At 41.2% G+C, this 230,686-nt stretch carries 215 protein-coding genes, 1 tRNA gene, 1 pseudogene and 1 riboswitch (1 of these 218 cut by a window edge); of the genes and pseudogenes, 96 read left to right on the top strand and 121 right to left on the bottom strand.

Annotated features, from left to right (window positions below):
• Both guaA and guaB read right to left on the bottom strand, forming a co-directional pair.
• A protein-coding gene (guaA, locus tag PSF11_RS05710; protein ID WP_004920518.1) for a glutamine-hydrolyzing GMP synthase crosses the window boundary here: on the bottom strand, nucleotides 1–257 show its 5' end (the start). 1,321 nt of this gene lie to the left of the window's left edge; the window shows 257 of its 1,578 coding nt (coding positions 1–257); the start codon lies at nucleotides 255–257; its stop codon lies beyond the left edge, outside the window.
• 86 nt (nucleotides 258–343) lie between these two features.
• Nucleotides 344–1,810, bottom strand: a complete 1,467-nt coding sequence (gene guaB, locus PSF11_RS05705; protein ID WP_004920523.1) for an IMP dehydrogenase — start codon at nucleotides 1,808–1,810, stop codon at nucleotides 344–346.
• A gap of 171 nt (nucleotides 1,811–1,981) precedes the next feature.
• Here guaB and xseA point away from each other — a divergent pair, with 171 nt between their 5' ends.
• Nucleotides 1,982–3,361, top strand: a complete 1,380-nt coding sequence (xseA, locus tag PSF11_RS05700) for an exodeoxyribonuclease VII large subunit (protein ID WP_072502302.1) — start codon at nucleotides 1,982–1,984, stop codon at nucleotides 3,359–3,361.
• Between the two features lie 45 nt (nucleotides 3,362–3,406).
• Here the strand turns inward: xseA and PSF11_RS05695 are convergent, their stop codons facing one another.
• From PSF11_RS05695 to maeB, 5 genes are all read right to left on the bottom strand, one after another.
• Entirely contained in the window at nucleotides 3,407–5,662 is a 2,256-nt protein-coding gene (locus tag PSF11_RS05695) for a TonB-dependent receptor domain-containing protein (RefSeq protein WP_072502303.1), read from the bottom strand.
• A 130-nt stretch (nucleotides 5,663–5,792) separates the two neighbouring features.
• Nucleotides 5,793–7,973 carry a S9 family peptidase gene (locus PSF11_RS05690; protein WP_080739767.1) on the bottom strand — a complete coding sequence of 727 codons (2,181 nt, stop codon included), beginning with the start codon at nucleotides 7,971–7,973 and terminating at the stop codon, nucleotides 5,793–5,795.
• Nucleotides 7,974–7,993: 20 nt separating this feature from the next.
• The gene (locus PSF11_RS05685; protein WP_004920535.1) at nucleotides 7,994–8,797 is read right to left on the bottom strand and encodes an energy transducer TonB; all 804 of its coding nucleotides are present in this window, start codon (nucleotides 8,795–8,797) and stop codon (nucleotides 7,994–7,996) included.
• Between the two features lie 120 nt (nucleotides 8,798–8,917).
• Nucleotides 8,918–9,805, bottom strand: a complete 888-nt coding sequence (locus PSF11_RS05680; RefSeq protein WP_041704990.1) for a ChaN family lipoprotein — start codon at nucleotides 9,803–9,805, stop codon at nucleotides 8,918–8,920.
• A gap of 115 nt (nucleotides 9,806–9,920) precedes the next feature.
• A complete protein-coding gene (maeB, locus tag PSF11_RS05675) occupies nucleotides 9,921–12,200 on the bottom strand; it encodes an NADP-dependent oxaloacetate-decarboxylating malate dehydrogenase (RefSeq protein ID WP_072502304.1) in 2,280 nt (759 codons plus the stop codon).
• 423 nt (nucleotides 12,201–12,623) lie between these two features.
• Here maeB and PSF11_RS05670 point away from each other — a divergent pair, with 423 nt between their 5' ends.
• The 4 genes from PSF11_RS05670 (at nucleotide 12,624) to PSF11_RS05655 (ending at nucleotide 15,577) form a co-directional block, all read left to right on the top strand.
• Nucleotides 12,624–13,244, top strand: coding sequence for a LuxR C-terminal-related transcriptional regulator (locus tag PSF11_RS05670; protein ID WP_014656110.1), 621 nt, complete (start codon nucleotides 12,624–12,626; stop codon nucleotides 13,242–13,244).
• 151 nt (nucleotides 13,245–13,395) lie between these two features.
• Nucleotides 13,396–13,767: an ArsC family reductase gene (locus PSF11_RS05665; RefSeq protein ID WP_014656111.1), complete on the top strand. Its 372-nt coding sequence runs from the start codon at nucleotides 13,396–13,398 to the stop codon at nucleotides 13,765–13,767.
• Nucleotides 13,768–13,781: 14 nt separating this feature from the next.
• Complete coding sequence (gene dapE / locus PSF11_RS05660) at nucleotides 13,782–14,912, top strand: succinyl-diaminopimelate desuccinylase (protein ID WP_004920549.1); 1,131 nt, start codon at nucleotides 13,782–13,784, stop codon at nucleotides 14,910–14,912.
• Nucleotides 14,909–15,577 carry a M15 family metallopeptidase gene (locus PSF11_RS05655; RefSeq protein ID WP_004920553.1) on the top strand — a complete coding sequence of 223 codons (669 nt, stop codon included), beginning with the start codon at nucleotides 14,909–14,911 and terminating at the stop codon, nucleotides 15,575–15,577. The genes dapE and PSF11_RS05655 overlap by 4 nt, the downstream gene beginning before the upstream one ends.
• A 45-nt stretch (nucleotides 15,578–15,622) precedes the next feature.
• On the opposite strand, the gene PSF11_RS05650 is transcribed toward PSF11_RS05655, so the two are convergent.
• On the bottom strand, nucleotides 15,623–16,009 hold the full coding sequence (locus PSF11_RS05650) for a DUF454 family protein (RefSeq protein WP_171830834.1): 387 nt from the start codon (nucleotides 16,007–16,009) through the stop codon (nucleotides 15,623–15,625).
• 173 nt (nucleotides 16,010–16,182) lie between these two features.
• On the opposite strand from PSF11_RS05650, the gene PSF11_RS05645 reads away from it, so the two are divergent.
• Nucleotides 16,183–16,374, top strand: a complete 192-nt coding sequence (locus PSF11_RS05645; RefSeq protein ID WP_004920559.1) for a YpfN family protein — start codon at nucleotides 16,183–16,185, stop codon at nucleotides 16,372–16,374.
• Here PSF11_RS05645 and PSF11_RS05640 read toward each other — a convergent pair.
• The 5 genes from PSF11_RS05640 to ypfJ all read right to left on the bottom strand — a co-directional run bounded on the left by PSF11_RS05640 (nucleotide 16,355) and on the right by ypfJ (nucleotide 21,482).
• Nucleotides 16,355–18,367, bottom strand: a complete 2,013-nt coding sequence (locus tag PSF11_RS05640; protein WP_072502305.1) for a tRNA(Met) cytidine acetyltransferase TmcA — start codon at nucleotides 18,365–18,367, stop codon at nucleotides 16,355–16,357. The genes PSF11_RS05645 and PSF11_RS05640 overlap by 20 nt on opposite strands.
• Before the next feature lie 7 nt (nucleotides 18,368–18,374).
• On the bottom strand, nucleotides 18,375–18,827 hold the full coding sequence (locus PSF11_RS05635) for a DUF441 domain-containing protein (protein WP_004920564.1): 453 nt from the start codon (nucleotides 18,825–18,827) through the stop codon (nucleotides 18,375–18,377).
• A 108-nt stretch (nucleotides 18,828–18,935) separates the two neighbouring features.
• On the bottom strand, nucleotides 18,936–20,246 hold the full coding sequence (locus PSF11_RS05630) for a hypothetical protein (RefSeq protein ID WP_225829660.1): 1,311 nt from the start codon (nucleotides 20,244–20,246) through the stop codon (nucleotides 18,936–18,938).
• Nucleotides 20,247–20,287: 41 nt separating this feature from the next.
• Nucleotides 20,288–20,581 (bottom strand): DUF7677 family protein, encoded by a 294-nt coding sequence (locus PSF11_RS05625; RefSeq protein WP_004920570.1) that lies wholly within the window; start codon nucleotides 20,579–20,581, stop codon nucleotides 20,288–20,290.
• A 10-nt stretch (nucleotides 20,582–20,591) separates the two neighbouring features.
• Nucleotides 20,592–21,482, bottom strand: a complete 891-nt coding sequence (gene ypfJ / locus PSF11_RS05620) for a KPN_02809 family neutral zinc metallopeptidase (RefSeq protein WP_072502307.1) — start codon at nucleotides 21,480–21,482, stop codon at nucleotides 20,592–20,594.
• A gap of 377 nt (nucleotides 21,483–21,859) precedes the next feature.
• On the opposite strand from ypfJ, the gene PSF11_RS05615 reads away from it, so the two are divergent.
• The 6 genes from PSF11_RS05615 to PSF11_RS05590 all read left to right on the top strand — a co-directional run bounded on the left by PSF11_RS05615 (nucleotide 21,860) and on the right by PSF11_RS05590 (nucleotide 26,185).
• Nucleotides 21,860–22,318: a PPC domain-containing DNA-binding protein gene (locus tag PSF11_RS05615; RefSeq protein WP_014656117.1), complete on the top strand. Its 459-nt coding sequence runs from the start codon at nucleotides 21,860–21,862 to the stop codon at nucleotides 22,316–22,318.
• 14 nt (nucleotides 22,319–22,332) lie between these two features.
• Nucleotides 22,333–22,914: a membrane protein gene (locus PSF11_RS05610; protein ID WP_014656118.1), complete on the top strand. Its 582-nt coding sequence runs from the start codon at nucleotides 22,333–22,335 to the stop codon at nucleotides 22,912–22,914.
• A gap of 2 nt (nucleotides 22,915–22,916) precedes the next feature.
• On the top strand, nucleotides 22,917–23,621 hold the full coding sequence (locus PSF11_RS05605; RefSeq protein ID WP_036940535.1) for an energy-coupling factor transporter transmembrane component T: 705 nt from the start codon (nucleotides 22,917–22,919) through the stop codon (nucleotides 23,619–23,621).
• Complete coding sequence (locus PSF11_RS05600; RefSeq protein ID WP_072502308.1) at nucleotides 23,612–24,457, top strand: energy-coupling factor ABC transporter ATP-binding protein; 846 nt, start codon at nucleotides 23,612–23,614, stop codon at nucleotides 24,455–24,457. Before PSF11_RS05605 ends, PSF11_RS05600 begins: the two co-directional genes overlap by 10 nt.
• Nucleotides 24,444–25,256 carry an energy-coupling factor ABC transporter ATP-binding protein gene (locus PSF11_RS05595; RefSeq protein WP_072502309.1) on the top strand — a complete coding sequence of 271 codons (813 nt, stop codon included), beginning with the start codon at nucleotides 24,444–24,446 and terminating at the stop codon, nucleotides 25,254–25,256. The genes PSF11_RS05600 and PSF11_RS05595 overlap by 14 nt, the downstream gene beginning before the upstream one ends.
• A 512-nt stretch (nucleotides 25,257–25,768) precedes the next feature.
• Complete coding sequence (locus PSF11_RS05590) at nucleotides 25,769–26,185, top strand: hypothetical protein (RefSeq protein ID WP_072502310.1); 417 nt, start codon at nucleotides 25,769–25,771, stop codon at nucleotides 26,183–26,185.
• A 532-nt stretch (nucleotides 26,186–26,717) separates the two neighbouring features.
• On the opposite strand, the gene purC is transcribed toward PSF11_RS05590, so the two are convergent.
• The 3 genes from purC to dapA form a co-directional block, all read right to left on the bottom strand.
• On the bottom strand, nucleotides 26,718–27,431 hold the full coding sequence (purC, locus tag PSF11_RS05585) for a phosphoribosylaminoimidazolesuccinocarboxamide synthase (RefSeq protein ID WP_072502311.1): 714 nt from the start codon (nucleotides 27,429–27,431) through the stop codon (nucleotides 26,718–26,720).
• A 389-nt stretch (nucleotides 27,432–27,820) separates the two neighbouring features.
• Nucleotides 27,821–28,870: an outer membrane protein assembly factor BamC gene (gene bamC / locus PSF11_RS05580; protein ID WP_004920611.1), complete on the bottom strand. Its 1,050-nt coding sequence runs from the start codon at nucleotides 28,868–28,870 to the stop codon at nucleotides 27,821–27,823.
• 16 nt (nucleotides 28,871–28,886) lie between these two features.
• A complete protein-coding gene (dapA, locus tag PSF11_RS05575; protein ID WP_004920614.1) occupies nucleotides 28,887–29,795 on the bottom strand; it encodes a 4-hydroxy-tetrahydrodipicolinate synthase in 909 nt (302 codons plus the stop codon).
• Nucleotides 29,796–30,069: 274 nt separating this feature from the next.
• Between dapA and PSF11_RS05570 the strand changes: the two genes are divergently transcribed.
• Complete coding sequence (locus PSF11_RS05570) at nucleotides 30,070–30,627, top strand: glycine cleavage system transcriptional repressor (RefSeq protein WP_004920620.1); 558 nt, start codon at nucleotides 30,070–30,072, stop codon at nucleotides 30,625–30,627.
• 14 nt (nucleotides 30,628–30,641) lie between these two features.
• Nucleotides 30,642–31,112: a thioredoxin-dependent thiol peroxidase gene (gene bcp, locus PSF11_RS05565; RefSeq protein WP_004920623.1), complete on the top strand. Its 471-nt coding sequence runs from the start codon at nucleotides 30,642–30,644 to the stop codon at nucleotides 31,110–31,112.
• A gap of 230 nt (nucleotides 31,113–31,342) precedes the next feature.
• On the opposite strand, the gene PSF11_RS05560 is transcribed toward bcp, so the two are convergent.
• Nucleotides 31,343–31,864, bottom strand: a complete 522-nt coding sequence (locus PSF11_RS05560) for an O-acetyl-ADP-ribose deacetylase (RefSeq protein ID WP_061063944.1) — start codon at nucleotides 31,862–31,864, stop codon at nucleotides 31,343–31,345.
• An 11-nt stretch (nucleotides 31,865–31,875) separates the two neighbouring features.
• Nucleotides 31,876–32,949, bottom strand: coding sequence for an AI-2E family transporter (locus PSF11_RS05555; protein ID WP_004920629.1), 1,074 nt, complete (start codon nucleotides 32,947–32,949; stop codon nucleotides 31,876–31,878).
• A gap of 139 nt (nucleotides 32,950–33,088) precedes the next feature.
• Here PSF11_RS05555 and PSF11_RS05550 point away from each other — a divergent pair, with 139 nt between their 5' ends.
• Nucleotides 33,089–34,552: a beta-barrel assembly-enhancing protease gene (locus tag PSF11_RS05550; RefSeq protein ID WP_004920633.1), complete on the top strand. Its 1,464-nt coding sequence runs from the start codon at nucleotides 33,089–33,091 to the stop codon at nucleotides 34,550–34,552.
• Nucleotides 34,553–34,564: 12 nt separating this feature from the next.
• Nucleotides 34,565–34,921: an arsenate reductase (glutaredoxin) gene (gene arsC, locus PSF11_RS05545; protein ID WP_014656124.1), complete on the top strand. Its 357-nt coding sequence runs from the start codon at nucleotides 34,565–34,567 to the stop codon at nucleotides 34,919–34,921.
• Nucleotides 34,922–34,952: 31 nt separating this feature from the next.
• Here arsC and hda read toward each other — a convergent pair whose 3' ends face one another.
• The 3 genes from hda to upp all read right to left on the bottom strand — a co-directional run bounded on the left by hda (nucleotide 34,953) and on the right by upp (nucleotide 37,771).
• Nucleotides 34,953–35,714 (bottom strand): DnaA inactivator Hda, encoded by a 762-nt coding sequence (hda, locus tag PSF11_RS05540; RefSeq protein WP_004920642.1) that lies wholly within the window; start codon nucleotides 35,712–35,714, stop codon nucleotides 34,953–34,955.
• 62 nt (nucleotides 35,715–35,776) lie between these two features.
• Nucleotides 35,777–37,078 (bottom strand): uracil permease, encoded by a 1,302-nt coding sequence (gene uraA, locus PSF11_RS05535; RefSeq protein WP_004920645.1) that lies wholly within the window; start codon nucleotides 37,076–37,078, stop codon nucleotides 35,777–35,779.
• 66 nt (nucleotides 37,079–37,144) lie between these two features.
• Nucleotides 37,145–37,771 carry a uracil phosphoribosyltransferase gene (gene upp, locus PSF11_RS05530; protein WP_004920648.1) on the bottom strand — a complete coding sequence of 209 codons (627 nt, stop codon included), beginning with the start codon at nucleotides 37,769–37,771 and terminating at the stop codon, nucleotides 37,145–37,147.
• Nucleotides 37,772–38,210: 439 nt separating this feature from the next.
• On the opposite strand from upp, the gene purM reads away from it, so the two are divergent.
• The 15 genes from purM to fbaB all read left to right on the top strand — a co-directional run bounded on the left by purM (nucleotide 38,211) and on the right by fbaB (nucleotide 61,882).
• Nucleotides 38,211–39,251 carry a phosphoribosylformylglycinamidine cyclo-ligase gene (gene purM / locus PSF11_RS05525; RefSeq protein WP_036940555.1) on the top strand — a complete coding sequence of 347 codons (1,041 nt, stop codon included), beginning with the start codon at nucleotides 38,211–38,213 and terminating at the stop codon, nucleotides 39,249–39,251.
• The gene (purN, locus tag PSF11_RS05520) at nucleotides 39,251–39,886 is read left to right on the top strand and encodes a phosphoribosylglycinamide formyltransferase (protein ID WP_004920661.1); all 636 of its coding nucleotides are present in this window, start codon (nucleotides 39,251–39,253) and stop codon (nucleotides 39,884–39,886) included. The genes purM and purN overlap by 1 nt, the downstream gene beginning before the upstream one ends.
• Before the next feature lie 264 nt (nucleotides 39,887–40,150).
• A complete protein-coding gene (gene speG / locus PSF11_RS05515; RefSeq protein ID WP_004920666.1) occupies nucleotides 40,151–40,738 on the top strand; it encodes a spermidine N1-acetyltransferase in 588 nt (195 codons plus the stop codon).
• Nucleotides 40,739–40,921: 183 nt separating this feature from the next.
• The gene (ppk1, locus tag PSF11_RS05510; RefSeq protein WP_014656128.1) at nucleotides 40,922–42,991 is read left to right on the top strand and encodes a polyphosphate kinase 1; all 2,070 of its coding nucleotides are present in this window, start codon (nucleotides 40,922–40,924) and stop codon (nucleotides 42,989–42,991) included.
• Nucleotides 42,992–42,997: 6 nt separating this feature from the next.
• Nucleotides 42,998–44,527, top strand: a complete 1,530-nt coding sequence (gene ppx, locus PSF11_RS05505) for an exopolyphosphatase (RefSeq protein WP_004920671.1) — start codon at nucleotides 42,998–43,000, stop codon at nucleotides 44,525–44,527.
• Between the two features lie 184 nt (nucleotides 44,528–44,711).
• Complete coding sequence (gene mgtE / locus PSF11_RS05500; protein WP_004920674.1) at nucleotides 44,712–46,172, top strand: magnesium transporter; 1,461 nt, start codon at nucleotides 44,712–44,714, stop codon at nucleotides 46,170–46,172.
• A 597-nt stretch (nucleotides 46,173–46,769) separates the two neighbouring features.
• The gene (locus tag PSF11_RS05495) at nucleotides 46,770–48,125 is read left to right on the top strand and encodes an MFS transporter (protein WP_004920676.1); all 1,356 of its coding nucleotides are present in this window, start codon (nucleotides 46,770–46,772) and stop codon (nucleotides 48,123–48,125) included.
• A gap of 273 nt (nucleotides 48,126–48,398) precedes the next feature.
• The gene (locus PSF11_RS05490; protein WP_004920679.1) at nucleotides 48,399–49,628 is read left to right on the top strand and encodes an MdtA/MuxA family multidrug efflux RND transporter periplasmic adaptor subunit; all 1,230 of its coding nucleotides are present in this window, start codon (nucleotides 48,399–48,401) and stop codon (nucleotides 49,626–49,628) included.
• Nucleotides 49,628–52,750, top strand: coding sequence for an MdtB/MuxB family multidrug efflux RND transporter permease subunit (locus PSF11_RS05485; RefSeq protein WP_040133231.1), 3,123 nt, complete (start codon nucleotides 49,628–49,630; stop codon nucleotides 52,748–52,750). Before PSF11_RS05490 ends, PSF11_RS05485 begins: the two co-directional genes overlap by 1 nt.
• Nucleotides 52,750–55,827 (top strand): multidrug efflux RND transporter permease subunit MdtC, encoded by a 3,078-nt coding sequence (mdtC, locus tag PSF11_RS05480; protein WP_061063939.1) that lies wholly within the window; start codon nucleotides 52,750–52,752, stop codon nucleotides 55,825–55,827. Before PSF11_RS05485 ends, mdtC begins: the two co-directional genes overlap by 1 nt.
• Nucleotides 55,828–55,840: 13 nt before the next feature.
• Entirely contained in the window at nucleotides 55,841–57,235 is a 1,395-nt protein-coding gene (gene baeS / locus PSF11_RS05475) for a two-component system sensor histidine kinase BaeS (RefSeq protein WP_004920685.1), read from the top strand.
• The gene (gene baeR, locus PSF11_RS05470; protein WP_014656131.1) at nucleotides 57,232–57,927 is read left to right on the top strand and encodes a two-component system response regulator BaeR; all 696 of its coding nucleotides are present in this window, start codon (nucleotides 57,232–57,234) and stop codon (nucleotides 57,925–57,927) included. The genes baeS and baeR overlap by 4 nt, the downstream gene beginning before the upstream one ends.
• A gap of 145 nt (nucleotides 57,928–58,072) precedes the next feature.
• Nucleotides 58,073–59,452 carry a prephenate-dependent tRNA uridine(34) hydroxylase TrhP gene (trhP, locus tag PSF11_RS05465; protein ID WP_004920692.1) on the top strand — a complete coding sequence of 460 codons (1,380 nt, stop codon included), beginning with the start codon at nucleotides 58,073–58,075 and terminating at the stop codon, nucleotides 59,450–59,452.
• Between the two features lie 428 nt (nucleotides 59,453–59,880).
• Nucleotides 59,881–60,786 (top strand): lipid kinase YegS, encoded by a 906-nt coding sequence (yegS, locus tag PSF11_RS05460; protein ID WP_004920694.1) that lies wholly within the window; start codon nucleotides 59,881–59,883, stop codon nucleotides 60,784–60,786.
• Between the two features lie 46 nt (nucleotides 60,787–60,832).
• Nucleotides 60,833–61,882, top strand: a complete 1,050-nt coding sequence (gene fbaB / locus PSF11_RS05455; protein ID WP_036940565.1) for a class I fructose-bisphosphate aldolase — start codon at nucleotides 60,833–60,835, stop codon at nucleotides 61,880–61,882.
• Between the two features lie 46 nt (nucleotides 61,883–61,928).
• On the opposite strand, the gene thiD is transcribed toward fbaB, so the two are convergent.
• Nucleotides 61,929–62,726, bottom strand: coding sequence for a bifunctional hydroxymethylpyrimidine kinase/phosphomethylpyrimidine kinase (thiD, locus tag PSF11_RS05450; protein WP_072502312.1), 798 nt, complete (start codon nucleotides 62,724–62,726; stop codon nucleotides 61,929–61,931).
• A gap of 52 nt (nucleotides 62,727–62,778) precedes the next feature.
• A riboswitch (TPP riboswitch) is annotated at nucleotides 62,779–62,869 on the bottom strand.
• Between the two features lie 274 nt (nucleotides 62,870–63,143).
• Here thiD and pagP point away from each other — a divergent pair.
• Nucleotides 63,144–63,719, top strand: a complete 576-nt coding sequence (pagP, locus tag PSF11_RS05445; protein ID WP_014656133.1) for a lipid IV(A) palmitoyltransferase PagP — start codon at nucleotides 63,144–63,146, stop codon at nucleotides 63,717–63,719.
• A gap of 79 nt (nucleotides 63,720–63,798) precedes the next feature.
• Here the strand turns inward: pagP and PSF11_RS05440 are convergent, their stop codons facing one another.
• The 3 genes from PSF11_RS05440 to mgrB all read right to left on the bottom strand — a co-directional run bounded on the left by PSF11_RS05440 (nucleotide 63,799) and on the right by mgrB (nucleotide 65,951).
• Complete coding sequence (locus tag PSF11_RS05440) at nucleotides 63,799–64,209, bottom strand: GFA family protein (protein WP_036940567.1); 411 nt, start codon at nucleotides 64,207–64,209, stop codon at nucleotides 63,799–63,801.
• Between the two features lie 52 nt (nucleotides 64,210–64,261).
• Nucleotides 64,262–65,644: an amino acid permease gene (locus tag PSF11_RS05435; protein WP_072502313.1), complete on the bottom strand. Its 1,383-nt coding sequence runs from the start codon at nucleotides 65,642–65,644 to the stop codon at nucleotides 64,262–64,264.
• 196 nt (nucleotides 65,645–65,840) lie between these two features.
• Nucleotides 65,841–65,951, bottom strand: a complete 111-nt coding sequence (mgrB, locus tag PSF11_RS05430; protein ID WP_376738365.1) for a PhoP/PhoQ regulator MgrB — start codon at nucleotides 65,949–65,951, stop codon at nucleotides 65,841–65,843.
• Between the two features lie 623 nt (nucleotides 65,952–66,574).
• Here mgrB and PSF11_RS05425 point away from each other — a divergent pair.
• From PSF11_RS05425 to brnQ, 3 genes are all read left to right on the top strand, one after another.
• Nucleotides 66,575–66,958, top strand: coding sequence for a helix-turn-helix domain-containing protein (locus PSF11_RS05425; RefSeq protein WP_004920708.1), 384 nt, complete (start codon nucleotides 66,575–66,577; stop codon nucleotides 66,956–66,958).
• A 262-nt stretch (nucleotides 66,959–67,220) separates the two neighbouring features.
• Nucleotides 67,221–68,036 carry a sugar-phosphatase gene (gene yidA / locus PSF11_RS05420; RefSeq protein ID WP_004920710.1) on the top strand — a complete coding sequence of 272 codons (816 nt, stop codon included), beginning with the start codon at nucleotides 67,221–67,223 and terminating at the stop codon, nucleotides 68,034–68,036.
• A gap of 214 nt (nucleotides 68,037–68,250) precedes the next feature.
• Nucleotides 68,251–69,582 carry a branched-chain amino acid transport system II carrier protein gene (gene brnQ, locus PSF11_RS05415; RefSeq protein ID WP_004920713.1) on the top strand — a complete coding sequence of 444 codons (1,332 nt, stop codon included), beginning with the start codon at nucleotides 68,251–68,253 and terminating at the stop codon, nucleotides 69,580–69,582.
• A gap of 26 nt (nucleotides 69,583–69,608) precedes the next feature.
• Here brnQ and yddG read toward each other — a convergent pair whose 3' ends face one another.
• Both yddG and PSF11_RS05405 read right to left on the bottom strand, forming a co-directional pair.
• Nucleotides 69,609–70,517 carry an aromatic amino acid DMT transporter YddG gene (gene yddG, locus PSF11_RS05410; RefSeq protein WP_004920715.1) on the bottom strand — a complete coding sequence of 303 codons (909 nt, stop codon included), beginning with the start codon at nucleotides 70,515–70,517 and terminating at the stop codon, nucleotides 69,609–69,611.
• Nucleotides 70,518–70,700: 183 nt separating this feature from the next.
• Nucleotides 70,701–72,158, bottom strand: a complete 1,458-nt coding sequence (locus PSF11_RS05405; protein WP_004920719.1) for an alanine/glycine:cation symporter family protein — start codon at nucleotides 72,156–72,158, stop codon at nucleotides 70,701–70,703.
• A 651-nt stretch (nucleotides 72,159–72,809) separates the two neighbouring features.
• Between PSF11_RS05405 and PSF11_RS05400 the strand changes: the two genes are divergently transcribed.
• The gene (locus PSF11_RS05400) at nucleotides 72,810–73,046 is read left to right on the top strand and encodes a DinI-like family protein (RefSeq protein WP_004920724.1); all 237 of its coding nucleotides are present in this window, start codon (nucleotides 72,810–72,812) and stop codon (nucleotides 73,044–73,046) included.
• 360 nt (nucleotides 73,047–73,406) lie between these two features.
• Nucleotides 73,407–73,781 (top strand): hypothetical protein, encoded by a 375-nt coding sequence (locus PSF11_RS05395; RefSeq protein ID WP_004920727.1) that lies wholly within the window; start codon nucleotides 73,407–73,409, stop codon nucleotides 73,779–73,781.
• Between the two features lie 67 nt (nucleotides 73,782–73,848).
• Here PSF11_RS05395 and PSF11_RS05390 read toward each other — a convergent pair whose 3' ends face one another.
• Nucleotides 73,849–74,223: a hypothetical protein gene (locus PSF11_RS05390; RefSeq protein ID WP_014656135.1), complete on the bottom strand. Its 375-nt coding sequence runs from the start codon at nucleotides 74,221–74,223 to the stop codon at nucleotides 73,849–73,851.
• Between the two features lie 336 nt (nucleotides 74,224–74,559).
• Here PSF11_RS05390 and PSF11_RS05385 point away from each other — a divergent pair, with 336 nt between their 5' ends.
• Both PSF11_RS05385 and PSF11_RS05380 read left to right on the top strand, forming a co-directional pair.
• Nucleotides 74,560–74,781 (top strand): hypothetical protein, encoded by a 222-nt coding sequence (locus PSF11_RS05385; RefSeq protein ID WP_004920733.1) that lies wholly within the window; start codon nucleotides 74,560–74,562, stop codon nucleotides 74,779–74,781.
• A gap of 306 nt (nucleotides 74,782–75,087) precedes the next feature.
• The gene (locus tag PSF11_RS05380; RefSeq protein ID WP_004920739.1) at nucleotides 75,088–75,444 is read left to right on the top strand and encodes a hypothetical protein; all 357 of its coding nucleotides are present in this window, start codon (nucleotides 75,088–75,090) and stop codon (nucleotides 75,442–75,444) included.
• Between the two features lie 63 nt (nucleotides 75,445–75,507).
• Here the strand turns inward: PSF11_RS05380 and PSF11_RS05375 are convergent, their stop codons facing one another.
• Complete coding sequence (locus PSF11_RS05375) at nucleotides 75,508–76,011, bottom strand: DUF1543 domain-containing protein (protein WP_014656136.1); 504 nt, start codon at nucleotides 76,009–76,011, stop codon at nucleotides 75,508–75,510.
• A gap of 292 nt (nucleotides 76,012–76,303) precedes the next feature.
• Between PSF11_RS05375 and PSF11_RS05370 the strand changes: the two genes are divergently transcribed.
• Entirely contained in the window at nucleotides 76,304–77,455 is a 1,152-nt protein-coding gene (locus PSF11_RS05370) for a pyridoxal phosphate-dependent aminotransferase (protein WP_014656137.1), read from the top strand.
• Between the two features lie 51 nt (nucleotides 77,456–77,506).
• Here PSF11_RS05370 and PSF11_RS05365 read toward each other — a convergent pair whose 3' ends face one another.
• A complete protein-coding gene (locus tag PSF11_RS05365) occupies nucleotides 77,507–77,851 on the bottom strand; it encodes a DMT family protein (protein ID WP_036943916.1) in 345 nt (114 codons plus the stop codon).
• A 162-nt stretch (nucleotides 77,852–78,013) separates the two neighbouring features.
• Between PSF11_RS05365 and PSF11_RS05360 the strand changes: the two genes are divergently transcribed.
• The gene (locus PSF11_RS05360) at nucleotides 78,014–78,499 is read left to right on the top strand and encodes a GNAT family N-acetyltransferase (protein ID WP_072502315.1); all 486 of its coding nucleotides are present in this window, start codon (nucleotides 78,014–78,016) and stop codon (nucleotides 78,497–78,499) included.
• 127 nt (nucleotides 78,500–78,626) lie between these two features.
• Nucleotides 78,627–79,409 (top strand): class I SAM-dependent methyltransferase, encoded by a 783-nt coding sequence (locus PSF11_RS05355; protein WP_036940583.1) that lies wholly within the window; start codon nucleotides 78,627–78,629, stop codon nucleotides 79,407–79,409.
• Here PSF11_RS05355 and PSF11_RS05350 read toward each other — a convergent pair.
• Together PSF11_RS05350 and PSF11_RS05345 are read right to left on the bottom strand one after the other, a co-directional pair.
• Nucleotides 79,406–79,852, bottom strand: a complete 447-nt coding sequence (locus PSF11_RS05350; protein ID WP_041704994.1) for a hypothetical protein — start codon at nucleotides 79,850–79,852, stop codon at nucleotides 79,406–79,408. The two genes, PSF11_RS05355 and PSF11_RS05350, sit on opposite strands and share 4 nt — an antisense overlap.
• Before the next feature lie 149 nt (nucleotides 79,853–80,001).
• Nucleotides 80,002–80,340, bottom strand: coding sequence for a GlpM family protein (locus PSF11_RS05345; RefSeq protein ID WP_014656142.1), 339 nt, complete (start codon nucleotides 80,338–80,340; stop codon nucleotides 80,002–80,004).
• A gap of 361 nt (nucleotides 80,341–80,701) precedes the next feature.
• On the opposite strand from PSF11_RS05345, the gene PSF11_RS05340 reads away from it, so the two are divergent.
• Both PSF11_RS05340 and PSF11_RS05335 read left to right on the top strand, forming a co-directional pair.
• Nucleotides 80,702–82,339: a methyl-accepting chemotaxis protein gene (locus PSF11_RS05340; protein WP_036940590.1), complete on the top strand. Its 1,638-nt coding sequence runs from the start codon at nucleotides 80,702–80,704 to the stop codon at nucleotides 82,337–82,339.
• A gap of 144 nt (nucleotides 82,340–82,483) precedes the next feature.
• Entirely contained in the window at nucleotides 82,484–83,326 is an 843-nt protein-coding gene (locus PSF11_RS05335) for an MBL fold metallo-hydrolase (protein ID WP_040133235.1), read from the top strand.
• A 149-nt stretch (nucleotides 83,327–83,475) separates the two neighbouring features.
• On the opposite strand, the gene PSF11_RS05330 is transcribed toward PSF11_RS05335, so the two are convergent.
• From PSF11_RS05330 to icd, 4 genes are all read right to left on the bottom strand, one after another.
• The gene (locus PSF11_RS05330; protein ID WP_004920765.1) at nucleotides 83,476–83,865 is read right to left on the bottom strand and encodes a nuclear transport factor 2 family protein; all 390 of its coding nucleotides are present in this window, start codon (nucleotides 83,863–83,865) and stop codon (nucleotides 83,476–83,478) included.
• Nucleotides 83,866–84,176: 311 nt separating this feature from the next.
• On the bottom strand, nucleotides 84,177–84,818 hold the full coding sequence (gene catA / locus PSF11_RS05325) for a type A chloramphenicol O-acetyltransferase (protein WP_072502316.1): 642 nt from the start codon (nucleotides 84,816–84,818) through the stop codon (nucleotides 84,177–84,179).
• A gap of 261 nt (nucleotides 84,819–85,079) precedes the next feature.
• Nucleotides 85,080–85,355 (bottom strand): hypothetical protein, encoded by a 276-nt coding sequence (locus tag PSF11_RS05320; RefSeq protein WP_014656146.1) that lies wholly within the window; start codon nucleotides 85,353–85,355, stop codon nucleotides 85,080–85,082.
• Nucleotides 85,356–85,617: 262 nt separating this feature from the next.
• A complete protein-coding gene (gene icd, locus PSF11_RS05315) occupies nucleotides 85,618–86,871 on the bottom strand; it encodes an NADP-dependent isocitrate dehydrogenase (protein ID WP_004920773.1) in 1,254 nt (417 codons plus the stop codon).
• Nucleotides 86,872–87,677: 806 nt separating this feature from the next.
• Between icd and rluE the strand changes: the two genes are divergently transcribed.
• From rluE to PSF11_RS05275, 8 genes are all read left to right on the top strand, one after another.
• A complete protein-coding gene (gene rluE, locus PSF11_RS05310; RefSeq protein ID WP_072502354.1) occupies nucleotides 87,678–88,352 on the top strand; it encodes a 23S rRNA pseudouridine(2457) synthase RluE in 675 nt (224 codons plus the stop codon).
• Nucleotides 88,345–88,794 carry an NUDIX domain-containing protein gene (locus tag PSF11_RS05305; RefSeq protein WP_072502355.1) on the top strand — a complete coding sequence of 150 codons (450 nt, stop codon included), beginning with the start codon at nucleotides 88,345–88,347 and terminating at the stop codon, nucleotides 88,792–88,794. Before rluE ends, PSF11_RS05305 begins: the two co-directional genes overlap by 8 nt.
• Nucleotides 88,795–88,975: 181 nt before the next feature.
• Nucleotides 88,976–90,079, top strand: a complete 1,104-nt coding sequence (gene mnmA, locus PSF11_RS05300; protein WP_004920779.1) for a tRNA 2-thiouridine(34) synthase MnmA — start codon at nucleotides 88,976–88,978, stop codon at nucleotides 90,077–90,079.
• A 2-nt stretch (nucleotides 90,080–90,081) separates the two neighbouring features.
• A complete protein-coding gene (hflD, locus tag PSF11_RS05295; protein ID WP_072502356.1) occupies nucleotides 90,082–90,714 on the top strand; it encodes a high frequency lysogenization protein HflD in 633 nt (210 codons plus the stop codon).
• 18 nt (nucleotides 90,715–90,732) lie between these two features.
• Entirely contained in the window at nucleotides 90,733–92,103 is a 1,371-nt protein-coding gene (purB, locus tag PSF11_RS05290) for an adenylosuccinate lyase (RefSeq protein ID WP_060561081.1), read from the top strand.
• Nucleotides 92,104–92,313: 210 nt separating this feature from the next.
• The gene (gene phoP / locus PSF11_RS05285; protein ID WP_004920785.1) at nucleotides 92,314–92,988 is read left to right on the top strand and encodes a two-component system response regulator PhoP; all 675 of its coding nucleotides are present in this window, start codon (nucleotides 92,314–92,316) and stop codon (nucleotides 92,986–92,988) included.
• A 1-nt stretch (nucleotide 92,989) separates the two neighbouring features.
• Nucleotides 92,990–94,447 carry a two-component system sensor histidine kinase PhoQ gene (gene phoQ, locus PSF11_RS05280; RefSeq protein ID WP_169342236.1) on the top strand — a complete coding sequence of 486 codons (1,458 nt, stop codon included), beginning with the start codon at nucleotides 92,990–92,992 and terminating at the stop codon, nucleotides 94,445–94,447.
• Between the two features lie 86 nt (nucleotides 94,448–94,533).
• Nucleotides 94,534–95,658, top strand: a complete 1,125-nt coding sequence (locus tag PSF11_RS05275; protein ID WP_072502357.1) for a ribosomal protein uL16 3-hydroxylase — start codon at nucleotides 94,534–94,536, stop codon at nucleotides 95,656–95,658.
• Between the two features lie 67 nt (nucleotides 95,659–95,725).
• Here the strand turns inward: PSF11_RS05275 and pepT are convergent, their stop codons facing one another.
• From pepT to ssuE, 6 genes are all read right to left on the bottom strand, one after another.
• Complete coding sequence (pepT, locus tag PSF11_RS05270; RefSeq protein WP_004920791.1) at nucleotides 95,726–96,958, bottom strand: peptidase T; 1,233 nt, start codon at nucleotides 96,956–96,958, stop codon at nucleotides 95,726–95,728.
• A 205-nt stretch (nucleotides 96,959–97,163) separates the two neighbouring features.
• Nucleotides 97,164–98,093, bottom strand: coding sequence for a sulfonate ABC transporter substrate-binding protein (locus PSF11_RS05265; protein ID WP_105874338.1), 930 nt, complete (start codon nucleotides 98,091–98,093; stop codon nucleotides 97,164–97,166).
• A 106-nt stretch (nucleotides 98,094–98,199) separates the two neighbouring features.
• The gene (gene ssuD / locus PSF11_RS05260) at nucleotides 98,200–99,348 is read right to left on the bottom strand and encodes an FMNH2-dependent alkanesulfonate monooxygenase (RefSeq protein ID WP_072502359.1); all 1,149 of its coding nucleotides are present in this window, start codon (nucleotides 99,346–99,348) and stop codon (nucleotides 98,200–98,202) included.
• A 24-nt stretch (nucleotides 99,349–99,372) separates the two neighbouring features.
• Complete coding sequence (locus PSF11_RS05255) at nucleotides 99,373–100,128, bottom strand: ATP-binding cassette domain-containing protein (RefSeq protein WP_004920797.1); 756 nt, start codon at nucleotides 100,126–100,128, stop codon at nucleotides 99,373–99,375.
• Complete coding sequence (gene ssuC, locus PSF11_RS05250) at nucleotides 100,125–100,904, bottom strand: aliphatic sulfonate ABC transporter permease SsuC (protein WP_004920799.1); 780 nt, start codon at nucleotides 100,902–100,904, stop codon at nucleotides 100,125–100,127. Before ssuC ends, PSF11_RS05255 begins: the two co-directional genes overlap by 4 nt.
• Nucleotides 100,905–100,906: 2 nt before the next feature.
• On the bottom strand, nucleotides 100,907–101,497 hold the full coding sequence (ssuE, locus tag PSF11_RS05245; RefSeq protein ID WP_004920800.1) for an NADPH-dependent FMN reductase: 591 nt from the start codon (nucleotides 101,495–101,497) through the stop codon (nucleotides 100,907–100,909).
• 399 nt (nucleotides 101,498–101,896) lie between these two features.
• Here ssuE and PSF11_RS05240 point away from each other — a divergent pair, with 399 nt between their 5' ends.
• Nucleotides 101,897–102,607 (top strand): SDR family oxidoreductase, encoded by a 711-nt coding sequence (locus PSF11_RS05240; protein WP_072502360.1) that lies wholly within the window; start codon nucleotides 101,897–101,899, stop codon nucleotides 102,605–102,607.
• Between the two features lie 63 nt (nucleotides 102,608–102,670).
• Here PSF11_RS05240 and cobB read toward each other — a convergent pair whose 3' ends face one another.
• Nucleotides 102,671–103,507: a Sir2 family NAD+-dependent deacetylase gene (gene cobB / locus PSF11_RS05235; protein ID WP_014656156.1), complete on the bottom strand. Its 837-nt coding sequence runs from the start codon at nucleotides 103,505–103,507 to the stop codon at nucleotides 102,671–102,673.
• Between the two features lie 305 nt (nucleotides 103,508–103,812).
• On the opposite strand from cobB, the gene PSF11_RS05230 reads away from it, so the two are divergent.
• Both PSF11_RS05230 and PSF11_RS05225 read left to right on the top strand, forming a co-directional pair.
• Nucleotides 103,813–104,310, top strand: a complete 498-nt coding sequence (locus PSF11_RS05230) for a TIGR00645 family protein (protein WP_004920804.1) — start codon at nucleotides 103,813–103,815, stop codon at nucleotides 104,308–104,310.
• Nucleotides 104,311–104,441: 131 nt separating this feature from the next.
• Nucleotides 104,442–104,999, top strand: coding sequence for a class IV adenylate cyclase (locus PSF11_RS05225; protein ID WP_036940758.1), 558 nt, complete (start codon nucleotides 104,442–104,444; stop codon nucleotides 104,997–104,999).
• A gap of 36 nt (nucleotides 105,000–105,035) precedes the next feature.
• On the opposite strand, the gene lolE is transcribed toward PSF11_RS05225, so the two are convergent.
• From lolE to lolC, 3 genes are read right to left on the bottom strand one after another with little or no spacing between them, the layout of a single operon-like run.
• Nucleotides 105,036–106,283: a lipoprotein-releasing ABC transporter permease subunit LolE gene (gene lolE, locus PSF11_RS05220; RefSeq protein WP_014656158.1), complete on the bottom strand. Its 1,248-nt coding sequence runs from the start codon at nucleotides 106,281–106,283 to the stop codon at nucleotides 105,036–105,038.
• Nucleotides 106,283–106,984, bottom strand: coding sequence for a lipoprotein-releasing ABC transporter ATP-binding protein LolD (gene lolD / locus PSF11_RS05215; RefSeq protein WP_004920807.1), 702 nt, complete (start codon nucleotides 106,982–106,984; stop codon nucleotides 106,283–106,285). Before lolD ends, lolE begins: the two co-directional genes overlap by 1 nt.
• Nucleotides 106,977–108,179: a lipoprotein-releasing ABC transporter permease subunit LolC gene (gene lolC / locus PSF11_RS05210; protein WP_072502361.1), complete on the bottom strand. Its 1,203-nt coding sequence runs from the start codon at nucleotides 108,177–108,179 to the stop codon at nucleotides 106,977–106,979. Before lolC ends, lolD begins: the two co-directional genes overlap by 8 nt.
• A gap of 195 nt (nucleotides 108,180–108,374) precedes the next feature.
• On the opposite strand from lolC, the gene mfd reads away from it, so the two are divergent.
• A complete protein-coding gene (mfd, locus tag PSF11_RS05205; RefSeq protein WP_004920809.1) occupies nucleotides 108,375–111,821 on the top strand; it encodes a transcription-repair coupling factor in 3,447 nt (1,148 codons plus the stop codon).
• 71 nt (nucleotides 111,822–111,892) lie between these two features.
• Here the strand turns inward: mfd and umoD are convergent, their stop codons facing one another.
• Together umoD and PSF11_RS05195 are read right to left on the bottom strand one after the other, a co-directional pair.
• Complete coding sequence (gene umoD, locus PSF11_RS05200; RefSeq protein ID WP_004920810.1) at nucleotides 111,893–112,501, bottom strand: UmoD family flagellar biogenesis regulator; 609 nt, start codon at nucleotides 112,499–112,501, stop codon at nucleotides 111,893–111,895.
• Between the two features lie 812 nt (nucleotides 112,502–113,313).
• The gene (locus PSF11_RS05195; RefSeq protein WP_004920811.1) at nucleotides 113,314–114,618 is read right to left on the bottom strand and encodes an NAD(P)/FAD-dependent oxidoreductase; all 1,305 of its coding nucleotides are present in this window, start codon (nucleotides 114,616–114,618) and stop codon (nucleotides 113,314–113,316) included.
• A gap of 1,309 nt (nucleotides 114,619–115,927) precedes the next feature.
• On the opposite strand from PSF11_RS05195, the gene PSF11_RS05190 reads away from it, so the two are divergent.
• Genes PSF11_RS05190 through PSF11_RS05165 form a run of 6 tightly spaced genes read left to right on the top strand, consistent with a single transcriptional unit; the run spans nucleotide 115,928 to nucleotide 123,985 of the window.
• The gene (locus tag PSF11_RS05190; protein WP_004920813.1) at nucleotides 115,928–116,968 is read left to right on the top strand and encodes a LuxE/PaaK family acyltransferase; all 1,041 of its coding nucleotides are present in this window, start codon (nucleotides 115,928–115,930) and stop codon (nucleotides 116,966–116,968) included.
• Nucleotides 116,965–118,056, top strand: coding sequence for an acyl-CoA reductase (locus PSF11_RS05185; protein ID WP_014656165.1), 1,092 nt, complete (start codon nucleotides 116,965–116,967; stop codon nucleotides 118,054–118,056). Before PSF11_RS05190 ends, PSF11_RS05185 begins: the two co-directional genes overlap by 4 nt.
• The gene (locus PSF11_RS05180) at nucleotides 118,043–119,074 is read left to right on the top strand and encodes an NAD-dependent epimerase/dehydratase family protein (RefSeq protein WP_014656166.1); all 1,032 of its coding nucleotides are present in this window, start codon (nucleotides 118,043–118,045) and stop codon (nucleotides 119,072–119,074) included. The genes PSF11_RS05185 and PSF11_RS05180 overlap by 14 nt, the downstream gene beginning before the upstream one ends.
• Nucleotides 119,071–121,302 carry a penicillin acylase family protein gene (locus PSF11_RS05175; protein WP_060561089.1) on the top strand — a complete coding sequence of 744 codons (2,232 nt, stop codon included), beginning with the start codon at nucleotides 119,071–119,073 and terminating at the stop codon, nucleotides 121,300–121,302. Before PSF11_RS05180 ends, PSF11_RS05175 begins: the two co-directional genes overlap by 4 nt.
• Nucleotides 121,303–121,314: 12 nt before the next feature.
• Nucleotides 121,315–122,733, top strand: coding sequence for an AmmeMemoRadiSam system radical SAM enzyme (amrS, locus tag PSF11_RS05170; RefSeq protein WP_014656168.1), 1,419 nt, complete (start codon nucleotides 121,315–121,317; stop codon nucleotides 122,731–122,733).
• Between the two features lies 1 nt (nucleotide 122,734).
• Nucleotides 122,735–123,985, top strand: a complete 1,251-nt coding sequence (locus PSF11_RS05165; protein ID WP_040133245.1) for a lipase/acyltransferase domain-containing protein — start codon at nucleotides 122,735–122,737, stop codon at nucleotides 123,983–123,985.
• A 339-nt stretch (nucleotides 123,986–124,324) separates the two neighbouring features.
• Here PSF11_RS05165 and nagZ read toward each other — a convergent pair whose 3' ends face one another.
• The 18 genes from nagZ to yceD form a co-directional block, all read right to left on the bottom strand.
• Nucleotides 124,325–125,344 carry a beta-N-acetylhexosaminidase gene (gene nagZ, locus PSF11_RS05160; protein ID WP_004920819.1) on the bottom strand — a complete coding sequence of 340 codons (1,020 nt, stop codon included), beginning with the start codon at nucleotides 125,342–125,344 and terminating at the stop codon, nucleotides 124,325–124,327.
• Nucleotides 125,345–125,407: 63 nt separating this feature from the next.
• Nucleotides 125,408–126,268, bottom strand: a complete 861-nt coding sequence (locus PSF11_RS05155; RefSeq protein ID WP_004920820.1) for a phosphotransferase — start codon at nucleotides 126,266–126,268, stop codon at nucleotides 125,408–125,410.
• A complete protein-coding gene (gene lpoB / locus PSF11_RS05150; protein ID WP_036940784.1) occupies nucleotides 126,258–126,842 on the bottom strand; it encodes a penicillin-binding protein activator LpoB in 585 nt (194 codons plus the stop codon). The genes PSF11_RS05155 and lpoB overlap by 11 nt, the downstream gene beginning before the upstream one ends.
• The gene (locus PSF11_RS05145; RefSeq protein WP_014656171.1) at nucleotides 126,842–127,258 is read right to left on the bottom strand and encodes a YcfL family protein; all 417 of its coding nucleotides are present in this window, start codon (nucleotides 127,256–127,258) and stop codon (nucleotides 126,842–126,844) included. The genes lpoB and PSF11_RS05145 overlap by 1 nt, the downstream gene beginning before the upstream one ends.
• Nucleotides 127,259–127,267: 9 nt before the next feature.
• Nucleotides 127,268–127,618, bottom strand: a complete 351-nt coding sequence (gene hinT, locus PSF11_RS05140; RefSeq protein WP_004920823.1) for a purine nucleoside phosphoramidase — start codon at nucleotides 127,616–127,618, stop codon at nucleotides 127,268–127,270.
• Nucleotides 127,619–127,646: 28 nt separating this feature from the next.
• Nucleotides 127,647–128,438 carry a metal-dependent hydrolase gene (locus PSF11_RS05135; RefSeq protein ID WP_014656172.1) on the bottom strand — a complete coding sequence of 264 codons (792 nt, stop codon included), beginning with the start codon at nucleotides 128,436–128,438 and terminating at the stop codon, nucleotides 127,647–127,649.
• Nucleotides 128,439–128,451: 13 nt separating this feature from the next.
• Nucleotides 128,452–129,444: a DNA polymerase III subunit delta' gene (holB, locus tag PSF11_RS05130; protein ID WP_014656173.1), complete on the bottom strand. Its 993-nt coding sequence runs from the start codon at nucleotides 129,442–129,444 to the stop codon at nucleotides 128,452–128,454.
• Nucleotides 129,445–129,453: 9 nt separating this feature from the next.
• Complete coding sequence (tmk, locus tag PSF11_RS05125) at nucleotides 129,454–130,080, bottom strand: dTMP kinase (RefSeq protein ID WP_072502363.1); 627 nt, start codon at nucleotides 130,078–130,080, stop codon at nucleotides 129,454–129,456.
• Between the two features lies 1 nt (nucleotide 130,081).
• Nucleotides 130,082–131,110 carry an endolytic transglycosylase MltG gene (gene mltG / locus PSF11_RS05120; protein WP_004920827.1) on the bottom strand — a complete coding sequence of 343 codons (1,029 nt, stop codon included), beginning with the start codon at nucleotides 131,108–131,110 and terminating at the stop codon, nucleotides 130,082–130,084.
• An 18-nt stretch (nucleotides 131,111–131,128) separates the two neighbouring features.
• Complete coding sequence (gene pabC, locus PSF11_RS05115; RefSeq protein WP_014656176.1) at nucleotides 131,129–131,959, bottom strand: aminodeoxychorismate lyase; 831 nt, start codon at nucleotides 131,957–131,959, stop codon at nucleotides 131,129–131,131.
• Nucleotides 131,960–132,119: 160 nt separating this feature from the next.
• Nucleotides 132,120–133,370, bottom strand: coding sequence for a beta-ketoacyl-ACP synthase II (fabF, locus tag PSF11_RS05110; RefSeq protein WP_014656177.1), 1,251 nt, complete (start codon nucleotides 133,368–133,370; stop codon nucleotides 132,120–132,122).
• A gap of 80 nt (nucleotides 133,371–133,450) precedes the next feature.
• Nucleotides 133,451–133,687: an acyl carrier protein gene (acpP, locus tag PSF11_RS05105; protein WP_004920830.1), complete on the bottom strand. Its 237-nt coding sequence runs from the start codon at nucleotides 133,685–133,687 to the stop codon at nucleotides 133,451–133,453.
• Between the two features lie 155 nt (nucleotides 133,688–133,842).
• Nucleotides 133,843–134,577, bottom strand: coding sequence for a 3-oxoacyl-ACP reductase FabG (fabG, locus tag PSF11_RS05100; protein WP_004920831.1), 735 nt, complete (start codon nucleotides 134,575–134,577; stop codon nucleotides 133,843–133,845).
• A gap of 7 nt (nucleotides 134,578–134,584) precedes the next feature.
• Nucleotides 134,585–135,517, bottom strand: a complete 933-nt coding sequence (gene fabD / locus PSF11_RS05095) for an ACP S-malonyltransferase (protein WP_072502364.1) — start codon at nucleotides 135,515–135,517, stop codon at nucleotides 134,585–134,587.
• A gap of 18 nt (nucleotides 135,518–135,535) precedes the next feature.
• Nucleotides 135,536–136,486: a beta-ketoacyl-ACP synthase III gene (locus tag PSF11_RS05090; protein WP_004920833.1), complete on the bottom strand. Its 951-nt coding sequence runs from the start codon at nucleotides 136,484–136,486 to the stop codon at nucleotides 135,536–135,538.
• Nucleotides 136,487–136,489: 3 nt separating this feature from the next.
• Nucleotides 136,490–137,536, bottom strand: coding sequence for a phosphate acyltransferase PlsX (gene plsX / locus PSF11_RS05085; protein WP_014656180.1), 1,047 nt, complete (start codon nucleotides 137,534–137,536; stop codon nucleotides 136,490–136,492).
• A gap of 23 nt (nucleotides 137,537–137,559) precedes the next feature.
• On the bottom strand, nucleotides 137,560–137,730 hold the full coding sequence (gene rpmF / locus PSF11_RS05080) for a 50S ribosomal protein L32 (RefSeq protein ID WP_004920835.1): 171 nt from the start codon (nucleotides 137,728–137,730) through the stop codon (nucleotides 137,560–137,562).
• Between the two features lie 12 nt (nucleotides 137,731–137,742).
• Complete coding sequence (yceD, locus tag PSF11_RS05075) at nucleotides 137,743–138,267, bottom strand: 23S rRNA accumulation protein YceD (RefSeq protein WP_004920836.1); 525 nt, start codon at nucleotides 138,265–138,267, stop codon at nucleotides 137,743–137,745.
• A 143-nt stretch (nucleotides 138,268–138,410) separates the two neighbouring features.
• Here yceD and PSF11_RS05070 point away from each other — a divergent pair, with 143 nt between their 5' ends.
• Nucleotides 138,411–138,995: a Maf family protein gene (locus PSF11_RS05070; protein WP_004920837.1), complete on the top strand. Its 585-nt coding sequence runs from the start codon at nucleotides 138,411–138,413 to the stop codon at nucleotides 138,993–138,995.
• Between the two features lie 48 nt (nucleotides 138,996–139,043).
• Here PSF11_RS05070 and rluC read toward each other — a convergent pair whose 3' ends face one another.
• The gene (gene rluC, locus PSF11_RS05065) at nucleotides 139,044–139,997 is read right to left on the bottom strand and encodes a 23S rRNA pseudouridine(955/2504/2580) synthase RluC (RefSeq protein ID WP_004920838.1); all 954 of its coding nucleotides are present in this window, start codon (nucleotides 139,995–139,997) and stop codon (nucleotides 139,044–139,046) included.
• 543 nt (nucleotides 139,998–140,540) lie between these two features.
• Here rluC and rne point away from each other — a divergent pair.
• A complete protein-coding gene (rne, locus tag PSF11_RS05060; RefSeq protein ID WP_072502365.1) occupies nucleotides 140,541–143,792 on the top strand; it encodes a ribonuclease E in 3,252 nt (1,083 codons plus the stop codon).
• A gap of 179 nt (nucleotides 143,793–143,971) precedes the next feature.
• Nucleotides 143,972–144,598 (top strand): SDR family oxidoreductase, encoded by a 627-nt coding sequence (locus PSF11_RS05055; protein WP_272682746.1) that lies wholly within the window; start codon nucleotides 143,972–143,974, stop codon nucleotides 144,596–144,598.
• A gap of 43 nt (nucleotides 144,599–144,641) precedes the next feature.
• Here PSF11_RS05055 and tmaR read toward each other — a convergent pair whose 3' ends face one another.
• The 3 genes from tmaR to PSF11_RS05040 form a co-directional block, all read right to left on the bottom strand.
• On the bottom strand, nucleotides 144,642–144,974 hold the full coding sequence (gene tmaR, locus PSF11_RS05050; RefSeq protein ID WP_004920843.1) for a PTS system regulator TmaR: 333 nt from the start codon (nucleotides 144,972–144,974) through the stop codon (nucleotides 144,642–144,644).
• Between the two features lie 162 nt (nucleotides 144,975–145,136).
• A complete protein-coding gene (locus tag PSF11_RS05045) occupies nucleotides 145,137–146,408 on the bottom strand; it encodes an MFS transporter (RefSeq protein WP_004920844.1) in 1,272 nt (423 codons plus the stop codon).
• A gap of 272 nt (nucleotides 146,409–146,680) precedes the next feature.
• The gene (locus PSF11_RS05040) at nucleotides 146,681–146,875 is read right to left on the bottom strand and encodes a hypothetical protein (RefSeq protein WP_004920847.1); all 195 of its coding nucleotides are present in this window, start codon (nucleotides 146,873–146,875) and stop codon (nucleotides 146,681–146,683) included.
• Between the two features lie 374 nt (nucleotides 146,876–147,249).
• Between PSF11_RS05040 and sbcB the strand changes: the two genes are divergently transcribed.
• Nucleotides 147,250–148,677 (top strand): exodeoxyribonuclease I, encoded by a 1,428-nt coding sequence (gene sbcB, locus PSF11_RS05035; RefSeq protein WP_272682745.1) that lies wholly within the window; start codon nucleotides 147,250–147,252, stop codon nucleotides 148,675–148,677.
• A gap of 46 nt (nucleotides 148,678–148,723) precedes the next feature.
• Here sbcB and dld read toward each other — a convergent pair whose 3' ends face one another.
• From dld to yieE, 8 genes are all read right to left on the bottom strand, one after another.
• On the bottom strand, nucleotides 148,724–150,457 hold the full coding sequence (gene dld / locus PSF11_RS05030) for a D-lactate dehydrogenase (RefSeq protein WP_004920852.1): 1,734 nt from the start codon (nucleotides 150,455–150,457) through the stop codon (nucleotides 148,724–148,726).
• A 224-nt stretch (nucleotides 150,458–150,681) separates the two neighbouring features.
• Nucleotides 150,682–152,064, bottom strand: a complete 1,383-nt coding sequence (locus tag PSF11_RS05025; protein ID WP_004920857.1) for an APC family permease — start codon at nucleotides 152,062–152,064, stop codon at nucleotides 150,682–150,684.
• Between the two features lie 593 nt (nucleotides 152,065–152,657).
• Nucleotides 152,658–154,631: a ligand-gated channel protein gene (locus PSF11_RS05015; protein WP_004920862.1), complete on the bottom strand. Its 1,974-nt coding sequence runs from the start codon at nucleotides 154,629–154,631 to the stop codon at nucleotides 152,658–152,660.
• 264 nt (nucleotides 154,632–154,895) lie between these two features.
• Nucleotides 154,896–155,684, bottom strand: coding sequence for an ABC transporter ATP-binding protein (locus tag PSF11_RS05010; RefSeq protein WP_014656187.1), 789 nt, complete (start codon nucleotides 155,682–155,684; stop codon nucleotides 154,896–154,898).
• Nucleotides 155,681–156,775, bottom strand: a complete 1,095-nt coding sequence (locus PSF11_RS05005) for a FecCD family ABC transporter permease (RefSeq protein ID WP_004920866.1) — start codon at nucleotides 156,773–156,775, stop codon at nucleotides 155,681–155,683. Before PSF11_RS05005 ends, PSF11_RS05010 begins: the two co-directional genes overlap by 4 nt.
• 18 nt (nucleotides 156,776–156,793) lie before the next feature.
• Nucleotides 156,794–157,918 carry an ABC transporter substrate-binding protein gene (locus PSF11_RS05000; RefSeq protein WP_154598944.1) on the bottom strand — a complete coding sequence of 375 codons (1,125 nt, stop codon included), beginning with the start codon at nucleotides 157,916–157,918 and terminating at the stop codon, nucleotides 156,794–156,796.
• 347 nt (nucleotides 157,919–158,265) lie between these two features.
• The gene (locus tag PSF11_RS04995) at nucleotides 158,266–159,756 is read right to left on the bottom strand and encodes an amino acid permease (protein WP_004920869.1); all 1,491 of its coding nucleotides are present in this window, start codon (nucleotides 159,754–159,756) and stop codon (nucleotides 158,266–158,268) included.
• A 215-nt stretch (nucleotides 159,757–159,971) separates the two neighbouring features.
• The gene (yieE, locus tag PSF11_RS04990) at nucleotides 159,972–160,835 is read right to left on the bottom strand and encodes a DNA-binding transcriptional regulator YeiE (RefSeq protein WP_040133253.1); all 864 of its coding nucleotides are present in this window, start codon (nucleotides 160,833–160,835) and stop codon (nucleotides 159,972–159,974) included.
• 225 nt (nucleotides 160,836–161,060) lie between these two features.
• On the opposite strand from yieE, the gene PSF11_RS04985 reads away from it, so the two are divergent.
• Together PSF11_RS04985 and nfo are read left to right on the top strand one after the other, a co-directional pair.
• A complete protein-coding gene (locus PSF11_RS04985; RefSeq protein WP_014656190.1) occupies nucleotides 161,061–162,140 on the top strand; it encodes a YeiH family protein in 1,080 nt (359 codons plus the stop codon).
• Nucleotides 162,141–162,246: 106 nt separating this feature from the next.
• Complete coding sequence (gene nfo / locus PSF11_RS04980; RefSeq protein WP_004920874.1) at nucleotides 162,247–163,089, top strand: deoxyribonuclease IV; 843 nt, start codon at nucleotides 162,247–162,249, stop codon at nucleotides 163,087–163,089.
• A gap of 58 nt (nucleotides 163,090–163,147) precedes the next feature.
• Here the strand turns inward: nfo and fruK are convergent, their stop codons facing one another.
• Complete coding sequence (gene fruK, locus PSF11_RS04975) at nucleotides 163,148–164,083, bottom strand: 1-phosphofructokinase (RefSeq protein ID WP_004920877.1); 936 nt, start codon at nucleotides 164,081–164,083, stop codon at nucleotides 163,148–163,150.
• A gap of 161 nt (nucleotides 164,084–164,244) precedes the next feature.
• On the opposite strand from fruK, the gene PSF11_RS04970 reads away from it, so the two are divergent.
• The 3 genes from PSF11_RS04970 to yeiP all read left to right on the top strand — a co-directional run bounded on the left by PSF11_RS04970 (nucleotide 164,245) and on the right by yeiP (nucleotide 166,800).
• The gene (locus PSF11_RS04970) at nucleotides 164,245–164,682 is read left to right on the top strand and encodes a nucleotide triphosphate diphosphatase NUDT15 (RefSeq protein WP_004920878.1); all 438 of its coding nucleotides are present in this window, start codon (nucleotides 164,245–164,247) and stop codon (nucleotides 164,680–164,682) included.
• A 165-nt stretch (nucleotides 164,683–164,847) separates the two neighbouring features.
• Nucleotides 164,848–166,098 carry a tryptophan permease gene (gene mtr, locus PSF11_RS04965; protein ID WP_004920881.1) on the top strand — a complete coding sequence of 417 codons (1,251 nt, stop codon included), beginning with the start codon at nucleotides 164,848–164,850 and terminating at the stop codon, nucleotides 166,096–166,098.
• A gap of 129 nt (nucleotides 166,099–166,227) precedes the next feature.
• Nucleotides 166,228–166,800: an elongation factor P-like protein YeiP gene (yeiP, locus tag PSF11_RS04960; protein ID WP_004920883.1), complete on the top strand. Its 573-nt coding sequence runs from the start codon at nucleotides 166,228–166,230 to the stop codon at nucleotides 166,798–166,800.
• Nucleotides 166,801–166,898: 98 nt separating this feature from the next.
• Here the strand turns inward: yeiP and PSF11_RS04955 are convergent, their stop codons facing one another.
• Nucleotides 166,899–167,246 carry a hypothetical protein gene (locus tag PSF11_RS04955; protein WP_036940824.1) on the bottom strand — a complete coding sequence of 116 codons (348 nt, stop codon included), beginning with the start codon at nucleotides 167,244–167,246 and terminating at the stop codon, nucleotides 166,899–166,901.
• Between the two features lie 324 nt (nucleotides 167,247–167,570).
• Between PSF11_RS04955 and PSF11_RS04950 the strand changes: the two genes are divergently transcribed.
• Both PSF11_RS04950 and mepS read left to right on the top strand, forming a co-directional pair.
• On the top strand, nucleotides 167,571–168,188 hold the full coding sequence (locus PSF11_RS04950; protein WP_004920888.1) for a YrbL family protein: 618 nt from the start codon (nucleotides 167,571–167,573) through the stop codon (nucleotides 168,186–168,188).
• Between the two features lie 589 nt (nucleotides 168,189–168,777).
• Nucleotides 168,778–169,359 carry a bifunctional murein DD-endopeptidase/murein LD-carboxypeptidase gene (mepS, locus tag PSF11_RS04945; protein WP_004920890.1) on the top strand — a complete coding sequence of 194 codons (582 nt, stop codon included), beginning with the start codon at nucleotides 168,778–168,780 and terminating at the stop codon, nucleotides 169,357–169,359.
• An 86-nt stretch (nucleotides 169,360–169,445) separates the two neighbouring features.
• Here mepS and PSF11_RS04940 read toward each other — a convergent pair whose 3' ends face one another.
• From PSF11_RS04940 to rsuA, 3 genes are all read right to left on the bottom strand, one after another.
• Nucleotides 169,446–169,787 carry a hypothetical protein gene (locus PSF11_RS04940; protein WP_004920891.1) on the bottom strand — a complete coding sequence of 114 codons (342 nt, stop codon included), beginning with the start codon at nucleotides 169,785–169,787 and terminating at the stop codon, nucleotides 169,446–169,448.
• A 678-nt stretch (nucleotides 169,788–170,465) separates the two neighbouring features.
• Nucleotides 170,466–171,653, bottom strand: coding sequence for a Bcr/CflA family multidrug efflux MFS transporter (locus PSF11_RS04935; protein ID WP_014656192.1), 1,188 nt, complete (start codon nucleotides 171,651–171,653; stop codon nucleotides 170,466–170,468).
• Nucleotides 171,654–171,755: 102 nt separating this feature from the next.
• Nucleotides 171,756–172,460 (bottom strand): 16S rRNA pseudouridine(516) synthase RsuA, encoded by a 705-nt coding sequence (gene rsuA, locus PSF11_RS04930; protein WP_004920895.1) that lies wholly within the window; start codon nucleotides 172,458–172,460, stop codon nucleotides 171,756–171,758.
• Nucleotides 172,461–172,685: 225 nt separating this feature from the next.
• Between rsuA and PSF11_RS04925 the strand changes: the two genes are divergently transcribed.
• On the top strand, nucleotides 172,686–174,446 hold the full coding sequence (locus PSF11_RS04925; protein WP_004920898.1) for a DEAD/DEAH box helicase: 1,761 nt from the start codon (nucleotides 172,686–172,688) through the stop codon (nucleotides 174,444–174,446).
• A gap of 162 nt (nucleotides 174,447–174,608) precedes the next feature.
• Nucleotides 174,609–174,890 (top strand): 50S ribosomal protein L25, encoded by a 282-nt coding sequence (rplY, locus tag PSF11_RS04920; RefSeq protein WP_004920900.1) that lies wholly within the window; start codon nucleotides 174,609–174,611, stop codon nucleotides 174,888–174,890.
• 88 nt (nucleotides 174,891–174,978) lie between these two features.
• On the opposite strand, the gene yejK is transcribed toward rplY, so the two are convergent.
• Nucleotides 174,979–175,980: a nucleoid-associated protein YejK gene (gene yejK, locus PSF11_RS04915; protein WP_004920902.1), complete on the bottom strand. Its 1,002-nt coding sequence runs from the start codon at nucleotides 175,978–175,980 to the stop codon at nucleotides 174,979–174,981.
• A gap of 242 nt (nucleotides 175,981–176,222) precedes the next feature.
• Between yejK and PSF11_RS04910 the strand changes: the two genes are divergently transcribed.
• The 3 genes from PSF11_RS04910 to PSF11_RS04900 all read left to right on the top strand — a co-directional run bounded on the left by PSF11_RS04910 (nucleotide 176,223) and on the right by PSF11_RS04900 (nucleotide 178,341).
• Nucleotides 176,223–176,450, top strand: coding sequence for a YejL family protein (locus tag PSF11_RS04910; RefSeq protein WP_014656193.1), 228 nt, complete (start codon nucleotides 176,223–176,225; stop codon nucleotides 176,448–176,450).
• Between the two features lie 22 nt (nucleotides 176,451–176,472).
• Complete coding sequence (gene yejM / locus PSF11_RS04905) at nucleotides 176,473–178,191, top strand: LPS biosynthesis-modulating metalloenzyme YejM (RefSeq protein WP_004920906.1); 1,719 nt, start codon at nucleotides 176,473–176,475, stop codon at nucleotides 178,189–178,191.
• A gap of 73 nt (nucleotides 178,192–178,264) precedes the next feature.
• A tRNA-Pro gene (locus tag PSF11_RS04900) sits at nucleotides 178,265–178,341 on the top strand.
• A 304-nt stretch (nucleotides 178,342–178,645) separates the two neighbouring features.
• On the opposite strand, the gene PSF11_RS04895 is transcribed toward PSF11_RS04900, so the two are convergent.
• The 4 genes from PSF11_RS04895 to PSF11_RS04880 form a co-directional block, all read right to left on the bottom strand.
• Nucleotides 178,646–179,104: an Hsp20 family protein gene (locus tag PSF11_RS04895; protein WP_004920908.1), complete on the bottom strand. Its 459-nt coding sequence runs from the start codon at nucleotides 179,102–179,104 to the stop codon at nucleotides 178,646–178,648.
• A 199-nt stretch (nucleotides 179,105–179,303) separates the two neighbouring features.
• Nucleotides 179,304–179,636, bottom strand: coding sequence for a DMT family transporter (locus tag PSF11_RS04890; RefSeq protein ID WP_376738364.1), 333 nt, complete (start codon nucleotides 179,634–179,636; stop codon nucleotides 179,304–179,306).
• Between the two features lie 78 nt (nucleotides 179,637–179,714).
• The gene (locus tag PSF11_RS04885; RefSeq protein ID WP_060561096.1) at nucleotides 179,715–181,025 is read right to left on the bottom strand and encodes an HdeD family acid-resistance protein; all 1,311 of its coding nucleotides are present in this window, start codon (nucleotides 181,023–181,025) and stop codon (nucleotides 179,715–179,717) included.
• 27 nt (nucleotides 181,026–181,052) lie between these two features.
• Nucleotides 181,053–182,324, bottom strand: coding sequence for an MASE1 domain-containing protein (locus tag PSF11_RS04880; RefSeq protein WP_060561097.1), 1,272 nt, complete (start codon nucleotides 182,322–182,324; stop codon nucleotides 181,053–181,055).
• Between the two features lie 300 nt (nucleotides 182,325–182,624).
• Here PSF11_RS04880 and PSF11_RS04875 point away from each other — a divergent pair, with 300 nt between their 5' ends.
• Entirely contained in the window at nucleotides 182,625–183,302 is a 678-nt protein-coding gene (locus PSF11_RS04875) for a DUF1345 domain-containing protein (protein WP_014656196.1), read from the top strand.
• Nucleotides 183,303–183,394: 92 nt separating this feature from the next.
• Nucleotides 183,395–183,805, top strand: coding sequence for a GNAT family N-acetyltransferase (locus PSF11_RS04870; RefSeq protein WP_072502369.1), 411 nt, complete (start codon nucleotides 183,395–183,397; stop codon nucleotides 183,803–183,805).
• A gap of 43 nt (nucleotides 183,806–183,848) precedes the next feature.
• Here PSF11_RS04870 and PSF11_RS04865 read toward each other — a convergent pair whose 3' ends face one another.
• On the bottom strand, nucleotides 183,849–184,397 hold the full coding sequence (locus tag PSF11_RS04865; protein ID WP_164457019.1) for a GNAT family N-acetyltransferase: 549 nt from the start codon (nucleotides 184,395–184,397) through the stop codon (nucleotides 183,849–183,851).
• A 241-nt stretch (nucleotides 184,398–184,638) separates the two neighbouring features.
• On the opposite strand from PSF11_RS04865, the gene PSF11_RS04860 reads away from it, so the two are divergent.
• Nucleotides 184,639–184,899, top strand: a complete 261-nt coding sequence (locus tag PSF11_RS04860) for a DinI-like family protein (RefSeq protein ID WP_004920922.1) — start codon at nucleotides 184,639–184,641, stop codon at nucleotides 184,897–184,899.
• 74 nt (nucleotides 184,900–184,973) lie between these two features.
• Here the strand turns inward: PSF11_RS04860 and PSF11_RS04855 are convergent, their stop codons facing one another.
• The 3 genes from PSF11_RS04855 to PSF11_RS04845 are packed head-to-tail and all read right to left on the bottom strand — an operon-like array spanning nucleotide 184,974 to nucleotide 186,035.
• Complete coding sequence (locus PSF11_RS04855; protein WP_272682744.1) at nucleotides 184,974–185,312, bottom strand: MipA/OmpV family protein; 339 nt, start codon at nucleotides 185,310–185,312, stop codon at nucleotides 184,974–184,976.
• Nucleotides 185,309–185,770 carry a MipA/OmpV family protein gene (locus PSF11_RS04850; protein WP_272682743.1) on the bottom strand — a complete coding sequence of 154 codons (462 nt, stop codon included), beginning with the start codon at nucleotides 185,768–185,770 and terminating at the stop codon, nucleotides 185,309–185,311. Before PSF11_RS04850 ends, PSF11_RS04855 begins: the two co-directional genes overlap by 4 nt.
• A 22-nt stretch (nucleotides 185,771–185,792) precedes the next feature.
• A complete protein-coding gene (locus PSF11_RS04845; RefSeq protein ID WP_072502370.1) occupies nucleotides 185,793–186,035 on the bottom strand; it encodes a hypothetical protein in 243 nt (80 codons plus the stop codon).
• 175 nt (nucleotides 186,036–186,210) lie between these two features.
• Between PSF11_RS04845 and PSF11_RS04840 the strand changes: the two genes are divergently transcribed.
• The 3 genes from PSF11_RS04840 (at nucleotide 186,211) to PSF11_RS04830 (ending at nucleotide 188,928) form a co-directional block, all read left to right on the top strand.
• Entirely contained in the window at nucleotides 186,211–186,888 is a 678-nt protein-coding gene (locus PSF11_RS04840) for a response regulator (protein WP_014656200.1), read from the top strand.
• Nucleotides 186,878–188,239 (top strand): sensor histidine kinase, encoded by a 1,362-nt coding sequence (locus tag PSF11_RS04835; RefSeq protein ID WP_004920930.1) that lies wholly within the window; start codon nucleotides 186,878–186,880, stop codon nucleotides 188,237–188,239. The genes PSF11_RS04840 and PSF11_RS04835 overlap by 11 nt, the downstream gene beginning before the upstream one ends.
• Before the next feature lie 98 nt (nucleotides 188,240–188,337).
• Nucleotides 188,338–188,928, top strand: a complete 591-nt coding sequence (locus tag PSF11_RS04830) for a cysteine hydrolase family protein (RefSeq protein ID WP_004920932.1) — start codon at nucleotides 188,338–188,340, stop codon at nucleotides 188,926–188,928.
• Between the two features lie 9 nt (nucleotides 188,929–188,937).
• Here PSF11_RS04830 and PSF11_RS04825 read toward each other — a convergent pair whose 3' ends face one another.
• Nucleotides 188,938–189,786, bottom strand: coding sequence for a D-amino-acid transaminase (locus PSF11_RS04825; RefSeq protein ID WP_072502371.1), 849 nt, complete (start codon nucleotides 189,784–189,786; stop codon nucleotides 188,938–188,940).
• A gap of 321 nt (nucleotides 189,787–190,107) precedes the next feature.
• Here PSF11_RS04825 and PSF11_RS04820 point away from each other — a divergent pair, with 321 nt between their 5' ends.
• The 5 genes and pseudogenes from PSF11_RS04820 (at nucleotide 190,108) to PSF11_RS04800 (ending at nucleotide 196,748) form a co-directional block, all read left to right on the top strand.
• Nucleotides 190,108–190,683 (top strand): DUF308 domain-containing protein, encoded by a 576-nt coding sequence (locus PSF11_RS04820; RefSeq protein WP_004920937.1) that lies wholly within the window; start codon nucleotides 190,108–190,110, stop codon nucleotides 190,681–190,683.
• Between the two features lie 665 nt (nucleotides 190,684–191,348).
• Nucleotides 191,349–192,614 carry a mechanosensitive ion channel family protein gene (locus PSF11_RS04815; protein ID WP_014656205.1) on the top strand — a complete coding sequence of 422 codons (1,266 nt, stop codon included), beginning with the start codon at nucleotides 191,349–191,351 and terminating at the stop codon, nucleotides 192,612–192,614.
• A 297-nt stretch (nucleotides 192,615–192,911) separates the two neighbouring features.
• Nucleotides 192,912–195,341 (top strand): annotated as a pseudogene (locus PSF11_RS04810) (DMSO/selenate family reductase complex A subunit).
• Nucleotides 195,342–195,352: 11 nt separating this feature from the next.
• Nucleotides 195,353–195,970, top strand: coding sequence for a DMSO/selenate family reductase complex B subunit (locus PSF11_RS04805; protein ID WP_014656207.1), 618 nt, complete (start codon nucleotides 195,353–195,355; stop codon nucleotides 195,968–195,970).
• A 1-nt stretch (nucleotide 195,971) separates the two neighbouring features.
• The gene (locus PSF11_RS04800) at nucleotides 195,972–196,748 is read left to right on the top strand and encodes a dimethyl sulfoxide reductase anchor subunit family protein (protein WP_072502373.1); all 777 of its coding nucleotides are present in this window, start codon (nucleotides 195,972–195,974) and stop codon (nucleotides 196,746–196,748) included.
• A gap of 773 nt (nucleotides 196,749–197,521) precedes the next feature.
• Here PSF11_RS04800 and PSF11_RS04795 read toward each other — a convergent pair.
• Nucleotides 197,522–198,064: a DUF924 family protein gene (locus PSF11_RS04795; RefSeq protein WP_004920950.1), complete on the bottom strand. Its 543-nt coding sequence runs from the start codon at nucleotides 198,062–198,064 to the stop codon at nucleotides 197,522–197,524.
• Nucleotides 198,065–198,758: 694 nt separating this feature from the next.
• Between PSF11_RS04795 and fumC the strand changes: the two genes are divergently transcribed.
• Complete coding sequence (gene fumC, locus PSF11_RS04790) at nucleotides 198,759–200,210, top strand: class II fumarate hydratase (protein WP_004920952.1); 1,452 nt, start codon at nucleotides 198,759–198,761, stop codon at nucleotides 200,208–200,210.
• Between the two features lie 666 nt (nucleotides 200,211–200,876).
• Nucleotides 200,877–201,146, top strand: coding sequence for a hypothetical protein (locus tag PSF11_RS04785; protein WP_014656212.1), 270 nt, complete (start codon nucleotides 200,877–200,879; stop codon nucleotides 201,144–201,146).
• A 44-nt stretch (nucleotides 201,147–201,190) separates the two neighbouring features.
• On the opposite strand, the gene PSF11_RS04780 is transcribed toward PSF11_RS04785, so the two are convergent.
• The 5 genes from PSF11_RS04780 to PSF11_RS04760 are packed head-to-tail and all read right to left on the bottom strand — an operon-like array spanning nucleotide 201,191 to nucleotide 207,370.
• Nucleotides 201,191–202,930 carry an acetyl/propionyl/methylcrotonyl-CoA carboxylase subunit alpha gene (locus tag PSF11_RS04780; protein ID WP_004920957.1) on the bottom strand — a complete coding sequence of 580 codons (1,740 nt, stop codon included), beginning with the start codon at nucleotides 202,928–202,930 and terminating at the stop codon, nucleotides 201,191–201,193.
• Nucleotides 202,923–204,530, bottom strand: a complete 1,608-nt coding sequence (locus PSF11_RS04775; protein WP_072502374.1) for a 5-oxoprolinase/urea amidolyase family protein — start codon at nucleotides 204,528–204,530, stop codon at nucleotides 202,923–202,925. Before PSF11_RS04775 ends, PSF11_RS04780 begins: the two co-directional genes overlap by 8 nt.
• Before the next feature lie 9 nt (nucleotides 204,531–204,539).
• A complete protein-coding gene (locus PSF11_RS04770) occupies nucleotides 204,540–205,346 on the bottom strand; it encodes a putative hydro-lyase (RefSeq protein ID WP_072502375.1) in 807 nt (268 codons plus the stop codon).
• On the bottom strand, nucleotides 205,343–206,116 hold the full coding sequence (locus PSF11_RS04765) for a LamB/YcsF family protein (protein ID WP_060561101.1): 774 nt from the start codon (nucleotides 206,114–206,116) through the stop codon (nucleotides 205,343–205,345). Before PSF11_RS04765 ends, PSF11_RS04770 begins: the two co-directional genes overlap by 4 nt.
• Nucleotides 206,117–206,131: 15 nt before the next feature.
• Entirely contained in the window at nucleotides 206,132–207,370 is a 1,239-nt protein-coding gene (locus PSF11_RS04760) for an NRAMP family divalent metal transporter (RefSeq protein WP_014656216.1), read from the bottom strand.
• A gap of 386 nt (nucleotides 207,371–207,756) precedes the next feature.
• On the opposite strand from PSF11_RS04760, the gene PSF11_RS04755 reads away from it, so the two are divergent.
• Complete coding sequence (locus PSF11_RS04755) at nucleotides 207,757–208,419, top strand: GntR family transcriptional regulator (RefSeq protein WP_004920968.1); 663 nt, start codon at nucleotides 207,757–207,759, stop codon at nucleotides 208,417–208,419.
• A 324-nt stretch (nucleotides 208,420–208,743) separates the two neighbouring features.
• Here the strand turns inward: PSF11_RS04755 and PSF11_RS21270 are convergent, their stop codons facing one another.
• Nucleotides 208,744–208,917 carry a hypothetical protein gene (locus PSF11_RS21270; RefSeq protein ID WP_350573286.1) on the bottom strand — a complete coding sequence of 58 codons (174 nt, stop codon included), beginning with the start codon at nucleotides 208,915–208,917 and terminating at the stop codon, nucleotides 208,744–208,746.
• A gap of 90 nt (nucleotides 208,918–209,007) precedes the next feature.
• Between PSF11_RS21270 and PSF11_RS04750 the strand changes: the two genes are divergently transcribed.
• Nucleotides 209,008–209,532, top strand: a complete 525-nt coding sequence (locus PSF11_RS04750; RefSeq protein ID WP_072502376.1) for a pentapeptide repeat-containing protein — start codon at nucleotides 209,008–209,010, stop codon at nucleotides 209,530–209,532.
• A 577-nt stretch (nucleotides 209,533–210,109) separates the two neighbouring features.
• Here PSF11_RS04750 and PSF11_RS04745 read toward each other — a convergent pair.
• Both PSF11_RS04745 and PSF11_RS04740 read right to left on the bottom strand, forming a co-directional pair.
• Nucleotides 210,110–210,607 (bottom strand): hypothetical protein, encoded by a 498-nt coding sequence (locus PSF11_RS04745; protein WP_225829659.1) that lies wholly within the window; start codon nucleotides 210,605–210,607, stop codon nucleotides 210,110–210,112.
• A gap of 199 nt (nucleotides 210,608–210,806) precedes the next feature.
• Nucleotides 210,807–211,385, bottom strand: coding sequence for a DUF3828 domain-containing protein (locus PSF11_RS04740; protein WP_004920974.1), 579 nt, complete (start codon nucleotides 211,383–211,385; stop codon nucleotides 210,807–210,809).
• Nucleotides 211,386–212,018: 633 nt separating this feature from the next.
• On the opposite strand from PSF11_RS04740, the gene gltP reads away from it, so the two are divergent.
• Nucleotides 212,019–213,326, top strand: coding sequence for a glutamate/aspartate:proton symporter GltP (gltP, locus tag PSF11_RS04735; protein ID WP_004920976.1), 1,308 nt, complete (start codon nucleotides 212,019–212,021; stop codon nucleotides 213,324–213,326).
• 441 nt (nucleotides 213,327–213,767) lie between these two features.
• A complete protein-coding gene (locus PSF11_RS04730; protein WP_036940870.1) occupies nucleotides 213,768–214,721 on the top strand; it encodes a glycoside hydrolase family 6 protein in 954 nt (317 codons plus the stop codon).
• A 562-nt stretch (nucleotides 214,722–215,283) separates the two neighbouring features.
• On the opposite strand, the gene PSF11_RS04725 is transcribed toward PSF11_RS04730, so the two are convergent.
• Complete coding sequence (locus PSF11_RS04725; RefSeq protein ID WP_014656221.1) at nucleotides 215,284–215,949, bottom strand: DUF7822 domain-containing protein; 666 nt, start codon at nucleotides 215,947–215,949, stop codon at nucleotides 215,284–215,286.
• Between the two features lie 669 nt (nucleotides 215,950–216,618).
• Between PSF11_RS04725 and PSF11_RS04720 the strand changes: the two genes are divergently transcribed.
• Nucleotides 216,619–216,873, top strand: a complete 255-nt coding sequence (locus PSF11_RS04720) for a hypothetical protein (RefSeq protein WP_072502377.1) — start codon at nucleotides 216,619–216,621, stop codon at nucleotides 216,871–216,873.
• Between the two features lie 345 nt (nucleotides 216,874–217,218).
• Here PSF11_RS04720 and PSF11_RS04715 read toward each other — a convergent pair whose 3' ends face one another.
• From PSF11_RS04715 to PSF11_RS04635, 18 genes are all read right to left on the bottom strand, one after another.
• Nucleotides 217,219–217,836: a tail fiber assembly protein gene (locus PSF11_RS04715; protein ID WP_072502378.1), complete on the bottom strand. Its 618-nt coding sequence runs from the start codon at nucleotides 217,834–217,836 to the stop codon at nucleotides 217,219–217,221.
• Nucleotides 217,836–219,395 carry a tail fiber protein gene (locus PSF11_RS04710; RefSeq protein ID WP_072502379.1) on the bottom strand — a complete coding sequence of 520 codons (1,560 nt, stop codon included), beginning with the start codon at nucleotides 219,393–219,395 and terminating at the stop codon, nucleotides 217,836–217,838. The genes PSF11_RS04715 and PSF11_RS04710 overlap by 1 nt, the downstream gene beginning before the upstream one ends.
• A complete protein-coding gene (locus PSF11_RS04705) occupies nucleotides 219,382–220,038 on the bottom strand; it encodes a DUF2612 domain-containing protein (RefSeq protein WP_004920991.1) in 657 nt (218 codons plus the stop codon). Before PSF11_RS04705 ends, PSF11_RS04710 begins: the two co-directional genes overlap by 14 nt.
• Nucleotides 220,031–221,155 carry a baseplate J/gp47 family protein gene (locus PSF11_RS04700; RefSeq protein ID WP_072502380.1) on the bottom strand — a complete coding sequence of 375 codons (1,125 nt, stop codon included), beginning with the start codon at nucleotides 221,153–221,155 and terminating at the stop codon, nucleotides 220,031–220,033. Before PSF11_RS04700 ends, PSF11_RS04705 begins: the two co-directional genes overlap by 8 nt.
• Nucleotides 221,139–221,501 carry a hypothetical protein gene (locus PSF11_RS04695; protein ID WP_040133271.1) on the bottom strand — a complete coding sequence of 121 codons (363 nt, stop codon included), beginning with the start codon at nucleotides 221,499–221,501 and terminating at the stop codon, nucleotides 221,139–221,141. Before PSF11_RS04695 ends, PSF11_RS04700 begins: the two co-directional genes overlap by 17 nt.
• The gene (locus PSF11_RS04690) at nucleotides 221,501–222,157 is read right to left on the bottom strand and encodes a Gp138 family membrane-puncturing spike protein (protein WP_072502381.1); all 657 of its coding nucleotides are present in this window, start codon (nucleotides 222,155–222,157) and stop codon (nucleotides 221,501–221,503) included. The genes PSF11_RS04695 and PSF11_RS04690 overlap by 1 nt, the downstream gene beginning before the upstream one ends.
• Nucleotides 222,154–222,978 (bottom strand): phage protein, encoded by an 825-nt coding sequence (locus tag PSF11_RS04685; protein ID WP_004921005.1) that lies wholly within the window; start codon nucleotides 222,976–222,978, stop codon nucleotides 222,154–222,156. Before PSF11_RS04685 ends, PSF11_RS04690 begins: the two co-directional genes overlap by 4 nt.
• Nucleotides 222,953–223,291, bottom strand: a complete 339-nt coding sequence (locus PSF11_RS04680; protein WP_036940883.1) for a phage baseplate plug family protein — start codon at nucleotides 223,289–223,291, stop codon at nucleotides 222,953–222,955. The genes PSF11_RS04685 and PSF11_RS04680 overlap by 26 nt, the downstream gene beginning before the upstream one ends.
• Nucleotides 223,288–224,019: a phage baseplate protein gene (locus PSF11_RS04675; protein ID WP_004921010.1), complete on the bottom strand. Its 732-nt coding sequence runs from the start codon at nucleotides 224,017–224,019 to the stop codon at nucleotides 223,288–223,290. The genes PSF11_RS04680 and PSF11_RS04675 overlap by 4 nt, the downstream gene beginning before the upstream one ends.
• An 82-nt stretch (nucleotides 224,020–224,101) precedes the next feature.
• Nucleotides 224,102–225,886, bottom strand: coding sequence for a hypothetical protein (locus tag PSF11_RS04670; RefSeq protein WP_072502382.1), 1,785 nt, complete (start codon nucleotides 225,884–225,886; stop codon nucleotides 224,102–224,104).
• A gap of 144 nt (nucleotides 225,887–226,030) precedes the next feature.
• Complete coding sequence (locus PSF11_RS04665) at nucleotides 226,031–226,423, bottom strand: phage tail assembly chaperone (RefSeq protein ID WP_014656233.1); 393 nt, start codon at nucleotides 226,421–226,423, stop codon at nucleotides 226,031–226,033.
• Nucleotides 226,423–226,857: a phage protein gene (locus PSF11_RS04660; protein ID WP_004921015.1), complete on the bottom strand. Its 435-nt coding sequence runs from the start codon at nucleotides 226,855–226,857 to the stop codon at nucleotides 226,423–226,425. Before PSF11_RS04660 ends, PSF11_RS04665 begins: the two co-directional genes overlap by 1 nt.
• A 9-nt stretch (nucleotides 226,858–226,866) precedes the next feature.
• A complete protein-coding gene (locus PSF11_RS04655; protein ID WP_040133275.1) occupies nucleotides 226,867–228,378 on the bottom strand; it encodes a DUF3383 domain-containing protein in 1,512 nt (503 codons plus the stop codon).
• Nucleotides 228,375–228,875 (bottom strand): phage neck terminator protein, encoded by a 501-nt coding sequence (locus PSF11_RS04650; RefSeq protein ID WP_072502383.1) that lies wholly within the window; start codon nucleotides 228,873–228,875, stop codon nucleotides 228,375–228,377. Before PSF11_RS04650 ends, PSF11_RS04655 begins: the two co-directional genes overlap by 4 nt.
• Before the next feature lie 98 nt (nucleotides 228,876–228,973).
• Entirely contained in the window at nucleotides 228,974–229,153 is a 180-nt protein-coding gene (gene lysC, locus PSF11_RS21265) for an Rz1-like lysis system protein LysC (RefSeq protein ID WP_014656236.1), read from the bottom strand.
• Nucleotides 229,125–229,436 (bottom strand): hypothetical protein, encoded by a 312-nt coding sequence (locus PSF11_RS04645; protein ID WP_040133489.1) that lies wholly within the window; start codon nucleotides 229,434–229,436, stop codon nucleotides 229,125–229,127. Before PSF11_RS04645 ends, lysC begins: the two co-directional genes overlap by 29 nt.
• Nucleotides 229,437–229,498: 62 nt before the next feature.
• The gene (locus PSF11_RS04640) at nucleotides 229,499–229,894 is read right to left on the bottom strand and encodes a M15 family metallopeptidase (protein WP_004921025.1); all 396 of its coding nucleotides are present in this window, start codon (nucleotides 229,892–229,894) and stop codon (nucleotides 229,499–229,501) included.
• Complete coding sequence (locus tag PSF11_RS04635) at nucleotides 229,894–230,235, bottom strand: phage holin family protein (protein ID WP_014656238.1); 342 nt, start codon at nucleotides 230,233–230,235, stop codon at nucleotides 229,894–229,896. Before PSF11_RS04635 ends, PSF11_RS04640 begins: the two co-directional genes overlap by 1 nt.
• Nucleotides 230,236–230,686 lie beyond the last annotated feature (451 nt).

The raw sequence follows: 230,686 nt of genomic DNA, 5'->3' as shown, positions 1-230,686 counted from the left end.
CAGATACCTAAAACGGGTATACCTGCATTAAATACATACTCAGGAGCACGTGGGCTATCATTTTCTGTGGTGCTTTCTGGGCCACCAGAAAGGATGATACCGTTTGGATTGAATTCACGGATTTGCTCTTCTGAAACGTCCCACGCCCAGAGTTCACAATAAACGCCAATTTCACGAACACGGCGAGCAATCAGTTGTGAGTACTGTGAGCCGAAATCAAGGATAAGAATGCGATGCTTATGGATATTTGTTGTCATTTGAGGAGAATTCCAAAAATTCAAGTCAAAAATAGAAAATTGGTAGCTCCGTAATTAACTACGGAGCTACCCTGAATCATTATCTGTTATTGTCCCAGACGGTAGTTCGGGGACTCTTTAGTGATGGTTACATCATGTACGTGGCTTTCTTGGATACCCGCACCACTAATACGGACAAACTCGGCTTTAGTACGAAGATCATCAATAGTACCACAACCTGTCAGCCCCATACAGGAACGTAATCCACCCATTTGTTGATGGATGATATCTTTTAGACGGCCTTTATAAGCAACACGCCCTTCAATCCCTTCTGGAACTAATTTGTCAGCCGCATTATCAGACTGGAAGTAACGGTCTGAAGAGCCTTTAGACATTGCGCCTAATGAGCCCATGCCTCGATAGGCTTTATAGCTACGTCCTTGGAAAAGGATAGTTTCACCCGGAGATTCTTCTGTTCCTGCAAACATGGAGCCAACCATTACACAGGCTGCCCCTGCGGCAATCGCCTTAGAAATATCGCCAGAAAAACGAATACCGCCATCGGCAATTACAGGGATACCTGTTCCTTCTAATGCCTCGACAGCATCAGCAATTGCCGTAATTTGCGGTACACCGACCCCCGTCACAATGCGCGTAGTACAAATAGAACCAGGGCCGATACCCACTTTAACGGCACTCACACCCGCTTCCGCTAGTGCTTTTGCACCTTCAGCCGTTGCGACGTTACCACCGATAATCGGTAAGTCTGGGTATTTTTTGCGTGTTTCACGAATACGTTGCAATACACCTTCAGAGTGACCGTGTGAAGAGTCGATCAATAATACGTCGATTCCCGCAGCCACCAGCGCATCAACACGTTCTTCGTTGCCCGCGCCAGCACCAACTGCCGCACCAACACGCAGACGACCTTGTTCGTCTTTACAAGCATTTGGTTTACGTTCTGCTTTTTGGAAATCTTTAACTGTGATCATGCCTAACAGGTGGAAGTTATCATCGATCACTAGGGCTTTTTCAACGCGTTTTTCGTGCATTTTTTGCAGTACAACTTCGCGAGCTTCGCCCTCTTTTACCGTAACGAGACGCTCTTTCGGTGTCATTACCGCAGTGACAGGCTGATCCAGATCGGTAACAAAACGAACGTCACGACCTGTAATGATCCCCACAAGCGATTTATCCGCAGCCACAACAGGATAACCAGCAAAACCATTACGTTCTGCCATTTCTTGAACTTCGCGGATCGTTGTCTCAGGGGTAACGGTAACCGGATCAGTTACAACCCCACTTTCATGTTTTTTCACGCGACGAACTTCTTCCGCTTGGCGCTCAATAGACATGTTTTTGTGGATAAAACCAAGGCCACCCTCTTGAGCCAGTGCAATCGCAAGATCAGATTCAGTCACTGTATCCATCGCTGCAGAAAGCATAGGAATATTCAGGCGGATAGTTGCAGTCAGTTGGGTTGATAGATCGGCCGTGTTTGGTAATACGGTTGAGTGTGCAGGAACGAGCAATACGTCGTCGAAAGTTAGAGCTTCTTTTTTTATGCGTAACATAGGCAATATCTCACCAGGCAGCGTTATGGAAAGGTATAAAATATTGCCGCGGCATTATACACACCGAAACCGATTGCCTCCAGTCCTTTTTTGAAAAAAAACTTGATAACTCCTCTGACTAGGTTAGTATCAACCAATTAAGTCATTGTTTTAGAATTTGATCTAGCTCACATGTCGACTCAACAAAATAGTGGAATTTATTCTGTCAGCAAACTCAATCAAGCTGTCCGTGAACTTCTAGACCGCCAAATGGGTAAAATATGGCTGACAGCCGAAATATCAAACTTTTCGCAACCTAGCTCTGGTCATTGGTATCTCACATTAAAAGATGACAAAGCTCAGGTTCGTGCGGCTATGTTTCGCGGACAAAATGCACGCGTCACATTTCGTCCACAAAATGGTCAACAAGTTTTAGTACGGGCAAGTGTCACACTTTATGAGCCTCGTGGTGACTATCAAATTATCATTGAAAGCATGCAACCGGCTGGCGAAGGTCTGCTACAGCAGCGTTTTGAGTTACTCAAACAAATGCTAGGCGCAGAAGGCTTATTTGATGTAACACATAAGCAGCCCTTACCCTCCCCTGCAAAACGCATTGGTGTTATTACCTCAGCAACAGGCGCTGCATTACACGACATTCTGCATATTTTACGTCGCCGTGACCCATCACTCCCAGTTGTGATCTACCCAACAGCCGTTCAAGGAGATCAAGCTCCTGCACAAATTGCCCGAGCGATTGAGTTAGCCAATAAACGAGGTGAGTGTGATGTACTGATTGTGGGGCGTGGTGGTGGCTCATTAGAAGATTTATGGGCGTTTAATGAAGAAATTGTCGCTAGAGCTATTTTTGCTAGCCGATTACCTATTGTTAGTGCGGTAGGTCATGAAACGGATATCACGATCGCCGATTTTGTGGCCGATGTTCGCGCTCCGACGCCTTCGGCTGCCGCTGAATTGGTTAGCCGTAACCAAGTGGAATTAATTCGCCAATTACATTCTGCTCAACAGCGTCTTGAAATGGCGATGGATTATTACCTTGCAGGGCAGCAGCAACGTTTTAGTCGTTTACAGCATCGCTTACAGCAACAACATCCACAACTCCGTTTAGCAAGGCAACAACATCAATTGAGCCTGCTTAATCAGAAACTGACCCAAACTATCACAAGGCGGTTGCAAACCGCTCAGCTACGTCATGACCAATTGCAACGTCGGCTGTCACAACAAGACTTGCGGCCTCAACTACAACGGCAACATCGGTCGCTACAACAGACACAATACCATTTACAGAATATGATGACCGAGTTACTGAATAGCTATAAGCAGCGTTTTGCGGTCGCTTGTTCAAAAATGGAAACGGTCAGCCCACTGGCTACATTGGCTCGTGGCTTTAGTATTAGTGAAACCTCTGACGGTGCAGTATTGAAAAAAACCTCTCAGGTGAAATTAGGCCAAAAGCTTAAAACACGCCTAAATGATGGGTGGGTAGAAAGTGAAGTCACTGATATCACTAAAATGAATATGAAACGTGCACCTCGTTCTGTTTTAAAATAGGCATAAAGGGTATCAACACGTTGATACCCTGATATTGATTACGAGTTAGAAGCGAACGACACCACCTAGCATATATGAACGCCCTCTTGCCGTTGCGTTATTATTACCACGCACTTCCATAATGGCCGTCGAATTTGAACGGTTCAAGGCGTCAGAATAAACCTCATTGGTCACATTATTCACTGTAAACATCAATGTGACATTTTTATTGATTTCATAATCAGCATACAAGTCAATAACTGTCGGTTGCCTTTCATATTTATCTTTCAATGCATCACCATTATTATCAACTAATGATTCAACGCCAATACGCTTTGCTGGCCCTGTAACGGTAATGACTGAGCCTAATGTCAACTTTTCATCTAATAACCGAACACCTGTATCTAGCGTCAAATAATAGTCTGGTAACTCAGTAAAATCCCCCGCACTAAAATCAGCAACGCTGGCTATCGAATTAGGCTGGTCACCCGTCTCTTTGGTATAAGATAATGTTGAATAAAAAACGCCTGCATCATAATTAGCTTGTAATTCATAACCCCGTAAGTTGACCTCGCGTGGATCGTTCATATAGATATAACTTTTCTGCATAAAATCCGGGAACTCTTTATCCCAGACACTTTCATTCATCAAACACCATGTAAATTCAGCGTATGATCTTGGTCGACACAACAAATAAGGCTTACTGGTAATATAATCCTTAATTCTAGTATGGAACCAAAGCGCTTTCATCGTGAATTGGTCATCTTGCACGATGAGATCAGGTCTCATGCTGTTGAAACCAATTTGCCATGTTTGTGCTTTTTCTCCTTTTAAGAATGGGTTCATTGAGTTACCGCCATTCTGAGAGAAAAATACCTCTTGGGAATTTGGTGCACGCATTGAGTGTGCGTAACTTACAAAAGGTTGAAATTCAGGAATGATTTCTGCCGAAAGCAATACCCCCGGGTTGAAGCCTCCCTCTTTTAAGTTTATTGATGCGTCGCCTTGAGGGAAACATTTAACGTCATCATCGCAAGCGGGTTTAAACCCTTTTAGCTTGTAATGTGCATAATTCAGATTAAAAGTGGCTGAGTAAATATCATATTTAGCATTGAATTGCGTATACAAACTCATTAAGTCTAATGTGCCACTGGGTGAGAACTGGTTATAAATGATTGTATTTTGGTCAGATACCGAACTTACTTTACGTTCATATTTATTTTTTAACAGCTTAGAACCTATTTTCCATTCATAGTCCGTCTCCCCATAAGAAAAACGACTCGTATTGGCAAGATTGATCCCATCTGCATTATTTTTGGATTCACCTTGACGTAATGCCCAACCCAATGAATCCCCTTCAAATGTCTGCTTACTCTCTCCATGACTAATAATAAGCTCAGTATCAATTAACTCATTAAGTGGCGTATATTTATATTTAAGATAATAATCCTCGCTATTTATTTTACGGCGAGTTAATTTATTTTGATAAAAACGCCCACTAAATTCTAATTCATGGCTATCATCAGGTTTATATTTCAATTTGGTGAGTTGCGATTGGGGTTTTTGTTTAAAAGTATGATCAGTGGCAAAATCATCACTATCATAACCTGCTCCATTTTTATAATTCGCGGGGATATTATGACCACTGACTGCAATTAAGCCACCTAAATATCCATCATTGGTATTAACTGGCGTTTTCCCTGCAACGGCAACCATGCCATTATAGCCTAATCCATTATCCCCCCAACGGGCTTTGCTTCTTAAGCCATATAAGTTGTCATCAAAAATCACATCGTCAATACCGATAGTTCTAAAATTAGCGCTACCTACAAGTGCATTGACACTCTCTCCACCATTTAACTGCCCTTTTTCAACTTCAACTTTAACAATAAAATTGGGATCAATTAATGCCCCAAAATCATTATTTGGTTGTTGACCATGGGTGTAGTTACTCGGTGAAATGCCATAATATGTTTGGCTAATACCATCCACCATCATATTAACACGACCAAATCCACTCAAACCGCGGATATTGACATTGACTGTACCTTGGCTCGCGTCCATTTGGGTGTAAGTTCCCGGCATAGTACGAATAATTTTATCTAATCCTTCCAGTTTATTTTGCGTACCTACTGCACTAAATGCCCCAGGCTTTTCCAAGGCTTTAACTAATGGCGTTTGTTTCTCAGTACCTGAAATTTTTAATTTACTAAATTGTACGATATCTTTATTTTGTTGTTGCTGTGTATCTTCTGCAAAAGCAATACTATGAAGCCCAGCACATAATAAGCTGGCTCCTACTATTTTTAATTTATTATTCATTAAACCATTCCTGTAAACGCGCTAATTAAACATGCGCTCACATGCATCCAAATAAAATTTAATGCTTTAATTTTGCTATGCAACTGTTCGGCTATCGTTAAGAAACAATAGCCGAACCATTTTACAATAATTAGTTATTAGTATATTCGTTTTTCAATTGTGGAAAATAATGTTTTTTATCTTCCAGCATTAAAATAAAGCTGTAATCTAGGGCAATATCATCCAATGCATTATAGCGGCCTGATTTACCACCATGCCCTGCATTCATATTTGTCTCTAACAATAATAATGAATCTCCTTGTTTATATTCACGCAATTTTGCCACCCATTTTGCCGGCTCCCAATATTGCACTTGAGAATCATGTAAGCCCGTTGTCACTAACATATGAGGGTATTTTTGTTTTTTGACATTATCATAAGGGCTATAGGCCTTAATACGCCAATATGCCTCTTCATTTTCAGGATTACCCCATTCGTCATATTCACCGGTGGTCAATGGAATTGATGGATCTAACATTGTCGTCACCACATCAACGAATGGAACAGAAGCGACAACCCCTTCATACAGTTCAGGCGCCATATTCACTACGGCTCCCATTAACAGTCCACCTGCACTTCCTCCCATGGCATAGACATGGCCTTGTTTTCCATAACCCTGATTTATCAGTGCATTTGTCACGTCAACAAAGTCAGTGAATGAGTTCATTTTATTCACTGTTTTCCCTTGTAGATACCACCGTTTACCCAGTTCACCACCACCGCGAATATGGGCAATCGCGTACACAAAGCCTCTATCTAGCAGTGACAGACGTGAAGAGCTGAATGAGGGATCAATGCTGTAACCATACGCACCGTAGCCATAGACTAATAATGGATTTTGCCCCTCTTTAAATAAATCTTTTCGGTAAACTAATGAAACAGGAACTTTCACACCATCTTGTGCCGTCACCCACAAACGTTCACTTTGATATTTGGATTTATCAAAATCTTTCACTTCTTGCTGTTTTAATAACTGCCTTTCTTGTGTCTGCATATTAATTTCATACACAGAAGAAGGTGTCGTCATTGATGAATAGCCATAGCGCAACTTATCGGTATCAGACTCTGGGTTGTTATCAATCCATGCCATATAAGCGGGATCATCAAAACGGACATAATTTTCAGCTTTGGTTTGCCAATTAATTTGACGGAGATTAACCAAACCGTTTTGCCGCTCTTCCAGTACTAACCATTGGTTAAATAGCTCAAAATCTTCCAAATCCACATCATCACGTGGAGCGACTAAAGTCTCCCAATCGCTTTTGCCATCATGACTTGTGATATACAGACCAAACAATGGGTGTTGATGGTTCGAACGAATATAAAATTGACCGCGAAAATGATCAGGATAATATTCAACGCCCGTTTTACGAGGTTGGAAAACGTTAGCCTCATTATGTGGCTTGTTTGCATCAATTAAGCGATATTCCGACGTCTCAGTACTTGTGATTCCAATAAAAATATAATCTTTGGAAGTTGATTTAGAGATGCTGACATAAAAAGTATCATCTTTTTCTTCATACATCATGACATCTTGATGCTGTTGTTCACCGATTTGGTGGCGGAACACTTGATATGGCAACAAGGTTTGTAGGTCTTTATTTACATAAAATAAAGTGTTGCTATCATTGGCCCAAACAATATTGCCCGATGTATTCGTTAACTCATCATTTTTCCACGCTTGGCTGTCTAATGAACGGAAAGAGACCGCATAGTTATTACGACCCTCTCTATCTTCCGCAATCGCCACGATTTTATTGTCTGGTGAAACGGTAAGCGCACCTAAACGGTAGTACTCGCTCCCCTCCGCTCGTTGATTACCATCAACCAGTGTTTGCCACTCTCCTTCGCTATTCACAGGTCTGCGTTCATAAATAGGATAGTTTTTACCTGCTTCAAATCGGCTACGATAGGTATAGCCATTAAAGTCATAAGGTACAGACTCATCATCTTGTTTCATGCGTGAAAGTAATTCATCATAAATCTGTTTTTTTAATGGCTGGCCCAACGCCAGTTGCTGTTGACTATAGGCATTTTCTTTTTCTAAATAATCAATAACTTCTTGTGATTTTCTATGGTCGTCTCTCATCCAATAGTAGTTATCGACACGCACATCACCGTGTGTCGTCATTGTATATGGCTGCTTTTTCGCTTTTGGTGCTGACATCTGTTCCTCCGCAAGGGCATGCCCTGCATGTAGTCCAATAAATGCTATTAGACAGAATTTAGCGATTCGAGTGGATACTGACAATAAATCTGTTCTTATAATCATTCTGTTACCCTGATTAACCGTTAGTTTTCAAGTGTGAAGTCTATTGGCATTCTTACCGTAACTTTGCCATTCCTAAGCATTTCGGCTGGAGGGATGGGAAGTGGTTGTGCTCGAGAAAGGACTTTTTCGGCTTCCCTATCAAGAGAGCGAGTTCCTGACCCTTTAATCAGTGAGCTTTTAATAACATAGCCCTGCGCATCAACGTCAAATTCAACCACAGGAATTCCTGTGCGGTTACGTCGCCGAGCATCATCAGGGTAGCGTTTAAATTTATTCAATTGGCCGAGAACGAGAGCCTGCCACGCTTTTTCTGCATCCAGTTGCGATTGTGATTGACTATTGAAATCAGCCGCAATCTTATTGCTCTGTTTCAATGCAGCAGCATCACTAGTCACAGGCGCTGAATTTGATTTTGAGTTATCACTTTCAAGCTTTTTAATAGGCTTTTTAGGCGGTTCTTTCTTCTCTTTTTTAGGCGTCGGTTGCGGCTTTTTCTTTTCGGTTTTGGTTACTAACAGTTCAGCATTTTCATTTACGGGTGCGGTAGGTAGCTCAGACTGCTCAGGTTCAGCTTCTTGGGCTTTACTTGCCACAGAGACCTCCTGCACTTGGCCGATATTCACTTCTGTGACCTGTTTAGCTTCCGCTTCCATGGAAACTTCCACCACAACGGATGGTGGTGGCACGGGATTATCCCACTGTTGATCGTCAGAGCTGCGTAAAAAAAGTCCAATAACTAAAAAATGTAATGCAATTGCAACAATAACCGCACTACCCATTTTCATACTTTGGTTCTGGTAGTGCTCAAATGTAATCGTACTCATTTTAATCTTATTTGCTGTGCCAAAAACTCAAATGATAATCAATTACATATGCAAATGAAAACTATTTTTATTCAAATTTGTTTCATTATCACAATTACATTACAAATAATTATAAAATGATTATTTTTCAACCGCTTGATTTACACTAGGCGTATACCAAACATAATCCGCATGAAGATTATCGATAGCATTCCCTTTTTCTGAAATAATCAGCACAGTAAATTCAGCATCAGGAGCCAGATCTTGCACATGTAACGGTACACCAATAGCTCGTGTCGCATGATACCCCCCCACAAACAACAAGGCTGGGGTTGGTGCTTGTAACAGTGATTTAGCCATACGACGATCACGCATTTGTTGAATAACCGTCATCTTTTCAACCTGCTCCGGTGTTAATTTGCCGTCATGAGAGGTTTCAATCGTCTTACTGATCAACTCCTGCACGACAGGTTGAGTCGAATATACGCCATTTAATACTGGTGGATTTTTGTATGCTTCCTTGACCTCTTCCTTATTCAAATTTGCTGAAAGTAGTGGGTACGGGGCTTTTAATAGTTGTTTAGTCAACTCGCCATACTGCTCCCACGGCCATCCACTATTCCATTTAATCGACGACTGCAATTTTTCATCGCGAATATACGGATCTCCCTGCATTTGTGCTTTCACTGAGTTAATACTTTTTTGCTGATCTGGTTGGAGCATTTCAAGTAACACTGAGCCTTGTGGACGCGTTTTGTGCATCTCTTGAGCCAGCCACTGCTCTATTTGGTGATGATACATATTGTCGTGTTTTTCACCGACAATAACGCGAGATGATTGAGATAACTGCTCAATAAGCTGTTGAGGTGTAATGGATTGACCTGATTGTAAGTCAATGATTTGCCCTTGTCCGGTAAGCTGACTATCTAGCTCTACCGGCTTTTGTTCTATTTGCTGTGCACAACCCGCAACCAACAATAGCGCCATTGCGATAAGGGAGGACTTTGCCTTCAATGTTACTGATATCATTATCTTTTCCATCTATTGAGTACAGGATTACCCAAAATACAGATAATGAGAATGATTTTCAATTAAAAAGGCCTCTAAATATTAAAATTTAGAGGCCTTTAGATATTAAGTTAAATTATAGTGGATGTGTTTGTGCTTCAACAGCAGCCAATGCCACCATATTAACAATACGACGTACAGAAGCTATCGCGGTGAGGATGTGTACAGGTTTTGAAACCCCCATTAACACCGGACCTACCGTCACACCATCAGAGCTTGTTACACGTAATAAGTTATAGCTAATACGTGCCGCTTCCATATTTGGCATGATCAACAAGTTTGCTGACCCTTTTAGTGGGCTATCAGGCATGACATCTTTACGGATAGATTCAATCAATGCAGCATCGGCATGCATTTCGCCATCGATTTCAAGATGCGGCGCTTGAGCCTTGACCAGCGCTAATGTATCACGCATTTTTTGTGCGGATGCACAATCAGAAGAGCCGAAACTGGAACGGGATAACAGTGCCACTTTCGGTTCAATACCAAAACGGCGCACCGTATCGGCTGCCATTAAGGTAATTTCCGCTAGCTCTTCTGGTGTTGGATCTTCGTTCACATAGGTATCGGCAACAAACGTGTTACCCGTTGGTAATAATAGTGCGTTCATCGCCCCTGCTGCATGAGCGCCTTCACGGAAACCGAACAGATTTTTTACTATGCTATAGTGTTCGCTGTAACTACCAACGGTTCCACAGATCATACCATCCGCTTCACCACGAAGTACCATGATACCGCCGATTAAAGTCGGGTTACCAATCACCGCACGACGTGCCATCTCTTGTGAAACACCACGGCGTTTCATGATTTGGTAATATTCTTGCCAGTACTCTTTGAAACGTGGATCGTTTTCATTGTTAACCACTTCAAAATCTTTCCCTAGCTCAATATGCAGGCCAAGTTTTTGAATACGTTTCTCAATCACACTTGGGCGTCCAACTAGAATTGGGAATGCTAAGCCAAGGGAAACCAACTCTTGTGTCGCATGTAATACGCGCTCTTCTTCCCCTTCTGCCAAAACAATACGTTTTTTCTCTTTTTTGGCTTGTGAAAAGATAGGCTTCATAAACAAGTTTGTTTTATAGACAAACTGGTTCAGTTTTTCGATATAAGCATCAAAGTCTGCAATTGGACGTGTAGCAACCCCTGAATCCATCGCCGCTTTTGCCACTGCTGGCGCAATTTTAACTATCAAACGTGGATCAAAAGGCTTCGGAATAATGTATTCAGGGCCGAAGAATAAGTCTTGGTTGCCATAAGCAGAAGCAACTTCCTCACTCTGCTCTGCCAACGCTAAATCAGCAATCGCATAAACACAAGCGAGTTTCATCTCTTCGTTGATGGTCGTTGCGCCAACATCCAACGCGCCACGGAAGATGAACGGGAAACACAATACGTTGTTCACTTGGTTAGGATAATCAGAGCGGCCTGTACAAATAATGGCATCTGGACGTACTTCTTTTGCTAATGGCGGTAGAATTTCAGGTTCAGGGTTAGCAAGCGCTAAAATAAGCGGGTCTTTCGCCATGGTTTTCACCATGTCTTGGGTCAGCACACCAGGACCAGAACAACCTAAGAAAATATCTGCATTTGGGATCACATCCGCAAGGGTTCTTGCGCCATTATCTTCAATGGCATAGGCGGCTTTTGTGACATCCATTTTTTCATCACGGCCTTTATAAATCACCCCTTTGGAGTCGCAGACTGTGATATTTTCGTGTTTTAAGCCTAGTGCAACAAGCAGGTTCATACATGCAATTGACGCTGCACCTGCACCTGAAACGACTAGGCGAACATCACCGATATCTTTTTTAACAATACGAAGGCCGTTGATCACCGCCGCCGTACAAATAATTGCGGTTCCGTGCTGATCATCATGGAACACAGGGATATTCATTCTTTCGCGCAGCTTCTGCTCAATATAAAAACATTCAGGCGCTTTAATATCTTCTAGGTTGATACCCCCAAAAGTTGGCTCAAGAGAAGCAATAATATCAACAAGTTTATCGGGATCGGTTTCATCAACTTCGATGTCAAACACATCAATGCCAGAAAACTTCTTAAATAGCACCCCTTTCCCTTCCATAACGGGTTTACCCGCCAAGGCCCCAATATTACCTAATCCCAAAACCGCTGTACCGTTTGAGATCACACCGACAAGGTTCCCTTTCGCGGTATAACGATACGCTGATAGTGGCTCTGAGGCGATTTCAAGACATGGAACCGCAACCCCTGGTGAGTATGCAAGAGCCAAATCGCGTTGAGTCGTTAATGGTTTAGTCGGTGTTACAGTTATTTTTCCTGGATGAGGAAACTCATGAAAATCAAGAGCACTTTGTTTTAATTTATCATCCATCATCAAGTCCTTTCAAAGTAGGTAGGGTAAAAGCAGTAAACAGTATAAACAGTTCAGACAAGCAAATCATGATCTTGATGACAATTTCCAGAAAATTCTTTCGGTTACATCAGTTAGTAATACGAGTTAGCCTAAAATATCACCTCAAACTCTCACCCAACCAATATACTTGAAGGCCAATTATATATTATAGATATAATTACTTTTGATAATTTTAATCATATAAAAATCGAGTTATTATTTTTTTGGTTTTCTATTTCGGGGTTCTGAATATTAATTATATAAATTAATAATTAAATACAATGAGCATTAAAAAATAGTAATAAAGGCGAAAATTGAAGGCTATAACATATTTAATGTAATGGCGTGTTTGCTATTAAGCTGCCCTCTTTTATTATTGTCAGGCATAAAAAGGAATCTACTATGTCTTCCCAAACCGTTATGATTATTGATGAACATCCTATTTATCGCTATGGTTTACGGCACCTTATCGACTCAGATGCATATTTCACTGTCGCAGCTGAATGCTGTAATTGCTCTGAAGCACTTGATATTGCTGACAAACTACAACCTGACATAATACTAACTGATATCAATATTTATGGTACTAAAACATTCGAAACAATTCGCTTATTACGTAAACGCTGCCTTAAGTCGTATTTATTAGTTTTATCATTTTCAGCTTTAAAAACAGATATTTACAATGCTATTGATGCAGGCGCACAAGGCTATCTGCTTAAAAATAGTGAACTTGATATGCTGATGAATAGCATGCGAAAAGCAGCGGCTGGGCACCATGTATTTAGCGAAAAAGTCTATCAATATCTCGTTAATCGCCATAAAATTAATGACCCATTATCATCATTAACGCGCAGAGAATGCGAAATATTGCATGAAATGGCGGCTGGATTAAAAAATAGGGAAATTTCCCAATTACTTTTTATTTCAGAAGAAACAGTAAAAGTGCACATCCGTAATTTACTTAAAAAACTAAATGTACGCTCCCGATTAGAAGCAAGTCTAATATACATGAGAGCAAAATAATATATTTACTATAATTAATTTATTATGAAATAATTTAATTAACTATTAATTTAATCATTAGATTAACTTTTCTTTCCCACAGAAAGCTAGATCCTGAATAGATTTTCGCGCATTATGTAGGGCTAACAGTAAATCATCAAAGGAAAATTTTATGTCAAACAGCACTTCTTCCCCTTACATTATGTATGGTATTAAAAATTGTGACACGATCAAAAAGGCGCGTCGTTACTTGGAAGATAATGGCATTAATTATCAATTTCATGATTACCGTGTTGAGGGGATTGATGATGCCTTATTATCGACATTCATCGCTCAGCTCGGTTGGGAAGTTTTAGTTAATAAAAGAGGCACAACTTGGCGTAAACTCAGTGATGCTGAAAAAAATGCCGTTGTTGATGCTGAAAGCGCCAAAAAAGTGTTATTGGCTGAACCTGCGATGATCAAGCGCCCAATTCTCGTTTCAGCAGACAACCGCTATCTTGTCGGTTTTTCCGCTGATGAATATCAACAATTTACTCAATAAGCCGGAGCGCAGTGATGGATTGTCCTGTTATACAACTCGCTCAAGAGCTCATCTCTCGCCCATCAATTAGCCCTGATGACCAAGGGTGTCAGGCATTATTAATTGAACGACTCGAAAAAGTAGGGTTCACCGTTGAAAAAATGTTATTTGATGATACGGCTAATTTCTGGGCTTATCGAGGTGCCGACGGCGAGACCTTAGCATTTGCAGGCCATACGGATGTCGTTCCCGCTGGGGATGAGACAAAATGGCAAACGCCCCCTTTCATACCAACCATTATCAACCAACACCTTTATGGTCGTGGTGCAGCGGATATGAAAGGCTCCGTTGCAGCTATGGTCGTCGCTGCCGAGCGTTTTGTACAAAAACATCCCGATCATCGTGGTCGGTTAGCCTTTTTAATCACGTCCGATGAAGAGGCAAAGGCGACAAATGGTACGGTTAAGGTCGTTGAAACGTTGATGCAACGTAATGAGCGGTTAGATTACTGTTTAGTGGGTGAGCCTTCTAGCCAAACTCAACTCGGTGATATCGTTAAAAATGGCCGCCGAGGCTCTATCACGGCGAATTTAACGATTTTAGGCACGCAAGGGCATGTCGCATACCCACACCTTGCCGATAACCCAGTACATCGAGCGACAAATTTTTTACAAGAACTTGTATCAACACAGTGGGATCAAGGTAATGAATTTTTCCCCGCGACCAGTATGCAGATCGCCAATCTTCATGCGGGTACTGGTGCGACAAATGTTATTCCGGGTGAGTTTTTCGTTCAGTTTAATTTCCGATTTAGCACAGAATTAACCGACAAAATCATCCGTGAGCGTGTTGAAGAGATGCTAGCACGACATCAATTACGCTATGAAATTGAATGGAAGCTTTCGGGCCAGCCTTTCTTAACCCGTACAGGGAAATTAGTCGACGCCACCGTGCAAGCTATTCATGAATTCACGGGGCGCACTACAGAGCTCTCAACGAGTGGTGGGACATCTGATGGGCGTTTTATTGCTCAAATGGGGGCACAGGTCATTGAATTAGGGCCACTCAATGCCACTATTCATAAAGTTGACGAGTGTGTCAGTGTACATGACCTACAGCAACTGGCACGGATTTATGAACGCATAATGGAGCTACTGTTACTATGATGACCATCGCCATGCTCACCGGCCGTTCAACCGACCATCTCGTGACATTAGGCGGTAATCACCGCCTACAATTTAATGCGACAAAAGCATTTTTGTCCATGCAACAAGCGGCGGCGAAGGCTGGCTTCAAGCTCCAATCCGCCAGTGCATTCCGTGATTTTTCACGTCAGCAACTGATTTGGAATGAGAAGTTTACCGGAAAGCGCCCCGTTCTTGATAAACAAAGTAATCCGCTAGATATTAGCGTATTAAGCGAAGGCGAATTATGTGAAGCTATTTTGCATTGGTCCGCCCTGCCGGGCGCAAGCCGCCACCATTGGGGCACGGAAATTGACGTCTATGACCCATTGCGTCTCCCTGAAGGGCAATCACTGCAACTTGAGCCATGGGAATACGAACAAGGCGGCTATTTTGCTGAGCTGAATCAGTGGTTAAGTGACAATATGGCCACATATGACTTCTACCGCCCTTTCACCGCTAAAAATGCAGGTGTTGCCTATGAACCTTGGCATATTAGCTATTGGCCCTTATCCCATGACGCTGAGCAACTGTTGACCCCTCAAGTGGTTCAATCTGTTTTACAAGAAGAAGTTATCTTGGGTAAAGATTGGCTATTAGCGAATCTAGAATATGTTTTTAATCGCTACATTAAAATTCCAGAATAGCCTCAAAAAGCGCCAAATCTCTTGGCGCTTTTTCATTTAACACCATCATACTTTATTATCATTCGGTACAGGTTTATCTATCACCGGTAATCGATACATAAAAATCACTAGCCAGCATAACAGGACAAATAGACCTAACTTTAACCACCAAAAGTTCACAACCCAAATTGAAATCGTAAACGTAACTAATATCACGGCTATCGCTTTAGGTTTAGCGCCTTTTGGCAAACCTTTATACGTTTGCCAATGTCGGATATAGCCACCAAACCATGAACGATAAAGTAACCAGTGATGAAAACGCGGCGATGAGCGAGAAAAGCACCATGCCGCCAATAAGAGAAAGGGGGTTGTTGGCAGTACCGGCAATACAACGCCTAAGCATGCTAATATTACCGCGAGCCAACCTATTAGGATCAACAATCCTTTTTTTATATTCAAAATGGCTCTCCCAACGGCTTCAAAAACATGATTAAATAAACCCAATAACTAGGGGATACCCTATCGAAATTCAAATAGTAATGTGATGCCAAATGTGTGCCTGTAAAAGTTTCAACTTTTCATCCACCTTTTTAATCACCTCTTATTAGCAAGCACAAAGGCGACATATGCATTGGTTAGCAGATTATTGGTGGGTGATCCTACTGATTTTAGTTGGCGTCATCTGGAATTCTATCAAAGAGATGATGCGAGTAGATCATAAAAAATTTCTTGATAATAAACCCGAGCTTCCCCCTCATAAAGATAACAATCATCTTTGGGATGATAACGATGATTGGCCTAAAGATAAGAAGGGCTAATTTTTTGCGCTATCGTTTTAACAAGCTCAGGGTGGTCACGTTGCACAACGTCTTTAACTTCTGCCCTTGCTTGTTGTAACCACGCTTTTTGCCCCGTTAATGATAGCTGTTGGCAAATCTCTTCCAAAGATAACTGTAGTTGAAAATAGAAACGCAGCAGCTTCAACCCACCTTCTTGATGCGCTAATAAACGTTGTATCGCCGCACTACTCGCTGCCAACGTACGATGATAAAAGCCAAATCCAACCAGTTCAATCCAATCTTCGGGCGTTAAATGCTGCTTATCACATGTCGGCAAGTGAAATAGCTCAAGGTCACGACGCCAAAAGAGATCCCTTGGCAAGTTGTGTTTGGCTTGCTCACACATGCGTTGTGCTTGTGATGATAGTGGTAAAATCGCCATCGCCGTGTAACATCCACTGCTTGCTTCAAGGTGTTCACCAACACGTACTAATTGATAACCCGCTTGTTGCCAAAAACGTAATAACTCCGGTGTCAGACCAAAACTCACTGATAAAAAATCTTTGCCTTGGTAAACGGCCTGCTGTTTTTGAGCGTCAAGCAGTTGTGAGCCAATTTTTTGTCGGCGATAAGCAGCCTCAACCGCGATCCTCGTTGCACGTAGTGATGACATCTGAGGCGCCTCAGGGAAGTAATAATGAGCAGCAAGGGATTGGGCCACTAAACTCCCCCTAGGGCGGCGGAGACCAGCCCAAATCTGCCAACTTAGTTGGCTATCTAACCCACCTTCTTCAACCATCCATAAGGCTCCAATCAATTGCGTCGCCGATTTGGCCAACATAAATTGCTGGCCACTTGCATCAAGTAACCGACGAAGATCGAGAGGGGATGTTCGATAATGTGCACTGGTGAGTAATCCATAAAAACTTTTCAGTTGTTTAGGATCATCAACTAATTGTTGCTGGCTGATAGGCTCAATTAGCTGTAATGGCGAGTGATCGTTTACACCTTCAGGCTCTTCTAGTAATAATGCCTGATTGAGCCAATGTTCAAGGGGATCATGCTTAGCCCAGCGGATAGGCTCGACTAAATCGAGAGCTGTAAAACCGCCCAATTGCGCACAAAACTTATTGATAAAGCCTCGCCCTGTTCCTTCATAGCCATCCACCGTTGTCGTTAATAAAACACGTGGAAAATAATTGACCAGTTGGCGCAGAATATAACTTGGAATTGCTGCCGCTTCATCAATAATCAACCAGTCAGCTTTTATGTCACCATTCTTCTTACAGTAACGTAATAATTCATCTGGCGCCCAAAAATTGAGCGGCTGACCGGCTGATTTTTCTAGTGTTCGTATCGCGACTTTAGCAGGCGCACAGCACCAGCACTCCCCTTGCCAGTTGCGGATCAACATTCCTGCAAGGGTCGATTTCCCTCGCCCACGGGGAGCGATGATCCCCCAAACACCGTCATTTGCGGATAACAACTGTTCCAGTACATATTGCTGAGCCGGTGTCGCCTCACCCGAAGGTGGTTGCCAATGCTCTTTTTCGGGTAAAAGAGAAAAATGCGCTGGCTTATCTTGTTGCCAAACCAGCACGTCAGATTGCGCCTGTATCAACTGCTGTAAATGATGCACAAAATTAGGCGTGGCGATCATGCCATTTTGCTCATTCCATCGAATACTATCGTTATCCAATGAATACGCCCACTCAGCTTGTGGTGGCGTACATAAAACCAGCAAGCTCCCAGCCTTTAATGCCCCAGCAAGCATAGCGAGAGCCTCGCTATGCAAACCTTCTCTTGCATCAAAGACCCCATGTAAAAACTCTCTGCCTAATAATAAATGTGCATTTTTAACGGGCAATGCCCCCGTTATTGTTGATGAAAGGGCCTGCCAATCACCCGCGATAATTGATTGAATTTCATTTAATTGTTTATCTATCCACAAGCTCTCACCAGAGAGCACCAACAAGCGCCGATGACCACAGTCATTAAGTTGAGCACAGATTTTAGGAAGTGAATAATTCATATACCCGCTAAGATTTACCGATCAATAATGACAAGATCCCTGCTGCGATAAGAGGACCAACAGGAACACCACGGAAGAGTGCTACGCCGATAACCGTGCCAACAAGTAGGCCTGCTACTGTTGAAGGTTGATGTGACATTAACGTAACACCACGGCTTCCCAACCAAGAAACTAACACCCCGATCACAATAGCAAGCAGTGATTTCCAATTTAAAAAGGAACCTAATACATCTTGTGCTGAAATTTTACCACTAGCAATAGGAGCCATCACACCAATAGTTAATATTAATATCCCAATCGTTAACCCATATTTCTCTACCCAAGGAAAGAAATTATTTAAAGGTGTGATCCGCACCACCAGCAAAAATAACATAGCTAATGTCACCGTCATATTATGACTGATGATCCCAAGGCCTGCTAAAACCAGTAAAATTATCAAGGTAGGATCGACTTGACTCATATTGTATTCCCTGTAAAACGTGCTGCTTTTGCTTATAAAATTAGCGAAAGATAAAAAGTACGGCTTATGTTATTGGCTCACCGAATAAGAAGCAAACGTCACGGCATATTATTGCCCGATATATTGTTGAAATAAGATATTTACAGGCTCTCCTCCGATAGCGATCATTTTATTTTTGAAAGATGCGGGTAAATCACCATTCGACTCGGAAGGTAATGTCATTAATTCAGTAATGAACGGGTCTAATCCTGATGGATTATTGGCGACCTTCTGTAAAATAGTATCTAATTTTCGCCAAAATGTAGCGCCTTGAGAATAGAACTCAGCATAAACAGAGCGATCCCCTGCTTTAAATCGCTTATCTAGTTCAATAAAAGTATGTGTCACTGGAGCATTTAATGGCATCATTGCAGATTCAATTGATGAAACAATTTGTGGCTGGCTTTCCATCTGTTTTAATGCTTTCAAAGCATAATATTGGGCAAGGCCTTCCTCAACCCAAGCTGGCTGCGTTGATTTATTTTCCCTTACCATATCAATAAGTTGATGAAATTGCTCATGGGCGATAACAAGTTGGGTTTTTGCATTATTGAGGTTAATGTTTTTATCATCCTTTTTATCAGAATATAAATAGTTAGCCACGAAACTGCGACCACCCGCCGCCCCACCAATAAAGCCATTTTTTTCATTACTGCCGAGCCAAATCACCAACAATGTATTATCACGCTTGTCTTGAGGTGAAATTGATAACGCTTTGGTTAAATACTTTAAGGCTTGTTGGTGATAACCATTTAGCTGATATTGATCGGTTAACGTGACGTTGTCACTAAAATAGCGAACTTTCATATTCGTTAAGTCCACTTGTTGCAATCGAATATCCCCCACTAAATAAAATTCAGGCGCCTTATAATAGGCAGGAACCGACCACGCGCTTGTATTTTCAGCTTTCGCGCCATAGATAGCGATCCCATCGGCAGCACGAATAATCCCTTCTTCATCATTGACTAAGCGCAATAATGACGTAGGCTCAGAAAGCAATATCTGTTTTTTGTTTTGATATTCACTGGTAATGAAAATAGTCGCTTGCTTCGAGGCGTCAACGTGCCCTTTTGCAACTTTATTAGGGAGGACATGCCACGAAACCCGTTCACAACCTATAGGCACAATCCATTCATTTTCGGTATTTTTCTTTAACAACGTACCTTGGCACTGAGGATGGTTAATTTGCGGTTTTAACCCCCACGCTTCCCCTCTCACGATCAATTTTTGTTCCTGCTCGGATTTAGGTAAATCCATGGAGAGCGTTAACATCCCCTCCGTTGATAGATCATCAATGGTATAATGGGTTTTCGCTGACGCATTTATCAACCCGAAAAATAAAAGCGTGGTTATCAATATGGTACGCGTCAAATGGAACACTTTAACCTCTATCTTTAAATGATATTTGGGCAGGTCATACATTAATATAGAGCGACTTCCCACTCTTCAAAAGGAGGGTCAACGTTAAAAGAAGCATCACAGTAACTTCGAATATAATCCGTTGCTCTTTTCTGCGCATGAGTAAAATTCAATACTTCCCCTGCCTCATCAATTTCCAGTGTATTGATAAATATTGCGTACGCTTGTTCAATAGCACTCGGCTCCTCGCCATACAGCGACAAATAATCAATCCCCTCGAGCATGTAATGTGAACCACTTGCCATAAAATAGCTGAAAGTTCTAATCGCCCCACTAACGCTATGGCTGAGCTTCATCTGAGCCTCCTTAAAATGTATTTTGCGCTGAAAAGGTGTTGCAGCTATTGATATCTCCCGTCTCAAACCCTTTTTTAAACCAAAAATAGCGCTGTTGTGAGGTGCCATGCGTAAAACTATCTGGGATCACGCGACCTTGGCTCTGCTGCTGTAATCTGTCGTCACCAATTGCCTGAGCCGCATTCAACGCGGATTGTAAGTCGCCATCGTCTAAGATGCCCTCTTTATCCATATTGTGCCCCCAAACACCCGCAAAACAATCGGCCTGTAATTCAAGTTTCACCGACAGTTTATTGGCTTCTTTTGTACTTACACCTTGCTGTAATTTTCTTACTTGCTGTTCAATGCCTAATAAGTGCTGCACATGATGGCCGATTTCATGAGCCACGACGTACCCTTGCGCAAATTCACCACCAGCCCCTAATTTGGTTTTCATGTCATTATAAAATGACAGGTCGATATAAACTTTATTATCAGCTGGACAATAAAACGGCCCCATAAATGCTTTACCTTGCCCACACGCTGTCGAAGTACCATTGCGATAAATGACTAATTTAGGCTGCTGGTATTGTTTGCCTAGCTTTTTAAATTCCGTTTGCCAAACATCTTCTGTGGAAGCAAGCATCACTGACGTAAAGTCGGCTAACTGTGCCTCTTGTGGGCTAATGGTACGATTTTGGGCTTGTTGCGAAGAGTGATTACCGATAGGCTCTCCGGTAATTAACCCCGTGAGATCAACGCCATAATATCCAGCTACGACAATAACAATCAGAATAACAACGCCACTTTTTCCTCGTAATGGAATTCGTATCCCCCGACCATTGCCTTGAAAACCCCCTGATGAATTTTCTGATCTTCTATCTTCAATATTGTCGCTACGACGACGGTCTTGCCAACGCATAATCACCTCTATAATCAGCAAATAAACGGTTTAGTCACAGTTTAAACTCAAAATCGTTACAATTGACTTAATTATTTTTATTCATACCACGTCATCGCCTGCTTAGCACTCTGAACTAACACAGATGTTCAACATTTTAACCTTATTAATTAAGTGGATATATTGTTTTTTAACTGATTGTTTTTCACTTAACGCAAATTAATCGCAATTCCAATTAAATAAGCGATAGAAAACACTTCGTTACTGATATCTCCTTGATTGTTACTTATAATAATATGAGGTCAATATAAAATTATTATCACTGACGATATCACTGTATTTCGCCGAGTTGACAAATCACCTTATATTCAAGTCGTCATATAATTAGGATCACTCATATGAATGTAGCTTTCCCTCCCGCCTCCAATGCGCGCTATTTTGCCCTGCGATTACGGCCCGGCGAGGATGTTATTCCAACACTGCGTCATTTTATTCAGCAGAACCACTTAAAAGCCGCTTTCATTGCTGGCTGTGTTGGTAGCTTAACTCGCGTTAATTTGCGTTTTGCAGGAAAAGAGACAACCGATCAATTTGTTGGTCGATACGAAATTGTTTCACTTATCGGCACATTAGATAGCGAAGGCGAACATTTGCATTTAGCCATTTCAGATGAAAATGGTCATGTGCAAGGGGGGCATATGATGCTTGACTGTACCGTTAGAACAACGTTAGAGCTTGTTATTGGGGAATTAGAGCATATCACTTTCACTCGTCAATATTGCGAATTATCTGGATATGACGAATTAGCAGTTTCTGAACGCACGCCCCACAACTCCCATTCTTCTGTTCATCGCTAAGGAGCGGTGTATTCATGCCAAAATCATCTACTCTTTCGAGCCGTACTTTAGCGTTAATTGTTTTTTCAATCGCTATTAACATGTTAGTTGGGCAAATAAGCTCAAGCATTAAGTTGCCAATTTTTCTTGATTCAATTGGCACAATCATTTGTGCTTTATTAGCCGGCCCTTGGATCGCTGCATTAACCGGATTATTAACCAATCTATTATGGGGATTACTCAGTGGCCCAATTGCCGCCGCTTTTGCCCCTGTTGCGATGATGATAGGCCTCAGTGCAGGGTTACTCGCTCATGCTGGATTTTTTCGGACGTTACCTAGAGTTATCTTTTCCGGCATCGTCATTACATTAGCATTGATGTTAGTTGCTGTACCTATCCGTACTTATTTATTTGCAGGTACAACAGGTAGCGGAGCCGATTTTTTCGTCGCTTACTTCCATGCTGTGGGAGAAAACCTACTTGAATCTGTTGCCATTACCGTATTAGGAGCCAACATTGCAGATAAAATAGTGTCGGCACTCATTGCGTGGTTATTAGTGCGTCGCTTACCGCTGCGTGCACAACAAAACTTTCCAAATATGGCGCGAGTAAGATAAATATGCATCCTTTTACCTCGCTGACATTATGGTTCTGGCTCAGCTTTACTGTTGTTCTATTACCATTTGACTGGCCGTTAATTGTCGTCAGCCTGGTGACTTTTGCTATGCTACTCGCATGGCGCCAAGCACGTTACCGCTATCGCTATGTTATTGGCTTGATGCTACCAATGGCATTAGGGCTATGGCTGATCCATAGTGGTTGGCTAACCTACTGGCTGACAGGCGAGTTTTCTGTTGCAACACAGCAGCAAAAAGCCTTGGCTTTATGGTTTCGGCTTTTAGCCATTATCAGTAGTGCACAACTGTGGCTACAGTATGTGTCGACTGAAAAATTGATTAGAGCGCTATTTGCTAGCCGTTTACCAACCAGCTTTTCATATTTATTAGCTGGGCCACTCTTGTTTGTTGAACAACTACGGCAACAAATCAGCAGTATCAAAGAGGCACAGTTGGCACGAGGCGTCCCCCTTGATGGCAATCTGTTACAACGATTTATGTCATTACCGGCATTGATACTGCCACTCGCAACCCAAGCACTCAGTGAACTGGCTATCCGTGGAGCTGCCTTGGATATGCGTGGTTTTCGTGCCGTGAGTCAGCGAACAACGTTGGGCGCCCCAAAAGACAACCTCTTTCAAGCCATTTGTCGTTATGCCATTTTAGTCATTATCATCATTGAAGGAGGGATCGACTGGTGGTGGTAAATTTACAACGACTATGTTTTACCCACAAAGGTGCGGGATCAACCACCTTAGGCCCTATTGATATACAATTAGCAGCAGGACAGTGGCTTGCCATCTTAGGGGGCAACGGTAGCGGTAAAAGTACACTCGCTCAACTGCTCTGTGGTTGGTTACCTGAATTGATTACAGGTGAACTTAGTGGTGTCGCTGAGGTTTTATCACAACCCATATCACAAGGCCACTTAGCAGTACTCAGTGCGCAACGCCAACTGATCCAACAATCACCACAATTACAATTATCTGGTTGCACATTCAATGTGGAACAAGAAATTGCCTTTGGCCCTGAAAACCTTGGGTTACCCGAAGCACAAATCAGGCAGCGTGTTAACGAAGCCATTGCGCTTACAGACTGCGAAGCTTTACGCCATCGACACCCCTCGACCTTATCAGGTGGAGAAGCCCAACGCGTTGTCATCGCAAGCGCACTCGCCATGCAGCCTAAGTTATTATTATTGGATGAGGCATTTAGTCGCCTCACACCAAAAGCCGCCCATACCATGCTACTTGCGTTGAAACACTATTCTCAACGTACCAATTGCAGTGTGATCCTGTTTGAGCGCCAACTACTTCCTGCGATGAGTTTTTGTGAGCAACTGATGTTATTAGATGCGGGTAACGTCATCGCCACAGGTACTGATAGAAAAAAACTTTTTTCGGTGGCACAAACCACCATTAATATGCCCGATGCTTGGCGTGCACTTGGTTATTTAATCAATCAAAATGCTTGGCCTGCTGACATTCCCAATGATAACAACGCATTACTTAAGGCATTTAAGGAGTATTATGCTACTTTTTGAACATATTGATTATCGTTGGTCTAAAAGTACCCAAGAGACCATTTCACAGCTTTGTTTGCGTCTCGAAGCGGGCGAATGGGTTGCATTAGTTGGTGACAATGGTGCTGGAAAATCGACACTCCTGCGGCTTGCTGCGGGTCTATTGCGCCCAACACAAGGTGAGATCCACTTTAATCACCAAAAACTTGCCGCACTGAACGCTATACAACGTGCCAGTCAAATTGGTGTTTTATTCCAAGAAGTCGAAAAACAAGTTTTCCATAGTCGAGTAAAAGATGAAGTCGCGTTCGGCCTTAAACGACAAAAGCTATCTCAATCAGAGATAGAAAAACGGACGTTGGAAGCCCTTGAATGTTGCCATTTGCAAGATGTTGCCAATAGTCACCCTCTTGATTTAGATGCAGGTCAACGGCGTATGGTGGCTGTCGCCAGCCTGAGTGCGATTTCCCCCAAAGTACTGCTATTAGATGAACCTACTCGTGACTTTGATGCACGTTGGCTCGCTTGCTTTGAGCGTTGGTTGGCATTACAGCGTACGATGGGCACGACGCTACTCGCCATTAGCCATGATCTTGATTTTGTTGCTCGCCATTTCAAGCGGGTTATTCATCTATCAGCAGGTAAAATCATTGCTGATGGTCCGCCTGAAACCGTACTTAACCACCCTGATTTACAACCGGAATCCGTGCTTCCAACACCAACACTGTATTCATTGAGTCACGCATTGGATATCGCGTTAGAAAGCGACCCTAAACGTTGGGCTGATAAATTTATCCGTATTAGCCGCGAGCCAATCTGACTTTTCAGCTTGAACGTTATCAGTTTTTATATGGTTGTCGACCCTTGATATCAACACTAAGGTTTGATTTATTGCGGTGATAACGTCTTAGCTTATATCTAGATATCGATATCAGATAGGTAAAAAATGCCATGTTAATGGTAAACTATCCCGAGTCAAGGTTGGACAAGTGTGTGTCATGCTGCTCTGTTTTATTATTTGTAGCATGATAGGCCCGATGTATATAAATAACCCGCAAGAGAACTTTGGCTGTATGGACGAATTAAAACCAGAAAACTAATTATCTTCCTAAGTAAAAGCTGTAAACATCCATTATGCAGCTTCCCCGCTAAAACAGCTCAGTAAAACCGATAACCTAAACGCCAAGATGTTAGTTAAAGCGTCAATACAGTTGTATAATGAAAAGTGGTCACAATTATCTGTGTTATATGTATGAAACTAAAATATGAATTCCTTAAATATCACTTTGTATTCTATGATCTGATCTTCGAACAGATGACTAAGGTTTAATCATGCGGGCAATCCAAGCGCTATTTTGTATCTTCTCCCTACTATTTTCGGTGATAGGATACTCTGCTGACAATAAGTTAACCTTAGTTATTGCAGGTATGACTTCGCAACAAGTGGTTTCTATTATGGGGGAACCTTCTGATTCAGCAACGATAGAAAATGCCACCCTATTGCTCTATACCAAGCGCCCCACCATGCTTAAAATGCAAAATACTGTTCAACACTTTATTTTCCTTGATAACAAATTGGTAGAGTATGGTGAAAAGCATATTGAACCCACACATTCAGCCTATAACCTGATACCTGCCACTGAGCAACTACAGTTATGGTTAGCAGAGCAAGGCAAAGATCTTAATCCATCTGCGGCGGCTCATGACCTTACGACCAACAAAAAAATAGCACCAATAATAGCGGCTTAGCTTTCTGACATCCCCCTCATTTAAGGGCATTTCGTCCAAAAAATCGAATGTCGAGTGTATTCGCAAAGTTGCGCATCGTATTTTCAAAGCTAAAAGTGTTGATAAGACAGCCATCATTCTCCTTATCGCCCATGAATAACAGATGAGCAGCTAAAGGCACCAAACCAACTCATCGCTGACGTAATCAACTCGCCCTTTACACCATGATTTTTAGAAAAAGGAAATTCCTTGAAAACGAAAAATGAGCAACATGCGTGTCCATTGTAATGCCATGTTTCTCATCTACGACACGATAGTTGATAGGTGGTCGTTCTTCGGGTTGTGTCGGTGTACAACAGCATCACAGCATCGATTTTGCGAGTGAGATGATTTTCGAGCTAATGCCATGGTTTCGAACTGACATCATTGAGGGGAAGGTTTTTTAGGTTGCCGCTTAGTGCATTATTCATACTGATTAGTTCAAAGCCCTCACTAAACAGCGAAGGCTTTGTCAGCACTCTAAGTGACTTTTTAAAACCGATTAGATAACAAATTAATCTAATGTTACGCCGATACGACGCGCAACTTCCTCGTAAGCTTCAATTAAGCCACCGAGGCTTTGACGAAAACGGTCTTTATCCATTTTATTGAGGGTCTCTTTATCCCACAGGCGGCTACCATCTGGAGAGAACTCATCACCAAGTACGACCTTGCCTTTGAACAGGCCAAACTCCAATTTAAAATCAACGAGGATCAGCCCTGCATCCGCAAAAATTTTTGATAACACTTCATTGGCTTTATAACTTAAGCGCTTCATTTCCGCCAAGTTTTCTTTGTTCACCCACCCAAAAGTTTCACAATACGACTCATTCACCATCGGGTCATGTTTTGCATCATCTTTTAAGAACAAATCAAACAATGGTGGATTTAATTCCATCCCTTCTTCGACGCCAAGACGTTTAACCAAAGAGCCTGCTGCACGATTACGAATAACGCACTCTACGGGCACCATATCCAGTTTTTTTACCAATGCTTCTGTGTCAGAGAGCAACGCTTCCATCTGTGTTGGAATACCCGCCTCTTCTAATTTGCTCATAATAAAATGGTTAAACTTATTGTTTACCATCCCTTTACGCTCGAACTGCTCGATACGCTCGCCATCGAGTGCTGATGTATCATTACGGAATTCCAGAATTAAAAGGTCAGGATCCTCAGTGGTATAGACCGTTTTCGCCTTACCACGATACAACTCAGCTTTCTTTTGCATCTTACACACTCCAGAGATGGGATTATTCAATTAGGGTATCAACCTGCAAAATTGTGTCTGCAGATCCAGATAAGTAACAATAAAATGGTTGAAATTTACCCTTTTACCGTTACTTTTCTGCTCTGTTTCAATAAGTTATTGAATAAAAGAACCTGACAAGCTAACTAACTGATATTCAATATTTTATCTACTGTACCTAATTATAATAATAAAATCCACGCACAGACGCAAACGATTACTTAAGCTTAAACACTGGTTTTTTGTCCATTTCGCTGACCATAAAAATGAAGCTATTAATCGATTGGCATAAAGAAAGGTTGTAGGTATGACTTAAATGCAAAAAAGCCGCAACCTCAAATAGAGGCTGCGGCTCCATAACAAAGTAATAATTACTTGTCGCCGACTTTACTAAAAGCCGCTTTCAGTGCAGACACCATCTCATCATTTTGTTTCTGAGTCAGTGGTGTACCCTTAGTATTAATAAACTGCAAGCTACTGCGGTTATTTAAATCACCGACTTGAATTTTATAATCCGCTTCTGGAATTGATGGGTCATCAATCCCTAAATTTTGCCATTCTGAACTGCTCAGGCCTTTATAAGTTACCATCACAGAGCCATTTGAACGACTGCGATCACCCACTTTCATACCGATGCTTTCCAGTTTACGTGGTAAACGCTCCCAAACAGCATCAAATGGTGCACGTACGATGACAACAGGCAAGCCCGTGGCATCACTGCCAGATTGAACATCAATAATGCCATATGCACTTTGGATACTATTTTTATTGGATGTATCACGTAAAGCATACAGGCTATCGGTTAACTCATTTAGCAATAATTTGTTATAACGCTGAATTTCAGCCTGATCCGTCACCGCTTCTGTACCTTGACGTAGGCCTAAATTCGTTACCGTCAGCGCGATCATGCCCCCTTGAGGTTGCACAGTGACTTTATGACGGCTTTCTAATGGAACGTCTTCATCCGCACGTTCCCATTTTACCCAATCCGTTTCAATCGAGCGCGACCCATCGTCTTTTGTCGTGACTGGAATATTACGCTGTTCCAAAATCATAGTGACTTGTGACCATAGCGCACTATTCTCAGGTGTATTTTCAAGCAACAAGCGGCTTGCTTCCGCGCTATCTTCAGTACGTGAACCCGCTAATTGCGAAATAGACAGTACAGGAGGGCGAATATCGAGTGCTTTACCTACTGGGCCAGATGAGGCAACTTTAGGGACGTCATATTCGCCATTTTGCAATGGTAATGTCATTCCCTGAGGTATATTCAACACTTTCAATGGCGCGGCATCGAGATAATCTTCGTTACCGCTGACCTGACGTTTATAGCGCTGATCGCTGGAACAGGCTGCCAGTAACACAACGAGTGACAGGCCAGCAACCTTCATAACCTTCGATTTTTGCAATAATGTTGCCATTAAAATTCCCTAAATTTTACAGTAGCCCAGCGAATCTCAGGGCCTGCTCCACTTTTTGTTGGCCTGACTCTGTTAACGGTGTCATTGGTAACCGTAATGTAGCGTCAGCAATCAAGCCAAGACGGTGGCAGCCCCATTTCGCTGGAATTGGATTAGGCTCAACAAATAACTGATGATGCAGACCCATCAGACGTTTGTTTAATTCACGAGCCTCAGTATATTTGCCCGCAAGCGCTAAGTCACACATTTTTACCATTTGTGCGGCTGCAACGTTAGCTGTAACAGAAATAACGCCCTGACCACCCAACTGCATGAAGTCGAGTGCCGTTGCATCATCACCGGTGAGCAACACAAAATTATCATCAACCAGTTCTTTGATTTGGTGAACCCTTGCTAAGTTCCCTGTCGCCTCTTTAATTGAAACAATATTCGCCAATTTAGCCAAGCGACCTACCGTTTCAGGCAATAAGTCACAACCTGTACGTGATGGTACATTATAGAGAATTTGTGGCAAGCTCGTGTTTTCTGATATTGCTTTAAAATGCTGATACAACCCTTCTTGTGAAGGCCTATTATAATAAGGTGTGACTGTCAGACAAGCAACAACACCTGAATTTTCAAACTCTTTTGTCAGAGAGATAGCTTCTGCAGTGGCATTTGCGCCAGCTCCTGCAATGATGGGGATGCGTCCGTCTGCCAGTTCTAGAGTTGTATGCACCACTTCAACATGTTCTTTATGAGTTAAGGTGGCAGACTCACCCGTTGTCCCAACAGACACAATCGCAGAAGTGCCGCTCTCAACGTGGTAATCAACTAATCTTTTCAAACTTTGTTTATCCAAACGACCATTTGAATCCATTGGTGTAATTACCGCAACAATACTGCCAGTTAAAAATTGTTTATAGTTTGTGTTTGAGTGAGACATAGCTATACCCCCTAAATAGTTTAGTCTCCATGGTACTTTTTCATTTCAAAGAAGAAAACCACCCAACCACAGGTTTTTAATGAATTTTGTTAATACCGCTAGGATTAACTTAAATAGAAGTAATAATTCTCGATCATGACTCGCAAGAGTGAATCTGCCCTCTTGGCAGATTCTTATTTTTGTGGTTTCCTTACCATCATCACCAAGCAGATTTTGTGCTTGAAAACATTGAGCAAAAAAGCGAATCTGCAAATTAAAAAATAAGGAACAGACTTTGCCTAAGACTGAACAGCAATTTCTTGTAATTACTGCGCTGGGTACCGATCGTCCGGGCATTGTGAATACCATCACTCGATTGGTGAGTGAATGTGATTGCAACATCGAAGACAGCCGTTTAGCGATGTTTGGTAAAGAATTTACCTTTATTATGATGCTTTCGGGTAGTTGGAATGCGATTGCACAAATTGAGGCTATTTTGCCACTAAAAGGGGCTGAATTAGAGTTACTCATTGTGATGAAACGGACGCAGAGCGTACAGACGACAGATTACCCATCAACGGTAACCGTCAATGTCGTCGTCGATGATGCACCACGCATCGTAGAACAATTTACGAATTTATTTACAACCCAGCAATGTAATATCGCGGAGCTTGTGTCAAAAACACAGCCTGCAAGTAATGGTATGCCGGCGCAACTTGAAATACAAATCACGGCACATCATCCATTGGATGATAATGGCATAATTATAAAGAATAAATTTCAACAACTATGTACAATGCTCAACGCTAAAGGCAACATAAGCATTGTAAATAATCCCAAAATGCAGAGTTAACGGAGATATATGTAATGAACCCATTGAAAGCCGGTGATAAGGCGCCTCAATTCAGCCTTCCTGACCAAGATGGTGAAATCATCAATCTTTCAGATTATCAGGGTCAACGCGTATTAGTTTACTTCTACCCTAAAGCTATGACCCCAGGGTGTACCGTTCAGGCATGCGGCCTGCGCGACGAAATGGAGACACTAAGAGAAAAGGGTGTTGAAGTTTTAGGCATTAGCACAGATAAACCCGAAAAATTGTCTCGTTTCGCTGAAAAAGAGCTATTGAACTTCGCACTATTATCAGATGAAGATCATCAAGTATGTGAACAATTTGGTGTATGGGGTGAAAAACAATTCATGGGTAAAACTTATGACGGCATTCACCGCATTAGTTTTCTCATTGATGCAAATGGAACTATTGAACATGTATTCGATAATTTCAAAACAAGCAATCACCATGAAATTGTTCTCGAGTACATAAATACTCACGCTTAACATTTAATTTGATAGGGTTGTTTAGCTTTATGCAACCCTTCTCATCCCCCTTCCCTTTATATCTTTCATTGCTGACTAACCTAAAAGCTAAAAGATTTTTAGTCATCTGATTGACTGAATCATTTGAGTTAAATGGCATACTGATGGTAATGAAAGGGAAGATAGAAAAGATAGCCAAATACAGGCTCAACTTAGACTTGTTGAACCTGTTTAGCCATTAATACTATTTGCTACCGTTGAAGCTGTTGTTGGTATAAACGGTAGTTTTCCTCATCGAAGCAAACAAAAATAACTTTCTTTGGCAAGCTATTGGCGGCGAGATAGTTAGCCACAGTTTCACAGGCAATCTGTGCCGCTAATGGCTTAGGAAAGCGATAAATGCCTGTACTGATATTGGGAAAAGCGATGGTTTCGATTTGATATTCGCTCGCCAACCTCAAACTAGATAAATACGCATTGGCTAAGATTTGCGCCTCTTCATGGATTCCATCTTGCCAAACAGGCCCTACCGTATGGATAACATACTTAGCAGGTAACTTACCTGCGGTGGTGATCACCGCGTTTCCAGGCTTACAACTACCCTGTTTTGCTCTAATTTGCCGGCATTCATCAAGGATTGCACTACCACCCGCGCGATGAATCGCGCCATCAACGCCACTACCACCGAGTAAAGCACTATTCGCGGTATTAACAATCGCATCGACGGCAGTTTTCGTGATATCACCTTGCTGTAGTTCAATTTGAGTTTGCATTTCCCTCTCCATCATTCCAATTTTTGCTGACTCTCGGACGTATCCTCTGGCCACACATTGATAACAGCCTTAATCAGCGTTGCCAATGGAATAGCAAAGAAAACGCCCCAAAAACCCCATAAGCCACCAAAAATCACGACCGATAAAATAATCACTAACGGATGAAGGTTAACCGCTTCAGAAAAGAGTAATGGAACAAATAAATTACTATCTAACCCTTGAATAACAAGATAAACAATAATTAATGACCAAAAATCACTGCCGATTCCCCACTGGAATAGCGCCACCAATACCACCGGGATCGTCACAGCCACCGCACCAATATAGGGGATCAAGACTGAAACCCCAACCAGCACTGACAACAATACTGAATAGCGCAAATCAAAGTAGGCAAACCCAGCGTAGGTACAGACCCCGACAATCACCATTTCGGTCACTTTGCCGCGTAAATAGTTGGTGATTTGCTGATTCATCTCGACCCAAACTTTCCCCACCAACAAGCGGTTTCTTGGCAATACCTTTTGAACGCTACTGATAATTTTTTGTTTATCTTTTAATAAGAAAAACATCATTAAAGGCACGAGTACGGTATAAATTGCCAAGGTAAATACACCAATGAGCGAGGCCACCGACATTTTAACCACCGATTCCGCCACTCCAGATAAACGGCTGCGGAGATTATCTGCCATCATATCGATAATACCCGCATCAACCAACGCTGGGTAACGCTCTGGTAATGTTTGCGCGAACTCGTTAAAACGCGTTACCATTTTAGGTAAGTCACCAACGAGATTGATCCCTTGTTGCCACGCCGTTGGTGCAATAATTAAAATAACCATGGCACTAATTCCAGCAAACAAGGTCAAAATAATACTGACTGCAACAACACGCGAGCAACCGATACGCTCAAGTAAGTGTGTTGGCCATTCAAGGAGATAAGCCAATACTATCGCGACCAATAAAGGGGCTAAGATATTGCTGAAGAAAAAGATGATACAGAAGCCGACAATGAGCAACGTAAACAGTGCAACAGCCTGTGGATCAGCAAAACGTCGCCGATACCATTGTAATAACATTTCCAGCATTTATTAGCTCCTTGGAAATTAATGCTTTAAAGACAGTTCCTAAATTATCGAAAATTATACCAATTAACAGACATTTCGGTAGCTTTTGCTATCATGGATTGATCTCAAAATTAATCGTTGTACGGGATGCAATTGTTTCATGAATAAAAAACTGAAAAATCCACTTCTAGTTTTATTGATAGCCGCGTGCGTCAACGGCGCTGTGCTCCCTGCTTACAGTGCCGTTGAGGACACACTTCCTGATATCGGTACGACAGCGGGTGGTACACTGAGCATCAATCAAGAAATTATTATGGGTGATGCTATCACTCGCCAGATCCGTGCCAGTACACCATTGATTTACGACCCACTGCTTAATCAATACATCAATAAGCTGGGGATGCGGTTAGTGAAAAGTGCCGACTCCGTGAGAACGCCCTTTAAATTCTATTTGGTGAATAACCCCAATATTAACGCCTATGCCTATTTTGGGGGGAATGTGGTGCTGCACTCCGCACTATTTCGCTATAGCCAAAATGAGAGCCAATTAGCTTCTGTCATGGCGCACGAAATTTCTCACGTAACGCAGCGTCACTTAGCACGCATGATGGAAGACCAAAAAAGCACCACTCCCCTTGCGATTGCCGGTACGATTGGGTCGTTATTATTAGTTATGGCAAACCCACAAGCAGGGTTCGCCGCTTTAACGGGAACCATGGCAGGCGTCCAACAAGGAATGATCAGTTTTACTCAAGCCAACGAGCAAGAAGCAGACCGTATTGGCTTACAGACCTTAAGGCGAGCAGGTTTTGATCCTCACTCTATGGCCGACTTTATGCAAGTGATGTCAGATCAAACCCGCTATATGTCAAAACCCCCTGAAATATTGCTGACTCACCCACTACCAGATAGCCGTTTAGCGGATGCGCGTAACCGCTCTAATCAGTATCCAAAGGTTACCATACCTTCATCAGAAGACTTTATGCTAGCCCGTGTTCGTATTTTATCCATGTATACGTCAGGACAACAGCATGCATTAGATCAAATTCTGGATAATTATAGTCGAGGCACTCCTCAAGAAAGGATAGCGGCTGACTATGGTCGTGCTTTGAAGTTATCGCAAGATAAGAAATATGCCGAAGCGACCAAGATCATGAGCAACCTACTGGAAAAACAACCCGATAATCCTTGGTTTATCGATGTTATGACAGATTTGGATATTGAGCAAAATCGTGCAGCCCAAGCGGTGACTCGTTTACAAAATGCATTAAAAAAATCACCAAGCAACCCCGTATTACAAATCAACCTTGCCAACGCTTTAATTAACAATAAGCAGTATCAAACGGCTATTTCATTACTGAACAAATATACCTTCAATTATCCCGAAGATCCTAATGGTTGGGATCTGTTAGCTGAAGCCTCGGCGAAATCAGGTAAGCGTAATGAAGAGCTAGCCGCTTATGCAGAAGGTATGGCGCTTCGAGGTAACTATGATAACGCGATTAATTATCTCAGCGAAGCGAGTCGAAAAAGTCGTCTGGGAAGTTATGAGCAACAACGCTATGATGCTCGCATAGATGAGCTAAGAAAATTACAATTAAGAGACAGTAAAGCTAAACCGTAAGGAATGATGACCATGACGGATACAATTACCATTTATCATAACCCTCGTTGCTCTAAAAGCCGTGAAACGCTTGCATTATTAGAATCTAAAGGGGTCACACCAACAATCGTTGAGTATTTAAAAAATCCCCCTAGCGTTGCTGAAATCAAACGGTTATTAAAGGCATTAGGCTTCTCTGATGCACGGCAATTAATGCGTAGCAAAGAGGATATCTACAAAGAATTGGGTCTTGGAAACGACGCTTTAACGCAAGAGCAATTAATTCAAGCCATGCATGACAACCCAAAATTAATTGAGCGCCCTATTGTTGTCAAAGGGAAAACGGCAAAATTAGGTCGCCCGCCAGAGCAGGTTCTTGATGTTCTCTAATGGCTCAAAAAAAGGCAGTGGATCACTGCCTTTATAATTGGAGGATATCTTTAACAAACGGGATAGTCAGTTTGCGTTGTGCAACGATCGAGGCATGATCCAGTTTGTTCAAAATATCAAACAATGTTCCCATTTTTCTATCTAACCGTTTTAATACAAAACGGCATACATCTTCGGGTAATTCAAACCCTCGCATTCTTGCCCGCAATTGTAGCGCACAAATTTTATCTTCATCGCTAAGTGGATGGAGTTTATAAATCTGCCCCCAATCCAACCGAGAGGCTAAATCAGGCAGTGAGAGATCGATTTGTCTTGGTGGTCTATCACCGGTGATCAGCAAACAAGTTCGACCAATTTCTAAAATGCGATTATACAAATTGAAAACGGCCATTTCCCATTCAGGATCACCTGCGATACATTGAATATTATCAATACAAACCAGTGAAAGGTGTTCCATCCCATCAAGGACTTCAGGTACAAAATAGGCACGCTTATCAAGCGGAACATAGCCCACGGCCATATCTTGTTCTGATAATTCAGCGCATGCGGCATGCAGTAAGTGACTCTTACCGCCCCCTTCACGAGACCAATAATAAATATAACTACCATGCGATTGGTTAATGGCGAGTTTAATAGCAGATAGCAACGCCTCATTTTCGCCTGCATAAAAGCTGGCAAACGTTTCGTCATCGGGTAGATACAGTGGTAGTGAAAGTTGCGATGGTGTGTTCAGAAGCACCTCTGACTGTGCAAAACAATTAACACTTGCAAGTTTACCATAAATTTCAAGCATAAATGAACAAGAAGAAACTTAATTGCCGATGCTTTCATCACATCGGCAATGAGACAACTGTTTTATTTTGTGGAATGTTTCGTATCAACTTCTTCAATATCTGAGGTTACAAACTGCTTTTCAGGACGAACAAAAGTGATAAAACGGAATAATAGTGCCATGACAATACCCACGATGGTTGCCAATGCCATGCCTTTCAATTCGGCTTGACCAATATGAATAACCGCACCACTAACACCAATAATCAAGATCACAGAGGTCAAGATCAAGTTTTGGGGTTTATTGTAGTCAACTTTAGAGTCGATTAGCACACGAATACCTGAAGCCCCGATCACCCCATAAAGCAGCAAAGACACCCCTCCCATTACAGGTACTGGCACTAACTGAATCGCCGCCGCTAATTTCCCCACACAAGAAAGTAAAATTGCGATGATTGCTGCCCCACCAATGACCCAAGAGCTATACACCTTAGTGATCGCCATTACACCAATATTTTCACCGTAGGTGGTATTAGGTGTTGAACCAAAGAACCCTGACAACACCGTAGAGAAACCGTTTGCAAACATTGAACGATGTAAGCCAGGGTTTTTCAATAAGTCACGCTCAACAATATTTGCAGTTACCACCAAGTGGCCTACATGTTCAGCAATAACGACTAATGCGGCAGGTAGAATAGTCAAAATAGCGAACCATTCAAAACGTGGCGTATAAAACGTTGGAATTGCAAACCATGGTGCTTCAATAACAGGCGTAAAGTCCACAATGCCCATAAAGTAGGATAAGGCGTAGCCAACTAAGAAACCAATCAAAATAGGAATGATGGATAAGAACCCGCGGAACACGACAGCACACAAAATAGTCACTGACAGTGTTGTGATAGAAATAATTAACGTATTAGGATCTACCGCGACCCCTTCTTTTGGCAGTAACCCTGCCATACCGGCGGCCGTTTGAGCCAATTCGAGGCCAATAACCGCGACAATCGCTCCCATCGCAGCAGGAGGAAACATGACGTTAATCCAACCTCGACCCGCCACCTTAACAATCAAGGCCACAATGCAAAACAGTATTCCGCAAATAATAAAGCCACCCAATGCAAGTTCATAACCGAGTGGTAGCAAAATCATGACTGGTGAAATAAAAGCAAAACTCGACCCTAAATAGGCAGGAATTTTCCCTTTACAAATAAATAAATAAAGTAAGGTGCCAATCCCATTGAACAACAAAATAGTTGCTGGGTTAACACCAAACAAGATCGGTACAATTACAGTCGCGCCAAACATGGCAAACAGATGTTGAAAACTAAGCGGTATGGTTTGTAATAATGGTGGCCTTTCTTCAACACTAATTGCACGACGTGTCATTTCTTTTCATCCCCTTAATGTATTTTTATAATCAAAAAAAAGCCGACTTCTAAAGTCGGCTAATTATTATTTAGTACCAAATATCTTATCGCCAGCATCACCTAGCCCAGGAACAATATACCCGTGTTCATTTAAATATTGATCAATAGACGCGGTATATAGCTCAACATCTGGATGGGCAGCTTCTAATGCTGCAATTCCTTCAGGAGCAGCAACAAGTACGAGTACTTTAATAGATTTACAACCTGCGCCTTTTAATAGATCGATAGTTGCAATCATTGAACCACCCGTTGCTAACATTGGGTCAACAACCAACGCCATACGCTCATCAATGTTTGAAACTAATTTCTGGAAGTAAGAGACAGGTTTAAAGGTTTCTTCATCACGATAAACACCCACCACACTGATACGTGCGCTTGGAATGCTTTCTAAAACCCCGTTCATCATACCAATACCGGCACGAAGGATAGGTACGACAGTGATTTTTTTCCCTTTTATTTGCTCTATTTCTACAGGACCACACCAACCTTCAATGGTGACTTTCTCAGTTTCTAGGTCAGCGGTTGCTTCATAAGTCAGTAGGCTACCAACCTCTGAGGCCAGTTCACGAAAGCGTTTAGTGCTTATATCATGATCTCGCATCAGGCCGAGTTTATGTTTAACGAGAGGGTGTTTTACCTCAACGATCTTCATGGGATTCTCCTACTATTTTAGTCGCCAGCGCACAAAAAAATCGCGGGATTATAACTCTTTTTACAGAAGATGCCACTAGGCAGCGTTTGATTGATGTCAAAACAATCAGAAATAACCTATTTTTATTATTACACTGTAAGTATATCCACCACTATTTTATCTGTTTGATTGAACATGGCAGCAATATCAATGCCATGATAAATACGCACACCAATCTCAATTTAAGATTATAGATGTATCCCATTATTTTACCCTAATGTGATAGACATAAATTCTTGCCATAAAAAGCAGGAACCAGATAACGGCAATGCCTTATTTCCCTCCAGCCAAAATCCCCTCATTTTTTCATTCACAAAGCTATCGCAAACGTTTGCTTTGCCTGTTAGAATAGTATTTATTGAAGTTTATTTTCCGAAACGCAATTGCCTTGGGGGCCGTAGTGACTGATAAAACCTCTCTCAGCTATAAAGATGCCGGTGTTGACATTGATGCAGGTAACGCATTGGTTGATCGAATTAAAGGTGTAGTGAAAGAAACTCGCCGACCAGAAGTTATGGGAGGATTAGGCGGATTTGGCGCATTATGTTCCCTGCCACAAAAATACCGTGAACCTGTTTTAGTTTCAGGTACAGATGGTGTAGGCACTAAACTACGCCTCGCGATGGACCTAAACCGTCATGACACTATCGGTATCGATTTAGTGGCGATGTGTGTTAATGACTTAATTGTCCAAGGTGCTGAGCCTCTATTTTTCCTTGATTACTACGCAACAGGTAAGCTAGATGTTGATACTGCCACCAGCGTGATCACAGGTATCGCAGAAGGTTGTAAACAATCAGGTTGTGCCCTCGTGGGGGGTGAAACCGCTGAAATGCCTGGCATGTACCATGGTGACGATTACGATGTAGCGGGTTTCTGCGTTGGTGTGGTCGAACGCGCCGAGATCATTGATGGTAGCAAAGTCAGTGCTGGTGATGCGCTGATCGCCCTCGCCTCAAGCGGTCCTCACTCTAACGGCTACTCTTTGATCCGCAAAATTTTAGAAGTCAGTCAAACTAACCCAGAGGTCACGCAACTGGAAGGCCAATCACTGGCAGATCACCTGTTAGCGCCTACACGTATTTACGTTAAAAATGTATTAGCGCTGATTGAAAAATGCGATATTCACGCCATCGCGCACATTACTGGTGGTGGTTTCTGGGAAAATATTCCTCGTGTATTACCTGAAAACACCCAAGCACAAATCGATGAAAATAGCTGGCAGTGGCCGGCGGTATTCAATTGGCTACAAACGGCGGGCAGCGTGACCACTCACGAAATGTATCGCACATTTAACTGTGGTGTCGGTATCATCATCGCGCTGCCACAAGCTGAAGTCGATGCGGCACTCACTTTACTTAATGGTTTAGGTGAAACCGCATGGCAGATAGGTACCATTGCTGAATTGCCTGCTGGTGAAGAGCAGGTTGTTATCCGCTAATGAAAAAAATCGTCGTGCTTATCTCAGGCAGCGGCAGTAATTTACAGTCGCTGATGGATGCCACTTCGCATGATCTTCAAGCGCAAGTTGTGGCAGTGATCAGTAATCAACCTGAGGCTTACGGGCTTATTCGTGCGCAGAAGGCTGGGATCCCAGCCTTATCACTCAGCGCGAGCGCTTTTGCTAACCGCGAAGCATATGATGCTGCACTAATGGGGATGATTGACGAATATCAGCCTGATTTGGTTGTGTTAGCTGGATTTATGCGAATTTTGACCGCGGGCTTCGTTAAACACTATGCAGGAAGAATGCTCAATATACACCCTTCTCTATTGCCTAAATATCCGGGCCTACACACCCATCGTAAAGCGATAGAAAACGGCGATAGCGAGCATGGAACATCAGTGCATTTTGTTACCGAGGAGTTGGATGGCGGCCCAGTGATCTTACAGGCCAAAGTTCCTATTTTCCCGGATGATACCGAAAAAGAGGTCATTGAGCGGGTAAAGGCGCAAGAGCACAATATTTACCCCCAAGTTGTGCAATGGTTCGTCAGTGGTCGTTTGGCCATGGTCGGCAACCATGCTTACTTAGATGGTCAGTGTTTACCGCCCCAAGGCTATGTAAATGAATAACACTTGGTTATTTCCACATTGATTTATGTTGAGGGCAAAGAGAAATCTCTGCCCTTTTTACTGTTCACGAAAAGTCGCAGTATAAATAAAGTGCATTAATCTTCACCAGTTAGAAAGAGTCACTGCTTTGTGTCATTATTTTATCGTAAATTAGTGGTATCCTTATCAACTGAGAGTGAAAATAAATTTGCTCTGTTATTTATCGTGATGATCTGCAAAATCGATAATTAACTATCTACTTTTTAAACAAAACTGAGGTGTTATATGACGACCGGGCAAGTTCATCCGTTTAGGTTGCGCCCACTTGAACGTGAAGATTTAGCGTTTATCCACCAACTTGATAATAATGCCAGTGTTATGCGCTACTGGTTTGAAGAGCCTTATGAGGCTTTCGTCGAGCTGAGTGACCTTTATGATAAACATATTCATGACCAATCGGAGCGGCGTTTTATTGTTGAAAATGACAGTGAAAAAGTCGGCTTAGTTGAATTGGTGGAAATCGATTATGTTCACCGTCGTTCTGAGTTTCAGATCATCATCGCACCAAGCCATCAAGGCCACGGTTATGCAACTCGCGCTGCGAAATTGGCTATGGATTACGCTTTTTCTGTGCTCAATCTATATAAGCTTTACCTCATTGTAGATAAAGAAAATATCAAAGCTATCCACATTTATAATAAACTGGGCTTCCACACAGAAGGCGAACTAATTGACGAGTTTTTTGTCAACGGACGTTATCATACCGCGATCCGTATGTGCATTTTCCAGCACCAATATTTTGCGAGTAAAGCACAGTCAACGCATCCTGAAAGTGTTGTCAGCCCGCATGCGACCATTAAACAGCAAGTTTAGTGCTCTATCCTCGCGACGTTATTTGAGGTGCAACTAAACACAAGATAAATGTGTCGCCAGAGAAATACAGAAATCTGTAACTCATGCGAATAAAAATAGCCATAATATGGCGAAAACTTAAGGTGTGCTGTCGCTAGGTTATACACCTTTAAGTTTATGTATTTAGTACAATATGGAGCAACAATGTCCCAAGAACGCCTATACCACGAAAAAGAGTTAAGCTGGCTTGCTTTTAACGAACGCGTTTTACAAGAAGCAGCAGATAAGCGAAATCCTCTTATCGAGCGTATGCGCTTTTTGGGCATTTATTCCAATAACCTAGATGAATTCTACAAAGTCCGTTTTGCAGACGTGAAACGGCGTATCTTAATCAATGAGGAGCGTGGCTCCGCCAGCGGTGCACGCCACCTACTTAAGCGCATTCAAAATAAAGTAGCCAAGCAAGATCAAGAGTTCGACATTCTCTATAACGACCTTTTGCTTGAAATGGCGCGCAACCAAATTTTCTTAATTAACGAGCGGCAAATATCGCCCCGCCAACAAATTTGGTTACGTCAATACTTTCGCCAACATTTGCGCCAACACATTACCCCTATTTTGATTAATCCAGATACCAACCTAGTCGAGTTTCTCAAAGATGACTATACCTATCTGGCTGTTGAAATTATTAACGGCGGTAATGTGCAATATGCTCTGTTAGAGATCCCCTCTGACAAGGTGCCTCGGTTTGTCAATCTGCCACCGGAAATGCCCAAACGGCGCAAATCAATGGTGCTTATCGACAACATTTTGCGCTATACCTTGGATGAAATCTTCAAGGGCTTCTTTGATTATGATGAATTAAACGCTTATTCCATGAAAATGACCCGCGATGCGGAATATGACATCGCCACCGAAATGGAATCAAGCTTACTGGAAATCATGTCATCGACATTAAAACAACGCTTAACCGCAGAGCCTGTCCGTTTTGTTTATCAGCGCGATATGCCTGATGAAATGGTTGCCGTCTTACGTGAAAAACTGGGATTATCCAATGATGACTCAGTTATTGCGGGCGGGCGTTACCACAATTTTAAAGATTTTATTAACTTCCCCAACGAAGGCAATAAAACCCTTTTAAACAAACCATTGCCACGATTACGCCACCGCTGGTTTGATAACTTCCGTAACGGTTTTGATGCCATTCGCGAACGCGATGTGCTGCTCTACTACCCTTATTACACCTTTGAGCACACGCTCGAGTTGCTCAGGCAAGCCTCATTTGATCCCAGCGTATTATCTATCAAGATCAATATTTATCGTGTGGCAAAAGATTCACGCATTATTGATTCGATGATCCATGCAGCCCATAACGGCAAAAAAGTCACTGTTGTGGTTGAATTACAGGCTCGATTCGATGAAGAAGCGAATATTCATTGGGCGAAACGGCTGACAGAGGCTGGGGTCCACGTCATTTTCTCGGCCCCGGGTCTGAAAATCCATGCGAAACTCTTTATTATTTCGCGAATGGAAGATGGCGAAATTATTCGTTATGCCCATATCGGTACAGGTAACTTTAATGAAAAAACCGCGCGCCTCTATACTGATTACTCGTTGTTAACAGCAAATGAACAGATCACCAATGAGGTTCGTCGGGTATTTAGCTTTATTGAAAACCCATATCGTCCTGTCACCTTTGATAATTTAATGGTTTCACCACAAAATACACGGATCCGCCTCAATGCGCTAATTGACCAAGAAATTGCTAATGCGCAAGCGGGGCTTCCCAGTGGGATCACCTTAAAAATTAATAATCTGGTTGATAAAGAACTGACTGATAAACTGTATGATGCTTCCAATGCGGGTGTTAAAATTCGTCTACTAGTAAGAGGGATGTGTTCACTTGTTGCAGGGCAACCGGGCTACAGTGAAAACATTCAAGTCACCAGTATTGTTGACCGCTTTTTGGAGCATGACCGCGTTTATGTCTTTACTAATGCGGGTGATGAAAAAGTCTTTATCTCCTCGGCAGATTGGATGACTCGAAATATTGATTACCGTATTGAAGTGGCGGTGCGCTTAGTTGATGACCGGCTCAAACAACGGGTTTTAGATATCCTTGAGCTCCAATTTAACGATACCGTCAAGGCACGTTATGTTGACAAAGATCTCAGTAATCATTATGTTCCCCGCGGTAATAAGCGCAAAATTCAGGCGCAACTTGCTATATACGACTATTTGAAATCACTCGAAACGCCTGAGACAAGGTCCTAACATACTATGCCATTAACTAATATATCGACGCCTAGGCCTCAAGAAATTGCGGCTATCGACCTTGGTTCTAACAGCTTTCATATGGTGATTGCACGTATTGTCAACGGTGCACTGCAAATCCTGACGCGTTTAAAAAAACGGGTACACCTTGCTGACGGATTAAGTGATACCAATGAGCTTAGTGAAGAAGCCATGGAACGCGGTTTGGCTTGCCTTGCGCTTTTTGCCGAACGCCTACAAGGTTTTACAGAAGAAAACGTCTGTATCGTAGGCACTCACTCTTTGCGTGTTGCAACCAATGTTGAAGAGTTTTTGAACCGTGCAAAAAAAATAATTCCCTATCCCATTGAAATTATTTCTGGGCAAGAAGAAGCGCGTTTGATTTTTATGGGGGTGGAACACACCCAGCCTGAAAAAGGCCGTAAACTGGTAATAGATATTGGTGGTGGCTCAACAGAATTAGTCATTGGCGAGAAATTCGAACCATTATTAATTGATAGCCGCCGTATGGGGTGTGTCAGCTTTGCGCGTAACTATTTCCCCAATGAAACCATTACGGCAGATAATTTCAACCGAGCCTACCTCACGGCCTGCTTAAAACTTGAGCAAACCGCCACAAAATTTAAGCGTATGCACTGGGATGTTGCCATGGGGGCATCAGGTACGATTAAAGCGGCTCATGCCGTGATTGTTGAAATGGGTGAGCGCGACGGCATCATTACGCGTGATCGGCTAGAAAAAATTAAGCAAATGGCGCTGAAATATAAAACCTTTTCGGCAGTGGATCTACCGGGTTTATCCGTTGAACGTAAACATGTTTTTGTGCCCGGATTAGCCATTTTATGTGCTGTCTTTGATACATTAGAGATTAAAGAGTTACGGCTCTCAGATGGCGCATTGCGTGAAGGGGTGCTTTATGAAATGGAAGGCCGTTTCCGTCATCAAGACATTCGCCAACGTACGGCACTTAGCCTTGCCGAGCATTATAATATCGATAGAGAGCAAGCTAGACGTGTATTAAAAACCATGGAGGAGCTGTATCACCAGTGGAGCCAGCAAAATCCAAAGTTAGCCAACCCGCAACTTGAGTCTATCCTTATTTGGGCGGTTATGCTGCATGAGGTCGGTCTACATATCAACCAAAGTGGGTTACATCGCCACTCCGCCTATATTTTGCAAAATACTACGTTACCGGGGTTTAATCAGGAACAACAGCTGTTACTTGCAACACTGGTTCGTAACCATCGGCGTGCTATTAAATTTGATGATATCCCTAAATTTAATTTATATAAAAGAAAACAATTTTTACCCTTGATACAAATTTTACGCTTATCAATACTTCTGAATAATCAAAGACAATCAACAACTACCCCATCATCATTACGCTTAGAAACCGATGATGGCCACTGGACACTGTATCTACCTGCCCAGTATTTGACTCAGAATGCGTTGATGCAGCTCGATCTTGAGAAAGAAAGCGCTTACTGGGAGGATGTTCCTGGCTGGAAATTAGACATCCGCGAAGAGCCAAATTAGTTATAATATTAATGCACTACATGGCGTTTTTTTGCACTACTCATAATGAATCGGTTTTCGCCCATTTGTTATAATTATTAATATTTATTTGGGTTAATGGACAATAAATGGCAAAATAAAGGTATTTATTTGTAAATGGACCCATAAAAGGTACAAAAGTGCCTATAAAGCTTTAAGGATTAAAATGTCACAAACTGCTTTTTCAACCGATGCGGTACAAACAATCAATCCGCACTCTCAAAAACTGGCCTATATCCGCCAGCAAATCCTAACACTATTTTTGGATGACGAGGAGTTCGTCCAAGCTCTGATTGAGCACGACCAACATGTTAGTTTGAGTGATAAAGCATTAAGTGAAAAAATCAATGCTGTAAAAGAATTATTGATTGACTTACATGCCGCGGATATCGCCGATATTTTAGAGATGTTGCCTTATGATGAACGTCTCGCACTTTGGCATCTGATCGATAACACCGAACGCGGTGAGGTGTTAGTCGAAGCTTCTGTCGCTGTTTGGGATAGCCTGATTAAGGATATGTCTGACAGGGAACTTCTACGCGCTGTTGCTAACCTACATGTTGATGAACAAGCGTATATTGCAGAGCATTTACCACAAGATACCATGCGTAGGTTATTGACCTACCTTGATCCAAGCTTACGAAGTCGTATTCGTGAAGTTCTGCAATATGCAAAAGACAGCGTCGGTCAAATGATGGATTTCGAATTTGTCACCGTACGTCCAAATGTCACGCTAAAAACCGTTCAACGCTATTTACGCCAGCGCGGTAAAATTCCAGAAGCAACAGATAAAATCTTTGTTGTCGACAATAATAACTATTTGCAGGGTGAATTACCTCTAACAACCATATTAACGCAATCCCCTGAGCGGATTGTGGCTGACGTGATGAAAACAGACACGGTCACTTTCTTGCCAGATGAAAAAGGCGAAGATGCAGCCAGTGCGTTCGAACGTTATGACTTGATCTCCGCCGCGGTGGTTGACAGCAGTGGTCTATTGATGGGTCGTTTAACCGTTGAAGATATCGTTGATAACTTAAATGAAGAAAACGATAACAGCATCCGTCGTATGGGGGGGTTAAGCCCTGAAGAAGACGTGTTCGCCCCTGTCGGTCAAGCCGTCAAAACGCGTTGGACATGGCTAGCCATCAACCTGTGTACTGCGTTCGTCGCATCACGGGTGATTGGGGTATTCGAAGATACCATTTCCCAATTGGTTGCCTTAGCCACCTTAATGCCTATTGTCGCAGGTATTGGGGGAAATACGGGTAACCAAACAATTACCATGATCGTACGTGCGATTGCGTTACACCAAATCCAAACCGGAAGCTTCTCATTCTTAATGCTCAGAGAGCTAGGCGTTGCCTTTATTAACGGTGTTGTTTGGGGGGGGATCATGGGGGTTATCACCTATTTCCTCTATGGCGACCTTGCAATGGGAGCCGTAATGACGCTCGCGATGATCTTAAACTTACTCATGGCGGCAATTATGGGGGTACTTATCCCTCTCATTATGCTTAAACTTGGTAAAGACCCTGCCATCGGCTCCAGTGTAATGATCACCGCTATCACTGACACAGGTGGTTTCTTTATCTTCTTAGGCTTAGCCACCCTGTTCTTGGTTTAACCGCCTACTTGGCATACCCAGAAAATAATACGCTGGGTATGCCTAATGATAATATTCCGCCCTTCTCGCCTTTGCCGACATATTTAGACTGAAAATTTCCTAAATAACGACTCAATAAATGCCATTTCATTTTTCAGCTATTTTTAATTTTCATTACTATTATTAAGATTATTAATTACGAATAATCAAATTAATAATTTGTTACTTTATCGATGAATTAATCGGCGAAAACAGATGTGAAATAACCAATTCCCCTGCCTTTTTTGAAAAAGAACTATATGATCTGCTGCAAAAAATCATTTATTAACATCAAATAATGTTATTGTTTTAAGCAATAGATGATAAAATCAATCAATATAATACAAATAGAATATTCATCTTGTTTTGAGAGTTGCGGTTTACAAAATATGGAATTTCCTGCTATAAATGAGGGCATGCATAAAGATACAGAGTATTAACTAGGTTATTCCATCCAACGTTTTATACCATTTATCTGCACATACTTAATATTATTTACTGACGCGTAGTCGGTAAATATAGCTGTTATTCCGAATTTAAAACAAAAAAATATATTCGGTATTTTAAAAGGATAATATTATGACATCGCAAACAACCAGCCAGCCCTCGGCAAGGCCATTGAAAAAAGAGGATTATAAAACATTAGGGTTGTCATCTTTAGGTGGAACTCTTGAATTTTATGATTTTGTTATTTTCGTTTTTTACGCGAAAATTATTTCACAACTCTTTTTCCCTAGTGGTAACGCAGTTCTCGCCCTCTTGGCAACGCTCGGTTTGTTTGCGGCCGGTTATCTCGCGCGCCCACTCGGTGGCATCATCATGGCACACTTTGGTGATAAACTCGGCCGTAAGAAAATGTTCACCCTCAGTATTTTCATGATGGCATTCCCGACATTCGTGATCGGTTTCTTACCAACCTATGCGTCTATTGGCGCTGCCGCACCAATATTGCTGTTATTGATGCGTATTATGCAAGGCGCCGCGATTGGCGGTGAAATGCCTGGGGCATGGGTATTTATCGCTGAACATACCCCAAAACAGCGCTACGGCCTCGGTGTTGGAACATTAACCTCTGGTATCACAGGCGGTATTTTATTAGGGTCTATCGTCGCTATCATCATTGAGAACAGTTATACCTCACAAGAGATCCATGACTTTGCATGGCGTATTCCATTTATTCTTGGTGGTATTTTTGGCTTTATTTCTGTTTATTTACGCCGTTTTTTGGAAGAGACACCTATTTTTAAAGAGTTGGCTGCTAAAAAAGCTTTAGCGGATGAGTTACCCGTTAAGACTGTTGTGAAGTCTCATAAACAAGCCTGCTTGATCACCGCGGCATTGACATGGTCATTATCAACAGCCATCGTTGTAACCATTTTGATGACGCCTGATATCGTGCTTCAAGGGATCTATCAAATTGACCGAAATATCGCCTTACAAGCTAACTGTGCAGCAACATTGACATTAACTTTAGGCTGTATTTTTTGGGGTTGGTTCGGCGATAAGATGGGAACGCGCGCTTCAATGACCTTGTCATGGGGTGGTCTGGCGGTGACTGCATTGTATTTTTATTCATCTTTGTCGCCAGAGATTTCAGCAACGACTTTGATTTTTAACTATGGCTTAATGGGCTTTTTTGTTGGCGCGATTGCAACGACACCAATTGTCAGTACGCGCGCGTTTCCACCTGAAATCCGTTATTCCGGCTTATCATTTGCCTACAATATTGCCTATGCAGTCTTTGGGGGTCTGACACCAATGTTAACGGGAACATGGTTGCAACAATCTCATATGGCACCTGCCTACTATGTTGCCGCGGTTTCTTTACTGGCTGTCGCTGTCGCCTATATTCCTTTAGCATGGAAAGGATGGACAGTGAATGCTGAGCAAGACAAAGAAACATTAGGGGCATTAAACACCAGTACAACTCGCTAATTGACCTCATTTCTTTAATCCATTAACGTATAAACCTGTGGTGATTAATTCCCACAGGTTTTTTTATACAATGTTAGTCAACTAATCTGCCGATTCTGCACACTAGTTGACGTTTTTTTCATATTTCCTTCATTTTTACGTGTAACCCCCACGCTAAACTATTAACATATCGCAACTGACTAATTTTTAACTATATAGCAGGTTCATCTCTGCTAATTTAATCATCATAATATGATGCTTTTTTACTCGACTTTGAATTAAGCGAAAATATAAATGAATAAACAAAAACGCCGTACCACTCTAACCCGTTCAGCCATTTTCGTTGCCATCATTGTCGCTGCAGGTGCCGGTTGGTATTTTTATTCTCAAAATACGCCATCTGATACAGCACAAAACAGTGCTCGTCCTACACGATCAAATAGTGCGCCACACCGTATGCTTGCCCCCGTTCAATACGCTAATGCGCAAGAAAAAGTGGTTCCTCGCTATTTAACTGGTCTCGGCACAGTACAAGCTGCCAATGTTGTCACGGTCACGAGCCGTGTTGAAGGGCAATTGATGTCTTTGCATTTTACCGAAGGGCAACAGGTAAAAGCGGGCGATTTGCTTGCTGAAATCGATCCTCGCCCTTTTGAAGTCCAATTAGCTCAGGCAGAAGGCCAACTGGCTAAAGATAAAGCGACGTTGGCAAATGCTCGATTAGACTTAAATCGTTATCAAAAGCTTGCGGGAACAAAAGTGATTTCACAGCAAGAGCTAGATAACCAAAAAGCGCTCGTTTTACAGGCAGAAGGCAGTATTAAGGTCGATCAAGCCGCCGTTGATAATGCGAAGCTACAATTAACCTACAGTAAAATCACAGCCCCTATTTCAGGCCGTGTTGGTTTAAAACAGGTCGACGTCGGTAATTTTATTTCTGCGGGCACAGCAACCCCAATCGTGGTTATCACACAGACTCAACCTGCTGATGTGCTTTTTGCCCTTCCCGAGGGAGACATTCCTGCCGTACAAAAAGCTCAGTCCTCAAATCAACCGGTAAAAGTGGAAGCTTGGGATAGAAATAATATCGCGATGATCAGCGAAGGCTATTTGTTAAGTATAGATAATCAGATAGACCCTGCTACTGGCACACTAAAAATGAAAGCACGTTTTACGAACGAGCTACAAACTTTATTTCCAAATCAATTTGTGAATATCAAAATGCAGATCGAAACCTTGCAAAATGCCGTCGTTATCCCTACTGCGGCATTGCAGATGGGTAACGAAGGTCATTATGTTTGGGTACTGAACGATGATAATCGTGTGAGTAAACATGTTGTGACGGTAGGTATGCAAGATAGCCAGCAGGTGGTGATTGAAAGTGGGCTAACTGCAAATACAAAAGTGATTACTGACGGTGTCGACCGTTTAACAGATGGCACCAGCGTGGAAGTAGTTAACACCGAAACGGCTTCTAAATCCGCAAAACCACAAAAAAATAAAAATACAGCGGAGAAAGCCTGATGCAACCCGGGATCCAAAAAGGTGGCGGCCCTTCCCGCTTATTTATTTTACGTCCAGTCGCTACCACCTTATTTATGGTAGCCATTCTGCTTGCAGGGATCATTGGCTATCGTTTCCTACCTGTATCGGCTTTACCGGAAGTCGATTATCCAACGATCCAAGTGGTCACCCTCTATCCGGGAGCGAGTCCTGAAGTCATGACATCCGCGGTAACCGCGCCGCTAGAAACCCAGTTTGGGCAGATGTCTGGGCTAAAACAAATGTCTTCCCAAAGTTCAGGGGGCGCATCTGTGATCACCTTGATGTTCCAGCTAACACTCCCCTTGGAGGTTGCAGAACAGGAAGTTCAGGCCGCCATTAATTCAGCCTCAAGTTTACTGCCTTCAGATTTACCTTATCCGCCTATTTACAATAAGGTCAACCCAGCGGATCCACCGGTACTCACTCTCGCCGTCACTTCTGACGCCATGCCTTTGACACAAGTTCAAGACATGATTGAGAACCGTATTGCGCAAAAAATATCACAGGTCAATGGCGTGGGGCTTGTCACCCTTGCGGGTGGACAACGCCCAGCGGTGCGAGTGAACTTAAACCCACAAGCGATGGCAGCAAAAGGATTAGACAGCGAGACGATCCGAACCGCGATAAACAATGCTAACGTCAACTCAGCAAAAGGCAGTTTTGATGGCCCAACACGCGCGGTAACCCTCTCTGCAAATGACCAAATGAAATCCTTAGAGGACTATCGCCGCTTAATTGTGGCCTTTCAAAACGGTGCTCCCGTCCGTTTAGGTGATATCGCCACTATTGAGCAAGGGGCGGAAAACGCCTATCTAGGTGCGTGGGCAAATGCACAACAGGCTATTGTTATTAATGTACAACGCCAACCTGGCGCTAACGTTATCGAAACCACTGATACCATTCGCAACCTGCTTCCTGAGCTAATTGAAACACTGCCTAAATCGGTGGATGTGAAAATTTTAACGGATAGAACCAGCACAATCCGTGCCTCCGTTAGCGATGTGCAGTTTGAATTAATGCTTGCGATTGCACTGGTTGTCATGGTGATCTACCTGTTCCTACGCAACGGTATCGCGACACTCATTCCCGGTATTGCCGTTCCTCTTTCCCTTGTCGGCACCTTTGCCGTCATGTATTTCTGTGGTTTCTCTGTCAATAACCTCACTTTGATGGCTCTCACTATCGCCACAGGGTTTGTGGTCGATGATGCCATTGTGGTTATTGAAAATATTTCGCGCTACCTTGAACAAGGTGACAAGCCTGTCGTCGCCGCTTTAAAAGGCGCGGGAGAAATTGGCTTTACCATTATTTCATTAACATTTTCTTTGGTGGCAGTACTGATCCCATTACTGTTTATGGGCGATATTGTTGGTCGGTTGTTTAGGGAATTTGCCATCACCCTTGCCGTTGCCATTCTGATCTCGGCGGTAGTGTCCTTGACACTCACACCAATGATGTGTGCTCGCTTGTTAAAACCTGAATCAGAGCATAAACATAACCGCTTTGAAATCGCCTGCGAGCGCTTTTTTGACCGCATGATTGCAGGATATGCCATTTGGTTAAAGCGGATATTAAATCACCGCTGGCTAACACTTTCCGTTGCTATCGGCACGCTGGTTTTAACCGTATTACTGTATATGTGGATCCCGAAAGGTTTCTTTCCATTACAAGATAACGGGATCATTCAAGGCACTATTGAAAGCCGCCAATCCATCTCCTTTGTGGCTATGTCACAGAAACAGCAGGAAGTGGCTGAAAAATTACTGTCTGATCCTGCGGTAGAAAATATCACCACTTATGTTGGGATAGATGGAACCAATCCGACTCTCAATAATGGGCGCATTCAAATTACCTTGAAGCCTTTAGATGAACGTCCAGATCGCGTCAATACGATTATTCCACGCTTGCAACGTTTAGCTGATAGCGTTTCTGGGGTCAATTTGTATTTGCAACCGATGCAAGACCTCACGATTGATACCCAATTGGCTCGCACCCAATATCAATTTACGCTGCAAGCAGGCTCGCTAGATGAACTTTCTCTTTGGGTGCCTAAGCTATTGAGCCAATTAAAACAACAGCCCGAGTTAGTGGATGTCAGCAGTGATTGGCAGGATAAAGGACTTGTCGCCTACGTTAATGTTGATAGAGATACGGCGAGTCGTTTTGGTATCACGATGGCTGCAATTGATAACGCCCTATACAATGCGTTCGGTCAACGCATGATCTCGACCATTTATACCCAATCGAATCAGTACCGCGTTATTATTGAGCATGATACGCAAACTCGCGATGGTATTAACGCCCTGAATGATATTCGTCTCAAAGGCACCGATGGCGCCATTGTGCCATTAAGCACGTTAGTCAATATTCAGGAAGGCTATGGGCCGCTTGCGATTAACCATTTGGATCAGTTCCCAGCAGCGACCTTCTCGTTTAATCTTGCTGACGATGCGTCTCTTGAGTCTGCGGTTAATGCGGTGAAAAATGCAGAAGCGCAAATTAATATGCCAAAATCCATTACGACTCAGTTCCAAGGCGCTACTTTAGCGTTTGAAGCCGCACTGAGTAGTACGGTTTGGTTAATTGCCGCCGCAATCATCGCCATGTATATCGTTCTTGGGATTTTATATGAAAGCTTTATTCATCCTATTACCATCCTCTCAACACTCCCTACTGCTGGCGTAGGGGCATTATTAGCTCTGATGATGGCTGGCAGCGAATTAGATGTGATTGCTGTTATTGGTATTATTTTGTTAATCGGGATAGTTAAAAAGAACGCAATCATGATGATTGACTTTGCACTTGCCGCCGAACGTGAGCAAGGCATGTCTCCTAAAGATGCTATTTACCAAGCCTGTTTATTACGATTCCGCCCAATATTGATGACCACCATGGCGGCTCTGCTCGGCGCATTACCGCTGATGCTCAGTAGCGGCGTAGGTGCAGAGCTTCGTCAACCACTTGGGATCTGTATGGTGGGAGGGCTGATTATGAGTCAGATCTTAACCCTATTTACGACACCGGTGATTTATCTGTTATTTGATAGCCTTTCAAATAACTTAAAAGCACGCCGCCAAAGTCGCAAACAACAGGTGTCATAATGAAGCGTTTCTTTGCCTTATTCATTAGTCGCCCTGTTGCAACCACACTGATTAGCGTTGCAATCTCGCTATGTGGTGCACTGAGCTTCATTTTTTTGCCCGTTGCACCACTGCCACAAGTTGACTACCCCGTAATAAACGTGACAGCGTCACTTCCTGGGGCATCCCCAGAAACCATGGCATCGTCTATTGCAACTCCGTTAGAGCGTTCATTGGGAAGTATTGCGGGTATCAGTGAAATGACCTCCAGCAGTTCGCTTGGTCGTACCACCATCACCCTCGAATTTAATCTTGATAAAGACATTAACAACGCTGCCCGTGAAGTACAAGCCGCGATAAATGCGGCACAAACCTTGTTACCGAGCGGAATGCCAAGCAAGCCTCGATACTATAAATCGAACCCTTCCGACGCCCCTATTATGATCTTAACCTTAACCTCTAAGACGATGAGTACAGGTGAGATTTATGATATTGCATCAACCCGTTTATCACAGCGTATAGCGCAAATTGAAGGGGTCAGTGAAGTCTCCGTTGGTGGTGGCTCCCTGCCCGCGGTACGTGTTGAGCTCAATCCAACGGCTCTATTTAATCAAGGCGTCTCCTTAGATAAGGTGCGCTCCGCAATCAGTAGCGCCAACGTGCGCCAACCTCAAGGCTACATTAACAACGATGACAGCCGCTGGCAGGTACAAACCAATGATGAGCTAAAAAAAGCAGTGGACTATCAACCTATCATCGTCCACTACAAAGAGGGCAATGCCGTCAAACTCAGTGATGTGGCGAATGTGAAAGATTCGGTTCAAGACGTACGTGCAGCAGGGATGTCAGGTGGTGAGCCCGCTATTTTGATTGTCATCCGTCGCGAAGCGGGAGCTAATATCATTGAAACCGTAAATCGCATTCGCGCAGAGCTTCCTGACTTCCAAGAGATGATCCCTGCCGCGATTGACCTAAAAGTAGCGCAGGACAGAACGCCGACGATCCGCGCTTCACTCGTTGAAGTCGAGCGCGCATTGATGATCGCTATTGCGTTAGTCATATTAGTTGTGTTGTTATTTCTACGCTCTGGTCGCGCCACCCTGATCCCTGCAATTGCGGTTCCTGTATCTCTCATTGGCACCTTTACTGCCATGTATCTTTGCGGTTTCAGTTTAAATAACTTGTCATTAATGGCATTGACCGTCGCAACAGGCTTTGTTGTCGATGATGCGATTGTGGTACTCGAAAACATTTCACGTCATATCGAAAATGGCTGTAAACCCTTTATTGCTGCGGTCAGAGGGGTGAGTGAAGTCGGTTTTACGGTTGTTTCAATGAGCATCTCCCTCGTAGCCGTTTTTATTCCTTTATTATTAATGGAGGGGTTAGTTGGCCGGCTATTTCGTGAGTTTGCGATTACCCTCGCCACGGCAATTGGCATCTCGCTGGTCGTTTCGCTGACCCTCACCCCCATGATGTGCGCCCATTTGCTTAAACGACACAAAGGCAAACAGGCTGAAAAAACCAGTGTTATCGGCGGCTACTTACACCGTATACAAAACGGTTACGGTGCGACATTAAATTGGGTACTGTCTCATAAACGCAGTGTACTCGCTATCTTGTTCGCCACTATCGGATTGAACATTTATTTGTATATCGCTATCCCAAAAACATTTTTCCCTGAACAAGATACAGGCCGTTTACTTGGCTTTGTTCGTGCCGACCAAAGCATTTCATTCCAAGCAATGAAAGAGAAAATGACGCGCTTTATGCAGCAAGTGAATGCCGATCCTGCCGTGGATAGCGTGACAGGTTTTACTGGCGGAAGCCGTGTAAACAGCGGCTCCATGTTTATCTCATTGAAACCGATTGATGAACGTAAAGAGAGTGCCAACGCGGTAATCAACCGACTTCGAGCTAAGTTAGCTAAAGAGCCGGGAGCTAATTTATTTATGATGCCCGTGCAAGATATCCGTGTTGGTGGCCGTCAAGCGCATTCCAGTTATCAGTTTTCATTACTTGCCGATGAACTCAATGCGTTACGTGAATGGGAGCCTGCGGTACGTAAAGCCATTGCCGAACTCCCGCAAGTGACTGATGTAAACTCAGATAAAGAGGATAAAGGCGCTGAGATGGCCATTACCTATGATAGGGATTTAATGGCCCAACTTGGTATTGATGTGCGAGCCGCCAATGACCTGTTGAATAATGCCTTCGGACAACGTCAAATATCCACCATCTATGAACCCATGAACCAATACAAGGTGGTGATGGAAGTGGCGCCTGAATATACTCAGGATGTCAGTTCTCTCGACAAAATGTTTGTTATCAATAGTCGTGGAGACGCTATTCCATTATCTTATTTTGCCCGTTGGCAGCCCGCCAATGCCCCTTTGAGTGTTAACCACCAAGGGTTATCGGCATCATCCACTATCGCATTTAACATCGCTGAAGGTTATACCCTCAATGACGCCATTTCAGCTATCGAAAAAACCATGACCACACTTGGTGTGCCATCAACAATACGAGGCACTTTTGCGGGTACAGCTCAGATATTCCAAGATACCTTAAAATCACAATTGTTTTTAATTTTAGCAGCCATTGTCACTGTCTACCTTGTTTTAGGCATTTTGTATGAAAGCTATATTCATCCACTGACCATTTTATCCACACTACCTTCGGCGGGGGTCGGCGCTCTCCTCGCCTTAGAGTTATTTGATACCCCATTTAGTTTAATTGCTCTAATCGGCATTATGCTGCTGATTGGTATTGTGAAGAAAAATGCCATTATCATGGTGGATTTTGCTATCCAAGCACAACGTCAGCATGGTTTAACCGCACGTGAGGCGATTTTGCGTGCGAGCTTACTGCGCTTTAGGCCTATTTTAATGACGACGCTGGCAGCAATTTTTGGTGCCCTACCACTTGCTTTAGGCAGTGGTGATGGCGCGGAGTTACGCCAACCATTAGGTATCACTATTGTTGGTGGCTTAGTGATGAGTCAACTACTCACCTTATTCACAACACCGGTCGTCTATTTATGTTTCGATCAACTCAGACAGCGCTATACCAAAAAAGCGGTAGCTCTAAACGAATAAGGGCTTATATATAATGAAACTCAGATTTAATAGCGTCAGTACTCGATTATTTTTGGCTATCTTTGCGACATGCATACTCCTCGTTGTGATCATGCACCAAGGAGTACGTTTAAGCTTCCAGCATGGTTTTACCGACTATATTAAAGAAAATGACCAACAGCGTGCTGAGCTGATCGCTGACGCTCTTGCTGAGCAATACGATGAGACGGGGAGTTGGCGCTTCTTGATCCGTAATGAACGTGCTTTCTTTCATATTTTACGCAGCATTGAACACCACCAGCGCACCCTACCGCCGACTAAACCAAAGGGGTGGCGCTCATATTTTTGGGTTTATGATAGCCAAGACCGCCGAATATTAGGCCGCGATGTTCCTTTACCGGATGATGTTATCCGACAACCCGTCATCTCATCTAATGGCAAAACGGTAGGTTGGGTCATTGCAAGTAGTGGAGATGGGATTAGCAATGAAATTGACCGCCGTTTTGATGATCAACAGATGCTCACCAGTTGGTTTATTGCTGGCTTATCATTAATCGTTGCCTTGATTGCTACATTTTTCTTAGCACGTGGTTTTTTAAGACCCATCAAACGGCTGTTAGATGGGACGAACCAACTTGCCAATGGCGACTTTTCAACCCGCGTTCCTGAAGTCGGTCACGATGAACTCGGTCAGCTAGCAAAAGACTTTAATCACCTCGCATCAACGCTGGAAAAAAATGAGCATATGCGCCGAGACTATATGGCAGATATTTCTCATGAACTGCGCACTCCTCTATCCGTTTTGCAAGGTGAACTCGAAGCCGTTCAGGATGGCGTTCGCCAAGCGACACCTGAGACCATCAATTCATTACTGGCAGAGACACACACATTAATCAAATTAGTCAACGACCTACATCAACTTTCCCTGTCGGATAGAGGCTCGTTGGTGTATCGCATCCAATCTGCTGATATTGTGCCTTTAATTAATATGACCGTTGGGCAATCACGCTGGCGGCTCGAAGAAAAACAGCTTTCAGTTACGCTAAATTTACCTGAGCAGCAGATCATCAATATTGACCCAGACCGAATCACGCAGCTATTTTACAATTTGATGGAAAATAGCCTACGTTATACCGACCCGCAAGGTGAAATAGTCATTCGAGCCTTGGTTGAAGAGAATCAATTTTCTATTTATTGGGAAGACAGTGCACCGGGGTTAACCATCCAGCAGTGTAGCCACCTATTTGAGCGTTTCTATCGAGCCGAAGGGTCTCGTAACCGCGCTAGCGGAGGCTCTGGCTTAGGGTTAGCGATTTGCTATAATATCATTGAAGCGCATAAGGGAAGCATACACGCTAGCCCTTCCCCTTTAGGCGGCGTGTGTATTGCTATCCACTTACCGCTCAATCAAAAGGAAAGTGAACAGTGACAGTGTTAGAGCCTTCAAGTGCCAACGTATTAATTGTTGAGGATGAGCCAAAACTTGGGCAACTGCTTTATGATTACCTTCAGGCGGCAGGTTATCAGCCTTCAATATTGCAGCGTGGTGATGAAGTCATTGACTATGTGCGTCAGCAACAACCCGACATTATCCTCCTTGATTTGATGCTACCGGGGATGGACGGGCTAACAATCTGCCGTGAACTGCGCAAATTTTGCGAGATACCGATCATTATGGTGACGGCTAAAACGGAAGAAATTGACCGCCTGTTAGGGTTAGAAATTGGTGCCGATGACTATATCTGTAAACCCTTTAGTCCTCGCGAAGTAGTCGCAAGGGTAAAGACTATTTTACGGCGTTGCCAACGCGCGGCTTCTCCGGATAAAAGCAGACCCCAGCTCATTATCGATGAAAATGCGTTTCAAGTCCGCTATGGCGAACAACTGCTTGAGTTAACTCCCGCCGAGTTCCGTTTACTCAAGTTTATGTCGGACAACGCTGGCACCGTCTTTTCCCGTGACCAGCTATTAGATATTCTGTATGACGATCACCGCATCGTCACCGATAGAACAATTGATAGCCATGTTAAAAACTTACGGCGTAAACTCGAATTACTCGATAACGAGAAAACATTTATTCGCTCTATTTATGGTTTAGGTTATCGCTGGGATGAGGTGTAATCCTAGACATTGAGGCAAGTCAGTTATACTTACTATTTGTAGGGAATATTTTGATTTCCTGAAAAATAGAGTTAAAATCAGCTCCCTTTAAAATGCTTATCCGCCCTAGGGTAAGTACTGACTTGATATCAGACTGAGAAGCAACATGTTTACACCAGAATTATTATCGCCCGCAGGTTCATTAAAGAACATGCGTTATGCTTTTGCTTATGGCGCAGATGCCGTTTATGCAGGGCAACCTCGTTATAGCCTTCGCGTGCGTAACAACGAATTTAACCACGAAAACCTTGCTAAAGGGATCCAAGAAGCCCACGAACTTGGCAAAAAGTTCTATGTCGTTGTTAACATCGCACCGCATAATGCCAAGCTAAAAACCTTTATTCGCGACCTAACCCCTGTCATTGAAATGGGGCCAGATGCGTTGATCATGTCAGACCCTGGTTTGATTATGATGGTTCGCGAAGCCTTCCCTGACATGGATATTCATTTATCCGTACAAGCAAACGCAGTTAACTGGGCATCGGTAAAATTTTGGAAGCAAATGGGTCTGACTCGCGTCATTTTATCACGTGAGCTTTCACTTGAAGAAATCGCTGAAATTCGTAAACAGGTGCCTGATATTGAATTAGAGGTATTCGTTCACGGTGCACTGTGTATGGCCTACTCTGGCCGTTGCCTACTGTCAGGTTATATCAATAAACGCGACCCAAACCAAGGTACTTGCACCAACGCCTGCCGCTGGGAATATAAAGTTGAAGAAGGCAAAGAAGATGATGTGGGAAATATCGTGCATATGCATGAGCCTATCCCTGTCAAAAACATAGCGCCAACTTTAGGTGAAGGTGCCCCGACCGATAAAGTGTTTATGATCGAAGAGGCTAAACGTCCGGGTGAGTATATGACCGCCTTTGAAGACGAACATGGCACTTATATCATGAACTCCAAAGATTTACGCGCGATAGAACACGTTGAAAACTTGACTAAAATGGGTGTGCACTCCTTAAAAATTGAAGGACGCACAAAATCATTCTATTACTGTGCACGTACAGCACAAGTCTATCGCCGTGCAATTGATGATGCGGTTGCCGGTAAGCCATTCGACCCAACTCTCCTTTCGACCTTAGAAGGCTTAGCTCACCGTGGCTATACCGAAGGCTTTTTACGCCGTCACACCCATGATGCCTATCAAACCTATGAATATGGCTATTCGGTTTCTGAAACTCAGCAATTTGTGGGTGAATTTACGGGTAAACGTGTTAATGGCCTCGCAGAAGTTGACGTCAAAAATAAATTTAGTCTAGGTGATAGCTTAGAATTAATGACTCCAGCTGGAAACATTGTGTTTACCCTTGATGCGCTCCATAACCGTAAAGGGGAAGCCATTGACGTGGCACCGGGCAACGGTCATATTGTTTATCTGCCTGTTCCTGATGATGTTGATCTAAATTTTGGCCTGCTAATACGTAACCTATCAGGCACAACGACTCGCTCACCACATCAAACTGAATCATCAACTACGGCTTAATTTCGTTACGCATTAAGCTAATTGATTATAATGCTAGAATTCATTAATTTAATTGATTGAATTTCTAGCATTTTTTATTTTTCCGTTTCAAACTATCTCAGTATAAAACATCAACTTCAATTGATAATCATTCTCATAAATAGTGTTTTACCGTAAAAATGTATTTAATATCCATTTTTATGCAATAGATCACAACAATTAGCTATTCAATGTCGTATAGTCACAATCGAAAATGAAGAACTAGAAAGTCATAAAATAAGACTAGGAACCACCTCCTTGGCTGGCTCAATCTCCCTTGAGCTAGCCATTTCTTTTTTATCTCCCCTATAGAATGATTTAATCTATCAATGTGATTATTGAATTATTGTCATTTATCTCTCCGTTGTGTCTATACTGTGATCACTGTTGTTATCACTACAAGGATCAAAATGGCTATCGATAAACTTCATCGCGCACTTATCATCCTCAACGGTAAACAATCTGCCAATCCTGAGCTAAGAAAAGCCATCTACCAGCTACGTGAAGAAGGTCATACAATTTTGGTGAGGATCCCATGGGAAACCAGTGAATTACCTACTTTTATTGATGAAGCAATCCGCGAAGGTGCAGAAACAATTATCGCCGGTGGCGGCGATGGCACAATTAACGCTGTAGCCAGTGCGTTAATGCGCTTACCTGAAAAGCAACGCCCCGCGATTGGTATCTTACCGCTAGGTACAGCCAATGATTTTGCTACTGGCGCCAACATCCCTATGGATATCCATGCTGCTTTAGCATTAGCAGTAAAAGGCAAATCAGTGGCGATAGATATTGCTAGAGTCAATCATGATGCTTTTTTTATGAATATGGCCACGGGGGGGTTTGGCACTCGGATCACAACAGAAACGCCGGATGCTCTTAAGTCAGCACTGGGTGGCGCAGCTTATGTTATTAATGGCTTGTTGCGCCCTGACACACTAAAAACTGATACCTGTCGGATTGAAACAGAGCATTTTCATTGGGAAGGCGAAACTCTGGTTGTTGCTATCGGTAATGGAATACAGGCGGGTGGTGGACAACAATTAACCCCCGATGCATTAATCGATGATGGTAAATTGAATTTGCTCATCATACCCGCTCGCGATGTGATACCCGCTCTACTGACCAATTTGTTCAGCAATGATAAAAATCAGCATTTAATTGAAAAAACAACTCGTTGGGTAAAAATTTCATCGCCCCATGAAATGGTATTTAATTTGGACGGAGAGCCGCTTTCTGGTGAAACTTTCACCTTTGAATTACTACCTGAAGCGATCCACTGCCGGTTACCGCCTCAATGTGGCTTGTTATCTTAAATTTTATGATTAACATCCCCTAGACTTTTGTTAAATGGAGGAAGTCATGACTGATATCGCTAAGCTGTTAGGTTCCGAAGCTTCAACTCTTTTAGACCATCGTTGCCAAACTATCCCTCGTGAAAACCTTTATCTGCCTGGCTCAGATTTTGTTGACCGTGTGATGATCGATAATAACCGCCCCAATAGTGTACTTCGTTCAATGCAGACTTTATTTAACCATGGTCGCTTAGCTGGCACCGGTTATCTGTCTATTCTTCCCGTTGACCAAGGCGTTGAACACTCAGCCGCTGCCTCATTTGCTGCCAACCCGCTCTATTTCGACCCTAAAAATATTGTTGAATTAGCAATTGAGGCTGGTTGTAACTGCGTAGCCTCTACCTATGGTGTCTTAGCTGCCGTTTCGCGCCGCTACGCGCATAAAATTCCTTTCTTAGTCAAACTGAACCATAACGAAACCCTCAGTTACCCTACTCAATACGACCAAACCTTATATGCCAGTGTTGAACAAGCGTTTGAAATGGGTGCCGTTGCGGTCGGTGCGACTATCTATTTCGGCTCTCCTGAGTCTCGTCGCCAAATTGAAGAGATTTCTGCGGCATTTGAACGAGCACATGAACTCGGCATGGTAACCGTTCTATGGGCTTATTTACGCAATTCCGCATTTAAAAAAGATGGCGTTGATTACCACGCAAGTGCCGATTTAACGGGGCAAGCAAACCATATCGCGGCAACTATCGGTGCGGATATCGTAAAACAAAAAATGGCTGAAAATAACGGCGGCTATAAAGCGATTGGCTTTGGTCACACCGATGAGCGCGTGTATACCAAACTCACAACCGATAACCCAATCGATCTTGTTCGTTATCAATTAGCGAACTGTTATATGGGTCGTGCAGGTCTTATCAACTCAGGTGGCGCTTCTGGACAAAATGATCTGAGCGAATCAGTACGCACTGCGGTTATCAATAAACGTGCAGGCGGCATGGGGCTCATCTTAGGCCGTAAAGCCTTTAAGAAATCCATGCAAGAAGGTGTGGCATTGATCAATGCCGTACAGGATGTTTACCTCAGTAAAGACGTGACTATCGCTTAATTCGCCTCGCATATGCCCTCATACGAGGGCATTTTCAATCTATGCATTACCACCATGCATGAAAATGGTGAACCGGCCCAATCCCCGCCCCCACTTCTAAGCTATCAGCTTGCTCTAACGCCGCTTGTAAATAAGCTTTTGCTTCCGGAACAGTCTGTTGCCAATCCTTAAAGCGTGGCCTTAATGCAGCGAGTGCAGCAGACAATGTACATCCCGTACCGTGTGTATGACGAGTATTCACTCTTGGTGAGGTAAAACGCCATTCACCTTCTGAAGTTATTAACCAATCAGGGCTTTCACTGTCGCTAAGATGCCCCCCTTTCATCAAAACAGCTTGGCACCCCATATCCAGTAATCGATGCCCTTGACTTAACATTTGAGATTCTGTTTTGGCAGTGTGTTCACCTAATAGCGAGGCAGCTTCAGGTAAATTCGGGGTAATCAATGATACCAATGGCAACAGCTTTCGTCTCATTGCATCAACGGCATCAGGCTGTAGTAGAGGATCGCCACTTTTGGCAATCATGACCGTATCTAAAATCACATGAGGGATGTTGTACTGCTCTAAAGCCTGAGCAACGACCGCAATCACCTTCTGATTGAACAGCATGCCAATTTTAGCACTGTCAATGCGTACGTCACTGAGTACGGATTCAAGTTGTGCTGCCACGAACGTCTCAGGGAGTTCATGAACTGATTGAACACCACGGGTATTTTGCGCCACCAACGCCGTCATGACACTCGTGCCATAAGCACCAAGAGCCGAAAAGGTTTTTAAATCTGCTTGGATCCCCGCTCCACCCGATGGGTCTGTTCCCGCGATGGTTAACGCATTGATTCTCATGAAATCTCACTCCTAAGCACAACGTAAGGAGCGGTCTTATTGGAAGGTTTATCATTGACGCTTCCGACTTCCCTACGCTGGCATTATCCAGATCAGGTAATACGGGTGCTTCTCAGTCTTTATCGACGCCCCGAGCCAAAAATACTTATAGAGTATCGCATTTTTCCTTGCCACAAACCAGCCTATCCACCACTTGCTGACGCCTGTTATTCAGGAAAAACCGAATAATACTCGCATTAGTATCTAAATAATTAAGACTATTGCCAATATTAGTAAATATCAATTAATGCTGTTATATCGCACCTAGGTAATCTAAAATAATTAATGAGCACAATCATTTCGTGAGCAGTGATATTTTTGGCTCACTACCTCAATCTACAATATCCAAAACATGCATTAACCTGAGTCGGATTTACCATGAGAGTTAACAAAAAATTGCAGCAAGTTGTAGGGGCATCAGCCTTAATGATGACCGCCTTCTGCTTTGCTTCATCCCCTTCTACTGATAAGGAGTCTGAGGGGCTATGGGATAAATTTACCCGAAATGTCAGTACCACTTGGGATTCAAATCAATACGATATCTATGTTCCCGTTTTAACATGGCATAACCGCTTTACTTACGATAAAGAGAAAACCGATAGTTATAACGAAACCCCATGGGGATTTGGGCTAGGTAAATATCGCTATGATGAAGACAATGACTGGCATGCACTATATGCTATGGCATTCATGGACTCTCATAATAAAGTAGAGCCAATCGCGGGCTATGCTTATCAAAAAATGTGGATCCCTGGGGAACTAGACGGTTTTAAAATGGGGGCTGGCTTCACCTTGAGTGTAACCGCGCGTGATGATTATTATTACATCCCGCTGCCACTTCCTCTTCCATTAGTTTCTATGGAGTATGACAGATTAGCGCTGCAAGCAACCTATATCCCTGGAACATATAACAACGGTAACGTGCTCTTTGCTTGGTTACGTTGGCAATGGTAATACCAACCTTTTATTAAGCACCTAAAAAAATAGCCAGTCACAACGCTCTGTCACTGGCTATTTTATTGTTTAAATGAAGTTATTCAGCAACTTTCCGATAAGTTAAATACCCGATAACGCCACCACCGCCATCTTTTGGGTGATTTACGCCATCCATCACATTGACTGTCTCGAAATCAAAAGGTGAAACACCCTCTAGGCAAGCCACATTGACCCCATACTGTTCAGGGTTTGAACGTCGTTGATGAAAGGTATAAATGCCACACATTGAGCAGAAAAAGTGGGCGGCTTGGCGTGTATTGAAACGATACTCCGTCAATTTATCTTTGCCTTCGATAATTTCAATACCTGATAACGGAGCAGAGACCGCAATTGCTCCCCTCATACGACAGTAGGAGCAATTGCATCTTCTTGCGGTATTCAATCCATCGGATAGTGTGACTTTGAATTTAACGCTGCCACAGTGGCACTGAGCAAACCGTGTATCCATAGTGTCTCCTATCAATGTATTGAATAATTACACTAATTGATATGAGTGCTAATTAATTAGCTGTCGATGCCTTCTTTTTCGCCATTCCTTGTTTTTTCGCACCTGAGAATTGATAGCCAATCCACAGGACGCCTATCCATAATGGCATAATCAGTACAGAAATTCTCAAACTCTCCATCATCAAAATCACAATCAAGATCAATGCCAAGAAAGCGAGACACAAGTAGTTGCCGAACGGATACCAGATACTTTTAAACTTAGTTTCAATACCTTGCTTGTTCATTTGCGCTCTAAACTTTAAGTTAGAAATACAAATCATAATCCAGTTAATGACTAGCGTTGTCACAACTAATGACATTAAAAATACAAAGGCTTTCCCTTCCATCACAAAATTGATCAAGATACCTACCGAAGTCACAATACCTGAAACAATTAATGCCATAATAGGTACACCACCTTTATTGACTTTCGCCAGAAACTTAGGTGCATTATCTTGTTGAGCAAGGCCAAATAGCATACGGCTGGTACAGTATACGCCGCTGTTATAAACGGACAGCGCCGCTATCAACATAACCACATTTAATGCGTTGGCGACCAGAGCATCACCTAAATTATGGAAGATGATATAGAATGGGCTTGTATCGTTATCTAATTTAACCCATGGGTACAACTGCAATAAAATTAATATCGAGCCTATATAGAAAATCAAGATACGATAAACAACTTGGTTAATCGCTTTAGGAATGCTTTGTTCAGGTTTTTCAGCTTCTGCGGCGGTGATCCCGACCAACTCTAAGCCACCAAATGAAAACATAATAATAGCAAGAGCCATTAATAAACCAAGAAAATCGTTAGCAAAGAAGCCGCCATATTCCCATAGGTTAGACAGCCCAGATTCTGAACCACCTCGCCCACTAAACAGTAAATAACAACCAAAGAGGATCATCGCAACAATTGCAACCACCTTGATTAAGGCAAACCAGAACTCAGTTTCACCATAAGCGCGCACATTAATAAAGTTGACCGCATTTACAACGATAAAAAAGACGATGGCAGAAACCCAAATCGGTAAATCAGGCCACCACCCTTGCATATATTTCCCCGCGGCAGTCAGTTCCGTCATCCCAACGAGGATAAACATAAACCAATAATTCCATCCGGAGAGGAAGCCTGCAAAGCCTCCCCAATACTTAAATGCGAAGTGACTAAATGAACCTGCAACAGGCTCTTGAACGATCATTTCCCCTAACTGGCGCATGATCAGAAAAGCAATAACCCCACATAATGCATACCCTAACAATACCGAAGGGCCTGCCATTTTGATGGTTGTTGCTATTCCAAGAAACAGCCCTGTGCCAACGGCACCTCCCAAAGCAATCAATTGGATATGCCTATTCTTTAATCCACGCTTTAGCGTTTGCTGCTCTTGCGCCATAACTTTACCCTTATCATCCTATGTACTTGCTTGTTATCTCTATTGATTGAGCTAAGCATACAAGTTTATTTGAATTTTATTATTAACACTACTGAAACACATACTCTGCCCTATCTTGAGCCTTTATCATATTAAATATTGATGTTATCTGATAAAGATGCGCAAGACGCACAGTATGGCGTATTAAAGGATAAAATCAAAACGGTAACAAGTCAGTTATTTGACATATTCCAAATATAAAATTTTCACCACCTTGGTCGCAAAGGCTATCCATGGCTAAAAGATATAAAAAAATACAGGTTATCACGATGCATACACCGATGATCAATTTGTATTTCAACAATACTCTCCCTTAAAAAAACAGCACCATAATTATTAATTATCAATAAATTACGGTAAAGCTAAGATAAACAGAATGATACTATTGGCGAATAGACTATGTTTTGATGCCAAATGTTACCTCAGCCATCAGAATAAAATTTGAGGAAAATAAGCAGTTCATGTCAATTTTCGTCTTTATGCTTATTTTTCCTACTCATTGCCAAAAATTGTGTTTAATTGGCTTTTTTTTCATCAATTTAATCGTAATACCGCACAAGCGGCCTTTGTCATGATCAAATGAAGTTGTGTATACTTCAGCTACCTTATTTAGCCCATTAGCTATTCGTGTTTATTTTTTAGTCTTACCAATAAATACTTAGCTAATCTCTAAATAAATGAAGCTGGGTAGATACGTTTATGCGAGATCGCTGTACCATGCTAAAAGGGGTATAAACTCGCCCTATGGGGTTCGGATGCAATCTGTTTTACTATTGTTTTCTATTACGTGATTGAGGAATAATGCTTTCGTTGACTCAATTCGACAAAACAGATGTATTTTGAACAAAAATCTAACACCAAAAGGTCAACGACCTCAGTAATTGAATCGAGATGCCACAAGACAACCACTTAGCACTTGTTGATGCTCTAAGCAAATGGATCGAAGAACATTTAGGTCGTGTTATCCATTTGGAAGAGCTTGCCGCCTACTCAGGCTACTCCCTCTGGCATATGCAGAAAATCTTTAAGGAAGTCACAGGGATTTCATTAGGTAAATATATTCGCCAACGTCGACTGGCGGGTGCAGTCAACCTATTAAGAAATAGCGATCAGTCTATTTTTGATATCGCCTTAGACTTTGGATTTGGCTCACAATCACATTTTACCTATATGTTTAGGAAGGAATACGGCATTACACCGTTTGATTTCAGACAAAATGTTGATATTGATTTAGATGTAAAGGAGCCACTGCATTTAACCCATAACGGTGAGTGAAGATGCCTTATTTGCGTTGAGGCCCCTCCCCCTACATCACCCAATGCCATAAGCCATTGTCACTTATGCCGTTTTATTTTCTAACTCAGTTAGGTTATCAATAAGCGGCAAAAATCATTTACTTAATCATTTTAAGATCGTGGCGAACGATAAAATGGCTCATGTTGCACCGGTTTCTCGTTATTGCTCTTTTTTAGCTAATTTACATTTTGTGTAAATAGAGTAAGGTATTTCAATAAAACATCATTAACCGGAGGCGTTGATGTCTATCAAACTGGTAGCGATTGATTTAGATGGCACTTTACTCAACTCTCAACACCAAATCACCCCTGCTGTTAAAGAGGCGGTTATTCAGGCAAAAAATAAAGGTGTCCGTGTCGTACTTGCATCTGGGCGGCCATTTTCTGGGATCTTCCCCTACCTTCAAGAACTTGGGCTAGATAATGCATCAGATTATTGCATCAGCAATAATGGTAGTGTGATACATCAAGCCAATGATGGTACCCATTTAATTGAAAACCTTCTCGATTTTGAGGATTACCAATATTTTGTTTCTCTCGCTAACGATGTTGGTGTGCATATGCATGCACTTGCACAAAACACCATGTTCACCGCCAACCGTCACATTAGCCATTACACCGTCCATGATGCTTATTTGACAAATACTCCACTCGTATATTGTCCAGCAAACGAAATGGATCCCAGTCTCAAATTTACTAAAGTGATGATGATAGACCAGCCTGAAAAGCTGAGCGTTGGGATCAGTTATATTCCTGAAGATACTTTTGAAAGTTATTCTCTCATAAAAACCAGCCCTTACTTTTTAGAAATCTCCAGTAAAACGGCAAGTAAAGGCGCAGCACTACAGCTAATTTGTGAAAAACTCGGCATTACACCTGATAAAGTCATGAGTATTGGCGATCAAAATAATGATATACAAATGCTGCAATACGCCAAATTTCCCGTCGCTATGGGAAATGCTATCGATAACGTTCGTGATATTGCAAAATTTGTCACTGCCACCAATAACGAAGACGGTGTCGCCGTTGCGCTAAATAAATTTATTAACCAACAATAATCTTTTTGGCAGTGATATTCACTGCCAATTAATCATATCTTACAGAATCAGACTGCTTGTTTACCCATTCCCTTCCCTATTTCCCTACATCCAAAAGCCAAATGGATGACTAAAACCTTACTTAGCTTTCTAAATTTGATACTATCTGCCCCCTTAAAAATACTGTAATACTAAAATATTCATTGCAAAATATACATTACAAACAGGTAGTAACATGTTTTCGACTAAAGATATGGTAATTCTTGGGATGATGGTCTTCGCGCTATTTTTAGGCGCAGGAAACATTATTTTCCCTCCTATGGCAGGCTACCAATCGGGTACAGATTGGTTCAGCACATCGCTTGGCTTTATTATTACGGGTGTTATCCTGCCCTTTATGACTCTGGTTACCGTCGCCGTTAAAGGCCGTGGTGAGCGCCTGTCTGTGGATTTACCTAAGTGGGTTGCTGTCATTTTTTGGGTGGCGCTATACTTAATTGTAGGTTCAACCTTTGCGATGCCAAGGGTGACAAATACGGCTTTTGAAATGGGCTTCATTCCATTAGGTTTCATTGAAAAAAGCACCACCTCACACCTTACCTTTGCCTTGATTTTTAACGTGTGCTCTTTGTTCTTTATGCTTAAACAAGGCACGATGATCAGCGCAATCGGCAAGTTTATGACCCCAGCCTTGCTTATTCTATTGGTTGTGGTCGGGATCGCTGTGGTGGCAGAGCCATTATCTCCGATTAATGCACCAGTAAAACAATATGCCGATTATGCCTTTTTTGGTGGGGTAATTGATGGCTATCAAACCATGGACGTGCTATCTGCCATGGCCTTTGGTGGGATTGTCGCTCGTGCTTTAGCATCAAAAAATATCACTCAGCCTCGCCAAGTGGCTTTTATTACCATCAAAGCAGGCTTAATCTCTGTTAGCTTACTCGCTGCACTCTATATTTGCTTATTCTATCTTGGCGCAACCAGTGAACTTGTAGCCAATACAGCAACCAATGGTGGTCAAATATTCTCACGTTACGTGGATACATTATTCGGCTCAATTGGCACATGGATCATGTGTGGGATTGTCTTATTAGCTAGCATGACAACCCTTGTTGGCGTAACGAGTGCTTGTGCTGACTACTTTGCGACTTTCCACCATCGCTTAGGTTACCGTTTTTGGGTGGTCTTTTTCACATTGCTGACCACCATTGTCTCTACTTTCGGCCTAGACACATTATTAAGAGTGACTATTCCTGCGCTATTAATGATCTACCCATCTTCGGTCACCATTGTATTCCTGCAATTTGCAAGACGTTATATGGCTGCACCAAGAGTCACTTACGGTATTACTATCGCTGTTATCGTCTTTATGAGCCTATTAGATACATTAAATAATATGACGTTGCTAAGTGATAATGTGAAGGGCTTCCTTGTTTCAAACTTACCACTATTTGAACAAGGTATGGGCTGGTTGATACCGGGTGTTATCGCTTTCATAATTTCACTGTTTGTTGGCAACCTCTTTTGCAACAAAACCGTGCAATTAACCGATGAAAAAGCATAATTAATTACCAACGATAGCGCCCTACTTTATTGGGCGCTTTTTACCTTAGATGGCCGCCGAGTTGCAAGAAAGCAGATAATCGACCCAAGAGTTACCATTACCACTCCTTGCCAAAAACCTAATGTCAGCGCAGTGCTTAATAGAATTGACGAAAACGCCGTTGATATGACAGGTGTAAAGTAAGATAACGTACCTAATAAAGCGACATTGCCTCGGATCACAGCGAGCGTCCATAACGCATTCGCACCGCCTGTTGCTAAGGATGCCACTAACAGCAATGTGATACTGTGCCATGAAATATTGAATTGCTTATTAGGTTCAAACGCAAAAAGTATCCATAACCCTATCGCAGTGAGTAGAAAAAATAGCACCATTCCATTATGCCCCCCAGAAATACGCTTAGTCACATTGCTATAAAACGCCCAGAGGACAGCTCCAATAAAAGCGAGTAAATAACTTAATGGGTTACTTGAAATATTATCCGCAATTGCCGCGACTGAAATAGGTTGATCACCCGAAATGACCCATATTAACCCAGCAAATGCTAACAGTAGCCCAATACCAAGCAATAGAGTAAACCGCTGGCGATTAAACAAAACAGCTAATGCTATCGTAAAGCTGGGCCATAAATAATTCACCATCCCTAATTCAATAGCCTGTTGTCGGTCTTTTGCCAACCCCAGAGCTAATACAAAACACATTTCATAACTAACAAAGAGTAATGTTCCCCAAATTAAGTAGCGCTTAGGATAAGCACGAATTTTGGGAAACCCCATAAATACAACCAGAATGGCAGTACCAAGGCTATAAATTAATGCGGCTCCACCAACAGCACCAAAGTTTTCACTCGCACTTCGCACTAAACCAACAATCGTACTCCACAGTAAAATAGAGACTACGCCATAAAATGTTGCTGCATGTTGCCCTAATTTCATTGTTTACTCAATTTAACCGTTAGTTTTGAATTTATGAGAAAAACCTTAAAGCTCAGCCTATTAGAAAGCAAGTATTATTGATAACCTTTATTAAATTGAGTGAAAATGGGCTAGCTGACATCGGCGTCAATAAAAGGGAAATAAGAGCCAGCCAGAATGACATGACTCTTATTTTTATGATGATTAAATAGATTTTTGCTTATCCCACTGGGCTACATTTTCCTTATCCCAAATCCCCTCTTCTACCTGCGTTTTTAATTCAGGGTGCTGAGCAATATCAAATGTAGGAATTTTTCCTGCTTTCCTTTGCAAGTTATAATCTTTGGTTAATTTAAACGCGATACCAGACAGTAGCAAGATGGCAATTAAATTAGTAATTGCCATCAGCCCCATCGATAAATCCGCCATTTTCCATATCAATGGCATCTCGGCTAAGGCACCAAACATCACCATGCCTAATGCAGCTAGGCGCAAGATAAGCAAACCTGCGGTGTGATTATTTTCTAAGAATATCATATTGCTCTCTGCGTAAGCATAGTTGGCAATAATTGAAGTGAATGCAAAGAAAAAGATTGCGATTGCGATAAAGGTTGACCCCCAACTTCCCACGACAGATGACAAGGCCTGCTGCGTTAATTCAATTCCGCTGATTTTATCCATTGGGTTTTCAAGTACACCAGACGAGAGAATAATGATCGCCGTCGCACTGCAAATAACAATCGTATCCATAAAAACACCCAGCATTTGCACATAACCTTGTGAAGCAGGATGTGGGGGATATGGAGCGGCAGAAGCGGCTGCATTCGGTGCAGACCCCATCCCCGCTTCATTCGAAAATAACCCGCGCTGGATACCTTGAGTCATCGCTTGAGCAACACCGTAACCAATTGCCCCCCCTGCCGCTTCCTGTAACCCAAAAGCGTTGCGGATAATCATCATAAAGACGTCAGGTAAGCGTTCAATATGATGTCCAAGTACCCAAAATGCTAGCAGTAAATAAGCCAATGCCATAATAGGAACGATTAGCTCAGCAACCTTTGCAATTGATTTTAATCCGCCAAAAATAACAACACCACTCATCACCACAAGCGCAATGCCAACATATAGAGGGTTAAAATCAAATGCTACAGCAGTTGCTTGTGCAATTGAGTTTGCTTGAACGGCATTGAATACCAATCCAAATGCAATAATTAAAAAGATGGAAAATAACACGCCCATCCAACGGCGGTTTAACCCTTTTTGCATATAGTAGGCAGGACCGCCTCGATAATTTCCTTGGTCATCTTTTGTTTTGTACAATTGAGCGAGGGTTGATTCAATAAATGAGGTTGCCATCCCTAACATCGCAACCACCCACATCCAAAAAATGGCTCCAGGGCCTCCTGCCGTTATCGCAATGGCAACACCGGTTAAGTTCCCTGTTCCCACCCGAGCCGCTAAGCTGGTACACAATGCTTGAAAAGACGATATCCCTGCTTTATCGGCTTGATTACTATTTTTTAAAACACCAAACATATGACCAAAATGGCGAAACTGAATAAATCCTGTACGAAGTGTAAAGTAAACACCTACGCCAAGTAATAAATAGATGAGGAGCGACCCCCAAACAATGTCGTTTAGATAATTTACGATTTCTACCAAACCATTCCCCTTACTTTATTATATGTAAATAAAGATCGCTGTATAATTAATGATAATCTTTGTAATGTTTCATCTCACCAAGCACCCTTTCGATTATAAGAAACCAATCCCTAAACGTGCACAATGAAATACAAAACAAAGAGTCATAAAACTATATTTTTTTATCTTCCGTGTAAAACATTTTTTAAGTTTAAATTTTAAGATTGATATTTGTTATATAAATACCTAATATAAAGATGTGTGCTAGATAATATTTTTAATTTAAAATCAACAAATTGCACTCACAACAAGAGTGAACTCATAAAGTTAATCATTTGATTTTATGATATTATCGCTTTATTCACCAACTTGGTTATATAATAATCAAAATCTTATATTATTCCCTTTTATAAATACATATTTCTTTATTATTAATAATTCCTGCTCTACTAATAAAATGAATAATTTAATTTCACCAACATATTCAGTTTATTATTCAATAAATTTATCGCCTTATATTAAGGGTGAATACCCTCAAACTGTTTATTAAACAAGCAAATAGAACATTTAAAAAAAACATCGTAAAAAGAGCATTGAAAAATGATTATTGCTTCTATTTATACATCACCATAAAATTTACAATTAAATCGAAACCCTATTTAAGGTTAAAAAATGAAAATCACCATTAAAATCTCTGATGATGCTGTATCCCAAAGCCTTTATGACGCATTTGCTTCAGAACTAAGAGCAAGGGTATTAGAAGTTTATCCAGGTAGCGATCTCTATATTATTCATGATACTGGAGCAACTACATTTGAAACTTCTGGTTTTCATGATGACAAAGAAGCTCATATCGTTCTTCATGAATTAGTTGAAGACGTTCTCCATCATGGGCATTGGTCAAAATAATTATTCGCCTATGTTTTAGCCAGCCTTTACTTATATTCATTAAATTAAAGGCTGGTTACTCTCTCCTCCTCCATCTCTCCATAATGGCAATTGCTGATCAAGATCATATTTGTTACAAAATCAGCTAATCTTAGTCATAAAACCGCTTTTCTTATTACCGTTGTATGATAAATTATATAACGTAATTTTCATTTACATTGCTTTTGCTCAATATGGCAGCCAGTGTTTTTACTGGCTCTTTTTTGTTTCAAAATGCGAAATAATACTTAGGACACCCTCTTTTCGGCCTATTCTGCTATAGTCTCTGTCTATTATCCGATAAAGTTAAAATTCATTTAGTGTAAAACTAGAGGTACTGCCATGAAACGTCTTTTACTTGCTGTATGCTTTACACCGATTATCGCACTAGGCGCTAATGAACCACTAAATATTAGCCAAACTGCCATTGATTATTGTGATATTACAGGCCAAACACTCAATGATGCCTATCGTTCAGATAAAAGCAGCAACGAATTAGCAGCAGATGCACTTACTCAGCTAAAAAGTAAAAATGTTGATCTCGCTAAATTAGAGACAAACGAAGCTGATTTACAAAAGAACTTGGCTGTTGTCATTAAAACCATCCGCGATAATAAAGGTAGCTTTAAGAGCCAGGACGAATTCGCGAAATCGCTAAATGACTCAATCTCCGCTTGCAAAATCCAAACTGAGCTTCTGTTGAACAAAACGAAATAAGCATCAATCTATAAAAATGTACCCAGTCTCTATCGAAACTGGGCACATTCTATTATCTCATGAGCTGTTATGGTTGCTCTTTTTGGCATATCGTCTTGATAGAGGCCTGAATGTCCTCGTTATCGCTCAACAATAACTGATTCTTCCCTGAAAATTGCCCGTCACGAATATCAATATTAGCAACAAAAAGTAGTGCACGACCATCATTACCGACCTGATATGTGCCGCATACGCCTACACTTTCACCTTCTTTGTATTGATTCCGCTTAACAACCTTAACGTCATTGAAGTTCACAGGTTGCTGTGAGGCGAGTTTATTTTCGACCAATTGCTGAGCCATTTTTTGAATGTCGGAGTCATGAATTGCTGTAACATATTGATATACAAAGCCAGCAATAATAATCAAAATGACGATAAACAGTTTGGTTTTTATACGTTTCAATACATAATCCTTCTTGGCATTTAGCTAGTCAGACTAATTATAACGATATTAACTTGTTTTATGTGAACAAAATGAGCCAAGTTCGCCAAAATTTGATTTATTGGTGAATACAACAAGCGTGTTCTATAAGCCGTTATTAAGGATATCTTATCTTTTATTAATTAACTTATAATATTGTCAATTTAATTAATTTTTCATTCAATATAATATTCCATCACATTAATTTGATATTTAATTTTTATATTTTTTCATTATTCATTAATAAAAAAAACGTTTTCTAATTTCACTCATAATATTATAATTGAGAAATGATTATCATTTAAATATGGGAATAGAATGAAAGAGAGGATCGTAAAAAATCTTGTTGAGCTTACTTATGGTACTAACAACGATGTAAAAATAGCGGCAATTAATGCTTTAGGTGATTATAAATGTTCAATCGAGCAAGAAGACGCTATTGATAGATTGTTAGTTTTATGTGACGATTATAATAAAGAGATTGCCGTCGCTTCAATTAGTTCATTGAGTAAATTAGCGAAGTTTTTCTCTGATCTATAACGGTAGCATGCCATAACCAATTTAACCCGTGCCAATCAACATAAAAATTACTAATAAATCAATTAATTGCGACTGAAAGAAGAAGCGTATTCAAAATACCAATATGTTTATTACGTATTACTGCCTATAAAAAATAAAAATAGTTACTTTATTTTAAAGATCAATACAACTTTTTTTCATTGTGAAGGAAATAAGAGTAGTTAGTGATGAAACTATGATATATCTCTTTATTTAGGTAAATAACATTGAAATAATAAATAAAAGAGCCAAAATAATTATTAGTCGGTACCCAACAGGAGTATAAATATGAATTATTTAAAGCCTCTTTTTATTTCAGCAAGTTTATTTGCCATTAGCTTTTCTTCTTTCGCATATAACGATAATAATTATTGTGATGGTGCTTGGCATAAAAATGGTTATCACAATCAGCAACAATATAATGACCGCCCTTGTGATAATAACCGTCACTACAACGGTTCTGGACGTCACTATGGTCGCCATAATGGAGCTATGCAATATTCAACGTCAATTCAGACAACTCAGCCAGATGAGACCCTGAAAAAAATTGCAGCTGATGCGCCAAAGGGAGAAAGTGGTAAACAATACGTTGTTCGAGTCTCCGTTATTGAAATTTCAAACAATAATACCCCTCAACAGCGATAAACGAATTAGGGCAGTTAACACTGCCCTACAACTCACATCATCAAACGACCTACGAGATAAAAATCATATACCGATAGGCTGATAGCCTTGCCATTCAGGCTTAAAATGCTCACCGTCTGGCTGAGGGATAAGGTGAATATAATAATTGCCAATTTGATCCAATAAGAGACAATCATCAACATCCTTTAAATTGTCTTTATGCTGCTGTTGGCAATTAACTAATAATGCATTAATCGCTTTTTGCTTTGCTTCCGCCGCCGATTCAGCAACGAATAGATCAAACTCATGCAGTTCGGCCAGAGTAGATGGCTGATACCCTCCAACATTAATAAAGTATAGCCGCTGTGTCGTTAAAGAAGGCTCCTGATGTAGTTCGATTTTAAATCCATCCACCCAATTAATCGTTGCATAGCCGTCGATATGGATCTTATCCTTATCGCCAAACCAAGCTTCCCGCAATGCAGGCCAAGCATCTGTCGGTTTTTCGGCTACAACGAATTGAATATCATGAACTTCTATATTTGACTTCCCTGCATTGCCACCAACATAAAACATAAATAACTTCATTTTATCATCCAAATTATTATACAACCTTCGATATGTAATTCATTATACAACCATCGATATGTAATTCATTATACAACCATTGATGTATGAAAAGAAATTTTTTATCACAACAAACCATAAATTCTGAGTGATTATTTATATTTATCAATATATTAAAGTAATAATTAACCTGTATTTTGCTTAAAGTCCGATCTTAACAAAATGAATAAATAATCACTTGTGATAAATAATTATTTACAACAAATCTATTTTCAGTAATCTAATGATTACTATTTTTTTGCAAGGAAACACCATGGATCGTCGTTCTTTTCTAAAAACAAGCTCAGCCGTTATGGGCGGATTAGCTGTAAACTCTCTTTTCAATCAAGCTATTGCGGAAACAAAAACGCAATTTTTGCTTGATGCGCAACACCCTTTGCTGCTTAATTTTAATGAAAATTCACTCGGCATGTCGCCAAAAGCAAAAGATGCCGTTATTGCCGCTCTACCCGGTTCATTCCGCTATCCTGATGATGCTAGAGCTGACCTAATTGCAGCACTAGGTAAACACTATGCCTTGACCGACAAGCATGTCACATTGGGAAATGGCTCTTCAGAAACCATCCAAGCTGCCGTTGCGATGCTAGCAGCAAAAGCACGCCAACAAAATCAAGGACTTCAACTTATTACGCCCGACCCAACATTCAATTACGCCGAGTTATATACTCAATCATTTGCAGGTAAAATCACTAAAGTTCCGTTAAAAGAAGATTTGTCATTCGACCTAAAAAAAATGGAACAACTTGCTGATGAATTTGATGGGTTATCAATCATTTATATTTGTAACCCAAATAACCCAACGGCGATGATCACACCAGCAAGCGAATTAAGCGAATGGATGCATAAATCTTCAGATAAACAATTTTTCATCGTAGACGAAGCCTACGCTGAATTCGTTGAAGACCCGAAATTTATCAGTGCCATTGAGCTTGTGAAACAGGGTAAAAATAACCTTGTTGTCACTCGCACCTTTTCAAAGATTTTTGCGTTAGCAGGACTGCGTGTTGGTTACGGTATCGCAACCCCTGAAGTTATTGCTGCCATTGATGCGTTTTTACCTTTAGATAATACCAATACAGCTGGCGCCGTTGCCGCTCTTGCTTCTTTGCAGGATAAATCATTTATTGCATATAGTCTGAAATCCAATAACTTATCTAGAAAAATCGTTGAAACCGCATTAGATGAACTCGGTATTACCTATGCCCCTTCACAAGCGAATTTTATCTTTCATAAAGTTAAAGGTGATGTCAAAACATACCAAAAAAGAATGGCCGATGCGCACATTATGGTTGGACGTGAATTTCCACCAGCAATGGGTTGGAGCCGTTTAACGCTAGGTACCCCCGAAGAGATGGAGCAATTTGTTATTGTATTAAAACAGTTCCGCGAGAAAGGTTGGGTATAGTCGCTCGTCTCTCCCCTGTATTTAAGACAGGGGAGAGACATATTTAAGCCCTTAAAATGGGCCTTTGAAGATAAAAAAGGCGCCCGCAAAGATCAAAATAAAGCCAATAATATGGTTTATCGAAATACTCTCCCCAAGATAAAGCACAGAAAACACCACAAAGACACAAAGTGTGATAACTTCCTGCATCGTTTTTAATTCAGCTGCACTATAATATTGATGCCCTAGCCGATTGGCTGGAACCGCAAAGCAATATTCTACAAATGCAATTAACCAACTGAAAAAAATGATGCTATACAGTGGCTTATCTGTAAACTTTAAGTGTCCATACCATGCAAACATCATAAAAACATTTGAAATCACTAATAATAAAATAGGATAAGATTTAGCAAGCATTTTGGTTAACGTTGAGCAGATAATTTTGACCATTATGAGATCAAAACAAATAAAATTCATTAGAATTTATTTTTCACTCTCACTATCGACACTGCGGATCCTTATTGGTAAAACCACCTGCTATATTCATCAATAAATGAAGAGATTTTGAGGAATCGTATTATGATCCAGTACCGATTCATGGAAATAACGGATTGTGAAAAAGTTGCCCAATTGTTGCAAATTAACGCACAATCACAAGGTGGTGGGTTATTAGGTGAGTACCCTTTAGGTAAAGTTAAAGGGATGTTTGCTAGCGCAAGTCATACCGTTGTAGCCTATGAAAATGGACATATTGTTGGCGTTGTTTTTAGTTTTAGCCCTCACGCTAAAACCCTCCCTGCATTGGCGCAATATATCACCCAACACTTTACCCCCATTATAGAAAATAATTGGTTTTACGGTCCCGTATGTATTGATACTGCATATCGAGGGAAAAGTATTCTTAAATCCCTGTATGACACGATATGTGCTAAACAGACCGGTCAACCCGTCGCATTTATTAATAGTAGTAACATACGCTCTTTAAAAGCACATCAGAAATTAGGTATGCAGAAAATTGCTGAATTTACCTTCGAGCATATTCTCTACTATTTAGTTAAACCATAAACCATCATAGCGCTACAGTTCCATTTTCCACAATACCCCCATAAAATGTACCAAGCAGTACATTTTTGTTTTCATTCCTCGTTTCTTACGTTACATTAGTAAAATAATGTTTTGAGGAGTTCTTTTTATGACTGATTTTTTAGCCGCTAATCAAAAAGCATGGGATAAGCAAGCTTTACTGCAACAGCCTTGGTCAATTCCCGTTGACTCTCCGACCATTGCAAAAGCAAAACAAGGTGAATGGCAAGTTCATTTGACGCCTTCGCCATTACCTAAAGCGTGGCTTGGCGATATAAAAGGGAAAAAAATTCTATGTCTAGCCTCAGCGGGAGGGCAACAAGCCCCTGTTTTATCTGCTGCTGGTGCTGATGTCACTGTTTTTGACCTATCAGATAAACAATTAGAACAAGATAGACAAGTTGCTATTCGTGAGAATTTAAAACTAGAAACTATTCAAGGTGATATGCGAGATCTACACGTATTTCCAGATAACCACTTTGATCTCATTTTCCACCCTATTTCTAATCTTTATATACCGGATGTAAATCCTGTTTGGCGTGAATGTCATCGTGTTTTAAATACACATGGCAGACTACTATCCAGCTTTTTTAACCCAATCGTTTTTGTCGGTGACCGTGACCCACAATATAAGGAGCAACAAATAATTAAGCCGACTTATAAAATGCCTTTTTCTGAAATAGAGGCATTAACCCAGGAACAAATCCACTTGAAACAGCAAAATCAAGAAGCTTTTGTTTTTGGTCATTCATTAACCGATTTAATTGGTGGACAAATGAAGGCCGGTTTTCAGCTCGCTGGGTTTTATGAAGATTGGCAACCTAACCCTCGATTTGTTATTGACCATTACCTGCCGACTTTTTTAGCGACATTTGCGATTAAAACCGCCTAGTCATTTAGAAATGATGAAAGCTGATTTTTTGATAAATCAGCCTGCTTGTTTGGCTGGCAATATTTTTCCCATACAAATTCAAATTGTTCTATTGGGATAATGTCATCAATTTCTTCAACAAAAGGAATGGATACCATCGTGTTACCTGACGCATTTTTATGGGAGCGCACGATAAACCGTTTAAAGCCATAGGGTAACTCATTTTTAAACCCAAATACTTCACCACAATAATAACCCGTTTCTTCACCATCCTGGGTTTTATTCAGCACATGGTAATTAACATTTCGATACTTAGCCGCCGTTGGGTAAGCGAGAAAATCTTCTACTGAGTTTTCAATTTTCTTTTTAGTGTCGAATTCTGATACTTGAGCGATATTCGTCATAATACCCGCAATATAAGCACCACCAACCATAAGCAACAGAACTAGGCTTCTTAATAACATTTTTACCACAGCGATTTTTTATAAAACGTACCTAATTACTATATTGAAATTGTAACAAAATGCGACAAATAAGTGAGCGCAGAATGAATTATTTACATTAAAAAATAATTATTCCTGATAAGGAGACATATAGCACTGTCTTTTGTGAATTATTGATATATTCTCCAGAGGTAGATCAATATCGCCGCTGAGAGACACCAGACAACCGTCGCAGACCCTAAACAAAACCACGCTGAAAATTTTGTGGCGAGCCAATAGACTGTCAGTAAATACAATAGATATGGAATTAATGACCATATACCAAATAATGCGGTCTTACGTAATGCTAATGCTCCCTGCTCTTGAACAATGATCACATGGGCGATCAAGGCAAATGTTGGGAACAAAGGTACTAAACCTGCTATATAAAATGTCTTACTTTTTGATAGTAAAGCAATAATTAAAACGGCTAATGCCCCTAATGAACACTTTAAGAACAATGAAAGCATAGTGGTATCTTATTATTTAATAACATTAACAGTTATATTATCTCTAAATATAAAAAAGTAATCAGTTATTTTTTTGCTTAGGTACATTGCTGTGCCACCAAAAAATAATAATTATAAAACAATAAGTTAATTTCAATTTCCTCGATTAAGCCCTCGTTATATTTCGGTTAGCATTCAGTTTGAATATAAAGTATACGCATTTCCTGCCGATACCATTAGGGAATACCTACACCTGACTTCTGTATGACCACCATAAGGTGTGTAGCAAATCACTTAGCGATTTGATCATCACCTTATATCAAATAAGTCGTTTATTTGTACGTGTTGAAACATGTTACCGACAGTATGTAAGGAAATAATAATGATGTTCGCGACTTCACAAAAAACTGATTCCCCTTTTTCCCGGTTCTCATTTTCAGGTCTTAAAACAACAACTCTCATTTGGATATTATCTGGATTACTGATCCTACTATTACTCTCTTCATGTTGGTTATTTTTTAGTTATCTTAAAAATTATCAAACGGCACTGGAAAGACTAGATGATATTTATCAAGAGCAGTCTGCACTAAATGATACATGGCAATCTCTTTTACAGGCTCGAAATACCTTAAATAGAGCCAGCTCAAGACATTTGTTAGTGATAAACAAAATGCAAACTGCTAATACTGATATTGATAGTTTAGTTCAACAATTTCAGGAGAAGATGAATAAAACCGAATCACAATGGGCAACTTTTACAGAATTAACACAAAATAAAAACGAATTAGCATTTAATGAGTTACAACAAAGCTATACTCAATTACATTCAGCGTTAATGGAACTATCTCTATTTTTAGTTCAAGGAAAAACTTATGAATTCTTAAATCAACCTACACAAGGTTTTCAAGATACTTTCGAACAAAATTTCAATTATTATCATCAGCAGTTAAATCAGGGTTATCATGATATCACCGCGGCAAGCGAAGAATTGTATCGCAAAAGTCTGATTGGTATTATCGCGGTGATCATTAGCCTAACATTGGTAACCTTACTCGTACGTTTAGTTCTACAACATTTATTTATTCGCCCTCTTAATCAAGTCATTGATGGCATAGAAAAAGTCAGTCAAGGGGTCCTTCACCATCATTTTGACAATAAAGGGTTAGCAGAAATTAAACTGTTGAAACAGCATGTTTCGAATATGCAGAGTAAGTTAATTAATATCGTCAAAAATATCTATTCTAATACCCATACTATCAAAGATGAGATCGGTGATATCACTCAAATGAATCAGGACCTATCTATTCGTGCAGATCAACAAGCCGCTGCTATTGTGGAAACGGCTGCAAGTATAGAGGAATTAGATTCATCCTTTAAACTTAATAGCGCCCATACTCATGAATCCTGCCAACTAATGGCACAGAACGGCATTACTATTGATAAGAGTAGTGAACTTATTTCTGACGTCGTTGAGAACATGGATGATATCGTCGATTTCTCTAAAGAGATCAGCAAAATCACATCAACCATTGATAATATTGCCTTTCAAACTAATTTATTGGCTTTAAATGCCGCAGTAGAGGCCGCCCGAGTTGGCGAGCATGGCAAAGGTTTTGCTGTTGTTGCAAATGAGGTACGTGAGCTGTCGATGAGCTGTAATCAAGCATCTAAAGAAATCAAAGTGCTGATTGATAATTCAAATGAAAAAATTCATCACTGCTTCCAATTAGCCGCTGATGCTAACGATAATATTGTGGCTATCGCAAGAAGTACCGCTAATATTAATGAAATGATACAGAACATCTCGCATGCGTCTAATGAGCAGACTCATGGTGTTGGACAAATCCATATTGCAATTAATGAACTCGATAACACCACCCAAGCGAATGCGGCAATGACGAAAGAATTGCAAGGTTCATTACAATCCTTAAAAACTCAGTCTGAATTACTTGAGGAGATCATTGCGACCTTTCACATTGAACCTACCTCTACACCAACCAAATCGCATAACCAAGAATAAGCCATACTCGTCCAAACAAGGTAGTTACTCAGTAACTGCCTTTACGACTGTCTAGAAAAGCATTTTTAATTGGATATTCATTGCTTTTTGTCTGATATAACAGTAAGACTAATTAGCTATTCACCAATTAAATAATGAGTAAAAATGACAATAAAAATATCTGTACTTGTTGATAACAATACCCTTATCGATAGCTACTTTTGTGGTGAGCCAGGTGTTTGCTACCATATCGAGGCTGATGACCATAAAATTCTTTTTGACACTGGTTACTCCGATATTTTTATCGATAACGCACACACATTAGGGATAGACCTTGCTACGATCACTGATTTAGCCCTGTCTCACGGACATAACGACCATACATGGGGACTGAATCATTTAATACAGCACTACGATAGACGTAATTGCTATTTTCCACAAAAGATCCGCTTGATTTACCATCCAGATGCACTTCTTCCAAAGCAATTTGACACCAAAGTGATTGGTGCCAATATCCCCAAAGATGTATTAAAGGCTTATTTTGATAACTATGAAACAGATAAGCCGTTTTACCTTTCCGACAATGTTATATTCTTAGGGCAGATCCCGAGAAATAATACTTTTGAAGGGAAAGAACCTATTGGAACGACGATTAATGCAGACCATCAAACTATTGATGACTATGTTTGGGACGATAGTGCATTGGCAATAAAAACCACGGAAGGGTTGATTATAGTTACCGGATGTTCGCATTCAGGTATTTGCAATATTGTTGAATATGCAAAACAAGTGACAAAAATAGATAAGATAGTGACAGTCATCGGCGGTTTCCATTTACAAGAAGCCTCTGATGAGGTTTTAAATCAAACTGGGCACTATTTTAGCCAACTTAATGTCGATCAAATACATCCCTGCCATTGTACGGATTTAGCGGCTAAAATTCATCTTTCCAAGTTTGCAGCCATTAAAGAAGTTGGCGTTGGATTAGTGTTAACTTACCCTTCATAATTAAATCAAATTGAGTGACGATAAAAATCTTTTTCGTCACTCTTTATGTTTTTCAGCGAAATAACAGTAAAAAAGTCACCATTGCAACATGGCGTTAACATGATTGACTTATTTTCAATGTTTTTAGTAAATTAATGATAGTGCTATAATTAAACTCGAGAGCCAAGGTCACCATCTGCTTTTTCACCAGCAATCATGCGTGTTAATTCTTCACAACGCACGATTTTCCCTTCAGATAAATGGAAGCAGGCAAATACTTCAAATTCACTGACATCGCCGCTCTTTTTCTCAGCATGTGCAATATGTTGGGTATGTACACAGTCTTGCCCTTCGGCAATGGATTTTATGGTAATACTAATATTATTCGTGGCCTCTTTTAATACCTTAAGATGCGCAACAAATTCTTCATAATTAATTTTTTTACCGTCGACAATTTGTATGTAGTTTGGCGAAAAATATTGTTCAATCACTTCCACTGAACCAATCTCTTTGCCAAGCACATCCGTTAGAGCTTGTTCAACAAATTTTATCTTATTCATTCTTTATCCCATTTAGTTTATATATCATGATTTGATAGATATCTTGGCATCGACGTGTTATTTCAAGCTTACCTTTAAAAAATTATCATAAAATGCCTAGAAACAGATAAAAAGTGCGAACAAAAGCCGACAAAAAACATTTTATTATTTATGGTTTTTAGCCTTTTGCGGAAGGATGATATAATAATTCGGCTCACACATTTATTTGAGGGTAAACAGTCGGTTCTATGACCGCCATTGAAGATAAGTTAACTCAAAACATAATAAAACAGGGCTTCACTAGATATGAAACCCTTTAATTTAACCTGAGCTTATTTTAATTTACTGTTACACAACTCTTGTAGCCGATTAATAAAGTGTGCAACATGGAAGCCATCACAAACTGCATGATGAACCTGTACTGAGAGCGGCAATAACAGTCTATCCCCTTCTTGCTGATATTTTGCCATTGTTATAATGGGTGCAAAATAATCGGTAAAATTAGCAACATTTAAATTAAAGCTATCAAAATTAACCCAAGGTAATGCTGAAATATTTAAATGATTTTCTGGTGTTACCCCTTGAGGAAATAACTTGGTATCACTTTTATAACGTTCCATTACCGATAAATAATTCACCATAAATTGATCAATATCGGATGAGTATGGGCAACTCAGTGCTGAAAATGTCTCTGTTTCTTGATGGAATACGGTGAATTGTGGGTCGACTGAATCCCATACGATCAATTCATCATCTTTTATCGCCATTCTCAACTCATCAAATTGATTCACGGCCTGAGCAATCAGATAGATCATTACCGGATAAAACTTATACGCTGAATCATCCAATGACTTTTTTAACGTCGTGATATCAATTTTGCTTGTTAAGCTAAAACCACATGGTAAACGATGCCGATAAAACTCAAAATGCTCACGGCGAACCCAATTTTTTACATCAAATTTTGTATAGTTCATAACATATCCCTTCTGAATTTTTATTTACTAAATGACTTTAATCAGAAGGGCATTCTCTCTGTCTGGATGGATAACATTTTCCCTCCACTTTTAGCTCAAAATGCGATAGGTAATAATAATAGCAAAATTCCGCACAAACACTAAACCCTAACTAAAAACATCCATCATATTTCTAGCATGTCTAAATGATCCCGTCATTTTTATCGCTGTTGCTCACGATAATCAGCTACATTTCCCGAGTAATTCGCCTTAAGAAGCGGGTTATCTGTAGCAAAAGAGAATATAAATTATTACTACCAATACGATAAGAATAACTATACTAAAAATTATCAAGGTCATCCTTTCTTCATTATCAATCTGTTTTGCTATTACCTCTGGCTTCTCTATTTTCTCCATTTCACGTTGATACTTTGTTACTGATTGCTTCTTTGCTTCCCTGCTTTTATCAAACAGTGATAAAATAATAACCGGAAGGATAAGGACCAGAGCAATAAAACCGATAATGATTGAGAATGTAATAACAATTAGCCCATCCATAAAACTCCTGTTATTAATATGTTATTGTATTACTTTTATACCAATACAAACCAACAAATATTTTTATATCTTCCCCATATATTTTTTTCTAAGCTCTTCAATACTAGGTCTATCACTTTTGTCTTTTGGTAAATTAATTATGGTAGAAATAATATAATACCTACCTTAAGGCAGGTAACCCAAAAAGAACAATCAAATTAATTTAAGACAACAAAAAACGGGAGCCATTACGCTCCCGTTATTAATCATACCACGTAATAAATTACATATGGCTAATAATCGCGTCGCCGAACTCGCTACATTTCAGTAGTTTAGCGCCGTCCATCAGACGTTCGAAGTCATACGTTACAGTCTTAGCTTCGATTGCGCCTTCCATACCTTTAACGATTAGGTCAGCGGCTTCTGTCCAGCCCATGTGACGTAACATCATCTCTGCGGAAAGAATAATTGAACCTGGGTTCACTTTATCCTGACCTGCATACTTAGGTGCTGTACCATGTGTTGCTTCAAACAGTGCACATTCTGAACCAATGTTTGCACCAGGAGCGATACCGATACCACCAACTTGTGCCGCCAATGCATCAGAAATATAGTCACCATTTAGGTTCATACATGCGATAACATCATATTCCGCTGGGCGCAGAAGAATTTGTTGTAAGAACGCATCAGCAATCACATCTTTGATAATGATGTCTTTGCCATTTTTTGGATTCTTAATTTTCACCCATGGGCCGCCATCAAGTAGCTCACCACCGAACTCTTCTAATGCCAGTTGGTAACCCCAATCTTTAAAGGCACCTTCAGTGAACTTCATAATGTTGCCTTTATGAACCAAAGTCACTGAATCACGACCGTTATCGATAGCATATTCAATCGCAGCACGAACTAGACGTTTTGTTCCTTCTTCTGAGCAAGGTTTAACGCCAATACCACAATTTTCTGGGAAACGGATCTTAGTTACACCCATTTCATTTTTCAGGAAATTAATGACTTTATCTGCTTCTGCGCTACCTGCTTTCCATTCAATACCCGCATAGATATCTTCTGAGTTTTCACGGAAGATAACCATATCAGTGAGTTCAGGTTGCTTAACAGGGCTTGGCGTACCTTTATAGTAACGCACTGGGCGTAGACAGATATAGAGGTCGAGTTGTTGACGTAGCGCTACGTTCAAAGAACGAATACCACCGCCAACTGGGGTTGTCAGAGGGCCTTTAATTGAAACACGGTAATCACGGATTAAATCGAGAGTTTCTTGCGGTAACCAAACATCTTTACCATAAACTTGAGTAGATTTTTCGCCGGTATAGATTTCCATCCAAGAAATCTTGCGCTCGCCGTTGTAGGCTTTTTTAACTGCTGCATCAACCACTTTCAACATCGCTGGCGTCACATCAACACCAATACCATCACCTTCGATGTAAGGAATGATCGGGTTGTTCGGAACATTCAGTTTGCCTTTAGCATCAATGGTAATTTTAGCGCCTTCTGCCGGAACTACTACTTTGCTTTCCATTAACCTCTCCTTTCACTTGCGCATTTGCTTGTTAATTTTTTGTAAGAGACCTGTCAATACTACTTCAAACTTTCTCTAACGCCAATGGTTAGTCGTTCAAGGTTTTATGCGGATCGCATTAAACGTACTAACTGACTCACATTTTTTGTTGATTTAGTTAACACATTTCCCATTAAATCAACAAGGTACGATAAAAGTCTAATCTTAAAGAAATTACGTAACCAAGATGTTGCTTCGATGATTTAGTGAATAAATGAATAGTTGTTGAAAAAAGAGACTATTTGCAGTTTATCTTAAATGCTATTAAGAAAAATTCGTTTTGCTCACATAAACTAGGTTTATTAAAGCAATTTATCATTGTAAATTAATAGGTTTTAACAGATTTAATGATTTTAAAGTTTTTTATTATATTATTTGTTTTTTTTAATTAATAACCACTGATAAAAATAATCCCTATTATTCTTCTATTAAGTTTATCAATAAGATAAGCTCATGCGCCTTAGATGTATAAAATTAACATCTCTAGATAGAGATACAACTTTAAATATAAAAAATTATTCTCAAGCTTAATAAATAATAAACTATCTCCGTCTCCTTATACTTTTATATCTTTCATTTTGAACTTTTTTAAATGCCCCTCTTTAAATGACATTTTTTATCTTCTCTTTGTGATTGACAATAAACCTCATCTCCCTCTTTGCTCTTTTGTGTCATTTTTCTTAAAAATCAACTACACTGAAAGCTCAGCCTACATTTTGTTGGCCTGTTTTTATCAATATTTAGTTAATCTGTTAAAATGGATTCTCATGTCTACATCGAATTATAAAGCTAGACCACCAACCAGTAAGAAAGCGCCGCGCAAGTTTGGGTCAAAAGCCACCTCTGAGCATTTTCGTTCTTCATTGTCATCTCGGACTCAATCTAAGCCCCTTACGTCGCGTAAAGTGATCTTATTTAATAAACCTTTCGATGTATTACCGCAGTTTACCGATGAGCAAGGCCGAGATACCCTAAAAAAATATATTCCAATTACCGATGTTTATGCAGCTGGCAGGTTAGATCGTGACAGTGAAGGATTACTCATTTTGACTAATGATGGGAAATTACAAGCGCGTTTAACACAACCGCAAAAAAACACCAATAAAGTCTATTATGCGCAAGTTGAAGGTATCCCTGATGACGCGGCTCTTGTGAAATTTCGCCAAGGTCTGACTCTTAAAGATGGTCCGACACGCCCTGCTGGTATAGAACGAGTCAATGAACCTGATTGGTTATGGCCGAGAACCCCACCAATTCGTGAACGTAAGAACATCCCGACTAGCTGGCTAAAAATCACACTTAGTGAAGGAAGAAATCGTCAAGTTAGGCGCATGACGGCGCATATTGGTTATCCGACTTTGCGGCTAATTCGCTATCAAATTGGTGAGTATACTCTTAATAATTTAGCACCTGGTGAATGGAAGGAGATCACTCTTGTTTAAACCTCATGTTACTGTCGCAACGATTGTCCATGCGAAGGATAAGTTTTTGGTTGTTGAAGAATGGGTCAATGGCAAACCGACGTGGAACCAACCCGCAGGTCACCTAGAAGCAGATGAAACACTATTAGCCGCTGCTGAACGTGAATTATTCGAAGAAACGGGCATTAAAGGGCGACCGCAAAAACTGCTTAAAATTCACCAATGGATAGCTCCCGATAATACCCCCTTTATTCGCTTTCTCTTTGCATTGGAACTGCCTGAGCGTTGTGATACCCAGCCACAAGATAGCGATATCACTTGCTGCCATTGGGTGAGCGCGCAGGATATTTTGAACAGTGATTGCTTGCGTTCACCGCTTGTCGCCGAAAGCATACGTTGTTTTCTCGAAGGCACCCAATATCCACTTGATGTGTTATCCGCATTTGGGGAGCACTTTGGCTGATTCACGTTGTGTCACAACACGGCTGGCTCTAAGCGCTAACAGATACTTATCGTTTGCGGGTATGCCAATACCCATTTCGAGCAGAAATCATGATTAGAATATTCCCCCTGCTAACGCTGGCGTAACAAGGGTACAACATGGTAAAGTATGGGGCTTAATTTTTCCGCAGTGAGAGTATTCCATGTCAGATAACAGCCAAAAAAAAGTCATCGTCGGTATGTCCGGAGGTGTAGACTCATCCGTTTCAGCTTATTTGCTTCAACAGCAAGGGTATCAGGTTGTTGGTCTGTTCATGAAAAACTGGGAAGAGGATGATGACGAAGAGTATTGTTCCGCCGCGACCGATCTTGCTGATGCACAATCTGTTTGCGATAAATTAGGCATTGAACTTCATACCATTAATTTTGCAGCAGAATATTGGGATAATGTGTTTGAACACTTTTTGTCCGAGTACAAAGCAGGCCGTACGCCAAACCCTGATATTTTGTGTAACAAAGAGATCAAATTCAAAGCCTTCCTTGAGTTTGCCGCAGAAGATCTCGGTGCCGACTATATCGCAACGGGTCATTATGTGCGCCGCCGCGATGTGAATGGTAAAAGCCAATTGCTTCGAGGCTTAGATAACAATAAAGACCAAAGCTATTTTCTCTATACCCTCAGCTATGCGCAAATTGCTAAAAGCCTATTCCCTGTTGGTGAATTAGAGAAACCAGAAGTCCGCCGTATTGCAGAAGAAGTCGGTTTAGTCACCGCAAAGAAAAAAGACTCTACGGGGATTTGCTTTATTGGTGAGCGTAAATTCCGTGATTTCCTTGGGCGCTATTTACCTGCACAACCAGGCCCTATTGTGACCGTTGATGGTGAAACCATTGGTCAACACGAAGGTTTGATGTACCACACGCTAGGCCAACGTAAAGGGCTGGGTATTGGTGGTATGAAAGAAGGCTCGGATGAACCTTGGTACGTTGTCGATAAAGACGTTGAAAATAATCGCCTAATTGTTGCACAAGGGCATGAACATCCTCGTCTGATGTCAACAGGTTTGATCGCCCAACAATTAGATTGGGTCGACAGAGAGCCTTTAACACAAACACTGCGTTGTGCTGTCAAAACCCGCTATCGTCAAGCTGACATCCCCTGTACTGTCACGCCACTTAATGACGGGAAAGTTGAAGTTATTTTTGATTACCCTGTTGCAGCAGTGACTCCAGGTCAATCAGCCGTATTTTACCTTGATGAAGTGTGTCTAGGTGGCGGTATTATCGAATCTCGTATTCAGGAGTAGTTGTGGCTAAAAATTATCGCGATATCACACTTGCGCTCGCGGGCATCTGCCAAGCCAGTTACATGGTTCAAAAACTTGCACAAGAAGGTAGTTGTAACGACCATGATCTTGAAGTCATGGTCAATAGCTTAACCAACATGAATCCATCTTCCACCATCGATGTTTATGGGAATGACCCTATCAACCTAAAAACAGGTCTTGGTGCGATGCTTGGCATGCTATCTGGCGGCAATAACGCAAGCGCATTATCCGCTGAAGTGACCCGCTATATGCTCAGTATTATCGTACTAGAACGCCGCCTCAATAAGAATCAACAAGCTATGGATAAGCTCGGGCAACGAATCGAACAGTTTGAGCGTCAAGCAAGCTATTTTGACCCTATGTCTGACGGTGTTTTTAACGCATTAGCGGGGATCTACGTGGATGTAATTAGTCCACTAGGCCCTCGGATTCAAGTGACTGGCTCCCCTGATATTTTAAAAAATTCACTGGTTCAAGCGAAAGTCAGAACACTTTTGCTCAGTGGTATCCGTAGTGCTGTACTCTGGCAGCAAGTTGGGGGAAGTCGTCTGCAATTAATGTTTTCCCGAAGCCGTCTGAGTAATCAGGCGAAAGAAATTCTGTCTCACTTTTAAAATTTGGAGTTGCTACCAATGGAATTATCCTCACTGACCGCTGTATCCCCGATTGACGGCCGTTACGGTGATAAAGTCAGCGCACTACGCACTATTTTTAGTGAGTTTGGCTTACTGAAATTTCGCGTGCAAGTTGAAGTTCGCTGGCTACAAAAACTGGCGGCAACCGCTCAAATCAAAGAAGTTCCATCATTTGATGATGACGCAAACGCTTACCTAGATGCAATTGTTGCGAACTTCAGCGAAAAAGATGCTATGCGCATTAAAGAGATCGAGCGTACAACTAACCATGATGTGAAAGCCGTCGAGTACTTTCTAAAAGAAAAAGTGGCGCAAGTACCTGCATTACACGCTGTTTCTGAATTTATTCACTTTGCCTGTACTTCTGAAGACATTAACAACTTATCTCATGCGCTGATGCTAAAAACAGCGCGAGAAGAAGTGCTACTGCCACAATGGCGTCAAATTATTGACAAAGTTAAAGCAATGGCTCAGGAATATCGTCACCTACCTTTGCTGTCACGTACCCATGGTCAACCAGCAACACCGTCAACAATCGGTAAAGAGTTTGCGAACGTTGCTTACCGTATGGAGCGCCAATACCGTCAGTTAGAGCAAGTTGAGATCTTAGGTAAAATTAATGGTGCGGTTGGTAACTATAATGCGCATATCGCAGCTTACCCAGAAGTTAACTGGCACGAGTTTAGCGAAACATTTGTCACTTCTTTAGGTATTACTTGGAACCCATTCACCACGCAAATCGAGCCGCATGATTATATTGCCGAGTTGTTCGATTGTGTCGCACGCTTTAATACCATTGTGTTAGATTTTGACCGTGATATCTGGGGCTACATTGCACTGAATCACTTCAAACAAAAAACCATTGCTGGTGAAATTGGTTCTTCAACCATGCCACATAAGGTTAACCCTATTGATTTTGAGAACTCAGAGGGTAACTTAGGTTTAGCGAATGCAGTATTGGGCCATTTAGCGAGCAAACTGCCGGTTTCACGTTGGCAACGTGACCTGACTGACTCGACTGTATTGCGTAATCTGGGGGTTGGTCTTGGCTATTCGCTAATCGCTTATCAATCTACCCTAAAAGGTTTAAATAAATTAGAAGTTAATGAGCAACACCTGCTCGATGAATTAGACCAAAACTGGGAAGTACTTGCTGAGCCTATTCAGACCGTTATGCGCCGTTATGGCATTGAAAAACCTTATGAGAAGCTTAAAGAGCTTACTCGCGGTAAACGCGTCACGGCTGAAGGCATGCAGCAATTTATCGACGGACTTGCCCTTCCAGAAGAAGAAAAAACGCGCTTGAAAGGGATGACGCCAGCTAATTACATTGGTTACGCTGTCACTTTTATTGATGAGTTAAAATAATTTTCACCTTTTTAAGTCCTCTCTCTAAGCAAAAGTAGGCAGGAAATATCCCGCCTACTTTTACTGTTTCTGCCCATATCTTGGGTTTGTTTGTCTTTGGTTTACTTAATCACTTGTTGTAAAGCGCTTATCTTTTTACCATAGAGCTTCTAATGCTATTCTTGTTGCAATAATATCGAGCAATTCTCTCTTTTTAATGTGAGGTTTTAGATGCGTATTCTTATCGTTGAAGACAATGCTCTTCTTCGTCACCACCTAACGGTTCAACTCAAAGAGCTTGGTCATCAAGTCGATGCAGCCGAAGACGCTAAAGAAGCTGACTATTTTTTACGTGAAAGCTGTCCCGATATTGCGATGGTCGACCTAGGGTTACCTGATGAAGATGGTTTATCTATGATCAAGCGCTGGCGCAGTACACAAATCAACATTCCTGTACTGGTACTAACTGCACGTGAAAGTTGGCAAGAAAAGGTCCAAGCGCTCAATAGTGGTGCAGATGATTATGTTACTAAGCCTTTTCATCTTGAAGAGCTGGTTGCACGTATGCAAGCTCTGATGCGCAGAAATAGTGGCCTCGCCTCTCAGGTATTAGAATTAGATGGCTTCGTCATTGATTTATCAAGAAAAGAGTTCACGGTAAATGGTGAACCCGTTAAATTAACCGCTTTTGAATACACGATTATTGAAACTTTGCTACGTAACAATGGGAAAGTGGTTAGCAAAGATTCGTTGATGCGCCAGCTCTACCCTGATGCTGAGCTACGTGAAAGCCATACAATTGATGTGTTAATGGGCCGTTTACGTAAAAAAATACAGCAGTTTCATGCTAATGACGTGATAGTGACTGTCCGTGGGCAAGGCTATCGTTTTGATGTGAATGGCTAATATGCGGCTAAAGAAATTTAAATTTAAGCCTTTATCCCTGAGGGCACGCTTTTTGTGTGCGACCTCAGCGGTGATCCTCGCCCTAACGCTCTCCTATGGTATTGTCGCCATATTAGGCTATTTAATTAGTTTTGATAAAACGACCTATACCTTGTTACGTAGCCAAAGCAATCTTATTTATAGTTTAGTGCAGTGGCAAAATAACAAAATTGATATTCGCGTACCGCCTAACTTCACCTTAAATAATCCAACGTTAATCATAATATACAATGAAAACGGGCAGGTTCTATGGCGCCAACGGGAAATGCCTAACGTCGAAAACCTCATTCGCCGTGATTGGTTAAAAAAAGAAGGGTTGTATGAAATTGACACTGATATCGGTGAAACTCGCCTGTTGTTACAAAACAACCCTGAATTTAACAGTAAACTTGATGATATGAACCATAATGACGAGCCGCTAACCCACTCAGTGTCCGTCAATCAATATGGTGCGACAGAAAATCTCCCACCGCTGACTATTGTGGTCGTTGATACATTGCCTCAGGACTTACAAAAAACGGGGTTAGTCTGGGAATGGTTTGGCTATGTACTGCTTGCTAATCTTATTTTAGTGATCCCTCTACTTTGGCTCGCCGCTTATTGGAGCTTGCGCCCCATTAAATCGCTCGTTTCACAAATTAGTAGCCTAGAAAAAGGTGAACGCGAGATGTTGGATGAAAATCCACCTTATGAGTTGCGTGGCTTGGTTCGAAACTTAAATAATTTGCTGACTAACGAGCGTAAGCGTTATAGCAAATATCGCACCACGCTTTCTGATTTAACCCATAGCCTAAAAACCCCTCTTGCCGTTTTACAGTCCACTTTGCGCTCACTAAGAACAGGTAAACAGATGACGATTGAGCAAGCAGAGCCTGTGATGCTTGAGCAAATTGGTCGTATTTCTCAACAAGTGGGTTATTACTTGCATCGGGCTTCTGCTCAAGGTGACAATAACCTTATGTTGCGCGAGATATCCTCAGTTCCCTCTTTGCTCGATAGTCTTGCTAGCGCCTTACATAAGGTTTATCAAAATAAAGGTGTCTCGATTACCGTTGATATTTCGCCTGAAGTGACTTGGCTAGGCCAACCGAATGACTTTATGGAAGTGATGGGCAACATAATGGAAAACGCCTGTAAGTACTGCCTTGAGTTCGTCGAAGTGACCGCCCGTGTTGGGGATGACCATTTGGTGATCACTGTCGATGATGATGGCCCCGGTGTACCCGAAAGCCAACGTAACCTTATTTTTGCGCGGGGGCAACGTGTTGATACCTTAAGGCCCGGTCAAGGCCTTGGCTTATCTATCGCCGTTGAAATTATTGACCAATATGATGGCGATATTACGATCAGTGACAGCCCGCTCGGTGGTGCACGAGTGGAAGTAACTTTTCGTCGGCAAGAAGTGAATCAAGATAATTAATCTGTGATCATCGCGCTTGTTTAACCCCTGCTATGGCGGCAAATTCAGGTATACTATCAATAGATATGTTAACGCAGGACAATAAGATGGATTATAAACTGAATCTTGACTGGCAGAGTTTTCTAGATAGTCATTGGCAGAAACGCCCTTTACTCATTAAAAATGGTTTTACACGTTTTATTGATCCTATCTCGCCTGATGAACTCGCGGGACTGGCGATGGAAGATGAGGTTGACAGTCGTTTAGTCAGCCATAAAGAAGGGTTATGGGAAGTTGCTCATGGTCCTTTTGAAAGTTATGACCACTTAGGCGAAGATAATTGGTCTATCCTAGTACAAGCCGTTGACCATTGGCATCATCCCAGCGCGGCGTTGATGAAACCCTTTAGAGTCTTGTCTGACTGGCGAATGGATGACTTAATGATCTCCTACTCTGTTCCTGGCGGCGGTGTCGGCCCACATTTAGACCAATATGATGTTTTTATCATTCAAGGTGAAGGTCGTAGGCGTTGGCGCGTTGGTGAAAAAGTGCCGATGAAACAACACTGCCCTCACCCTGATCTTCTGCAAGTGCAACCATTCGATGCCATTATTGATGAAGAGATGGAGCCGGGGGATATTCTGTATATTCCACCTGGGTTCCCACATGAAGGTTACGCCATTGAGCCTTCTCTCAACTACTCTGTTGGCTTCCGTGCACCGAATACCCGTGAGCTTATTAGTAGCTTTGCGGATTATTTGATTTCCAATGATTTGGGGAGCTACCGCTATAGTGACCCTGACCTCTCATTCCGAGATAACCCAGCTGAAATCTTGCAGGGCGAACAAATCAAGTTACGTGAAATGATGGAGTCCATGCTCCACGACCCTGAGCTTTTCCGTAAATGGCTCGGTGAATTTATTTCACAATCACGCCATGAGCTAGACCTTGCACCGCCAGAGCCGCCTTATGAGCAAGATGAGGTGTACGATCTGCTTAAAACACAGCAAGAGACCTTGTATAAACTCAATGGCCTCAGGGCATTACGTGTCGGCGATCAATTCTTTGTTAATGGTGAATGCTTAGAAACGACTTGTTATGCTGCGGCAGATAGCCTATGCCGTTATGACGCGGTGAATACTCAGCAGCTTGGTGATGCAATTGATGACGTGAATTTCATTGCGTTAATGACTGCGCTCATCAATAGTGGTTATTGGTACTTTGATGACTAATCAATAATATCATTCTGCACCTTATGGTGAATTCATAAGGTGCAGACTCTTAGCCTACGCCTACGGTTTAATTGCGCGCACGTTCAGCCGTCAACTCAACAATACGCATTATCACGCTTACAGCCTGCTCCATACCCTCTTGGGTAATAAATTCATGCTTACTGTGAAAGTTATAGCCACCCGTAAAAATATTCGGGCAAGGTAGGCCTCGGTATGACAGTTGAGCGCCATCGGTTCCACCACGAATCGGCTTCACGATAGGTTCAATACCGCAATCTCTCATGGCTTGGTGAGCTATTTCAATAACATGTGGATGTTTCATTACCTCTTTATGCATATTGTAATAGCTATCATCGATAGTCAGTTCAATGTAGCAGCTTGGGTGTAATCCCTGCCCTACTTTTTCTGCAATACGGATAATATTTTTCTTACGCTCTTCAAATTTTTGGCTATCAAAGTCACGAATAATATAGTTCATTTCTGTTTTTTCAACTGTCCCCTTCATGGAGTTCAGGTGATAAAAACCTTCGTAACCATCGGTATTTTCCGGTGTTTCTTCTCTCGGTAATTCAGCGTGAATACGGTTTGCCAGTGTTAACGCATTCACCATCACCCCTTTTGCCGTACCTGGGTGTACATTATTACCCACGATTTTTATCGCTACATTCGCGGCATTAAAGTTTTCATACTCGAGTTCACCGACCGCCCCCCCATCAACGGTATAAGCCCAGCGTGCGTCAAAGACATTTAAATCAATATATTGAGCACCACGCCCTATCTCTTCATCAGGAGTAAAGGCAAGACAAATTTTACCATGTGGCACATTATTGGCCTTTAAACGCACAAATGCGGTTATTATCTCTGCTATACCTGCTTTATCATCCGCACCAAGTAAGGTTTTACCATCTGTCATGATCAATGTTTTGCCGATCATCTCATGCAATACAGGAAACATCACCGGAGATAGCACCTCATCACCAATGCCTAAAGCAATATCACCACCTCGATAATTTTCTAAAATCTGGGGGGAAACATGTTTACCAGAGCAATCTGGGGAAGTGTCTAAATGTGAAATAAAACCAATAGTAGGAACATCCCAATCAACATTCGCAGATAAACAAGCGGTCACACACCCCTGCTCTGAAAGAGCGACATCTTCAAAACCGAGCTCTCTTAGTTCCTTGACCAGTGCACGAGCAAATTTTAGCTGGCCTGTGCTACTAGGTATTGTTTTAGCATTTAATTTTGATTGTGTATCAAAAGCAGTATATTCAAAAAACCGCTCTAAAAGTTTGTCCATACGTAATTCCCCCAAGTATCAATAAGATTATTATGAGAAAGAACGTATGAACAATTCTTGTTTTAAATCACCTTTGGGGCTAATGGTGGCTTATTTCCGATAAAATAATACTGATAAGATAAATCGAGTACCACTTATTGATAAGTTTTGTCGCCTTATCAATATTTAATAAAATTTATCTTGTTATGGCTTATTGTTGATAAAGTTAGGTTTTATTTGCATTAGCTTCTACTTTCCATTGTGCCTTTTTGACATCAATAGCAACAGGTATTAAACGTATCTTCGCGAAGATATTCGCAATATTTTGTTGCTCTAAAAATGCACTATCACTCATACGAATAAAACCATAATTTGTGCGTTGTAACGCTTTTAACCATATTTTTTTATCGAGCCCCGTTGATGCAGACAAAATTGCAGCCGTTTCTTGCGGGTTGGCATTTGCCCACTCACTTTGCTGGCTCAATTGCGTAATAATCGCTTCAGCGTATTGTGGTTGTTTTTCAGCAAACTGCCGACTGGCAAGGAAAAACGTATAGTGAGAAGCTAAATTTTCCCCATTCACAATTTCACGTACAGGCAAGCTTGTTTCAACTTCTGCTAAAAAAGGGTCCCAAATCGCCCATGCATCGACAGCACCTTGTTCAAAAGCCACTCTGGCATCTGATGGTGGTAAATAAACTGGCGTTATTTCGTTATATTTCAATCCGGCTCGCTGTAAGGCAGCAACTAGCAAATAGTTAACATCGGAGCCTTTATTTAAGGCAACCCGCTTGCCTTTTAAATCACTTACGGATTGAATGGGCGAGTTTTTAGGTACGACAATCGCTTCTGATTGAGGGTTACTGGGGGAATGGCCTAAATATACAAAATCTGCTTGAGCCGCCTGAGCAAATATTGGTGGTGCATCCCCTGTTGCCGCAAGGTCAATACTGCCAATATTTAAGCCTTCTAGCATTTGAGGGCCTGCTGGAAACTCAATCCAGCGAACATTCACATTATATTCTTTAAATACCGGCTCTAGCGTTCCTCGATATTTAAGCAATGCTAAAATATTCGCTTTCTGATACCCAATATTAATCACTTTCGTTTCTGAATAAGCAAAACTGGTAAAGGTATACATAACCCACAATACCATCAATAAAATAAACTTTTTCACCAAGGCTCTCCTAACACGCTAAATAGTGTTGCATTGCCAACAATAATTATTGGCAAGAATCGAATAAAATAGTGAGGCTATTACCCTACACTGCCTGCTTTGGTCGCATGTGGATACCGATCGTTTCACCAAGTGACCTAACGTGTTGCGGTGATACCGCGGCCTCTTTATCCACTAACAGCGGCATCACTAATTCTGCAAATTGATGGGCTTCGTCTAAGTGTGGATACCCTGAAAAAATAAATTTGCTGATCCCAAGCGATTGGTACTCCCTGATACGTGCCGCAACTTGCAGAGGATCGCCCACTAAAGCTGTACCAGCCCCAGAACGCACCAAGCCAATCCCCGCCCATAAATTAGGGGCAATGAAAAGGTTATCTTTTGAACCGCTGTGCAATGATTGCATGCGTTTTTGGCCGGCGGAGTCCATCCGAGAAAAGACCGATTGTGCCTTGGCAATTGTTTCATCATCAATGTGTGAAATAAGGCGGTTGGCGGCATCAATGGCCTCTTGCTCCGTCTCTCGCACAATCACATGCAACCGAATACCAAATTCCACATAATTCCCTTTAGCTTGAGCATGTCTTTTCACCGCATTAATTTTCTCACTAACCTCCGCAAGTGGCTCTCCCCATGTTAAATAGGTATCAATCTGTTCAGCGGCAATCTCCATTGCTTCTGGTGATGACCCGCCAAAATAGAGAGGAGGCCCGTATGGTTGTGCCGGAGGAAATAGCAAACTGGCATCTTCGACCTGTATATGTTCACCCTGATAATCAACCGCTTCCCCTCTCATAAGGCGTCTGTATATATCAAGGAACTCTTTAGTTACTTTATATCTGTCACTGTGATTTAAAAAAATACCATCGCCTCTGTTTTCAACAGGATCACCACCTGTCACCACATTGATTAACACACGACCATCAGAGAGCCTATCCAATGTTGATGTCATTCGAGCCGCCAATGTCGGTGACTGTAAGCCGGGTCTCACCGCGACTAAAAAGCGTAATTTTTGTGTGACTGAGAGTAAGGATGCCGCCGTTATCCACGGATCCTCACAACTTTTTCCTGTCGGGATCAGGACACCATGAAAACCAAGGCTATCGGCTGCAATCGCAATCTGCTGTAAATATTGGAGTGTGACTGCTCGACCGCCTTTTTGAGTTCCTAAATAACGCCCTTCCCCTTGCGTTGGTAAAAACCAAAACAATTGCAGTTTTTGTTGTATCGTCATCTTGAGATTCCTTATTTTCAGTGATCAAGCAAACTTTCGCTCAGTCAACGCATTGAGTACTTGTGATTCCAAATCAATTAAAAAGGCATTGGTTAAGTTTCTGGGGTAGTTTTCGTTGATATTAATATCCAGATGCAGCATCCCTTCCTTTAGCATCAATACTCGCTCCGAGGTCCATACTGCTTCATGAATATCATGCGTGACCAAAACCACCGTAAATTGATACTGGTGCCATAATTTGATCAGCAGTTGTTGCATTTCCATACGTGTTAAGGCGTCCAATGCCCCAAAAGGCTCGTCGAGTAGTAACAAACGAGGCTGATGGATTAATGCTCTCGCTAAAGCGACTCGTTGTTTTTGTCCTCCTGAAAGTTCTTCTGGCCATTCACCCGCCTTGTCTGACAGACCCACGGAGGCTAGCACCTTAAGTGCCTCATTGTGCGACGTTCTATTTAACCCGAGCGCCACATTTTCAATCACCGTTTTCCAAGGTAAGAGCCGAGGCTCCTGAAACATGATGCGAATATCCCCATGAAAATTGGATAAAGGCTGTTTTGCCACGGTGATCTCCCCTGATGTTGGCGAATCTAAATTAGCCAACAAACGTAATAAGGTACTTTTTCCGCAACCACTGTGCCCCACGATGGTCACGAATTGCCCAGCGGGGATAGCAAAATTGAGTGACCGTAAGACGTTATTTCCCCTAAAGCCTTTTATCACGCCCTCTAATTGAATTGGGATCCCCGTATTGGCTGCAAAACATTGTGTTTTCGTTATCATGCTGTGACCTCTTTTTTATGCCATTTGGGATGCCATTGAAGTAGAACCCTTTCGAGTAAATAGGTGAGTGTATCGGCTGTTTTTCCTAATAAGGCGTAAATAATTAAGGTGAAAACCACGATATCCGTTCTTAAAAACTCGCGAGCGTTCATCGCTAAGTAGCCGATCCCCGCATTAGCCGAAATCGTCTCTGCAACAATTAATGTCAGCCACATCAAGCCCAATGAAAAACGTACCCCTACAAATATTGCAGGTAGTGCTCCCGGGAAAATAACATGGCGAAATAGGCTATAACCGTGTAAACCATAGCTTTTTGCCATTTCAATTAATTTATGGTCGAGATGTTTAATACCATGCAACGTATTCAAATAAATTGGGAAAAAAGTTCCTAGTGCGACAAGAAATATTTTTGCCGATTCATCAATACCAAACCAAAGGATCACCAAGGGAATTAGTGCTAAATGGGGCACATTACGGATCATTTGAATGGAACTATCTAATAAGAGTTCACCTAATCGAGAAAGTCCTGTTATTAATCCCAAGATTAATCCGATTGAGCTGCCAATAATAAATCCAATGCCCGCACGTAATGCACTAATTCCTAAGTTCTCCCAAAGTTCACCATTTTTTATAAGATTCCACCCCGCACTAAAAACTTGTAGAGGCTCAGGTAATATTCGGCTCGAAAGCCAACCTGTACTGACTGAAAATTGCCAAACGATTAATAAACTCAGTGGCACTAACCAACTCAAAATAACAATACGTGAGTAGCCCATACTTAAAGCCTCATTTCATTGATTAATGGTAATTGAGTCTGATAGTTAATATGCTGAAAATAATTTTTATTCAACGTGTGATAAAAAGCCTGTAAATTACTATTTAGTCGCTCAATTATTTCTTGGGAAATAAGATATTGATGCGTATTTTCTGAATACTGAAAATGCTGGTCACTGGTATAGATGCCACTAATAATCTCTTCTGCTTTCAATGCGGTAAGTAATGGTTTAAAGGCATAATCTAATGCTAGCTGATGATGTTCACTCCCCCCTGTCATGATGGGTAATACTGTTTTATGTAATAAAGAGCGTTGAGGTAATAGGTCTATCACGGCTTTAAGTACGCCGCTGTATGAGGATTGGTAAACCGGCGACGCAATAATAATACCGTCAGCTTCTTTGACTTGTTGGATAAATTTTTGAATTTGTGCATGTTGATATTTACCCTGTAACAGCACACTCGCATCAAATTCATTCACACTTATCCGTTGAATTATCAAATTAAACTGACTCAGCCATTGTTGAGCATAATCAAGCAATGCTGATGAACGCGACTTTAGCGCGGGGCTACCTGAAATGATTAAGACATTCATATTTATCTCGCATTAAGAACTAACCGTCCTTAATCTTTATCGAGTTACTCTGATAAACAGAAATAATTATTTGTTCTTAGTCAGAACATATTTATCATAAGCATATTTATTTATATCTAATAACAAATAATAAATTCCATAAAATAAATCGCCTAACCCTATTTTTGATAGCAGCATTCAACAAAATAAAACTATTCTTATACTTATTATTATCCAGTTATCAGGGGGTTATTATTTTTTAGTCAACTGTTTAACTTTGCCTATTATTTATTTTAGCCATCGCTGAATTAAAGCTTATACTTCCCAATAGCATTATTTTTATTCCTCTATTATTATCTATGCAAAGCAAACCATCGCGACGGTATCTATTTCATTCAGCTTAAAATAAAGAGAATATCGATGACAAAAAAATTTTTAGTTTATGGTGTCAGTAAAGGGTTGGGAAAAGCATTAATTGAAGGTATTCCTACCGCACAAGATACTATTTATGGCGTTTCTCGCTCTATGCCTTCTTTCTCCAATAACAATTTTCATTGGATCCAAGCTGATTTATCGGAAACGAATTCTGTACAAACCGTAAAGAGCACCCTGCAAGATAGCCCGATTGACTGCCTAATTTATAATGTCGGCATTTGGGAAAAATATGCGTTCACCGACGATTATCGATTTGAATCAACGGATGATGTTGAACTGCTCACGATGATCCAAACCAATATCAGTGCCTGTATCTTGCACCTCAAGGCAATGTTGCCTAATTTACGACTTGGCCAAAATAGCAAAATCATCTTAATTGGCTCAACGTGGGGATTAGATAACCATAACGGTCATGAAGTGGCTTTTTCTGCCTCAAAGTATGCACTACGCGGTATTGTTCACTCGCTAAGGGAGACATTACGCCAAGATAAAATAGCTATTTCTGTGATTAATCTCGGTTATTTAGCAACGGAATACCCCCTATCAGTGCCTATCGATGACGTTATTTCACGCACTGAAGGTGCATTAATCCCCTTGCAAGACGTCCTTAATGCCGTCAAGTTTATTTTAAGTACGAGTAACGCAACTTGTGTAAAAGAGATTACGATGCCTGCTATGTTAGATGAAAACGTCTAACATCACGCCATGCAAGAAAGTGATATGATGAAGGGGTTTTACCCCCCTTCATTAAATCGCGTGTTAAATCTTGCTTTCACTCGCCATCGTCAGTTCGGCAATAAGATGCTTCACATAATCAACCACGACCTCACTAGCCAAACCATAATGTTTTTCTTCAAATTCACTCTCAACCTGACTTGGCTCTAAATTTAGCTCGACAGTATGTGCACCATTTAGCCTTGCCTCATGCACAAAACCTGCCGCAGGATAGACGTGACCAGACGTGCCAATTGCGATAAAGAGTGTCGCATTCTCAATAGCCTGATAAATTTCATCCATACCTAATGGCATCTCACCAAACCAAACTATATGCGGCCTTAGCGGTTGAGGAAATTGGCAACAATGGCAGCGTTCATCTGTGGATAAATCCCCTTTCCACTCTAATACCTGATTTGACCAACTACACCGGACTTTTAATAACTCACCGTGCATATGAATAATACGCTTACTACCCGCACGCTCATGTAAGTTGTCGATATTTTGAGTCACTAGCAGAAAATTATCCCCTAACAAATCTTCTAATTGCGCTAAAGCATAATGTGCAGGGTTTGGTTTAATATTCTCTTGTTGAAGTTGGCGGCGGCGTTCATTATAAAAACGCTGCACTAATTGTGGGTCACGAGCAAACCCTTCCGGTGTTGCCACATCTTCAACGCGGTGTTCTTCCCATAAACCATCCGAAGAACGAAAAGTTTGAATGCCTGATTCAGCAGAAATACCCGCCCCAGTTAGTACGACGACTTTCACATTTTTCATATTGGTTATTCTATTTTCACTGTAAAAAAAACGATCGCGAGCTCGTTGACGACGTAACATTTTAATTTTTTTAAGTTTCTTTAGCCTATGACGAAATCGCAACATCAATAAATACCTTTTTCTTCCATGTTGTTATCGCCGCGAGTTTTATACCTTACTCGCAATGATCATAATCGTTACCCAAACCTAATTCGAATGTCAGTATAACGCAACAAATAACAAAAGGAATTGTGAGGCTAAATGTTTATCTATCACTTATCTTAAACGCCACTAAGCCATAATAATACGTTTTTCTCAGTGATTATATCTTCATAACCAAACTAAATATCGCAGTCTGAATTTAGACTCGCTAAAATAGACGAGTTTACTTTTAACACGATTAATTCATCACACAGTAAAAGGTTTATATGGAAAAATTGTTTGAAAAGACGCTGTATGCATCACGTTGGTTACTTGCCCCTATCTACTTTGGCCTATCACTGACTCTATTTGCATTAACGATTAAGTTCTTTCAAGAACTATGGCATGTGATCCCCAATATTTTCTCAATCCCTGAGGCAGATTTAATTCTGATACTATTATCATTAATTGATATGGCGTTAGTCGGTGGTTTACTCGTAATGGTGATGTTTTCAGGCTATGAGAACTTTGTTTCCCAGCTCAATATCCCTGAGAATAGCGAAAAATTGGGTTGGTTAGGTAAGATGGATGCAACCTCATTAAAAAATAAAGTAGCTGCTTCTATCGTAGCCATTTCATCAATCCATTTGTTAAAAGTTTTTATGAACTCACAGAATATCCCTGATAACAAATTAATGTGGTATGTCATTATCCATTTAACATTTGTTTTATCCGCATTTGTGATGGGTTACCTTGATCAATCTATTATGAAAAAAAGCAAATAGCACATCTAAATCGGAGGGAAAGACTATTTTTCCCTCTTTTTATAAGTTGTACTCTTTCGCATTTAAATACCTGCATTGTTCCACAGCTTAGAAGAAAATACCTTGCCCCATAAATAAAACTAGGAATTACCATGAGTGAACATTTTGTTGGTCAATATGAAGCCGAAATTAAATTTAGATTGCCTGACCCAAACCGTTTTTTACAACGGATCATGGCTGATGGCGCTGAAGTCTTTACGGAAAATAATACGGAAAAAGATGACTTTTTTGATATGCCTGATGGTCAGCTTGCGCAGCAAGGAATAAGTCTGTCAGTCCGTGAAATGTTCCCTTCAGGCATTAAATTATGGATAGTCAAAGGCCCTGGCAGTTCAGAATGTAAAGCGATTAATATTGAAGATTGTGCTCACGTCAAAAATATGCTGACAACACTTGGCTATCAATGCTATTTCGCCACCAGCAAACAACGTAGCATCTATTTTCTTGGCGATGTACATATCACTATTGATTATTTAGAGGGTATTGGCTGGTTTGCTGAATTTGCCATAATGACAGACACGCTTTCACTGCTCCCTCAGCTCACACAGCAGTTGATGTCTCTCGCTCAGCAATATGATTTCAATGACACATTGATAGAAACGCGCAGTTATAAGCAGATACAACTTGCGCGTCGCAATGGGGAGCAATAAAACAAGCTGGGTAACGATAGGCTACCCAGTTAGTCATCATTGACCACTCAGGATACGAGCTGGGTCAAGTTTACTTGCTCGGCGTGCAGGATACCAACTTGCCAACAAACTTAATACCACCGTTGTCAGCAACACATACACCACATCTAATAGGTGCAATTGAGAAGGAAGGAAGTCGATAAAATAGACATCGCCAGACAAGATAGGATGCCCGATAACATACTCAAGTCCTTTGATTATGGTGGTTAAATTTAATGAAACAACCACGCCAAGTATTGCCCCTATTAAGGAGCCAACGAGTCCACTTAGCAAACCATACCACAAAAAAATCGCCCGAATTTGCCTGTCTTTAGCACCAAGTGTCCGCAATACAGCAATATCACTACTCTTATCTTTGACCGCCATGACCAACGTAGACACGATATTAAAACAAGCAACCCCTATCACGAGGATCATAGCCAAGTACATGATACTACGTACCATCTGAATATCGTTATACATATAGCCGTAGTCGCCAATCCAACTTTTCACAACCACATGATGCATGGTTTTCAGGCCCGCGTCATAAACAACTTTATCCGCATTAAATGGATTATCGGCTTTTATTTCAAACCCTGTAATGCCATCACCATAGCCTAAATACGCTTGCGCATCGGCAATAGGGATCAGCGCTAATTGGTGATCTAATAGCCCACTTAAACGAAAAACACCTGAAACTTGAACACGGATCCGTTTAGGTTGTTGGATTTTTAAACTCGCATCTGTATTGGGGATCATGATGGTTACCCAATCCCCAACTTTAACATTCAGTGAGTCAGCAACACCTTGCCCTAAAATAATCGATTGTTTCCCTGCTTTAAAATCTTTCCACGCATCATCGAGTACAAATTTAGGTAATGCACTGACTTCTGACTCGGTTTTCGGCGAAACCCCCATAACCTGTATTGCTTTGAGATTAGCTCCGCGCTCCAGCAAGCCAGTAAACCCAACATACGGACTCACTGCTTTAACCCCGGGAGTATTGCGGATCACATTCTCAGCATATTGCCAATCTTGATATGGGGCTTTCACCGCATAGATTTGCCCATGTGGCACCACCGATAAAACGCGATTTTCAAGTTCGCGCTCAAACCCATTCATGGCGCTCAAACCTATAATCAAGACGGCCACACCTAAAACAATACCAAGTGTTGAAACGATAGAAACCAGTGATACCATCCCTGTACGGCGGCGACCACGGCTAAACCGTAACGCTGTAAGTAAAGTCAGCGGTAATCCAGACATTACACTGCCCCCAGTGTGATATCTTGTTGAAGGTGCCCGTCACGCATCTCAAGTTGGCGCGATAAACGATGCGCTAGCTTCATATCATGAGTCACCACCAAGAATGCGGTGCCTTGGGTTTTATTTAACTCACCGAGTAACTCAAAAATCGCATCTGCATTACGTAAATCAAGGTTCCCTGTTGGCTCATCCGCAAGTACCAATGCAGGCTGATTAACTAATGCTCGAGCAATCGCCACACGCTGCCGCTCACCACCAGAAAGCTCGGATGGCCTATGCCCTGAACGGTGGGCTAAGCCAACCGCATCCAGCATTTTAGTCGCTCTATCAAAGGCTTCTGATTTATTCATACCACCAATCAGTAATGGCATAGCCACATTTTCTAATGCCGTGAAATCGGGTAATAAGTGGTGAAACTGATAAATAAACCCCAAATCTTTGTTACGGATGGCGGCACGCTGATCCGATGAGAGGCGGTTAATATGTTGCCCCCGAAAAATCACCTCGCCTTCAGACGGGGTGTCAAGGCCACCTAATAGGTGCAGTAAGGTACTTTTCCCGGAGCCTGAACTACCAACAATTGCCATCATTTCGCTTTCATTAATCGAAAAACAGACATCTTTTAATACTTGCGTCGACAATGCGCCTTCCTGATAGACCTTGCTTAAATGTTCACAGATAAGAAGTGGTTGTTTATTCATAACGTAACGCCTCAGCAGGTTGCACAGCCGCCGCACGCCAAGAAGGATAAAGCGTCGCAAGCAGCGAAATGAGCATTGCGGATACCGCAATAATTAAAATACCATAAAAATCAAGTACAATGGGTAAGTGAACCCCTTTTGGCAACATGCCAAATAGCGGCATCAAGAAATTCAATTGGCTGGAAATTAACATACCAAGCAGTGAGCCTATTAATGCGCCGATGATCCCCGCACCTGCCCCTTGGATCATAAAAATCGCCAAAATGCGCCCACGCTTTAAACCTAACGTTTTTAAAATGGCCACCTCAGCTTGCTTTTCCATAACTAATAAAGAGAGTGAAGTAATAATATTGAAAGCCGCGACAGCAATGATGAGGCTGAGCAACAGACCCATCATATTTTTTTCCATTTTGACCGCTTGAAAAAACTCACCTTTGCGTTCACGCCAATCGGTCCAAATCAGTCCGTCAGGTAAATTTTGTTGGCTCAACGTATCGACCTTTAACGGTTCATTCAGAAATAACCGCCAGCCTGTAATATGCCCTGCGGGATAGCGCATCATCCTAGCAGCATCATTTTGCGCAACAATCAGTTCGCTGGCATCGGCCTCACCATTGGTTTGGAACACCCCTGCCACCGTGAATAAACGTTGGCTCGGAATACGCCCCATTGGCGTAAGCTGACTGACTCCGGGGATAATCAAACGAACTTCATCGCCGCGCTTTAAGCCTAAATTTTCCGCCAGCTTACTCCCCAAGAAGACACGATATTGCCCCTCGACTAATTCTGAGCGCTGCCCGTCAATCAAGTTATCTAATAGTGGTGATCGTTCGTCAGAAGTGATGCCAAGCATCATGCCTACCCCGACATTCGAGCGGCTTTGCAAAACAACATCCGACTGCACAAGCGGTGCAATATGAGAAACACCTTGCAGGCCCTGTAGATCTGCAATGGGGTATTTTTGTGGGTCAATATGCCCCGTTGCCGACGTTAAAACGGCCTGCGGCATATAAGAGAGTATGCTATCTTGTAACGATCGTTCGAATCCATTCATGACGGAGGTCACGGTGATCAATGCCGCAACCCCTAGCGTGATACCAATGGCTGATAAACTGGATACAAAACGGCCGAATTTGTCGACAGCTCGTCCGCGCATGTAACGCAGACCTATAAATATTGAGACAGATTGAGACATGAAATCTGTAACGCCCCTGTTGCCAAAGCGAAGTGTTCAGCGATAATAAAGGGTACGAATGATGAATGGAACCACCCGGCCCCGGTTTTGTGGATTTTTTTCTTATTGGCACGGCCTGTTTGTCTTACTTTCAGACAATTGTACGGGGTAAAACAGGTCGTTTAGCCATTATGCTTTGAGAAACCGAATATTTTTATGTCTTCAAAATTTCGTTATGAACTTCCTACACGCGGTGGTGATGTCCGTCATCTTGGATGCTTGATTGGGGCCGCGGGTGCACTTGAATGTGCAGAGATGATAGAGCGTCATCAAGGGCCTGTGGTCATTATCACAAGAGACATGCAAAACACCTTACGTCTCCGCGATGAAATTCAACAGTTTACGCAACTGCCAATTGAAACATTGTCCGACTGGGAAACCTTGCCTTACGATAACTTTTCACCACATCAAGAAATTATCTCACACCGTTTATCAACACTGTATCGCTTACCTACTATGCAAAAAGGGGTTTTGATCCTTCCGGTCAACACCTTAATGCAGAAGGTTTGCCCATCTGAATTTCTGGCTAGCCATGCACTCGTGATGGCTAAAGGTGACAAACTTTCGCGCGATAACTTGCGCGACGAGCTAGATAAGGCAGGCTATCGCCATGTTGAACAAGTTTTGGAACACGGGGAATACGCTACACGTGGCGCATTATTAGACCTGTACCCAATGGGGAGCGCACTCCCTTACCGAATTGATTTCTTTGATGACGAAATTGATAGTCTGCGTACCTTTGATGTCGATAGCCAAAGAACGCTTGAAGAAGTTGAGAGCATCAACCTGTTGCCTGCACACGAGTTTCCAACAGACAAAGATGCCATCGAACGCTTCCGTAGCCAGTGGCGTGAACGATTCGAAGTCAGGCGCGACCCTGAACATATCTATCAACAAGTCAGCAAAAAAACACTTCCCACAGGGATTGAATACTGGCAACCGCTCTTTTTTAGTCAACCTTTGCCATCGCTATTTGACTATCTACCAACAAATACGCTGTTTATCTCACAGCATTATCAAGAAGCTGCCGAACGTTTCCAAAGTGATACCCAACAACGTTTCGAAAGCCGCGGTGTTGACCCGATGCGCCCCTTGTTGCCACCGACAGATTTATGGCTGACCGTCGAGCAACTCAATCAGGCATTAAAAAAATGGCCGCGAGTACAGCTATCTGTTGAAAAATTAGCCGATAAGGCAGCTAACACTAATTTAGATTACCTACCGTTGCCAGATATCGGTACACAAGGGCAAAGTAAACAGCCGCTTGAAAAATTGCGTCAATTTGTTGAACATTTTGATGGCACCGTCATTTTCTCTGTTGAAAGTGAAGGCCGGCGCGAGACAGTCACTGAATTACTGGGAAGGATCAAAATTCGCCCTGAGACTATTAGTCACTACTCCAGCCCAGTAAGCAACCGTTTTGCCATCATGATCGGGGCTGCTGAACACGGTTTTATTCAATCAGTACAACACCGTGCGTTGATATGTGAAAGTGATTTATTAGGGGAACGTGTTGTTCGTCGCCGCACAGATAACCGCCGAACCATCAATACTGATACGCTGATCCGTAACTTAGCCGAACTACGTCCTGGGCAGCCAGTTGTTCATATTGAGCACGGAGTGGGTCGTTACCAAGGGCTAACAACACTTGAAGCAGGTGGAATTAAAGCGGAATATTTGATCTTGACCTATGCGGGTAACGACAAGCTATATGTTCCTGTCTCATCCTTGCATCTTATCAGCCGTTACTCCGGTGGTGCAGATGAAAATGCCCCGCTACACCGCCTTGGTAGCGATAGTTGGGGGAAAGCGCGACATAAAGCCGCAGAAAAAGTCCGTGATGTCGCGGCTGAACTACTTGATATCTATGCTCAGCGAGCCGCCAAACCCGGCTTTGCCTTTAAACATGACAAAGAGCAGTACCAAGAGTTTTGTCAAGGCTTCCCTTTTGAAACGACCCCCGATCAAGAGCAGGCAATTAATGCCGTGCTTAGCGATATGTGTCAACCTATCGCAATGGATCGCCTTGTGTGCGGTGATGTCGGTTTCGGTAAAACCGAAGTCGCTATGAGAGCAGCTTTCTTAGCCATCAATAATAATAAACAGGTTGCGGTGCTTGTGCCTACCACTTTGCTGGCTCAACAACATTTCGATAATTTCCGTGACCGTTTCGCAAATTGGCCGGTAAGAATTGAAATGCTCTCTCGTTTCAAAACCGCCAAAGAGCAGCAACAGATACTCGAAGAAACCGCTCAAGGGAAAGTCGATATTTTGATTGGTACCCACAAGTTACTGCAAAGTGACTTAGTGTGGCATGACTTAGGGTTGCTCGTGGTCGATGAAGAGCACCGTTTTGGTGTCCGTCATAAAGAGCGTATTAAGGCTATGCGTGCGGATGTGGATATTTTAACGCTCACCGCAACCCCTATCCCTCGTACACTCAATATGGCCATGAGTGGCATGCGGGATCTGTCGATTATCGCAACGCCTCCTGCTCGCCGTTTAGCCGTGAAAACCTTTGTACGCCAATATGATGACCTTGTGGTTCGTGAAGCCATTTTGCGTGAAACATTACGTGGAGGCCAAGTTTATTATCTCTACAACGATGTTGAAAATATTGAAAAAGCCAAAAAACGTCTGGAAGAATTAGTGCCAGAAGCGCGCTTTGTGGTCGGTCATGGGCAAATGCGTGAGCGCGAACTGGAGCGTGTGATGACCGATTTCCACCATCAACGCTTCAATGTCCTGATTTGTACGACCATCATTGAAACGGGTATCGATATTCCAACAGCGAATACCATCATTATTGAACGTGCAGACCATTTTGGCTTAGCGCAGCTACACCAGCTACGAGGTCGTGTAGGCCGCTCTCATCATCAAGCCTATGCCTATTTATTAACGCCACATCCAAAAGCGATGACTGCTGACGCACATAAACGTTTAGAAGCTATCTCTTCCCTTGAAGATCTTGGTGCGGGATTTGCCCTTGCCACTCATGATTTGGAAATTCGGGGTGCAGGAGAATTGCTCGGTGAAGATCAAAGCGGGCAGATGACGACGATCGGATTTACGCTGTATATGGAGTTACTGGAAAGCGCGGTAGAGGCATTAAAAGATGGGCGTGAGCCTTCATTAGAGGACTTAGTTAATCAGCAAACAGAAGTTGAACTGCGCATGCCCGTGCTGCTTCCCGACGATTACATTCATGATGTTAATATTCGTTTATCGTTCTATAAGCGTATCGCCAGTGCTCATAATGAAGATGAGTTAAATGATCTTCGTACTGAGCTGGTTGACCGTTTTGGCACATTACCCGATGCTGGACGTTTCTTACTTGCCAGCGCCGCTATCAGGCTCGAAGCGGAAAAATTAGGTATCAAGCGAATTGAAGCTCATGAGCAAGGTGGATTTATTGAATTTGGTGAAAAACATAAAGTCTCGCCAAACTTCTTAATCAGTCTATTACAAAATCAACCGAAAACCTTCCGCCTCGATGGTCCTGTAAGGTTGAAATTTGTGCATGACCTCAGCGAGCGCGTGACACGCATTGAGTTTATCAAACAGTTGTTGCGTGACTGTGCGGATAACTTACTAGAAGCATAATTTATGATGCGTTAGAACAAATGAAAAGCCCCAGCCACATAATGATGTTACTGGGGCTTTTCCGCTCATTTTTATTCAAAATAAGCGTAGGTGTTTTTTCCCGCATAAATCTCTACGGCATTATTCATATTCAGCGAGTTTCGGCTAGCTTCATCAAGTTTGACGCAATAAAACGGCACTAATGCATCAGTCTGGTTACGTGCCGCTTTACAAAGTTGACTACTAGAGGTACTTAAATCTAATCGCCCATTTTCATCAAGGGGGATAAATAGCCCTGGATCATAAACGGTGCGTACTTTGCCTAGGGTATTACCAATACGGTATACCACATCATAACCCACAATAATTTGTTCTACTTTTTCTGTTACTATGCATTTACGATTGTCACGTTCAAGTAGTGATGATAAGGAGTCCTTTTGGAGTGCCTCAATCATAAATACCATCTTACATTCACTTTGAGCTGGGTGATAGCGCGATAGATATTCCTGATTAAATCCATCAAATATCCCCATAACTGAACAATTCTCCTGTTCAATCAGCCGATGCGATTTTATTGGCTCTATCGAAATTACCGTCGCCAACCGACTTTCATCCTTGGAGAAACGCAGCGAAGTTATTGATACAATAATAATAAGGCAAATAACTATTGCTGCTAATAACACCTTATATGTTAGCTTCATAGGCTGCCCTTATTAATGACAATGTTAGTGAATAGTCCCATTGTAACTTTTCGCTTTAATAATTCGATAGTTACTGGCAAAACAATCAAAAGATTTAGAGTTTTCTTAATCAAGAACAAGTCAATAAAAATTTAACTTACTCCTGTTGGTTGTTAAGTCAATAAATTAAATTTTAATCTATTTTCACATATTGATTACGATCAATTTTTGGTAATTATAATTATAAAAAAGTCTTTTTTACACTTATTTTAAGTAATAACACGAAGATGTCTTTTTATTAATTTCTATCAATTTTCCCCTTTATTTTTTTATTTCTCATTCAATGAATGCAAACGACCTTTTTAATTTTCATCAGAGAACATGACTAGCATTTTTTATATTACCTTTTCTTGCCTACCGCTTTAACATGATTTCACCCCATTTCTATTTACCTAGCGGCAACGCCCATTGAGAGCGGTTTTAGGTGACACTATGAGGTTGATACTCGCATGACTCAACGGATACTTTTATAACTTTATATAAAACAAAAATTCCACATAATAGAAGGTAGCAACTGCCAATAATAAGTATATTAGCTTATAAGCTAATCCGGAATTTAATTAAAATGGCATATTTAATTAATGCCGCTTCATATCAGCCATCTTTATAGTTGTACCTCCTATAATGTATTTAATCGTTGGGGTTCGCTCAAAATAGTTTATTCATAAATAATCAATCAATTGATTAAAGTTTATATTTAAAAATACTTATAAAAAAATCCCCGTTTAATGAAAAACGAGGATTTTTCCTATTTATTGCGACTGACTAAAACGTTAGTGAAGTTTTAATTTCGGACGAATAATGCGGTTAATACTTCCGACTAACATCATTAACCCTGTTTTCACATAGCCATGAAGCGCAATTTGGTGCATTCGATACAATGAGATATACACAAAACGTGCAATACGCCCTTCCACCATCATATCCCCACGCATCAAGTTACCCATTAAGCTACCCACGGTACTAAAACGCGATAAAGAGACTAAAGAGCCATGGTCTTTATAGATATAATCTTTTAGTGGCTTATCTTTTATCATCGCCAAAATATTATCATAACAGCGGCTCGCCATTTGGTGTGCAGATTGCGCTCTAGGTGGCACAAAACCACCGTCAGGCTTAGCGCATGAGGCACAGTCACCAATCGCAAAAATGGTATCATCGCGGGTTGTCTGTAATGTCGACTTAACGACCAACTGATTGATACGATTCGTTTCTAACCCCGCAATCTCTTTCATAAAATCAGGTGCCTTGATACCGGCTGCCCATACCATTAAGTCAGCACGAATTTTCTCACCCTCTTTTGTATTCAAGCCATCGTCATCAGCGCTGGTCACCATCGTTTTAGTTAGCACTTTTACGCCTAACTTATTTAACTCTTGATGTGCTGCCGCAGAAATACGTGGTGGTAATGCAGGCAGAATACGTTCACCGGCTTCGACTAATGTCACATTTAACGCGTCAGTATCTAATCCTTTAAATCCATAACTGGTTAGCTGCTCTACCGCGTTATACAACTCAGCCGACAACTCAACACCTGTAGCTCCAGCTCCAACAATCGCAATATTCACTTTCTCTTCTGCATTGTCGCGAACAGAATAACGTAAAAATAGATTAAGCATTTCATCGTGGAATCGATGGGCTTGTTGCGGATTATCTAAGAAAATACAATGCTCTTTAACACCCGGCGTACCAAAATCATTTGAAGTACTACCTAGTGCCATGACTAAAATGTCATAATCAATTTCACGCTCAGGAACCAATAACTCCGCGTTTTTATCCCGTAATTCACCCAAAATGATCTTTTTATTGTCACGATCGATTTGTGTCAAAGAGCCTAATTGGAAGTTAAATGCGTTGTGGCGAGCATGGGCAAGATAGCTCAAGGCATCCACACCATCATCTAAAGAGCCTGTTGCTACTTCATGTAACAGAGGTTTCCATAAATGACTTGGATTACGATCCACTAAAGTGATTTCTGCACGTTTTTTACGCCCTAATTTACGACCTAGTCGTGTTGCTAGCTCTAAGCCGCCAGCACCACCACCGACAATCACAATTTTTGGTTGAGAAAAGGCCATATTTCCCTCATTACAAAATAAATTAATGTTATTTAAGCCTTATTCGAAATAAAAAACTTAAATAACATTAATCACCACTTATAAGACCAAAAGTTTGTTGAGGATAACATGCTTGGTCATTTGGTCATACCAAATATTGATGTATATCAAATTAATTGATTAATATGACAGCGATCACAAAAAAGTGTGATTCGTTAGCAAAATGAAACGAGTCAGCTTGCATAGATTGATATTAATCAATATTTGAGCCAATTTCCAATCTATTTGATAATGAGAATCAGTTATTATTGGTAGTCAATATATGTGCACTTAAGGGGGCCATGACAGCTTATTGTTCACTAAGGGCTTACAAAAAAAGCGGGATAGTGTAAATTTTGTAGAGAAAACAACCCATATTAGAGATCATCATTTGGCTATTTTTGGCTAGCTTCTCTGATAAATCTCTCGGTTTTTATCATTTCGGCGGTAAACGACATCGTTCTTGTTGAAAGGCATAATTAATGAAATTTATTTTATATCAAATCATTACTAGCATTGTATCGAGCATTATTTGTATCTATCATCTTGTTACACTCTATCTTGTCTTTTCCTCTTTGCCTTTTGAGCTGTCCAGTGGTTATTTTTTAATAACTAAAATAACGATAATATTTCTTTCATTATACGTGATCGTTATTAATGAAGTGGCGAGACGGAACAAACGCTGGGAGTTTTGTGTTAATTTATTTAAATATAAAAAACAAAATAATATTCAACGAATTGATTTATTTATTCTTTTTTCATTTTCACTTGTCATCACCTACATCGTTACTCTACTGTTTAGTTTGCTACTCATCTTACTCATTCGCCTAAATCCAACCTTCTTGGAAAACCTCAATATTTGGATGTTACATATGACGATCACCGTCATTAAATATGCAACTTTATTGCTATGTTTAATCCCTTTATATAAAGCATTTATCGCCTATAAAAAGCAAAAAAACGATAAGTGAGACATTGTAGCGAAGAGATATCACTTTACCTCTTCGCACTTAAAAGCACGCTATGTCATCCCCATTAACTTTTTATACTGCTTGATCACTTAAATAAATCAATAACACAACTAAATTAAGTGACACTTTCTATTTACCAACGATTAATATTTCCCCAATCCGCTATAAATACCACTAACAAAACGGCTTTCATGATAACTTTTCAAACTTAAAATTCTCCTAAAGTGATAACTGCAACGCTTGATTCAGAATATTTACCTTTAGTTAGGCCATATAATAAAACTTAATAATAACTAAGCATTCTGATATAAGTGAAAAAAATGTCTGAGAACACAAGCAATCCTATTGATTTACTTATCAATAACCCGCAACCCTATGCGCCAGAAAGTATTGATGATGCGTTATTTTCAGCCGCAATGAAACAAGCTGATACCTGGCATTTAAACCGTAATGTTAATTATGCAAAGTTATGGGAAACAGAAGCCAACCCTCTGATCCCTATTAATTTGTTTAAAACCATGGATTTGGCGACAAATACCCAGCTTGATGGTATATGGTTAAATAGTTCAGGTACTGGGCAACATGGGAAAACACGCGTTTTCTTTGACAATCTCAGTTTAAAACGTATTGAAACGGCTATGGTGCAAATTTTTTTGCATAATCATTTGATTTCAACCACACCTTCTCGCTTTTTAATGTTATCTCCTGATCCCGCCACAGGTGAGCATGCAGGTTATGCCACTGCCTTTTTAAAGTTCACCCAATGTGCCCCAATACAAGAGCTTGTTTTTACTGTGTCAGAGCAAGGTCAATTTGATAGTGAGTTAGCGTGGTCTACACTCAAACGCTGGGCTAATGATCCTGCCCCTATCTATATTTTAGGCTTAACACTGTTTTTTGAATTTTTATGCCTAAAACGCCCTGAACCATTTACCTTGAAATCACCGATAAAAGGCTTAACCGGCGGTGGTTGGAAAGGGATGACAAAACAACTTGAACGCCCTGAGATTATTCAAGGTTTGCAACACGTTTTACAAGCGCCTAGCGTCGATATTCGCGATATTTATGGTATGACTGAACATCCTCTTCACTACATTAGTTGTCCTGAAGGTCATTTTCATCTCCCTGCTTATTCACGTTTTTCAATCATGGCTGAAGATGGGAGCCATGCACCAGAAAATAAAAATGGACTCATTGTACTTGAAAGCCCTCTGTTTGCCTCAATACCTTCACATCGCTTATTAACGCAAGATCTGGGCTGTTGGGGCAATAATTGTGCTTGTGGTCAACCGCTACCCTTCCTGCGCTATCTAGGACGAGCATCTACCCCAGAGGGCACCTGTGCGGCACAAGTAAAATGAAAAACTCACTACAAACGCGTGTAAATAAAATCAAACTGTGCCTAACAACTTTGCGTGAAGCTAATTGGTCGTTTTCGGAAGATGAAAATACGCAACAATTTTGTTTATCGCGTTTGGAGCGTCTGACTGAAAATCAGTTATTGGAACAAAAGATCCATCGTGAATTAGGTGGAAAATATTGGCATGCACCGAAGCGTTTGCTGATTATTGTTTCTGAAAAAGATCCATTAGGTACACTAGAAGCGCTATGTGCCGCTTACCTTATTGGCAGTAAAATTCGCCTGAAAGCCCGCATATCAATCAATTATTTGCAACAGGTTAAACGCATTCTGTCACTTGATGATGAGGAGTGTGAAATCATTGATTGGCAAAGTCATTTACAAAATGATCAGCAGATACTCTCTGGCGTCGATACGGTCTTACTCGCAGGGGGCGAGGCATTAATCCAACACTATCGCCAAATCACACCGCCACATATCAAATTGGTCGAACTAGGGCCAAAAATCAGTGGCATGGCAATCATTGGCAAGCAACTTCCTGCAATTGAATTGATTTTGTACGATATCGCCCTTTTTCACCAACAAGTCTGTAGCTCACCTCGATTCATTTTGTTGGATAACCCCTTAGCGGCAGAAGCGCTTTATCATCAACTGATAACCACACTTGATCACCTTCCCATTTTGTCTGACAACCTACGTTTACAAGGCATATCGCAATTTCGCGAGCATCGGTTCACTTATTCGCTATCCGCTCCCGATAAGCCGAGTGTTTACAGTGAAAAAACAGGCTGGGGAGTCACTTATCAAACAGAGTTTGCCCCTCAAGCATGGTTAACTCAGGGCTTTCAACTCGTCGTTGCTCCTATCGAAGATAGCCTAAAACAAGCGCAAACACTTTGGCCTGGGCGCCTACAGACCCTTGGTTATTTTGGCGATTTAGATTCTTTGTCATTACAACAATACAGTTTTACCCGTTATTGCCCAATTGGTCGCATGCACCAGCGCCCTATTCATGCGCCGCATGATGGCTTTTTCATGCTATCTGCCCTCGTTAACTTTATCAGTAAGGAAGAAAATGGCGATAAATAACCGCAACCTATTAATTACTGGTGGAACTGGGTTTATTGGCTCTCATTTGCTGCATAAGCTTGCTGAACAAGGTCATAATTTAACTGTATTATCTCGAAATCCACAAAATCGTGTGATTCCCTATCGCCCCAAATTACCTGAAAAGGTGAACGTGGTGATTGGTGATATTTTGCAACCTCAAAGCTTAAAACAAGCATTGGCAGGGCAAGATGCCGTGATCCACCTTGCTGCGGATTACCGTGTCGGTTTAGCGCCAACCCGCCAAGCACGGCAGCATATGTATCAAACTAATGTCATCGGCACCTCAAACCTGTTAGCAGCAGCTCAAGATGCTGATATTTCAAAAATCGTTTATATGAGCTCAACCGCTGCTTTAGGCGAAACCCAAGGCGCATTACTTGATGAATCTCACCGGCACAATGGCATCTTTCGTAGTTATTACGAAGAAACAAAACATATTGCACACGAATTGGTTGTAAAACAGCAATGCCAAGGCGCTCCTATCAATATTGCCATCAGCGGTGGGGTATTTGGTTTAGGTGATAACAGCGTATTAGCCCAGACCGTAAACGCCTTTTTACTTGGAAAAATCCCTTTTCATATCGCAACGACAAGCACATTTCAACTTTGTCATGTGTCACATGTTTGTGATGGACTCATCACACTACTATCACCGGAAATTGTTCGCCAAAACTATATCTTGGCTGGCGAGACTTTCTCTATGCCCGAACTTTTTCAGATGCTAAGCCATTTTTGTGGCAGACCTTCTTTACCTGCCAAAAAGGCTTCTTCACTGAAAATACCTGCTTGGTTAATGGATAAACTCGCCAGCCTTGGGCTGACAATGCCGTTATCTTGCGAAGCGCTTCATATAATGGATGGCAGCTCCTACACTTATTCTTCCTATAAGGCCCAACAACAATTAGGTTGGAGTGCAGGCTATCCAAAAGAAGAGTTTATCGAATACGTATCACACCTCGCGACTCAATTGTCATCTGCTAAAAAGGATGTAGCATGAAAACCAAACATCTCTCATGCCAATGGGGGCACGTCACTCTATCCCTCGAATCAGCACAATTACTTTCCGTTAAAGGGAATAGCGATAATGCAGTTTTTTTTGGTCAAGGTTATGGCACCGCTAAACTACGTTTATGGCAACTCGATTTATCCCGCCGTGTCGCCAGTGGTCGCTTATCTGAAATTATGGGAAATGGGGCCTTACGTACCGATGTTTTTCAGCGACGATTAGGATTAGTGGAGCTGGCTGAGCGTGCGACAAACATTGATTGTGCCGCACCAACTCACTCTTGGCAGGCTATGCAATATCAACATATTCAAGCTTATACTGCCGGTATCAACCAAGCACTTAGTGAAATGAAAGTCTTACCCATCGAGTGCTTATTACTGCACTATCGTCCTGAAATTTTTTCAATCTCAGACAGTTATTTATTAGGACAACTGAAATATTTTATTAATTCCGCGTGGCAATATGAACTATTCCACACGCGCATAGCAAATCGATTGACGCCAAAACAGCATCAACAGTTATTGGCAACCTTTAGCCATGAAGGCCATCAAATTCCCCCACTACCACTAAATGAAAATGGGGATTGGCACCAAGAAGTGGTTAAGGCACTCAAAGATGGATTAAAAGGATTGCAGTATTTAGGGCTAGCTTCACCCGATACGGGCTCGAATGTCATTGCCATCAGTGGGTCATTAACCCAATCAGGAAAACCGCTATTGGCTACCGACCCTCATATGGGGCATGTGAATCCTAATTTTAATCTACTTTGCCGCCTTGAAAGTGATGAAGGACTCAATGTCGTCGGCTCTCATTTTCCAGGCTCTCCTGGCATTATCGTCGGTCGTAATAACCATGCTGCATGGGGAATGGTTGGTATCATGGCGGATAACCAAGACTTATTTTGGGGTAAGCTCGACCTTGAAAATGAGCAGGTTGAAACGGCATCAGGGAATCTGCCTTTAACTAAAAATATCCATGAAATCAAACTGAAAAATGGTAAATCACACAGTTTCACAACTTATAGCTTTGCTCAAGGGCGGTTAGTGTCAGAAAAAAATGGCTACGGTATGTTTTTACGTTGGCCTGCACTAGATGACCCAAGTGGTGACATTACCTTTTATCAGCTCGCCAAATGCCAAGATTGGCCTTCATTTAGAGATGCCCTTAAGCATGTAAAAAACTCACCAATGATGGTTGGCTATGCTGATATTCATGGGGATATTGGTCTGCAAACCATGGGATATATTCCAAAGCGTCATCAACAAATCGGTAGCTTGGTACTAAACCTAACAGAGCCACAGCACCAGTGGTTGGGTTATGTGCCTTTTGATGAATTACCTTGCGAACATAATCCTGAACGAGGCTATACTCTTTATGCCAATCAATATAGTGAGTCACTGTTTACGGGAAAAGTGGCTTTATCTAATCGCTGGCATCCCCCTAGCCGTTCACGGCGTATCGAGGCGTTGATCCAACACACCGACCAACACACCACCGAAACATTGACCGCTATTCAGGATGATAAAACAGATTATTTTGCCCAGCAGGCAAAACATTTTTTATTACCTTTCGTCCCTGAAGACAAGATGTTATCGCAGTGGGATGGTAACACAGAGAATATCCAAGCTTCGCGCTTACTTGATGTATGGTTCCAACATTTAACCGATAAATTACTTGGCAAAGTACTCAAACGAGGTTCCAGAACGCTATATACCGATTTTTGGCCAAGTTGCCGCTGGAGCATTCTCAATATCCTGCAACACCATATTGAGGATTGGCAGCATGAAGCCGATGCTTTGCCTGATCTTATCCGTGAATGTTATGCCACTGCGTTAGTCGCTAGCCAAAAAATGGCCCACCCCCAAGTTGAGTTTCAACACAGCATCAAAAAACCAATATGGCTCAATAAGCTGTTAACAGGTCGTTTTCCTTATCAAGGCGGTAATCGCGAAACAGTCCATGCCACACGACAAAATGCCGATTTTCTGACGCAATCCCAAGCGGGTAAAAATAAGTCTATTAAGACTAAACCCTATACCTTTGGTCCTGGATTCAAACTAATCTCAAATTTAGCAAATCGAGGGGAATGTGTGTATTTAATCAATACACCGGCAAAAGGCTCCCCATTTTTTTGGCAACTAAGGAAAACACTTAACGATTGGCAAGCAGGTAAAAGAAAAACGACAAGACTGGCAAATAAGCAAAATAATAATGAGTGAGGATTTAGATCAATGGCAATCTTGAAGCAATGGCAGCAAACTAGTCATCCTGCTCGCCTTTGGCACCCGATTTCTAATTCACGTATTCAATGTGAATTATGCCCTCGAGCCTGTAAAATTAACCTAGGTCGAGTCGGGACTTGTAAAGTCCGTCGCAATGAAAATGGTCGCCTAGTGACGCTTAACTACGGCAAATCCGTTCCTATGACACAAGAGTCCATTGAAACCGAAGCCGTTTATCATTACGCTCCCGGTGAACGCATTCTTTCTTTAGGCAATATTGGTTGTATGCTGCGTTGTGACTTTTGCCAAAACTGGACAACGAGTCAAGCCCGCTATGTTCAAGACAGCCATGTGGCATATTATCGCCCTGAAGATGTGGTGAATTATGCCTTAAAACACAATATTCGTGTTCTTTCTTGGACTTATAACGATCCGGTTGTTTGGCACGAGTTTGTCATGGATACCGCGAAACTGGCACGTGAAAAAGGCTTAAAAAATCTCTATAAAAGCGCATTTTATATCAGTGAAAAAGGGATTGATGAATTACTCACCGTCATGGATATTTTTAGTATTTCATTAAAATCAATGCAGGATAGCTTTTATCGCAAACACACCGGTGGTCGCCTTCAACCTATCCTTGATGGGATCAAACAAGTTTATGATGCTCGAAAATCAGGTAATTACCCACATTTAGAAATCTCCAATCTGTGTGTGACAGGCCGCAATGACACATTAGAAGAGGCTAAAAAAGTCTCTGATTGGATGCTAACCCATCTTGATGCTGAAATCCCGCTACACTATGTACGTTTTCATCCCGACTACCAATATACCCATGTCGAGCGCACCGCTATCCCACTCCTTGAACAAGCACGTTTGCAAGCGCTCAATGATGGAATGCGTTATGTTTATGTCGGTAATGTATTCGATACGCAAAGCGCCAATACCTACTGCCCTGAATGCCAAACACTGTTAGTAAAACGTAGTGGACTCATTGCAGAACCTTATATGGATAAAGGCTATTGCCCTCGTTGTCATTTCCATCCTCCAATTATTTTACCATGGGAAGATGCGAACACCGATAAAACAGTCTTGAGCATACCAGATGGGTTACATTGTATTACCCACATGTTCCGCGGCCCAGTTCAAGCCTGCCATATTGAGCAACAGCATGAATCGGATATTTATTACCAATTTGTCTCAAAAGACGGCACTCCTGTTAGCGATATCAATATGAATAACTGCGGTCGTTTTATGCTTTCTAAAAGTAACCCTAACGCGGAAGGTATTCGCCTCTATCATCATTTAAATGAACCTTGCCAACTATTTGAAGTTTATGACCGTGCCCATTTTCCTGTCACGGAAGCAGAGAAAACCCACCTTGGTAGTGAAAATGTGCCGGTAACTTTTATACCATTAAAGGGGCGCTAATATGCCGTTAAATCGTGGATGGTCATATCTACGCGCACAATCCATCGCCACGCAGCTACGTCGTGCCAAACTCAATGATAAAAGCCCTAATTTACCCATTATTTATCTACCGGGTATTTTAGGCAGTAAACTGTTTGATAGATCCAAACAAGCATTTATCTGGGGGGATTATCGTGGCGTTTTCACGAAAAGCGATTATGAGTATCAGGCTCCTTCTCCCGATACCCCTTGTAATATCTTAGCCACAGAGCAACTGCATGAATTCACGATTGTTCCTAAGCTCATCACAACATTGGTCACACAGGAGCTGAAAGATGTTTTGCACGTTGGTTTAGGTTATCGAGAAGGCCAAGACCTCTTCTTTTTAGCCCATGATTGGCGAGCGGATCACCGAGAGCTTGTTACAATATTAGATGCCGAGATTAAGCGCATAAAGACCCTTTTTGGTGACAAACAAAAATGTATTATCATTGCGCAATCGGCATCTAATTTGGCTGTACGCTACTGGTTGCGTCAAACCAGTGAAGAGAATCGGCAGCTTATTGCCAAATGGTATGCTTTCGGCCCGCCATGGGAAGGAACGTTTCATGCGTGGTCAATGATGGAAACTGGCTATTACGCCGGTAGTCGCTATTTTTATGGCTTTTCTCCCGATGATATTGCCGGATACCCGAGTGCTTACCAGTTACTTCCTGCTAATCCAACCGTTATCGATCATCATGGCAAAGCCATTGAACCGTTTGATATCTATGATGCCGACTGCTGGCAGCGGTTACGTATCGGCCCATACAAAACCTCCATCGTTTCAGAGCAATGCCAACGTGTACGCGATAATCTAGCAAGTTACTTACACAGTGCGAAAACATTTAACCATGCAGTTTCTGGTGTATGCCCTCATGAGCAGTCTGTTCCACAGGTTTGGTATCTGAGTGATAACAATACCGCTTTAACCGCTGCAATCTGGGCGCGTGATCGCTGGTATCTGAAAGCCAAAGAGATAAAACGAGATTTTGCCCATTTAGCTGATAAGACGTTAGCTAAAGGCGATGACCATTTACCACTTGCAGGCTTACTTAAACATCGTTGTGGGCCTATTGTCCGTGATAATTATCAACAGCCTTGGGGGGAAAGTTTTGTCTTTATCAGCCAAGCATCTACTCACCGTGCATTGATTAATCATACGCCGAATTTACGCAGTCTTGCTTTTGATATTGCCACCACAAGGCGATTACATAGAGATAAAGCGGCATAGCCTTGCCCCTGTGGCTCCTCCCCCAATTGAACGTTCCCATAAAATTGACCGTGAATTAAGCGGTCTTCAAGCACTGAGTTCTGTATTCAACAGGGCTTAGTCCTTTTCATTTAACCTTGCATCTTTCATAGTGATAATCATGGATACCTTCATTCACGACTCCCCTGTTTAACAATCGAGTTAAACTTTTTGCCGCAAAAACGTTCAAGCTTAAGTAATTTAAAACTGACGTTTTAAGGACTGTTTTACCATAGAAAAAGCCCCTTCAAGTGAGACTAAAAGCATCCAACTTTTGGGGGCTGTTCAGTTTACGGCTTTTTTACTAACGGCCGGTAATAATTAACGCTGTTCTTGCCATTTACGATGCAGTTCTACCAGTTTATTGTGGCTCTCTTGCCAGCGTTGTGCGCCTTGTAAGTCTTTCAAGCTATATTGTCGACCACTATGGAACAGTGATGAAGCTAGGCTCCCTTGCTGCTTTGGTAGGTTATCTAATACACTCACCGCACCATCACGGTTGTTGCAAACCAACACCATATCACAACCGGCTGACAACGAAGCGGCTGCACGCTCTGGATAGCTTCCCATGATAGCCGCCCCTTCCATCGACAAATCATCAGAGAAGATCACACCATTGAAGCCCAACTGCTCACGTAAAATCGATTTGAGCCAGAATGGTGAGCCACTTGCAGGGCGGTCGTCTGCTTGTGTATAAATGACATGTGCAGGCATCACGGCATCAAGCAAATCGCGCTGAATAAAGTCTCTGAAGATTGACATATCTTTTTTACGAATAGTTTCAAGGTCGCGGTCATCACGAGGGGTTTCTTTATGAGAATCCGCTTTCACTGCCCCATGCCCAGGAAAATGCTTCCCTGTCGTTTTCATCCCCGCACTACGCATACCTTTAATAAACCGTTCCGCCATGATCATGGCAATTTCAGGATCTTCATGGAAGGAGCGCTCGCCAATCGCAATACTTTGATGCCCAAGATCTAGCACCGGCGCGAAACTAATATCGATATCCATAGCAATCATTTCAGATGCCATTAACCAACCAGCTTCCTCCGCTAATTTTGCCCCTTCAGATTGGCTATTAAGTGCTGCAAATGCTTGAGCGGAAGGTAATGCCGTAAAGCCATCACGAAAACGTTGCACTCGCCCGCCTTCCTGATCAACCGCTATCAATAAGCGATGACGGGATGCATCACGAATTTGGCGAACTAACTCCCTTAATTGTGCTGCATCATGAAAATTACGGGTAAATAAAATTAACCCGCCCACCAGCGGATGTGCCAGTATTTCACGCTCTTCACTGTCCAGCTCATAGCCCTGAACGTCTAGCATTATCGGACCCATACATGCCTCACTATTTAAAACGGTTTTACGATTTTTGCTCGCACTTGCGTTATACGAATTTAATTAACTAGGCAAACTAAAGTATTGCCTTAATGACCTTGAGTGTAACAAAAAATCATTATTTTGACTTTGGTTCCATTGCACTTCATACCACATTAACATCATATATTTGACCCATGGCGTCCATAGCCGGCATTGGTGAGCCAAGCGTTCAACATCGCCATAAGCATGGTATTTATTGCAATACTCTGATAAGAAAAAATCACGTTGTGTGGTATTCAATTGGTTCGCTTGAAAATAGGTTTCCAATGACAATCCAATATCGGTATTTGCCGCATACTCCCAATCCAATAAAGCCAGTTGACCACTCTCAGTACAGACAATATTGCCTTTATGAATATCCATATGGGCGGGGGCTAACTTTAGAACCCTTGGCATAGGTGCGGATAAAAAATGTTGGTGCCATCGATGCCACCGAGGCCCTTGGCGTTTTGGATCAACTAAATACCCGTAATGGGCAATTTCTTGCCTAAGCTGTAGACGATAAGTGAGTAAGGGTTGAGTATGTAATTTAGCAATTGTTGCCGCTAATAAAGATTGAAATGTTGGTGTTAAAAATTGAGTATCACTGGGTTGCTGACCATCACACCATGATAGTAATAACCAATCTGAATTTCTTGCTAACACTTTGGGCGCTTGGCCAAAGTGTTGTAATTGATGTAATACCCGCGCCTCTTTGCGTCTATTCACGAATAGAGCCGTTTGCGCCTGACTTTGAGCACGCGCAATCAGATTGAGAGTATGTGACCGTAAGTGATAGGTTCCCCCTGAAAGCCCTGCTAATGGGGTTACTTCCCACGTTTTAACGTTAATATTTGGGAAGCAACCTGCCAGCAGTGCCAATAATGCACTGTCATTGCTCAATATCGTTTTTTCCTGACCAAAGGATCTCACCGCTTTGCACTGCCATCAGCTGCATTTCGATATCGCGTTGGTCGTTAGAGCCTGAAATCACGCTATACAATACATAATCAGCTTGTACGTAACGCCCTAAGCCAATCGCTTTACTGCGTGTAACAAGGCTATCGTCTTGCGATAAACCTAACGTTCTACGCGCTGCATTGACCACATCTTGTGGTACGACTTTAAAGCGATGACTGTCATCAACCGCTTTTACGATGGCTGAGGTCACATTTTGTACAGAAAATGAACCTGTCGTATTGTTTTTAACTGAATCCACCAACAGAACTTTGCCGCTCTCAACACCATTTGCCCCTGTCATCTGTCCGACTAAAGGCGAGACAGCAGCAGACCAATCTGTGGTTTTTTGCTTAGGTGGTGTAGGCACCTTATCGATTGGTGGTGGAATTGTAGGCTCAGTGGGTTCAGTTGGCTCTACAGGGACAACTGGCGGAGGCGTTTTAGGCCTATCCTGCTGAAAAGAAGGACATCCTGCCAGCATCATCGCTGCCGCTGCAACGAACAAGATCCGTTTCATTATTTGTCTCCAAGCATTTGCGGTAAAAATACATAAACACGTACATTACGCGCGAGTGATGATGTACTTTCAGCATTAACACTAATCACTGAATTTGCAGGTATCATCTGCTGCAAATCATGGGTTGTTGCGATTTTCAATCCTTTATCGTCGTACCAATAGAGACGGTACATGACAGTCATCGGATTTGGCTGGCTATTGCTCATATTGATCTTAGCCACCGTCGCATAGTTCTCAACGCTGACTACAGGTTGCTCTACAATGATACCTTGCGCAAGAACCGCAGGCTCCATAATCACTCGTTGTTGATCATTGAATACTAACCCATCACGCTTACCCCATGAGCAAGCGCTCAGCGCAAATACCACAGCACTGAGTGTTAATATACGTATCAATGTTCCCCAAATCTTTTTCACATCATTACCTTATTTTGCCAGCAATGGTCCAAGAGGACGACCGCCAACAAGGTGCATATGAATATGAAACACTTCCTGCCCGGAGTGTTCATTACAGTTCATGATCAAACGGTAACCGCTTTCAGCAATCCCTTCTTGTTTGGCAATTTTTGCTGCAACGGTAAATAAGCGCCCCAATGCCAGTTCATCTTCCGCAGTCACATCATTCACTGTTGGGATGAGTTTATTGGGAATAATCAGGATATGTGAGGGAGTTTGTGGCGAAATATCACGAAATGCGGTAACCAGTTCATCCTGATAAACGATATCTGCCGGGATTTCACGTCGAATGATCTTACTGAAAATAGTTTCTTCTGCCATTGCGAATTCCTTTAATATTGACTAATTATTACGCTTTATTCTCGCCGACATTCAAATGAAATAGGCGGTTAAAGTTTTCAGTGGTAATACGTGCCATTTCTTCAGGGCTAACCCCTTTTAATACTGCCATATACTCTGCCACATCCCGAACATAAGCAGGTTGGTTCTCCTTCCCACGATGTGGCACGGGGGCTAAATAAGGTGAATCCGTTTCTACTAAGATCCTATCTAATGGAACAACCCTTGCGGCTTCACGAATTTGCTCTGCATTGCGGAAGGTAACTATCCCTGAAAAAGAGATATACATACCAAGATCTAACAATTCCATGGCTGTCTGTTTATCTTCCGTAAAGCAGTGCAAAACACCGCCACAATCCATCACTTGTTCTTCACGTAAAATAGTCAGTGTATCTTCTCGCGCATCGCGCGTGTGAACTATCACAGGTTTATTAACCTGACGACCAATACGAATATGTTGACGGAAAGACGCTTGCTGAAGTGCTGCATTTTCTTTCTGATAATAATAGTCTAGCCCTGTTTCCCCTAACGCGACCACTTCTTCACCAGCAGCTAATTGCGCTAAGCGTTCAAAATCATACCCTTCATCCAAATTAAGTGGATGAATACCGCAAGAAAATGCCACATTAGCACGCTTGCCAATCATGGTTTTCATGTTATCAAAACCATGTAACGTTGTGGCAACCGCTAACATAAATCCGACATCGCGTTGCGACGCCTTTGCGATCACATCATCGACGCTTGTATGTAATTTTTCATAATCAAGGCAATCGAGATGGCAGTGTGAATCAACTACAAACATATTTCACTCTTTTTTATGGTGTTGGGGTAACAATTAATGCTTCCCATTGTAATAATTGATTTGTCAAAAGTAACTCTTGATTCAGTGCGGGCACTGTCATCAATTGGTGGCGGCAATTTTGCCAAGCCTCATAAACTTCAAACAATTGTGTATTTGTCATTCGTGATGCAAGTACGCTCACAAGTGGCAATTGGTCTTGATTTAAACAAAATTGGGCTGCATGTTGTTGCAGTTTCATGCTATCGGCTAATAGTCCGAGCAGCCACCCCATCGACTCAATCGCCTTATCATGATGAATCGCAGGTAATAACGACAACATATCATTATGTTGTATCCCATGAGCGAGTTTCTGGCATAGCACACTACGCTGTTGCCAATGCTCAGGTTGCAACAATGACATCGCCGCGACTGGGGCCCCTTGGCACAACTTTAACGCGGTCAATGCGTCGTTATAGTTGACGCCAACGATTTGCTTTTGCAACCAATACCACGCAATTTGCGATTCAGGTGGTGATAAAAAGGTATATAAGCAACGGCTTCGTAGCGTCGCTAATAGATTTTCACGTTTCTCGCAACCTAATAAAAAATAGGTCTGCTTTGTTGGCTCTTCCAAGGTTTTTAAGAGCGCGTTGGCCGCTGCATCGGTCAATGCTTCTGTTCGAGGAATATAGGCGACTTTAGCCCCATTTTGCTGTGCATGACTACTTAAGGTCTCTGTCAGTTTCCTTACCGCTTCCACGCTAACCGTTGTTTTGCCCTTCTCTGGCTCTAAAACATGGTAATCAGGGTGCGTCCCTGCCAACATCAATTGGCAGCTATGGCATTGCCCACAGCTTTTTAGCCCGTCTGTATTTTGGCAAATTAACCAGCGACTAATACCATAGCATAATGCTTCCACTCCGTTACCCGGTAGTGAATGCAATAACAATGCGTGGTGCCCACGACCTTGCTGGTAGGAGGTAATTAGTTGACGATAAGTTTCATTCAACCAAGGGTACCAATTCATTGTATCACCTTATTTTGCCAACCATTGCTCCAAAGCTTGGCGAATATCATGTTGAACTTGTTCAATATTCTGGCTTGCATCAATCGTTAAAATAGTCTCATCGGAGGCCGCTAACTCACGATAACGTGCACGAGTGCGTTCAAAAAATGCCAGAGACTCTTGCTCAATTCGGTCTAGCTCACCACGAGCGCGTGCACGCTGTAACCCTAATGCTGGAGGTAGGTCCAAATACAGTGTTAACGCTGGTTTAAATTCCCCCAAAACCAGATCACGCAATGACTGCATAAGTTGGCGATCAATACCACGTCCGCCCCCTTGATAGGCCTGTGAAGATAAATCATGCCTATCACCAACAACCCATTTACCCGCCGCTAAGGCTGGCTTAATGACGTTTTCAACCAGTTGGACACGTGCGGCATACAGCATCAAAAGCTCGGCTTTATCAGTGACTTTTTCCCCGCTGATCCCCTGTTTAATGAGTTCACGTAGCTTTTCTGCTAATGGGGTTCCCCCTGGCTCTCGGGTAAACGCAATGTCTTGGATCCCTGCCTGATTTAATGTTTCAACAACGGTTTTAATCGCAGTGGTTTTACCTGCCCCTTCTAACCCTTCAATAACGATATAGGCGTTTTTCATCTTACTTATCATTCTGTTTTTCAATTTTTCGATACACTTTGACGGCTCGATTATGGTCATTAAGGCTACTACTGAATGTGTGCCCACCTGTACCATCTGCAACAAAGTATAAATAGTTCGTTTTCGCAGGGTGTGCCGCGGCTTTAATTGATGCAAGACTTGGCATTGCTATCGGCGTTGGCGGTAACCCATCAATGCGATAGGTGTTATATGGTGTATAGTTGTCTAAGTCGCTACGATAAATTTTCCCGCGATACTTATCGCCTAAACCATAGATAACTGTAGGGTCTGTTTGTAACCGCATATTTTTCTGCAAACGATTCACAAATACCGACGCCACTTGGTTTCTTTCACTGTCGATACCCGTCTCTTTTTCGATGATTGAAGCCATGATTAGCATCTCATACGCGTTTTTGTAAGGTAGATCTTTATCTCTCCCTTGCCAAACTTCATCGACATTTTTTTTCATTTGTTGGTGAGCGCGTTTTAATATATCAATATCACGCGTTCCCGCCGTATACAGATAGGTATCCGGATATAGCCAGCCTTCAAGGGTGGTCGTTCCATCAAAACCAATTAGCGCGTATAACTCTTCTTGTGTTTTCCCTTCCGCTTCATGTTTTAAGTAAGGCGCATCACGTAAGATATTTGTCCAATCAGAAAGTCGGTTACCTTCGACAAAACGAATGGAAAACTGTGCCTCTTTGCCACTGGAAATTAATGCTAACATCTGCGCGATATCCATATTTGGCTGGAGGCGGTAAGTCCCAGCCTTCATTTTAGCTAACTCTGGGCGCAATTTTAGTAACCATTGAAATTTGTTACTTTGATTAATCACTTTTTCGTCTACCAGCAATGCTTCAAGCGCAACGCGGCCTGTTCCAGCAGGAACCGTAAAAACTTTCTCTTGTGTTAGATTTAGCGGCTCTTTTGCATAGTTCAAAACCTGTTGATACATCACATAGGCACTTACGCCTATTACCAACAGAATAACGACAATTGCGATAGAGATTTTTTTAGCGAGTTTCATTCATTAACCATTCAGTGACTAAAGTTGGCAACGTAAAAACAAATATTCAAACAGTTCCCTTGATGAATATTGCCATTGAGGTTTATTGTTACCCAAGGTGATCGTAGCAACCGGCAGTATTGGCATCAACGTATTACAAATAAACACTTCATCACAGTTCCCCAATACATCGGGAAAACGTTCAACCTCCCGAAGATGGTACTGACTAGCAGCTAAAAGCGCTATGATCTTTTGTCTCATTAATCCATTTACGCCAGAAAATGCTAAATTTGGCGTAAATACCGTATCGCCTTTGCGCCAAAAAATATTGGCACTGCAACATTCAATTAAAATACCATCAGAATCAACAACTAAAGCCTCATCAACCTGAGCTTCATCAATTTCTTGGCGTATTAACACCTGCTCAAGGCGATTAAGGTGTTTGATCCCTGCTAAATAGGGATTTTTACTCGTTGGAATACGGCTTAATATCAGTTGGATACCTGATTTCTGCAACGCTTGGTAATGTTGTGGAAAAGGCGCGATAGACATTATTACCGTTGGCTGATTAAACCCTAAAGTGCTATAGCCTCTGCCCCCCGTGCCTCGGCTAATAATCACTTTAACAACGAATTCATCATCATTATGCTGTTGGCAAATCGCGTGGATCTGCTTCTCTAACATTTGCCAATCTGGTTGGGGTAATTTAAGGCGAGAACTATCCTGCATGAGACGCCTAATATGCATATCAAGCATTTTTGGTTGATGATTAAACACATGGATCGTGGTGAAGCAGCCATCACCAAATTGCACAGCCCGATCAGTCACGTCAATATGACGGCACTCAACTCCATTAACCCAGTATAGCATTGATAATTCTTATAATAATGGCTGATAAATCAGTCAGTAACAGGATATTAACTATCATAAACTAAACTGACATAGACTGCAAAACGACACTAAAAATAAAGCCCCAGTATTGTGAACACTGAGGCTTTTACCCTTTACAACGTAAAATAATACGTCTGGGTTACTCTTCGTGATAGCGACGGAAAATTAATGAACCGTTTGTACCACCAAAACCAAATGAGTTGCACAGAGCATATTCCATATTTTCTACTTTTCTTGCTTTGCCTGGAACAAAATCCAGTTTGCAAGCTTCATCTGGGTTTTCCAGATTGATCGTAGGCGGAACGATTTGCTCTGTCAGTGAAAGGATCGTAAAGATAGACTCAATAGCACCAGCGGCACCTAATAGATGACCTGTCATCGATTTTGTTGAGCTAACTAATACGTCGGTTCCTTCACCAAAGACCGAAATAACCGCTTGCGCTTCCGCTAAGTCACCTGCTGGTGTTGAAGTACCGTGAGCATTGATATAGCCCACTGCGTTAGCTTCAATACCTGCATCATGCAGAGCATTTGCCATCGCCAGAGCAGCACCTTCACCATTTTCAGGCGGTGATGTCATATGATAAGCATCACTGCTCATGCCGAAACCAGCAACTTCAGCATAAATTTTTGCGCCGCGAGCTTTAGCATGTTCATATTCTTCAAGTACGATAATACCCGCACCGTCACCCAGTACAAAGCCATCACGGTCTTTATCCCATGGGCGGCTAGCCGCTTGCGGATCATCATTACGCGTAGAAAGAGCCCGCGCTGCGCCAAAACCTGCAACACCCAATGGCGTTGTCGCTTTTTCAGCGCCACCAGCAATCATTACATCAGCATCACCATAAGCAATCATACGTGCGGCATGACCGATATTGTGAACACCTGAAGTACAGGCTGTGGCAATCGAAATACTTGGGCCACGGAAACCGTAAATAATGCTTAAATGACCTGCGACCATATTAATGATCGTAGAAGGAACGAAGAATGGGCTAACTTTACGAGGACCGCCATTTTGTAATGCTTCACAGTTCTCTTGAATTAGGCCTAGACCACCAATACCAGAACCAATCGCTAACCCTATACGAGTAGCATTGGCTTCTGTTACTTCCAGCCCGGAATCTTTGATAGCTTGATTACCAGCAGCAATTCCATACTGAATGAAAGGGTCCATCTTCCGTGCATCTTTGCGGGAGATACCATAATCTTCGTAATTGAAATCTTTAACTACGCCAGCAAATTTAGTTGCGTGGTTGGTAGTATCAAAATGTTCGATAAGGCTGATACCACTCTGTCCGTCACAAACAGCTTTCCATGATGATTCAACTGTGTTGCCGACAGGAGATAACATGCCCAGTCCGGTTACGACTACACGACGCTTAGACACGTAAATCCTCCAAGGAGGGAAAAAAAGTTATCAAAGAAACATAGGCGGTCGAGTGACCGCCTAGACAAGTTTTAAAACAATTAGTTAGATGCGTTCTCGACGTAATCAATCGCAGCCTGCACTGTTGTGATCTTTTCAGCTTCTTCGTCAGGGATTTCGATATCGAACTCTTCTTCCAGAGCCATAACCAGCTCAACTGTGTCAAGAGAATCAGCGCCCAAGTCATCAACAAACGAAGCTGTTGTTACAACTTCTTCCTCTTTAACACCTAGTTGCTCAACGATGATTTTCTTAACGCGTTCTTCGATAGTGCTCATACTATTAAAATTCCTATCAAAACTCGCTTTCGCGATGGTTTTCGTAGTTTATAAAATACAGGAAAAGATACAACCCAATCCCGGCTGTTGAAACCTAAATTTTGCATTATTTTGCGCTAATTAACACTAATAATGCAAATGGTTCCATCATTTCTTTAGATCATGTACATGCCGCCATTGACATGTAATGTTTCACCTGTGATGTAACCAGCTTCATCAGAAGCTAAAAACGCTACAGCACTGGCAATTTCTTGTGCATCACCAAGCCTGTCGGCAGGAACTTGAGATAAAATGCCTGCACGCTGCTCATCTGTCAATGCCTTGGTCATATCAGTTTCAATAAAACCAGGTGCAACGACATTAACGGTAATGCCACGGGAAGCGACTTCGCGTGCTAATGATTTGCTAAAACCAATTAGCCCAGCTTTCGCTGCTGCATAGTTCGCTTGACCCGCATTTCCCATCACACCTACAACAGATGCGATTGAAATAATACGTCCACAACGTTTTTTCATCATGGCGCGTAATACGGCTTTTGATAAACGGTAAACGGATGAGAGGTTAGTGTCAATAATATCTTGCCACTCATCATCTTTCATACGCATCAAAAGGTTATCACGTGTGATACCTGCATTGTTGACCAGTATATCAATTTCGCCAAATTGTTGACGAATATTATTCAAGGTTTCGTCAATTGATGCAGGGTCTGTCACATTAAGAGCAAAACCTTTGCCTTTTCCATCTAAATAAGCAGAAATCGCTTCTGCTCCTTTTTCGCTGGTTGCTGTACCAATAACCGTCGCACCACGCGCAGCAAGCGTTAAAGCGATCGCTTTCCCGATACCGCGGCTAGCGCCTGTTACAAGTGCAATTTTTCCTTCAAAGCTCATATCGTCCTCAGAGGTTTTCTAATGCAGTGCCTAATGATACAGGATCATTGACTGCAACGGCAGTTAAATTAGAGACAATACGCTTGGTAAGACCAGTTAATACTTTACCCGGCCCCACTTCAACAAGATGCTCAATACCTTGATTTGCCATGAATTCTACCGTCTCAGTCCAACGAACTGGATTATACAATTGACGAACCAAAGCATCACGAATATTTTCCGCTGATTGCTCAATTTTCACATCAACGTTGTTAATAACTGGGAAATTTGGTTGATTAAACGTTATTTCTTGTAACGCAACTGCTAATTTTTCAGCCGCTGGTTTCATTAACGCACAGTGTGACGGTACACTAACCGATAATGGTAATGCACGTTTTGCGCCCGCCTCTTTACATGCTGCACCAGCGCGCTCAACCGCCGCTTTTTCACCTGCAATCACCACTTGACCTGGTGAGTTAAAATTCACAGGAGAGACGACTTGGCCTTGAGCGGCATCTTGACAAGCTTTCTCGATTGATTCGTTATCTAAACCGATGATCGCATACATCGCGCCTGTTCCTTCTGGAACGGCTTCTTGCATCAATTTACCACGCAACTCAACCAGTTTAATTGCCGCTTTAAAATCAAGAACACCCGCGCACACTAAAGCTGAATATTCACCTAGGCTATGCCCTGCCATCATCGTAGGCATCGCGCCTTTTTTTTCTTGCCAAACACGGAAGATAGCGACAGATGCAGCTAACAGCGCTGGCTGGGTTTGCCATGTTTTGTTCAATTCTTCTTCTGGCCCGTTCTGAACAAGAGCCCAAAGGTCATAACCTAATGCTTCAGACGCCTCAGCGAATGTTTGTTCTACTAACGGACTTTCCGCCGCTAATGTAGACAACATACCAAGAGACTGAGATCCCTGACCGGGAAAAACCATAGCAAATTGTGTCATGTCTATTTTCTCAGTAAATTAAAAACGAACAAGTGCAGAGCCCCAAGTAAAGCCGCCGCCAAATGCTTCTAAGAGCACTAACTGACCACGTTGGATTCGACCATCACGTACCGCTTCATCAAAGGCGGTCGGCACGGATGCAGCCGAGGTGTTACCATGTTTATCTAACGTAACCACCACCTTATCCATGGCCATATCAAGTTTTTTCGCTGTTGCGGAGATGATACGCAAATTTGCTTGATGAGGAACTAACCAATCGAGTTCTTCTTTTGCGATACCGCTTTCAGCCAATGTTTCATCAACAATGTGCGCTAATTCACGCACAGCCACTTTAAAGACTTCATTGCCTGTCATGGTTAAGTAGGCTTGATCTTCTGAGCCTCGCTCACGATTCGGCAGCGCTAACAACTCGCCATAACGCCCATCGGCATGCAGATGTGTTGATATAATACCCGGCTCTTGCGATGCGCCGAGCACCATCGCGCCTGCCGCATCACCAAACAGAATAATAGTACCGCGATCATTTGGGTCTAACGTTTTTGACAGTGCATCTGCACCAATCACTAATGCTTTTTTTGCCATTCCCGTTTTAATAAACTGGTCCACGATGCTTATCGCATACGTAAAACCTGCACACGCTGCGGCAACATCAAATGCAGCACAATCATTAATGCCTAACATTTGTTGAATTTGGCACGCTGCGCTTGGAAACGCGTGTGTTGAAGAGGTCGTTGCGACAACAATTAGCCCAATCTCACTGCTATCGACTTGCGCCATTTCAAGGGCCTTTTGTGCGGCATGAAACCCCATTGTGGCAACACTTTCATCTTCACCAGCAATTCTTCTTTCATGAATACCTGTGCGAGTTACAATCCACTCATCAGAAGTATCAACCATTTTTTCCAGGTCAGCATTTGTTCTAATTTGTGTGGGTAAATAGCTGCCTGTGCCTAATATTTTACTATACATAGGTTATTGATCACTCCTGGGTAATACGATATTCAACCGAGCTGCTATTCTGTCCGGAACTTGTCTATCTACCGATTGAACAGCCCGTTCAATCGCAGCTTTAAATGCACTTTCGTTTGCAGCGCCATGACTTTTTATGACAATTCCCTTTAATCCTAACAGAGTTGCACCATTATACTGGTCGGGGTTCAACTCCCCGAAACGCTTCATCAGCCGTTTTTTAAGCCACTTTTTGGCCAATTGAATCAACCAACTAGGTTTTTTATTCTTTTTGCTTTCATCTGTTGATTTCAACAAGGAAAGTATGACGCGGATCACCCCTTCCATTGTTTTTAGCGTGACGTTACCTGCGAAGCCGTCACACACTAATACATCCGTTTTGCCAGTCAGCAACTCATTGCCTTCGACATAACCGATGTAATTTATTGCCGCGGTTTCTTTAAGAATTGCGGCGGCTTCGCGGATATTATCAAGCCCTTTACTCTCTTCTTCACCAATATTTAGTAGTGCCACTTTTGGTGAAGCAATTTTGGCCACCTCTTCAGCGACGACAGATCCCATCACAGCAAATTGCACTAGCATATCACTACTACAATTGACGTTAGCGCCTAAGTCTAGCACCACGGTTTGACCTTTTTGTTGATTAGGCAAAATGGTCATCAAAGCAGGCCGTTCGATGCCATCAATTGATTTAAGCATCAACTTAGCTAGCCCCATCAAAGCACCCGTATTACCTGCACTCACGCACGCCTGTGCCTGCCCAGTCTTCACTAACTCAAGCGCCACTCGCATGGATGTTCCTTTGCTTTGACGTATTGCCGTTGATGGTTTGGCATCATTAGCGATAACATTTTCAGCAGGAATAATTTCGACACGCGAAGTCAGCTCAACACTCTGTTGTGCGAGCAGTGGTTGAATGGCGTCAGGTTGACCGACTAGCAGTAATTTGAGTGCTGGATTAGATGCCAGAGCCTGCAATGCAGCAGGCACTGTGACGCGGGGACCAACATCCCCGCCCATAGCATCTAACGCAATGGTTAGATTAGCCAAAGTATCAACTTGTAAATCTATAATTACTTGTTGATAACCTTACGGCCACGGTAGTAACCATCTGCAGTCACGTGGTGACGCAGGTGAGTTTCACCGGTAGTTTTGTCTACAGAAACTAGGGTAGCAGTCAGTGCATCATGTGAACGACGCATACCGCGTTTTGAACGAGTTGGTTTATTCTGTTGTACGGCCATTGACCTTACTCCTTAAGTACTTTTCTTTAAACTGGCTAATACGGCAAATGGGTTTGGTTTTTCCGCCTCAGGCGGTAGTTCACCAAAAACCATATCCGCTTCGGACACTTCACAGTGTTCAGAATCATGAACCGGAACCACTGGTAAGGAAAGAATTATTTCATCTTCTATCATTCCCAGCAAATCTATTTCACCAAATTCATCAATTTGAATTGGCTCATAGCCTTCCGGTAATGCTTCGGCCTTTTCGTCACTGACGACAGGACTAAAACAATACGATACGTAAACATGATGCTTGAAATCTTTTCTGCAACGCTGGCATTGTAGGGTGACATCCACATCAGAATGCCCCTCTATGACCGTCAGACGCTGATTATCAATTTTAAATGATAATTCGCTCTCAACATCGCTGTCTACACTGACTACTGATTCAGCAATACGTGTTACTTGCTCAGGTGTGTAACTCCCGACATAGTCGAGGTTTTTTTGAGCTGCACGCTGCGCATCGATAGTCAGGGGTAATTTTACCTTTTGCATAAGGCGCGCATATTAACTTTGTAATGAGCTATAGTCAAAGAAAAAGGCGGGCAAAACTCGCCTTTTCACCAAAAAATCGCCTGTTAAGCGTCAGATAGTTTAAAATGAGTTAACCCTTTTGGCTATGAGTTTCGAGAAAAAATATGAAATCGATTATTTTGGCATCAACCTCTCCCTATCGGCAGCAATTGTTAAAAAAGCTGGGATTACCCTTTTTAGCCGTAGCGCCGAATGTAGACGAAACCCCAGTGTTAAATGAATCCGCTGAGGCATTGGTCACTCGCTTAGCGCATGCTAAAGCACATGCCATCAGTGAACAGCATAAACAACATCTCATCATCGGCTCAGACCAAGTCTGTGTGATTGATGGTGAAATTGCAGGCAAACCATACAATTATGACAATGCCTTTAAACAACTGAAAAGAGCCTCAGGAAAACAAGTCACATTTTATACCGGTCTATGTTTATTAGATTCAACGACGGGAAACTACCATGTGCAGTGTGAACCCTTTAATGTCTATTTTCGTTCTTTAAGTGATAAAGAAATCGAGACTTACTTGCGCAAAGAAGAGCCTTACCAATGCGCCGGAAGTTTTAAGTCGGAAGGGTTAGGGATTGCCTTATTTGATAGGCTTGAAGGGCGTGATCCTAATACATTGATTGGGTTGCCTCTGATCCTGCTATTAGAGATGCTACGCCATCATGGCTACAATCCATTAGATAATTAACAACGCAATAAGTTACCGGCAAATTTGTCTGCCGGTAACTTAATATGCTTAGTTTTTACGTGAACGTAAAACCTTTAAGCATTGATTAAGCTCTTTATCAAGCGGCGCTTGTAACCGCATTTCCTCCCCCGTTTTAGGGTGAGTAAACTTTAATGCACTGGCATGCAAGAACAATCTTTTTAGGCCTGTATCCGCTAATTGGCTATCAAATTGTTTATCGCCATAGCGGTTATCAAACGCAATCGGATGCCCTGCATGTAATGTATGTACACGAATTTGGTGAGTACGCCCCGTTACTGGGCTTGCTTTAACCAAAGTGGCATTATCAAAACGTTCCTCAACCTTAAAGCGCGTCTCTGACGGTTTACCTTCAGGGCTAACACGAACAACACGTTCACCACTTTGTAAGATATTTTTTAATAACGGAGCTTGGATCACTTTGGTATGCGATTGCCAATGCCCGCGCACTAATGCGAGGTAATCTTTTTGCATCTGTTTAAGGCGCAACTGTTCGTGTAACGCTCTTAATGCTGAACGTTTTTTAGCCACCAGCAAAATCCCAGATGTGTCGCGATCCAAACGGTGCACCAACTCTAAAAAGCGTGCTTCTGGGCGAAGCGCTCTTAACCCTTCAATCACCCCAAAACTTAAGCCACTGCCGCCATGAACTGCGGTGCCTGATGGTTTATTAATGACCAGTATTGCGTCGTCTTCATAGAGAATGCAATCAGCTAACGCAGAAACTTTATCCAGTTTTGCCGAAACAGGGGCTTCTTCACGCTCAGCGACTCTTACCGGTGGTACACGGACTTGATCACCTGCAATAAGTTTATACTCAGGTTTAATACGCCCCTTATTAACCCTCACCTCACCCTTGCGAATGATGCGATAGATCATACTCTTAGGAACACCTTTTAATTTTGCGAGCAGGAAATTATCAATACGTTGTCCGGCTTCGTCATCGCTAATATCGATAAACTGAACTTGATTTTGTGTTTTCATTCAAAAATGTGTTAACTCTGATTGATTAAATTACGACCTTATATGCGGGATATATCATACCGACTCCACAAATTTTTTTATCATTTTTTTTATTTGGTCAAAGAATAGCTCGTTAGTCATATTTCTAAATAAAATTTTCATATAACGCATGTATCGACTTGCTATAATGTCATTGGCAGTGGGATAATATGTAACTGCCATAATGTTTGATAAAACGATAATTGGCATGAAATACAGATTTGCTATTTGATTGAGTAAAAGCGCGGCAATGGCGTAAGACGCTTCGCAAAATCAAATAATTAGCGAGCAACGAATATTAGCTTTTTGGGTTAGGAACTTCCGTTAACAAAATTATGACGGCTTCCTGATTAAGAACGCTGAATTTTTAATCTAAAAATCAGGTTCACCGAATACTGCGCGTCTCTATACGGACGACTGCCGGGAGGCAGGCGGCTTTGTAAAAATCACGAGGCCATCGGTTTACAATAGCTCCCTTTTTCGCTGCTCTTTATTGAAAGTAAAAAATAATGAGTAAGTAACAATATGAAAAGAATGCTAATAAACGCGACTCAACAGGAAGAGTTGCGTGTTGCCCTTGTTGACGGGCAACGACTCTATGATCTGGATATCGAAAGTCCAGGTCATGAACAAAAAAAAGCGAATATTTACAAAGGAAAAATAACTCGCATCGAACCAAGTCTTGAAGCTGCTTTTGTTGATTATGGTGCTGAAAGACACGGTTTCCTCCCTATCAAAGAGATCGCTCGCGAATACTTCCCAAGCAATTACCACTCTCAAGGCCGCCCCAATATCAAAGATGTCCTTAAGGAAGGCCAAGAAGTTATCGTTCAGGTTGATAAAGAAGAGCGTGGCAATAAAGGTGCCGCACTCACCACGTTTATCAGCTTAGCGGGAAGTTATTTAGTACTGATGCCAAATAACCCGCGTGCGGGTGGTATTTCTCGCCGTATTGAAGGTGAAGATCGTACAGAATTAAAAGAAGCGCTCTCCTCCCTTGAGATCCCGGATGGGATGGGGTTGATTGTTCGCACCGCGGGCGTGGGTAAATCCGCAGAATCTTTACAACAAGATTTGCTCTACCGCTTACGCCACTGGGAAGCTATCAAAAAAGCGGCTGAAAACCGCCCTGCTCCGTTCTTAATACACCAAGAAAGTAACGTCATTGTTCGTGCGTTCCGTGACTATTTACGCCCAGATATCGGCGAAATCCTTATCGATAACCCGAAAGTGGTCGAAATGGCACGTAACCATATTGAAGCGATTGGCCGTGGTGATTTTGCCAGCAAAATCAAATATTATAGCGGTGATGTTCCGCTATTTAGCCATTATCAAATCGAATCACAAATTGAATCTGCCTTCCAACGTGAAGTACGCCTTCCATCTGGTGGTGCATTAGTGATTGATACCACCGAGGCGTTAACGGCTATCGATATCAACTCTTCACGCTCAACACGCGGCGGAGACATTGAAGAGACCGCATTTAATACAAACCTTGAAGCGGCCGATGAGATCGCACGTCAATTACGTCTGCGTGACCTTGGTGGCTTAATTGTTATCGACTTTATCGATATGACGCCAGTCAGGCATCAACGTGAAGTTGAAAACCGCCTACGTGAGGCCGTGCGTCAAGACCGTGCACGTATTCAAATCGCCCGTATCTCGCGTTTCGGTTTATTAGAGATGTCGCGCCAGCGTTTAAGCCCATCATTAGGTGAATCTAGCCACCATGTGTGCCCTCGTTGTTCGGGTACAGGAACCATCCGTGATAATGAATCATTGTCTCTTTCTGTTTTGCGTCTTATTGAAGAAGAAGCATTAAAAGAGAATACACATGAAGTTCATGCTATCGTTCCGGTACAAATTGCTTCCTATCTACTTAACGAAAAGCGTAAAGCAGTCAGCGAAATCGAAACGCGTCAACGCAATGTTCGCGTGGTCATTGTGCCAAACGACCAAATGCAAACGCCTCATTTTCACGTGATCCGTATTCGTAAAGGTGAAGAAGTAAATACGCTGAGCTATAACTTAGCTCACTACCATGAAACGGAAACCTTAAACAGTACGGAAGATCCAGCGGCTGAACGTAAAGCCCCTGAGCAACCAGCTATCTCTGCTTTCGCGTTACAAGAGCCTGTAGAACAGCCTGTTACTGTTAAGTCTAAAGAGAACAAAGCGCGCACTGAAACACCAAAACAAGGGGTTAAAGTGGATGCCCAGCCGAGCTTTTTTAGCAAGGTAGCTGAATTCTTCAAAAAACTCTTTGCTGGTGAAGAAGAAAAAGTTGCTGAAAAACCTGCTGAGAAAAGTCGCCAAAATAGCGGTAACGACAAGCGCCGTAACAATGAACGCCGCAATAATCGTCGTAATAATCGCCGTGATCGTGATGAAAACAGTGACAACCGCGAAAATCGCGATAATCGTTCTAACCGTAATGCGCAATCTGACGAAGCTAACAATCGTAAAGGCCGCAATAATAAGAACGCTAATCAGCAAGATGAGCAAAACGTTGATAGCAATAGCCGTGAAGCGCAGCAACAGCAGCGCCGCGAACAACGTGCTGAACGCCGTCGCCGTCAAGATGAAAAACGTCAACAACAAGCAGCTAAGGCACAACAAGAGGCAGTTCAAGGTGCTGATAATACACCTGTAGAGAAAGAAGAGCCTCAAGCGCGCCCTGTTACGCCTCGTCGTCAACGTCGTCAATTGACACAAAAAATTCGTATCACTGATAACGTTGAAGCCGTAGCGCAAGAAGATGAAGTGGTTAAAGTTGCAACTGCCGTTGAAAATGATGCTATGCCTATCGCAGCACTCCCTGCTCCGACTCATGTTGATGAGCAAGTGGCTGAGGTAAATAGCTCAGAACAACAAGATGTTCAAGTTGCTAACCAAGAAGATAAGCAAGATACCATCATTCCACGTCGCTCACGTCGTTCACCACGTCACCTACGTGTCAGTGGTCAGCGTCGTCGTCGTTACCGTGATGAGCGTCATCTGACAAAATCACCAATGCCTCTGTTCGCTGCCGTAGCCTCACCTGAGTTAGCATCAGGTAAGGTGTTTATCAGCTATCCTGTTGTTCAACCACAACAAGAAACCATCGCTATCATGACCAATGAAGAGATGCTTGAGCAACAAGGTATTGTTAGTGTAGAGGCCGTTGAAACCACCGATATCACATCTTCTCAAGTCATCGAGCAGGCTAATGAAACGGTTGAAACTGTCGCTATCGAACCAGTAGAAACCGTCACTGAAACCAACGTTAATCTTGTGGCTGAATCCGCAGATGAGCATGCAGTTTCTCTTGAACCTGCCATTGCCCCACAAGCTGAACCGGCTGTCGTTCATACAGAGCAAGCTCTAGAAGACACTCAACCAGAGCCTGTTGTTGAAACGGCACCAACCGTTGAACCTAAAGCACCGGTCGCGGTCATTGAAGACGTTGTAATTGAGCAACCTAAAGTGGAGCCTACAGCAGAGATAGCCGAACAAGATGATCAGCCGCAAACCAGCACAGATGCAGTTGAAGAGCCTAAGGCTGAAGCTGTTGAAGTGCCTTATGTAGCGAAATCAACGGTTATTGTTGCAAGTAAGGCAGCACGTCATGCTTACTCACCAATGACCAAAGCACCAGCGCCTGAAGTGGTCGAATCAACATTCGAAATCAAGGTTTACCAGCGTGAAGCCTCAACCTTTGTCAGTAAAGGTGCCGGTGGGCATGTAGCAACCAATTATGCGACATCACAAATGGCAAAACCGGCTCATTTTGAATAGTATTCTTTAAATACGTCAAACAGCCCTGCAACTCGCAGGGCTTTTTTATATCTATCTCTCTGCACTGAATAGCTCTCCCACTTATTTGACAGAGCAATAAATCAAAACCTATTATTGATAATAAAAATTAAAACCATCATTATTTCTATTTACTGATTGTTAATTGAAAGGAAAATATGATGGCTCATTGGGTAATTTTTGGTGCAACAAAAGGAATAGGCCTCGCATTAGCCAACATTGGCATTCAACAAGGCCACCAAGTCACAGCCTTAGTGCGTCAACAAACGGATGCTGAGCGGCTAACGGCTGAAGGCATACATGCCTTTATTGGCGATGCCACCGCCCCGTCTTCTTTAGAGGCGATTTTTGCACACATGACACCTGATACCGTCATATTCACCACTATTGGCGGCGGGCAAGCCGATTTTGTTGGTAATTACCATATTATCCGCCAAGCAGAGCAGCATCAGATACATCGTTTATTATTTGTCACTTCAATTGGTTGTGGCGACAGTTGGTCAACCTTATCACCAAGAGCAAAAGCCCTTTTTGGGCAATCTGTACGCCAAAAATCAATGGCAGAGTCCTATTTACAGACTAGCGAAATAAATTACACCATTTTAAGACCTGGGGGCTTAATGAATAGCGCGGCAACGGGTAACGCAACTTTATTAACAGGGGAAGCCCATGGTGTCGTTAGCCGAGAGGATGTCGCGAGAATATTAGCGAAGCTCGCTGAAGATAAAAGTAGCTATAGGCAGGTTTACGCTGTTATTGACCCAGATTTAAAACCACACTGGGGTTGATGCGATGACATTGAGCCGAGCTAACCTCGGCTCTAGTCTTCAATTATTTCACGTCTTTTTTATTGAGTTCGCCCATCTCTTTTAATTTATTCGAGATCTCACGACGCTCTTTGGACAGCTCCGCATTTTTAATGATGTAATCATCAACACGGTCGTCATAATCGCTACGCATATTCGCGATAATTGCTTGAATTTCCTCGATGGTCATACCCGGTTTAATATAGTCGCTTAAGTTATCAAGCAATAAAACACGTTTTTGGTTATCACGAATTTTCTTTTCATTGTCGGTAATTTCACGACGAATTTTATTTTTACGACGATACATACGCACAAATTCCAAAACATTATGGAAAGATTGTTTGTTAGCGTTGTCCATGTTTAAAAACCCTCTGTTAGAAAAACAAAACGCATTCACTCGTTACACAATACCTTCTAACAGCACCGTGTTACAACCCTATTTCATCTATTCATTGATATAAAAACAAATAAAAAGGCATTTTTGCTCAATCGACTCCACTCACGAGCTGAATTGTTTCAGTTATACCTTTTGTACCTCGTCCTTAACGCCTATTTCCTGAGCAACTCTGGAAGTTTGTTTGGCAAGCGCTATTTTATCGCTGCGTAAACAGAAAGCAGATAAAATTGTGGTGATCACGACAAAGCCCCCCATTACCAGATAAGTATCAGCAAAACCGATTTTATCGTAACCCCAGCCCGCCAACGGCGATAAAATACTCCCCACAATCGAGGTAATACAGCTAAAACCCACTAAGTACAGTGTCGATGATAAACGCTTATCAAAATGGCGACTGTTATATTTAAAAATTGCAATCAGCAATATTGGCAGCTCTACAGCATGAAGTAATTTCATAATAGAGATCATGACAGGTCCTTCGACTAAACCTGAGCCAATAATCCGCAATGCCATCACACTACTCGCAAACAATAACCCTTTTTTGGCTCCTATGCGGTTAACAATATATGGAGCTAAAAACATACCTCCTGCTTCTAAGAAAACCTGCAATGAATTCAGATAACCATACATTTCATTACCTGTTTTCTCATCTTGGAATTGGTGTGCGAAATAGACCATAAATTGCTGATCATAAACACTGTATATGCATGTGCCCAACACAAATAAAATCAGCGCCCAAAAACGAGGAAGTGTGAACAATTGCAAGGCGTCATCAAGGGTTATGCCGGAAGGTTTTCCATGCTCTAGGCTATTAAATGCGTTTGGTTTTGCCGTTTTTAGTTTTAATAAAATAACGAGAAAAATCGCACCGGAGAGGGTCGCCATGATAAAATTGTAATTAGGGTCAACGTTAATATTGCGACCAGCAAAAAATGTCGCAATCGCCCAACCTAATGAGCCCCACATCCTCGCTTTGCCATATTCAAAATCACGCAAGCGACTGACGCGTTCCGTATACGACTCAAGTACCCCAATTCCGGCATGGAAAGTCATACCGATAAAAAGACCACCGATTAAGCTTCCTACCACCACATTCCATTGCAATAAATAGCCAAACACCATAAAAAATGGGCCAGATGATATCAAGAGTATCGCAATAAACAGTAATAAGTTCTTTCGTAGACCTAGCTTATCCTGTAAAAAGCCATAAAGAGGTTGCGCGCAAAGCGCCACTATGGAAATACATGAAAAAATGATCCCCGTTTCAGTGCCTTCTAAACCAACATATTTTCTAAGCCAAATAGCAACAATTGAAAATGTTGACGACCAAGTAAAAAAGAAAAAAAACAGCAACGCACTCAATGACACGTAGTACTTTCTCGATTCATTATTCATTGTTATTCGCCTGCAAATTCCCCTAAATGCCAAAAATGTTAAGGTTAACATTTTTTCTAAACCAGTAAATCGCACTCAAATTGTGATGTTAAGCACATTTGTTAACGTTAACATCACTGATTTATGAAGCAAATCACTCTTCAGTGTCGGTATGGAGCCGTTGTTTTAGCAATATCAACTTGCGGGTTGATCTTCTGATCAACGAAAGAAAGGTCACGTAATGAAATGATAAATGTTGCTGTCACTAGCCCTCAAACGAGGGCTCGTATTATCTAAACTTGGCTATTTAGAAAGGTCACTGCATCATCAAGAATGCTTTTTCGCGCTGGGTTGTTTTCTTCTTTTGCGTCCTTTTTCAACTTATCAATAATACTTTGTTTAGACACGTCGCTATTACCCAATAGCTCTAGTGTCACATGACCTATTTCAGATAAAATTAAACGTGTTCTTTCATCATATGTATTCATATTCACATCCTCTTTTTTGTTAGTCGCATTTAAAAGAGTAGATCAAAACATCCTTTATTAGGCAAATTTTTACGCTGATTTACCTGTTTTTTCAAGAAAAAAGAGCATCTTACATCAAATGATTGATATAAATATCAATTAGATAGCAGTTTGTTCCTATTACATATTTAAATTGCAACACCAACCATTTAAGGGCCTCTGTTCAGGTTTTCACATCTATCAGGTATGATAGTCGCTACTATTTGTGAGAAGTTACCGCCTATTCTCTGGAGCAATTTTTGTGTTTATTAGCCTAAATTATTTGCCCCTTATCAGTAACCATCACAAAACCTCATCATCACAAAAATAGCAGCAAAGGCTTACGGAGAATAACGTTGCAAGAGACTAAAAAGCAGCCTACCTTTTTTATTCATGACTATGAAACCTTTGGTAAACACCCCGCACTTGATCGCCCCGCACAATTTGCAGGTGTTAGAACCGATCTCGATTTTAATATTATTGATGAGCCAGAAGTCTTTTATTGCGCACCAACAGACGACTATTTGCCCCAACCAGAAGCGGTGATGATCACCGGTATTACACCACAGCTCGCCTTAGCCCAAGGGGTCAATGAGGCTGAATTCGCTAAACGGATCCACCAGCAATTTAGCCAACCGAATACCTGTATTATGGGTTACAACAATATTCGTTTTGATGATGAAGTGACTCGAAATATTTTTTATCGTAATTTTTATGACCCCTACGCTTATAGCTGGCAGCAAGGTAATTCGCGTTGGGATTTATTAGATACTGTGAGAGCGTGTTTTGCGCTACGCCCTGAAGGGATTATTTGGCCTGAAAATGATGAAGGCTTACCTAGTATGCGCCTTGAACATCTAACAAAAGCGAATGGTATCGCCCATGAAAATGCTCATGATGCGATGTCCGATGTACTCGCCACCATAAATATGGCGAAGCTGCTCAAAGCCGCTCAACCTAGAATGTTCAACTACTTCTACCAGCTAAGAAATAAAAATAAAGTTAGCCAATTAATCGACATTGTCGATATGACACCGTTGGTGCATGTTTCTGGCATGTTTGGCGCTCTACGCTCCTATATTAGCCTTGTTGCACCATTAGCATGGCACCCAGACAACCGTAATGCGGTTATTATGTGTGATTTAGCGGCGGATATTTCACCCCTGGTTAATTTGCCCGTTGAGACTTTGCGTGAGCGCTTATATACCCCTAAAACGGAATTAGATGGCGAATTACCGGTTCCGATTAAATTAGTACACATTAATAAATGCCCTATTCTTGCGCCTGAGAAAACATTGCGTATAGAAGATGCTGAACGCACGGGGGTTGACCGCGATCTCTGCCTACGCAATTTGGAAATCTTACGTAAGCCCCCCGATATTCGTCATAAAGTGATTGAAATTTTTGCCCAAGCGCAACCATTTGAAGAGCCGAATGATGTTGATGCTCAAATTTACAGTGGCTTTTTCAGTAGCTCTGACCGCTCGACGATGGATATTATTAGAGAAACACCGGAAAAAAACCTGCCTGCGTTAGACCTCACTTTTGAAGACCCACGTATGAAAGAGCTATTTTTCCGTTATAAAGCACGTAATTACCCCTCAACCTTATCCTATGATGAGCAGCAACGCTGGTTGCAGCACCGCCGTGACTACTTTACTGAAAGCCGTTTAATGGAATATATGCAATCTATTGAGTCGTTAATGATTGAACATCAAAACGATGTTGAACGCTGTAAGCAGCTCAAAGCACTGGTCAATTACGCGGCTGAATTAGCCAGCTAATATGGGTTGGGCAGGGTTTCCTGCCCAAAAACAACGCTTGCACTGATTAGTGATCGTGGTGGCAACCACAATCCCCTTCCCAATTTTTACGTTTCGTTGTTTTGCCTAAACCGGGGTTCATGGTGTTAGTCGGATCGGCTTTTTTATAGAAAGATTTTAGCTGTGGCTGAGCTTTATATAAGTGGCCTACGTTATGCTCTGCGGGGTATTGTGCACCTCGTTCATCTAACAGCGCTAACATTTTCTCTTTCAATTCTTTTGGATCGACGCCTTTTTTCAATACATAATCTTGGTGCATCACATGACACATAAAATGCCCACAATACAGTTTATGAACTAACAATTTTTCAATTTCTGGCGGCAATTTTTCAAACCAATCACGATCATTTCGACGTAAAGCGATATCCAGCGGCAATACATCCTCAACATCTTTATTGTGTACCGCATGGTAACGAACCGCCGATCCCGCTGCGGCAAAGCGGTGTAAAAATGCTTTTGCCCCTTCCTCTGGTGTACACTCAAAATACCCCCCATCCGCCGTTGCAAAGAAGGATTTCAGCCAAACTTTCGCCTCATCAATACCTTCACCCGCCATTTTTAACATCAGATGATGCTCATACTTATCACGAAATTGCTTCATACGTGGAGGTAAATGTGCAGGCCATAATTTACTGAGTAGCTGCATAGTGCGGTCAACAAGGTTTGACGGTAACAACGGTACTTTATTTAATACGGCATCAATACGGCCTTTGATAGTAAAAAATAGTGGCATTTTGTCAGTGCCAAATTTATCTATCATTAAAAAGGTATCTTTTCCGTATACTTCAGCGATATCAAAACAACCGCGGTGCATATACTCACCTGCTACTGGTAAGTTTTTAAATTCACTAAGAATATGACGGCGAATGTCTTCCAGAACATCCGGATTGTTTGTGCCAATATAAAACACTTGTGTTGAGGTATCGGCAGGGAAAGTATCAAGGCGGACAGCAAATACGGCTAATTTACCCGCACAACCAGATGCTTCAAACAAGCGGCGCTCATCTGCGTTAAAGCGTGATGGTGTATCCGCATTCACATCACGAACTCGCTGAGCATATTCATGGTCTGACGCCAGCTTTTCACTGTGTTCAACATCTTCTGTTCGATAACGTCGATTTTGCAAGTTCGTTAAAATTTCTTCAGGTGTATCCCCTAAGTTAATCCCTAGGTGGTTTACTAACTCCACTTTTCCATCTTCATTTACTCGCCCATATAAGGCTAGCTCCGTATAAGCCGGGCCTCGGCGCACTAGGGAGCCACCTGAACTATTACAGATCCCGCCAACCACTGACGCCCCGATGCAAGAGGAGCCAATGAGGGAATGCGGTTCACGACCTAATGGTTTTAGTAATTTCTCGAGGTCATAAAGCGTACTGCCTGGCATAGCAACAACTTGATTAAATTCAGGTAATACTTGAATTTGATTTAATTTTAATGTGCTAATAATAACGATATCACGATCATAATCATAACCGCTTGGCGTCGAACCTTCTGTCAGCCCTGTGTTCGCGGCTTGCATAATCACTATTTTATCCGCCTCGACACAGGCTTTAAAAACATACCATTGTTCTAATAACGTGGTGGGGAAGACGACCGCAATAGCATTACCGATACCTGAGCGAAACCCTTTGCGGTAACGTTCTGTTTTATGGGGTTTAGTCAGGATATTTTTTTTACCAACAATATTGGTGAGTGTCAGTAATAATCGTTGATTTTCAGGGCTGTTTACTGCATTCATTTCTGCGCCTTCCTGTCAGGGTAATTATCAATAAACTGTTCAATTAATTGTAATGTCATAATCATTTAACAACCATATCACATTATAAAGCGTTTTAGATTGAGATATCGGTGCAGTGTCACAATTAGCTGATTGGAAGGTTAAAACAAATAATAGACTAACAGCCTGAATAATAGGCAAAAAAAACAGCACTCTGAGGTGCTGTTTTTATTCAATCGACTAAATTAATAATCGCTCATTTGAGGCATTGGACGACGGAACATACGCGTCAATATCGCCATATAGACCAGACCGACAGCCGTCCAAATTAAGCCATATACCATTGAATCCTCTTCGATATTTAACCATAGTACACAAACGGTCAGCGTACCAATGACAGGCAAAATCAAATAGTTAAGGATATTCTTAATCCCATGTATACGGCGTTCACGAATGAAGAACTGGCTAATAACTGAAATGTTAACGAACGTAAACGCAATCAGTGCACCAAAGTTAATTAATGCTGTTGCAAAGTCCATCTCAAACCAAATAGCGCCAAGTGCTAACACACCGACCATTAATACGTTATAAGACGGAGTACGCCATCTTGGACTTACGTGGCCAAAGATTTTTTCTGGGAACACCCCATCACGCCCCATCACATACATCAAGCGAGCACTACCTGCATGTGCAGCCATACCTGAAGCTAATACGGTAACACATGAGAAAACCAAAATAATGGACTGGAAGAATGCCCCAGCAACAAATCTCATAATGTCAGGTTGTGTTTCATTGATGTTTTTAAAGCGCGAAACATCTGGGAAAAATTGTTGTAAGAAGAATGACACGGTAATGAAAATAATCCCACCGATAAGTGCTGTCAGGAAAATAGCACGCGGGATCACTTTACCTGCATTTGGTGTCTCTTCTGACAGAGAGCTTAACCCATCAAAACCTAAGAATGAAAAGCAGAGTATTGTCGCTCCGGCTATCAGGGGGATCAATTCCGTGTGCTCATCAGCAAATGGTCGGAAGGTCCAAACTTCACCCGTTCCTTCGCCATTCGATACACCATGAATCACAATCAAGGTAAATACAACCATGACCCCTATTTGAATAATGGCAATCACGGTACTTAGATTAGCGATGACGTTGATACCGCGTAAGTTAGCGGCAGTCATCAGAATAACTAGCCCCACAACAAAAATAGCAGGCTCAACCGTTGGGAAGATATCTTGTAAATAAATCTTCGCTAATAATATGTTGATCATTGGCATAAAGATGTAAGACAGCAGCGAGGTCCATCCTACAAGGAAGCCAATATGTGGGCTCATTGATTTTTGAGCGTAGGTATACGCCGAGCCAGCAGATGGAAAACGTTTTACCAATTTGCCGTAGCTCAGAGCAGTAAATAGTATCGCAGCAAGTGCAATAATATAGGAAGTCGGGACGTGACCACCGGTTTTATCCGATACCATACCAAAAGTATCGAAAATCGTCATTGGCTGAATATAAGCAAGACCAATCATCACCACTTGTAACAGGGTGAGCGTTTTTGCCAGCTCTACGCGGTTGTTTGCACCAGTTTGGTTGCTACCGATGGATAATGGTACTGAATTATTTGGCATGATAAAGCCCTCCCATAACTTTCGATTGAGTACTATTTGACCTACTTAATCGACAGTTACTGGGAAGACTTTGCATCTGCCTATAGGCAGAGAAGAAAGATGAAAGGTTAAATGGTGAAGTTGCGAAGCAGCCGATTGCTCCGTAATCATCGATGCGGCAGCCACGGCCACCAGGCCCTGCTGCGAATGCGAAAAAGTAAGCCATGCAAGCATTCCTCAAATCGGTAGCATAAAATATTTGCTACACGTAAAAATATAATTTATCTATCCGGCCTATTATCCGGCCCCATAAAATTAAACGAACTTAAAAAGCAAAAAAAAACCGATACCGGAAATTGAGGTATCAGTCATTTTTTTAGTTCGCGCATTTTGCACTTCAAGTTATCAAATAGCAATAGGTATTGTTAAAAAAACAGACAATATTTGATGAGAATTTTTGATAAATTTGCCGATTTTGCGCTGGTAGCTAATAACTTGTTTTCTTCTATAAATTTTTGCTATTAAAAGACATTTTTTACTCTTTTTCGCACGCCAAAAAACAAGGCCCTCTTAACTCAATAAGAGGGCCTTAATTCAGTCAGTTATCAAACTCATTAGAAGTTATAGTTGATACCTATATTGTATCGACGACCTTCTAATTCAGCACCATAGTTTGTTGAGTCAATGCGGCGATCTAGCACGTTATAGACACCACCGACAATATTTGCATTCTTGTTCAACTGGTAGCTTGCCCCTAAATCAAACAATGCATATGACGCCGTACCATTATTCATTGTCTCACCACGGCCTTGGTAATCAGACGTTTTACCGCGGAAGTTCATGCGTGCCCATGTTTGCAACTCTTCAGTTGTATCCCATGTCAATGTCGTATTACCCATATGTTTTGGCTGCTTGTTTAGCGGCTTACCTTTATTGACACCACTTCTTTGTTCGGTGTCGGTGTAAGTATAGTTCGCCGAAAACGCTAAATTATCCAGAATGCCCCAGTTAAACGTTAACTCAACACCACGCATTCTTGCTTTATCAACGTTTTCACGGTCACTAACAAAACGGTATGGCTTACCATTATCACCAATACCATCATCTAATGTACAGTCTCTGATATTTGCATTGCTATTATCACAGCGTCTAACTTCTGTAATTTTATCTTTGAAATCGGTATTATAGATCGTGATCCCTGCGGTAATATTGTCTTGGTTATTCCAAATTACACCAATTTCTTCTGTAACACTTTTCTCCGGTTTCAAATTCGGGTTACCGTAAATCACTGCGTTACCTGCGCGCCCACCCGTTGATTGCCCCCAGTCTGCTGAAGATTGACGTAAGTCAGGTGCTTTATAACCTGTAGACACACCACCTTTGATGGTCCATTGGTCGTCAGCATGCCAAACACCATAAAGACGAGGTGTCCAGTGAGTACCATAGTTTTCGTCTTTATCCATACGGATACCGCCGGTTAAAGCGAAATCATTGGTCATTAACCATTCATCTTCCGCAAACAGCGCCCAGCTATAACGGTCAAGTTTGTTTAGTGCAAATTTATTATCACCTGCTTCTAATTTTTCCTTACGATATTGGCCACCTAAACTTAAACTGTGGTCACCAATTAAGAAGACACTTTGATTACGTATGATGAGATCATCAAATTTCATCTTACGAGTTGGGTTCTTAGTTTCATCGTATTGAATATAAGTATCAGTGTTAGCTAGGTCATAAACCCCTGTATGAGTTAATGCAGTATGCGTCATCTCATATTTACTAAAGCTGCTACTATCACCTTCTTTATACGTATAGCCTTCACGATAGTCCCTATGCTGGCTATCTTTTTTGAAATCCAAATCAAAGGTGTTCTTTTCATCTGGTGTTAATGACAGTGTTCCACCACCACTTGCAACGATTTGACGACCGAAACCATCAACGATTTTATCTTCACCACGGTGTGAATATTGACCGCTAAGCTTCACGCCTAACAAGCCATCAATCAGTGGACCAGAAGTATAGAAACTGCCTTGTCCAGTGTTTCCTGAATTTCTACGCTCAGTAATTGTCGTATCAGCACGTAAACTTGTCGTCCACTCTTGCTGCACACGGCGAGTAATAATGTTAATTACCCCACCCATAGCATCAGAACCATAGAGGGAAGACATAGGCCCACGAACAACTTCAATACGTTCTATTGCAGGTAGTGGTGGCAGCCATCCCTGTTCGATACCTGAACCGTCACTATTTGGGCGCGTACTGCGCGTATCAACACGCTTACCATCAATCAAGATCATCGTGTATTTTGCATCCATACCACGAATACTGATATCTGAACTACTACCACCGCCGGTGACTAGAACGCCCGGAACGTCTTTCAATGCATCGGTGACATCACGGTAAGCTTTATTTTCTAGTTGCTCACGCGTTACCACAGAAATAGACGCCGGCGCATCTTCAATTTTTTGTTGGAAGCCAGATGCGGTGGTAACCATAATCGTGTCTTTACTATCATCCGCAAATACAGGGGCTGCTGTGATTGCCGCAATAACGCTTATTGCAATTTTTCTTTTATTGAAAACTACCATTCCCAACTCTCCAAGAGATAATTTTGATTTGAATTTTGATATGACATAAGCTCAATATTCGGGTCTATAACCCTATCATTACTATTATTATTTTTTTGGTTATTAGATAATAAAAATTACCCATAGAAAATTTATGGTAAATACTATTTGTATATATTGAAATTTTCTATAACTAATTATCGCTAGAAAAATATAACCTTTATTCTCTTATTCAATTAATAGTGCCAATCTAAATTTCATTGACACTATTAATTTATATCAAAACTAGCTCGCTAACTTATCCACTAAGCCATCAATTAAAACTTGTGGTACCCCTTGAGAACAGCGCTCTATTCGCCCCCTAACACCGTACACATCAGCCAAGCTATCCGGCGTAATCACGGCCTCTGGTTCACCTTGAGCAATCAGTTTGCCTTTTTTTAGCATTAAAACATGTTCAGCATGTCTTAACGCAATATTGATATCATGAACCACAACCACCGTAATAATATTGCGACGCTTTGTTTCTTTCGCCACTAAATCCATAACGTGATATTGGTAATTTAAATCTAATGCACTTAATGGCTCATCTAATAACAATAAGTTTGGTTGACGAATTAATGATTGTGCCAAACCAACCAATTGCTTTTGACCACCTGATAATTGGTCTAAATAACTTAATGCTAAATGTTCAATACCTAATTGACGCAATAAATGCATCACTTCATCTTTACTATTTTCATGACTCAGACCACCCGATGCTCTTTGAGCAACGATCACTGATTCCAAGACATAAAGATGAACACCTGCTGGTAAGCTTTGAGGTAAATAGACAACATTTTGCGCACGCTGAGCAAAGTTTTGCTGTGTTAAATCCATTCCATCTAACAGCAATTGCCCTGTAGCTTTATTTAAACCAGCCAAAGAGCGCAGCAGAGTCGATTTGCCGCTTCCATTTGGCCCTAATAACACAGTGATCTGACCTCTTGGTAAAGCTTCTGTTGTCAGCCCTTCAATCACAGGGTTTTTAGGATAACCTGCATTAAAGCGATTAATAATCAGGCCATCTGTCATGACACACTACCTCTATGACGTAAAATAATACTTAAGAAGAACGGTACACCAACGAGTGAGGTCACAATACCAACAGGAATAATGACACCCGGTATAATATTTTTAGATGCAATAGATGCCATGGATAAGACTAAGGCACCAATTAATGCGCTTGCTGGCAAATAAAAGCGGTGATCTTCACCAAACATCAAGCGCGCGATATGAGGAGCAACCAGACCGATAAAGGCGATAGGCCCCACAAATGCGACTGCCAACGCTGATAAGATACTGATACGCAACAATGTGGTTAAACGTAACCGACGGACATCAATACCAAAACTGATCGCTCGGTCTTCGCCCAACCTCAGTGCAGTCAGTTTCCATGAACTCATCATCGCCAATGGGAAAATTAGAGCAAAGACGAGTGTCATCACCCCGAGTTTTACCCATGTTGCTTTTGAAAGGCTCCCCATTGTCCAGAATACTAGACCTTGCAGAGTGTCCTCTGTGGCAATAAATTGCATCATTGAAACTAAAGCATTAAAGGTAAATACCAATGCGATCCCAAACAATACGACACCCGATGTTGCAACGCGCGTCCAACGGGTCACCGCATCTAACATCAGTGCAGCCAATAGTGCAAAAATAAAGGCATTCGCTGAAATTACCCACTGATCAGGCACACCAGGAATAGCAATACCGGAAACAATCGCTAATGCCGCACCGAAAGCAGCGGCATTGGAAACACCGAGGGTAAATGGACTTGCCAACGGGTTATTCAAGATAGTTTGCATCTCGGCCCCAGCAAGGCCAAGTGACATGCCAATCACAACGGCCATAAGGGCATAAGGCAAACGGATATCCCAAACAATCACACGAGTTCCCGCTTCTACAGATTCAGGGGATACGATGGTTTGCCATAATTTTTCCAGCGATAAGCCGGATGGGCCTAATGTGAAATCAATAACCAATGATAATACGATTGCAGCGATGATCACGGCAATCCATGCTACCCTACGACGTAACATTTTTTGATAATGCTGCTTCACACCATTATCATTTTCTCTCACTGACGGCTTAACAGTTGATATAGACTCGGTAGTAAGACTCATTATTATTACCTACAAAATTTACTTCTCACTTACCCAATAGATGCCGGTTGGCTCAACTGCAAGAAATTGGCTATGTAATTCATTCAAGGTTTTTTGCGGGTCCAGATCAGCAAACTGCTCCGGATAGAACCATTTAGCAAATACTTGAGTCGCTAATACGTTGTAGGGAGAATTGTAATAGTTATGCCAAATTGCATAGTCTTTGCCATCTTTCACCGCTGACAAAGAGCTAATTCCTTTGCGTTCAGTAATTTTTTTCAAGCTACTTTTTGCATCTTCAACAGTGCCTTGTGCCCCTAATTGCACTCCGACATCTTTACTGCCGGGAGCTTTAGCACCTGTTGCGATATAAATTTGTGGGTCAACAGCGATAACCTTTTCTAGGTTCATATTACCCAAAGCACCGGGTAGCACATCTTTGGCGATATTTTTTCCACCCGCTAGGTCGATAAAATTCCCCATGTTCCCGTTGCCTGCGGTTCCACAACAATCTTCAAATGCACCAGCACGTAAATCAATAAACACGGTAGGCTTTTTATCTTCAGGGATTTTACTGGTGATATCAGTCACTAATTTTTGATTTTTTTCGTAAAAATCAGCATATTTTTCTGCAGTCTGTTCGCGATTTAATGCTTTCCCAAGCATACGGATACTCGGTAGCGTGTTTTGCAGTGGATTGTCTCTAAAATCAACAAACACAACAGGCACACCCGCCTTTTCTAACTGCCCTACTAACTCACTATTTTTACCGGGGCCATGACCAGAGAGGCCAAAAATCGCAATGTCTGGATTCAGTGTTAATACTTTTTCGGCACTGACACTATCAGCGCTGGTATTACCAATTAATGGAATATTATCAATTTGAGGGAACTTAGCTTTATAAGCCGCGTAAGTTTGTGGATCAAGTTTACGTAAATCGCCTTGCCAGCCAACAATTCTATCAAGCGGTTTATCGCCTTCAAGTAAAGCAATTGCACTCAACAAACGGCCTTCACCAAGTAAGATACGATTAACATTATCAGGTACTTCAACCGTTCTACCAGCAACATCAGTAACTGTTGCAGCCAATGAGCTAATACTGATACTCATCACAGAGCCTGCAAATAATGCTAAACCTATCCCTTTTGCTAACGACTTTGCCATCAACTTCACATCAAACCTCTTATCCCCTTTATTTTGGTGCCCATAACAATAAAGCAAATAAGAATACTTATCAATACGATTGCTGATTTAATTCCATCTATGTATTGAATTGTGATCGTGGACGAAAATTTTTGTTAATCAATTGATAAATTGGCTATTTCGTCTTTAAAAAAGAAGATAACGCCAGACTCAGCATGCAAAGCATATCATGAGGAAACGACCCGATTATTCGGTTTTTCCCATTATAAAAAATGCCAATCAACGTTCGAACTGACCCCAGTTCATTGTTGATTGGCATTTTTATTTATAACTTACTGTTATTGAATATGTGTAAATAATTTAAGCAATTATTTATTCAGATTTTCACGGTAGCTTGGGAATTCCATGTCTTTATAACGAATAATTGACGTTTTTTTGGCTATTTTATAGCCAAACCAAATTGCTAAAAATAATGGAATACCAATATAAGTGGCTGTAACCCCTACCCAATCAATTTTATCTTCTAAAAACGCTTGATAGTTTTGCCCTAATGTAATCACTAAACAGAGAACAAAAGCAAAGATAGGACCAATTGGGAAGAAGCCCGAACGATAAGGTAAGTCATTAATATCCTTACCTTGCGCAATATAACCTTTACGGAAACGATAATGGCTAATTGCAATCCCCAACCAAGCAATAAACCCTGTCATACCTGAAGTATTCAGTAGCCATAAGTAGACAGTTTGGTTACCAAACATTGAACTTAGGAAGCACAGAGCAGCAATTACCGTAGTGGCAAATAGCGCATAACGCGGTACCCCACCTTTTGAGAGGCGAGCAAAAATGCGTGGTGCTTTACCTTCACGGGCTAAGGTATACAGCATACGTGTTGAGGCGTACATCCCTGAGTTACCTGCCGATAGTACCGCCGTTAAAATAACCGCATTCATTACTGCTGCTGCCGATAGCAACCCAGCATTTTCAAATACTAAGGTAAATGGGCTAACACTAATATCTTTAACATCATTGCGCAGTAGATTAGGATCTGTATATGGAATAATCAAACTAATGATCAAGATTGCAAAGATATAGAACAAAAGGATACGCCAAAATACTTTACGTACTGCTTTAGGGATATTCTTCGCAGGATCTTGAGATTCACCCGCGGCGATACCAATCAGTTCGGTTCCTTGGAAAGAGAAGCCGACAATCATCGCCACACCAATCATGGCAGAGAAACCACCAGCAAATGGTGCATCCCCGATGGTCCAGTTATGCCATCCCGCATTTTCAGCACCACTCATGATACCAAAAATCATCAATACGCCGACAACGATGAAAATAACAACGGTTGTCACTTTAATGAGTGAGAACCAATATTCTGCCTCACCAAACCCTTTAACAGAAATATAGTTCAGTAAGAAAATGACGGCTAAAAATATTGCGCTCCAAATCCAACCCGGCGTATCAGGGAACCAGTAAGTCATGACCAGTTGCGCGGCAACCAAGTCGACAGCAATAGTTACAGCCCAGTTATACCAATAGTTCCAGCCTAATGCGAAACCAAAACCTTCATCAACATATTTAGCGCCATAGGTCGCGAAAGAACCTGACACTGGCATATAAGCCGCAAGTTCACCTAAGCTGGTCATCAAAAAATAGACCATTAAGCCGATAATTGCATAAGAAAGAAGCGCCCCGCCGGGACCTGCTTGTGCAACGGTTGCACCGGATGCAACAAAGAGGCCGGTGCCAATGGAGCCGCCAATGGCAATCATTGCAAGATGGCGAGCTTTCAACTCACGACGTAATTTGCTTTGTCCGCTACCTTGTACCGTAGTGGTTTGTTGTTCTGACATCTGTTCCCTGTTTTTCTTTATTTAATCAATATTGAAGGAATTCTAGCAAAACATCCTGTCAGAACTAAGTAACTCTTGGCAGTTATAAGATACCTTCATAATCCCAACGGAATTATTAGTAAAACACTTATATCCTATGCATCATAGTTCAAATAACAACCTTGTTGACCATTTGGGTTTATACGAACCATAAACTTTGTTAAATCAGCAACACATTACTTGCAATAATCTAATAAGTTTTTAATTGCATTAGATAAATGTTTTTGGCGGTGATAAATCAAATACAGTGTTCGCTGTAACTGTAGCCCTTCAACCTCTAGCTCTACTAACGACCCGTTCGTCAATTGCTCCTCAATAACGCGTCTTGATAAGCAACTGATCCCCATACCAAAGCGAACTGCATGCTTAATGGCCTCCGAATTACCAAGCTCCATAAAAATATGAAAACCCGGTAAATGAGCAAATAACAGCTGATCGAGCACATCTCGTGTACCTGAGCCTCTTTCACGCAGCACCCAAGGCGCATCACGTAACTCTTTTAAGGTGAGTGTTCTTCCCGCCAATGGATTACTAGGAGCCGCAAATATCACCAATTCATCTTTTAGCCATGGTTCGGTAATTAACTCGGGGCTATGGCACACGCCTTCAATAAGACCCACATCAGCGCGAAATTCCATCACCGCTTTAATAACTTCCTCTGTATTACTGATATTTAACTCTAATGGGATCGTCGGGTGGTCACGACGATACTCCGCCAGCAGTGATGGCAGCATGTAATTACCAATTGTGGTACTGGCAGCGAGACGCACCGCCCCCATCTCTTTTTTGAATAATTGTTCTACTTCCAACGCTTGTTCAAGCAACGCCAATGCCTTGGGATAGAGCAGCCGACCATGCTCATTAGTCACAAGCCGTTTGCCTACTCGGTCAAACAGTTGTACTCCAAGTTGCCCTTCAAGGTCGGTCAACGACGCACTTACAGCAGATTGCGATAAAGCGAGTAATTGGGATGCTTGCGTCGTGGAGCCACTTTTTAGTACTTCCGTAAATACCTCGAGTTGCCTAAGTGTTATTCGCATACAGGTAGCCCCAACATTGTTCACTAGAGTTTGTAATAATATTGTTAATATTAACGATTTATTACCAACTTACCAGAAGAAACTTATAACCAGAAATTCAGATAGATTATATATAAACAATCAATTTAAATTATTATAGTTTTTGTTATATGCTTATTCCAAAATTATCTATACCCTGAATAAACCGCTTTATGAAGGGTATTAGTCGTAACTAAAGGTAAGGTTATGGATAAAAGCAATACAAAAACGTTAGTACAGAGCGCACAGCCCCCAGCTCTAAAACTAATTTCAGGTATTATTTTAGCGGGAGTTTTAACCGCAATTTCGATATATCTTGGAGAGCAGCAATGGTTTATTGATGTCGGTTTAGGCGCCCTGACATTGGCAATTTTATTAGGCATCATCGTCGGGAATACAATCTACCCTGCTATTAGTCATCGTTGTGATGAGGGGATCAAATTTGCCAAACACTATTTTTTACGTGCGGGGATCATACTTTATGGCTTTCGCTTAACATTCCAACAAATTACTGATGTTGGTGCCACAGGGTTGCTCATTGATGCACTTACCCTCGCATCCACTTTCTTGTTGGCCTTTTGGTTAGGTAAAAAGGTGTTTGGACTCGATGATGAAACCACTTTTTTAATCGGTGCAGGTAGCAGTATTTGCGGAGCCGCAGCGGTTATGGCGACAGAGCCTGTTGTCAAAGCCTCTGCCAGTAAAGTTGCCGTCGCCGTTTCAACGGTGGTGATTTTTGGTACTATCGCCATTTTTGTGTATCCATGGCTTTATCAACTTAATGCACATTTTGGTTGGTTCACTCAGACCCAAGACACCTTTGGTATTTATATTGGCTCAACAGTGCATGAAGTCGCTCAAGTCGTCGCTATCGGTCACACTATCGGCCCTGACGCAGAGAATGCTTCCGTGATCACCAAAATGATCCGAGTGATGATGCTTGCACCCTTCTTAATTATTTTATCTGCTTATTTGAGCCGCCGCTCTGCGGTCGCTAAAGGACAAACAGCCCAAAAAAGCAAAATCACGATCCCTTGGTTTGCCGTTATCTTTATTCTGGTCGCTGCATTCAACTCGTTCAATTTGATACCGACAGAAATAGTAAAACACATTATCACGTTAGATACCGTATTGTTGGCGATGGCCATGGTTGCCCTCGGTTTAACAACTCATGTTAGTGCAATACGTCAGGCGGGGATCAAACCATTATTGATGGCGCTTATCTTATTTGTATGGCTAATCATTGGTGGTTTCGCCATCAATGCCATTATCCAGACTATCCTATAAACTCTTTGTTCATTTTTTAATTTGGCCGCATTTAATGCGGCCTTTTTGTTGATTTCATTTATTCGCCTATTAATGGCATACTTCTTCATAAAAAAAGGAGTCAAGAATGAAATATGTTGGAGCACACGTCAGCGCTTCTGGAGGCGTTGATCAAGCAGTTATTCGCGCTCATGAAATTAACGCTACGGCATTCGCGCTGTTTACCAAAAATCAGCGCCAGTGGAAAGCCCCACCTCTTAGCGAGGAGGTGATTGAAAAATTTAAGGCTAACTGTGCAAAATACGGTTATGGTAAGCACCAAATTTTACCGCATGACAGTTACTTAATTAATTTAGGTCATCCAGAGCAAGAAGCGTTAGAAAAATCACGCATCGCATTTATTGACGAAATGCAACGCTGTGAGCAGCTTGGTATTGATCTACTCAATTTTCACCCTGGCAGCCACCTGAAAAAAATCGATATAGATGATTGCTTAGCTCGTATTGCCGAATCTATCAATATCGCCCTAAATGAAACTCAAGGCGTCATTGCCGTCATCGAAAATACGGCGGGGCAAGGTTCAAACTTAGGCTATCGTTTTGAACATTTAGCAAAAATCATTGAAGATGTAGATGATAAAAGCCGAGTAGGTGTTTGTATTGATACTTGCCACGCCTTTGCAGCAGGCTATGATTTGCGAACAGAGGAGGCTTGTGAAGAGACTTTCAAACAGTTTTCTGACATTGTTGGTTTTGAGTACCTCAAAGGTATGCACTTAAATGATGCCAAAAGTGAGTTTGCCAGCCGAGTCGACCGTCACCATAGCTTAGGGGAAGGTAATATAGGCTACACACCTTTTAGTTACATAATGAAAGACCCTCGTTTCGATGGTATCCCTCTGATCCTTGAAACCATTAATCCAGATATTTGGCCTCAAGAAATTGCTTGGCTAAAATCACAGCAAAAATAACCAGTCACTATCTATAAAGCATAAAGGCGGCGAGTTAACCTCCGCCGCCTTTATCGTTTTACAGTGATTCCATCTCAATTTTTGCCATCATATCGGCAAGCTTATTACGATTTTTTAAGCCAACATCAGGCTGTGATACGGATAACGCTGAAATAGCCGTGGCCATACGCAATGTGTGTGCGCTAGATTCACCATTCAGTAAGCCATAAGCGAGGCCTGCAACCATTGAATCACCAGCCCCCACCGTGCTGATCACTTCACAACGAGGCGGTTTAGCTAACCAAGAGCCTGAAGCATTCACCCATAATGCCCCTTCTTCACCAAGCGAGATAACCACATGAGAAATGCCTTTATCGCGTAATTCATGTGCTGCCGCAATGACATCTTTCAATTCAGGTAACTTGCGACCCACCCACATTTCTAATTCATGGCGATTGGGTTTCACTAACCAAGGCGAGGCTTTTAACCCTGCTTTTAATGCTTCACGGCTACTGTCGAAAATGATACATGGACATAATTGACGCAAGCGGCTCATCCAACGAGTGAATTCTTCGGGATCAATCCCATTTGGTAGGCTACCACTCACCACCACCATATCAAAATGGCCTAACCAATTGAGTGACTCCGTTGAGAAACGGTTCCAATCTTCTTTACTGACTTCAAAGCCAGAAAAGTTGAAATCTGTCGATTCACCATTATCTTCTGTCAGCTTTACGTTGATCCTTGTGCGTCCTGACACCATGTAAAAGCGGTTTGCCATACCATTATCACTAAAGAAGTGTTGGAATTCTTCTTGGTTATCTTTCCCCATGAAGCCGCTAACTGTGATATCAATACCAAGATCTCGTAGAACTTTCGCGACATTAACGCCTTTGCCTCCTGCATTGAGGCTAGCCGTCTTCACTAAGTTGACTTCACCGACTTCGATTGATGGACATAGCCCAACAAGATCATAGGCAGGATTTAATGTAATTGTAGCAACCCGGCGAGTCATAACCTCGAATCTCCCTTATCATTATCGTCATGTGTATGCAGCCATAGTTATACCATTAAAACACAATGGCTTCAGTGATATTTGTAGTTTTTCCTGATTGTTTTTCTGCTATAAACTGGCAGAATCGCACCGAATAGAATAAAAAAAGAAAGGAGAAGTTGATGTCTACTGTTGATGGCGTTGTCGTTGGTGTTGGCGTAATTATCACGAATTCACAAGGCCAAATTTTAATGGGCAAACGCAGCAGCAAGCACGCACCTTACTGGTCAATATTTGGGGGGCATGTCGATGCTGGGGAATCATTCGAAACCTGTGCTATTCGTGAAATAAAAGAAGAAATTGGTATTGATATTACCGCCCCAACGGTTTTTGGTATTAGTAACAATATAAACACCTATCACCAAGAAGGTAAACATACTGTCTCTATCTGTATGCATGTTGAATATAATGGCGATATCGAGCCGCAAATCATGGAAAAAGATAAGTGCGAAAGCTTGATGTGGGTATCCCCGAATGAACTACCAGAACCCCATTTTGAGGCTAGCCGTAATGCCATTGACCTCTGGCTAAACCAACAATTTTATCATCACCCCGCTTAATCGCTTTACTCAGGTACAAATAGCTCAAGGCTATTTGTACAATAATCACCCAACCTATTATTACTACTCTTAATTTTACCTATTTGTGCTTTAATTATTGTTTACATCAACATGCCTCAACTGTATCATTAAGCTAGTACAAAGAAACATTAATCGGGAGTTTCCATGTCTGTTGATGCAGTAAAAACAAATAAGCAGCCCTCCATCTTAGGTGGGGCGATGATCATCGCGGGTACAGCCGTTGGCGCTGGTATGTTTTCAATCCCCATGGTGACCTCCGGTGTCTGGTTTACAGGCTCTATCCTACTTTTGCTGTATACCTTTTTTTGTATGCTGCTTTCAGGATTAATGATTTTAGAAGCCAATATGAATTACCCTGCTGGCGCAAGTTTTCATACCATGGTTAAAGATTTACTTGGGCCTATGTGGAACTCAATTAATGGGCTATCCATTACTTTTGTCCTTTATATTTTAACGTATGCTTATATTTCCGCGGGTAGCTCGATTATCTCGGAAAATTTATCTTCCTATATAAAAATGGACGTTCCACAAGCCGTTTCTGGATTGTTCTTCGCACTTCTGGTTGCCTTTGTTGTTTGGTTATCTACGCGTGCCGTCGACCGTTTAAGTACCATTTTAATTGGTGGTATGGTTATCACCTTTATTATGTCAGTTGGCGGTATGGTCACCACAGCCTCACCTTCGATTCTGTTTAACCAAGTCGATCAAGGCAATACACATTATTTACCTTATGCCCTCGCTGCACTGCCCTATTTGCTGACATCGTTCGGCTATCACGGTAACGTTCCTGGGCTTGTAAAATACTATAATAAAGATAGCCGTTCTGTGGTTCGTAGCCTTGTCTATGGTGCGATTATCACCGTTGCCATTTATATCTTGTGGCAGTATGCGGTCCAAGGGAATATTCCACGCTCTGCCTTTATCCAAATTCGTGAGGACGGCAATAATATTGGTGCACTGCTTAAGCAAATGAATTTGTCTACCAACAGCGATTTTATTTCGAAGTTTTTGAATTTGTTCTCGTATATGGCACTGGCAAGTTCATTCTTAGGTGTATCTTTGGGGCTGTTTGACTTTATTGCTGACTTCTTTAAATTCAACGATAGCAAACAAGGCCGTTTAAAATCTGCCTTAATCACTTTCCTGCCACCGGCTGTATTTGCCCTAGCTTTTCCTAATGGCTTTATTTATGCCATTGGCTTTGCAGGCCTCGCTGCCACTATTTGGGCAGTGATTGTGCCCGCGCTGATGGCAAGGGCAAGTCGTAAGCGTTTCCCGAATAACAGTTATAGAGCGCCTGGCGGCATTGGTATCATCCTATTTGTTATCTTGTTTGGTGTCATTAATGCCGTAGCACACATACTCTCCTTATCTGGTTTACTGCCTGTTTACTGATGATACCCTCCCCAACATCACCGTTGGGGAGATTTTTTTATTGAAAAGTACATTTCCTATCTTGCCTAATCGCCTATCTGCGAGTAATTTTGTCGCACTCTTTTCTGACGATAATAAAGAAGGTTATTTATGGCAAAAGCCAATGAGATCAAACGCGGGTTTGCGGTGAGTTACAACGGCAAGCTGCTCTTGGTTAAAGATATCGATATTCAGGCACCAAGCGCTCGTGGCGCCAGTACTTTATATAAAATGCGCTTTACTGATATTAAGACTGGTCAAAAAGTCGAAGAACGCTTTAAAGGTGATGATATTTTAGAAACCATCTCTTTAACTCGTCGCGCTGTTAGCTTCTCTTATATCGACGGTGATGAATATGTTTTCATGGATAATGAAGACTATACGCCTTATCTCTTTAAACGTGCAGACATTGAAGAGGAGCTGTTATTTATCCCTGAAGAGGGATTGCCTGGCATGCAGGTGCTCACGATGGATGGGCAAGTATTGGCGCTCGAACTTCCACAAACCGTTGATATGGTTATTGTAGAAACAACACCTGCAATTAAAGGTGCTTCAGCCAGTGCGCGAACAAAACCTGCAACAATGGCAACAGGCCTAACGGTTCAAGTCCCTGAATACCTCACGAGTGGTGAAAAAATTCGTATTCATATTCCTGAACGCCGCTATATGGGCCGCTGCGATTAATTAGATATATCACCTATGGGCATTAGCCCATAGGGCTTTCTTTTTCTTAAACAAATTAAACTAACTTCCTACCTAATAAACCGCTTAAGTTTTTTTATTCAGTTATATGTCAGTGTATACACACCCAACGTCTGTTCTTTATTTATCCATTTAAAGCTTTGAGTGCCTTGACTATTAGGCAATTCATGGATGCCTACTCTCAATTTTTTTAAAGACGTTTTTGTTATTTCTGGTTTACCTTTATTGCTAGACCAACATGTGGTTTCAATATGCCCATCAATTGCACCAATTTGACATGGAGGCATAACAATTGCACCGATAAAGGTAATCGTTCCACCGCCAACATAGTTTTTTTCTTTTGCTTGAACACTACCAAAAGGAAAAAAGCTAAAAATGGTTATTGCTAATAGCGCTGTCAAAGAAATTTTATTTGCTGTAAGTTTCATAAAAGTCATCCGCTTAAAATTAGGTTATCGTCATCTGCGATGAATTATTTATATCTGTAATAATTTTTTACTTTTTATTACTGAATAACCGAATCTTAATTTGAATGAATGAAACAATATTTAACTTACAGTCGTAGTTTTTTATTTTTCTCAAACTCTAAGAAATAACACATAATTAGTTAAGTTGATCACAAATTTGAGACGATCACACATATTGCAACTCCCATTAGGTTTAATCTATTAAAATTAGTACGGATATTTTTAGAAATAGAAGCCTTAACAATAATCGTTATGATCACTAATAGACTTATAACCTAATTCACTATGAAAACATTACTTTCAAAAACCATCGAATTGACGCCATCCCTCTTGATTGCAAGTGGTCGGCAACGTGCATGTTATCAGCATCCCGAGCGTGATGATTTATGTGTCAAAGTTCATCATTCAAATAGAGATGATCGAGAAACAATACGTGAAATTAAGTATTACAAACGAATTTACCGAAATAAATCATCATCAGATGCGATTGCCCATTATTATGGCATTCAAAAAACCACGTTAGGTACAGGCTACGTATTTCAGTTAATAAAAGATAAAGCGGGAAATGTATCCAATACACTGGATTATTATTTAAAAAATAAAAATGCTTTTTTAAAACATCAAAAAAATATGAGAATTGCCTATGATATTTTTAAAAAGACTGTTTTTAAAGATGCAATAGTGACAATGGCATTAAAGCCTTACAATATTGTTTATCAATTAGGCTATAAACCCCACGGCCAATTTTTTATCATTGATAATCTAGGTTGTGCGACTTTAATTCCCGTCGACTACTTTTCATCTACAATCGCTCGAGCCACACTCACTCGTCGATTTACCGATTTTGAACAGCGAATGCTAAGAGAATATCACGTCAAACTGGCTAATATGCAAATAAACTAGTGGCAAAACGATATTGCGTTGCTTTGATCTTGCGGCGCAATATCGTATGCTTCACCATCGTATTAGATTATTCAATTTAGAAAAATTTAAACTTCTTTACAATTCAAAAAAGCCTGTAGACGCTGTTATGCTATTAAGCAAATGTTGTTTCACTCAAAGCGTGATCTAGATCGTTATTTTTACTCGATTATTTGAGTACCTAACGATAACACACACACTTTTTTAACTCTAAATGTACAAAAGATGATACACATCCATGCTTAATATAATGTTTTGTAAATTATTACCTTATTAACTCGCCATTTTGCTTTCGTTTATGTATGCTCTCTATGTTTGGCGAAATAAGTATGCAACTGCCAAACTCTAACGGTGAGTGTTTAACAGTTTGTTGTTATGTTGACATAACAAATGTGTCGCCAACGCAGCAAATCGTCGTTTTGCTCATATACAAGTTTTAGTTGTTCTGTATTAAACGCTTTCTGTGAAAAGCCAGTGTCGCATTTTGTAAAATGCGCTTTTCACAGGGATAAGTTTACGTTTGTTGTGTGGAAAAAAACACAATAAGAAATGGCAAGGGATATTAACAATAATGGCAACATCTGAAAAATTTAAGCGCAACATTTTGCGCATCATACCAGCAATAGCAATTGCCGCGACACTGTCAGCTTGTACTGCCCCTGATTCTTCAAGAAATGCTCAACGTACCACTCATTCTGAACCACGTATGTTAAATGGTTCTTCCGATTCGTTAGCAATGGCTTCTCAAGATGAGTTCGAACAACTCGTTCAAAGCGTCGATACCAAATCGAAGATCATGAATCAATATGCAAATTGGAAAGGTGTGAGATATCGTCTTGGCGGTACAACAAAAAGTGGTATTGATTGTTCAAGCTTTGTGCAACGTACCTTTATTGAACAATTTGGTGTTGCCTTACCACGTACGACCTCAGAGCAAGAGTCTTCCGGTAAGAGTGTTAACCGTAACAATTTAAAAGCAGGTGACTTGGTTCTCTTTAAAACCGGTCGCCGCATGAAGCATGTTGGTATCTATATTGGTGACAATAAGTTTGTTCACGCCTCTACCAGCAGTGGTGTTATCGTATCAGAAATGACTAATGAGTATTGGAGCAAACGGTACTACGCTGGTCGCCGCATCATTAATGGTTCATAACCGATAATACCTTTTTAAATTCCTTGCCAATAAAAAAGCTTCCAAGTTAAAAACTGGAAGCTTTTTTATTGCGTTCAATAGCGATGTTAGGATGAATAAAAACCTGACTCAAGCTCCGCGATAGCAACACCAGCCGCCTTTAAGCGGCACATGGCGGCAAGTTCATCACTAGCATGAATAAAGAGGCAAATTTCTTTTTGCCATTCTAAAATCGCACTTTCAATTTGCAATTCAGACAATGATTCTGACAACTGCTTCATTGCAATGCAATCTGTAGCACAGTCATGGCTGAGTAATTTCAGCCCCACAAGTTTATCGCTATCGAAGTCATCTGTAGGTACGACTTCAACGTCCGTGCCTATTTTCCCAGATAACCAGCGGTAACTTTGCGGCAGCCTGTGCACAACCGAAAGACCTGATTTTTCCACAACAAATTCCTATTGCTACCTAAACCATCATAGTGTTCGTTGAACGAAGGCTATTTACTTAATCAACGCTTCGCTGAGGCTGCCTTTATGGCGAGATACCTACGAGCCTTAAGCTTTGACTCTCCCTCCTCTAAATAAATGTTTAGAGGTCAGTAAACGATATCAAACTTCGTTCAAACCGAATTCGCGACAAAGCCCAAAAGTAACGGGTTTGTTAAATATACATACCTAAATATAACATTAAATATTACTCGTGTCGTTAAATTTTTGTGACATAAATCCTTGCATGCACATTTTTTTACTATGAATGTTAAATTTTAAATTTTTTTTGATCTTAAAACTCAACACAGAGGCTAACTATTAGTCATTTTTTTTACATTATTAAACGGGCATTAATAATAAGCTGAGTAATTTTGAAGAAAACTCACTAACTCCACCAACTTATGACTTAACTGCAATTACCTGAGTTTAATACACAAATTTAACAAATCGCTATCAAATGATTATTGATTTAGATCATTTTTATTCATACTTTCCAATTTTACTGGCAAAAAATTCGGTTTTACCGAGTAATTAATTTTTGCTTAACACTATATAAAAAGAGATGGTCACGAAATGAAATAAGTACGAAGGAAACCACTGTTTCATCCATGAAACAGCCAGTCTTATTGGATTAATTTATTTTTTGGCGCGTTTCGCCAATAAAACAAATAGCATTGAGCAAGCCACGCACGCAACCATAGAGCCAACCATCGGCCATGCTGACTTAGCGGGGATCATTGATAGTAAAGTTCCTATCAAAGCCCCAATGGAAAAACGGATTGTTCCCGCTAATGAGGAAACCGTACCTGCAATATGTGGATAATTATCTAAAATTACCGCCATTGCATTTGAGGTTATCATTGCAATCCCACTGACATAAATCGCCACACCAAGCACCAGAGCCCAGAAGCCAACATCCATTGCCGTGGTCGCCAGTAACCAAATTCCCATGGTGAATTGGACAATGATCCCTAGGTAGAGCATGCGCTCTGCCCCAAAGCGCCTAACATAACGACCATTAAATGTGGTCATAATGAATAAGAAAATAATATTAATACCAAAAAAGTAACCAAAATTTTCTGGCGCCACGCCATTCAGTTCAATATAAACAAACGGGCTCGCATTCAAAAATGAAAACATTCCCGCAAATGAAAATGAACTCGCTAAAATATAAAACAGCACTTGTTTGGCACGAAAAAGGGTTGCAAACTGCCTTAATGTATTACCTAAATGAAAGGGTTGCCGTTTCTCAACAGGTAACGTTTCACGTATAAATAAACTCACTAAAATAACCGCAATCACGGCCGCTATCGAAATACTCCAAAAAATGGCATGCCATGAGAACCATAACATCACCTTGCCACCTAAAATCGGTGCCAATAGTGGGGCTATTGTCATCACTAAAACAACAAATGACATGCTGCGTGAAAACTCATCACGCGTAAACATATCCCTCATTAATGCGTTGATCACAACACTAGCTGCCGCAGCAGCAAAACCATGTAGGAAGCGAAACAAGATGAGTGATTCGATTGACTCAGAAAGCGCACATGCTGCTGAGGCGATGGCAAATACGATGACGCCGCCTAAAATCACAGGCTTACGACCCAGACTATCGGCCATTGGACCATAAAATAGCTGCCCAATTGCAAAGCCAAAAATATAGCTATTAAGCGTCATCTGGATACGCCCTTCATCGACATTGAAGTACTCACCCATCACTAAAAAGCTAGGTAAATACATATCAATGGCTAAAGGCATAAGCATTGATAATAAGCCTAATATTAATATCAACCCTATGTAGGATGATTTTTGCTGTTGCACTCTTTAAACTCCTATCTCGCTCTCGCCTGATACGACACACCTTAAAGATATGTCGCACACCAGAAACGATTTTATTTATTTATTTTTATTAATAATTTATCGTTAGCGCGGAACGATAACGCTGTTGATTTCGTCTTCGGTTAACTCACGATACTCGCCGGGAGCAAGATCATCATCGAGCCAAATATCACCAATACGCTCGCGGTGTAGCCCACAAACATGATTTCCTACTGCTGCAAACATTCTTTTTACTTGGTGGTAGCGCCCTTCGCTGATGGTCAATAGCACTTCTTTTGGAGAGATGACCTCCAACTGAGCTGGCTTGGTTGGATATTTTTCGCCATTTAGCATGACGCCTTCGGCAAAGCGTTTTGCAACATCGTCAGCAATGTCGTTTTCTAACTCAACTCGATACGTTTTTTCACAGTGGTGCTTGGGAGAGGTTATGCGATGTGACCACTGACCATCATCGGTTAGCAATACTAACCCTGTGGTATCAATATCAAGGCGCCCTGCTGAGTGCAATTTGTCTGCCAGCGGCTCATCAATAAAATAGAGAATGGTGGGATGAGCAGGATCGTCTGTTGAGCAAACATAGCCTTGAGGCTTATGCAACATAAAATAACGCGGGCCTGTAACATGAACTAAAACACTGCCTTCATAAGCGACAACTTGTTCAGGGCTGACTTGTACCGCACCTGATTTGACAATTTCATCATCTACAGTGACTTTTCCGGCACGCAGCTCTCGCGCCACTAGGCTCCGGCTAATCCCTAATTGCTGGGACAAAAACTTATCCAGTCGCATAAACACTCTTAATTTGATGGAATAGTAACTTAGTGCCTAAAGACAACTAAGTTGTTAGAAATAAAATTGAAAGGTTATTGTGATTGTGCTCACATCTTTTATTATATCAATAACTAACTACAAGTGATAGCGTCTCAAAATTAACGCGTGTTTTTAGCTCAACCCATTGTGTTAACCTAAATTTTACATTAAGCGACTCACTATTTTTAATTAATACTGAATAATATGCCTTTTGTCCTTCGTCCCTATCAACAAGAAGCTGTCGATGCGACCGTTCGTTATTTTCGCCAACACACGCAACCTGCCGTGATTGTGCTACCAACGGGAGCAGGAAAAAGCTTGGTCATTGCCGAACTTGCTCGCTTAGCTCGAGGAAGAGTATTGGTTCTTGCTCACGTCAAAGAATTAGTAGAACAAAACCATGCAAAATATATCGCTTATGGCCTTGAGGCTGATATTTTCGCTGCTGGCTTAAATCGCAAACAATCCCAAAGCAAAGTCGTCTTTGGCAGCGTACAATCCGTTGCGCGAAACTTAGACAGTTTTAATGATAATTTCTCCTTAATTATCATTGATGAATGTCATCGTATTAGCGCGAATGAGAAAAGCCAATATCAACAAATTATCAATAACCTTAGTCAGTACAACCCTGCATTGAAGATCCTAGGTTTAACCGCCACTCCCTATCGACTCGGTTCAGGATGGATCTATCAATATCATTATCACGGCATGATAAGAGGCGATGAGAACTGCTTTTTTCATGAATGTATTTATGAGTTACCTTTGCATTACATGATTAAAAATCATTTCTTAGTCACCCCCGAACGCCTTGATATGCCAGTATTACAGTATGACTTTAGCCAAGTTTCTCTCAGTTCCGCCGGCATTTTTAATGAACAAGAATTAAACCTTTCTATTAAGAAACAAAAACGTATTACACCTAAAATTGTCGCTCAAATTGTTGAATACGCCTTACCGCGGCAAGGTTGTATGATCTTTGCCGCTACCGTTGAACACGCAAAAGAAATTTTCGGCTATTTACCTGAACAGACCGCCGCCTTAGTTACCGCCGAGACGCCCGCGATAGAGCGAGAGGCTATTATTCAACAGTTTAAGCAGAAAAAGCTGCATTTTTTAGTCAACGTTTCTGTTCTGACAACAGGGTTTGATGCCCCGCATGTCGATGTTATTGCCATTCTACGCCCAACAGAATCTGTCAGCTTATACCAGCAAATTGTAGGCCGAGGCTTGCGCCTTTCACCGGGAAAAACCGAGTGCCTGATCTTAGACTATGCAGGGAATCCTCACGACCTCTTTCGCCCTGAGGTAGGTTCAACTAAGCCTAACACCAACAGTGTTCCCGTTCAGGTATTCTGCCCTCTTTGTCAGTTTGCTAATACTTTTTGGGGAAAATGCACCGAAGATGGGCAAATTATCGAGCATTATGGTCGCCGCTGCCAAGGCTGGGAAGAGAATGAATTAGGTCAAAAGCAGCAATGTGAGTACCGTTTTCGTTTTAAACAATGTCCTCATTGTGGTGCAGAAAACGATATTGCCGCTCGCCGCTGCCAAAAATGCGATGGGGTATTATCTGATCCTGACGATATGCTAAAAGCGGCTTTGAAATTAAAAGATGCGTTGATCTTACGTTGCGGCGGCATGGCACTAACCAATGGTGCTGATAACAAAGGTGAATGGCTAAAAATCACGTACTATGATGAAGATGGCACCTCCGTTTCGGAGCGCTTTCGTTTGCATACGCAGGCGCAACGCCGTGCTTTTGAATACCATTTCTTGCGGGAACATTTCCGTGCGCCAGGCGTTCCTTTTCATTGGTCTTCGGCTAATGACATTATCTCTCAGCAGGCTTTATTACGTTATCCTCAATTTATAGTGGCTCGTAAGAAGGAAAGTTATTGGGAGATCCGCCAAAAAATATTTGATTATCAAGGGCGTTTTCGAGTTGCCGACCAACTCTACTCCTGATATTGATTAGATTATGATTGCTGTAAAGACGGTTTTCCGTTAAAATGCCGCCCGCTTGGATGTTTCGCGTCAGCGAATTACACATCAACAAGCCAAATCTCGAACCTGCTGCTGGGTCGCCTGTAGCAGGATTTTATTTTTTTCTTGTATAGAGAAATAGTAATGTTAACTATTAATGCAATTGCACGTAAAGAGCAGGGTAAGGGTGCGAGCCGCCGCCTGCGCAGAGCAAACCAGCTTCCAGCTATCGTTTACGGTGGCAACCAAGAAGCTATCTCTGTTACTCTTAACCATGATGAAGTGATTAACCAAGAAGGCAAAGCAGAATTTTATGAAGTTCTGAGCCTGGTTATCGATGGTAAAGAAACTAAAGTCAAAGTTCAGGCAATTCAACGTCACCCATTCAAGCCAAAAGTGACGCACATTGACTTCCTGCGCGTTTAATTAAAGCCACAAGCCGAGCTTTAGAATTTATCGGGACGCCGAGTAAATAACGCCGCAATTGCGGCGTTATTTATTTTTAGCGGTTACCTTATTTGCCACTACGACGTTGCAGTTGATCCCGCAAATTTGGCGGAGTGCCTCGAATCGTTAATGTATCTGTGACTGGATCCCAAAAAATACGCTCTCCCATCAGTAATGCATCAAAACTGATCGTTATTCCACCACCACTACCAGAAAACTTGGTCAGTTGCTTTAACGTACCTCTATCTGCGGGAAAGCTATCTTCTAATTGATAATCATTTTGGCGAGCAAAATCACTGAAGCTTTGTTCCTCAACTACCGGCAGCTCATTCGATAGCGCTTGTAATTCAATTTCTTCCCCTGATTGCAACTGCTCAGTACAATAATTATGGACTTGCTGACGATACGCTTGACGCGTATTTTTATCCATCTGAGCATTATCACAAAAATCATCTAGCGCTTGTACTAAGCCTTTATTTTGAGCTTTTGCATTTAAACCTTCTGACGCCGCTAAAAAGTCCATAAAAAAGTCAGAGACTTTGCGCCCTACTCTCCCTTTTAAAAAGGTCAAGTAACGGGTTGACTCTGGGTTCGTTTCCCACTCAGTTAAATCAATACGCGCTACAATATCTGCATGAGGGATATCCAGATAATGTGTCGTCGATAAATCGAGGTTATCTGTCACGAACATACTGTCACAGCTGCTTAATACCGCGATTAATAAATATTCAACCGCGAGGTAGCGATATTGACAAAAGAGCACCACGCCCCCTTCAGCAAAGGGATATTTTGCCAATTCATCTTTTAAGCGCACGGTCATTGCACGGCTAAAACCGAGAAACTCCTCTTCACCTTTGCGCAATAATTTCAATGCGTCCGCCAGCTCACTCTCTTCGTTGAACTCGCCAAACGCTTTGCTCTTCGCACTGTATACTCGGTGTAATTCTGCCATCATGTCTTGCACAACGTTATCGGTTGACAACAGAGAATCACGTAACATCACTTCGAGTGTTTGTTCATCGCGTTTGATCAACTGATGTAAAGCTATCTGGGTAATTTCCAGACTCATTGTAGGCTCCTTGTTCAAGCAGAAATATTGTCGCGCGTATTCAAACACCGATGCTATTTATCTGCAACTGAAACCGTCATCTCTACCTATTTTTACTTAGCAAAATTGAACTAATACTCATTCAAATTATCTTAATAAGCATTATTCTCACTTGAATATAAATTTCTTGCGAAGAATGAAGAAAAACATCCCGCTATACGCTATCATAGGTGAGCTTTAACTAATTTAGGATGTCGAAATTTATGCCACAGTCATCTCGCTATAGTGATGAAAAAGTTGAAACTTTGCTTGCTGAACTTGTCAGCGTGTTAGAAAAAAACCATACTCCTGTAGATCTTTCACTTATGGTGTTAGGCAATATGGTGACCAATCTGCTTAATACGTCTGTTGCGCCAACTCAACGTAAAATGATTGCAGACTCTTTCGCCAACGCTTTGTTGTCTTCTGTTAAAGAAGATCAATCTCACTAAATAGACTAATGAAATAAACAGTATGGTGACCCAGCAGCGCTACCGTGACAAAGTCTCCCAAATGATAAGTTGGGGGCACTGGTTTGCACTTTTCAATATACTGCTTAGCCTCGGGCTAAGCAGTAGCTATCTGTTTATTTTCGATTGGCCTGATACGCTAGCTGGGCGTATTTTTGCCTTCGTCAGTTGGATTGGCCATTTTAGCTTTGTCGTTTTTGCTTGCTACTTGCTCATTGTCTTTCCTCTGACCTTTATTGTGATGTCTCAGCGGCTGCTGAGGCTGATTTGTGTTGCCCTTGCCACCGTTGGCACCACATTATTACTCTTTGATATTCGGGTATTTAGCCAATTTGGCCTACACCTAACGCCACAAGTTTGGGATCTTGTCATCAACCCTGACAAAGGTGAAATGGCTCGCGAGTGGCAACTCATGTTTATCACCATCCCAATCATCTTTCTCGTTCAAATGCTATTTGCAACGTGGAGTTGGCAAAAGTTACGCAGTTTAAACAGGCAAACTTTTGGTAAGCCACTTGCGGGGATATTTATTGCGACCTTTATTATGTCGCACCTAATGTATGCATGGTCTGATGCTAATTTCTATCGCCCCATTACCATGCAGCGCTATAATTACCCGCTGTCACAACCTATGACGGCAAGGAAACTGCTTGATAAATACGGTCTGCTGGACTTATCAGAACATCAAAATCGTGTTTTCCAACAAGGTAGCCCTACTGCACTAAAAATCCAGTATCCATTAAAACCGCTCAGCTACTATGACCAAGGTATGGGTTATAACTTGCTGTTAGTTGTTGTTGATGATTTAGGCAATAAAACACAGCAAAATAGCATGTCATCGCTGAAATCATTTAAAGAGATGAGTACCGAATTCACCAACCACTATACGACGGGTTTACGTAACGATACTGCTCTCTTTGGCCTATTTTATGGTATCTCATCCAGCTATTTTGATAATATTCTTAATGAGCGGTATGCCTCTGTGCTTATCCAAGCATTGCAGAAACAAGGGTATCAATTCGGCCTATTCTCTACCGATGGCTTTAATTCCCCGCTTTTCCGTCAAGCTATCTTGGCCGATTATTCATTACCTGCAAAAGCGGCTGATAGTGATGCACAAACAATTTCTCAGTGGGATTCCTGGTTAAAAGGTTTAAAAAATGAATCGCCTTGGTTCTCCTTCTTAAATATTAAAGGTAAACCGGGAAGTAACCAGACGGATCAACAAATCAATCAAGTAATAGAGTCACTGATACGTGATGGTCGCTTGAAAAATACGATTGTTATTATTACAGCGAATTATAATAATGCTGAACAATCTGACACGACAAACTGGTTTAGTAATAAACGTTTTGAGCGGGAAAAAATGCAGGTTCCACTGCTTATCTATTGGCCTAATACACCGAGTCAACAAATTGATAAGCTGACAAGCCACCAAGACGTATTGACGACGATTATGCAACGGTTACTGCATGTGTCTAACTCGCCTGAGGATTATAGCCAAGGGGAAGATTTATTTAGCCCAGAACGTAAATACCCGTGGGTTATTACCGGCGATGACAATGATGTAGTGATCACGACCAATAGTGCGACCCTATATATGGATCATAACGGTCAATTTAGTATCTATGACCTGCAAGGTCGAGAAGTTAAAGACCAAAAACCTGATCTTGCACAGTTATTGAAGATTTTCACAGAGCTTAAGCGTTTTAATGAAAATTAACGTTTAAAAATCAATCAGTCGTGCAATCAATGTCTTGCTTTCATGGGGAAAATGAGTAGTATTAATCGCAGTTCGGCATGTAGCGCAGCTTGGTAGCGCACCGTCATGGGGTGTCGGGGGTCGGAGGTTCAAATCCTCTCATGCCGACCAGAATTCCCTAAGAAAACCAACCTGTTATGGTTGGTTTTTTTGTATCTAAATTTTAAGCGGGGTAAAACAGGGGTAAAAGTTTGCTTTTAAAGTCTTCAAAGTCTGGCTGTATCTTTTCCCGCCAATAGAAATAGAGACGCAACTAAAAATATTCTTTTCATCATCAATACTTTTTAATTATCAATGAGTGAATATGAGTAAATAGTTGCAACAATAAAATGCAAAAAACCCTACCAGCTGGTAGGGTTGCAGATTGAGGCTACACCTTATGTGTAGCCTAATAACCTAACTCTATATCAATTACTTAATTTTTATCTTTATTTTCTATTGCTATCAGTTGCGGTTTCTCTTCTTCCGGCAATTCATACTCAATGGCCACCGTTAAAAGCCCTCTTGATAGATCCGCTTTTTCTATCCTTACATTTTTACCTAGGTCAAACTGCAACGTAAACTGACCGTAGGATATTCCACGGTGAAGCCACTTTTCGTTATCTTCCTGAGATTTTTCTTCTCGTTTCCCTTCTACCAATAATCGACCACCTTTTAATGAAACAGTTAAATCGCTTTCTTGGTATCCAGGAACACTAACCGTAAGCTCATAATGGCTATCATCAATCTGTTTCAGATCATAGGTCTGAACCGGTGATGCAATAGGCCTGCTTCCGGTGAGTTGGCTGAATAAACGGTCTATCTGATCAAACCGATTAGATAGTAAGCTATCAGAAATTGTTGGAAATAATGAAAAAGGTTTAATGTTAGCCATAATTCCTCCTTCAGTATTAATGAGATTAAGTGGATGTACCTATCACCCATAAATATACATAGGGACGACTCATCACTTTTCAACCCTGGCAGCTCAAATTTTATAGAAAAATTTATTTGTTATTATTATCAGTCGTTTAATCGTAGTCTCTTAACGTGAAGATACAGTACCTCCGCATACTGCTCTTGACCAGACTGGCTTAATGAATAACCGATTTTGAAAACAGTTGGATAATAATAATGCCCAATGCAATGAACCCTAGTCCAATTAATGCTGGAAGATCGAGTTTCTGTTTGTAAACAAAGAACGATAATACCGAAACAAGGAATATCCCAACTCCTGCCCATATCGCATATGCGATGCCAATATTCATACTTTTTACGACCTGCGATAAGCCATAAAAAGAGACGGCATAACCTACGATAACAATAATACTCGGCACCAAGCGGGTAAATCCATCAGACGCTTTCATCATGGTTGTCGCTGCTGTTTCAGCTAATATAGACACCATTAAGATTGCGTATACTTTCAGCATAAAGACCTCTTTGACTCATTTTGGAAGCTCATCGCTCCCTTGTTAAACAAAATAGATTATTGATTCATCATAATGCTATGACGTGCGCCGCCATGGTATGCGCTTGTACCACGGTATAGGCGCTGGATGGACGATAGCGCGTAATGCTCGTGCATAATCCATCATCAATCCTGGAGTCCAAGCCATCATCCGTGCGCGACGCCGTATCTGAGCGGCTATCCATAATTCAGGCATACAAAGTACACTTAATACTCCCAAAAAACTGCTTCTTTTCTGGATAGATAAAACCCCATCCAATGCAGCCTCTAACGCATACGCAACGCTGCTAGAGCAATTTTGATATGTCAGATTATAAACTGGGTGCTGCCGATATTTTTCCCAAAAAGTTATCAATGATGCTGGGTTATAAACCTCGAAAGTGATCCTCCTATCTGAATCACACCATTCTGAAGCTTCTGTTTGATAATCAGGTAAGAAACGCCCCGGCACATTATTAGCAGCCGTTGCCTTCAATATTCTAAAAAACTCTGAAGGAGAACGGTCAATATCTTCCGCTGGATATAAACTAATATAGATATAGGGATAAAGTTCTAATGCGGCATGCCCTGTTGAAATAACGCCATCGGCATCAACTGCGGCAATATAGCGATTAATAATTGGGCGTGGCACAGGACGCTGATTAGCAGAGCCTTCCGGTGTCCATATATGGACCGTTAAAACTGAGTTAGGATCTATTTTTTGCTTCAAAGTATCTGCCGTTGAAGCCGTCGTATTCGTTGCGGTAGCGCCTGTCTTTTTAAATGACATAGGCCTCGGACGCATAAGCTCAAATATTGCTGTTCCCCGCCGAATATAACGTGCGCGCAATGCAATTCGCAAACAACCTAAACCACTTCCTATCATTAAAAATCCGAGAAAAAAGGAGATAGTGGCTTGATGATGCGTAAACAGAAAGAATGCAAAAAATATTTCAATTCCTCCCCATATCATGACCAATTGCCATCCGGGGAAACGAACAACCCATGCAGACACGACAACAAATAAACCAGTAAAAAAGTAAGCAAAGCCAAACATTGCTGATAGCAGTACATTACTAAATTTTTGATTGATTAATATAACCAGTGCGCAAAACAGAAATAGACAACCTTTAAAAAAGAGTATTGCTTTTTGGGTACCAACCCCACTCGAAGCGACACTTAATGTCACCAAACTTTCTAGTAATAATAACAAACCAAAGAGATGTATCGGGAAGAAAGCATTCCCATCAAGGCCATCAATAAAAATAAAAATACCCATCAAACACCAAAGGCTCCCTATACCCCAAAGGTAATGAGCTTTTCCTCTGATGAACTCCGCACCAAAGAGTAATAATGCAATTTGTAGCATCACCTATCCCTTGTTATGACCTCAATTTCAAGAAACTTCACTTGAAATAAACCAATTACCAACAACCATCATGGGATCGCTGCTACCAAAAAATACACTGCCACGATCTTCTATCGTCCACCAGTGGCCATCGCTATCCGCAAAACGAAATAGTATTGTGGGAAGAACAGCATGATGCTGCTGTGAATACCAATGCTGATTAAGTTTTTCCTGATCCTCAGGATGAATGGCCTCGATAAGCTGCTTAATATTGGAACATGCAGTAATATCTGTATCAGGAATACCGTTATTTGAGTTTCCCCATTCAATCGTTCCATCGCTTAAATTCAGTTGATAAACAAGATGCTGTCGAGTATAGATGCCTTGATTTTCATCGATCCGTTGAGTGCTACGCGTCACAACGCGCAAAAATACCATTAATAGCGATATTACTGTCAAATAACCTTGAATAAGCCAAAGAGACTCATGACGAAACAAGCCGTGAAGATAAAAAGGCCCTTGTCGATTACTGGTATAATAGATAGTGATAGTGGCAAGCACTAATAATGCTAATGACCCCCCACGGTTCCCCCAGAGCAAGGATAAAATAACGGCAAATAAAACAGGGATACACAGCAAAGATAGCCGAATAAGATTACGTTGATGGTGGAAATAGGCGTTATACAGTTGTATTGCACTATCATTAAATATCAAGATAGTACTCATAATCAGTAAGCCAAGAACGACGACGCCCCAAATTAAATGCATCCGCAAATTAGTTATCGTTTTAAATCGGGTATTTATTAACCCCATAATCACTGTTGTAGCAAATATATTCCCCGTAATATCAGCAATAAATCCATCCCAAAAGATATTTTTAATCGAAGTATGATCCAACCAATACATGCTGACCGAAAACAATACCGCATCTAACAAACTGACAATGATGATGGTAAATAGCCATAGTAAGATAATATGCAAATCATCATCTTGATGGGCATATTTGCGTACAATCCAAGCAATAACAATGCAGGAAAGTACCCCTAAAATAGAGTAAAGAACTGAAATTAGAATAGCTTCACTATCAAAGCCATCTAAAAAAAGATTTAACACAATGAAGCCAAATAACAATATTGGCCATTGGCGTTTATGCATACATAGAAATGCCGTCGTTGCTACTCCGGCAGGAAACCAGACAACGGAAATTTCAGCGTTAGGTGGCGTGAGAATTTCTGAAATCTCACCTGTCACATAATAAAGCAACAGCCAGCCTATTATGGCAACGAATGGCATTTTCTGTGATAACAGAGATGTTTTCATATATTATCTCAGGCTCAGTAAAAGTTATCTCTGGTGTTTCTCAATAAAAAAAGAACAAATCCCCTTTTCGCTGGCAAAAAATAGCAAAATTAGAGCCTCAGGTATAGTAATTACACTGATTTATTATGTTCGATAGTATCTTAATCATACCTCACTTAATAACGAAATATCGCAAAAACTGCGCCGCGACAACGCACCTATCGTGCAAAGGTTTCCATCATAGTGCAATTTACTTAGAACAAATATACAACTATTTGATATAGTGAATATTATTTTTCTAGCCTGTTGAAGGTTTAGTCGATGTTACGTTACCCTGCTCATATTACACATATTCTCCGTCATGCATTTCGTTCACGGCCTCGCTTTATTATCTCTTTGCTTGTTGCATTGACTACCTTTTTCGCTCTGTTGCCATATCAAGGCACTATGATGTGTTTGATCCTAAGTTGGAACGCCTTTGCTTGGATCTATTTACTTTTTCTCTTTGCTCGAATTATTAATCATAAAGTCAAAGATATACGCAAAATAACCAGAGTTGAGGATGAAAGTGCGCGTATGGTTATATTTTTTCTCGTCGCGGGCTGTTGTGTCAGTTTATTGGTGTTATTTTTTGCGTTAGGGGGCCATGGCGATTTTTCGCAAGATGATAAATTTGTTTCTTATGCACTAACGGCTTCAACACTGATTTCTTCGTGGTTACTGCTTCCTACCGGCTTTACCATGCACTATGCACATTTGTATTACAGTAATTCAGATAAACAACAGCCATGGTTGCGGTTTCCTGATAAATTGCTTGAGCCGAGTTATTCCGATTTTATGTATTTCTCTTTTACTATTGCCGTCGCGTCACAAACAGCGGATGTTGAAGTTGCCTCAACTCCTATGCGTCGTGCGGTATTGCTACAGTCCGTTATTTCTTTTATTTTTAACATGGCAATCTTAGGGTTATGTATCAATATCTCGGCAAGTTTTTTCTAACGTTAATGAGGCTTATTTTCACGCCGTCTGAATCAGTTACACGCTAATAGCACAAAGACAGCGGCATGATAATTATTAAAAAGGAACAATGATTGGATTATTTTCGACTCGCCACACCACAAGATATCGAAGCACTGAAACACATTGATAGCGTAGCGACTGCTGAACGAGCCCAAAATATTCAGCAATGGGTTAATGAGAAGAATTGCTATCTCATCGAACACCAGAGCCAAATTATTGCCTATGGCGTTTTACATTACCGCTTTTTTGGATGTGGATTTATTGAAATGTTGATGGTTGATAGCGAATTTCGGCGACAAGGCATAGGCTCACAGTTAATAGAACAGCTTAAATTAACTTGTGTGACTCCAAAACTATTCACCTCAACCAATCAATCAAATGTTTCCATGCAAAGATTACTCGCGAATGCTCAGTTTATTCCGAGTGGAATAATAGAGAACCTTGACGAAGGCGATCCTGAATTGATCTATTTTTGCCGATGAACACCTTCTACCACTGAGCAAACATAATGTTTAATTTAAAACCTTATAACAAAGAAGCGTGCATCACTACATTTGTCAATTTTTCATTAAATTGCTGATAGGTTTGCGGATTTATCTTCGTTGGATAACTTAAAATTTCCAATTGATGTGGTGCATATTCAGGATGATAGCTTGGATGGGCATGTTGATATTCATTTTGCTTAAAGCCGCAATGGTGGTAAAAACGCAGCCTTTTCTCACTAATTTCATCGATAACAGGGTCGATTTCCAGAATAACCCGACTCACTTGTTCACAGAAGCCGCTTAGCACTTTTTGACCGTATCCCTTTCCCCGTAAATTAGGCGATATAGCAAGGTGTTCAATATAAAAATAATCACCAATTTTCCAACTTCCTACAAAACCAATAAAAACACCTTCATCAGAAAAAGAGTACAAATAATAATCTTTATGTTTAAGTATACTTTGTCGTCCTTGATAACTTCTTTTTTCATAAGCTGGGAATGACAAATCGTAGAGGCCATTGACCTTTTCTATTTCTATCGAATCTTTCTCTGTTAATCTCGTGACGGTCAGCATTAAACTAAAATCCATTATTTTACAAACAAACCCTGTTAGCATACCTATTATCTATTACTCGGCAACTGATTTTCACTTTCTCTTGGGGTAAGAAGCTAATATAATCATTTGTTTTTCATAGGTAAAAATAGATAATTACCTCTTCAGGATAACAATCCTTTGGTCTTTTAAAAAATATTATCATTCTGATATTGACTTTATCCCTCTCTCAATCTAAAAATACTGTATATGAATACAGTGTTAGGTAGAGGCGATTATGTTACGCATTGAGATTTTATTTGATAAAAATGCACCACAAAAACCTAGTGATATTATCTTGCAAGCACTTGAAACTGAAATTACTCGTAAACTTAGCCCACAATATCCAGACATGATAACGCGGGTTGCTTTTAGCTCTAGCCAGCGAATTAATATTTCAGGCACCAAACTTGCGCAAGATAAGGCTCGTATTGAAGAGATATTAGAGGAAATTTGGCTGGACGATGGCTGGATCCCTGAACAAAATTCAATGGATTAGGCATGTGGTCAATTAAAGGAATGTCTGGCTAAATTAGCTCAGCATTCCTTTGCCACTATCTAAAATAATACGTTTTAAAAAGTGTATTTTATTCCAGCTAAACCAACCCATCCTAAACGCTGCTCAGTAAGCGTGCTTTTCGCAGCATCTCCAACTAGGTAATAAGCACCAACGCCAGTATAAAGCGCGGTGTCTTCATTTAGGTTATAATTTAATATGGCACCACCGTGAATATCTTTAAAGCCACTTCCCGCGTCATATTCATTAAAGCGTGAGCGACTTGCCTGCTGTTTTGATACGCCAAAATAAGCTTGATTATAAGCTTTATTTCCCCAGACCGTCGCTAACGTATATTCAATATCCCACTTGCTATTTATTTGGTAATTACCAATACCACCGATTTCAACGTTCACTGTTCTACCAATATTTCGCCCCCCATAGTGGCGATCTTTGGTTGCCATGTCTGCTGAAACATAAAGTAGTTATTGATTGAGTAGTTGACTGTGGCTCCTACGGTCATTGAACCATCTAAATCGCCCATCCCTTTGAGATCTTCATTTTTATTGCCCAAAATCCCTATTTTTTCATCTCGTCCGGCATCATAGCCAATTCGGCTAGAAAACGTGAAGTTATCTGTTAAACCAATTGCCCATTCCGCCCCTTCTAATCCAATACTAAATACACCATAATCATCGGATATATAGCCATAGTTAATATCAACTGTCGGTGAAAATAGGTATTTATTGGATCCCTCATAAGCGGGCATTACTGAGCCACCAGCTCCTAATATCAGCATAGTTTCCCCTGCCATGACAGCACTATAGGGTAATAATGCCGCAACCAAGGTTACCGCTGAACACAATTGTTTCATTAGAAGTTTCCTATCTTATTTATTAATAAATTTTCTGCCTAATAAACGTTTTGATTTCCTTCATCGGATTAGTACCATTCTTTACTTCTTTAGTGATTTTCTCATTTGCAATGCAACTTTTTATTTTTGTACAAGCATGAATTTCGTTTATTGAAACCGCTGGAAATAAGCTTTCCTTCGGCAAATTAAAATTTTTCCCTATTAAAATCATTGAGATAAAAATAACCGTAACGAAAGCTGTGCTCTCAATAAGTTGTAATTTCATTTTAGTTATTCCTATAACTGCAAAGACGTTAAAATAATAATCTTATTACTCATTCATACCTTAAAAATGGGTTAAACAAACCTTAAGGCTTTATTAAATCTCACGTTGAATTGACCTTGATTATATTGTCGGAAAAATGTTGCCTGCTTATACTGCTCACCAGAGAGGTGATAAAATGAATATTCTATTAGTCGAAGATGATCTCCAATTAGGCAAAGCACTCTGCCGTGGCTTAGAACTTGCAGGTTTTAATCCACTTTGGGTACGGTTACTTTCGGATGCTAAACAACAACTCAATTCCCGTAATTTTGATCTCATGCTCCTAGACTTAGGATTGCCTGATGGTGATGGTAATGAGGAATTAATCGCATGGCGCCGCTCAGGCCAATCAATACCGATTATTATTTTGACCGCACGTAATCAGATGGATAATTTAGTAACCAGTCTAGATTCTGGTGCCGATGACTTTTTAACCAAGCCATTTGCCATGCCAGAGTTAATTTCTCGTGTAAAAGCGGTCAGCCGCCGTATGGCAGGTTTTTCATCGGAAATTTGGCAATTGGATAATCTGCAATTAAATCCAATCAATCACCAAGTGCTCTTAAATGATCAGCTTTTGCTACTATCAGGCAAAGAGTATCAACTTTTATATGAATTAGTGAAAAATGCCGATAATGTAGTTCGCAAGGCCGATCTTGAACAGCGCCTATTTGGTTTCGATGATAAAATAGAAAGTAATTCGCTTGAGGTACATATTCACAACTTACGACGCAAGATAGGTAAAGATCGCATTATCACTATCCGCGGCATTGGTTATTTACTTAAAAAAGAAGCTCAGCCAAGTGAAAGTTAAATCCTTTTTTATTTACACCTTTTTCTTACAGATAAGCTCAGTGGTTTTACTGTGGGGGCTGCTCGTTGGCTGGCTACAATTTTTTTATTTACCTAGCATTGATGATGATTTTAACCGGCAACAACAAATTGTTACCAAAGGCTTTGCTGATACTTTAGGCGCCGTTACCAATAATCCTGAATATTTTGATCGTATCGCCACCTCATTACAAAAAATGTATACCGATGCGATGGAAAATGGCTTGGAAGTCTCCTATAAGCCTTTTGTTGTGATCCGTAATCAACATGGTGAAGTGCTATACCGTAATAGCGATAAAATTAATATAACTGACAATATTACGTTCAATGAATTACAAGCACAGCAACCAAATTGGCACTTTACTGTGTCATGGAATGACGCGCACACCATTGAGGTGATCCTTGGTGAATCCTATTTTGACCGTAAATCAATAATTGGCAGCCCTGCAGAAGGCACCGCAATACCTTTATTATTTATATTAGGTATCATGCTAATCGCTATTATTGTCACCGCTTATTTCAGTTTGCGACCACTCAGACAAGCTGCAACTATAATCTCCAGCCGTAAGCCGGGGAATTTGACGCCAATTGAAGTCAAAGAGCAATATAAAGAAATCCGCCCTATTATTACTGCTATCAATAATCTCATGTTGCGGGTCGATGCCGCCAACCAGCGCGAAAAACGTTTTATGGCAGATGCCGCCCATGAACTCCGAACCCCTATCGCTGCTGTGATTGCACAATTGCATTTATTGATGCAAATAGACAATGTCAAAGAGAGGGAAGAGATTGTCAAAGATATGCAAGCCGCTTTAAATCGGGCCGCTTCATTGTCTCACCAACTTATTGATTTAGCACGCTTAGAAGCTGAAGACTTTTCTGTCAATAAAGAGCAAATTAATATACCTACTTTAATTTCCCATATCACTTCATCACATGTTCCCCATGCGATCAGCCAAGATATCGATATTGAATTACAAAGTCCTGATAATGTTTTTATTACCACCGATAAACTTGCATTGACCACTATTTTTACCAACTTGCTGGAAAACGCGATTAAATATAGTGACAAAAAAGGCAAAATTAAGATCACCATTAGAGATTTAAGTCCGTTCGGTGCCACTATAACCGTGCAAGATAATGGTCGAGGGATCCCTGAAGAAAGTCGCCAACTTATCTTTTCACGTTTTTATCGTGTACCCGGAACAATGGAAACAGGAAGTGGCCTTGGGCTTTCCATTGTCCATAATCTTGCGACAAAAATTGATGCGACTATCCGAGTGACAGATGGGTTAGATAAGAAAGGTGTTGGATTTATTATTGATTTACCTTAATGATAATTTTGCCATTAAGATCATAGAGCTTAGACCGTTTTTTGGGCTATAATTTAATTCTATAAGTCTTTTTACTTATTTTGTTAAAGGGAAGGCTCATGTCTCAAGCATTAATTATTATCGACCTCATTGAAGATATTATAGGTAAGAATGGATTATCAAATACCAGTTACCTACAAGCGCAAGAACGTCATGTTGTTGAGAACGCTAATCAAGCGGCTGCTTTTGCACGTAGCCACAACATCCCTGTTATTTGGGTCAAGGTTGGGTTTGCTGATGATTATCAAGATATCCCAGCAGGCTCTCCGATGTTTCACCGTGCAAAACAGCTTAACGCATTAAAATTAAGTAGTTCTGGTTGTCATTGGGTTAAAGATCTTGATGTACAGCTCCGAGACCTCATTATGATTAAAAAAGGCGTTAGTGCATTTACTGGAAATCAACTTGCACATTGGTTACAAGAAAATCATATTAAACAGGTTATTTTTGGCGGAGTGAGTTCACTACTCGCAATTCAAAGCAGCGCTCGCCAAGCCCATGATCTTGGTTATCAAGTTACCGTCATTGATGAACTTTGTGCAGCAGCAAGCTTAGAGTTGCATCAACAAAGTATGCAAGCATTACAAGGAATGGCCACCGTTTCTTCACTCTCAGAATTTTTGCAAGGAAACGTCAAACCATCCTACTGATTATTGTTTTTATATTGCTAACATTTTCTGGATATAAATATCGCGAAGCCGGAGTGCTAACTGCCCTGGCTTGCCCCCAGCAATTTTCTGCCCATCAATTTCAATCACCGGCCAAACAAGTGTTGTTGATGAAGTAATAAACGCTTCCTTAGCAGTTATTGCCTCTTCAATGGTAAATGAACTTTCTTCAACCGCTAAGTTTTGTTCTTGCGCAAGGGTTAAAATGGCTTGCCTTGTAATGCCGGGCAATATTTCATGGCTTAAGCTACGTGTTTTAATTTTATTTTCAGCGGTGATAATAAAAAAATTGCTGGAACTACCCTCTGTTATAAAACCATCTTTGACAAAAAGGGCATCTTCAACTCCCTGAGAGCGGGCATATTCTTTTGCTAAACATGCTGCAAGTAATGCAACTGTTTTAATATCACAACGCTGCCAACGAATATCCTCAAATGTCACAACTCTAATCCCTGTTTTTACACGAGGGTTCTCAATAATAGATGCCTGCTGAGCAAAAAGAACCAATGTTGGGGGGATCGTTTTATCAGGAAATAAGAAATTACGTTGCCCCGCATTTCCACGTGTTAATTGTAAATAGATGAGGCCTTCAGTGAGGTTATTTTTTTCAATAAGTTGCCGATGAATATCAAATAATACATCCTCTGTATAAGGTAGTGCTAATTCCAATTCATGACATGACCGTTTTAACCTTGCTATATGGTTTTTAAAATCAATTAACTTCCCGTTAATGACAGCTGTTACCTCATATACAGCATCGGCAAATAAAAACCCACGGTCAAAAATTGATATCGAGGCCTGCTCCTCTGGGATAAACCGCCCATTGATATAAGTCATCATAGCGTTACTTTTCCTTTTCAAATTGCACACACCAAGTTATGTGATGAAATAGAGATCGACAGCCATGCCACACAATAAAAACGTCATTGTTGCAATAAAATCTATTTTAGACGTTCATTAATTGAGTGTTTTTTATTGATGAATATTAATGTGAGATCAAAATTCATCACTTTTAGATTGATTCTCTAGTATTAACAATAGTCATTTTTGTTATTTTTGTGAAATAGCTATTGAACTAAATGCTAATGCCCTATATTTTTAAAATTAATACAAATCAACCCCGTCAACTACTCTTTATTTGACATAAGGGAGAGCCTTATCATGCTTAATATCAATCCAGATCAACTTAAAAACCTTGCAGAGTCACAATTAAAAGGTCACAGAACGATTATTTATCTCGTTGCCTTATTATTGCTCATTGGGGGGATTGTCTGTATTACTAATCCGCTTGTATCTGGGATCGTATTCAGTTCTTTCATTGGCGTGGTGTTATTAGTCAGTGGCGTAGCCGTTATTTTGAATATTTTCTTCAACCGACTCTACGCGAATATGTCTATTTTATTCAGTTTAATCGTCGGTATCGCCTACCTTATTTTAGGTTATGCGTTCCTCTCAGACCCACTACAAAGCTTGTTATTTCTCGCCATTTTTGTCGCTATTTTATTTATTTTCGGCGGGGTCATTCGGATCTACGCAGGTACTAAGTTGTTTAGTTCAGCAGCCGGAATGATGAATATTTTGATTGGTATTTTAGATTTTATCATCGCCTATATGCTACTAAGCGGAAATGCTCAAACTTCCATCACCCTATTAACCCTGTTTATTGGTATTGAATTGCTCTTTAGCTCTTTCACCCTGTTCCTACTGGCTGGGGCCTTAAAAAGCACCAATAAATAGCCCATGATTGATGGCGAGTTCCCCCCTGTTACCTACCTAACAAACTCGCCATCAAATATTTTTTAAAAATTAAAATAATATTTAATCCAAGCTTGACTTTCCTTTTCCAATAGTTAAAATGCCATCAAGTGATCTAGATCACACTTTAATATTTGGAGTTCCCATGCATACCCTTAAAGAATTTATTAGTGATGTTCAAGAAGTTATTGAATTACTTGCTAAACGTTTTATGTAAGACAGCGCATATTTTATTACCTCATCTTTAGCGTTCTGTGCATATTTTTTTGCAATACAGCCTTAACTCATTAAGGCTGTTTTTTTATCCAACAATAGCGTTAATCACAGTTGCCCCCATATCACCGATTCCTCTACTTAGTCACCATAAATAACTAAATGAGATATGCCCCCTATTGACGAGCCATACCTTGTCAATACAGTCAGCCGTTTTTATTACCTGCTAATTAAGCCTCTATAGGTTTATTTAAGGCTCACATTTCGCTTTAAACACATATTTTCGGCTTATATTTTTGGCTATCTTAGATTGTTTCGCTATTATGGGTGAGTTTTGGTTGAATTTATGTTACTATCTATAAGTTGTCTATAAAGTGGAAAATTGAACTAAAGCATCTTTCAGCACAATGGATGCCAATAAAGAAGGAGAACACATGCAGCAGCAACTGCTAGACTGGGTACGCCAGTTCAACCAAGATTATGCCGAAATTGCTTCACTGTTAATCGTATTAGGCTTAATTCTTGTTGTCGCCTTAATTTTGCATTTTATTCTGCACAAAATTATCCTTCCTCGGATAGAGAAAAGTGGTCAGAAAAAAGGCAGTGGCTGGCAACGTCAATTAACCCAGTTTAATCTATTTAATCGCATTGCGTTTGTTATCCAAGGTGTTGTCGTCAACATCCAAGCCGTTCTATGGCTTCATTCAGGCTCTACCGCACAACAGATATTAAGTGTTGCTTCACAGGCTTGGTGCTTACTGTTTGGGTTACTTACGTTTTTCTCTATTCTCGATATTTTGCTTAGCGTATTACAGCGCGCCGCAAAAACAGCTCACCTGCCGTTACGTGGGATCTTCCAAAGCGTAAAACTTATCGCATCCGTACTCATTGCAATTATGATCATTGCACTGCTAATCGGAAAATCCCCTCTGATCCTACTCAGTGGATTAGGTGCAATGACGGCGGTCATGATGTTGGTCTTTAAAGACCCAATCATGGGGTTAGTCGCAGGGATCCAACTCTCTGCAAACAATATGGTTAACATTGGCGATTGGCTTGAAATGCCTAAATATGGCGCCGATGGTGCTGTCACCGACATTGGTTTAACAACCGTTAAAGTGCGTAACTGGGATAACACTGTTACAACTATTCCAACTTATGCCTTGATTTCAGACTCATTCAAAAACTGGAAAGGGATGACTGAATCAGGGGGGCGTCGTATTAAACGTAGTATTCGCCTAGATACCACGAGTATCCATTTTCTTGACCAAGAGCAGATTGACTCTTTAGTTAAGGCGAATCTTTTAGAGCCCTACATTGGTGATAAAATTTCTGAAATTAAAGTCTTTAACTCGTCTATTCCCGAAGATAGAGTGACACCACTTAACCAGCGTAGGCTAACCAATATTGGTACTTTCCGTGCCTATGTTGAAGCTTATTTGAAGGCACATCCTAAAATCCATAAAAATATGACAATTATGGTAAGGCAGCTTGAATCTGACTCAAATGGGTTACCTATTGAAATTTATGCCTTTACCAATACCACTGTTTGGGTTGAGTATGAAGGGATCCAATCTGATATCTTTGACCATATTTTCTCCATTCTGCCACAGTTTGAACTGCGCGTTCACCAGTCACCAACAGGCACAGATATGCGAGCTATCGGTCAAACAGTCACTGGATCTAATACCCAACAGTGATTAATTAAGTTAATTTATGGTATTACAACTTAGGTAGTAGTTTTTAAGAGGGGGAAACCCCTCTTTTCCTCTATTTCTCTCACCTCCCTATATAAATAGTCACATAACGATAGATAATTTAAATGCGACTATCCCCTCTAGATAATAGAAAAAATCCTTTAAAAATTAATGTGATAATAATTAATTTCCTCTAATTTATCAGGGATATTGTTGATGTAGGTCATGTTGCTGATGAGTGACTTTTTTTAACATATAAAACAAGAAAGTGATGTCGAACTTTACATATAGGCAATGTCAATGCATAAAACAAATAAAAATACTCATTTTGGAGAGCTGAGTCGGAGGGAGTTTATTCAAACCTCTGCAACGGTTGCTACCGCTGCTGCTGTTGCAGGCTCAATCACTCTTCCTTTTACCGCTCAAGCAAAAACACCAGAGATCATGCCTGATGAAGTCAACGAGAAAATCAGTTACAGCGCTTGCTTAGTTAACTGTGGTAGCCGTTGACCACTCAAAGTCCATGTTAAAGATGGTGTTATCAGCCGTATTTCTAACGAAACCATGTACGACGACTCAACTTTGGGCGAACACCAAATTCGTCCATGTTTACGTGGTCGCTCTGTACGTTGGAAAACCTATAACCCAGATCGTTTGAAATACCCAATGGTACGTGTTGGTAAACGTGGCGAAGGTAAGTTCAAGAAAATCAGTTGGGATGAAGCGACTACTATCATTGCAGAAAAACTAAAATACACTATTGATAAATATGGTAGTGATGCCATTTATTATCAGTATGGTACGGGTTCGACAGGGGCGAATTTACATGGTCGTGCGGCCTGTAAACGTTTATTAAGCCTAACCGGTGGTTTTCTCGGTGACTACGGCACCTATTCCTATGCTCAATTAATGGAAATCACACCGTATGTATACGGTAGCGTTGAAGAATCGCTCCTATCTGAGATCCAAAACTCTGACTTAGTCGTGATGTTTGGTCATAACCTTGCCGAAACGCGTATGTCTGGTGGCGGTCAATTTTATGAAACATTGAACGCACTTGAGAAAAGTAAAGCTAAAGTCATCATTATTGACCCTCGTCGCACTGACAGCGTGACGACGCTAGGCGCAGAATGGATCCCAATCTATCCTGGTACGGATGCCGCGCTGGTTGCTGCATTGGGTTATGTGATGATCCAAGAAGGCCTAACTGATGAAGCGTTTTTGAAAAACTATTGTGTCGGTTGGGATGAGAGCACACTCCCTGCTTCAGCGCCACGTAATGGCTCCTACAAAGATTATATTTTAGGAAATGGCCCTGATGGCATTGCGAAAACACCTGAATGGGCAAGTAAGCTAACAGGTATTTCTGTTTCGCGGATCATTCAACTGGCTCGTGAAATTGGTAACGCAAATCATGCTTGGATTTCACAAGGTTGGGGTCTACAGCGTACTGAGAATGGCGAACAGGCTTGCCGCTCCATTATGATGCTACCTATTATGTCAGGCAACATCGGTCGTCCAGGTACTAACACTGGCCTATGGGGTAATAGCATTGCTTATCCTGTTGCCGGATTTAGTTTACCAAACCCTGTCAAAGCAACGCTGCCATCCTTTATGTGGACAGAAGCGATCGTGCGCGGCAAAGAGTTAACCGCAGAAAATGGCGGTATCAAAGGCGCAGATAAGCTAAACAACGATATTAAGTTCATGTGGTGTTACTCCAGTAATGTTATTGGTAACCAGCACGCTGACTTGAATAAAACACATGAAATTCTATCTGACGAGTCAAAATGTGAATTTATCTTAGTTTGGGATAATCATAATACTCCATCGGCTAAATACGCTGATTTACTGTTGCCAGATGTTACTCCTGTTGAGACCAACGATCTGATCAACAACTCTTACGCAAGTGGCGCATATCATTATCTGGTGCGTTTACAAAATGCTATCGAGCCATTGTGGGAAAATCGCCCTAACTATGATGTATTGGCCGAAATTGCAGAAAAAATGGGTGTAAAAGAGCAGTTTACTGAAGGTCGCACTTATGAGGAGTGGATTGAGTATTGCTACAATAAAACCCGTGAAACTATGCCTCATCTACCTGAATTTAGTGAAACAGATGGTGCAGGCATTATTGACCGTCGATTTGCTGATACGTCAAAACACATTGCCCTAAAAGATTTCCGTGATGACCCGATTGCGAATCCACTGAAAACGCCATCAGGTAAGATTGAAATCTATTCTGAGCAGTTAGCAGAGCGCGTTAAAAACTGGGAGCTTCCTGAGGGCCAACGTATTCCTGCCATCCCTGAGTACTGTGCAAACAAAGAAGGTGTTGAGCAGCAACGTAATCAACAGACTTACCCTCTGTTAATGACCGGTTTCCACGACAAAGGTCACGTCCATTCAAGCTATTTTAATGTTGAAATGTTACGTGAAGCGATCCCTCATCAATTCTGGCTTAACCCAATCGACGCGCAAGAGCGTGGTTTAAGCAATGGTGATATTGCAGAAATTTTCAACGACCGTGGTCGCATTCAGATTAGAGTTAAAGTGACTGAGCGCGTATTACCGGGGGTTATTGCCGTTCCACAAGGCGCATGGCGCACTTTGGATCAAGCAGGATTAGATACAGGAGGCTGTATCAATACCCTCACCTCACAAGTTCCTTCACCACTAGCGAAAGGAACACCACAACATACTAATCTTGTTGAAGTGAAACGCGCTTAAGGAGTTAATTGATGAAACAGTATGGCTTTTATTTTGACTCCACAAAATGTACTGGCTGTAAAACGTGTCAAGTCAGTTGTAAGGACGAAAAAGATCTCGATTTAGGCCCTAAATTCCGCCGTGTATACGAATTTGGTGGTGGTAGTTGGCAAAAACAAGATGGTATTTGGCAGCAAAATGTCTATAGCTACTATTTATCTATCTCTTGTAACCATTGCTCTAATCCAACCTGTGTGGAAGGTTGCCCAACAGGGGCGATGCACAAACGTGCCGAAGATGGTCTTGTCGTTGTTGACCAAACCGTTTGTGTCGGTTGTCGTTACTGCGAATTACGCTGCCCATACGGTGCGCCGCAATATGACGAGAAGAAAAAACTGATGAGCAAATGTGATGGCTGCTACGAGCGCGTTGCTAAAGGTATGAAACCCGTTTGCGTTGAGTCATGCCCACAACGTGCATTGGACTTTGATGATATCAATGTCCTACGTGAGCTTCACGGTACAGAGTGTGGTATTGCGCCTATGCCAGACCCTAGCCTTACCAATCCAAACATCGTTATTAAACCACATAAAGATGCCAAACCTTCTGGCGATAAAAGTGGTGAACTAAAAAACCCTGCGGAGGTGTAAAATGCATGAATTACCACTAGTCTTTTTCACCGTGTTGGGGCAGTCTGCTGCTGGGCTATTTTTATTAGCTTATTTAAGTAAAAAAATAGGTTCAATTGATGAAAAGCAACTGAAAAATGCCAATATCCTCGCCTTTGTTGTGATGATTATTGGGTTAGGTATTGGTGGCCTACATGTCGGCCAACCACTGCGCTTTTTCAATATGTTGCTAGGTGTTGGTCGCTCACCGATGAGTAACGAAGCCTTTTTAAGTGGTGTCTTCGTCACTTTTGCCGCTGCAACCTTGTTTTTTACACTCTTTTATAAACAAGCATTACTACGTGAATTAGCGAATATTGCCGCGGTTATTTCAGGTGTGGCGTTTGTTTGGTCAATTCCACAGGTTTATAACATTGCTTCAATCGCAAACTGGAATACGGGCTATACTACGCTGCAAATGTGGATGACCATGTTAGTTGGCGGTGGTGCTTTAGCAATAGCTATTGGCGCTCGTGGATTAGGGATCGCCTCTTTCCTTATCGGTGCGTTGGTTATTTTCGCTAGCCGTGCGGGGTATCAAGCGTTCTTATCCGAAACCGGTCCAGCATTGAGCGCTGAGCAAACTGGCCTCTGGGGTTTCCAAGTCGTTGTCTTAGTTATTGCTTTGGCAGGATTTATCGGTATGGCATTAAAACAACGTGCACCAAAAGCGACATTAGCGACATGTGCGGGTGCTGTTTTACTGGCTGAACTTGCAGGACGTATTGCCTTTTATAACTTATGGCAAATCACCATGTAGTTCCACGAGTATCAATTTAATAATCACGTTAAGAGCCTGCGAATGTAGGCTCTTTTTTTAATAGCGTATAAACACAAAAGTAATAATTAAAGCCACCAGCATCACTGCGACCTTCTCAATACAGTATTCCATTTTAAGGCAATTTTCTGCATTAAAAAATCACACATTACCGCAACTAGCGCGATAATAAAAGTCCCCCCTATAATATAAGCGAAGAGGATATCCGCTACTATAATTTCAATTATTAGACCCTCTATTTGATGGCTGCGTGGTAGAAGTTCTATGAACCAAAGGAGTATAGAAAAAAGGCCTGGGATCAAAAAGTACAATAAGTAGCGGTGAAAATGATTCAAACTTTTTTTGAGATAAAAGTAAAATACAGGTATTAGAAAGAGCCAATAACCGAGTAAATATAAACTCATTGATTTGTAGTACGCTAGCAATAGCAGATAAGTATTTGCCCCTTCTCTATAAAAAGGAAAAAATAGCTGCTGTACAGCTTGAAGATAATAACAAATTATACCAAAACAAAGTGATAGACATGATATCAACGCATTATGGTTATTAGAAGGCATTAGAGAGGTCCTTTTCACCTGTTTAAAATAACCTTAGTAATAAATCTTTTAATAAAGCGAAAGAATGCAGCAATACATTCGCCTTTTTTCTCACAATAATCAATAAGTGATACCACTAAATCTTCTTCATTTTGTCAACAGGGGTTTGCAGTGTTTCCATTCACGGCAAACCTAGCCACCCCAGCGTTTAGAAACTATCTAAAAAGCGGAATTTGGTTGCTGTAAAAAGGCAATTTCCTCTTTAGTAGAAGGACGCCCCAATATCTGGTTTCGATGTGGATAACGACCAAAACGATCAATAATCGCCTTATGTTGCATTTCATAATTTAGCGTATTGTCATCCCCTAAGCCACGAAATAGCTCAACCGCTTGCTGATGAATAAAGCTTGATTCAGAGTGCATAAACGGCATTAAAATAAATTTGCGTTGAGATAGTGGCAGCAAATTATAATCTGCTTGTTTTATCGCTTCTTGAGCCAATACCAGTGCCATTTGGTCTTGGGCAAAAGCTTTCGGTGTATCACGCCACACATTGCGAGAGAACTGATCTAAAACGATAATCTCAGCTAAGCGCCCACGAATAGAAATACGCCAATAAGCTAACTCTCCTTTTGCTGCACGCTCTAGTGTTCCGCCGAAACGCTGCATAATAAGAGCATCAAACTTTTCATTTTTTTCAAACCACTGTTTTGAGGTTGACTCCTCAAACCAAAATGTTAAAACGTTTTCCATGGTATTCATAATCGTTATAAGCCTAAATTTGTTAGTGATAAGTTATTTTTTATCGTAAATAAAACCTTATAGTATTGTTATGAGCTACTTCTTAAAACTGCAATCTTCAGATAAATATTTTGTATTTTTGCGAAGCGCTTCCAAAATCAGCGAGTAATAGTGCATATAAATTAATCATCAAAGATAGATAGTCCATTAAAAAGCTGATAAAAAATAATCAGATCCCATGTGCTAACTTATTCTGATAGGTATTATTAATAATCCAATAATCTTGAGACTAAAGGAATGTTACTAGACACCGTTTATCCCCCTTATGAATAACGTATTCATCACGGCATTGTTACACGCTCAATGATTTTTTACTTCACTGATACGATTCTCACTATTAATACAACCAATATGGGTTATCTAGACAATGTTTTGAGAAGAACATAAGTAAGTCTACTTTTGCCATTTAAACTATTTGACTTAATATTAAATAAATTTATTTCTCCTTTTCCCTCTATTTATTTTTCTTTTTAATATTTATTTTTGTTGCATAGAATTTTTTCACAGTTAATTTCTGTTAATTTACAAGTGAAATCGAAATCAAATCATCATTAATTGATTTTTTATTTATTTTTTATAAATGATTTGAACAAAAAATATATATCCTAAATAATATTCCCTAGATATACATCCTCTCATCATTTAGGAATTTATAATGGAAAATAAATACAGTCTAAATAAGACATTACCAATCGGTATTAATGAGACAGGTTTTCGTGAAGAATTCGATAGTATGGGGAAAATAAATGTTCCTGCCGACCGTTATTGGGGAGCACAAACTCAGCGTTCATTACAGCATTTTAATATTGGCAACGATTTAATGCCAAAAGAAGTGTATCACGCTTATGGTTATATCAAAAAAGCTTGTGCGTTAGTTAACTGTGCTGCTAACCGACTTCCTGAGTGGAAAAAAGAGGCGATTGTTATCGCTGCGGATGAAACTATTAATGGTCAATTGGATGAGCATTATCCTCTTTATGTTTGGCAGACTGGCTCTGGCACACAATCGAATATGAATGTGAATGAAGTTATTTCCAATCGTGCAATTCAATTGCTTGGTGGAACGTTAGGAAGTCAATCGCCCATAGGGCCAAATGATGATGTCAATATGGGGCAGTCATCTAATGATACCTTCCCAACCGCGATGCATATTGCTGCCATTTTTGCACTTGATGAGCAATTAATCCCAAGTATTGAAAGTTTAATTGATGTTATTGAGAAAAAAGCCAGCACTTGGATGAATGTAGTGAAAATTGGCCGTACTCATCTGGAAGATGCCGTGCCTTTAACTGTTGGTCAAGAGTGGTATGGTTGGGCAGGTCAACTCAGAGATGCTCTCGAAGATATTAAACGTAGTAAATTAGATCTTTATAAGCTCGCGGTTGGCGGCACCGCTGTTGGTACAGGTCTCAATGCACCAGCCGGTTTTTCAAAAGATGTTGCCGATAAAATAGCTGAGTTGACTCAAAAACCCTTTATTACTGCACCCAATAAATTTACTGCGCAAGGCTCTCTGGATGCGTTAGTCCGCACACACGCATCTATTCGTGGATTAGCTGTCGCACTCATTAAGATCGCCAACGACATGCGCTGGTTAGCTTCGGGTCCTCGCTGTGGCTTTAGTGAGTTAATTTTACCTTCTAATGAACCAGGCTCTTCAATCATGCCAGGTAAGGTTAACCCAACTCAATGCGAAGCAATTGTGATGATAGGTATTCAAGTGATGGGCAATGATACTGCAATCGCCATGTCAGGCAGCCAAGGTAACTTTGAATTAAATGCGATGCGCCCTGTTATTATCAATAACTTGCTACATTCAATTCGTATTTTAGCTGATGGTTGCCATAAATTTAGAGAGTTTTCTGTTGAAGGTACGCAATTAAATACCGCTAAAATCACTGAGTATGTCGATAACAGTGTGATGTTAGTTACCGCTTTGTCACCTATTATTGGTTATCAAAATGCGGCGCATATTGCAGAAAATGCCATAGCCAAAAATATCACTTTAAAAGAATCCGCTATCGCTTCAGGAAAAATAAGTGAAGAAGACTTTAATAAATATGTGAATCCAATCGATATGACTGGCAATGGTTTATCGGGTGCTTAACCCATCTTTTTATGATGATTAAAATAGCAATACCACAGTAAGCAAAACAAGATACCCCCTTGAAATAACATTATTATATATTTCAGGGGGAATAGCATAAGTGATATATTACCACCTAGTGACATTAAAATTTAACTTAACCGGATTTTGGCTTAAACCTATTATTTTCGCTGAGTTCACCCACAAAAAAATACAACTGTGTGGCGTAATTTTGGAATAATCCGCCCTTTACACTATTCGCCCTTCGCTGACGTCTAGTCAATGTACACCACTGTTCTATAATAGAAGCAATATGTATTATGATAGTTTGATCAAGCATTTTATTCACTATGCTGTCGCGGCCGATACACCTATACACGTTAGCTAATTCGCTGTAGAACCAAATTGTTAAAAATAAAATACGTTCGATTTAACCCTTTTTACGGTTGCCATTCCAATAATTTTATTGATTTGCTATTTAATGCCAATTTAAAATGATTTTTCACGCAATTACATACATTTGATAAATGCAATGGTAAGATCCGCGTAAACCCAATTAATGCTCGTTTATATCAACATTTATCGGGTTAACAATTGTCATTGCATTATTTAGATCATCAACAGTCAATTCAGCCACCACACTGTGGCATGGTATTAACCCAATACTCGTTGGAGGAGCGGCTCGAAATGGCAGGACATATGGTACTCATTGGCTGGGCATTATGGGTAAGTCCTTGTGGCACAGATGCCTGTGATGCATTGCCTGTGACTGAGACCATTTTTACACAAGATCAGTGTATCACCCGTAAATCTTATCTCGAATCAAAGCGCCCTAACCTCTATTTTATGTGTGGTGAAGTCTATCGCGATAGCGAAGAAATCAAAAAAGACGATAAGCACAGTGTGCCCGCCCCTAACCCACCATTGCGTGCACTCCCTGAACGTATTTCGCGATAATGGTTATTTAAACGGGAGCAAGTAAACACTTGCTCCAGAGTGAACTAGTCATTTATTTCTGCAATTACGCTATCTGCATCAATATAATCACCCTTATTGACAATATATTTCAGCGTACCGGCACGGTGAGCGATCACCTGTACTTCCATTTTCATCGCTTCCATGACACCAATAACCTCTCCTTGAGCAACCGTGTCGCCTTCTTCAACTAACCAACTAAACAGTACGCCTGAAATAGGGGCATTCACTTGCTGATCTTGTGCGACCGCTTGATGATTCGTTATTGAAGCCTGCTCTGTCGATGGCATCGCTAACCCAGCTAACCATTGTGTCGGTAAACCAAGCTCACAGCGCTTCCCATCGATTTCAATAAAGGTACGCGTTATTTGTGGGTTATTTTGTGGTAATTGCCGTTTTGCTGGTGCAATCTCAACAGAAAATTCAGTTTCAATCCAGCGAGTATGCACATTAAACCTTTCACAAAAGTCAGCATGCTCCATCACCGCGCGATGGAAAGGCAGTACGGATGCCACGCCTTCAATCGAAAATTCGCCTAAAGCACGGCGAGCGCGCTGGATAGCTTGTTCGCGTGTATTGCCAATGACAATCAGTTTTGCCATTAAAGAATCAAACGTACTTGGGATAGTCGCCCCTGCCACAACACCACTGTCTAAACGGATACCCGGGCCGGATGGGGGATCAAATTTAAGGATAACCCCCGGTGTGGGTAAAAAACCATTTCCGGCATCTTCTGCGTTAATACGAAACTCAAAAGCATGCCCTCGTGGTTTAGGGGTTTCGCGGATACTTAATGGTAAACCTTGTGCTATCCGTAATTGCTCAATGACTAAGTCAATCCCTGCGGTCTCTTCGGTAATAGGGTGTTCAACTTGTAAACGCGTATTCACCTCAAGAAATGACAATTTGCCATCTTGGCTTAACAAAAATTCGACGGTTCCCGCCCCCACATAATTGGCGTGACTACAAATATCGACAGACGCTTTAATCACTTGTTGTTGTAATTGTTCTGATAAAAATGGCGCTGGTGACTCCTCCACTAATTTTTGATTTCGTCGTTGTAAAGAACAATCACGCGTTCCCACGACAACCACGTTGCCAAATTTATCCGCAATAACTTGCGCTTCAATATGCCGAGGATTATGTAAAAACTGCTCTAGGAAACACTCGCCTCGTCCAAAAGCCGCTGTCGCCTCTCGCACCGCAGAGTGATATAGCTCCTCTACCTCTTCCATGTGCCATGCTACCTTTAAGCCTCGACCGCCACCGCCATAGGCGGCTTTAATCGCAATCGGTAAACCATTGGTATGGGCAAATTCAACGACTTCTTTGGCCTCTTTGACAGGCTCTTTGGTTCCTGCCACTAAAGGTGCGCCGACCTGCATCGCAATTTGACGAGCTTTGACTTTATCACCCAATATGTCAATGGTTTCAGGTTCTGGGCCAACCCAAATCAAGCCCAACCCTTGTACCGCACGAGCAAACTCTGCACGTTCTGATAGAAAACCATAACCAGGGTGAACCATGGTTGCCCCTGATTTTTTCGCTACCTCAAGTAATTTATCCATATCCAGATAGCTTTCGGCGGGTGTACTTCCCGATAATCCATATGCTTCATCCGCCATCTGAACATGCAATGCGTTAATATCGGGATCCGCGTAAACCGCGACTGAATCGAAGCCAATATCCCGACACGCACGAATAATGCGAACTGCTATTTCGCCACGGTTTGCGATCAATACTTTATGTTTAGTTTGATTATTCATTGTAGGCATAAGTATCCCGACTCCCTTCATATTCTTTAAATACCCCGATTGGGTTAAATTGTATTTGGGCATTAACGGGTAGCTGCCCCGCTAAATCCAAGTGATATTCACATACCGCACCAATAACCGGATAACCACCAGTTAACGGATGGTCATTCAAAAATAAGACCGGTTGTCCATTCGCAGGGATTTGAATTGCCCCAATACACGTCCCCTCACTGGGTAACTCTTGATGTATTGCACGCTCAATAGCCGCATCGCCCGCCAAGCGTAACCCGATACGATTGGATGCTGCCGTAACCTGCCATAATTGTGACGTTAACCGTTGTACCGCCTGTGGAGTAAACCAATCAGTTCGAGGCCCTAAAATGATATCTAGCACCACCACATCACTCGTACTTGGGTAGTTAAATGCAGGTTGTTCATCAAGTGAAATAGCCGTTGGTTGTTTAAGTGATTTAACCGCTAATGTCAGCCCTACCGTTAATGGTGCAGGCCCTACCTGTGCTAATGTGTCAAAAGAACAGCTACCAAGAACAGGCGTACTTTGGATGCCACCGCGTATCGCAAAATAGCTACGCACGCCTTTTGTTGCCGTTCCTAAGCGAATAATATCCCCCGAGGCTAAATGAATCGCTTGATATTGCTGTGCGCAATAGGTAACACCTTCGGCTGTCGTAATTTCGATATCACAACATGCCCCTGTGACTGCTACCAATAACGGTTTATTTGCCTGTGCTTTAAAACCCCCTTGGGTAATTTCCAGCACTGCTTCATGGATTGCATTTCCTACCAACCGATTTGCGCTTCGTAGCGCGCCTTTATCCATAGCTCCGGATTCAGAAATTCCCAATGCAGCCTGCCCTATTCGCCCAATATCCTGTAATAACGTTTGTAATCCTGTGGCAAGGACAGTGATATCACTACGTTGGCTATCCTTATGATGCTCAACTGTTGGCTGAGGTAGGCTATAGGTGATCCCCGTTTTCGCAGCATCAACAAAATTGACACGATACCCCGGTTTTAACAGTGCAGGCTCTGTGCGATGTAAATCCCATACAGCCGTTGGTGTAACGCCAATTAATTGCCATCCCCCTGGACTTGCTTGAGGATAGACGCTACTGAACTCGCCAGCTAAAGCAACAGAGCCAGCCGGAATTCGGATCCGTGGTGATGGCCGACGTGGTACATTTAATTGGGCATTTTTTGCAACCATATAAGCAAACCCTGGAGCAAAGCCACAAAAAGCCACTTGGTATTCATTGTTAGTGTGTCTTCTTATTACTTCATCAATTGACACCCCTAGGTGTTCAGCAACATCAGCAAGATCTTCACCGTTATAGTGAACAGGGATAGTCACCAACTGGCCTAATTTAAGATCCGCCTTCGAAATATCTAACCTTTCAATTTCATCAATGATGATATTGGCATTCGTAATAACAGGATTAAAGCGAACTAAAACGGTTCTTGCTGCTGGTGTAATTTCTTCAATCGCAAGCTGACGTGACATGTTACGCAGCACATCCGTCAGAGCCATTGTCTCTTCAAGACTTTGTAGCTCAATCATAAAAGTGCTTAAATTGACAGGTAAAAATCGCATTAAACCCCCTTATACATGATAGGCTACATCAGGAATATCCGTTATAAACATATGCCCCGGCGCATGGCTTAAGGCAAATGGGACGCCTGATTTCATCACGGCTGCTTGTGGCGTTACACCGCAAGCCCAAAACACAGGTATTTCTCCCTCTTCAATGCGAACTGGATCGCCAAAATCAGGTTGCATAATATCGACAATCCCTAATTGTTCAGGGACGCCAATATGAACAGGGGTTCCATGAACCGATGGAAAACGCCCTGTAATACTGACCGCATCCGCTACACGATCCGCAGCGATAGGCCGCATTGAAACCACGAGCTCTCCATGTAATCGCCCCGCTGGACGGCATAACCGATTGGTTTTATACATTGGCACATTGGTTTTATCCGTGATATGCCGTACATCAATACCCGCTTCTATCAATGATGTTTCAAAAGTAAAGCTGCAACCGATTAAAAAAGTCACTAAGTCAGTGTGTTGATGATAAATCTTGCTGGCATCCGTGATCTCATCCACCAGCTTCCCCTGTTGCCAAACGCGATAACGAGGGATATCCGTTCGCAAATCGGCCCCTTCAGCCAAAATGGTTTGCCAACTCCCCGCTTCGCATACATCCAGTACAGGGCAGCTTTTCGGATTGCGTTGTGCATACAATAAAAAATCAAAGGCCCAATCACGAGGCAACGCAATCATATTGGCTTGAGTCAATCCAGCAGCCAAGCCCGCCGTCGGTTTATCAAAACCTTGTCGAATAGCTTCTCTTGCGGCTCTTGCTGCCATAATCGCTTTTTCTGACGCCTTAAATAAACTTGTCATAGGGCCCCTCCCGAAAAAGCTCTGATTTCAACACCATGCTGTTGTAATAACTCACGCACATTTTGCGCCATCGCTAATGCCCCAGGGCTATCACCATGAACACAAATAGAGCCCGCTTCGATCGGCGTAAAATCCCCTTCAATTGATATTACTCCCCCTTCATTCACTAATTGCAGCATGCGCTGTGCAACTTGCTCAGGATCATGTAATACCGAACCGGCTTCCCGACGGGAAACCAAAGCACCATTAGAGTGATAAGCCCTATCCGCAAATGCTTCTGCAATAACGGTTAGCCCTCGCTCTTTGGCCCATCCAATCAGTGGCGAGCCTGCAAGTGCAACCAAAACTAACTGTGAATCGATAGCGCATATCGCATCAATAACAGCCATTGCTTGACGCTTATCATGGGCGATGGTGTTATACAGTGCCCCATGAGGCTTAACATAGCTGACTTGGCAACCAACCGCAGTTGCAAGCCCTTTAAGTGCACCTATTTGATAAATAACATCAGCGCTCAGTTCATCCGAGGCGATATCCATATTGCGCCGCCCAAAGCCCACTAAGTCTGGATAGCCTACATGTGCCCCTACCGTAACATGGTTCAATTTCGCCGCTTTTAATGTTCGCAAAATACCTTCTGGCGAGCCTGCATGAAAACCACAGGCGATATTTGCACTACTGACAATTTTCAGCATGGCTGTATCATTGCCCATTTTCCATTGACCAAAGCTTTCCCCGAGATCACTGTTTAAATCGATGATTTTTTTCATTGTTCTATTTGACCTCTATTTCAAGTAGTTAAAAATTGCTTCAACCGACATAGCCCCCATATACCATGTTAATGCACAGACAATGATACCGGACCATAACAACCAACGTGGATAGTGATAGCCGGACATCAAATCGGCACGTTTCCACCCGATATAAACAAAGATGGTTAAACCAATCGGTAAGATCAGACCATTAAACCCACCAGCAAAAACTAATAATGCGGCAGGTGCGGTTCCCATCATTAAGTAGACCGCCAGCGATATTGCGATAAATAAGATGGTGGCAATATTACGTTGCCTTTCTGTGATGGATTTTTTAAACGCGGTAATGAAACTCATGGAGGTATAAGCAGCACCGATAACACTCGTTAATGCAGCCGCCCATAAAATCAACCCGAAAATGCGTAAGCCAAAATTCCCAGCTGCCGCTTGGAAAGCTTGAGAGGCAGGGTTAGCCGCTTGGCCTGATATATCAATTGTCACACCACTTGCCACCACACCAAGAATGGCAAGAAATAAAATATAGCGCATTAATCCGACAACTAAGATCCCTTTAGTTGCAGCGCTTGAAACAACATGGATGTTTTCAACTCCAACAGCCCCTTTATCTAGTAAACGATGGGCGCCGGCATAGCAGATATAGCCCCCTACCGTACCGCCAACAATGGTAGTAATCATCGCAAAATCAACAGTATCTGGTAGCACGCTTTGGCGTAATGCTTCACCAACGGGTGGATTGGAAGCAAAGGCCACAAACAGCGTTAAACCGATCATGACTAGGCCTAACAAAATGATCACGCGGTCAATGAAGGTACTCGCTTTACGGGAAGAGAAGATATATATCGCTAACAGGGCACTGAGCAGCCCGCCCCATTTGGGATCTAACCCGACAAGGGCATTTAACCCTAATCCAGCCCCTGCGATATTACCGATATTAAAAATCAAACCACCAAAAATCACCAATACTGCAAGCAGATAGCCACTTCCGGGGATGGTGGCATTAGCGATATCCGATGAATGCATTTTGGTTAGAGTAACCACTCGCCAAATATTCTGCTGCACCACAAAGTCAATAATAATGGATGCCAAGATCCCAAAAGCAAACGCGGCTCCTAAGGTAACAGTAAAGGTTGCTGTTTGAGTAATAAAACCTGGCCCTATTGCAGATGTCGCCATTAAAAATATTGCCCCAATCAATGAGGTACGCCTATTTTTTATGAACTCTGCTGTGCTGGTACTTTCTTGAGCTGCCATGTGCATACTCCTTTCGGATTGTTTTTGTCGTTATCGATGTTGTGTTAGTTATAAAGGCAATAATCATGCCATTGTTCTACCAATACATATTATTGTTAATCTATCTTTAATATATTGTTGAACAATTAATAGTGAATGGCGAATTAACAAGCAATCAAAATCGTGGTTTGCGATTTAAAAATCAAAGACCGATCACTTTTTTAACAAAACACATAAATAATTAACATTTTTTGAATGCTAATTACGGCTAAATGCACCATATGAGTGCAAGAAACGATGGATTTGTGCTGAGCATGCACCAAAAGGAGCCTTGAAGCCGACTAGGGAATATGTGAAGATAAACTCTTACACTGTTCCTCATTGGCTCATACCTAAAACCTATTGATATGACTAAACAACCTGTTGTTCAGACCTTAGCTGTTACTATCGCCGAAACGATCCGCTACAAAATCACGGTTGGGGAACTTACGCCAGGCCAACGTTTGTCGGAAGCCGCTCTTAGTGAAGAGTTAGATATTTCTCGTAATACTCTGCGCGAAGTATTTCGTGTTTTGACACAAGAAGGGTTACTTACTTATGCACCAAATAAGGGCGTATTTGTTTCAGTACCCGATATGGCTGCTATCATCGACATTTACCAAGTACGCCGATTAATTGAATGTGATGCATTGAAGCAAGCCTATGCCATGCATCCTGCCGTACAGAAAATGAAGCAAGCCGTCAACGAAGCTCGCGAACAAGAAAAGATGGAAAATTGGATTGGTGTGGGAACAGCCAATATGAAATTTCACACTGCCATTGTTGAGTTGTCTGATAGCGAAAGGCTAATTAAGCTTTACCGTAATATCGCCGCTGAGTTACGGCTAGCTTTTGGTCATCTTAATGATCCTAAGATTCTATATGCCCCTTATATCGATAAAAACCAATCGATATTAGAGTTATTAGACGCCGGGCGTAACCTTGAAGCGGCTGATACATTGAGCCGTTATTTAGATTTATCAGAGCGAACCTTGCTCGCCGCCTTTAAACGAAAACAAGCCGGCTATTAATTCTCTTTATTAATAAAGTGTGAAAGCCATCAATCTAGTACTGGTCAATCCTGAGGAATTCAGAGCCTGTTTACGCAAATAGGATCCCCTGCTTTTCTGTTATCAACTATATTGGTAAATAGGAGCAAGATTTCAATAACTCAGTGCTAATTCTTTCTGGCAAGAGGCATTAATCTATTTTTTGCGATTTAAAGAAAAACTTATCTAAAAGGAATAGCTTGAGTGATTTTACGAGCAGAAGACTTCCCTAGATAGTAATAACATAAATAGGGTAATTACAATGATATATTGTTGAGTATACTATGACGGCGACTATTATATTTTTTAGTAACTTAGTTTCATCTTTACCCGTTTTCTAATTTCTGCTATTCGGTTATCTAGCTCTATACTTTTTGCTAGCGACGTAGAAGCAAGTTCAGATACACTGACATTAAAAACAGAAGACAATGCACTAATTGTCTCTATATTTGGGACTTTATTATTTTCAATTCGCTGAATAGTTCTAGTGATGTTAGTTGAACGAATTGTGCTTGAGACTACGCTCTTTCTAATCTTATTTGTTTAACTTTGTTTTCAAGGAAAAATTACATGAAGAAAACATTCGATGAAACTATAAATACCTTGCGGGAATTAGGCTTAATTTATGATGATCAATCTCCACGACTTCCTGAGGCTATGCCCAAGTTTGATGATCCTGATCCATGTGGATTCAGTATTTTTCGAATGGGCATAGCAGACTTAGACCTAAGCGCCTTAGACATGAGAAGGACATTTTTTTCTCGTTCAGAAATAGTCGGCTGTGACTTCACAGACACTGACTTAGCTGAGTCAAATATGTGTTGGAATGATTTTATAAGCGTCGATTTTACACGCGCTAATCTAGCAGGTGCGGATCTTCGTGCGTCTATTTATGAAAATACAAATTTTACAGAGTGTAACTTATCCGGTTCCGACTTAAGGCTAGCTGAATTTAATAATTGCATATTTACCTTAGCTAATATGCAAGGAGCAAAGCTGACTAAAACAGCTGGAGAAGCTCTTCCTCTTTCAATACAGCAAAAAAAACAAATAGATTGGCAAGACACTGAAGGCGAGGAGCCAAGCGGAGGTTAACGATTTATAAAGAAAAAAATCATCATTTGGTTGCAAATCATGATTTATCAGTATGGTGTAAGCATCATACTGATCCTGATTTCATGTATTCTTACATTCGCACGAATGAGATCAGATGGGTGAGCTTACCTATAATATTAAACTCAATCTTTTACATGTCATATTTTGAAATTAAGTTAAGCATTCAATATATAGTCACACAAAATAAATTGTATGCATATCCAATGATATTATTATATTTCAAGTTCTTTTTAGTTATTAAATTGATCTAATAATCCGTTAAATAAAGTATATTATCCCTACAAACTTTGTATGATTAACAATCGAATAGTACTTAAAAAATAGAATCACAGGTTATTAGAGGGCTCACCATCTCATGCACCTAAAATAATGAGTTAAATTGACTTTTAATCTGTATTTCCTCTTTTACATAATTTTAGCTACATCAGGCAGCATAAAAGAAGATAAATTAATTTTTATCTATAACGCTAATGAGATATCGCTTGCTGCTTTTACTTTTTGCTCGTATAGATACCTTACTAGGACGAAGTAAAATTTGGATATTCAGCGTCTTATTTTATTGTTCTGAATATAAGTATTCAGGACAGTTACTTTCAACGCCATAACCGAGAGAGTAATATAGTTTAAGAGCTTTAAAGTTTATTTTATCATAAAAATAAAGCCCTTCAGTACTTAAACAAGTCGCAAGATTTAAAGTGTGATGACTGTAACTTACAGTGAAATTTGATGCATCTTGGGCTGTAAAATGAATATTCATCTTATTGTTTTCGTCATAAATAAAAGCAAAAAACAGACCATTATTGTTATCATGCAATTCTTTTTTGTAACTATATTTAAGTAATAAATCGCTATTTATCGAGTTATATCCATCATTACCTTTTTCAGTCTTTTGAAAGTCACGCCCATTCATATGGTAACACTTGACTTTATTATTGCGTTCATTATTTATACAAACCGTGACCGTTTTGTTGTTTAAATTACTTTCAGTTGAATACAGTATGATTTCATTAGGAAAATAGGATAAGAAGCCAGCACTTAAGATATTGTTATCCATTGCAAATGTCATACTGCTGAATAAAAATAAAATTGACAATTTATAATTCATTTTATTAATAGCCCGTCTCATATACCGATAAGAGTACCATACTACCCTCACTTGGCTTTAATGTATATATTATTTCTTCCATATCATGATTTATTTTTATTTCTAGATTGCTTTTGTTTTTCCATGTATAACTTCCCCTTTCTTTTCTTTAAACTTTCGTAACTCGATTTATTTTCCAGTTATTTCCTTGTTTAACTAAGATAATCTGTAAATTTAATTTTGGCTCAGTGCCGTCACCTAAAATTAAACTTATTTTTGAGTAAGCATCAGTTTGCTTAATTTTTAATATCTTTATACTTTTTTCCCAAGAGGGATAATTATCCTGAGATTTTATAAAATAATTAACATCTGTCTCAATCCAAGTTCCATCCCAGTTACAAACAATATTCCCTCTATTTTTTCTGCACTCTTGTTCTTTTTTACAAATTTTTTCCAACTCTTTTTCATCTACATCCGAATCATAGTGACATATTGACGAATAGTATAATTTTAATGCTAATTCAGGGGTTACATAGTTCTCCACTAGACTTTCTTCATTTATATTTTTGAAATAGCCTTCATAAAAATTCACAACAACTTCTTCGGGAGATAACCCTGAACTTGCAGTTGATGAAACATTATTTGTCCTAGAATTGTCGTTAACATGCCCATTAGCTATGCCTATTAGTGGAAGTAATACTATCGAGAAGATAAAAATGTTAATTCGATTAAACATACCAAGTACCATCACCAATTAATCTTAAAATTTCCCAATGAATAAAATACACATAATCTCAGTGGTGCTAAATGCCCAATGAAGTTCTAAACAGCACCCGAAAAGTTGTCAACCCATATCAGGGCTAATCAAAGCTCAATCAATAATCTATTATGTTTCTTTCTCATACAATAGGTACTCCATCCTCCCCTGTTGATCAAGTGCCTCTATCACACAATTCCTTGACTTAGATTTTACATCATTTTAAAAAATTAGTTTTTTATAATTGCCTTTTTCTGCCTATAACTTATTTTCCTTATCCATTAAATAGATAAATAGAAACAATCTATTCATTCGTTTTATTTAGAATGATCCTCACTCAGTATTTAACATTTTAGTTACACAACGAAAACAATTAATTAATATTGATGGTTAAGCATTTAACTACCAAGTCCATTCTTACTCCACCGTGGCAAATCAATTATGAAAAGAATTATTACAATTTAATACAAATCAACGATAAATAATGATTGCCATGCTCAATTAATCGACTAAACAACTCAATATTTACGATCTAACAGTTGTAGTTTTAACGAATATTCGCTATAAAAATTGCGATAGAAAAAGTACAAACATAAAAATTATTAATATATTTGAGATTTCATTATGACTTCAAACCACATTTCGACAAAAAAACCATTTAAATTTGGCCTAGGATGGCAAATTTTAGTCGCACTGATTTTAGGTGTTATCGTAGGCGCTTTTTTGCATGAAAGCGTAGAATATAAAGATTGGTTAATCGTTAATGTTCTATCACCCGCGGGTAAAATATTTATACAATTAATTAAAATGATCGTTGTTCCGATTGTTATTTCAACATTAATTGTCGGTATCGCGGGGGTAGGAAATACGAAACAACTTGGGTCGCTCGGGTTTAAAACCATCCTCTATTTTGAAATTATCACCACTATTGCAATCGTTGTCGGGATAAGCTTCGCCAATATCTTCCAACCTGGTGTTGGTATTGACATGTCACAGTTGACACAAGTTGATATCTCCCAATATGAAAAAACCACCCAAGAAGTTGAAAGCCACCCTTCGGGTATTATCAATACCATTTTAACCATGGTGCCGAGCAATATTTTTGCCTCTATGGCCAGTGGGGAAATGCTACCCGTCATTTTCTTTGCCGTCCTGTTTGGTTTGGGCCTCTCCTCATTACCTAAAGAGAAGAAGCAACCATTATTAGACGTTTTGCAAACCTTTTCTGAAACCATGTTCCGCGTCACTAATATGATCATGTTGTATGCCCCTATCGGGGTTTTTGCACTGATCTCCGTGACTGTCGCCAACTTTGGTTTTACCTCTTTAGTACCACTACTAAAATTAGTGATTCTGGTTCACTGTGCAATTTTGTTCTTTGCCATTGTGGTACTTGGCATTGTCGCTCGTTATTGCAAAATTAATATTTTTACCTTAATGAAAATTTTAAAAGACGAGCTACTTTTAGCCTACTCCACCGCAAGCTCTGAAACCGTGCTTCCACGTATCATGGATAAAATGGAAAAATACGGTGCACCTAAATCAGTAACCAGTTTCGTTATACCAATTGGCTACTCATTTAACCTTGATGGCTCAACACTCTACCAAAGTATTGCCGCCATCTTTATTGCTCAGCTCTATGGAATTGAACTGTCTATTGGCCAGGAGCTTATCCTTGTATTTACCTTAATGATCACCTCTAAAGGTATTGCAGGCGTACCTGGTGTCTCCTTCGTCGTTCTCTTAGCCACTTTAGGCAGTGTCGGTATTCCACTGGAGGGCTTAGCCTTTATTGCTGGGGTTGACCGTATTCTCGATATGGCTCGAACTGCACTAAACGTTGTCGGTAATGCCCTCGCAGCCTTGGTAATTGCCAAGTGGGAACATAATTATGATGAAGAAAAAGCACGTGAGTATGAGCAAACCTTTTAACGGTTGATAATCCACAATCCCTTTCCACACACCGAGCAACGACTCGGTGTGTTTTTATCTATTTCCTAAAAATTATAATCTAACATCGATTGAGATCTTATTAATATATTGATTAAATTTCATCTTAGATTATTAATGTAAAACCGTGATAAACAACACAATTTTTAATAACAGCGAGTAAGTATATTTACTTTACTAACTAGGCATGTTAAAAAATCAGCTTGTTCAAATTATAATATAAATATATTCTATTATTTGTTTTCTAACTTACTGTTTTATTAACATATCGCTGTTAATTTGAATTATTCAATCCGGTTTAGTATGGCACGTTAAATAACGATCTATTTATATCGTTTTAACTGTGGCAGAAATTAATTTAAGCTATTTACCAATATTAATAATTAATAGCCATTTTTTCTTATTAAATCCGGAGTCGATTTTATGTATAAAATACTTTTCTTAAGCTTAATTACAGCTTGCTATACCGGAAACCTAATGGCAACTGAGTATTTCGTTGATCCCACCTCGTCTGCCGCATTGTGGGTAGAAAAAAACAAGAGCGATCCCAGAGCACTGGCTATTCGGGCTAAAATAGCGTCTGTGCCTACGGCTATTTGGCTTTCTAAAATCCATGAAAATGAGACTGAATTAGCCCAGCAAATAACAAGTTATATTTCACAAGCTGATAAGCAAAAAACTCAGCTTATGTTTGTGTTATACGCTCTACCTAACCGCGATTGCTCAGGCCAAGCCTCCGCCAGCAACACTACTAATAGCCAAAAATATCGAACATGGATTAATCAATTAACAAAAACAATTTCAAACACTGAGCTTACCATTATTTTAGAGCCTGACGCCTTAGCGGATATGAGTTGCCTAACGCCATTGCAGCGCAAAGATAGAACAGATTTACTCAAATATGCTGTGACTCAATTTAAAATAAAAAGCCCTAATGCGCATGTATACCTTGATGCTGGCAATATGAAGTGGCAACCCGCAAAAACAATGGCAGAACAACTCATTGCAGCGGGAATAAAAGATGCATCAGGTTTTTCACTCAATATTTCTAATTACTATGCGACCGAGCCCACTATAAAATATGGTGAAGACATTAATCGATTTTTAATGGCGCTGATAGGGATAAAATCCAATATGATTATTGATACCTCACGCAATGGTCATGGTGCACCAGCATTGCCAAATCAATGGTGCAATCCACTTGGCCGTAAGATAGGTGAAGGCCCAAAAGATATTTCAGCAACCGTTAAAACCGCTTGGATAAAGCCACCGGGGGAATCAGATGGCGACTTTTCTCCAACAGCTAATTGCCATGGCGGCCCTAAAGCAGGGGTTTTTAGCCCTGATTTAGCGATACGCCTGATTAAAGGGGAATAATAGATACAAGACCAAGGCGAGAAAGTCAGCGCAGGAGAAGTGCCGATAATAGGTTATGGGTATTGGCATTTTTCCGATAAATTATTTTGTGTCAATTTATCACTACGATAATTTAACTTAATGCTGTACCATGAGTGCCAATAAAAACAGTGGAGAATAGGGATAAAATATGGATGCTCTTTTCGAGGCCGTCGCTAGGTTTTTTGCTTTTTGTATTGAACTCTTGTTAAATCTTTTTCAACTTTTCGGTATTAGAATTACAATATTACTCATTGCTTTTATTGGCCTATATTTTCATGGGTTTCAACTCAAATGGGTATTAGGCTATATCATTCTAGCTATCGTTTTATATAGCCCATTCATCTATCGGAAATTGAAACAAAGGCAATAACGCTATTTGACTTAGCCTATTTGTTCTCTTTATCGTAAAGTTAACTCACTATCAATTATCTTTCGTTAAGCATAAAAAACGCTGTGCTACGCGGCGTTAATCGCAGATAATAGGGGGATTGTATCGAAAATATCTATATTAATCCCCCAATAGCATGATATTTCAATAGTATTATGACTCTTCTTCGAACTCTTTTTTATTCAAGATCCTATAATATAGGCTAGATTCCCAATAAGATAAGCCCATCGGATAACCTGCATCAACATAGTCACATTCGCTATTAAAATTGATAGCAGAAAATAAATTTTCTGGGTCAGATGCTGCCCATTTAATTACCTCAATTGCCGTTTCTTTATCATCTGGTATTGCATCAATGCCCCGCCCCACCAGTAAACATCTTTGTATTTCATCTTCAACTGCTTGACGTAAATTATCCGCTCCTTCCGTCAGCATCATATCTAATTCAATCGTTTCTAATAGCAAAAATGGCTGTTTATGCTGCTCTAAAAATTCAAGGGCTTCTTTGATTTCTTTACTCGCATCATAACCATTTTCTAAAAATAACGGTTCAATTGAGGTAAAAAATTTCTTTAATCTTGCAAACCCGATATCAAAATCACTTGTCAACGCATAAAAAGGTGTTTTTTCCCCTTCTTCTTCATGATCGTACCCATGATATAGCAGTGACTCACATAATTTTGGGTTTCCAGACATCAATATACGATAGGTCATTGGTATTGCATATGACCATTCAGAAAGTCCATTCGCAATATCAGGTCGGTCATAATAAGAGCTTGGTTGATTAGATATACTGTAAAGGTAAGAGCGGTTTGCCATAAAATATCCTTTTATATAAAAATGCTTAAGCGAAATGACTCTAGCAATCTCAAAGTGATATAGCAATAACTAGGCCTAACTTTATTAGCCGATAATTATTTTTGAATATCATTAGAAATATTTTCAGGAATTATCTGATGATTTACTTATTTCCTACCGCAATACACTATTTTTCAGTGGAGAATAAATACGGTGATACGTATCGCTGATCACTTCTTAACTTTATAATCAATATACGTATTTTTTTAAAGGATCCTTTAAGGGCATCGATACAACTTACAGGCGCTCAGCTCATAAAAATAACAGAAAGTATAGGCGCTGTTTTCCCCGATAAAGCATCTTTTGACCCTAAACAAGCTTTTCAAATAGAAGAAAATGTAACGATACAAACAGCTCAAAGCGAATATTACGGTACAGTTTTATACGCTTTTATTGTGAGCTCAACCCTAGAGATATCTGCAACATTATTTGAGTTCGATGAGGCTCCTTATATCCAAGCAGCGCAACACAATGCCCAAATAACAATAAAGACCTTATCAGGATGATTTTGAGCAATTAACCAATAAATATAGCCATTACACTAGTTTTCAAATTAATGTGACTTGCGGATTTCGACGTAACGGTTCTGAATACTATTATCATATCGATACAATGAAGGTTTACGACTCAATGGGGGAGCTATTTGATCTTATTAACGATACTCAAAAAGCGATGAGTGTGATGGGCGGTTGTTCAATGACCGTCACGAAACTTTATAAAAGCAATATTTGGGAGGTACGTTCAACGGAAGGGGATATTGTCACCATAAGGTGCTTAATAGGGTCATCACAGAATGCTTTTTACTTTATACTGACCATCTATATGATGACTGGCCTAATGATGCAGAAAGGCTATATTTATAAAATAGGCCAGCTTATCAATTAATATATCAGCCATTTTATGAATTGAATAACTAGCAATACTCTGTTAATTGGTAATCATTGGAAAATGATACGCGTAATACTAGTATGGTGGACATATAAAAATATTTAGTGTGTATTTGATAAAAAGTCCAGTTTATTCTTGTTTAAAGGGGTTATCAGTGGCTTTCACTACCATGTCATTACACTCCGCATAAATAAAAAATAATTTATCGGAATGCCTATATTAGGAATAAAGCTGCTTCTCTCAATGTGACTAAACGGACATAACAAGGCTTTTTATGAAATAGAATAGCCGATGCATTTTAAAATAGCCGCTTTTCATAAAGCGGCTATGGATAAGTAAAAATTACGGTTTTTCCGGCCACTCAATATTAGGTGCTAAAGAAGTATCAATACGATTTAGTAAAACGCGGTATTTTTTCCACGCTTGCAGCGCTGCGGCTTCTTCATCGGTTGCCAGTCCTGTATCGATGGAGTCTTGCAGATAAGTCAGCATATTATTTGCTTCATCCAGTCGTTGTGATTTCTCCTGTTCAGCCTGCTCGATTAATGCGGCTTTTTGGGCTTCAGTGTCAGTGACCCATTTTTTACCGTTCCATGCATCGAATTCCGTTTTTGGCTCTAAAAGTGTGAGTGTTTCAGGTAAATCGCCGATAAAATCGACTTCAATCGGTTGGCGGGTTTCTGTGCTGTAAGCCGTTTTCCCTCGGTTATCTGTCACAATTTCCCATTTTGAACCATCTTCACTACGCACAACAGCAAAACCTGTTTTGGTTGGTAGTTCAGGTGCATCGGTATAAGCTCCCGCGGACACGCTAACATCAAAGTAAATATATTCCATATTTGCATTGAGATATTCACGAGTGGTCGGGTCTGCAATATACGTTTTAATCCAACCGGCTTTTGTTGCTAAACCATTTTGACCGATTTCTGCTTGTTCAATTTCTAAATTGTAATTTTTCATTATGCTGCTCTCACGATATATAAAAATGCAATGTTACGGGGACGATTTTCGTTTGCTGTTGGTACAACACGCGATGCGTCAAAGTCTGCCGATGTTTTTATTTCATTAACCCCACCACCTGAGCGTAATGTATTCGTAGTCCTTTTAAATACGCCGCTCGCACTCAATGCATCTAGAAATCCGTAATTGAGGCTTCCTGTGATATTTCTAATTGCATCCCCTTGTGCCGCTAGCACTGTTCTGTTCGCATCAATCCCACGCCCAGCGTCAAGGCCGCGAATAAACTCACCGCGTAAATCAGGTAATACGCCAGATGGATAAGCTTTAGCAAGCAAGGGGTAAGTCGTTTTATTAAATGTCTGACCATTGCAGATTAAATATCCGCTAGGAGCCGTGGCTTGAGGCCAAGGGATAGGTGCTCCCACGGGGTAATCACTTAATTCAGATGATGAACCTGAAACTTTTAAATTTCCGTTGTGGTCTTTTGCTGTGTTTCTATCACTATATAAATTATATTCATAAAAAGTATTTGAATTGCCACCAATAGCAATAACACCCTTTCCTACATAGTCTGCTGAAATTACAGTATATGTGTCATGAGACTTTCCGTATATCGCTACACCATGCTGATAATGATATTTTGATGTAGCAGCAGAGTTCCTAAATATTTGAGACTCTGTATTTAATCCCTTTAAAAATGAAACATAGGACTTCTCATCTAGATTAATTACAGCCCCTTTTCCACCCCATCCATAATCACCAACCTGCATTATCGTTCCGCTGACATCGGGTAAAATATGATTACACCATTGCTTTCCTGCTCTTTTTGAATTGATTCTTGCAACATTAGCTACAGACATGTCAAGTTGCATATATGCATCATCTTTTCCTGTTACTTGAACCATATTTGCATCTAGTGTATTTTTTACTCGCGTAAGCCCTTCAATATTTCCCCCAGTTTTATCAAACTTTCCATTTAACCCATTTTTTAGCGCCGTATTTGTCGCATAATCTCCCGCTGGGGCATAATTCCCCTTTGGTTGATACTTAGTATCAGACTCTGATTTTGAATAACTGTAGCCTGACGGGAGGTAATTACCTTTAGGTTGGAATCGAGTATCCGATTCAACTTTAGTGTAGCTTTCCCCTTTTAGTGCATAATTACCTTTAAGTTGAAATTTAGTGTCCGTATCTGTTTTAGTGTAATAATTACCCAACCCCAAAAACACACCCAGCGTAGACCATGCAGCTTGCGATTTATCCGGTTGCTCCCCTTTCGTTTCTTTATTGGAAACATAGATAACCCCATTCCACTGAACGATGGCCGTTTTTGGGTAAGATAGCGCCGCATCCCACTCCGCGACACCACGCTGCGTCAAGTACATCAACCACTCATCAACACGCTTACCTATGGCGTTAAACCATTCCAATGGCGGCTTGCCAGCAGTTCTGTCTAAAGTAATCCCCCACCCACGCAATACATCTGGGAATGTTTCAATTTCCCCCGTTTTCGCATCTTGCGCGAATATTTTTAAGTCTGGCTTTTTAATGACTGACATTCATTAACCTCGTGAATTTTCCATCGTTAAAACCAAATGCCGATTGATCCCCCACCCAACCAAATGGGTGTGCATCGGTAATAACGAGATATTGATAATTAACCCCTATAGGCCTCGATAAAATATCGAGATCTTTGATGGCATGGATCCGAAACGGTGTTAAATAATTGGCAGGGATAACCACATTCATCGACATATCATAATTGTCGATAATAAAGGCTTGCTCCCCCAATAAGTGACGTAAGGAATAGGTAATATTGGCGATATCGGGTTTTTGGTAATTTTTAATGATCTTGGCTTTGATAAAAAAGCGGTAATCATCATCCCCCAATACCGATGATCCTTTGAGTGAATCACCATAACGATAAAAGGCCCCAATATTGAAGCCTAGCGCGCCTTCAATACCCCGAAAGCCAAAATAGTCTTTCGGCACCAATGATTTCATGACCCGATGAAGACCGACATGTTTGCCGATTAAATCGAGTCCATACCCCGTAGCAGTGTCGATATTTAAAATGGTCGATAACGTAATGACCGATTCAAAGAGTTGCTTTGTTTCAGAAAGCAAAAGCCCGACGGTTTGTCGGGCTTTAGGTTTTCCTCGGTACTGCCAAATCAAAAAGTCTTCGCGTGGTTTACTCAATCAGCACCTCCACATCTTCTGGCCTGATTTGTGCGCATTGGCGAACCCCTATTGAAACAGCATCGCGCCCATTTACGGTAATTGATTTAATGTAAAAGCCTTGTACTGCATTTACTTGGCAAGTTAAACGCATCGCATAAACCGATTCACCAATATCAAATTCAGTGGCGGCTAACGCGGCTTTAATGGCATCGGTATCGATATCATGGAAGCCCCCCACTCGTTCAAGTAATAATTTGACTTTAACATTCACCAAAGCGGCGCGATCAAAATAGACAGTTCGCGGTGCGCCAGCATACGTTTGTGTATTACTGATACGCCCAAATACCCCACACCCGCCCACTTTCTTACTTAAAATCGTTCGCCCAATATCATTATCATGGCCACCAATAACAACGGCATTTAATGTGTGCGGTGGAATGCCTTTTTCATCCGTTTGATTGGTGTAGTTTTCGTAGACCTTAGCTTGTTTTACATCCGGTAAATCAAGAAGAGCGCCTTCTAATCCTTGATAATCATCATGATTATTGATGGCATGCGAACGCATAAAGCGTAATAACAAATTGCCATCTGTTTCCTCAAAAGCGCCCTCTTTTGCCGCTTTTGTGGTTGTGATGCTATCAACCCCAATGGTCACCGTGTCCATGGTTAAGGGGCGATTTGCTGGCAACAAAAAAGCGCCAAGCTCCTGACTTCGTAGATCCACTCTTGCGGAGCCGTTACTCCCTAACGTGACATCCGCCAATGTGACCCACTTGGTGCGATTATCATCAGACAATAAGCTTCCTTTATGTACGGTAACGCCCTGTTTACCTGTGATCACCACCTCATTGAGATAACTGTAATCGGCCCCTCGGCGAACAATGCCGGCATACATTGCGCGTTGTTCTAGCCATGATCCAATGGCCTTATAGGGGTCAAGCATCTGCGCTATCAGGGCAATTGCTTGATTAATATTATCTATCTCTTGAGAAAATAGGCCGATCATTTGGCCGTCAGGGCTATCCGCATCCAGATTGATGTCATCCCCATAGATACGTTTAAACCCTTCCGTTAAGCGTTGGTGAACGTCAGTCAGCTTATCAATCACTATGCCCGTTTCAGTAATTTGGAGCATCTGTCATTACCTCTTTTTTATGGCCGTAAATATCAATATAAGTGACTGATATCGCCATCAACCTTGTATCAGGATTGAGTTGAATATCAAATTCGGTAATTTGCTCAACCCCTTGCGTATTTAATACACTCGCTTTTATTTCAGCCTCCATCGCTATCAAATTAGGGTTTTTGCGTAAATAATCGAACCATTTAATGCCATGTTCGCGATTAAGAAACCAATCCTGTTTCAATGACAATAGGCGAGTCAGCACCGATTGTGCGATAGCTTCCGAGTGAATGTTGTAATCTGCTCTCCCTCGCCCAAAACACCAATCATGGTTATCATCAAGCCGACGTACTTTCATTAGTTAGGACCTCCTGTATTGCCTCCTCCCATTTGCACTCCGCTGTGCGTGTGGGTATCGCCAATATTTTTGCCATTATGTTTAAGTGTGCCGCCGGATGATTCACTATTACCATTCACTGAATGGTTACCTTTAATCAACGCATTACCTGTTAACTGATAATTACCTTGGTGTTCAATATCGCCTTTAATCATGATCTTTCCCGACTGCATACGAATAAACGTCGAGCCATCATCCGTTTGTAGCGATAGTGAATCACTCGAATAATTAGGTATTTTATTGGGTTGGCTGCTGCCTTGCGGTAAAAAGAAGGCATCGGATAGGTCATGAAAACGGTGATCAAGCGGTTGCGACTGTTTACCGGAAACATACCAGCCGTCAATGCAACGCTCGGCAAAAATCACCAGCCCCTCATCCCCCTCACGTACAGGCACTGTGACACAGAAACCACCTCCCCGATAAAATCCAACCGGAACATCGACTAACGGCGGCAACGCAATCACTTTTCCCTCTTTAGTGACATGGCTGATCATTAATTCAACCGTCGCACTATGCCCATTGCAAGACAGTAATTTACCGGGCAACGCAGTATGAATATCGTAGCGCTGGTTCTGAGCGTATTGATTCATCACATCAAGAAGTGTTGGCTGTTTCATTGTTTCACCTTATCAAACGTACCATCAACACAGACGAGCCTGCTATACCAATCCCTCTCCATAAAATCGCCCGTATGACTTAGCTGCGTAATTTTATAGTCACCATTAAATTCAGATGTAATGGATTGAAGCCGAATGAGGGCACCAATTTTTAATGTAGGATGACATAAACAGGTTATCGTCAAGCCATCTTCACTTTTTTCGGGTTTACCAATTAGCCCCGTTTCTTGCGATAAAACAAAACTTTCGTTATCCGTTATCACCTTTTGTTTTGGCAATAACATGAGTTGCCCATCCTGAATAGACCAATCTGACTGGTTATTTTTCGCGATTTTATGCAGTAATTCCCTAGCATCACCAAACATCACTTTTGCACGCGGAAGTTGACGATCATTTGGCAACTCTATAACGCCAATATCAATATCCATCGCCTGCGCATTTTCTGTTAAAATATCACGATCGCGATTACCCGAAGATAATGTTTTATTAACTAACGTACAGGTATAAGCCTTAAATCCATCGCCACAAATTAATTCACAAATAATATCTTCCGCACTTTCAGTTACCTTAACCTCAATAATATCCCCTGCATAAATTAGTTGCAGCTCTTCATAACCAACCGAAAGTGCTGCCCGATTAAATACCTTGCTGGTTAATAAGTTTCGATGTGACGCATTAAGGTTGTAAATACGGATAACAGCAGGGTTAGGCTCTGGTGTTAATGTTTTTTTGATATCAAACGTGACGCGTAATTGTGTTATTTCGAAAGATTCATCATCATTACCAATAACAAGCTTAAGTTGTCTGCCTAATTGTTTCATACCAAAATCCTTTATCAACAATATAGAGCAAAAGCCTTTCACCTAATTCACTTTGTGATATTGAATTAATACCAAAACGTGATTTATCACTTAACGTCAAAATAAAGGGGAGATTTTTCTCTATTAATGAAGGAGCATTAACAGCTAATCCTTGCATTTGTGTAATAACTTTATTCTCATTGATGTCGAATAAATCAAACTGCCAATTTTTTGAAATTTTGTTGTAGTACAAAGTTAGCTTTAAGGCCTTACCAAATAAGGTAAATAATTGCTCTTGGATCGGCTCGTTAGATACGGGTATTTCATAAATCATGAACGTCCCCCTAATGTTTCACGGAAAGTATGGGCAGATTTGGCCTCAGGCTGAGTTCTTCCCATATTACTTTTTTGAGGTTGTTGTTTTAAATCAGGGTGTAATCCTTTTGCCGTCTGACTCTCGACAATAAACACTTCCTCTAAATTTAAACTAAATTCAACCGCCCCAGGCTTATCCTGTGTCGCGCCAATACTGGTTAACATCATATTCTTGTACAAACGAAGCCCTGTTTGTACATCAATCGGCTCCCCCATTTTTTGTATTGCCAATAATGATTCATAAGCACGACCAGCACGATCTAATGTCTGCGAACTATCAGCAAAAGGTTTCAATACATCCGGATACCAAGGTGCAATCACCTTCTGCACTTTATTGGCTAACACCCGTCCTATCGTTATATATTGCCCCAGCATCGCTTCCGCTTGCCGTATTGATGACGATATTTCTAACGGCAGAGGGTATTCCCCCATAGCCTCGGTATCGAATCCTAAAAAATCATTAAAATATTTCGCAGGTTCATAGCCCACTACCGTTCCCGTAATACTCAGTGATTTCGGCTCAAGAAATGCGTGATCAGCAATATCAGCCCCCGATTCAACGGGGTTTTTTGTGATCCTTAATGCAGAGGTATGAGTCTCGCGGATCGTACAATCAAGTTCAAACTGACCAATCGTTCTTGTAATAACAGACGCTCGACCAGTAAATATTCCGCTTGTAATATCCATAATCTATTGCCTAAATAAAAAAGGCCACATTAAGTGACCTTATCAGTTGAATTGAACCCAACTCATTCTTTAAAACGGCGGGTTAATCAGCATTCGCACTCTTTAAGGAATGGTATGCAATCTCATTAACATATTGATTGATCCCCTCTACCGCCAATACACCCGCTTGTCGGCTATCCATGGTATGAATATCTTGTTTCACATTAACATCCCCTTGGTTAACAACAATGCTCTTATGATTGCTAGTTGTGACATTAGATAAATTGGGATCAGCTAGGTTTTGCTTAATTAAGCCGCCAGCAAGATTTGAGATTTGTACTAATTTTTTTTCACTTTGATATTTATCGTCAATAATACCCAGTGCTTTTAATATTGAAATAATACCCGATGTCAACTCATCAAGCTTTTGGTTTACCCAATTAAATGCCAACTCGAAAGGCTTTTTAATTAATTCAGTCACCCCATTAAACGTATTCGCAAGATCATGAATAAACTTGCCAATATCGGTATCACTGAGATCAAAAAGATTTCTAATAAATTCCCATCCCGCTTTAAATGGTGCGGTTAAGAATTCCTGAATTGCGGCAAATGCTAAATTAAGTTTTTCCGTCCATGACGTTGAATCGTCGGTGAATATTTCATATAACGATTGTATCAAATCAAATGCTGACTGAAATGGTGCCAATAGGTAATCGATAATCGCAAAAAATACTGTACTTAAACCATCAATAAAGGTTTTTGCAACACTCAATACCCATTCAAAAGCCATTTTCGCTGCATTTTTAATGACATCCCAAGCCTGAATAACCCCTTGGATAAGCACTTGCCATAATGCTAAAAATGCCGTGGCAAAACCATGAAAGTAGTGTTCAAATCCTGCCCAAATCTCCTTCAATCCCTCGGTCATGCCCTCCCATGCTTCCCCCATCATCGCCGTATTACCACTGAATAAGCCAAAGAGTAGCTTTAAGGCATTACCTATATATTTAAAGAAGCCACGGAAAATCATCACAGCACTATCGATAGTGAGCGCCCATGCTTGAGCAATGCCATCGAAAATCAGTTTATTTTCAGCATAAAAAGTATTCCACCAAGCTAATACTGACTGTATCCATTCAATGGCTGGCGCCCAAAACTCACTAAATTGTGACTCACCACCGTCTAGATAAGCCATGAGATCCCCGAGCAGCACCATCAGTCCAGCCACCGCAGCCGCAACCCACATGACAGGGTTCGCGGCAAAGGCTATTAAAGCGGCTTTTTTAAAGGCCGCTAACACCGCTATAACGCCAATGATTGCCGCTTTCCACCCTATGGTTTTTTCGACTAAGAGATTAATGGCACGACCCGCATTCCCTATCGCTTGTATGCCTTTACTCCCCCACACGACCAGCTGAGTTAATCCCTCTGATATCAGTGCCTTATTCGCATCTAGCCATTCATTAAAGCGATTAATCACCTCCGTTAAGTTAGGGAGTAGCCCTAGTACGAGTTTCGTTTTTATTGACTCTATTGATAAGCTAGTTTTCTTCGTGACTGATTGATATTCATCAGCTTGCTGTAATTCTTTCTCAGAAATGGTAAATAACACACTTTTTTCCTGAGAGAGCTCTCTCGCCCCTGCTACCGCGCCACCAATAAAGCTAAAGAATTTATTCGACATAAAATCAATAGCCGTCACGAGACCAGAAACCACTGCTTTCAAATTATCAATCGTTAAACCCGCATTACTTAATTTCTCACCTAATTGGCCAATAACTGTTGCCGTTGAAGTCGCCGCCGCGCCGAGGGCAGTGACGACACCTTTTAATTTAACCACTTGCTCTTCATTAAGACCTATAATGGTTAGAAGTTGTTCGATTCCCATCTTCTGCCCTCCGCTGAGACAACAAACGCTCGACATAGGCCTCATGAAAATCAAGCACATCGCCGAGCGTTGCTGTCGTTCTAAGATCATGACCGGTATATTTGCCTTCCATAATGGGCAGCATTTTTAACCAATCTACATCTGTTATGCCGTCAGATTGACCAAACTGGGCATATTTACCTTGGATGCGACTCCATCGGGCAAAAAATCAGCAAAATGAAAGACTAGGCCATTAACAATAAGTGGATAATAATGGGAACGATAAGTATTAAAATGGGTATTAAACACATCCACTTTATCAAGCTGAATAACATTGCCATCGGCATCTTTTGCTATCACCCATTTTAAGATGAATTTTTCGACACCTTGCATTTCTGTGGAGCCAATATTGGCAAGTACGCCCCCCACATCGATATCAACCTGTTCACCATTCATTGCAATGCAACCTTTTAGCATCCCCAATAGCTTCATGGCATGGGTTTTCGCTTCGATAAAGTTGCTATGACGATGCTCATAAGTGATGTTATCTTTTTCCATCAGTTAAAGGCTCCTTTACCCAATTTAGTGATCACACGCTCAAATTGGATCACCCATGACTGCGCATTATGGCCAGCCCCACGTGTTTGCGTCGGCGGTGTTGTGAAAAAGCCAACATGCCCCACAATCTCATCACCGTTCCACGTATCCTTGATATACAATTCAAGCGGCGCGGGAGCAGATTGGCTGCTGAGCATTTGATTACGTAGATTCGATAAAAAATGATTATCTGCAGAGTGTTGCAGTAACTTCAGTGTTAATATTCCCGACTGGTTACCACTAAAAACATAAACCCCACGCCCATTAGCGCCGAACGTCCAAGCGCCATCATCGCCTACAGGAGCAATTGATAGCGCATCTGCAGATTCATCAAAGGCTGTGATTTCATAACCATTGATACTAACCATAAGACTTTTGTGATTATAAACAGACATAGTGACCTCTTAGCGGTTGAATTGAATTAATAAATCTGCTGAATGACCCGCTCCCGCGAGCTTGATTGCACACATAATCGGCATCATTTTGCGTGCTTCTCGATCCGCTTGTGACTGAACATCAAAGCTATCCGAGTAAAAATAGAAACCTTCATCTAAGCGGTCACCAAAAGTCACCTCGCCAATATCACTGCCACGCCAGATCCCCCCTGCTAAGAAGCCATTGCGTTTAAATTCGTTGCCAATGACAATCAAGGAGCCAATTAGCATCGCTTGGCCTTTATCGGTTTGAGGAATTTTTGTAGGGCTTGCTTGTAAAGTCGTGAAGGCTTGTTTTTGGCACGCATCGATAAACGCATCCAGCCCCATCACTTCATCAATAAATGTGCCGCCGAGCATCGTGCCTTCAGCTAACATATTGATACCGTCATAATCGGTATAAAAATTGATCCCCAAACGACGGCATTTTTGTGCCGCATCTTGAGTCACGCGATCGTCAGAGCGTACCGACGTTTGTTGCTTAAATTTGACAGTTTTTGCGGTGTTCTGTCCTTGCCAAACCGTTGAAACAGCAATCGCCAACAACTCAGCACCGGCATGGTTATCTCCCGTTTTGTTGAATTGCACCATCAACCGACCACTGTTTTTATCAAACAGCTTTTTCAGTATGTTACTGTTGTTCCACTCAATCTGCTCATCACGCGTCGCGGTATAGGCCATAACTTTTAAGTCAGCCGCGGTCACCCATGCATGGGCATCATCAAGCTGTTCATCGGTGAGAGAGTCTGCGAAATAGACGCCATACCAGTTTTGATAGACATTTTGTAGTTTATGCAAGGCTTCGGAAGGTAGCTCAGCATTAACAGTTTGTGCGGCGGCTCCCACCGTTAGCGTAGCTTGGCCTTCTTCCAATTTGAGTAAATTACCCACATAAGTACCGCTAGTGGATGGCTTCACATAACCGAAACGCGTTTTTGCATCTACTCCTGCCGTTTTCGATTGAATGATCATGCGCTTACCGATGGCATCCCACACCGCTTGTACGTTGGCATCACTAGGTAGCTTTTGATTAATAACTTTTGCAATGTCTGAAAAATCAATAGCTTTACTAAAGTCGAGGGCCGACAGTAAAATATCAGAGCCCGCAAGGTTCAAAGTCATTGCACCATCAGTAATCGCCTTTAATACATTCAGTCCAACAGAAATCGTTGAGCCTTTTAGCGCATTCGCGGTTGCGGCAATTGTCTGTTTCTCTTTCGCAAAACGCGCGATCATCGCACGCTTCAATTTAGGGCGCGCAGAAAACAGTGCTTGTGCTGCTTTATAGGTTGCCGATTTTGTACCAAATAAATTAGCAACATCTTGTTCATTAGAAACAAATACATAACGCGAAGATGCATCAACAAACGCATTGCCCATTTCAGACGTAAAAATCGCAATCATACTTAGATCACGACGTTGTACGGCTGCCGCTTGGGGTAAAATTTGTGCATTAATGATCTCTTTAATAGATAAACTCATAATGGTTCCTTTAGCGTGGTTATAACGACCGATTCACCATAAGTCAGTGATGATTCGATACGATGAATATGTGATAGTGTTAAATTGAGCTGTGCTCTTTGTTGCTTTCCTTCAGGCTCCTCCTCGGGGAAATATTGAATTTCTGATCCGTGAACTAATCCCGCCCCCATGGCTTTAAGTTGTTGCAAAGCAAGGTATATGTGCATTTGCGCGGCTAAATCTTCAATCAATAAGAACGCCTGCTTACCTTGTGCGGTAATCGAAACCGTGGTTTCCCGTGTCGTCGTCACCACTTCTCTACTGTTTTCTGCTTCGAATTTAACTTCCGTACCGATAGAATGAGATACCAATGGCGTGACAGTGATAAAGTCATCCCATTTCGATACATCGGTATAAACACTGCCATCAAGAACGCATTCTTCCGGTAGTCGTGTGAGCAGCACGATAATTTGGCGCAATTTATCTAGGTTGAGCCGTGAAAGCGTTGTTGTTTCCATGTGAATTCCCAATAATTAGGCATAGACAATCTTCCGCGCTATCGGTGATAGTCGGTTGTTTTATCTGTTATTCAATTAGTTAAAGATGTAATAAACGCTTACTTGAAAAAGAGGGCGTGGCGTTGTTGTTCAATCACTCTGATCGCTTGCTTATCTAAATTACATTGTTCGATAATAGTTAATAATGTTTCATTCAGTAGAAGCGAATCACCCCAAGTTAATTCGAGAGGAATAATCGGAGGTAAACAATCATCGAGTAAATAAGCTGGGATCGCCATTTGCGGCTGTGGAACGTATTCTTTCTGAATGTTTGTGCAACTGGACAGTAGCATCACTAGGCACACGATGAGTGGCACAAATAGTGTCAGAAAGCCTCTTTTTAATAACTTCTTTGGTTTGTTCAGAACTAAGATCCACCTCATTTCGTTGGTTAAGATGATTTTTGGTAATTTTATTGAGTTGTGCTGAAAATTTTAAATACCCATTAAATAAAACCTGTTGCGCTGCCATTTGATGATTCAGTGACATATATTGGCGATTTAACTTGTCATAATCACGCATTACCCACCACAACCAAAAAGCCAGGATCAGGCTGGTCGCCGTAAATACCTTGGTTAGCGATGTCATAGAGGGTAAGCGCGGTATGACAATTGAAAATGTGGTCCGTCTTTAAAATTAACCCAGTCACCTCCCCATTCAATTTCCACGTTTAATTCCGCCGCGGCCTTTTTCATTGCTCGAGCAACCAGCTCGAACTTAGACCAATCATTCCATGGAATTTGACGGTGAATTAATGGAGCGCAGTCGACAGCATGCCCTGTTAGGTGCCGACTATTCATCGTTTGACTTTGTCCATTAGCCACTAATTGCCGTTGGCGAGCTTCATTGCGTTTTCCTTCAATAACCATGAAATCAACACGGCTCAATTTGATCGCTCGGCGCACCACTTTGACTAAATCAGGATGCACACCCCGTAAGTTTTGTTCACTACGCTGGCTAAGAAAAAATTGATTCATCATTAAACTCCAAATCGATTTTTAATAAATTGGATGATCATCTCAAAGATGCCATAGAGTTTTTTTGTACCTAAAAAACCGATCACAACACCACAAAATTCGGCTAATAAGCTCCAAGACTCGGTATTGCCATTTTGTGCTAACCACCATTCAATAAACCGGATTGTGCCCACACTCAGCAAACCACACATCAACGCTTCCAATAAAGATTGTTTCCAAAGCATCCCTTCGCGTCGTTCACGAATATAGGCAATCGTTGTTGCAATAGAAAATCCGCCAATAAGCGGAAGATAATATTGTAGCCAACGCAAAATTGGCTCCCACCATTCATATTTGTCAGGCATAAATCTATTCACTTTATATAAGTGTTCTAATAAAAGCTTCTTTTACCATGATAACTTTATTGAACCATACTGAATAATTGATAGGCATTATTTTAAATAAAAGGCATATAACAAAGAGATAAAGTTTTCATTCAGTAAAATACTCTTTTCATAAACATAGTTTCATTAATCAGTAAAAAACATCAGTCCTATTCATTAAGGATTCATTCATAATTGACCTGATTGAAAACGCTCAGTATTAACAGATTAATTCCTTTTTTGCGCGCGCACAAATTCTATTATTAAAACTTTCTAGCTATTCTATTTTCTAACCTTTTACGTTGATGAACAGCTTATTTGAAATAAAAAAAGCCTCTAAAGCGAGACTATTTGTTATTGGAAATTTTCAGTATTAGCAGATTACCCCCTTTTTTACGCGCGCACAAATTTTATTACTAAGGCTTTCTAGCTA

This window comes from Providencia sp. PROV119 (genome assembly GCF_028482435.1).
GTDB classification, from domain to species: domain Bacteria; phylum Pseudomonadota; class Gammaproteobacteria; order Enterobacterales; family Enterobacteriaceae; genus Providencia; species Providencia stuartii.
This window is presented reverse-complemented; position numbering and strand designations above follow the sequence as displayed.

What these genes read in the sequence shown, in the direction of transcription:
- mepS (WP_004920890.1), top strand. Translation starts at nt 168,778, where the DNA reads ATGGCAACATCTGAAAAATTTAAGCGCAACATTTTGCGCATCATACCA.
- tmk (WP_072502363.1), bottom strand. Translation starts at nt 130,080, where the DNA reads ATGAAAAACGCCTATATCGTTATTGAAGGGTTAGAAGGGGCAGGTAAA.
- PSF11_RS05610 (WP_014656118.1), top strand. Translation starts at nt 22,333, where the DNA reads ATGCCAAAATCATCTACTCTTTCGAGCCGTACTTTAGCGTTAATTGTT.
- icd (WP_004920773.1), bottom strand. Translation starts at nt 86,871, where the DNA reads ATGGAAAGCAAAGTAGTAGTTCCGGCAGAAGGCGCTAAAATTACCATT.
- PSF11_RS05255 (WP_004920797.1), bottom strand. Translation starts at nt 100,128, where the DNA reads ATGATAACGAAAACACAATGTTTTGCAGCCAATACGGGGATCCCAATT.
- PSF11_RS05190 (WP_004920813.1), top strand. Translation starts at nt 115,928, where the DNA reads ATGTCTGAGAACACAAGCAATCCTATTGATTTACTTATCAATAACCCG.
- PSF11_RS04785 (WP_014656212.1), top strand. Translation starts at nt 200,877, where the DNA reads ATGGCAGGACATATGGTACTCATTGGCTGGGCATTATGGGTAAGTCCT.
- rpmF (WP_004920835.1), bottom strand. Translation starts at nt 137,730, where the DNA reads ATGGCCGTACAACAGAATAAACCAACTCGTTCAAAACGCGGTATGCGT.
- PSF11_RS05225 (WP_036940758.1), top strand. Translation starts at nt 104,442, where the DNA reads ATGAGTGAACATTTTGTTGGTCAATATGAAGCCGAAATTAAATTTAGA.
- PSF11_RS05185 (WP_014656165.1), top strand. Translation starts at nt 116,965, where the DNA reads ATGAAAAACTCACTACAAACGCGTGTAAATAAAATCAAACTGTGCCTA.
- hda (WP_004920642.1), bottom strand. Translation starts at nt 35,714, where the DNA reads ATGCTTGAAATTTATGGTAAACTTGCAAGTGTTAATTGTTTTGCACAG.
- ssuD (WP_072502359.1), bottom strand. Translation starts at nt 99,348, where the DNA reads ATGACGATACAACAAAAACTGCAATTGTTTTGGTTTTTACCAACGCAA.
- PSF11_RS05055 (WP_272682746.1), top strand. Translation starts at nt 143,972, where the DNA reads ATGGCTCATTGGGTAATTTTTGGTGCAACAAAAGGAATAGGCCTCGCA.
- PSF11_RS05395 (WP_004920727.1), top strand. Translation starts at nt 73,407, where the DNA reads ATGAAACGTCTTTTACTTGCTGTATGCTTTACACCGATTATCGCACTA.
- purC (WP_072502311.1), bottom strand. Translation starts at nt 27,431, where the DNA reads ATGCAAAAGAAAGCTGAGTTGTATCGTGGTAAGGCGAAAACGGTCTAT.
- purN (WP_004920661.1), top strand. Translation starts at nt 39,251, where the DNA reads ATGAAAAAAATCGTCGTGCTTATCTCAGGCAGCGGCAGTAATTTACAG.
- PSF11_RS05265 (WP_105874338.1), bottom strand. Translation starts at nt 98,093, where the DNA reads ATGGTATTGTGGGTTATGTATACCTTTACCAGTTTTGCTTATTCAGAA.
- PSF11_RS05635 (WP_004920564.1), bottom strand. Translation starts at nt 18,827, where the DNA reads ATGAGTCAAGTCGATCCTACCTTGATAATTTTACTGGTTTTAGCAGGC.
- PSF11_RS04830 (WP_004920932.1), top strand. Translation starts at nt 188,338, where the DNA reads ATGTCTCAAGCATTAATTATTATCGACCTCATTGAAGATATTATAGGT.
- umoD (WP_004920810.1), bottom strand. Translation starts at nt 112,501, where the DNA reads ATGAAGCTAACATATAAGGTGTTATTAGCAGCAATAGTTATTTGCCTT.
- PSF11_RS05135 (WP_014656172.1), bottom strand. Translation starts at nt 128,438, where the DNA reads ATGTTTGTAGTTGATTCACACTGCCATCTCGATTGCCTTGATTATGAA.
- mltG (WP_004920827.1), bottom strand. Translation starts at nt 131,110, where the DNA reads ATGAAACTCGCTAAAAAAATCTCTATCGCAATTGTCGTTATTCTGTTG.
- PSF11_RS04795 (WP_004920950.1), bottom strand. Translation starts at nt 198,064, where the DNA reads ATGAATACCATGGAAAACGTTTTAACATTTTGGTTTGAGGAGTCAACC.
- PSF11_RS04670 (WP_072502382.1), bottom strand. Translation starts at nt 225,886, where the DNA reads ATGGGAATCGAACAACTTCTAACCATTATAGGTCTTAATGAAGAGCAA.
- yejK (WP_004920902.1), bottom strand. Translation starts at nt 175,980, where the DNA reads ATGAGTCTGGAAATTACCCAGATAGCTTTACATCAGTTGATCAAACGC.
- PSF11_RS05680 (WP_041704990.1), bottom strand. Translation starts at nt 9,805, where the DNA reads ATGATATCAGTAACATTGAAGGCAAAGTCCTCCCTTATCGCAATGGCG.
- PSF11_RS04710 (WP_072502379.1), bottom strand. Translation starts at nt 219,395, where the DNA reads ATGTCAGTCATTAAAAAGCCAGACTTAAAAATATTCGCGCAAGATGCG.
- PSF11_RS05590 (WP_072502310.1), top strand. Translation starts at nt 25,769, where the DNA reads ATGCGGGCAATCCAAGCGCTATTTTGTATCTTCTCCCTACTATTTTCG.
- PSF11_RS04690 (WP_072502381.1), bottom strand. Translation starts at nt 222,157, where the DNA reads ATGAAACAGCCAACACTTCTTGATGTGATGAATCAATACGCTCAGAAC.
- PSF11_RS05665 (WP_014656111.1), top strand. Translation starts at nt 13,396, where the DNA reads ATGTCAAACAGCACTTCTTCCCCTTACATTATGTATGGTATTAAAAAT.
- lpoB (WP_036940784.1), bottom strand. Translation starts at nt 126,842, where the DNA reads ATGAAACGGATCTTGTTCGTTGCAGCGGCAGCGATGATGCTGGCAGGA.
- PSF11_RS05550 (WP_004920633.1), top strand. Translation starts at nt 33,089, where the DNA reads ATGAATAAAAAACTGAAAAATCCACTTCTAGTTTTATTGATAGCCGCG.
- PSF11_RS04850 (WP_272682743.1), bottom strand. Translation starts at nt 185,770, where the DNA reads ATGAAACAATTGTGTTCAGCGGTAACCTTGGTTGCGGCATTATTACCC.
- PSF11_RS05425 (WP_004920708.1), top strand. Translation starts at nt 66,575, where the DNA reads ATGCCACAAGACAACCACTTAGCACTTGTTGATGCTCTAAGCAAATGG.
- yeiP (WP_004920883.1), top strand. Translation starts at nt 166,228, where the DNA reads ATGGCAAAAGCCAATGAGATCAAACGCGGGTTTGCGGTGAGTTACAAC.
- PSF11_RS04805 (WP_014656207.1), top strand. Translation starts at nt 195,353, where the DNA reads ATGAAACAGTATGGCTTTTATTTTGACTCCACAAAATGTACTGGCTGT.
- ssuC (WP_004920799.1), bottom strand. Translation starts at nt 100,904, where the DNA reads ATGGGCTACTCACGTATTGTTATTTTGAGTTGGTTAGTGCCACTGAGT.
- PSF11_RS05000 (WP_154598944.1), bottom strand. Translation starts at nt 157,918, where the DNA reads ATGGCAAAGTCGTTAGCAAAAGGGATAGGTTTAGCATTATTTGCAGGC.
- PSF11_RS05655 (WP_004920553.1), top strand. Translation starts at nt 14,909, where the DNA reads ATGATGACCATCGCCATGCTCACCGGCCGTTCAACCGACCATCTCGTG.
- tmaR (WP_004920843.1), bottom strand. Translation starts at nt 144,974, where the DNA reads ATGGACAACGCTAACAAACAATCTTTCCATAATGTTTTGGAATTTGTG.
- ppx (WP_004920671.1), top strand. Translation starts at nt 42,998, where the DNA reads ATGCCATTAACTAATATATCGACGCCTAGGCCTCAAGAAATTGCGGCT.
- thiD (WP_072502312.1), bottom strand. Translation starts at nt 62,726, where the DNA reads ATGAGAATCAATGCGTTAACCATCGCGGGAACAGACCCATCGGGTGGA.
- rsuA (WP_004920895.1), bottom strand. Translation starts at nt 172,460, where the DNA reads ATGCGACTGGATAAGTTTTTGTCCCAGCAATTAGGGATTAGCCGGAGC.
- PSF11_RS05045 (WP_004920844.1), bottom strand. Translation starts at nt 146,408, where the DNA reads ATGAATAATGAATCGAGAAAGTACTACGTGTCATTGAGTGCGTTGCTG.
- PSF11_RS04765 (WP_060561101.1), bottom strand. Translation starts at nt 206,116, where the DNA reads ATGAAAAAAATCATCGATTTAAACAGTGATCTCGGGGAAAGCTTTGGT.
- PSF11_RS05670 (WP_014656110.1), top strand. Translation starts at nt 12,624, where the DNA reads ATGTCTTCCCAAACCGTTATGATTATTGATGAACATCCTATTTATCGC.
- PSF11_RS04955 (WP_036940824.1), bottom strand. Translation starts at nt 167,246, where the DNA reads ATGAAACTTACAGCAAATAAAATTTCTTTGACAGCGCTATTAGCAATA.
- ypfJ (WP_072502307.1), bottom strand. Translation starts at nt 21,482, where the DNA reads ATGCGTTGGCAAGACCGTCGTCGTAGCGACAATATTGAAGATAGAAGA.
- bcp (WP_004920623.1), top strand. Translation starts at nt 30,642, where the DNA reads ATGAACCCATTGAAAGCCGGTGATAAGGCGCCTCAATTCAGCCTTCCT.
- PSF11_RS05010 (WP_014656187.1), bottom strand. Translation starts at nt 155,684, where the DNA reads ATGACAGATGGCCTGATTATTAATCGCTTTAATGCAGGTTATCCTAAA.
- PSF11_RS04635 (WP_014656238.1), bottom strand. Translation starts at nt 230,235, where the DNA reads ATGCCTGACAAATATGAATGGTGGGAGCCAATTTTGCGTTGGCTACAA.
- PSF11_RS04840 (WP_014656200.1), top strand. Translation starts at nt 186,211, where the DNA reads ATGAATATTCTATTAGTCGAAGATGATCTCCAATTAGGCAAAGCACTC.
- PSF11_RS04660 (WP_004921015.1), bottom strand. Translation starts at nt 226,857, where the DNA reads ATGTCTGTTTATAATCACAAAAGTCTTATGGTTAGTATCAATGGTTAT.
- PSF11_RS05380 (WP_004920739.1), top strand. Translation starts at nt 75,088, where the DNA reads ATGAATTATTTAAAGCCTCTTTTTATTTCAGCAAGTTTATTTGCCATT.
- PSF11_RS05490 (WP_004920679.1), top strand. Translation starts at nt 48,399, where the DNA reads ATGAATAAACAAAAACGCCGTACCACTCTAACCCGTTCAGCCATTTTC.
- yieE (WP_040133253.1), bottom strand. Translation starts at nt 160,835, where the DNA reads ATGCGAATAACACTTAGGCAACTCGAGGTATTTACGGAAGTACTAAAA.
- PSF11_RS04645 (WP_040133489.1), bottom strand. Translation starts at nt 229,436, where the DNA reads ATGCGTGATTATGACAAGTTAAATCGCCAATATATGTCACTGAATCAT.
- PSF11_RS04680 (WP_036940883.1), bottom strand. Translation starts at nt 223,291, where the DNA reads ATGATTTATGAAATACCCGTATCTAACGAGCCGATCCAAGAGCAATTA.
- PSF11_RS05645 (WP_004920559.1), top strand. Translation starts at nt 16,183, where the DNA reads ATGCATTGGTTAGCAGATTATTGGTGGGTGATCCTACTGATTTTAGTT.
- PSF11_RS05375 (WP_014656136.1), bottom strand. Translation starts at nt 76,011, where the DNA reads ATGAAGTTATTTATGTTTTATGTTGGTGGCAATGCAGGGAAGTCAAAT.
- brnQ (WP_004920713.1), top strand. Translation starts at nt 68,251, where the DNA reads ATGTTTTCGACTAAAGATATGGTAATTCTTGGGATGATGGTCTTCGCG.
- bamC (WP_004920611.1), bottom strand. Translation starts at nt 28,870, where the DNA reads ATGGCAACATTATTGCAAAAATCGAAGGTTATGAAGGTTGCTGGCCTG.
- holB (WP_014656173.1), bottom strand. Translation starts at nt 129,444, where the DNA reads ATGAATTGGTACCCTTGGTTGAATGAAACTTATCGTCAACTAATTACC.
- PSF11_RS04815 (WP_014656205.1), top strand. Translation starts at nt 191,349, where the DNA reads ATGCAGCAGCAACTGCTAGACTGGGTACGCCAGTTCAACCAAGATTAT.
- yejM (WP_004920906.1), top strand. Translation starts at nt 176,473, where the DNA reads ATGGTGACCCAGCAGCGCTACCGTGACAAAGTCTCCCAAATGATAAGT.
- PSF11_RS04685 (WP_004921005.1), bottom strand. Translation starts at nt 222,978, where the DNA reads ATGAAACAATTAGGCAGACAACTTAAGCTTGTTATTGGTAATGATGAT.
- lysC (WP_014656236.1), bottom strand. Translation starts at nt 229,153, where the DNA reads ATGGCGATCCCAGCTTATTTACTCGATGATTGTTTACCTCCGATTATT.
- pagP (WP_014656133.1), top strand. Translation starts at nt 63,144, where the DNA reads ATGAGAGTTAACAAAAAATTGCAGCAAGTTGTAGGGGCATCAGCCTTA.
- PSF11_RS05605 (WP_036940535.1), top strand. Translation starts at nt 22,917, where the DNA reads ATGCATCCTTTTACCTCGCTGACATTATGGTTCTGGCTCAGCTTTACT.
- PSF11_RS04725 (WP_014656221.1), bottom strand. Translation starts at nt 215,949, where the DNA reads ATGGCAAACCGCTCTTACCTTTACAGTATATCTAATCAACCAAGCTCT.
- PSF11_RS05370 (WP_014656137.1), top strand. Translation starts at nt 76,304, where the DNA reads ATGGATCGTCGTTCTTTTCTAAAAACAAGCTCAGCCGTTATGGGCGGA.
- yegS (WP_004920694.1), top strand. Translation starts at nt 59,881, where the DNA reads ATGGCTATCGATAAACTTCATCGCGCACTTATCATCCTCAACGGTAAA.
- PSF11_RS04755 (WP_004920968.1), top strand. Translation starts at nt 207,757, where the DNA reads ATGACTAAACAACCTGTTGTTCAGACCTTAGCTGTTACTATCGCCGAA.
- PSF11_RS05690 (WP_080739767.1), bottom strand. Translation starts at nt 7,973, where the DNA reads ATGATTATAAGAACAGATTTATTGTCAGTATCCACTCGAATCGCTAAA.
- PSF11_RS05685 (WP_004920535.1), bottom strand. Translation starts at nt 8,797, where the DNA reads ATGAGTACGATTACATTTGAGCACTACCAGAACCAAAGTATGAAAATG.
- PSF11_RS05025 (WP_004920857.1), bottom strand. Translation starts at nt 152,064, where the DNA reads ATGCCAAATAATTCAGTACCATTATCCATCGGTAGCAACCAAACTGGT.
- rplY (WP_004920900.1), top strand. Translation starts at nt 174,609, where the DNA reads ATGTTAACTATTAATGCAATTGCACGTAAAGAGCAGGGTAAGGGTGCG.
- PSF11_RS04740 (WP_004920974.1), bottom strand. Translation starts at nt 211,385, where the DNA reads ATGGTACTTGGTATGTTTAATCGAATTAACATTTTTATCTTCTCGATA.
- acpP (WP_004920830.1), bottom strand. Translation starts at nt 133,687, where the DNA reads ATGAGCACTATCGAAGAACGCGTTAAGAAAATCATCGTTGAGCAACTA.
- PSF11_RS05180 (WP_014656166.1), top strand. Translation starts at nt 118,043, where the DNA reads ATGGCGATAAATAACCGCAACCTATTAATTACTGGTGGAACTGGGTTT.
- fbaB (WP_036940565.1), top strand. Translation starts at nt 60,833, where the DNA reads ATGACTGATATCGCTAAGCTGTTAGGTTCCGAAGCTTCAACTCTTTTA.
- PSF11_RS04640 (WP_004921025.1), bottom strand. Translation starts at nt 229,894, where the DNA reads ATGATGAATCAATTTTTTCTTAGCCAGCGTAGTGAACAAAACTTACGG.
- PSF11_RS05385 (WP_004920733.1), top strand. Translation starts at nt 74,560, where the DNA reads ATGAAAGAGAGGATCGTAAAAAATCTTGTTGAGCTTACTTATGGTACT.
- PSF11_RS05485 (WP_040133231.1), top strand. Translation starts at nt 49,628, where the DNA reads ATGCAACCCGGGATCCAAAAAGGTGGCGGCCCTTCCCGCTTATTTATT.
- PSF11_RS04880 (WP_060561097.1), bottom strand. Translation starts at nt 182,324, where the DNA reads ATGAAAACATCTCTGTTATCACAGAAAATGCCATTCGTTGCCATAATA.
- guaB (WP_004920523.1), bottom strand. Translation starts at nt 1,810, where the DNA reads ATGTTACGCATAAAAAAAGAAGCTCTAACTTTCGACGACGTATTGCTC.
- ssuE (WP_004920800.1), bottom strand. Translation starts at nt 101,497, where the DNA reads ATGAATGTCTTAATCATTTCAGGTAGCCCCGCGCTAAAGTCGCGTTCA.
- PSF11_RS05435 (WP_072502313.1), bottom strand. Translation starts at nt 65,644, where the DNA reads ATGGCGCAAGAGCAGCAAACGCTAAAGCGTGGATTAAAGAATAGGCAT.
- PSF11_RS04700 (WP_072502380.1), bottom strand. Translation starts at nt 221,155, where the DNA reads ATGCTCCAAATTACTGAAACGGGCATAGTGATTGATAAGCTGACTGAC.
- PSF11_RS04970 (WP_004920878.1), top strand. Translation starts at nt 164,245, where the DNA reads ATGTCTACTGTTGATGGCGTTGTCGTTGGTGTTGGCGTAATTATCACG.
- yddG (WP_004920715.1), bottom strand. Translation starts at nt 70,517, where the DNA reads ATGAAATTAGGGCAACATGCAGCAACATTTTATGGCGTAGTCTCTATT.
- PSF11_RS05070 (WP_004920837.1), top strand. Translation starts at nt 138,411, where the DNA reads ATGAAATCGATTATTTTGGCATCAACCTCTCCCTATCGGCAGCAATTG.
- PSF11_RS04825 (WP_072502371.1), bottom strand. Translation starts at nt 189,786, where the DNA reads ATGATGACTTATATCAATGGGCGGTTTATCCCAGAGGAGCAGGCCTCG.
- gltP (WP_004920976.1), top strand. Translation starts at nt 212,019, where the DNA reads ATGACTTCAAACCACATTTCGACAAAAAAACCATTTAAATTTGGCCTA.
- PSF11_RS05495 (WP_004920676.1), top strand. Translation starts at nt 46,770, where the DNA reads ATGACATCGCAAACAACCAGCCAGCCCTCGGCAAGGCCATTGAAAAAA.
- PSF11_RS05230 (WP_004920804.1), top strand. Translation starts at nt 103,813, where the DNA reads ATGGAAAAATTGTTTGAAAAGACGCTGTATGCATCACGTTGGTTACTT.
- PSF11_RS04760 (WP_014656216.1), bottom strand. Translation starts at nt 207,370, where the DNA reads ATGGCAGCTCAAGAAAGTACCAGCACAGCAGAGTTCATAAAAAATAGG.
- PSF11_RS05015 (WP_004920862.1), bottom strand. Translation starts at nt 154,631, where the DNA reads ATGGTAGTTTTCAATAAAAGAAAAATTGCAATAAGCGTTATTGCGGCA.
- PSF11_RS05345 (WP_014656142.1), bottom strand. Translation starts at nt 80,340, where the DNA reads ATGCTTTCATTGTTCTTAAAGTGTTCATTAGGGGCATTAGCCGTTTTA.
- PSF11_RS04865 (WP_164457019.1), bottom strand. Translation starts at nt 184,397, where the DNA reads ATGGATTTTAGTTTAATGCTGACCGTCACGAGATTAACAGAGAAAGAT.
- xseA (WP_072502302.1), top strand. Translation starts at nt 1,982, where the DNA reads ATGTCGACTCAACAAAATAGTGGAATTTATTCTGTCAGCAAACTCAAT.
- PSF11_RS05595 (WP_072502309.1), top strand. Translation starts at nt 24,444, where the DNA reads ATGCTACTTTTTGAACATATTGATTATCGTTGGTCTAAAAGTACCCAA.
- lolD (WP_004920807.1), bottom strand. Translation starts at nt 106,984, where the DNA reads ATGAATAAACAACCACTTCTTATCTGTGAACATTTAAGCAAGGTCTAT.
- PSF11_RS05090 (WP_004920833.1), bottom strand. Translation starts at nt 136,486, where the DNA reads ATGTATAGTAAAATATTAGGCACAGGCAGCTATTTACCCACACAAATT.
- mgtE (WP_004920674.1), top strand. Translation starts at nt 44,712, where the DNA reads ATGTCACAAACTGCTTTTTCAACCGATGCGGTACAAACAATCAATCCG.
- PSF11_RS05625 (WP_004920570.1), bottom strand. Translation starts at nt 20,581, where the DNA reads ATGAAGCTCAGCCATAGCGTTAGTGGGGCGATTAGAACTTTCAGCTAT.
- fumC (WP_004920952.1), top strand. Translation starts at nt 198,759, where the DNA reads ATGGAAAATAAATACAGTCTAAATAAGACATTACCAATCGGTATTAAT.
- lolC (WP_072502361.1), bottom strand. Translation starts at nt 108,179, where the DNA reads ATGTCTCAATCTGTCTCAATATTTATAGGTCTGCGTTACATGCGCGGA.
- PSF11_RS05240 (WP_072502360.1), top strand. Translation starts at nt 101,897, where the DNA reads ATGACAAAAAAATTTTTAGTTTATGGTGTCAGTAAAGGGTTGGGAAAA.
- PSF11_RS05275 (WP_072502357.1), top strand. Translation starts at nt 94,534, where the DNA reads ATGGATTATAAACTGAATCTTGACTGGCAGAGTTTTCTAGATAGTCAT.
- dapA (WP_004920614.1), bottom strand. Translation starts at nt 29,795, where the DNA reads ATGTCTCACTCAAACACAAACTATAAACAATTTTTAACTGGCAGTATT.
- PSF11_RS05040 (WP_004920847.1), bottom strand. Translation starts at nt 146,875, where the DNA reads ATGAATACATATGATGAAAGAACACGTTTAATTTTATCTGAAATAGGT.
- mfd (WP_004920809.1), top strand. Translation starts at nt 108,375, where the DNA reads ATGTCTTCAAAATTTCGTTATGAACTTCCTACACGCGGTGGTGATGTC.
- fruK (WP_004920877.1), bottom strand. Translation starts at nt 164,083, where the DNA reads ATGACTCGCCGGGTTGCTACAATTACATTAAATCCTGCCTATGATCTT.
- PSF11_RS05195 (WP_004920811.1), bottom strand. Translation starts at nt 114,618, where the DNA reads ATGGCCTTTTCTCAACCAAAAATTGTGATTGTCGGTGGTGGTGCTGGC.
- PSF11_RS04695 (WP_040133271.1), bottom strand. Translation starts at nt 221,501, where the DNA reads ATGAAAGTACGTCGGCTTGATGATAACCATGATTGGTGTTTTGGGCGA.
- PSF11_RS04910 (WP_014656193.1), top strand. Translation starts at nt 176,223, where the DNA reads ATGCCACAGTCATCTCGCTATAGTGATGAAAAAGTTGAAACTTTGCTT.
- trhP (WP_004920692.1), top strand. Translation starts at nt 58,073, where the DNA reads ATGTTTACACCAGAATTATTATCGCCCGCAGGTTCATTAAAGAACATG.
- mtr (WP_004920881.1), top strand. Translation starts at nt 164,848, where the DNA reads ATGTCTGTTGATGCAGTAAAAACAAATAAGCAGCCCTCCATCTTAGGT.
- PSF11_RS04895 (WP_004920908.1), bottom strand. Translation starts at nt 179,104, where the DNA reads ATGGCTAACATTAAACCTTTTTCATTATTTCCAACAATTTCTGATAGC.
- speG (WP_004920666.1), top strand. Translation starts at nt 40,151, where the DNA reads ATGACGACCGGGCAAGTTCATCCGTTTAGGTTGCGCCCACTTGAACGT.
- lolE (WP_014656158.1), bottom strand. Translation starts at nt 106,283, where the DNA reads ATGTCTGGATTACCGCTGACTTTACTTACAGCGTTACGGTTTAGCCGT.
- PSF11_RS04875 (WP_014656196.1), top strand. Translation starts at nt 182,625, where the DNA reads ATGTTACGTTACCCTGCTCATATTACACATATTCTCCGTCATGCATTT.
- PSF11_RS04750 (WP_072502376.1), top strand. Translation starts at nt 209,008, where the DNA reads ATGAAGAAAACATTCGATGAAACTATAAATACCTTGCGGGAATTAGGC.
- PSF11_RS05440 (WP_036940567.1), bottom strand. Translation starts at nt 64,209, where the DNA reads ATGGATACACGGTTTGCTCAGTGCCACTGTGGCAGCGTTAAATTCAAA.
- PSF11_RS05555 (WP_004920629.1), bottom strand. Translation starts at nt 32,949, where the DNA reads ATGCTGGAAATGTTATTACAATGGTATCGGCGACGTTTTGCTGATCCA.
- PSF11_RS04720 (WP_072502377.1), top strand. Translation starts at nt 216,619, where the DNA reads ATGGGGGAGCTATTTGATCTTATTAACGATACTCAAAAAGCGATGAGT.
- dapE (WP_004920549.1), top strand. Translation starts at nt 13,782, where the DNA reads ATGGATTGTCCTGTTATACAACTCGCTCAAGAGCTCATCTCTCGCCCA.
- rne (WP_072502365.1), top strand. Translation starts at nt 140,541, where the DNA reads ATGAAAAGAATGCTAATAAACGCGACTCAACAGGAAGAGTTGCGTGTT.
- PSF11_RS05360 (WP_072502315.1), top strand. Translation starts at nt 78,014, where the DNA reads ATGATCCAGTACCGATTCATGGAAATAACGGATTGTGAAAAAGTTGCC.
- PSF11_RS04730 (WP_036940870.1), top strand. Translation starts at nt 213,768, where the DNA reads ATGTATAAAATACTTTTCTTAAGCTTAATTACAGCTTGCTATACCGGA.
- ppk1 (WP_014656128.1), top strand. Translation starts at nt 40,922, where the DNA reads ATGTCCCAAGAACGCCTATACCACGAAAAAGAGTTAAGCTGGCTTGCT.
- amrS (WP_014656168.1), top strand. Translation starts at nt 121,315, where the DNA reads ATGGCAATCTTGAAGCAATGGCAGCAAACTAGTCATCCTGCTCGCCTT.
- PSF11_RS05695 (WP_072502303.1), bottom strand. Translation starts at nt 5,662, where the DNA reads ATGAATAATAAATTAAAAATAGTAGGAGCCAGCTTATTATGTGCTGGG.
- PSF11_RS04715 (WP_072502378.1), bottom strand. Translation starts at nt 217,836, where the DNA reads ATGAAAAATTACAATTTAGAAATTGAACAAGCAGAAATCGGTCAAAAT.
- yceD (WP_004920836.1), bottom strand. Translation starts at nt 138,267, where the DNA reads ATGCAAAAGGTAAAATTACCCCTGACTATCGATGCGCAGCGTGCAGCT.
- PSF11_RS04775 (WP_072502374.1), bottom strand. Translation starts at nt 204,530, where the DNA reads ATGCGATTTTTACCTGTCAATTTAAGCACTTTTATGATTGAGCTACAA.
- PSF11_RS05335 (WP_040133235.1), top strand. Translation starts at nt 82,484, where the DNA reads ATGACAATAAAAATATCTGTACTTGTTGATAACAATACCCTTATCGAT.
- yidA (WP_004920710.1), top strand. Translation starts at nt 67,221, where the DNA reads ATGTCTATCAAACTGGTAGCGATTGATTTAGATGGCACTTTACTCAAC.
- PSF11_RS05175 (WP_060561089.1), top strand. Translation starts at nt 119,071, where the DNA reads ATGAAAACCAAACATCTCTCATGCCAATGGGGGCACGTCACTCTATCC.
- PSF11_RS04800 (WP_072502373.1), top strand. Translation starts at nt 195,972, where the DNA reads ATGCATGAATTACCACTAGTCTTTTTCACCGTGTTGGGGCAGTCTGCT.
- PSF11_RS04985 (WP_014656190.1), top strand. Translation starts at nt 161,061, where the DNA reads ATGGATAAAAGCAATACAAAAACGTTAGTACAGAGCGCACAGCCCCCA.
- PSF11_RS04745 (WP_225829659.1), bottom strand. Translation starts at nt 210,607, where the DNA reads ATGGATAACAATATCTTAAGTGCTGGCTTCTTATCCTATTTTCCTAAT.
- PSF11_RS04655 (WP_040133275.1), bottom strand. Translation starts at nt 228,378, where the DNA reads ATGAGTTTATCTATTAAAGAGATCATTAATGCACAAATTTTACCCCAA.
- phoP (WP_004920785.1), top strand. Translation starts at nt 92,314, where the DNA reads ATGCGTATTCTTATCGTTGAAGACAATGCTCTTCTTCGTCACCACCTA.
- hinT (WP_004920823.1), bottom strand. Translation starts at nt 127,618, where the DNA reads ATGGCAGAAGAAACTATTTTCAGTAAGATCATTCGACGTGAAATCCCG.
- PSF11_RS05330 (WP_004920765.1), bottom strand. Translation starts at nt 83,865, where the DNA reads ATGAATAAGATAAAATTTGTTGAACAAGCTCTAACGGATGTGCTTGGC.
- pabC (WP_014656176.1), bottom strand. Translation starts at nt 131,959, where the DNA reads ATGCTATACTGGGTTAATGGAGTTGAGTGCCGTCATATTGACGTGACT.
- mnmA (WP_004920779.1), top strand. Translation starts at nt 88,976, where the DNA reads ATGTCAGATAACAGCCAAAAAAAAGTCATCGTCGGTATGTCCGGAGGT.
- PSF11_RS04675 (WP_004921010.1), bottom strand. Translation starts at nt 224,019, where the DNA reads ATGGATATTACAAGCGGAATATTTACTGGTCGAGCGTCTGTTATTACA.
- fabG (WP_004920831.1), bottom strand. Translation starts at nt 134,577, where the DNA reads ATGAGCTTTGAAGGAAAAATTGCACTTGTAACAGGCGCTAGCCGCGGT.
- rluE (WP_072502354.1), top strand. Translation starts at nt 87,678, where the DNA reads ATGTCTACATCGAATTATAAAGCTAGACCACCAACCAGTAAGAAAGCG.
- uraA (WP_004920645.1), bottom strand. Translation starts at nt 37,078, where the DNA reads ATGACACGTCGTGCAATTAGTGTTGAAGAAAGGCCACCATTATTACAA.
- PSF11_RS04820 (WP_004920937.1), top strand. Translation starts at nt 190,108, where the DNA reads ATGCTTAATATCAATCCAGATCAACTTAAAAACCTTGCAGAGTCACAA.
- PSF11_RS04925 (WP_004920898.1), top strand. Translation starts at nt 172,686, where the DNA reads ATGCCTTTTGTCCTTCGTCCCTATCAACAAGAAGCTGTCGATGCGACC.
- nfo (WP_004920874.1), top strand. Translation starts at nt 162,247, where the DNA reads ATGAAATATGTTGGAGCACACGTCAGCGCTTCTGGAGGCGTTGATCAA.
- upp (WP_004920648.1), bottom strand. Translation starts at nt 37,771, where the DNA reads ATGAAGATCGTTGAGGTAAAACACCCTCTCGTTAAACATAAACTCGGC.
- rluC (WP_004920838.1), bottom strand. Translation starts at nt 139,997, where the DNA reads ATGAAAACACAAAATCAAGTTCAGTTTATCGATATTAGCGATGACGAA.
- mdtC (WP_061063939.1), top strand. Translation starts at nt 52,750, where the DNA reads ATGAAGCGTTTCTTTGCCTTATTCATTAGTCGCCCTGTTGCAACCACA.
- PSF11_RS04650 (WP_072502383.1), bottom strand. Translation starts at nt 228,875, where the DNA reads ATGGAAACAACAACGCTTTCACGGCTCAACCTAGATAAATTGCGCCAA.
- fabD (WP_072502364.1), bottom strand. Translation starts at nt 135,517, where the DNA reads ATGACACAATTTGCTATGGTTTTTCCCGGTCAGGGATCTCAGTCTCTT.
- PSF11_RS04885 (WP_060561096.1), bottom strand. Translation starts at nt 181,025, where the DNA reads ATGCTACAAATTGCATTATTACTCTTTGGTGCGGAGTTCATCAGAGGA.
- PSF11_RS05165 (WP_040133245.1), top strand. Translation starts at nt 122,735, where the DNA reads ATGCCGTTAAATCGTGGATGGTCATATCTACGCGCACAATCCATCGCC.
- PSF11_RS05640 (WP_072502305.1), bottom strand. Translation starts at nt 18,367, where the DNA reads ATGAATTATTCACTTCCTAAAATCTGTGCTCAACTTAATGACTGTGGT.
- PSF11_RS05560 (WP_061063944.1), bottom strand. Translation starts at nt 31,864, where the DNA reads ATGCAAACTCAAATTGAACTACAGCAAGGTGATATCACGAAAACTGCC.
- PSF11_RS05355 (WP_036940583.1), top strand. Translation starts at nt 78,627, where the DNA reads ATGACTGATTTTTTAGCCGCTAATCAAAAAGCATGGGATAAGCAAGCT.
- PSF11_RS05005 (WP_004920866.1), bottom strand. Translation starts at nt 156,775, where the DNA reads ATGAGTCTTACTACCGAGTCTATATCAACTGTTAAGCCGTCAGTGAGA.
- PSF11_RS04780 (WP_004920957.1), bottom strand. Translation starts at nt 202,930, where the DNA reads ATGAATAATCAAACTAAACATAAAGTATTGATCGCAAACCGTGGCGAA.
- PSF11_RS04770 (WP_072502375.1), bottom strand. Translation starts at nt 205,346, where the DNA reads ATGACAAGTTTATTTAAGGCGTCAGAAAAAGCGATTATGGCAGCAAGA.
- PSF11_RS05320 (WP_014656146.1), bottom strand. Translation starts at nt 85,355, where the DNA reads ATGGATGGGCTAATTGTTATTACATTCTCAATCATTATCGGTTTTATT.
- catA (WP_072502316.1), bottom strand. Translation starts at nt 84,818, where the DNA reads ATGAACTATACAAAATTTGATGTAAAAAATTGGGTTCGCCGTGAGCAT.
- baeS (WP_004920685.1), top strand. Translation starts at nt 55,841, where the DNA reads ATGAAACTCAGATTTAATAGCGTCAGTACTCGATTATTTTTGGCTATC.
- pepT (WP_004920791.1), bottom strand. Translation starts at nt 96,958, where the DNA reads ATGGACAAACTTTTAGAGCGGTTTTTTGAATATACTGCTTTTGATACA.
- arsC (WP_014656124.1), top strand. Translation starts at nt 34,565, where the DNA reads ATGACGGATACAATTACCATTTATCATAACCCTCGTTGCTCTAAAAGC.
- PSF11_RS05365 (WP_036943916.1), bottom strand. Translation starts at nt 77,851, where the DNA reads ATGCTTGCTAAATCTTATCCTATTTTATTATTAGTGATTTCAAATGTT.
- maeB (WP_072502304.1), bottom strand. Translation starts at nt 12,200, where the DNA reads ATGGATGATAAATTAAAACAAAGTGCTCTTGATTTTCATGAGTTTCCT.
- purB (WP_060561081.1), top strand. Translation starts at nt 90,733, where the DNA reads ATGGAATTATCCTCACTGACCGCTGTATCCCCGATTGACGGCCGTTAC.
- phoQ (WP_169342236.1), top strand. Translation starts at nt 92,990, where the DNA reads ATGCGGCTAAAGAAATTTAAATTTAAGCCTTTATCCCTGAGGGCACGC.
- PSF11_RS04665 (WP_014656233.1), bottom strand. Translation starts at nt 226,423, where the DNA reads ATGGAAAAAGATAACATCACTTATGAGCATCGTCATAGCAACTTTATC.
- dld (WP_004920852.1), bottom strand. Translation starts at nt 150,457, where the DNA reads ATGAATGCAGTAAACAGCCCTGAAAATCAACGATTATTACTGACACTC.
- PSF11_RS05400 (WP_004920724.1), top strand. Translation starts at nt 72,810, where the DNA reads ATGAAAATCACCATTAAAATCTCTGATGATGCTGTATCCCAAAGCCTT.
- PSF11_RS04950 (WP_004920888.1), top strand. Translation starts at nt 167,571, where the DNA reads ATGAAAACATTACTTTCAAAAACCATCGAATTGACGCCATCCCTCTTG.
- PSF11_RS04860 (WP_004920922.1), top strand. Translation starts at nt 184,639, where the DNA reads ATGTTACGCATTGAGATTTTATTTGATAAAAATGCACCACAAAAACCT.
- PSF11_RS05350 (WP_041704994.1), bottom strand. Translation starts at nt 79,852, where the DNA reads ATGTTATTAAGAAGCCTAGTTCTGTTGCTTATGGTTGGTGGTGCTTAT.
- PSF11_RS05340 (WP_036940590.1), top strand. Translation starts at nt 80,702, where the DNA reads ATGATGTTCGCGACTTCACAAAAAACTGATTCCCCTTTTTCCCGGTTC.
- PSF11_RS04995 (WP_004920869.1), bottom strand. Translation starts at nt 159,756, where the DNA reads ATGTCAGAACAACAAACCACTACGGTACAAGGTAGCGGACAAAGCAAA.
- PSF11_RS04845 (WP_072502370.1), bottom strand. Translation starts at nt 186,035, where the DNA reads ATGAAATTACAACTTATTGAGAGCACAGCTTTCGTTACGGTTATTTTT.
- nagZ (WP_004920819.1), bottom strand. Translation starts at nt 125,344, where the DNA reads ATGGGTCCGATAATGCTAGACGTTCAGGGCTATGAGCTGGACAGTGAA.
- PSF11_RS05615 (WP_014656117.1), top strand. Translation starts at nt 21,860, where the DNA reads ATGAATGTAGCTTTCCCTCCCGCCTCCAATGCGCGCTATTTTGCCCTG.